Origin of the sequence: Citrobacter sp. wls615 (assembly GCF_005281355.1) — a bacterium.
Taxonomy (GTDB): Bacteria; Pseudomonadota; Gammaproteobacteria; order Enterobacterales; family Enterobacteriaceae; genus Citrobacter; species Citrobacter werkmanii.
Genome location: NZ_SZXM01000005.1, coordinates 57,232 through 287,917 on the forward strand (window position 1 = coordinate 57,232; position 230,686 = coordinate 287,917).

The 230,686-nt window shown below is 52.1% G+C and carries 201 protein-coding genes, 1 tRNA gene and 2 pseudogenes (1 of these 204 cut by a window edge); 117 read left to right on the plus strand and 87 right to left on the minus strand.

What is annotated here, in order from left to right; all coding sequences use genetic code 11:
- Positions 1–115 precede the first annotated feature (115 nt).
- The 9 genes from FDX04_RS01025 (at position 116) to FDX04_RS01065 (ending at position 10,395) form a co-directional block, all read left to right on the plus strand.
- Entirely contained in the window at positions 116–478 is a 363-nt protein-coding gene (locus FDX04_RS01025) for a DUF3302 domain-containing protein (protein WP_042311614.1), read from the plus strand.
- Between the two features lie 2 nt (positions 479–480).
- The gene (locus FDX04_RS01030) at positions 481–1,617 is read left to right on the plus strand and encodes an HlyD family secretion protein (RefSeq protein WP_042311616.1); all 1,137 of its coding nucleotides are present in this window, start codon (positions 481–483) and stop codon (positions 1,615–1,617) included.
- A 70-nt stretch (positions 1,618–1,687) separates the two neighbouring features.
- The gene (locus FDX04_RS01035; RefSeq protein ID WP_006687581.1) at positions 1,688–2,296 is read left to right on the plus strand and encodes a glutathione S-transferase; all 609 of its coding nucleotides are present in this window, start codon (positions 1,688–1,690) and stop codon (positions 2,294–2,296) included.
- Positions 2,297–2,394: 98 nt separating this feature from the next.
- Positions 2,395–3,786: an L-seryl-tRNA(Sec) selenium transferase gene (gene selA / locus FDX04_RS01040; protein WP_137361672.1), complete on the plus strand. Its 1,392-nt coding sequence runs from the start codon at positions 2,395–2,397 to the stop codon at positions 3,784–3,786.
- Complete coding sequence (selB, locus tag FDX04_RS01045; protein ID WP_137370342.1) at positions 3,783–5,627, plus strand: selenocysteine-specific translation elongation factor; 1,845 nt, start codon at positions 3,783–3,785, stop codon at positions 5,625–5,627. Before selA ends, selB begins: the two co-directional genes overlap by 4 nt.
- 188 nt (positions 5,628–5,815) lie before the next feature.
- Positions 5,816–6,967, plus strand: coding sequence for an L-threonine dehydrogenase (gene yiaY, locus FDX04_RS01050; protein WP_123268893.1), 1,152 nt, complete (start codon positions 5,816–5,818; stop codon positions 6,965–6,967).
- 92 nt (positions 6,968–7,059) lie between these two features.
- Positions 7,060–8,598 carry an aldehyde dehydrogenase AldB gene (gene aldB, locus FDX04_RS01055; protein WP_137361670.1) on the plus strand — a complete coding sequence of 513 codons (1,539 nt, stop codon included), beginning with the start codon at positions 7,060–7,062 and terminating at the stop codon, positions 8,596–8,598.
- A gap of 331 nt (positions 8,599–8,929) precedes the next feature.
- Entirely contained in the window at positions 8,930–9,253 is a 324-nt protein-coding gene (locus tag FDX04_RS01060) for a DUF3302 domain-containing protein (protein ID WP_042311625.1), read from the plus strand.
- A gap of 5 nt (positions 9,254–9,258) precedes the next feature.
- Complete coding sequence (locus FDX04_RS01065; RefSeq protein WP_137370343.1) at positions 9,259–10,395, plus strand: HlyD family secretion protein; 1,137 nt, start codon at positions 9,259–9,261, stop codon at positions 10,393–10,395.
- A 16-nt stretch (positions 10,396–10,411) separates the two neighbouring features.
- On the opposite strand, the gene FDX04_RS01070 is transcribed toward FDX04_RS01065, so the two are convergent.
- Positions 10,412–11,362, minus strand: a complete 951-nt coding sequence (locus FDX04_RS01070) for a LysR family transcriptional regulator (RefSeq protein WP_042311631.1) — start codon at positions 11,360–11,362, stop codon at positions 10,412–10,414.
- A 121-nt stretch (positions 11,363–11,483) separates the two neighbouring features.
- Here FDX04_RS01070 and FDX04_RS01075 point away from each other — a divergent pair, with 121 nt between their 5' ends.
- Entirely contained in the window at positions 11,484–12,224 is a 741-nt protein-coding gene (locus FDX04_RS01075; protein WP_137370344.1) for a MipA/OmpV family protein, read from the plus strand.
- 87 nt (positions 12,225–12,311) lie between these two features.
- On the opposite strand, the gene FDX04_RS01080 is transcribed toward FDX04_RS01075, so the two are convergent.
- Positions 12,312–14,267: a glycoside hydrolase family 127 protein gene (locus FDX04_RS01080; protein WP_137370345.1), complete on the minus strand. Its 1,956-nt coding sequence runs from the start codon at positions 14,265–14,267 to the stop codon at positions 12,312–12,314.
- Positions 14,268–14,277: 10 nt separating this feature from the next.
- Complete coding sequence (locus FDX04_RS01085; RefSeq protein ID WP_137361665.1) at positions 14,278–15,678, minus strand: MFS transporter; 1,401 nt, start codon at positions 15,676–15,678, stop codon at positions 14,278–14,280.
- 252 nt (positions 15,679–15,930) lie between these two features.
- On the opposite strand from FDX04_RS01085, the gene FDX04_RS01090 reads away from it, so the two are divergent.
- Positions 15,931–16,746 (plus strand): AraC family transcriptional regulator, encoded by an 816-nt coding sequence (locus FDX04_RS01090; protein WP_137370346.1) that lies wholly within the window; start codon positions 15,931–15,933, stop codon positions 16,744–16,746.
- A 4-nt stretch (positions 16,747–16,750) separates the two neighbouring features.
- Here FDX04_RS01090 and araD read toward each other — a convergent pair whose 3' ends face one another.
- From araD to yiaK, 8 genes are all read right to left on the minus strand, one after another.
- On the minus strand, positions 16,751–17,446 hold the full coding sequence (gene araD, locus FDX04_RS01095) for an L-ribulose-5-phosphate 4-epimerase (protein WP_137370347.1): 696 nt from the start codon (positions 17,444–17,446) through the stop codon (positions 16,751–16,753).
- Complete coding sequence (locus FDX04_RS01100; RefSeq protein ID WP_079225830.1) at positions 17,440–18,300, minus strand: L-ribulose-5-phosphate 3-epimerase; 861 nt, start codon at positions 18,298–18,300, stop codon at positions 17,440–17,442. The genes araD and FDX04_RS01100 overlap by 7 nt, the downstream gene beginning before the upstream one ends.
- Positions 18,293–18,955 carry a 3-keto-L-gulonate-6-phosphate decarboxylase UlaD gene (ulaD, locus tag FDX04_RS01105; RefSeq protein ID WP_137370348.1) on the minus strand — a complete coding sequence of 221 codons (663 nt, stop codon included), beginning with the start codon at positions 18,953–18,955 and terminating at the stop codon, positions 18,293–18,295. The genes FDX04_RS01100 and ulaD overlap by 8 nt, the downstream gene beginning before the upstream one ends.
- Positions 18,955–20,457, minus strand: coding sequence for an FGGY-family carbohydrate kinase (locus FDX04_RS01110; protein WP_137361660.1), 1,503 nt, complete (start codon positions 20,455–20,457; stop codon positions 18,955–18,957). Before FDX04_RS01110 ends, ulaD begins: the two co-directional genes overlap by 1 nt.
- Positions 20,458–20,557: 100 nt before the next feature.
- Complete coding sequence (locus FDX04_RS01115; protein ID WP_137349117.1) at positions 20,558–21,877, minus strand: MFS transporter; 1,320 nt, start codon at positions 21,875–21,877, stop codon at positions 20,558–20,560.
- Between the two features lie 26 nt (positions 21,878–21,903).
- Positions 21,904–22,836: a DUF4862 family protein gene (locus tag FDX04_RS01120; RefSeq protein ID WP_042311658.1), complete on the minus strand. Its 933-nt coding sequence runs from the start codon at positions 22,834–22,836 to the stop codon at positions 21,904–21,906.
- Positions 22,837–22,849: 13 nt separating this feature from the next.
- Complete coding sequence (locus FDX04_RS01125; RefSeq protein ID WP_042311660.1) at positions 22,850–23,314, minus strand: YhcH/YjgK/YiaL family protein; 465 nt, start codon at positions 23,312–23,314, stop codon at positions 22,850–22,852.
- A gap of 11 nt (positions 23,315–23,325) precedes the next feature.
- Positions 23,326–24,324: a 3-dehydro-L-gulonate 2-dehydrogenase gene (gene yiaK, locus FDX04_RS01130; protein WP_061380938.1), complete on the minus strand. Its 999-nt coding sequence runs from the start codon at positions 24,322–24,324 to the stop codon at positions 23,326–23,328.
- Positions 24,325–24,541: 217 nt separating this feature from the next.
- On the opposite strand from yiaK, the gene yiaJ reads away from it, so the two are divergent.
- Together yiaJ and FDX04_RS01140 are read left to right on the plus strand one after the other, a co-directional pair.
- Positions 24,542–25,357 (plus strand): IclR family transcriptional regulator YiaJ, encoded by an 816-nt coding sequence (gene yiaJ, locus FDX04_RS01135; protein WP_038642923.1) that lies wholly within the window; start codon positions 24,542–24,544, stop codon positions 25,355–25,357.
- 117 nt (positions 25,358–25,474) lie between these two features.
- The gene (locus tag FDX04_RS01140) at positions 25,475–25,948 is read left to right on the plus strand and encodes a 4Fe-4S dicluster domain-containing protein (protein ID WP_137361659.1); all 474 of its coding nucleotides are present in this window, start codon (positions 25,475–25,477) and stop codon (positions 25,946–25,948) included.
- 35 nt (positions 25,949–25,983) lie between these two features.
- Here FDX04_RS01140 and avtA read toward each other — a convergent pair whose 3' ends face one another.
- Together avtA and malS are read right to left on the minus strand one after the other, a co-directional pair.
- Positions 25,984–27,234: a valine--pyruvate transaminase gene (avtA, locus tag FDX04_RS01145; protein WP_042311667.1), complete on the minus strand. Its 1,251-nt coding sequence runs from the start codon at positions 27,232–27,234 to the stop codon at positions 25,984–25,986.
- 176 nt (positions 27,235–27,410) lie between these two features.
- Complete coding sequence (gene malS / locus FDX04_RS01150; RefSeq protein ID WP_137370349.1) at positions 27,411–29,441, minus strand: alpha-amylase; 2,031 nt, start codon at positions 29,439–29,441, stop codon at positions 27,411–27,413.
- Positions 29,442–29,757: 316 nt separating this feature from the next.
- On the opposite strand from malS, the gene FDX04_RS01155 reads away from it, so the two are divergent.
- Positions 29,758–30,582, plus strand: a complete 825-nt coding sequence (locus tag FDX04_RS01155; protein WP_042311671.1) for a protein bax — start codon at positions 29,758–29,760, stop codon at positions 30,580–30,582.
- A gap of 68 nt (positions 30,583–30,650) precedes the next feature.
- Here the strand turns inward: FDX04_RS01155 and xylR are convergent, their stop codons facing one another.
- A complete protein-coding gene (xylR, locus tag FDX04_RS01160; protein WP_042311672.1) occupies positions 30,651–31,829 on the minus strand; it encodes a D-xylose utilization transcriptional activator XylR in 1,179 nt (392 codons plus the stop codon).
- A 358-nt stretch (positions 31,830–32,187) separates the two neighbouring features.
- Between xylR and xylA the strand changes: the two genes are divergently transcribed.
- The 3 genes from xylA to yiaB all read left to right on the plus strand — a co-directional run bounded on the left by xylA (position 32,188) and on the right by yiaB (position 35,569).
- Entirely contained in the window at positions 32,188–33,510 is a 1,323-nt protein-coding gene (xylA, locus tag FDX04_RS01165; RefSeq protein ID WP_042311674.1) for a xylose isomerase, read from the plus strand.
- A gap of 72 nt (positions 33,511–33,582) precedes the next feature.
- On the plus strand, positions 33,583–35,037 hold the full coding sequence (gene xylB / locus FDX04_RS01170; RefSeq protein WP_137370350.1) for a xylulokinase: 1,455 nt from the start codon (positions 33,583–33,585) through the stop codon (positions 35,035–35,037).
- Between the two features lie 166 nt (positions 35,038–35,203).
- On the plus strand, positions 35,204–35,569 hold the full coding sequence (gene yiaB, locus FDX04_RS01175; protein WP_137361655.1) for an inner membrane protein YiaB: 366 nt from the start codon (positions 35,204–35,206) through the stop codon (positions 35,567–35,569).
- Here yiaB and FDX04_RS01180 read toward each other — a convergent pair.
- Positions 35,566–36,561 carry an acyltransferase gene (locus tag FDX04_RS01180; protein ID WP_137370351.1) on the minus strand — a complete coding sequence of 332 codons (996 nt, stop codon included), beginning with the start codon at positions 36,559–36,561 and terminating at the stop codon, positions 35,566–35,568. The two genes, yiaB and FDX04_RS01180, sit on opposite strands and share 4 nt — an antisense overlap.
- 172 nt (positions 36,562–36,733) lie before the next feature.
- On the opposite strand from FDX04_RS01180, the gene FDX04_RS01185 reads away from it, so the two are divergent.
- From FDX04_RS01185 to glyS, 3 genes are all read left to right on the plus strand, one after another.
- Positions 36,734–37,042: a YsaB family lipoprotein gene (locus tag FDX04_RS01185; protein ID WP_137349107.1), complete on the plus strand. Its 309-nt coding sequence runs from the start codon at positions 36,734–36,736 to the stop codon at positions 37,040–37,042.
- A 95-nt stretch (positions 37,043–37,137) separates the two neighbouring features.
- The gene (gene glyQ / locus FDX04_RS01190) at positions 37,138–38,049 is read left to right on the plus strand and encodes a glycine--tRNA ligase subunit alpha (protein WP_001168551.1); all 912 of its coding nucleotides are present in this window, start codon (positions 37,138–37,140) and stop codon (positions 38,047–38,049) included.
- Between the two features lie 9 nt (positions 38,050–38,058).
- Positions 38,059–40,128 carry a glycine--tRNA ligase subunit beta gene (glyS, locus tag FDX04_RS01195; protein WP_061380943.1) on the plus strand — a complete coding sequence of 690 codons (2,070 nt, stop codon included), beginning with the start codon at positions 38,059–38,061 and terminating at the stop codon, positions 40,126–40,128.
- A 66-nt stretch (positions 40,129–40,194) separates the two neighbouring features.
- On the opposite strand, the gene cueP is transcribed toward glyS, so the two are convergent.
- The 3 genes from cueP to FDX04_RS01210 form a co-directional block, all read right to left on the minus strand.
- The gene (cueP, locus tag FDX04_RS01200) at positions 40,195–40,734 is read right to left on the minus strand and encodes a copper-binding periplasmic metallochaperone CueP (RefSeq protein WP_137361653.1); all 540 of its coding nucleotides are present in this window, start codon (positions 40,732–40,734) and stop codon (positions 40,195–40,197) included.
- A 187-nt stretch (positions 40,735–40,921) separates the two neighbouring features.
- The gene (gene cspA / locus FDX04_RS01205) at positions 40,922–41,134 is read right to left on the minus strand and encodes an RNA chaperone/antiterminator CspA (protein WP_000014594.1); all 213 of its coding nucleotides are present in this window, start codon (positions 41,132–41,134) and stop codon (positions 40,922–40,924) included.
- A 280-nt stretch (positions 41,135–41,414) separates the two neighbouring features.
- Complete coding sequence (locus tag FDX04_RS01210) at positions 41,415–41,705, minus strand: HTH-type transcriptional regulator (RefSeq protein ID WP_003024273.1); 291 nt, start codon at positions 41,703–41,705, stop codon at positions 41,415–41,417.
- Positions 41,706–42,085: 380 nt separating this feature from the next.
- Here FDX04_RS01210 and FDX04_RS01215 point away from each other — a divergent pair, with 380 nt between their 5' ends.
- Positions 42,086–42,796 carry a DUF3053 domain-containing protein gene (locus tag FDX04_RS01215; protein ID WP_042311688.1) on the plus strand — a complete coding sequence of 237 codons (711 nt, stop codon included), beginning with the start codon at positions 42,086–42,088 and terminating at the stop codon, positions 42,794–42,796.
- Between the two features lie 57 nt (positions 42,797–42,853).
- Here the strand turns inward: FDX04_RS01215 and ghrB are convergent, their stop codons facing one another.
- The 6 genes from ghrB to FDX04_RS01245 all read right to left on the minus strand — a co-directional run bounded on the left by ghrB (position 42,854) and on the right by FDX04_RS01245 (position 48,750).
- The gene (gene ghrB / locus FDX04_RS01220) at positions 42,854–43,828 is read right to left on the minus strand and encodes a glyoxylate/hydroxypyruvate reductase GhrB (protein WP_137370352.1); all 975 of its coding nucleotides are present in this window, start codon (positions 43,826–43,828) and stop codon (positions 42,854–42,856) included.
- Positions 43,829–43,850: 22 nt separating this feature from the next.
- Positions 43,851–45,131 (minus strand): MFS transporter, encoded by a 1,281-nt coding sequence (locus FDX04_RS01225; protein ID WP_042311692.1) that lies wholly within the window; start codon positions 45,129–45,131, stop codon positions 43,851–43,853.
- Between the two features lie 64 nt (positions 45,132–45,195).
- Entirely contained in the window at positions 45,196–46,134 is a 939-nt protein-coding gene (locus FDX04_RS01230) for a sugar kinase (RefSeq protein ID WP_137361651.1), read from the minus strand.
- 3 nt (positions 46,135–46,137) lie between these two features.
- Positions 46,138–46,869, minus strand: coding sequence for a sugar phosphate isomerase/epimerase (locus tag FDX04_RS01235; RefSeq protein WP_137370353.1), 732 nt, complete (start codon positions 46,867–46,869; stop codon positions 46,138–46,140).
- Between the two features lie 100 nt (positions 46,870–46,969).
- A complete protein-coding gene (locus FDX04_RS01240; protein WP_061380947.1) occupies positions 46,970–47,986 on the minus strand; it encodes a LacI family DNA-binding transcriptional regulator in 1,017 nt (338 codons plus the stop codon).
- A 101-nt stretch (positions 47,987–48,087) separates the two neighbouring features.
- Positions 48,088–48,750 (minus strand): OmpA family lipoprotein, encoded by a 663-nt coding sequence (locus FDX04_RS01245; protein WP_003827397.1) that lies wholly within the window; start codon positions 48,748–48,750, stop codon positions 48,088–48,090.
- A 159-nt stretch (positions 48,751–48,909) separates the two neighbouring features.
- On the opposite strand from FDX04_RS01245, the gene FDX04_RS01250 reads away from it, so the two are divergent.
- On the plus strand, positions 48,910–51,243 hold the full coding sequence (locus FDX04_RS01250; protein ID WP_137361649.1) for a molybdopterin guanine dinucleotide-containing S/N-oxide reductase: 2,334 nt from the start codon (positions 48,910–48,912) through the stop codon (positions 51,241–51,243).
- Here FDX04_RS01250 and FDX04_RS01255 read toward each other — a convergent pair.
- Both FDX04_RS01255 and tag read right to left on the minus strand, forming a co-directional pair.
- Positions 51,212–51,652: an N-acetyltransferase gene (locus FDX04_RS01255; protein WP_042311700.1), complete on the minus strand. Its 441-nt coding sequence runs from the start codon at positions 51,650–51,652 to the stop codon at positions 51,212–51,214. The genes FDX04_RS01250 and FDX04_RS01255 overlap by 32 nt on opposite strands.
- Positions 51,642–52,211: a DNA-3-methyladenine glycosylase I gene (gene tag, locus FDX04_RS01260; RefSeq protein ID WP_137349103.1), complete on the minus strand. Its 570-nt coding sequence runs from the start codon at positions 52,209–52,211 to the stop codon at positions 51,642–51,644. Before tag ends, FDX04_RS01255 begins: the two co-directional genes overlap by 11 nt.
- Before the next feature lie 159 nt (positions 52,212–52,370).
- Here tag and FDX04_RS01265 point away from each other — a divergent pair, with 159 nt between their 5' ends.
- The 11 genes from FDX04_RS01265 (at position 52,371) to FDX04_RS01315 (ending at position 64,405) form a co-directional block, all read left to right on the plus strand.
- Positions 52,371–53,072 (plus strand): autotransporter outer membrane beta-barrel domain-containing protein, encoded by a 702-nt coding sequence (locus FDX04_RS01265; RefSeq protein ID WP_137361648.1) that lies wholly within the window; start codon positions 52,371–52,373, stop codon positions 53,070–53,072.
- A 251-nt stretch (positions 53,073–53,323) separates the two neighbouring features.
- Complete coding sequence (locus FDX04_RS01270) at positions 53,324–54,526, plus strand: MFS transporter (protein WP_042311707.1); 1,203 nt, start codon at positions 53,324–53,326, stop codon at positions 54,524–54,526.
- Between the two features lie 211 nt (positions 54,527–54,737).
- Positions 54,738–56,432: a kdo(2)-lipid A phosphoethanolamine 7''-transferase gene (eptB, locus tag FDX04_RS01275; RefSeq protein ID WP_137361647.1), complete on the plus strand. Its 1,695-nt coding sequence runs from the start codon at positions 54,738–54,740 to the stop codon at positions 56,430–56,432.
- 92 nt (positions 56,433–56,524) lie between these two features.
- Positions 56,525–56,601 (plus strand) — tRNA-Pro (locus tag FDX04_RS01280).
- A gap of 573 nt (positions 56,602–57,174) precedes the next feature.
- Complete coding sequence (locus FDX04_RS24275; RefSeq protein WP_162267364.1) at positions 57,175–57,411, plus strand: hypothetical protein; 237 nt, start codon at positions 57,175–57,177, stop codon at positions 57,409–57,411.
- Positions 57,326–58,933, plus strand: coding sequence for a dipeptide ABC transporter periplasmic-binding protein DppA (gene dppA / locus FDX04_RS01285; protein WP_038635147.1), 1,608 nt, complete (start codon positions 57,326–57,328; stop codon positions 58,931–58,933). Before FDX04_RS24275 ends, dppA begins: the two co-directional genes overlap by 86 nt.
- A gap of 166 nt (positions 58,934–59,099) precedes the next feature.
- Positions 59,100–60,119, plus strand: coding sequence for a dipeptide ABC transporter permease DppB (gene dppB, locus FDX04_RS01295; RefSeq protein WP_032940634.1), 1,020 nt, complete (start codon positions 59,100–59,102; stop codon positions 60,117–60,119).
- A gap of 9 nt (positions 60,120–60,128) precedes the next feature.
- The gene (gene dppC / locus FDX04_RS01300) at positions 60,129–61,031 is read left to right on the plus strand and encodes a dipeptide ABC transporter permease DppC (RefSeq protein ID WP_042311715.1); all 903 of its coding nucleotides are present in this window, start codon (positions 60,129–60,131) and stop codon (positions 61,029–61,031) included.
- Positions 61,032–61,041: 10 nt separating this feature from the next.
- Complete coding sequence (dppD, locus tag FDX04_RS01305; protein ID WP_137361646.1) at positions 61,042–62,025, plus strand: dipeptide ABC transporter ATP-binding protein; 984 nt, start codon at positions 61,042–61,044, stop codon at positions 62,023–62,025.
- A complete protein-coding gene (gene dppF, locus FDX04_RS01310; RefSeq protein WP_137349101.1) occupies positions 62,022–63,026 on the plus strand; it encodes a dipeptide ABC transporter ATP-binding subunit DppF in 1,005 nt (334 codons plus the stop codon). The genes dppD and dppF overlap by 4 nt, the downstream gene beginning before the upstream one ends.
- Before the next feature lie 176 nt (positions 63,027–63,202).
- Entirely contained in the window at positions 63,203–64,405 is a 1,203-nt protein-coding gene (locus FDX04_RS01315; protein WP_042311720.1) for a sigma-54-dependent Fis family transcriptional regulator, read from the plus strand.
- 33 nt (positions 64,406–64,438) lie between these two features.
- Here the strand turns inward: FDX04_RS01315 and FDX04_RS01320 are convergent, their stop codons facing one another.
- On the minus strand, positions 64,439–65,737 hold the full coding sequence (locus FDX04_RS01320) for an aromatic amino acid transport family protein (RefSeq protein WP_042311726.1): 1,299 nt from the start codon (positions 65,735–65,737) through the stop codon (positions 64,439–64,441).
- Positions 65,738–65,854: 117 nt separating this feature from the next.
- Entirely contained in the window at positions 65,855–67,051 is a 1,197-nt protein-coding gene (gene megL / locus FDX04_RS01325; RefSeq protein ID WP_042311728.1) for a methionine gamma-lyase, read from the minus strand.
- Positions 67,052–67,156: 105 nt separating this feature from the next.
- Between megL and FDX04_RS24110 the strand changes: the two genes are divergently transcribed.
- The 5 genes from FDX04_RS24110 to FDX04_RS01350 all read left to right on the plus strand — a co-directional run bounded on the left by FDX04_RS24110 (position 67,157) and on the right by FDX04_RS01350 (position 72,975).
- Positions 67,157–67,390: a hypothetical protein gene (locus tag FDX04_RS24110; RefSeq protein ID WP_154050623.1), complete on the plus strand. Its 234-nt coding sequence runs from the start codon at positions 67,157–67,159 to the stop codon at positions 67,388–67,390.
- Positions 67,391–67,475: 85 nt separating this feature from the next.
- Positions 67,476–67,583, plus strand: a complete 108-nt coding sequence (locus FDX04_RS01335; protein WP_137361644.1) for a type I toxin-antitoxin system toxin Ldr family protein — start codon at positions 67,476–67,478, stop codon at positions 67,581–67,583.
- A gap of 225 nt (positions 67,584–67,808) precedes the next feature.
- The gene (gene hmsP / locus FDX04_RS01340) at positions 67,809–69,815 is read left to right on the plus strand and encodes a biofilm formation regulator HmsP (RefSeq protein ID WP_137361643.1); all 2,007 of its coding nucleotides are present in this window, start codon (positions 67,809–67,811) and stop codon (positions 69,813–69,815) included.
- A gap of 157 nt (positions 69,816–69,972) precedes the next feature.
- Entirely contained in the window at positions 69,973–71,259 is a 1,287-nt protein-coding gene (gene dctA, locus FDX04_RS01345) for a C4-dicarboxylate transporter DctC (RefSeq protein WP_006687518.1), read from the plus strand.
- 222 nt (positions 71,260–71,481) lie between these two features.
- The gene (locus FDX04_RS01350; RefSeq protein ID WP_137365836.1) at positions 71,482–72,975 is read left to right on the plus strand and encodes a pitrilysin family protein; all 1,494 of its coding nucleotides are present in this window, start codon (positions 71,482–71,484) and stop codon (positions 72,973–72,975) included.
- 92 nt (positions 72,976–73,067) lie between these two features.
- Here FDX04_RS01350 and FDX04_RS01355 read toward each other — a convergent pair whose 3' ends face one another.
- Positions 73,068–73,997 (minus strand): sugar kinase, encoded by a 930-nt coding sequence (locus FDX04_RS01355; protein WP_137361641.1) that lies wholly within the window; start codon positions 73,995–73,997, stop codon positions 73,068–73,070.
- Positions 73,998–74,226: 229 nt separating this feature from the next.
- On the opposite strand from FDX04_RS01355, the gene pdeH reads away from it, so the two are divergent.
- Both pdeH and FDX04_RS01365 read left to right on the plus strand, forming a co-directional pair.
- Entirely contained in the window at positions 74,227–74,994 is a 768-nt protein-coding gene (pdeH, locus tag FDX04_RS01360) for a cyclic-guanylate-specific phosphodiesterase (protein WP_137361640.1), read from the plus strand.
- Positions 74,995–75,071: 77 nt separating this feature from the next.
- Positions 75,072–77,132: an AsmA family protein gene (locus FDX04_RS01365; protein ID WP_137361639.1), complete on the plus strand. Its 2,061-nt coding sequence runs from the start codon at positions 75,072–75,074 to the stop codon at positions 77,130–77,132.
- Positions 77,133–77,175: 43 nt separating this feature from the next.
- On the opposite strand, the gene FDX04_RS01370 is transcribed toward FDX04_RS01365, so the two are convergent.
- The 3 genes from FDX04_RS01370 to FDX04_RS01380 all read right to left on the minus strand — a co-directional run bounded on the left by FDX04_RS01370 (position 77,176) and on the right by FDX04_RS01380 (position 80,821).
- On the minus strand, positions 77,176–78,498 hold the full coding sequence (locus tag FDX04_RS01370) for an MFS transporter (RefSeq protein WP_042311748.1): 1,323 nt from the start codon (positions 78,496–78,498) through the stop codon (positions 77,176–77,178).
- Positions 78,499–78,848: 350 nt separating this feature from the next.
- Positions 78,849–79,874, minus strand: a complete 1,026-nt coding sequence (gene yhjD, locus FDX04_RS01375; protein WP_042311750.1) for an inner membrane protein YhjD — start codon at positions 79,872–79,874, stop codon at positions 78,849–78,851.
- 47 nt (positions 79,875–79,921) lie between these two features.
- Positions 79,922–80,821, minus strand: a complete 900-nt coding sequence (locus FDX04_RS01380) for a LysR family transcriptional regulator (protein ID WP_137361638.1) — start codon at positions 80,819–80,821, stop codon at positions 79,922–79,924.
- A 119-nt stretch (positions 80,822–80,940) separates the two neighbouring features.
- Here FDX04_RS01380 and FDX04_RS01385 point away from each other — a divergent pair, with 119 nt between their 5' ends.
- Both FDX04_RS01385 and FDX04_RS01390 read left to right on the plus strand, forming a co-directional pair.
- A complete protein-coding gene (locus FDX04_RS01385; protein WP_137361637.1) occupies positions 80,941–81,699 on the plus strand; it encodes an SDR family NAD(P)-dependent oxidoreductase in 759 nt (252 codons plus the stop codon).
- 364 nt (positions 81,700–82,063) lie between these two features.
- Positions 82,064–82,666, plus strand: a complete 603-nt coding sequence (locus FDX04_RS01390; protein WP_137370354.1) for a response regulator transcription factor — start codon at positions 82,064–82,066, stop codon at positions 82,664–82,666.
- Between the two features lie 18 nt (positions 82,667–82,684).
- Here the strand turns inward: FDX04_RS01390 and FDX04_RS01395 are convergent, their stop codons facing one another.
- Entirely contained in the window at positions 82,685–83,035 is a 351-nt protein-coding gene (locus FDX04_RS01395; protein WP_137361635.1) for a glycoside hydrolase family protein, read from the minus strand.
- Positions 83,036–83,445: 410 nt separating this feature from the next.
- Between FDX04_RS01395 and FDX04_RS01400 the strand changes: the two genes are divergently transcribed.
- Entirely contained in the window at positions 83,446–85,035 is a 1,590-nt protein-coding gene (locus FDX04_RS01400) for an STY4199 family HEPN domain-containing protein (RefSeq protein WP_137370403.1), read from the plus strand.
- 27 nt (positions 85,036–85,062) lie between these two features.
- Here the strand turns inward: FDX04_RS01400 and FDX04_RS01405 are convergent, their stop codons facing one another.
- Entirely contained in the window at positions 85,063–86,712 is a 1,650-nt protein-coding gene (locus FDX04_RS01405) for an alpha,alpha-trehalase (protein WP_137370355.1), read from the minus strand.
- 427 nt (positions 86,713–87,139) lie between these two features.
- Here FDX04_RS01405 and FDX04_RS01410 point away from each other — a divergent pair, with 427 nt between their 5' ends.
- Positions 87,140–88,534, plus strand: a complete 1,395-nt coding sequence (locus FDX04_RS01410) for a cytochrome-c peroxidase (protein ID WP_042311765.1) — start codon at positions 87,140–87,142, stop codon at positions 88,532–88,534.
- Between the two features lie 65 nt (positions 88,535–88,599).
- On the opposite strand, the gene FDX04_RS01415 is transcribed toward FDX04_RS01410, so the two are convergent.
- A complete protein-coding gene (locus tag FDX04_RS01415) occupies positions 88,600–89,526 on the minus strand; it encodes a LysR family transcriptional regulator (RefSeq protein WP_137370356.1) in 927 nt (308 codons plus the stop codon).
- Positions 89,527–89,709: 183 nt separating this feature from the next.
- Here FDX04_RS01415 and FDX04_RS01420 point away from each other — a divergent pair, with 183 nt between their 5' ends.
- Positions 89,710–90,873 (plus strand): mandelate racemase/muconate lactonizing enzyme family protein, encoded by a 1,164-nt coding sequence (locus FDX04_RS01420; RefSeq protein WP_085049058.1) that lies wholly within the window; start codon positions 89,710–89,712, stop codon positions 90,871–90,873.
- Positions 90,874–91,098: 225 nt separating this feature from the next.
- On the opposite strand, the gene FDX04_RS01425 is transcribed toward FDX04_RS01420, so the two are convergent.
- From FDX04_RS01425 to FDX04_RS01440, 4 genes are all read right to left on the minus strand, one after another.
- Positions 91,099–91,851, minus strand: a complete 753-nt coding sequence (locus tag FDX04_RS01425) for a hypothetical protein (RefSeq protein ID WP_212734313.1) — start codon at positions 91,849–91,851, stop codon at positions 91,099–91,101.
- Entirely contained in the window at positions 91,841–93,022 is a 1,182-nt protein-coding gene (locus FDX04_RS01430) for a DUF262 domain-containing protein (RefSeq protein WP_137370358.1), read from the minus strand. The genes FDX04_RS01425 and FDX04_RS01430 overlap by 11 nt, the downstream gene beginning before the upstream one ends.
- Before the next feature lie 440 nt (positions 93,023–93,462).
- Complete coding sequence (gene gorA / locus FDX04_RS01435; RefSeq protein ID WP_137361628.1) at positions 93,463–94,818, minus strand: glutathione-disulfide reductase; 1,356 nt, start codon at positions 94,816–94,818, stop codon at positions 93,463–93,465.
- 104 nt (positions 94,819–94,922) lie between these two features.
- Positions 94,923–95,765, minus strand: coding sequence for a 23S rRNA (adenine(2030)-N(6))-methyltransferase RlmJ (locus FDX04_RS01440; protein ID WP_061380963.1), 843 nt, complete (start codon positions 95,763–95,765; stop codon positions 94,923–94,925).
- Positions 95,766–95,973: 208 nt separating this feature from the next.
- Here FDX04_RS01440 and prlC point away from each other — a divergent pair, with 208 nt between their 5' ends.
- Positions 95,974–98,016 carry an oligopeptidase A gene (prlC, locus tag FDX04_RS01445; protein ID WP_137370359.1) on the plus strand — a complete coding sequence of 681 codons (2,043 nt, stop codon included), beginning with the start codon at positions 95,974–95,976 and terminating at the stop codon, positions 98,014–98,016.
- A gap of 8 nt (positions 98,017–98,024) precedes the next feature.
- Positions 98,025–98,783, plus strand: a complete 759-nt coding sequence (rsmJ, locus tag FDX04_RS01450; RefSeq protein ID WP_061380965.1) for a 16S rRNA (guanine(1516)-N(2))-methyltransferase RsmJ — start codon at positions 98,025–98,027, stop codon at positions 98,781–98,783.
- A 95-nt stretch (positions 98,784–98,878) separates the two neighbouring features.
- Here rsmJ and FDX04_RS01455 read toward each other — a convergent pair whose 3' ends face one another.
- Positions 98,879–100,078 (minus strand): NAD(P)/FAD-dependent oxidoreductase, encoded by a 1,200-nt coding sequence (locus tag FDX04_RS01455; RefSeq protein WP_137361626.1) that lies wholly within the window; start codon positions 100,076–100,078, stop codon positions 98,879–98,881.
- A gap of 232 nt (positions 100,079–100,310) precedes the next feature.
- On the opposite strand from FDX04_RS01455, the gene FDX04_RS01460 reads away from it, so the two are divergent.
- Positions 100,311–100,814 carry an Rrf2 family transcriptional regulator gene (locus tag FDX04_RS01460; RefSeq protein ID WP_042311782.1) on the plus strand — a complete coding sequence of 168 codons (504 nt, stop codon included), beginning with the start codon at positions 100,311–100,313 and terminating at the stop codon, positions 100,812–100,814.
- Positions 100,815–100,856: 42 nt separating this feature from the next.
- On the opposite strand, the gene nadS is transcribed toward FDX04_RS01460, so the two are convergent.
- The 4 genes from nadS to uspA form a co-directional block, all read right to left on the minus strand.
- A complete protein-coding gene (nadS, locus tag FDX04_RS01465; protein ID WP_087050783.1) occupies positions 100,857–101,144 on the minus strand; it encodes a NadS family protein in 288 nt (95 codons plus the stop codon).
- The gene (locus FDX04_RS01470) at positions 101,141–101,482 is read right to left on the minus strand and encodes a type II toxin-antitoxin system RelE/ParE family toxin (RefSeq protein WP_309241610.1); all 342 of its coding nucleotides are present in this window, start codon (positions 101,480–101,482) and stop codon (positions 101,141–101,143) included. The genes nadS and FDX04_RS01470 overlap by 4 nt, the downstream gene beginning before the upstream one ends.
- Positions 101,483–101,592: 110 nt before the next feature.
- Positions 101,593–103,065 (minus strand): dipeptide/tripeptide permease DtpB, encoded by a 1,473-nt coding sequence (gene dtpB / locus FDX04_RS01475; protein WP_137361624.1) that lies wholly within the window; start codon positions 103,063–103,065, stop codon positions 101,593–101,595.
- 281 nt (positions 103,066–103,346) lie between these two features.
- The gene (gene uspA / locus FDX04_RS01480; protein ID WP_003023368.1) at positions 103,347–103,784 is read right to left on the minus strand and encodes a universal stress protein UspA; all 438 of its coding nucleotides are present in this window, start codon (positions 103,782–103,784) and stop codon (positions 103,347–103,349) included.
- Between the two features lie 392 nt (positions 103,785–104,176).
- Here uspA and uspB point away from each other — a divergent pair, with 392 nt between their 5' ends.
- Positions 104,177–104,512, plus strand: a complete 336-nt coding sequence (uspB, locus tag FDX04_RS01485) for a universal stress protein UspB (protein ID WP_003023371.1) — start codon at positions 104,177–104,179, stop codon at positions 104,510–104,512.
- Between the two features lie 64 nt (positions 104,513–104,576).
- Here the strand turns inward: uspB and pitA are convergent, their stop codons facing one another.
- Positions 104,577–106,076: an inorganic phosphate transporter PitA gene (gene pitA, locus FDX04_RS01490; protein ID WP_038635082.1), complete on the minus strand. Its 1,500-nt coding sequence runs from the start codon at positions 106,074–106,076 to the stop codon at positions 104,577–104,579.
- A 229-nt stretch (positions 106,077–106,305) separates the two neighbouring features.
- Between pitA and FDX04_RS01495 the strand changes: the two genes are divergently transcribed.
- The 8 genes and pseudogenes from FDX04_RS01495 (at position 106,306) to FDX04_RS01530 (ending at position 117,628) form a co-directional block, all read left to right on the plus strand.
- Positions 106,306–107,508: an NAD(P)/FAD-dependent oxidoreductase gene (locus tag FDX04_RS01495; protein ID WP_121529669.1), complete on the plus strand. Its 1,203-nt coding sequence runs from the start codon at positions 106,306–106,308 to the stop codon at positions 107,506–107,508.
- A gap of 142 nt (positions 107,509–107,650) precedes the next feature.
- The gene (locus FDX04_RS01500; protein WP_000090707.1) at positions 107,651–108,493 is read left to right on the plus strand and encodes a TnsA endonuclease N-terminal domain-containing protein; all 843 of its coding nucleotides are present in this window, start codon (positions 107,651–107,653) and stop codon (positions 108,491–108,493) included.
- Positions 108,480–110,603, plus strand: coding sequence for a transposase (locus FDX04_RS01505; protein ID WP_000351437.1), 2,124 nt, complete (start codon positions 108,480–108,482; stop codon positions 110,601–110,603). Before FDX04_RS01500 ends, FDX04_RS01505 begins: the two co-directional genes overlap by 14 nt.
- Positions 110,603–112,051 (plus strand): annotated as a pseudogene (locus tag FDX04_RS01510) (ATP-binding protein). The gene FDX04_RS01505 and the pseudogene FDX04_RS01510 overlap by 1 nt, the downstream one beginning before the upstream one ends.
- Before the next feature lie 40 nt (positions 112,052–112,091).
- Positions 112,092–113,648, plus strand: a complete 1,557-nt coding sequence (locus FDX04_RS01515; protein ID WP_137370360.1) for a TnsD family Tn7-like transposition protein — start codon at positions 112,092–112,094, stop codon at positions 113,646–113,648.
- 11 nt (positions 113,649–113,659) lie between these two features.
- The gene (locus FDX04_RS01520; protein ID WP_000262420.1) at positions 113,660–114,586 is read left to right on the plus strand and encodes a hypothetical protein; all 927 of its coding nucleotides are present in this window, start codon (positions 113,660–113,662) and stop codon (positions 114,584–114,586) included.
- Between the two features lie 352 nt (positions 114,587–114,938).
- Positions 114,939–115,238 carry a helix-turn-helix transcriptional regulator gene (locus FDX04_RS01525; RefSeq protein ID WP_001097216.1) on the plus strand — a complete coding sequence of 100 codons (300 nt, stop codon included), beginning with the start codon at positions 114,939–114,941 and terminating at the stop codon, positions 115,236–115,238.
- 563 nt (positions 115,239–115,801) lie between these two features.
- Positions 115,802–117,628, plus strand: coding sequence for an AAA family ATPase (locus FDX04_RS01530; protein ID WP_001239419.1), 1,827 nt, complete (start codon positions 115,802–115,804; stop codon positions 117,626–117,628).
- Between the two features lie 168 nt (positions 117,629–117,796).
- On the opposite strand, the gene FDX04_RS01535 is transcribed toward FDX04_RS01530, so the two are convergent.
- The 4 genes from FDX04_RS01535 to silR all read right to left on the minus strand — a co-directional run bounded on the left by FDX04_RS01535 (position 117,797) and on the right by silR (position 121,125).
- Positions 117,797–118,147, minus strand: a complete 351-nt coding sequence (locus FDX04_RS01535; RefSeq protein ID WP_000647571.1) for a DUF305 domain-containing protein — start codon at positions 118,145–118,147, stop codon at positions 117,797–117,799.
- A 147-nt stretch (positions 118,148–118,294) separates the two neighbouring features.
- Positions 118,295–118,726 carry a silver-binding protein SilE gene (gene silE / locus FDX04_RS01540; protein ID WP_000790485.1) on the minus strand — a complete coding sequence of 144 codons (432 nt, stop codon included), beginning with the start codon at positions 118,724–118,726 and terminating at the stop codon, positions 118,295–118,297.
- A gap of 244 nt (positions 118,727–118,970) precedes the next feature.
- Entirely contained in the window at positions 118,971–120,452 is a 1,482-nt protein-coding gene (silS, locus tag FDX04_RS01545; RefSeq protein WP_000555736.1) for a copper/silver sensor histidine kinase SilS, read from the minus strand.
- Entirely contained in the window at positions 120,445–121,125 is a 681-nt protein-coding gene (gene silR / locus FDX04_RS01550) for a copper/silver response regulator transcription factor SilR (protein ID WP_000697968.1), read from the minus strand. The genes silS and silR overlap by 8 nt, the downstream gene beginning before the upstream one ends.
- 189 nt (positions 121,126–121,314) lie before the next feature.
- Between silR and silC the strand changes: the two genes are divergently transcribed.
- The 7 genes from silC to FDX04_RS01585 all read left to right on the plus strand — a co-directional run bounded on the left by silC (position 121,315) and on the right by FDX04_RS01585 (position 130,983).
- Positions 121,315–122,700 (plus strand): Cu(+)/Ag(+) efflux RND transporter outer membrane channel SilC, encoded by a 1,386-nt coding sequence (gene silC, locus FDX04_RS01555; RefSeq protein ID WP_000475506.1) that lies wholly within the window; start codon positions 121,315–121,317, stop codon positions 122,698–122,700.
- 27 nt (positions 122,701–122,727) lie between these two features.
- Complete coding sequence (gene cusF, locus FDX04_RS01560; RefSeq protein WP_001246155.1) at positions 122,728–123,081, plus strand: cation efflux system protein CusF; 354 nt, start codon at positions 122,728–122,730, stop codon at positions 123,079–123,081.
- 113 nt (positions 123,082–123,194) lie between these two features.
- Positions 123,195–124,487 (plus strand): Cu(+)/Ag(+) efflux RND transporter periplasmic adaptor subunit SilB, encoded by a 1,293-nt coding sequence (gene silB, locus FDX04_RS01565; RefSeq protein WP_000157620.1) that lies wholly within the window; start codon positions 123,195–123,197, stop codon positions 124,485–124,487.
- Positions 124,488–124,497: 10 nt separating this feature from the next.
- Positions 124,498–127,644, plus strand: coding sequence for a Cu(+)/Ag(+) efflux RND transporter permease subunit SilA (gene silA / locus FDX04_RS01570; RefSeq protein WP_000574029.1), 3,147 nt, complete (start codon positions 124,498–124,500; stop codon positions 127,642–127,644).
- Between the two features lie 86 nt (positions 127,645–127,730).
- Complete coding sequence (locus FDX04_RS01575) at positions 127,731–128,171, plus strand: DUF411 domain-containing protein (RefSeq protein ID WP_000758224.1); 441 nt, start codon at positions 127,731–127,733, stop codon at positions 128,169–128,171.
- A 126-nt stretch (positions 128,172–128,297) separates the two neighbouring features.
- Complete coding sequence (gene silP / locus FDX04_RS01580; RefSeq protein WP_001353604.1) at positions 128,298–130,745, plus strand: Ag(+)-translocating P-type ATPase SilP; 2,448 nt, start codon at positions 128,298–128,300, stop codon at positions 130,743–130,745.
- 40 nt (positions 130,746–130,785) lie between these two features.
- Positions 130,786–130,983: a DUF2933 domain-containing protein gene (locus FDX04_RS01585; protein WP_000843494.1), complete on the plus strand. Its 198-nt coding sequence runs from the start codon at positions 130,786–130,788 to the stop codon at positions 130,981–130,983.
- 33 nt (positions 130,984–131,016) lie between these two features.
- On the opposite strand, the gene FDX04_RS01590 is transcribed toward FDX04_RS01585, so the two are convergent.
- Positions 131,017–131,754, minus strand: coding sequence for a peptidoglycan DD-metalloendopeptidase family protein (locus FDX04_RS01590; RefSeq protein ID WP_000287501.1), 738 nt, complete (start codon positions 131,752–131,754; stop codon positions 131,017–131,019).
- Positions 131,755–132,042: 288 nt separating this feature from the next.
- Positions 132,043–132,492, minus strand: coding sequence for a copper resistance protein (locus tag FDX04_RS01595; RefSeq protein ID WP_001023257.1), 450 nt, complete (start codon positions 132,490–132,492; stop codon positions 132,043–132,045).
- Positions 132,493–132,726: 234 nt separating this feature from the next.
- Between FDX04_RS01595 and pcoA the strand changes: the two genes are divergently transcribed.
- The 10 genes from pcoA to FDX04_RS01645 all read left to right on the plus strand — a co-directional run bounded on the left by pcoA (position 132,727) and on the right by FDX04_RS01645 (position 145,230).
- Complete coding sequence (pcoA, locus tag FDX04_RS01600; protein WP_001378117.1) at positions 132,727–134,544, plus strand: multicopper oxidase PcoA; 1,818 nt, start codon at positions 132,727–132,729, stop codon at positions 134,542–134,544.
- 5 nt (positions 134,545–134,549) lie between these two features.
- Positions 134,550–135,440 (plus strand): copper resistance outer membrane transporter PcoB, encoded by an 891-nt coding sequence (pcoB, locus tag FDX04_RS01605; protein ID WP_001378118.1) that lies wholly within the window; start codon positions 134,550–134,552, stop codon positions 135,438–135,440.
- Between the two features lie 39 nt (positions 135,441–135,479).
- A complete protein-coding gene (gene pcoC / locus FDX04_RS01610) occupies positions 135,480–135,860 on the plus strand; it encodes a copper resistance system metallochaperone PcoC (RefSeq protein WP_000025662.1) in 381 nt (126 codons plus the stop codon).
- Positions 135,861–135,915: 55 nt separating this feature from the next.
- The gene (gene pcoD / locus FDX04_RS01615) at positions 135,916–136,794 is read left to right on the plus strand and encodes a copper resistance inner membrane protein PcoD (protein ID WP_229692861.1); all 879 of its coding nucleotides are present in this window, start codon (positions 135,916–135,918) and stop codon (positions 136,792–136,794) included.
- 54 nt (positions 136,795–136,848) lie between these two features.
- Complete coding sequence (gene pcoR, locus FDX04_RS01620) at positions 136,849–137,529, plus strand: copper response regulator transcription factor PcoR (protein WP_001188930.1); 681 nt, start codon at positions 136,849–136,851, stop codon at positions 137,527–137,529.
- The gene (gene pcoS / locus FDX04_RS01625; protein WP_001211180.1) at positions 137,526–138,926 is read left to right on the plus strand and encodes a copper resistance membrane spanning protein PcoS; all 1,401 of its coding nucleotides are present in this window, start codon (positions 137,526–137,528) and stop codon (positions 138,924–138,926) included. The genes pcoR and pcoS overlap by 4 nt, the downstream gene beginning before the upstream one ends.
- A gap of 217 nt (positions 138,927–139,143) precedes the next feature.
- On the plus strand, positions 139,144–139,578 hold the full coding sequence (gene pcoE, locus FDX04_RS01630; RefSeq protein ID WP_000723069.1) for a copper resistance system metallochaperone PcoE: 435 nt from the start codon (positions 139,144–139,146) through the stop codon (positions 139,576–139,578).
- A gap of 716 nt (positions 139,579–140,294) precedes the next feature.
- On the plus strand, positions 140,295–141,362 hold the full coding sequence (locus FDX04_RS01635; protein WP_137370361.1) for an HlyD family secretion protein: 1,068 nt from the start codon (positions 140,295–140,297) through the stop codon (positions 141,360–141,362).
- Positions 141,359–144,106: a ribosome-associated ATPase/putative transporter RbbA gene (gene rbbA / locus FDX04_RS01640; RefSeq protein WP_137370362.1), complete on the plus strand. Its 2,748-nt coding sequence runs from the start codon at positions 141,359–141,361 to the stop codon at positions 144,104–144,106. Before FDX04_RS01635 ends, rbbA begins: the two co-directional genes overlap by 4 nt.
- A complete protein-coding gene (locus tag FDX04_RS01645) occupies positions 144,106–145,230 on the plus strand; it encodes an ABC transporter permease (RefSeq protein WP_042311808.1) in 1,125 nt (374 codons plus the stop codon). The genes rbbA and FDX04_RS01645 overlap by 1 nt, the downstream gene beginning before the upstream one ends.
- Positions 145,231–145,280: 50 nt before the next feature.
- Here the strand turns inward: FDX04_RS01645 and nikR are convergent, their stop codons facing one another.
- Together nikR and FDX04_RS01660 are read right to left on the minus strand one after the other, a co-directional pair.
- Positions 145,281–145,682, minus strand: a complete 402-nt coding sequence (gene nikR / locus FDX04_RS01650; protein WP_006687486.1) for a nickel-responsive transcriptional regulator NikR — start codon at positions 145,680–145,682, stop codon at positions 145,281–145,283.
- Positions 145,683–145,773: 91 nt separating this feature from the next.
- The gene (locus FDX04_RS01660; RefSeq protein WP_042311810.1) at positions 145,774–146,634 is read right to left on the minus strand and encodes a LysR family transcriptional regulator; all 861 of its coding nucleotides are present in this window, start codon (positions 146,632–146,634) and stop codon (positions 145,774–145,776) included.
- Positions 146,635–146,733: 99 nt separating this feature from the next.
- Between FDX04_RS01660 and FDX04_RS01665 the strand changes: the two genes are divergently transcribed.
- Positions 146,734–147,240, plus strand: a complete 507-nt coding sequence (locus FDX04_RS01665; protein WP_137361620.1) for a phenolic acid decarboxylase — start codon at positions 146,734–146,736, stop codon at positions 147,238–147,240.
- On the opposite strand, the gene acpT is transcribed toward FDX04_RS01665, so the two are convergent.
- Positions 147,232–147,822, minus strand: a complete 591-nt coding sequence (gene acpT, locus FDX04_RS01670; RefSeq protein WP_042311813.1) for a 4'-phosphopantetheinyl transferase AcpT — start codon at positions 147,820–147,822, stop codon at positions 147,232–147,234. The genes FDX04_RS01665 and acpT overlap by 9 nt on opposite strands.
- Positions 147,823–147,884: 62 nt before the next feature.
- The gene (locus FDX04_RS01675; RefSeq protein ID WP_137370363.1) at positions 147,885–148,934 is read right to left on the minus strand and encodes an AI-2E family transporter; all 1,050 of its coding nucleotides are present in this window, start codon (positions 148,932–148,934) and stop codon (positions 147,885–147,887) included.
- Between the two features lie 133 nt (positions 148,935–149,067).
- On the opposite strand from FDX04_RS01675, the gene FDX04_RS01680 reads away from it, so the two are divergent.
- On the plus strand, positions 149,068–150,285 hold the full coding sequence (locus FDX04_RS01680; protein WP_079225863.1) for an MFS transporter: 1,218 nt from the start codon (positions 149,068–149,070) through the stop codon (positions 150,283–150,285).
- 3 nt (positions 150,286–150,288) lie between these two features.
- Here FDX04_RS01680 and FDX04_RS01685 read toward each other — a convergent pair whose 3' ends face one another.
- Both FDX04_RS01685 and FDX04_RS01690 read right to left on the minus strand, forming a co-directional pair.
- Positions 150,289–150,846: a DcrB family lipoprotein gene (locus FDX04_RS01685; RefSeq protein ID WP_016154847.1), complete on the minus strand. Its 558-nt coding sequence runs from the start codon at positions 150,844–150,846 to the stop codon at positions 150,289–150,291.
- A gap of 72 nt (positions 150,847–150,918) precedes the next feature.
- Complete coding sequence (locus FDX04_RS01690) at positions 150,919–151,584, minus strand: 7-cyano-7-deazaguanine/7-aminomethyl-7-deazaguanine transporter (protein WP_137370364.1); 666 nt, start codon at positions 151,582–151,584, stop codon at positions 150,919–150,921.
- A gap of 168 nt (positions 151,585–151,752) precedes the next feature.
- Here FDX04_RS01690 and tusA point away from each other — a divergent pair, with 168 nt between their 5' ends.
- Complete coding sequence (gene tusA / locus FDX04_RS01695; RefSeq protein ID WP_137361618.1) at positions 151,753–151,995, plus strand: sulfurtransferase TusA; 243 nt, start codon at positions 151,753–151,755, stop codon at positions 151,993–151,995.
- 46 nt (positions 151,996–152,041) lie between these two features.
- On the opposite strand, the gene zntA is transcribed toward tusA, so the two are convergent.
- Positions 152,042–154,240, minus strand: a complete 2,199-nt coding sequence (gene zntA / locus FDX04_RS01700) for a Zn(II)/Cd(II)/Pb(II) translocating P-type ATPase ZntA (RefSeq protein WP_137370365.1) — start codon at positions 154,238–154,240, stop codon at positions 152,042–152,044.
- Between the two features lie 75 nt (positions 154,241–154,315).
- Positions 154,316–154,942, minus strand: a complete 627-nt coding sequence (locus FDX04_RS01705) for a lysoplasmalogenase (RefSeq protein ID WP_137361616.1) — start codon at positions 154,940–154,942, stop codon at positions 154,316–154,318.
- Positions 154,943–155,083: 141 nt separating this feature from the next.
- On the opposite strand from FDX04_RS01705, the gene FDX04_RS01710 reads away from it, so the two are divergent.
- Positions 155,084–155,443, plus strand: coding sequence for a DUF2500 domain-containing protein (locus FDX04_RS01710; protein WP_048236961.1), 360 nt, complete (start codon positions 155,084–155,086; stop codon positions 155,441–155,443).
- A 99-nt stretch (positions 155,444–155,542) separates the two neighbouring features.
- Here FDX04_RS01710 and FDX04_RS01715 read toward each other — a convergent pair whose 3' ends face one another.
- Entirely contained in the window at positions 155,543–155,818 is a 276-nt protein-coding gene (locus FDX04_RS01715; protein ID WP_003023415.1) for a DUF1145 family protein, read from the minus strand.
- Entirely contained in the window at positions 155,808–156,404 is a 597-nt protein-coding gene (rsmD, locus tag FDX04_RS01720; RefSeq protein ID WP_137370366.1) for a 16S rRNA (guanine(966)-N(2))-methyltransferase, read from the minus strand. The genes FDX04_RS01715 and rsmD overlap by 11 nt, the downstream gene beginning before the upstream one ends.
- Positions 156,405–156,555: 151 nt before the next feature.
- Here rsmD and ftsY point away from each other — a divergent pair, with 151 nt between their 5' ends.
- The 5 genes from ftsY (at position 156,556) to livJ (ending at position 162,298) form a co-directional block, all read left to right on the plus strand.
- The gene (ftsY, locus tag FDX04_RS01725) at positions 156,556–158,079 is read left to right on the plus strand and encodes a signal recognition particle-docking protein FtsY (protein WP_137370367.1); all 1,524 of its coding nucleotides are present in this window, start codon (positions 156,556–156,558) and stop codon (positions 158,077–158,079) included.
- A 2-nt stretch (positions 158,080–158,081) separates the two neighbouring features.
- On the plus strand, positions 158,082–158,750 hold the full coding sequence (gene ftsE / locus FDX04_RS01730; protein WP_006687468.1) for a cell division ATP-binding protein FtsE: 669 nt from the start codon (positions 158,082–158,084) through the stop codon (positions 158,748–158,750).
- Entirely contained in the window at positions 158,743–159,801 is a 1,059-nt protein-coding gene (gene ftsX / locus FDX04_RS01735) for a permease-like cell division protein FtsX (RefSeq protein ID WP_042311999.1), read from the plus strand. The genes ftsE and ftsX overlap by 8 nt, the downstream gene beginning before the upstream one ends.
- Before the next feature lie 268 nt (positions 159,802–160,069).
- A complete protein-coding gene (rpoH, locus tag FDX04_RS01740) occupies positions 160,070–160,924 on the plus strand; it encodes an RNA polymerase sigma factor RpoH (protein WP_038634997.1) in 855 nt (284 codons plus the stop codon).
- A 270-nt stretch (positions 160,925–161,194) separates the two neighbouring features.
- A complete protein-coding gene (gene livJ, locus FDX04_RS01745; protein WP_170975136.1) occupies positions 161,195–162,298 on the plus strand; it encodes a branched chain amino acid ABC transporter substrate-binding protein LivJ in 1,104 nt (367 codons plus the stop codon).
- A 140-nt stretch (positions 162,299–162,438) separates the two neighbouring features.
- Here the strand turns inward: livJ and panM are convergent, their stop codons facing one another.
- Positions 162,439–162,822: an aspartate 1-decarboxylase autocleavage activator PanM gene (gene panM / locus FDX04_RS01750; protein ID WP_137370369.1), complete on the minus strand. Its 384-nt coding sequence runs from the start codon at positions 162,820–162,822 to the stop codon at positions 162,439–162,441.
- Positions 162,823–163,245: 423 nt separating this feature from the next.
- Here panM and livK point away from each other — a divergent pair, with 423 nt between their 5' ends.
- The 14 genes from livK to ugpQ all read left to right on the plus strand — a co-directional run bounded on the left by livK (position 163,246) and on the right by ugpQ (position 174,925).
- On the plus strand, positions 163,246–164,355 hold the full coding sequence (gene livK, locus FDX04_RS01755) for a high-affinity branched-chain amino acid ABC transporter substrate-binding protein LivK (protein WP_038634989.1): 1,110 nt from the start codon (positions 163,246–163,248) through the stop codon (positions 164,353–164,355).
- Between the two features lie 61 nt (positions 164,356–164,416).
- Complete coding sequence (gene livH / locus FDX04_RS01760) at positions 164,417–165,343, plus strand: high-affinity branched-chain amino acid ABC transporter permease LivH (protein WP_003827575.1); 927 nt, start codon at positions 164,417–164,419, stop codon at positions 165,341–165,343.
- Positions 165,340–166,617 (plus strand): branched chain amino acid ABC transporter permease LivM, encoded by a 1,278-nt coding sequence (gene livM / locus FDX04_RS01765; RefSeq protein ID WP_048215381.1) that lies wholly within the window; start codon positions 165,340–165,342, stop codon positions 166,615–166,617. The genes livH and livM overlap by 4 nt, the downstream gene beginning before the upstream one ends.
- On the plus strand, positions 166,614–167,381 hold the full coding sequence (gene livG / locus FDX04_RS01770; RefSeq protein WP_003023438.1) for a high-affinity branched-chain amino acid ABC transporter ATP-binding protein LivG: 768 nt from the start codon (positions 166,614–166,616) through the stop codon (positions 167,379–167,381). Before livM ends, livG begins: the two co-directional genes overlap by 4 nt.
- Positions 167,382–167,398: 17 nt before the next feature.
- Positions 167,399–168,112 (plus strand): high-affinity branched-chain amino acid ABC transporter ATP-binding protein LivF, encoded by a 714-nt coding sequence (gene livF, locus FDX04_RS01775; protein WP_137361612.1) that lies wholly within the window; start codon positions 167,399–167,401, stop codon positions 168,110–168,112.
- A 98-nt stretch (positions 168,113–168,210) separates the two neighbouring features.
- Positions 168,211–168,492: a hypothetical protein gene (locus FDX04_RS01780; RefSeq protein WP_042311846.1), complete on the plus strand. Its 282-nt coding sequence runs from the start codon at positions 168,211–168,213 to the stop codon at positions 168,490–168,492.
- Positions 168,493–168,632: 140 nt separating this feature from the next.
- Positions 168,633–169,040, plus strand: a complete 408-nt coding sequence (locus FDX04_RS01785) for a dTDP-glucose pyrophosphorylase (protein WP_137370370.1) — start codon at positions 168,633–168,635, stop codon at positions 169,038–169,040.
- A 58-nt stretch (positions 169,041–169,098) separates the two neighbouring features.
- Entirely contained in the window at positions 169,099–169,320 is a 222-nt protein-coding gene (locus tag FDX04_RS01790; protein WP_137361610.1) for a type II toxin-antitoxin system Phd/YefM family antitoxin, read from the plus strand.
- Entirely contained in the window at positions 169,317–169,685 is a 369-nt protein-coding gene (locus tag FDX04_RS01795) for a type II toxin-antitoxin system death-on-curing family toxin (protein WP_137361609.1), read from the plus strand. The genes FDX04_RS01790 and FDX04_RS01795 overlap by 4 nt, the downstream gene beginning before the upstream one ends.
- Positions 169,686–169,965: 280 nt before the next feature.
- The gene (gene ugpB, locus FDX04_RS01800; RefSeq protein ID WP_042311849.1) at positions 169,966–171,282 is read left to right on the plus strand and encodes a sn-glycerol-3-phosphate ABC transporter substrate-binding protein UgpB; all 1,317 of its coding nucleotides are present in this window, start codon (positions 169,966–169,968) and stop codon (positions 171,280–171,282) included.
- Between the two features lie 101 nt (positions 171,283–171,383).
- Positions 171,384–172,271, plus strand: a complete 888-nt coding sequence (gene ugpA / locus FDX04_RS01805) for a sn-glycerol-3-phosphate ABC transporter permease UgpA (RefSeq protein ID WP_038634974.1) — start codon at positions 171,384–171,386, stop codon at positions 172,269–172,271.
- Positions 172,268–173,113: a sn-glycerol-3-phosphate ABC transporter permease UgpE gene (gene ugpE / locus FDX04_RS01810; protein WP_137370371.1), complete on the plus strand. Its 846-nt coding sequence runs from the start codon at positions 172,268–172,270 to the stop codon at positions 173,111–173,113. The genes ugpA and ugpE overlap by 4 nt, the downstream gene beginning before the upstream one ends.
- Before the next feature lies 1 nt (position 173,114).
- Entirely contained in the window at positions 173,115–174,185 is a 1,071-nt protein-coding gene (locus FDX04_RS01815) for a sn-glycerol-3-phosphate import ATP-binding protein UgpC (RefSeq protein WP_042311854.1), read from the plus strand.
- Positions 174,182–174,925, plus strand: a complete 744-nt coding sequence (ugpQ, locus tag FDX04_RS01820) for a glycerophosphodiester phosphodiesterase (protein ID WP_137370372.1) — start codon at positions 174,182–174,184, stop codon at positions 174,923–174,925. The genes FDX04_RS01815 and ugpQ overlap by 4 nt, the downstream gene beginning before the upstream one ends.
- Here ugpQ and FDX04_RS01825 read toward each other — a convergent pair.
- Positions 174,922–175,362: a DUF2756 family protein gene (locus tag FDX04_RS01825; RefSeq protein WP_103769558.1), complete on the minus strand. Its 441-nt coding sequence runs from the start codon at positions 175,360–175,362 to the stop codon at positions 174,922–174,924. The two genes, ugpQ and FDX04_RS01825, sit on opposite strands and share 4 nt — an antisense overlap.
- Before the next feature lie 117 nt (positions 175,363–175,479).
- Between FDX04_RS01825 and ggt the strand changes: the two genes are divergently transcribed.
- Positions 175,480–177,225, plus strand: a complete 1,746-nt coding sequence (gene ggt, locus FDX04_RS01830) for a gamma-glutamyltransferase (protein WP_170975137.1) — start codon at positions 175,480–175,482, stop codon at positions 177,223–177,225.
- A gap of 310 nt (positions 177,226–177,535) precedes the next feature.
- Here ggt and tssD read toward each other — a convergent pair whose 3' ends face one another.
- The 3 genes from tssD to yhhY all read right to left on the minus strand — a co-directional run bounded on the left by tssD (position 177,536) and on the right by yhhY (position 180,364).
- Positions 177,536–178,675, minus strand: coding sequence for a type VI secretion system tube protein TssD (tssD, locus tag FDX04_RS01840; protein WP_061380983.1), 1,140 nt, complete (start codon positions 178,673–178,675; stop codon positions 177,536–177,538).
- Positions 178,676–178,944: 269 nt separating this feature from the next.
- The gene (locus FDX04_RS01845) at positions 178,945–179,829 is read right to left on the minus strand and encodes a hypothetical protein (RefSeq protein ID WP_137370373.1); all 885 of its coding nucleotides are present in this window, start codon (positions 179,827–179,829) and stop codon (positions 178,945–178,947) included.
- Positions 179,830–179,875: 46 nt separating this feature from the next.
- The gene (gene yhhY, locus FDX04_RS01850) at positions 179,876–180,364 is read right to left on the minus strand and encodes an N-acetyltransferase (RefSeq protein WP_137370374.1); all 489 of its coding nucleotides are present in this window, start codon (positions 180,362–180,364) and stop codon (positions 179,876–179,878) included.
- Between the two features lie 428 nt (positions 180,365–180,792).
- On the opposite strand from yhhY, the gene FDX04_RS01855 reads away from it, so the two are divergent.
- The 5 genes from FDX04_RS01855 (at position 180,793) to gntU (ending at position 185,786) form a co-directional block, all read left to right on the plus strand.
- Positions 180,793–181,830, plus strand: a complete 1,038-nt coding sequence (locus FDX04_RS01855) for an oxidoreductase (protein ID WP_137370375.1) — start codon at positions 180,793–180,795, stop codon at positions 181,828–181,830.
- A gap of 123 nt (positions 181,831–181,953) precedes the next feature.
- The gene (yhhW, locus tag FDX04_RS01860; protein WP_137361529.1) at positions 181,954–182,649 is read left to right on the plus strand and encodes a quercetin 2,3-dioxygenase; all 696 of its coding nucleotides are present in this window, start codon (positions 181,954–181,956) and stop codon (positions 182,647–182,649) included.
- 129 nt (positions 182,650–182,778) lie between these two features.
- Positions 182,779–183,774 carry a gluconate operon transcriptional repressor GntR gene (gene gntR / locus FDX04_RS01865; protein WP_038634949.1) on the plus strand — a complete coding sequence of 332 codons (996 nt, stop codon included), beginning with the start codon at positions 182,779–182,781 and terminating at the stop codon, positions 183,772–183,774.
- A gap of 141 nt (positions 183,775–183,915) precedes the next feature.
- The gene (gene gntK, locus FDX04_RS01870; protein ID WP_003023475.1) at positions 183,916–184,446 is read left to right on the plus strand and encodes a gluconokinase; all 531 of its coding nucleotides are present in this window, start codon (positions 183,916–183,918) and stop codon (positions 184,444–184,446) included.
- Positions 184,446–185,786 (plus strand): gluconate transporter, encoded by a 1,341-nt coding sequence (gntU, locus tag FDX04_RS01875; RefSeq protein WP_137361528.1) that lies wholly within the window; start codon positions 184,446–184,448, stop codon positions 185,784–185,786. The genes gntK and gntU overlap by 1 nt, the downstream gene beginning before the upstream one ends.
- Here the strand turns inward: gntU and FDX04_RS24625 are convergent.
- A pseudogene (locus tag FDX04_RS24625) lies at positions 185,709–185,876 on the minus strand (MarC family protein); the annotation flags it as partial. The gene gntU and the pseudogene FDX04_RS24625 overlap by 78 nt on opposite strands.
- Before the next feature lie 8 nt (positions 185,877–185,884).
- The gene (yhgN, locus tag FDX04_RS01880) at positions 185,885–186,478 is read right to left on the minus strand and encodes an NAAT family transporter YhgN (protein WP_003023480.1); all 594 of its coding nucleotides are present in this window, start codon (positions 186,476–186,478) and stop codon (positions 185,885–185,887) included.
- A gap of 190 nt (positions 186,479–186,668) precedes the next feature.
- Here yhgN and asd point away from each other — a divergent pair, with 190 nt between their 5' ends.
- The 6 genes from asd (at position 186,669) to glgP (ending at position 197,418) form a co-directional block, all read left to right on the plus strand.
- Positions 186,669–187,775, plus strand: coding sequence for an aspartate-semialdehyde dehydrogenase (gene asd, locus FDX04_RS01885; RefSeq protein ID WP_069323790.1), 1,107 nt, complete (start codon positions 186,669–186,671; stop codon positions 187,773–187,775).
- A 273-nt stretch (positions 187,776–188,048) separates the two neighbouring features.
- A complete protein-coding gene (gene glgB / locus FDX04_RS01890) occupies positions 188,049–190,232 on the plus strand; it encodes a 1,4-alpha-glucan branching enzyme (protein ID WP_137370376.1) in 2,184 nt (727 codons plus the stop codon).
- Complete coding sequence (gene glgX / locus FDX04_RS01895; protein WP_137370377.1) at positions 190,232–192,208, plus strand: glycogen debranching protein GlgX; 1,977 nt, start codon at positions 190,232–190,234, stop codon at positions 192,206–192,208. The genes glgB and glgX overlap by 1 nt, the downstream gene beginning before the upstream one ends.
- 14 nt (positions 192,209–192,222) lie before the next feature.
- On the plus strand, positions 192,223–193,518 hold the full coding sequence (gene glgC, locus FDX04_RS01900; RefSeq protein WP_137361526.1) for a glucose-1-phosphate adenylyltransferase: 1,296 nt from the start codon (positions 192,223–192,225) through the stop codon (positions 193,516–193,518).
- Positions 193,518–194,951, plus strand: coding sequence for a glycogen synthase GlgA (gene glgA, locus FDX04_RS01905; protein ID WP_038634926.1), 1,434 nt, complete (start codon positions 193,518–193,520; stop codon positions 194,949–194,951). The genes glgC and glgA overlap by 1 nt, the downstream gene beginning before the upstream one ends.
- Before the next feature lie 19 nt (positions 194,952–194,970).
- The gene (gene glgP / locus FDX04_RS01910) at positions 194,971–197,418 is read left to right on the plus strand and encodes a glycogen phosphorylase (protein ID WP_042311879.1); all 2,448 of its coding nucleotides are present in this window, start codon (positions 194,971–194,973) and stop codon (positions 197,416–197,418) included.
- A 91-nt stretch (positions 197,419–197,509) separates the two neighbouring features.
- On the opposite strand, the gene glpD is transcribed toward glgP, so the two are convergent.
- Complete coding sequence (gene glpD / locus FDX04_RS01915; RefSeq protein ID WP_137361525.1) at positions 197,510–199,018, minus strand: glycerol-3-phosphate dehydrogenase; 1,509 nt, start codon at positions 199,016–199,018, stop codon at positions 197,510–197,512.
- Between the two features lie 202 nt (positions 199,019–199,220).
- Between glpD and glpE the strand changes: the two genes are divergently transcribed.
- From glpE to FDX04_RS01930, 3 genes are all read left to right on the plus strand, one after another.
- The gene (glpE, locus tag FDX04_RS01920) at positions 199,221–199,547 is read left to right on the plus strand and encodes a thiosulfate sulfurtransferase GlpE (RefSeq protein ID WP_042311890.1); all 327 of its coding nucleotides are present in this window, start codon (positions 199,221–199,223) and stop codon (positions 199,545–199,547) included.
- Between the two features lie 75 nt (positions 199,548–199,622).
- Positions 199,623–200,453, plus strand: a complete 831-nt coding sequence (glpG, locus tag FDX04_RS01925) for a rhomboid family intramembrane serine protease GlpG (RefSeq protein WP_061380989.1) — start codon at positions 199,623–199,625, stop codon at positions 200,451–200,453.
- A gap of 95 nt (positions 200,454–200,548) precedes the next feature.
- Entirely contained in the window at positions 200,549–201,307 is a 759-nt protein-coding gene (locus FDX04_RS01930; RefSeq protein ID WP_042311893.1) for a DeoR/GlpR family transcriptional regulator, read from the plus strand.
- Between the two features lie 41 nt (positions 201,308–201,348).
- On the opposite strand, the gene malT is transcribed toward FDX04_RS01930, so the two are convergent.
- From malT to FDX04_RS01950, 4 genes are all read right to left on the minus strand, one after another.
- The gene (malT, locus tag FDX04_RS01935; RefSeq protein WP_042311895.1) at positions 201,349–204,054 is read right to left on the minus strand and encodes an HTH-type transcriptional regulator MalT; all 2,706 of its coding nucleotides are present in this window, start codon (positions 204,052–204,054) and stop codon (positions 201,349–201,351) included.
- A gap of 394 nt (positions 204,055–204,448) precedes the next feature.
- Positions 204,449–204,796: a DUF1240 domain-containing protein gene (locus FDX04_RS01940; RefSeq protein WP_170972954.1), complete on the minus strand. Its 348-nt coding sequence runs from the start codon at positions 204,794–204,796 to the stop codon at positions 204,449–204,451.
- A gap of 96 nt (positions 204,797–204,892) precedes the next feature.
- A complete protein-coding gene (locus tag FDX04_RS01945) occupies positions 204,893–205,756 on the minus strand; it encodes a hypothetical protein (RefSeq protein ID WP_137370378.1) in 864 nt (287 codons plus the stop codon).
- 29 nt (positions 205,757–205,785) lie between these two features.
- On the minus strand, positions 205,786–206,265 hold the full coding sequence (locus tag FDX04_RS01950) for an Hcp family type VI secretion system effector (protein ID WP_103014726.1): 480 nt from the start codon (positions 206,263–206,265) through the stop codon (positions 205,786–205,788).
- 393 nt (positions 206,266–206,658) lie between these two features.
- On the opposite strand from FDX04_RS01950, the gene malP reads away from it, so the two are divergent.
- Positions 206,659–209,052 carry a maltodextrin phosphorylase gene (gene malP, locus FDX04_RS01955; protein ID WP_137370379.1) on the plus strand — a complete coding sequence of 798 codons (2,394 nt, stop codon included), beginning with the start codon at positions 206,659–206,661 and terminating at the stop codon, positions 209,050–209,052.
- 9 nt (positions 209,053–209,061) lie between these two features.
- Positions 209,062–211,149, plus strand: a complete 2,088-nt coding sequence (gene malQ / locus FDX04_RS01960; RefSeq protein ID WP_137370380.1) for a 4-alpha-glucanotransferase — start codon at positions 209,062–209,064, stop codon at positions 211,147–211,149.
- Between the two features lie 46 nt (positions 211,150–211,195).
- Here the strand turns inward: malQ and gntT are convergent, their stop codons facing one another.
- The 3 genes from gntT to gntX all read right to left on the minus strand — a co-directional run bounded on the left by gntT (position 211,196) and on the right by gntX (position 214,198).
- Positions 211,196–212,512 carry a gluconate transporter gene (gene gntT / locus FDX04_RS01965; protein WP_003023507.1) on the minus strand — a complete coding sequence of 439 codons (1,317 nt, stop codon included), beginning with the start codon at positions 212,510–212,512 and terminating at the stop codon, positions 211,196–211,198.
- Positions 212,513–212,880: 368 nt separating this feature from the next.
- The gene (nfuA, locus tag FDX04_RS01970; RefSeq protein ID WP_003023509.1) at positions 212,881–213,456 is read right to left on the minus strand and encodes a Fe-S biogenesis protein NfuA; all 576 of its coding nucleotides are present in this window, start codon (positions 213,454–213,456) and stop codon (positions 212,881–212,883) included.
- A gap of 58 nt (positions 213,457–213,514) precedes the next feature.
- Positions 213,515–214,198 carry a DNA utilization protein GntX gene (gntX, locus tag FDX04_RS01975; RefSeq protein WP_137361520.1) on the minus strand — a complete coding sequence of 228 codons (684 nt, stop codon included), beginning with the start codon at positions 214,196–214,198 and terminating at the stop codon, positions 213,515–213,517.
- Positions 214,199–214,235: 37 nt separating this feature from the next.
- Here gntX and bioH point away from each other — a divergent pair, with 37 nt between their 5' ends.
- The gene (gene bioH, locus FDX04_RS01980) at positions 214,236–215,006 is read left to right on the plus strand and encodes a pimeloyl-ACP methyl ester esterase BioH (protein ID WP_137361519.1); all 771 of its coding nucleotides are present in this window, start codon (positions 214,236–214,238) and stop codon (positions 215,004–215,006) included.
- 43 nt (positions 215,007–215,049) lie between these two features.
- Here bioH and FDX04_RS01985 read toward each other — a convergent pair whose 3' ends face one another.
- From FDX04_RS01985 to greB, 6 genes are all read right to left on the minus strand, one after another.
- A complete protein-coding gene (locus FDX04_RS01985) occupies positions 215,050–216,000 on the minus strand; it encodes an Rpn family recombination-promoting nuclease/putative transposase (RefSeq protein ID WP_137361518.1) in 951 nt (316 codons plus the stop codon).
- 194 nt (positions 216,001–216,194) lie between these two features.
- A complete protein-coding gene (gene feoC / locus FDX04_RS01990; RefSeq protein ID WP_038634895.1) occupies positions 216,195–216,431 on the minus strand; it encodes a [Fe-S]-dependent transcriptional repressor FeoC in 237 nt (78 codons plus the stop codon).
- Between the two features lie 11 nt (positions 216,432–216,442).
- Entirely contained in the window at positions 216,443–218,761 is a 2,319-nt protein-coding gene (gene feoB, locus FDX04_RS01995) for a Fe(2+) transporter permease subunit FeoB (RefSeq protein WP_137361517.1), read from the minus strand.
- Between the two features lie 18 nt (positions 218,762–218,779).
- The gene (feoA, locus tag FDX04_RS02000; RefSeq protein WP_003023519.1) at positions 218,780–219,007 is read right to left on the minus strand and encodes a ferrous iron transporter A; all 228 of its coding nucleotides are present in this window, start codon (positions 219,005–219,007) and stop codon (positions 218,780–218,782) included.
- A gap of 375 nt (positions 219,008–219,382) precedes the next feature.
- Complete coding sequence (locus FDX04_RS02005; RefSeq protein ID WP_137370381.1) at positions 219,383–221,716, minus strand: Tex family protein; 2,334 nt, start codon at positions 221,714–221,716, stop codon at positions 219,383–219,385.
- A gap of 98 nt (positions 221,717–221,814) precedes the next feature.
- Positions 221,815–222,288: a transcription elongation factor GreB gene (gene greB, locus FDX04_RS02010; RefSeq protein WP_003023524.1), complete on the minus strand. Its 474-nt coding sequence runs from the start codon at positions 222,286–222,288 to the stop codon at positions 221,815–221,817.
- A gap of 225 nt (positions 222,289–222,513) precedes the next feature.
- Between greB and ompR the strand changes: the two genes are divergently transcribed.
- The gene (gene ompR / locus FDX04_RS02015; protein WP_001157751.1) at positions 222,514–223,233 is read left to right on the plus strand and encodes a two-component system response regulator OmpR; all 720 of its coding nucleotides are present in this window, start codon (positions 222,514–222,516) and stop codon (positions 223,231–223,233) included.
- A complete protein-coding gene (envZ, locus tag FDX04_RS02020) occupies positions 223,230–224,582 on the plus strand; it encodes a two-component system sensor histidine kinase EnvZ (RefSeq protein ID WP_137370382.1) in 1,353 nt (450 codons plus the stop codon). The genes ompR and envZ overlap by 4 nt, the downstream gene beginning before the upstream one ends.
- 75 nt (positions 224,583–224,657) lie before the next feature.
- Here envZ and pckA read toward each other — a convergent pair whose 3' ends face one another.
- The 5 genes from pckA to igaA all read right to left on the minus strand — a co-directional run.
- The gene (gene pckA / locus FDX04_RS02025) at positions 224,658–226,280 is read right to left on the minus strand and encodes a phosphoenolpyruvate carboxykinase (ATP) (protein ID WP_137370383.1); all 1,623 of its coding nucleotides are present in this window, start codon (positions 226,278–226,280) and stop codon (positions 224,658–224,660) included.
- Positions 226,281–226,779: 499 nt separating this feature from the next.
- A complete protein-coding gene (hslO, locus tag FDX04_RS02030) occupies positions 226,780–227,658 on the minus strand; it encodes an Hsp33 family molecular chaperone HslO (protein WP_016157640.1) in 879 nt (292 codons plus the stop codon).
- Positions 227,659–227,682: 24 nt separating this feature from the next.
- Positions 227,683–228,084, minus strand: a complete 402-nt coding sequence (gene hslR / locus FDX04_RS02035; protein ID WP_003837900.1) for a ribosome-associated heat shock protein Hsp15 — start codon at positions 228,082–228,084, stop codon at positions 227,683–227,685.
- A gap of 10 nt (positions 228,085–228,094) precedes the next feature.
- On the minus strand, positions 228,095–228,763 hold the full coding sequence (gene yrfG, locus FDX04_RS02040) for a GMP/IMP nucleotidase (protein ID WP_110496639.1): 669 nt from the start codon (positions 228,761–228,763) through the stop codon (positions 228,095–228,097).
- A 60-nt stretch (positions 228,764–228,823) separates the two neighbouring features.
- On the minus strand, positions 228,824–230,686 hold the 3' portion of the coding sequence (gene igaA / locus FDX04_RS02045; RefSeq protein WP_137370384.1) for an intracellular growth attenuator protein IgaA. 273 nt of this gene lie beyond the right edge of the window; only the last 1,863 of its 2,136 coding nucleotides appear in the window; its start codon lies beyond the right edge, outside the window; its stop codon occupies positions 228,824–228,826.

Sequence of the window (230,686 nt, forward strand, 5' to 3'; positions counted from 1 at the left end):
ATTTTTTTTGTGGTATGGCGAAAACCGCAAACTGCAGTTATGTTCAAAACATCAGCCTGGGTGCATACGGCTGCCGGCATAAAAAAACTCTAATTAGCGTGAATTCGAGGCAGGTATGTTTCTAAATTATTTCGCGTTAGGCGTGCTGATCTTCGTTTTTCTGGTTCTGTTTTACGGAATCATCGCCATCCATGACATTCCCTATAACATCGCTAAAAAGCGCAACCATCCCCACGCCGACGCTATCCATACGGCAGGGTGGGTAAGTCTTTTTACGTTGCATGTTATTTGGCCGTTCCTGTGGATTTGGGCCACGCTCTACCAGCCCGAAAAGGGGTGGGGAATGCAGTCGCACATCACGCCGACCGGAAAGGAACCTGACCCTGAGATAGCCGTGCTGGCAGCGCGCATCGCCCAGTTGGAAAAAAAGCTGGATGGGGAAAAAAGAATCGATAACTCCACCTTTCCGGAGATTTAATCATGGATTTGTTAATTGTCCTGACTTATGTGGCATTCGCCTGGGCCATCTTTAAAATATTCCGTATTCCGGTAAATCAGTGGACGCTTGCCACCGCAGCATTAGGTGGGGTGTTTATTGTGGCGGGACTCATCTTATTAATGAACTATAACCATCCATATACCTTTACGGCGCAAAAAGCGGTTATTTCAATTCCCGTTACCCCGCAGGTCACAGGAATTGTTAGTGAGGTGACAGATAAAAATAATCAGCTGATTAAAAAAGGCGAAGTGTTATTTAAACTCGATCCTGTGCGTTATCAGGCGCGAGTTGACCGGCTACAGGCTGACCTGGTCACCGCGACTCACAATATCGACAATTTGAAAGCGCAACTGTTGGAAGCGGTCGCGAATACCACTCGCGTGTCTGCGGAACGTGACCGCCTGTATAAAGATTATCAGCGCTATTTGAAGGGTAGCCAGGCGAAGGTTAACCCGTTTTCCGAAAGTGATATCGACAACGCCCGCCAGAACTATCTGGCTCAGGATGCGCTGGTGAAAGGCTCAGTAGCGGAACAGACGCAGATTCAGAGCCAGTTAGACAGTATGGTCAACGGTGAGCAATCCCAGGTCGCCTCCCTGCGCGCCCAGCTTGCCGAAGCCAAATATAATCTTGAGCAGACCGTTGTGCGTGCGCCCAGCAACGGTTACGTGACGCAGGTGCTTATTCGCCCGGGGACTTACGCCGCCGCGTTGCCTCTGCGACCAGTTATGGTATTTATTCCTGAACAAAAACGGCTAATCGTGGCGCAATTTCGCCAGAACTCTCTGCTGCGTCTTGAGCCGGGCGATGAGGCAGAAGTGGTATTCAACGCGCTGCCAGGCCAGGTGTTTAGCGGCAAACTAACCAGTATCCTTCCCGTTGTGCCTGGAGGTTCTTATCAGGCGCAGGGGGCATTACAGTCCTTAACGGTGGTGCCGGGGACCGATGGCGTATTGGCAACCATTGAACTGGATCCGAATGCCGATGTGGAGGCGCTACCGGACGGTATCTATGCCCAGGTGGCGGTCTATTCCGACCATTTCGCCCACGTGTCGGTGATGCGTAAAGTGCTACTGCGAATGACCAGCTGGATGCATTACCTTTATTTGGATCATTGAGAACGTCATCACCTGCCATTTGCGCTGTCCTGAGCCATACTGATATTTTTGTTGGCAAAAAGGACCCGGCATGAAACTCATTGGCAGCTATACCAGCCCTTTTGTGCGTAAAATTTCTATTCTGTTACTGGAAAAGGGCATCACCTTCGAATTTGTAAATGAACTCCCCTACAACGCGGATAGCGGCGTGGCGCGCTATAACCCGTTAGGAAAAGTGCCCGCGCTGGTTACTGATGAGGGTGAGTATTGGTTTGATTCTCCAATCATCGCGGAATACATAGAGCTGCTGGATATTGCACCAGCTATGTTGCCGCGTGAACCGCTGGCGGCGCTGAAGGTACGGCAGTTGGAGGCGCTGGCAGACGGCATTATGGATGCCGGTTTAGTCTCGGTACGCGAACAGGCTCGCCCCGCCGCACAGCAGTCAGAAACTGAGTTGTTACGCCAGCGGGAGAAGATCACACGCAGTCTGGATGTGCTGGAAGGCTATCTGGCGGACGGTACGCTGAAAACGGATACGGTTAACCTGGCCACCATTGCGATTGCCTGCGCTGTCGGCTATCTCAATTTCCGTCGGGTCGCGCCCGGCTGGTGTGTGGACCGCCCGCGTCTGGTCAAACTGGTGGAAACGCTCTTTCAGCGCGAAAGTTTTGCCCGTACGGAACCGCCAAAGGCTTGATACACGTTATGTCCGCCTGAGCAAAGTCACGATACAATCCTTCCTATATCGATATCCCTCTCCACGGTGGAGAGGGCCACCAACAGCCAGGCCCTTTCATGACAACCGACATGCGTTCACTCTACAGCCAGCTTCCTGCTATCGATCGTTTATTGCGCGATAGCGCTTTCTCAGCCTTACGTGAATCCCACGGTCATACCCGGGTAGTTGACCTGCTGCGTCATATGCTCGACGAAGCCAGAGAAGCCATTCGCGACGCCCACGCGCTCCCGGCATGGTGTGAGGACTGGGCGCAAGAAGCCAGAGCCAGGCTGGAAAGAGAATCGCAAAGCGCGCTGCGTCCAGTGATTAACCTGACCGGAACGGTGCTGCATACTAACCTGGGTCGTGCGTTGCAGGCCGAGGAAGCCATCGATGCGGTGGTGCAGGCGATGCGCACGCCGGTGACGCTGGAATACAGCCTGGATGATGCCGGGCGCGGACATCGGGATCGGGCATTGGCGGATTTACTCTGTCGCCTGACGGGGGCCGAAGACGCTTGTATCGTGAATAACAATGCGGCAGCGGTTCTGCTGATGCTGGCCGCCACGGCTAACGGCAAAGAGGTGGTCGTTTCGCGCGGTGAGCTGGTGGAAATTGGCGGCGCGTTTCGTATTCCTGATGTGATGTGTCAGGCCGGATGTATGCTGCGCGAAGTGGGGACCACCAACCGGACCCACGCGAAAGATTACCGTCAGGCGGTGAATGAAAATACCGGCCTGCTGATGAAGGTGCACACCAGTAATTACAGCATCGAAGGCTTTACGAAGTCGGTGGATGAGGCTGAGCTGGCCGCCATTGGCCGGGAGTTGGATGTTCCGGTGGTGGCGGATCTCGGCAGCGGTTCACTGGTCGATCTCAGCCAGTATGGTTTGCCGCAGGAGCCGATGCCGCAGCAACTGATCGCCGCAGGCGTGAGTCTGGTGAGCTTCTCTGGCGATAAACTGCTGGGTGGGCCACAGGCCGGAATTATCGTCGGTAAAAAAGAGATGATCGCGCGCTTACAGAGCCATCCGCTGAAACGTGCGTTACGGGCAGATAAAATGACGCTGGCGGCGCTGGAAGCAACGCTGCGACTGTATTTGCACCCGGAAGCGCTGGCGGCGAAGTTGCCGACGTTACGCCAGCTCACCCGCTCGCAAGAGGCGATCCACGCGCAGGCCCAGCAATTACAGGCGCAGCTTGCCGATCGTTACAGCGACGAGTTTGCTTTGAATGTGATGCCTTGCCTGTCGCAGATTGGTAGCGGTTCGTTGCCTGTTGACAGGTTACCCAGCGCGGCATTGACCTTTACCCCGCATGACGGGCGCGGTAGCCGCCTCGACGCACTGGCCGCCCGCTGGCGTGCGCTGCCCGTGCCGATCATTGGGCGAATTTATGATGGCCGCATGTGGCTGGATCTGCGCTGCCTTGAAGACGAGACCCGGTTTATGGAGATGATGCTGAAATGATTATTGCAACCGCCGGACACGTTGACCACGGAAAAACAACGTTATTACAGGCAATTACGGGCGTGAATGCCGACCGTCTGCCGGAGGAAAAAAAGCGTGGTATGACCATCGATCTCGGCTATGCCTACTGGCCGCAGCCGGATGGGCAGGTGTTGGGGTTTATTGATGTTCCCGGACACGAAAAGTTTTTGTCCAACATGCTGGCGGGTGTAGGCGGTATCGACCACGCGCTGCTGGTCGTCGCCTGTGATGACGGCGTGATGGCGCAAACGCGTGAACATTTGCAAATTCTGCAACTGACGGGCAATCCGCAAATCACCGTGGCGCTCACAAAAGCCGATCGCGTGGATGAGGAACGCATCAATACGGTGCGTGAAGAGGTACACACCACGCTGGAAAACTATGGTTTTGCCGATGCGGCTCTGTTTGTGACTGCCGCCAGTGAAGGCCGTGGGATCGAAGAACTGCGTGACCATTTATTGCAATTAACCTCGCGCGAGCATGCCCGCGATCACAGCTTCCGCCTGGCGATTGACCGTGCTTTTACGGTCAAGGGCGCAGGGCTGGTGGTGACCGGGACGGCGCTCAGCGGTGAAGTGAATGTCGGGGATACGCTGTGGCTGACGGGCGTCAACAAGCCAATGCGCGTACGTAGCCTGCATGCGCAAAACCAGGCCACTGAGCATGCTCATGCCGGGCAGCGTATTGCGCTGAATATTGCCGGTGATGCGCAAAAAGAAGAGCTTAACCGCGGCGACTGGCTGCTTTCCGATGTCCCGCCAGAGGCTTTTAACCGCGTGATTGTCTCTTTAGAACATGCTGCGCCGCTGATGCAGTGGCAACCGCTGCATATTCACCACGCGGCAAGTCATGTCACCGGGCGCATCTCGCTGCTTGAAGGGACGCTGGCGGAACTGGTGTTTGATACACCACTCTGGCTCGCCGATAACGACCGTCTGGTGCTGCGCGATATTTCTGCCCGTACGACGCTGGCTGGCGCGCGCGTGGTCACGCTCAATCCGCCGCGTCGCGGAAAACGTAAGCCGGAGTATTTACAGTGGCTGTCGGCGCTGGAAAACGCGCAGACTGACGGCGACGCTCTGGCGCTGCACCTGACGCGTGGGGCGGTGAATATTCCTGACTTTGCCTGGGCGCGTCAGCTCAATGGCAACGGGATGCGTCCGTTGATTGAGCAACATGGATTTATTCAGGCGGGATACAGCCTGTTGAATGCCCCCGTTGCCGCGCGCTGGCAGCGGAAAGTTCTCGATACGCTGGCGACCTACCACGAACAGCACCGTGATGAGCCTGGGCCTGGGCGCGAGCGCCTGCGTCGTATGGCTTTGCCGATGGAAGACGAAGCGCTGGTATTGCTGCTGATTGAAAAGATGCGCGAGAGTGGCGCTATCCATAGCCATCATGGTTGGCTGCATTTGCCGGATCACAAGGCGGGTTTCAGCGATGAGCAGCTGGCAATCTGGCAAAAAGTAGAGCCGCTTTTTGGTGATGAGCCGTGGTGGGTACGCGATTTGGCAAAACAGACGGGAACGGATGAGCAGATGATGCGTGTGGCATTGCGACAAGCGGCGCAACAAGGCATCATCACCGCGATCGTGAAAGATCGTTATTACCGTAACGATCGAATAGTGGCCTTTGCCAATATGATCCGCGAACTGGATCAGGAAAGGGGATCGACCTGTGCCGCCGATTTTCGTGACAGGCTTAACGTCGGGCGCAAATTGGCTATCCAGATTCTGGAATATTTTGACCGCATTGGTTTTACGCGTCGCCGAGGAAATGATCATTTATTACGCGATGCATTGCTGTTTCCTGAAAAATAATGAAACAATTAATTCATGGATTAAATGAATTAATACAAAATAGATGTTGATTGAAATAAGCACATTAGATTATGAACCTAATGTGCTTTTTAATTGTGAGTGTTATTAAAATAACAACCACGATCATATTTTGTTGGAAATTTCACTCGTATGCTTCCTGACTCTTTAGAGTAATTAAGGATCGTACAATGGCTGCTTCAACATTTTTTATTCCTTCCGTGAATGTAATCGGCGCTGACTCATTAAAAGACGCAATGAATACAATGGCGGAATATGGTTTTCGCCGTACGCTGATTGTTACGGATGCCATGCTGACGAAATTAGGTATGGCTGGCGATATTCAAAAAGCGTTGCAGGAACGTGATATTTTTAGCGTAATTTACGATGGTACGCATCCTAACCCCACGACCAGTAACGTTGCTGCTGGCCTGAAAATGCTGAAAGAAAATGACTGTGATAGCGTTATTTCTCTCGGCGGCGGTTCCCCGCACGATTGTGCGAAGGGGATTGCGCTGGTGGCGGCTAATGGCGGCGATATTAGTGATTACGAAGGCGTTGACCGCTCTGCAAAACCGCAGCTGCCGATGATCGCCATTAACACCACGGCGGGTACGGCATCTGAAATGACCCGCTTCTGCATCATCACCGATGAAGTACGCCACATTAAAATGGCGATTGTGGATAAGCATGTTACACCGCTGCTGTCCGTCAATGACTCCTCGCTGATGGTCGGTATGCCGAAGTCTCTGACGGCGGCTACCGGTATGGATGCGCTGACTCACGCTATTGAAGCCTATGTTTCTATTGCCGCGACCCCTATTACCGATGCGTGTGCGCTTAAAGCCGTCACCATGATTGCGGAAAACCTGCCGGTCGCAGTGGAAGAGGGCAGCAATGCTCAGGCACGCGAAGCCATGGCCTATGCGCAGTTCCTCGCAGGTATGGCCTTTAACAATGCTTCTCTTGGCTACGTGCATGCGATGGCGCACCAGCTGGGTGGCTTCTACGATCTGCCACACGGAGTATGTAATGCCGTACTGCTGCCGCACGTACAGGTATTTAATAGTAAAGTGGCTGCCGCCCGCCTGCGCGATTGCGCCGCGGCAATGGGTGTAAACGTTGCTGGTCTGAGCGAAGAGCAAGGGGCAGAAGCCTGCATCGCGGCGATCCGCGAACTGGCGCAGAAAGTGAATATTCCGGCTGGGCTGCGTGAGCTGAACGTGAAAGAAGAAGATTTTGCCGTTCTGGCGACTAATGCCCTGAAAGATGCCTGTGGTTTCACTAACCCGATTCAGGCCACTCATGAAGAAATCATGGCGATTTATCGTGCTGCGATGTAATTCGTGATACCTGTCGTAAAGCAGTAAAAGGCTGGCGAATTATTCGCCAGCCCCGTCTACCCTTGTAGTACCCCTACAGCAAGGAGACGGTCATGACCAATAACCCCCCTTCAACGCGTATTTATCCCGGCGAGTATGGTTACCCTCTGAAGTTAAAAGCCCGATACGATAACTTTATCGGCGGTGACTGGGTCGCGCCGGTGGACGGCGAGTATTACCAAAATCTGACGCCGGTCACCGGGCAATTGCTGTGCGAAGTGGCCTCTTCCGGTAAGAAGGATATCGATCTGGCATTGGATGCCGCGCACAATATAAAAGATAAATGGGCGCAGACATCCGTGCAGGACAGAGCGGCGATTCTGTTCAAAATCGCCGATCGTATGGAACAAAACCTGGAGCTGCTGGCGACGGCAGAAACCTGGGATAACGGTAAGCCCATCCGTGAAACCAGCGCGGCAGACGTACCGCTGGCGATTGACCATTTCCGCTATTTCGCCTCCTGTATTCGTGCGCAGGAAGGGGGGATCAGCGAGGTTGATAGTGAGACCGTGGCTTATCATTTCCATGAGCCTCTTGGCGTGGTCGGGCAAATTATCCCGTGGAACTTCCCGCTGCTAATGGCCAGCTGGAAGATGGCGCCCGCGCTGGCGGCGGGTAATTGCGTGGTGCTTAAACCCGCGCGCCTGACGCCGCTGTCTGTGCTGCTGCTGATGGAGGTCATCGGCGATCTGCTCCCGCCTGGTGTCGTGAACGTGGTAAACGGCGCGGGTGGGGAAATCGGTGAGTATCTGGCGACGTCTAAACGTATCGCAAAAGTGGCGTTTACCGGCTCAACGGAAGTCGGCCAGCAGATCATGCAGTATGCCACGCAGAATATTATTCCCGTCACGCTAGAGCTGGGTGGGAAATCGCCCAATATCTTCTTCGCGGACGTGATGGATGAAGAAGATGCGTTCTTTGACAAAGCGCTGGAAGGCTTTGCGCTATTTGCCTTTAACCAGGGCGAAGTGTGTACCTGTCCGAGCCGCGCGCTGGTGCAGGAATCCATTTACGAACGCTTTATGGAAAGAGCCATTCGCCGGGTGGAGAGTATCCGCAGCGGCAACCCGTTAGACAGCGTGACACAAATGGGGGCGCAGGTTTCACATGGTCAACTGGAAACCATTCTGAATTACATCGATATTGGTAAGAAAGAAGGGGCGGATATCCTGACCGGTGGACGGCGCAAGCAGCTGGATGGTGAGTTAAAGGAGGGGTACTACCTCGAACCGACCATTCTGTTTGGCAAGAACAATATGCGGGTTTTCCAGGAGGAGATCTTCGGCCCTGTACTGGCTGTTACGACCTTTAAAACCATGGACGAAGCGCTGGAAATTGCCAATGACACCCAATATGGACTTGGCGCTGGCGTCTGGAGCCGTAACGGAAATCTCGCGTACAAGATGGGCCGCGGGATTCAGGCGGGGCGTGTCTGGACCAACTGCTACCATGCTTATCCGGCACATGCGGCGTTCGGCGGCTATAAGCAGTCGGGCATTGGGCGCGAGACACACAAAATGATGCTTGAGCATTATCAACAAACCAAATGCCTGCTGGTGAGCTACTCGGATAAACCGCTGGGGCTGTTTTAATATCCCGTCACTTACTGCCCGGTCGCATTTAGCGTACCGGGCATCAAGTTATGTCCTGCAGCTTAAAGTATGAAAAATATACCCTATGGATTTCGTGTTGCTTCGAGGCGGTAAGAGAGGGAATCCCCAGGAGCTTACTCCGGTAAGTGACTGGGGTGAACGTACGCAGCCAACAAAGAAGCAGTTCGAAAGACGACGGGTATATAGAAAGTCATATATCGTTATATAAATAACCCCATTGCATCCAATCTGGTCATTCCACTACTATTATCAACTCTATTTTTTAAATAAATAGCAGCCAAGTTCTTTAATTTAAATCCCTGAGGCAAATATGTTCCTTGATTATTTTGCATTAGGAGTGCTTATTTTTGTATTCCTGGTCATTTTTTACGGGATTATTATTCTGCATGATATTCCCTATCTCATTGCAAAGAAACGTAACCATCCTCATGCCGACGCTATACATGTTGCGGGCTGGGTTAGCTTGTTTACCTTACATGTTATTTGGCCCTTTTTATGGATCTGGGCAACGCTTTATCGCCCGGAGCGCGGGTGGGGTATGCAGAGCGCGGATTCTTCCCTGATCCAGCTTCAGGCGCGGGTTGCCGATCTGGAAAAGAAACTGGGTGAGGTTAAGACCTCTCCGGCGGAGTAATATCGATGGATTTACTGATTGTTCTGACCTATGTGGCATGCGCATGGTCGATATTTAAAATTTTTAAAATTCCTGTAAATAAATGGACGGTACCCACTGCGGCATTGGGTGGTATTTTCATTGTTTGCGGACTTATATTACTGATGAATTATAACCATCCGTATACCTTTAAGGCGCAAAAAGCGGTAATTTCTATTCCCGTGGTGCCGCAGGTCACGGGTGTTGTAACGGAAGTGACGGATAAGAAGAATACGCTGATCAAAAAAGGCGAAGTTCTGTTTAAACTTAATCCAGGACGTTATCAGGCGCGGGTTGATCGTCTGAAAGCCGACATTGTCACCGCTCAGCATAAAGAGCAGGCACTGGTTGCGCGGCTAGACGAAATGAAAGCTAATACGCAGCGGGCAAAGGCGACGCGTGACAAGCTGGCAAAAGATTACCAGCGCTATGCGCAGGGGAGTCAGGCGAAGGTCAACCCTTTTTCTGAACGCGATATCGATGCGGCTCGTCAAAACTATCTGGCGCAGGAAGCATCGGTGAAATCGTCTATTGCGGAGCAACAGCAAATCCAGAGCCAGTTAGACAGCCTGGTACTGGGTGAAAATTCGCAAATTGCCAGCCTGAAGGCACAACTCGCCGAAGCGGAGTTTAACCTTGACCAGACCGTGGTTCGTGCGCCCAGCGATGGTTACGTTACGCAGGTGCTGATGCGCCCCGGAACCTATGCCGCCGCGCTGCCTATGCGTCCGGTGATGGTGTTTATCCCGGAACAGAAACGGCAAATTATCGCCCAGTTCCGTCAAAACTCGCTGCTGCGACTGGAGCCAGGCGATGAAGCAGAAGTGGTGTTTAACGCCCTGCCGGGGAAGGTATTTAGCGGCAAACTGGCTGCTATCAGCCCGGCTGTACCGGGTGGTACATACCAGTCGAACGGGGCGTTGCAATCATTAAACTCTACGCCCGGTTCAGAAGGGGTGATCGCCACGATTGAACTGAACGACAATGCGGACGTGAGCGCGTTACCTGATGGGATTTACGCCCAGGTCGCCGTTTACTCTGACCACTTCGAACATGTGTCAATCATGCGCAAAGTCTTGTTGCGGATGACCAGTTGGGTGCATTACCTGTATCTCGACCACTAGGTGCAGGCTATTTTGCTTACTCAGACAGCTGTAGCGTCTGAGTAAGCTGCTGACGTATCTCCGCTAACATTGCGTCGAGAATAAACTGTACACGCCAGGGCTGATATTCACGCTTGCGGAAAATCGCCACCAAATCCAGCCACCATTCGTGCTGTTCGGAGAAACAGGGAACCAACAATCCGGACTGAACATCTTTTTGTATACTCGCATAAGGCGCAAAAACAATGCCCAGATGATTACGCGCCAGCGCCAGCGCGGATTGCGTATTGTCACAGACGTAGTTTCCGGTCACCCGATAATCATGCATTTCCTTGCCGCCCGCGGAGCTGAAGCGCCAGATATTGGCCTCATCAATCATCATGGAATCGATTAAAATACAGGAATGATTTTCCAGCTCATCAGGGCTGTTAATGGGATGCTGTTTGATATATTCAGGGCTGGCAAACGCCATCACTGCATATTTGGTAATAAAGCTGGCGACCAGTGATTCATCTTTAGGATGCGCATAGGTAATTAAAACGTCACAATCATCCGGGAAGTCTACACCTTCATAAAATGCTTTCCGTTCAAGATTGCAGGTTTTCAGCGAGAGAGTAATACCACCGATATCCTGAATTTTTGCAATAACATGTTGCGATAAGTAAGCAATAATTCCGGTTGGTGCATATACCGTTACCTTGCCACGTTTTTCATGCTTATAATCAGCGATGAAACTATTTAGCTGATCGTTTCTGTCCAGCATGTCATTGATGTAAGGTAGCAGCGCTACACCAAAGGGCGTCAGGGTCAACTGTCGGGTGGTGCGATCAAATACCTTTAGCCCAACTTTTGATTCAAAATCAGCAAGGTACTTGCTGACATTAGCCTGTGCGATGCCGAGAACCGTAGCGGCATGACTGATGTTTTCACTGGCAGCAATTACCGAAATAATCTTCAGTTCCCGGTGTTTGAGTTGTAATTTGTTCATCGCCAAACCCAATATATATATGTTTGTATATATTACTATATAAATATGGAAGTTGCATCGATGAAATTGTAAGCATTATTATGCACCCGCTTTGTGGCTTATTTTAAAATGGAATGTTGGCATGTTAATTAAACGCAATATTGTGGCGCTGTTCGCCTTTTCTTTTATGGCGAGTGCAACTGCCGCAGAGTTTTCTATTGGCGGTGGCGCTGTATATAATGAATCTCCTTATCGTGGATATAATGATAATGTTCATGCAGTACCGCTTATCAGTTATGAAAGTGAATCATTTTATTTTAGGCAAACAACGTTAGGCTATATTCTTGCAAAAAGTGAAAATAATGAATTTAGCATTACTGCTTCTTACATGCCGCTTGAGTTTGATCCCGGTGATAACGACGATCATGCGATGAAGCAGCTGGACAAGCGTGATGCAACCGCGATGGCGGGTGCCGCATGGTATCACCATGAAAAATGGGGCAGTGTGAAGGTCTCTGCCGCAGCGGATGTGCTGGATAACAGCAATGGCTGGGTGGCGGAAATGTCTATGTTCCGCCAAATGCCAATGGGCAAGCTGACGCTGACGCCGGCGATTGGCGTGCTCTACTATGACGAAAACTTCAACGAATATTACTACGGCATCTCTGGCAATGAATCCCGCCGTAGTGGGTTATCAAGCTACTCCCCAGGGGACAGCTGGACACCGTATGTTGGCCTGTCCGCTAAATATGCGTTGACCAGCAACCTGACGCTGCTGGCCAGCGCCAACTATAGCGTGCTGCCGGATGACATTAAAAATAGCCCGATGGTTGATCGCGATGACAGCTTTACCTTGATGTCCGGTCTGACCTGGCGTTTCTGATTCTCACCCGTTTGTCCTCAGGGAGGAGGGCAATCTTTTCATGATGCTTTGACGGATGGGGCTAACTGCCGCCATCCGTCGTCATCGTTACTGCTCGTTTATCCAGATTCGCATTTCGCCTTCACCACGGTTTGCCCAGCTAAACCACGGAATGAACGTCAGCGTATGCGCCTGACGCGAAGCTGGTGAAACATCGTAGTGCCACAACGCTTGTTGTGCCGCATTGTGGGTACTTTGCTTCACGCCTTCCGCCTGAATTAACATCTTATGGCTGAACAGTCCCTTACCCTCAAAGACCCTGAATTCACTCTCTTTTGGCAGCCACAGGTTATGCAACTCTTCGCCGTTGTCGGCCTGCTCCAGGCAATATACCAACGGCCCGCGCTGAATGGCGACCTTACCGGCAACATGGCGCACCAGTGGGTTTCCGTATACGCGACGCACGGGCATCGGCAGGGTCAGGCTTAGCGTATCCCCCTCCCGCCAGGTTCGGCTGATGTGCAAATAGCCTTTACGTACATCTTGTGCAACCGGTTGACCATTCAGCAAAATCTGCGGCGCGGTACACCAGTCCGGCAGGCGTAACGCCAGGGTATGATCGACCGGCAGCGGTGATTCAATGGCGATTGTTACCTGCTCATGCCACGGGTAATTTCCGTTAATGCGCAGTTTAAGCACGCCGTCTGCCACAGGAACTTCCATGCTATTGCCCACATACATATTGATATACAGTGCGTCCTGACGTGGCGTATAGATGTAATGGCCAATAGAAGTGAGTACGCGGGCGATATTGGGCGGGCAGCAGGCGCAGCCAAACCAGCGCTGGCGAACGGGCTTCACATGGTCGTAAATATGATTGAATTTTAAAGATTTAGGATGCACCTCCAGCGGGTTAACGTAGAAGAAGTGCTTCCCGTCCAGCGCCATGCCGCCAAGTACGGTGTTATACAGGGCGCGCTCCATCACGTCGGCATACTGGCTGTCGGCTTCCATTTCCAGCATCCGGCGGGCGAACATCATTAGCCCGATTGAGGCGCAACTTTCGGCATAGACGGAATCGTTGGGCAGATCGTAATCGCTGCTAAACGCCTCGCCGCTGCTTTGCGAGCCGATCCCGCCGGTAATATACAACTGACGCTGGGCCATATTATTCCACAGACGCAAACAATCCTGACGCTTGCTTTCGTCCTGACTTAAGCGTGCCAGATGCGCCACGCCGGTCATCAGATAAACAAAACGTACGGCATGACCGATGGCTGTTTGCTGCTCAGAAACAGGCTGGTGTGCCTGACTATAAGGCTTATCTTTCACCATCCACGCCGGACCGTAGGTGTGCCAGTAAGACGTTTGGCCGCGTTTTTCGTACTCTTCGTCATAAAAATGAGGTTGCGCACCGCGTTGCTCAACAAAGTAATTTACCAGCGCCATATAGCGTGGTTGCTGAGTGACTTCGTACAAACGCATTAATGCCAGCTCGATTTCCGGGTGTCCGGGGTAGCCGCGCAGTTGATTCTTTCCCAGCCCAAAAACGCTGTCGATATGATCTGCCAGGCGGCACACCACCTCTAACAGACGACGTTTCCCCGTCGCCTGGTAGAAAGCGACGCCCGCTTCAATCAAATGACCCGCACAGTACAACTCATGACACTCAGCGAGATTAGTCCAGCGTTCATCCGGGGCTTTGACCGTAAAATACGTATTGAGATAGCCATCTTCACACTGCGCGGCGGCGATCAGTTCAATAACTTCATCGGCAGTTTTCTCAAGCTCCGCATCGGGCTTCTGGCACAGCGACCAGGCGACGGCTTCCAGCCATTTCGCCACGTCGCTGTCCTGAAAAACCATCCCGTAAAACTCACCTTGCTGAAGGCCTGCGGCGATGCGGAAATTCTCGATCGCATGGCTTGGCTCCGCTTCTGTAATGCGGTCATTGAGCGCATCCCACTGGTAGGGGATCACCACGTCACGCACCAACTGCTGATATTGTCCGAGAAACGGATCGCTGACCGTGAGCTTGTGCAGGTCGACTTCCAGTACATTCATTTCGTGCTCCTTAAGGCTGTACATGACGTTGACGCAGATCGGTAGCAATGCGCGACATCATCGGGTTATTGAGTTTGCAGATGCGGACAGACAGCGCCAGCAGCAGGTGGAACAGTGCGGGCAGCAGCGTCTCCATGGCAGTAATCCCTTGCAGCGAACTGGCGGTTTGATTACCGGCGCCGGGCTGATAGGCGACAAAAATAAACAACAGGCTGATAATCCCCGCACTGGAGGCCCAGGCCAGTTTGATGAAGAACAGGTTGAAGGCGAAGTTCATCCCGGAGGAACGAACACCGGTTTTCCACTCGCCATAATCATCGGCGAAGGCCATCAGCGAAAAGTGCAGCGGCAGCGTGAAGCCCAGGATAATGCCGTTACCGAGGATAATCGCCAGCCACAATGTCTGATAAGCCGGGCCGGTTGGCAGGAACCACATCAGCACCGCCAGCGCCGCCAACATCAGGTTGGTGTAGTAATAGAGTTTGACGGTATCAATGCGTCGGGTCAGCGGGCTGACGAGCACTGAACCGATGATAGAGGCAAAGGTTACCATGGTGAAAAACAGCGACGTGTAAGCGGTGCTGCCTTCCAGCACATAGGTAATGAAATACATATATCCGCCGCCGCGAATATTGAAGACGTTGATCAGCAGGAACGACATCACCAACATCAGCAGTAACTGGTCATTTTTGCGCAGGCCGCCAATATGCTCGCGCAGGGTAAATTTCCCCATCATCGCCAGCGGCACACGTTCACGCACCCAGAAGAAACAGCACAGGAACATGACCACCGCGATGGCGCACAGGACGCCGACACCGAACTGGTAACCCTGCGCGGCATTGCCCTGGCCCAGCACATCCACCATCCACGGCAGGCCGACGGAGACGAGAAAACCCGCCACGCCGCATAGCACAAAGCGCCAGGACTGGCAGGCGATCACCTCATTATGGCGGGTGGTCATGGTGTTAATCAGCGCACAGTACGGTACGTTGATGGCGGTATAGCCGACGGAGAGCAACAGATAGGTGCCGAATGCCCAGGCGATTTTTACGCCCATGCTGGCGTCTGGGACGGTAAAGGTCAGCACGCCGATAATGCCAATCGGAACCGCGACCCACAGCTGCCAGGGGCGAAAGCGTCCCCAGCGGCTTTGCGTCCGATCGGCGAGAACGCCCATGATGGGGTCGGAAATCGCATCAAACACGCGCAGGGCAATAAACAATGTGCCGACCAGCGCGGGTGTTAACCCGAAGACATCCGTGTAGAAGAACGTCAGGAAGTTCATGATCAGGCAGGTAATCACCGTCCCGCCTGCATCGCCTAACCCATACCCTATTTTTTCACGCAGGGATAATTTGTCGTCTTGCGCACGCTGTGCCAAATCAGATGTCGTAATCGGAGCCGAAGTCATAAATAACTCCTGGAAGTGATATTCGGAATGTATCCCGCAACTCTGCGGATTATTTGGATGTAATTTGCAAAATACATGATTAATTTTGCACGTTATGTTTGGGTCAACAAGGGAAGAGAAAAATATAAAAAGGTGACAATTCCGACTTCATTGGGAAAATGTGATTTCGATCCGGCGAAAAGCAATTTTATCGTGAATAATCAAATGCAAAGGTCGGTTTAATTAATGCAAAAAGCGGGAATTTGAATATATATGCTCGAATTGTCCATGTCTCTGCCGATTAAAGTGCAAAACGGCGGATTATTTATTTCACGCGGTATCGGTAGCCATCCTGCGCGGCAATTGCAATCCTGGGAAATAATCTTTGTCGAAAAAGGGACATTAACGATTCGCGAAGGCCATACTGTTTTTTGCGTGAATGCCGGAGAAAGTTTGCTGCTGTGGCCGCATCGCTTACATATTGGCGTCGGGCAATTTCCGCCCGATTTAAAATTTTACTGGCTGCACTTTGAGTTAACGACAGGAAACGATGCTTCATCAACAGAACCGTTACTTGCGATTCCTCAGCATACCAGGGTGAGCGAGCCGCAATATATTATTTCGCTGTTTCGCCAGTTTTTACGCGAGCAGGAAAACATTCATCGCAGCATGGCGCTGGAACTGATCCTGTTGCTGATTTTGCAGCAAATATCCGCGGCCGCCGGTGAGCAACCTGTTGATAGCCCTGGGAATGCGCTGGCATGGAAAGCGCAGCAAATAATCCACACTCAGTTCCACCTGCCGATTGGCGCTTCAACGCTGGCGAGAGAACTGCATTGCAATGCCGACTATCTGGGACGTGTTTTCCGCGGCGCTTTTCGGCTGACACTCACCGAAGCGTTGCATCGTCAACGGGTGAGGGCGGCAGAAAAACTGTTAATCAGCGATTCGCTGTCGCTCACTGAAGTGGCGAGGAGATGTGGATTTAACGACGTGGGCTATTTTCGCAAAATCTTCCGCAAGCATACCAGCCTGACCCCAGCGGCCTGGAAACGGCGCTATTGTAAGGAACATATCAATAGCGCCTGACCCGTTACTGCCCGTAATAGGCATTCGCGCCGTGTTTACGCAGATAGTGTTTATCCAGTAATTCAGGCTGCATATCCGGTAACTGTGGGGCCAACTGGCGTGAGAACAGCCCCATATAGGCGCACTCCTCTAGGACTACGGCGTTATGCACAGCATCCGCGGCGTTTTTACCCCAGGCGAACGGGCCGTGTGAATGCACCAGTACCGCCGGAACCTGCATCGGGTTCAGGTCCCGTTGCTCAAACGTTTTAATGATCACTTCGCCGGTCTGGTATTCATATTCACCGTTGATCTCTTCTACGGTCATCAGTCGGGTACATGGGATCGTGCCGTAAAAGTAGTCGGCATGCGTGGTGCCCCATGCCGGGAGATCAAGACCCGCCTGCGACCAGATTGTCGCGTGGCGTGAGTGCGTGTGCACAATGCCGCCGATCTCAGGGTAACGGCGATACAGCGCCAGATGGGTTGGCGTGTCGGAGGAGGGTTTTTTACTGCCTTCAACCACGTTGCCGCTGGCGATATCCACGATCACCATATCATCGGCGGTCATCACGTCATATTCCACGCCGGATGGCTTGATCACCATCAGCTTGCGTGTTTCATCTACTGCGCTGACATTACCCCAGGTAAAGGTGACTAAACCATGTGCCGGCAGCGCCAGATTCGCCGCCAGTACCTCGGCTTTCAGTTGTTCTAACATGGGAAACCTCCTTCCTGCATACGGTCTTCTATCCAGCGTCGGGCCTGGATAATTTCCAGCACCGGTTCTTTTGCTTTTTCCGTCCACATTTCAATCAGAAACGATCCGCGATAGTTCAATTGATGCAGCGTTTTGAAGATGCCCACAAAGTCCACGCATCCTTCGCCAAAGGGGACATCGCGAAACTGGCCCGGATGAGTTTCGGTTACCGGCAGCGTGTCCTTCAGATGGATAGCGGCGATACGGTCGATGCCCAACGTCAATTCAGCCGTAACGTCATTACCCCATGCGCTGAGGTTGCCCACGTCCGGGTAGACGGTGAACCATGGCGATGAGAGCATGTCATCCCACTTTTTCCACTTGCTGATCGAGTTCATAAATGCGGTATCCATGATTTCTACCGCCAGCATCACCTGCGCGGCGGCGGCTTGCTCAACTGCCCATGCCAGCCCCTCGGCAAAGCGCTGCTGTGTACCTTCGTCATGTTCTTCGTAATAGACGTCGTAACCGGCCAGTTGAATTGTGCGAATACCTAAATCCCGAGCCAGGCGGATGGCTTTGGTCATGATGTCGCGTGCCCGGGCGCGGACGGCTTCATCGCGACTGCCAAAGGGAAAACGGCGGTGGGCCGACAGACACATAGAAGGAATGGCCACGCCGGTTTCCAGCATCGCGCTCACCAGCGATGCGCGCTGGGCAGGAGTCCAGTCAAGGCGCGACAGACGTTCATCGGTTTCATCTACCGACATTTCAACGAAATCAAAACCGCAGCTTTTCGCCAGCACTAACCGCTCCGGCCAGGTGAGGTCTTTGGCCAGCGCTTTTTCATAGATACCTAACGGATGATTACGCATACTGTGCCCCCCAGATGGCGTCGATTTGCGCATGGAATTCGGCGGCAACCTGCGCCGGGTTTTGTGCTCCCGCCAGCGCGCGTCCGGCGATAAAGGCTTTGACGTTGATGTCGCGAAACAGCGGCAGGTCGGCGGGCGTAATTCCACCGGTAATCGACAGCTCCAGACCGATATCAGAAAGCGCCTGCATCCGCGCCAGATCCGCTTCCCCCCACAGTTGACCGCTGGCCTGCGCATCGCGTCCACGATGGTAAATCGCCTGGCGAACGCCGACGCGATACCAGTCGCGGGCATCATCCAGGGTCCAGTTGCCGAACAGTTCCATCTGAATTTCGCCGCCGCAGGACTGCGCGACGCCATGGCCTTTTTCCACCGTAGCGAGCGGCGCGGCGCAGATGATGGTCATCCAGTTGGCGCCTGCGTCAAACGCCTGCTGTGCGAGGGTTTCGCCCGCATCTGCCACCTTCCAGTCGGCGACGATGATTTTATTCGGGCACTGTGCTCGCAGCGCTTTCACGGCGGAAAGGCCTTCGGTTAAACAGAGAATCGTGCCTGCCTCAACGATATCGACACTTTCCTGTAGCAGCGCGACATCGCGTTGGGCCGCTTGCAGATTCGTGTGGTCAAGCGCCAGTTGCAGTAATGGTCGACTCATTATTCGTGCTCCTTAATACGGGCGTGATAGCCCTGCAGTGCGGTAATTAAATTCTGGTATTGGCGGTATTTGCGCTGATAGTTCGCATGCGCCGCGGCGTCCGGCAACAGGGTGCGTACCGGGTGCTGTAAGCTGCGCTGGGCATCGCTGAAATTGTGATAAACACCAGTGCCTACGCGGGCGGCGAGCGCTGCGCCAAAGCATCCGGTCTCTTCAACCTGCGGCAGTTCGATACGTAAACCGCTGACGTCTGCCAGCATTTGCATCCAAATGTCGGAGTGTGCCGGACCTCCGGTAACGCGCAGGGTATGCGCCTTGGTAAAGCGCTCACGCATACGGTTGAGGTGGGTCATATGGCTGAAAACCACGCCTTCGTAGATGGCCTGTAACAAGTGGGCACGGGTGTGTATAGCCTGCATGCCATAAAAACCGCTGGTCATCTCCAGCCCGGCGTTACTGCCATACAAAAAAGGCAGGAATAAAAGATCGCTACTGGCTTTTGGCAAGCTGGCAACGGCCTGGTTGATCTCATCGAAAGAGAGTTCGCCCCACTGGGCGGTAAACCACTCCAGATTGCCGGAAGAGGTCGGGCTGGCTTCGTGAACGATGTACTGCCCGTCATTGACATAGCGGCCATAGACGTAAGGATGCGCTTCGTGGTTGCGCAGGCCGTGAGCGATCCCGCTGGTGACGGCCCAGGTTCCCATTACCGCGTTGAGGGTGTGTTCATCTTCGATCCCGGCGCAGAGTGCGGTGGAAACCACATCAAACAGACCGCCGACGACGGGAGTACCCGCCGCCAGACCGGTTATGGCGGCTGTTTGAGCGGTGATTTCCCCGCATATTTCTGCTGAACCGACAATGGGCGGTAGCGCATTGTCGACTTCACTGATGCCTAGCCACTGGGTCAGACGCGGGTCGTACTGACCTGTCGTCATGTTGTAGAGGTTGGACTCGGAGATGTTGCTCTCTTCGCAGCCTTTCACGCCGGTTAAGCACCAGCGCAGGTAGTCATGGCCCATCATGACGCAGCCGATTTGCGCGTAGCGTTGCGGTTCATTTTCTTTCACCCAGCGCAGGAGGGATGCGGGATGTCCGGTCCATAATGTCTGGCGGGTGATCGGGTAGAGCTGCTCGGGGATCCCATCCTGCTGCCAGCGCTGAACGATGTCCATCGCACGTCGATCGGAAGAAAGAATGGCATTGCCCAGCGGCTTATCCTGTTTATCGAGAAGGAACAGTCCCTTGCCCTGAGCGGAAATACCGATGCCTTTGATTTGTTCACCGAATACGCCAGTGCGCTTCAACAGCCCGGCAATTGTGGCAACACACTGTTGCCACAATTGGTGCATATCGCGTTCGGCGTAACCCGGTAATGGCGATACGGTCTGCAACGATTGCCGGTTAATTCCATGCTCATGACCTTTGGCATCATACAAACCGGCTTTCAGATAGGTACCGCCACAATCGATCCCCAGCCAAAAGGTCTCTCTATCACTCATCTTTGTTATCTCATTTTTGCCGGATGGCGCTGCGCGTATCCGGCCTTGGGTATTTATTGATTTTGTAGGCCCGGTAAGCGCAGCGCCCCCGGGCATGGTTTTACGCCGTGCGTTTATGTGGGTTCAGTGTTTTGAGCGGCGCGGAACCCGCGTCACATTTCGCTGGCAGCAGCAGCGCCATCAGCGCGGCCAGAGCCAGTGAGACAGCCAGGCAGTAAACGCCTGCATCTTTGCTGTACAGGGTGATAAGTACGCCGACCGCGTAAGGGCCGCAGAAACCGCCGAGGTTACCCAACGCATTGATGACCCCACGTGCGCCACCGGCCATTTCCGCGCTGAACAAACGCGCCGGAATAGTCCAGAACACGCCTGCAGCCGATTGCAGGAAGAATCCGCAGCCAACCAGCGCGGCATAAGCCAGCCAGACGTTATTTTTCAGGGCTACAGAGAGGAACATGCACAGGGCAAAGCCAATCAGCGGCAGGCAGACGAACAGCTTGCGTTTGCCGGTCCGGTCAGAGAGGGAAGAGAACAGGAACATCCCGGCAATCGCGCCGACGTACGGCAGAATAGCGAGCATGCCAACTTGCCCCATGCTGCTGTGGGTCAACTCTTTGAGGATGGTCGGCAGCCACAGGGTGTAACCGTAAATCCCGGTCTGATAGAAGAAGTTCAGCGCGATAAGTTGCCACATGGTTTTGTCGGACAGCACCGCGCCCAGAGAGGCATTTTTGACCTCTGTTCCGGCAATCGCTTTTTGCTCGGCGGCCAGGGTTTCTACCAGGTAATTTTTCTCCGCCTCAGAGATCCAGCGCGCTTCCTGCGGACGGTCGTAAACGGTATAGGCCCACAGCACCAGAACGACGACGGAGAGTAAACCTTCAATGATGAACAGCCAGCGCCAGTCGAGTACGGTGATTATCCAGCCTGAGAGCGGGGCGGTAATGATCCCGGCAATAGGCACGAACATAATCACAATCGCATTGGCGCGACCGCGTTCGGCGTCGGGGAACCAGTTACTGATCATCGTCAGCACCACCGGCAGCATGCCGCCTTCGGCCACGCCGAGTAAGAAACGCAAAACCAGCAGTTGATACTGATTAGTGATCAATCCCGTCAGAACGGAAATAACCGCCCAGGCAACCAGCGACCAGCCGATAAATTTCTTGCCGCTGCCGTGTACGGCAATTTTTCCGCCGGGAACCTGTAAAAACAGATAACCGATGAAGAAAATTCCCCCGGCCAGACCGGCCATGGTGGCGGAAATACCTAATTCTTCATCCATACCGCCGGGCATCGCAAATGCGATATTAACGCGGTCCATATAAGAGATAATACAAGCGATCAGAATTGGGGGAATAATCCGCAGCCAGCGCTGACGGGGTATATCTTTGAGTGTAGGGCGAGAGGTCATGTTCATATTAATATTCTCGTAGGGTCGTATTTTTATAGTTTTGCTTTGTTTAATGCAGCGATGCCGTCGCGTAATATCGCTACGCGATGGTTCACATCTGCATTGGCATTTATTTCCAGCAATTTAATACCGGCAAACTGCAATGGATCGCTTCCTGCGCAGGCGAATAATTCGCGGGCATGGTCCGTGGTCATCAGGCTCTGCGGACAGAAAGGGGCAAATGGTGCGTGAAGGTCCTGCCACTCGCCGTATTCTCCTGTCAGCGTCGTGCCGGAGAACATCAGCGCGCCCAGTTTCCCGGCCCGTTTGGCCTGCTGCGTGTGGGCCAGCGGTAGGGCGAGGTCCTGCCCTTCAATCGCCGATCGCGCCCAGTTAATACACACGCTGATGTCGTAACCGGCGATCGCGTCCAGTACGTTTTCTAACGGCAAAAATCCTTTGCGTGGTGCGGGGCCAGTCATAGCATCGCAATGTTCCAGTACCAGATCGCAGGACCAGTCCCAACGGGTAATTTCCTGGAGCGAACGGGCAAACGCGTCGGTGGCCTGAGCGACATTTGGGTTGCTTGCCAGTGGAGCGGCATGAAGTTCAAGGGCGATTATTTTCCCGGCACTGGCCGCATTAATATGGTTGATTTTCTGGTGCAGATGGCGGTAATACGCCACACAGGCCTGACGCTGCTCTTCGTTGCTGGAGGCCAGCCCAAAACCGCTATTGTTACCACGACGACGCATGGTCTCCATAATCGCTGTGACCACGATTTGCCACTCGCCTGGCGTATGGCGCAATAACCACTCGTCACCTAACGGATGCAGATGCTCAAGGCAGGGCTGCTCCAGTCCGCGAATATCCGGGGTATCGGAGAGTTGACGCCAGAAGTCCTTCTCTTCCTCTTCACTCTTTTGGTGAAATGAGGGTGCACAAGGGTACGCACCGATAATATAACCGGTAGTGTTAGCTTTCATTTTTGTGCTCCTTTTATAAAACTGAAATAGCAACCTTCACGACTATTTTGCGGATCGGCGTGGCGACAGTTTTATGACATGCTGGACGATGAACATCCTGCGGGAAAAATATGGCGTAACTTCCCGGAATCATTTCAATAAAAGATTCATGTTCGCTGGCGTGATAAAAAATAATATCGCGCTGTTCTAATAACGATTCGCTGATTTGGTTATTTCCGGTATCAATGGCGATACCGATTTTTTCTTCACCCCAGGCTAAAAACTGAATATCCAGATAGCGGCGATGTACTTCAGGGCGATTTTCGGCAGCGTCACGCGTGGTTAAATCGATAATTTGCGCGAAGATATTTTTACCGTCTATCTCCACCACGCCCGGCTCCAGTTTGCGGAAATCCGTGGTGCGCAGGAAATCGAGCGCCCTTTCAATCGCTGCGGGCAAACGACACGGATTAGGCTGAGCAATATGTCCAAAGATCATGGTGTTGCTCCTTACAGCGACTGAATTTTTGCCCAGACGCTGTCATCAATGGTGATACCGTTACGGCGATTTTCTTCCAGTAGCTTTGTAAACTCGTGGCCTGGCAGACGAACAGGCGTGTTTTCATCCGCGCGTTCGGCGGTGGTGATGAAATCCATAATCCGCTGTAGTTTGGCATCGCGCGTGGCGCCATCGATCAGCTTATCCACTTCAATGGCGATGAAAATCTGCGAAACGCCATATTCGTCGCTGTTATCCTGAGTGACCTCCGCAACGGAAGAGCCGTCAGAAAGCAGGGTGGCAATCATATCCAGCACAATCGACAGACCTGAACCTTTCCAGTAACCCATTGGCAGAATGCGACGATTTTTTTCGATAATGCCAGGCTCTTTGGTGAGATTGCCTTCATCGTCAAAGCCACCGTCTACCGGCAGTTCGCGACCGGCCAGGCGATTCACTTCCAGCATGCCGTAGGAGAACATCGACATCGACATATCAACCATGGTGATTGGCGTGGAGGGGATGGCGACAATCAGCGGGTTAGTACCAATGCGGCACTCCTTCGAACCCCACGGCGGCATGACGGCAATTGAGTTGGTCCAGCAGATACCAATGTACCCTTTCTCCGCGGCCTGCCAGCCATAGCTGCCGCCACGCATCCAGTGGTTGGCGTTACGCAGCGCCACCAGACCAATACCGTGATCGGAGGCCAGCTCAATGGCTCGGTCCATCATCTTTTTCGCCGTCAGGTTGCCGATCGAACGCTGGGCATCCCATTGCTCAATCGCCCCCAGGCTGGTGATGCGCTGTGGTTTGGCTTCAGGAATGATGTCGCCGTTATCCAGTTGCTGAATGAAGCGGGGAAAACGGTTGACGCCATGCGAATAGACGCCGGATTCGGTGGTGCGCGCGAACATTTCTGCACAGGCATCGGCGGTTTCAACGGCGATACCGCGTGCCAGCAGTACCCGATTGAACGCATCTTTTAACTGTTCAAAGGTGACTTTCATTCCTGTTTCCTTGTTTAAATTTGATCGCTTTTTTATCTCTAAATTTCACTATGCGAAATCTGATTTCAAATATAGCGATCAAAATTTAACAGATCAACGGGGTGGCCTGTTTTTTAAAATCTGCAAAATCAAATAGTTGTGTTTTTTTGGTTCAGATCGTGAACTGAAACACACTTTGCGCTACCATCAGAGCGCGACGAAAAGGGGAGCGGAAAAAATGGGCACAAAAGAGAGTGAAATGACGCAAGACAAAGAGAGGCCAGCCGGAAGTCAGAGCCTGTTCCGTGGTTTGATGTTGATTGAGATCCTGAGCAACTATCCGAATGGGTGCCCGCTGGCCCACCTGTCTGAACTGGCGGGGCTGAACAAAAGTACCGTGCATCGACTCCTGCAAGGATTGCAGTCCTGCGGCTATGTCACACCCGCACCCGCTGCGGGCAGCTATCGGCTGACCACTAAATTTATCGCCGTTGGGCAGAAGGCGCTGTCGTCACTGAATATCATCCATGTCGCCGCGCCGCACCTTGAAGCGCTGAATATTGCCACCGGCGAAACCATCAACTTCTCCAGCCGTGAAGATGACCACGCTATTTTGATCTATAAGCTCGAGCCGACAACGGGCATGCTGCGTACCCGCGCCTATATCGGCCAGCATATGCCGCTGTACTGCTCCGCGATGGGCAAAATCTATATGGCGTTTGGGCATGCGGATTACGTGGCGTCCTACTGGGAGAGCCATCAGGATCTGATTCAGCCTCTGACCCGCAATACCATTACCGGTTTACCGGCGATGTATGACGAACTGGCGCAAATCCGCGAAAGCAGTATGGCGATGGATCGAGAAGAGAACGAGCTGGGGGTTTCCTGTATTGCCGTGCCGGTGTTTGATATTCACGGTCGGGTGCCGTATTCGGTGTCGATTTCACTTTCTACCTCACGTCTGAAGCAGGTAGGGGAAAAGAATTTACTTAAGCCGCTGCGCGAAACCGCTCAGGCAATTTCCAATGAGCTGGGCTTTACCGTTCGCGATTAGGCGCATGCCTGGCGTCGTTCAGTCACCTGACAAAATTTAACCGTTTCCCCTGTCCGATCAAGGCAGCAGGGAGTCTCTCTCTGGCAATCTGTGGTTTTCACTCTGACGGAGGGGGCAATGAACGAGTTTATTATGGCGGATGCGGCAAAATGTATTGGGTGTCGTACCTGCGAAGTTGCCTGCGTTGTCGCACATCAGGAAAATCAGGATTGCGCATCGGTCTCCTCCGCGGCGTTTATCCCGCGGATTCGGGTGATTAAAGACGATGCCTTTACGACGGCAGTAGCCTGTCATCAGTGCGAAGATGCTCCCTGCGCTAATGTGTGTCCAACGCACGCTATTCGTCGTGAACATGGACATATCTTCGTTGAACAGGCGCAGTGTATTGGCTGTAAAAGCTGCATGATCGCATGTCCGTTTGGGGCGATGAATGTTGTCGCACGAACGGCACGGGCGCAGGCGATAAAATGTGATTTGTGCTGGCATCGCGAGGCGGGACCTGCATGTGTAGAAGCCTGCCCGACCAATGCCTTGCAGTGTATTGATGCTGTCAGTATGCAGCGACAGCGTCTGCGTTCACAGCCGCTGTGAAGCGATCCCGACCCACGCTCGGGTCGGGATTTGCGTTAGCCTTCCAGCCAGGCGCGCTCGATCTCTTCCGCCAGAATCTTCACGCCCGCTTCGATTTTCTCCGGCTCTGGAACGTAATTCATGCGCATGCACTGATGAGTATGCGGCCAGGGTTTATCCAGCCCCGGGAAGAAGTAGTCACCAGGAACCATCAGTACGCCGCGCGCTTTCAGGCGCTGATACAACAGTTCGGTGGTGATCGGTAAATCTTTGAACCATAACCACAGGAAAATCGCCCCTTCTGGTTTATGGATGAGACAGCGATCTTCAGGTAAATAGCGGCGAATGATCGCAATAGTCTGCTGAACGCGCTGGTAATAAAACGGTTTGATCACTGTCTCAGAAAGGCGCAGAAGATCGTTACGTTTAATCATTTCGCACATCATCGCCGGTCCCATTCCGCCGGGTGCAAGGCTGATAATGCCGTTCATATTGGTGATGGCGGTGATGATTTTTTCATTGGCGATAATGATGCCGCAGCGGGAGCCTGGCAGACCCAGCTTAGAAAGGCTCATGCATAGCACAATGTTTGGGTTCCACAGCGGCCGCGCTTCGCTAAAAATGATGCCAGGGAACGGTACGCCATACGCGTTATCGATCACCAACGGGATGCCGTGCTGGTTGGCCAGCCGATCCAGCTTCATCAGCTCTTCGTCGGTGATCACGTTGCCTGTCGGGTTAGTCGGGCGCGACACGCAGATCATCCCCGTTTCTTCACCGATGTGCAGATGTTCAAAATCAACGTGATACTTAAACTGCCCTTCTGGTAACAGTTCGATGTTTGGGCGTGCAGAGACAAAGAGTTCTTCTTCCAGCCCGGAATCGGCATAGCCAATATATTCCGGCGCTAATGGGAACAACACTTTTTGTGTTGTTCCGTCGGCGCGGCGTCCGGCGAAGAGATTGAATAAGTAGAAAAATGCGCTCTGACTGCCATTTGTCAGTGCAATATTTTGTGGCTCGATATCCCAACCCTGCTTCTCACGTAGCAGTTTCGCCAGCTCGGCCAGTAGCTCGGTTTTACCTTGTGGACCGTCATAATTGCAAAGCGCATCAGTGGCTTTGCCGTTTTCCAGCATATCTGCCAGCAGAGACTGAAAGTAATTTTTCATCTCTGGGATTTGCGCCGGATTACCGCCGCCGAGCATGATGGCGCCTGGTGTGCGTAAGCCATCGTTGAGGTCCTCCATCAGGCGTGTGATGCCTGAATGGCGGGTAAATTTGTCGCCAAAAAGTGAGAATGTCATAGCAGGTGGTCTGTCGAACTGAGTAGTAAAGTGGCTAACCATAGCGCTACCTATGGCGGGGTGCAAATCACGGGTATCAGGCTGGATTGATGTTTTGTGCTGCAGATTTTTGTCGGGGTGGTGTTTTATCGTGAATTGGGCTTCTCGCATCAGCGAGTACGAGAAGCCCGTCAGGATCAGTGCTGACCGGCCCACACCACCATAACTTTATCGTTGCCATGTTCACGGACGAATCCGTACCCCTGCTTCAATGTCAGCGTGGTTTGTTTACCGGCGCCAATGGCGGGATGTCTGGCCCTGAACTGGCTGATACGTTGCCAGTGTACGACGCTGGCGGCAGATTTCCCGGTCACATCCAGCCAGTTCATCTCTGAGCGCGTACCCTGCAAGGGATCGGAACCCGTGGGGCCAAAAGGCCGGGCCGACTCGTCACCGTAAAACAGTTGTACTGCCCCTGGCGCCAGCAGCAATAGCTCGGCGGCTTTGTCTCCACCCTCGCGAAACAGCCGGGTATCATGGGAGGAGAGATAGCTCAGGACATTGAAATCCTGCAGTTTTTCTGCCATCTGCTGCCAGGTGAGATCCATATTTGCCAGACAATCAACGGCTTTCGCCGCCTGCTCCTGATAGTCGAAATTGATCATCGCGTCGAAACCGTGACGATAATAGTCGCTTTGCATGACGCCGTGACCCCAGGCTTCACCGGTCATCCAGAAGGGTTTATCATCCAGCGCTTTGTCCGGGTTGGCTTTCTTCCATTCGACCAGCGCCGCGCTGGCCTGTGTTTTGAGCTGCTGCCAGGCGGGCAGCTCAACGTGTTTGGCGGTATCGACCCGAAAGCCGTCAATTCCGTAATCGCGCACCCACTGACTGAGCCAGTGGGTCAGATAGTCACGGGGCGTGTAGCCGGCGATAGCTTTGGCGTGAGTATCTGGTTTGTGCTGATAAAAATTAGGCAGGCCGGAAGGCGTGGTGGATTCGGTTTTCAGATCGGGCAGAAAAGCCAGCGACATGGTCAGGTCGTCAAAGCCAGGGTTGTCGTAATCGCCAATATCGGTGCGGATCCAGTTTTTGCCCCACCATTTTTCCCAGCCGGTTTTATCGCTGAAGTTGATGTAATCATTAAAGCTATGCCAGCTCTGCCCGGCGGCTGGCTTCCAGTCCGTCCAGCGTTCGCCGAGCGTGTTTTTCAGCTCATCGCCTGATAAGTACAGCGCCCCAAACTGATATTCCTGCATATCCGCCAGTGTGGCGTAACCAGCATGGTTCATCACGACATCGAACAGGACACGGATGCCGCGCTGGTGAGCGCCGTCAACCAGCGCGCGCAGATCGTTTTCGTTGCCCATATTGGCGTCGAGCGTGGTCCAGTCCTGAGTGTAGTAGCCATGATAGGCGTAGTGGGGAAAATCGCCTTTGGTGCCACCGCCGACCCAGCCGTGGATTTGCTCAAACGGCGCGCTGATCCATAGCGCATTGACGCCCAGTTGTTGCAGATAGTCGAGTTTGCTGGCAAGACCGCGTAAATCGCCGCCGTGGAAGGTGCCAATTTCCTGCATACCGTCGTTGCGCCGACCGTAGCTGTGGTCATTGCCCGGATCGCCATTCATAAAGCGGTCTGTCAGGACGAAATACACCGTCGCGTTATGCCAGTCGAAAGCTGCGGGGGCGTCGGTTTCCGCCCGTTCCAGCAGCAACAATCCGTTACTGGTTGCGGCGGGCTGCAGGGTAATCGACCCGTTTTTTACCGTCGCCGTTTGGTTACTGTAGTAGTCGCGCACCACGGCGCCTTCCGGGAAGGTCTGACTGACGTCCAGCGTTAATGGCGAACCATCCCATTTCGGACACTGGCGAATTTGGACACTGACGGGGTCTGCGGCGCTTTTGACTGAGAGCATCAGCGTTGGCGTGCCGGAGCGGGTATCGACTTCCAGCGTGTAATCGCCGTCCTTGAATAAACGCCACTGCGGCGGGGCGCCTTCACACGGTTTGAGCGACAGCATCTGGTTGAGTTTTATTGCATCAGCTGGCTGCCAGCACTGTTGGTCAAAATTCAGAATTAAAGGACGAGTACCCTTCGTCAACGCTGCATGGCTGACGAATTTACCCGTACCTTCCGCTTCGAAGGTGGGAAGTCCCTGAGAGGTCCATGTTGAGGCGATGGCAATTCCGGGTATTAGCGCCAGCGCAACGGCTGCAAGTTTCATAATGCTGTCCTTGATGCTGCGATTTTCGCCAGTTTGCCAGTGAAATCAGGCCGGAAACTCCTCCTTTGAGCTGATTCCGCCAGGAGGAGAAGTGAGGGTGAGCTAATGCGCACAAAAAATGAACTTATTTTGCGATAACCCCCACATTTTCATCAAATTAATGGCGCCCCGAATCGTTAACGCGTGACATAGTTTCAGAATTGGACTATTCCTTTGGGTGCTCTTGACCGTTATTTTTGATATGATTTGAGATTCATCTCTCATTTTTGTGAAAAATATAAGGTGTTGGAATGTATAAATCCGACCAGGAGACCTAATGATATTGACTCCCATTCGACGATATGGGGCAATGATTCTTATGTTACTCACCGTTGCATTTTCGGGTGAGGTGCTGGCAAAGACACACACGGCGACAACGAGTCACAAGCCCCAGGTAATCAAGGCAAGTAATAAACAGGTTAGCAGTAAACAAGAGTATTCTCGCAATAGTGCAAAGAGTAGTTCACTTCCTGATTTGCGAAAATACCCTTCCGGAACACCAAGGAAAAAAGCGTTTCTCCGGACGGTTATGCCTTATATTACCAGCCAAAATGCTGCCATTACGGCGGATCGTAACTGGCTGATTTCAAAACAGTACCAGAATCGCTGGTCACCGACAGAGCGTACGCGGATGAAAGACATCGCCAAGCGCTACAAGGTGAGCTGGTCTGGTAACACGCGTAAAATTCCGTGGAATACGCTGCTTGAGCGTGTAGACATTATCCCGACCAGTATGGTGGCAACCATGGCTGCGGCTGAAAGCGGCTGGGGTACGTCGAAGCTGGCGCGGAGCAACAACAACCTGTTTGGCATGAAATGTGGCAAAGGGCGTTGTAACAATGCTCCGGGTAAGGTGAAAGGCTACTCACAGTTTGAATCAGTGAAAGAGTCAGTCAATGCCTATGTCATTAACCTGAATACGCACCCTGCTTACTCTTCTTTCCGTAAGTCACGTGCGCAACTGCGTAAAGCCGATCAGGAAGTCACCGCTACCGCGATGATCCATAAGCTGAAGGGGTATTCTACGAAGGGACAGAGCTACAACAACTATCTGTTCGCAATGTATCAGGATAACCAGCGCTTAATCGCCGCGCATATGTAACGTGTGTAATCCGGTCTACAAGTCATTTGTAGGCCGGATCAAACGAAGCCGCCATCCGGCAATTCCCTCTATAGCAACACTTCACTATTCACATCGCGATACTCTTTTGGCGTCGTGTCGTACTCTTTCTTGAAGACGGAATAGAAGTATTGCAAAGATGGATAACCGCACATTTGTGAAATTTCGTTGATTGAAAGCGTGGTGGAAATCAACAGGCTGCGCGCTTTTTCCAGCTTTTCGGCATGAATCACCGCATGGATAGTTTCTCCGACCTCTTCTTTAAAACGTTTCTCCAGGTTCGACCGCGAAATCCCCACGGCATCCAGTACCTGTTCGACTTTAATGCCTTTGCAGGCATGGTTGCGGATAAAGTGCATCGCCTGAATCACCGCCGGATCGGTCAATGAACGGTAGTCAGTTGAACGGCGTTCAATGACGCGCACTGGAGGGACCAGTATGCGTTGCAGCGGTAGTTCTTCACTAGCCAGTAAGCGGTGCAAAAGCTTAGCGGCCTGATACCCCATCTGCCTGGCCCCCTGAGCAACGGATGACAGCGCCACCCGCGACAGGTAACGGGTCAGTTCTTCGTTGTCGATACCAATCACGCACAGTTTTTCCGGGACCGGAATATGCAAGTGTTCGCACGCTTGCAGGACGTGCCGCGCTCGCGCGTCGGTGACGGCGATAATGCCGGTTTGCGGCGGCAGAGTCTGCAGCCAGTCCGCCAGACGGTTTTGCGCGTGCTGCCAGTTTTCCGGCGCGGTTTCCAGTCCCTGATAGACAACCCCACGGTACTTTTCTTTCGCGACCAGTTGGCAAAACGCATATTCACGTTCAGCGGCCCAGCGTTTGCCGCTTGAAGCGGGCAGTCCGTAGAATGCGAAGCGGTTGATCCCTTTTTCTTTCAGATGCAGGAAAGCGCTTTCTACCAGCGCGTGGTTATCGGTGGCAATGTAATGTACCGGCGGATAATCCTTTTCCGCATGGTAGGAACCCCCGACGCCGATGATAGGAACATCCACATCGGCAAGTAATTGTGCAATGTCATCGTCGTCATAATCAGCAATAACACCATCGCCTAACCAGTCTTTGATATTATCAATGCGGGCGCGGAAATCTTCCTCAATGAATATATCCCACTCTGATTGCGATGCCTGTAAATATTCACCCACCCCTTCTACCACCTGGCGGTCGTAGGCTTTATTGGCATTAAATAATAGAGTGATGCGGTGACGTTTATCAAACATAAGAACCTGTCCTGGAAGGTTAACGTGGCCTGTCGATACTAGCAAAACCGCAGGTACGACTGCTTGATGAAGCGTGACAAATTTTTATTTTTCTGATTCTACGCAAAATTCACATACTGAACGCGGGATGACAATTGCCATTTTTTATCTGCGCATTACGGTTTTTTGTTTAATGATGAACCTTCGATCGCGATCGCTTTTTTAATTCTTTTTTCAATGCGATTTTTTGGGAGCCAGCGCACGTTTGGGTATTCTCTTAATGGCGGTGTGAAATAACGTAATTGAGCAATAAATCAGGAAATTCCAGTATAGCTATATCGCAGTTTACTCGCCGTATTACCTGATTATGGAGCTTATTATGCAGGCTTATTTCGACCAACTCGATCGTGTTCGTTTTGAAGGGACTAAATCTACCAACCCGCTCGCATTTCGCCATTACAACCCTGACGAAATCGTGTTGGGCAAACGCATGGAAGATCATCTGCGTTTTGCCGCCTGCTATTGGCATACATTCTGCTGGAACGGTGCGGATATGTTCGGCATGGGCGCTTTCGATCGCCCGTGGCAGCAGCCCGGAGAAGCACTGGCGCTGGCGAAACGCAAAGCGGATGTCGCATTTGAGTTCTTTCACAAACTGAACGTCCCTTACTATTGCTTCCATGATGTGGATGTCTCGCCGGAAGGCGCGTCGCTGAAAGAGTACAAAAACAACTTTGCGCAGATGGTTGATGTACTGGCGGCAAAACAAGAACAAAGTGGGGTCAAGCTGCTGTGGGGAACGGCAAACTGCTTCACCAATCCACGCTACGGCGCGGGCGCGGCCACGAACCCGGATCCGGAAGTGTTCAGTTGGGCTGCCACGCAGGTGGTCACGGCGATGGATGCCACGCATAAGCTAGGCGGCGAAAACTATGTTTTGTGGGGCGGTCGTGAAGGCTATGAAACGCTGCTGAATACCGATCTGCGTCAGGAACGTGAACAGATTGGCCGCTTTATGCAACTGGTGGTAGAGCACAAACACAAAACGGGTTTCCAGGGCACTTTACTTATCGAGCCGAAGCCACAGGAACCAACCAAACACCAGTACGACTACGATGCAGCGACCGTTTACGGGTTCCTCAAGCAGTTTGGACTGGAAAAAGAGATCAAACTGAATATCGAAGCCAACCACGCCACGCTGGCGGGTCACTCCTTCCATCATGAAATCGCCACTGCTATCGCGCTGGGTCTGTTTGGCTCTGTCGATGCCAACCGCGGTGACGCACAACTGGGATGGGATACTGACCAGTTCCCGAATAGCGTAGAAGAGAATGCGTTGGTGATGTACGAAATCCTCAAAGCGGGCGGCTTCACCACCGGCGGTCTCAACTTCGACGCCAAAGTCCGTCGTCAGAGCACCGATAAATACGATCTGTTCTATGGTCATATTGGCGCAATGGATACCATGGCGCTGTCGCTGAAAATTGCGGCCCGTATGATTGAGGACGGTGGCCTGGATCAGCGCGTGGCCAAGCGCTATGCCGGTTGGAATGGTGAGCTGGGCCAGCAAATTCTGAAAGGGCAGATGACGCTGACGGAAATTGCGCAGTACGCTGAACAACATAACCTGGCGCCAGTGCACCAGAGCGGTCATCAGGAACTGCTGGAAAATCTGGTAAACCATTATTTGTTCGACAAATAACAGGTTTCTGAGAACGTCCGTAAGCCCGGAAAGCTACGCGCTGCCGGGCCTTTCTTTAAGGAACGATACGCTATGTATATCGGGATAGATCTAGGCACCTCAGGCGTAAAGGCCATTCTGCTGAATGAGCAGGGCGATGTGATCGCTTCGCAAACGGAGAAACTCACGGTCTCGCGCCCGCATCCGTTATGGTCAGAGCAGGACCCTGAACAATGGTGGCTGGCAACGGATCGCGCCGTAAAAGCGCTGGGCCAGCAGCATTCGCTCAGTGAGGTGAAAGCGTTAGGGATTGCCGGCCAGATGCACGGCGCGACGTTACTGGACAAGCAACAGAAAGTATTACGTCCCGCTATCCTGTGGAACGATGGCCGCTGCGGTGAAGAGTGCATAATGCTGGAGAACCAGGTTCCGCAGTCTCGTGCTATTACTGGCAACCTGATGATGCCTGGCTTTACCGCGCCAAAGTTGCTGTGGGTGCAACGCCACGAACCGGAGATTTTCAGCCAGATTGATAAAGTGCTGTTGCCGAAAGATTACCTGCGTCTGCGTATGACCGGCGATTTTGCCAGCGATATGTCTGATGCGGCAGGTACGATGTGGCTGGATGTCGCCAAACGTGACTGGAGTGATGTCATACTGGCGGCCTGTAAGCTGTCTCGTGCGCATATGCCTGCGCTATATGAAGGTTGTGCGATTACCGGAACATTGCTGCCAGAAGTCGCCCGGAACTGGGGAATGAGTGAGGTTGCGGTCGTTGCCGGGGGCGGTGATAACGCGGCGGGGGCGGTTGGCGTGGGCATGATGAATGCCGGTCAGGCGATGCTTTCGCTGGGTACATCCGGCGTCTATTTTGCGGTAAGCGACGGCTTCCTCAGCAAACCGGAAAGCGCGGTACACAGTTTTTGTCATGCTTTGCCGGAGCGATGGCACCTGATGTCCGTGATGCTGAGCGCAGCATCCTGCCTGGATTGGGCAGCGAAATTAACCGGACAGGCGAGCGTACCTGCGTTGATCGCCGCAGCGCAACAGGCGAATGAAGACGCCGAGCCGGTCTGGTTTTTACCTTATCTGTCCGGTGAACGTACGCCGCATAATAACCCGCAGGCGAAGGGCGTATTTTTCGGTCTGACGCATCAGCATGGTCCGGCAGAACTGGCGCGAGCGGTACTGGAAGGTGTGGGTTTTGCGCTGGCTGACGGTATGGATGTGGTGCATGCGTGCGGCGTGCAGCCTGCCAGCATTACCTTGATTGGCGGCGGGGCGCGCAGCGCATACTGGCGTCAGATGTTGTCTGACATCAGCGGATTGCAGCTGGATTACCGTACCGGCGGTGATGTCGGCCCTGCACTTGGTGCGGCGCGACTGGCGCAAATCGCTATGAATCCGCAGCAGCCGTTAGCAGACATACTGCCTCAGCTTACGCTGGAACAGGCGCATTATCCTGATGCTGAGCGCCATGCGCTTTACCTACAGCGTCGGGAAACCTTCCGTCGTATTTATCAGCAATTACAGCCGCTGATGTCCTGACGATTTTCCCCTCTGAATAGCAGAGGGGATTTATCAAATATATATTTCAATGCAATAAATAATTGATGCGAATGGATTTATTCTGAAAATCCAGTGTGGTGGCATATTTCTGTGTTGTCTTTAGCGGGTTATTCATATTGTATCCATGATGGATAAGGAGATCCCAATGAAGACGACCAGGCTGTTGCCATGGATATTATTTTTCTCTGGCATACTGATTTACGTTATCGGCTTATGGCGAGCATGTCCGTTATTAAGCGGCAAAGGCTATTTTCTGGGTGCGCTGATGACGGGAATGTTTGTGACGTACGCTTATCAGCGTGCTGAAAATCTCAATCAGAACGACGAACGCTTCGCTTCCGTGTGTCAGATGGTGGCATTGATAACGCTGGGGCTACTGCTGGTGGGGATATGGAATATACCGTTAACGCCCCTCGAAAAGGGGCTATACCTGGCAGCATTCTTCGTGTGTTTGGCCGGACAAGTTTTACTCCTGCGTCCAGGGCCGAATGAACAAAACGGTGAGTCTTAACTCACCAACCTGCGCGTATCGATACGCTGCAAGAGTATGGACAACAGCAGGCTACCCGCCAGCGTGGCGCTAAAAATCCACAGCATGTCCAGCGGTGGCCAGTTTTTGAGTTCAAGGCCGTTGGTGCGCAGCGCGTGAATGATCAGCGCATGAAAGCCATATATGCCCAGCGAGTGGCGGGAAATAAGGCCCAGTATCGGCAGAGTGCGCTTGCTGAGCGTATTTTTGACCAGCGTCAGGAGAGAGGCGGCACAAATAAACACCGCCGGGCCGCAGTAGAGGTACCAGGTATCGGCAAAATTGCCGCGCCAGCGCAGTTCATGCAACGTGCCCCGAGAAATAACAAACACCGCGGTGATGAACAACGCCGCACAGAGCCAGGTGAGCGTACGCTTTTGCGTATCCATCATGCCAATCGCCCGACCCAGCATGCCGTACAAGATGTAATAGAAGGTATCGCCACTGATGTACAGGTTGATGGGAAGCCACTCAAAACCGCCAATTTTTTGCGAGACGGTGTTGGGATTGGCAATTACCCCAATCACTACCATGAGCGCCAGCAGCATCTTGCCGCTGATATTTTTCACCTGTATCAGCGGGGAAACCAGGTAGATGACAGCGATGGCGAAGAAAAACCACAGGTGATAGAACACCGGTTTTTGCAGCAGGTTTTTCAGCGACAGCTCAGCATTGATCGAGGTAAACAACAGAATATAGGCCATCGACACGCTGCTGTAAAAAAGAATACACAGTGCTATGCGCGTGAAATGGCGCGGTTTGGCGCTGCGCTCACCAAAAAACAGATAGCCCGAAATCATGAAGAACAGCGGGACGCTGACGCGAGAGGCGGAATTGAGCACATTGGCCAGATCCCAATTCAACGGGCTGACGCTGTGCGCATTGGTGATGTACCAGGTCGTGGTGTGGATCATCACAACCATGAGACAAGCTATTCCGCGCAGATTATCAATCCAGAAAATTTTGGGCTGCATCAGTTCCTCTGTCTCCATTAAAAAAAGTCTGACCGATATTTTGCGTACGTAACTCACTGGAATAATCTGAGTTTTTACGCTAAAGCTTGAGATGGTCTGATGAGATTCTCAAAATAGGATCTGTTTCCAGACACTAATAATAAGACTGACCAGCAAACCAGGCGGTAATAAAATGATGATGAAGTATTTCTTTCCCGCGATCGCTACCCTCATGCTGGTAGCCTGCGCCAACACACAGCCGTCTGCACCCGCGCAGAAGGCGCAAAAGGTTAAGGTCAGTGCAACACGCTCGCTGGATATGGAGTCGCTGTGCAAAAATGAGGCGGCACAACTTTATAACATCGGCGCGCAGAAAATTGATATCTCCGGCCTGGAACAATTCCAGGGCAGCTATGAGATGCGTGGTTCGACCTTCCGTAAAGAGAGTTTTGTCTGCTCTTTTGATGCAGACGGGCAGTTTTTGCACCTTTCCATGCGCTAAGTTCCCCCTTTTTCCCGTTTCGTACTGTATATCTTGCAGCCAGCGGGTATACTGACCGCTTCCTTTAAATCCACACGTATCCAGCACGAAATAATATGCAAAAGTTTGATACCAGGACCTTCCAGGGCTTGATCCTGACCTTACAGGATTACTGGGCTCGCCAGGGCTGCACCATCGTTCAACCATTGGACATGGAAGTCGGCGCGGGGACATCTCACCCAATGACCTGCCTGCGTGCGCTGGGGCCGGAACCGATGGCGACTGCTTATGTGCAGCCTTCTCGTCGTCCGACCGACGGCCGCTATGGCGAAAACCCGAACCGCTTACAGCACTACTATCAGTTCCAGGTAGTGATTAAGCCGTCTCCGGACAACATTCAGGAGCTGTACCTGGGTTCTCTGAAAGAGCTGGGTATGGACCCGACCATTCACGATATCCGTTTCGTGGAAGATAACTGGGAGAACCCGACGCTGGGTGCCTGGGGTCTGGGTTGGGAAGTGTGGCTGAACGGTATGGAAGTCACGCAGTTCACCTACTTCCAGCAGGTTGGTGGTCTGGAATGTAAACCTGTGACCGGGGAAATTACCTACGGTCTGGAACGTTTGGCCATGTACATTCAGGGCGTAGACAGCGTTTACGACCTGGTCTGGAGCGACGGCCCGCTGGGTAAAACCACTTACGGCGACGTGTTCCATCAGAACGAAGTGGAGCAATCCACCTATAACTTCGAATATGCCGACGTGGACTTCCTGTTCACCTGCTTCGAGCAGTACGAGAAAGAAGCGCAGCAGTTGCTGGCGCTGGAAAATCCACTGCCGCTGCCTGCGTATGAACGTATTCTGAAAGCCGCCCATAGCTTCAACCTGCTGGATGCGCGTAAAGCCATCTCCGTCACCGAGCGTCAGCGCTATATCCTGCGCATTCGCACCCTGACCAAAGCAGTGGCAGAAGCTTACTACGCTTCCCGTGAAGCCCTTGGCTTCCCGATGTGCAACAAAGACAAATAAGAGGCGGCCATGTCTGAGAAAACTTTTCTGGTGGAAATCGGCACTGAAGAGCTGCCACCAAAAGCACTGCGCAGCCTGGCTGAGTCCTTTGCTGCGAACTTTACCGCGGAGCTGGATAACGCTGGCATCGCGCACGGCAACGTTGAGTGGTTCGCCGCACCGCGTCGTCTGGCGCTGAAAGTCGCGAACCTGGCTGAAGCGCAACCTGACCGTGAAGTTGAAAAACGCGGCCCGGCAATTGCTCAGGCGTTTGACGCCGAAGGCAAACCGAGCAAAGCGGCAGAAGGTTGGGCACGTGGCTGCGGTATCACCGTTGACCAGGCCGAGCGTCTGACCACCGATAAAGGCGAGTGGTTGTTGTATCGCGCGCATGTGAAAGGCGAAAGCGCTGAAACGCTGCTGCCGAACATGATCGCCACCTCGCTGGCTAAGCTGCCGATCCCGAAACTGATGCGCTGGGGCGCGTCTGACGTCCATTTCGTGCGTCCGGTTCACACCGTGACTCTGCTGCTGGGCGACAAAGTGATTCCGGCAACGATTCTGGGCATTCAGTCCGATCGTGTGATTCGCGGCCATCGCTTTATGGGCGAAGCGGAATTCACCATCGATTCTGCCGATCAATACCCAGAAATCCTGCGTGAGCGCGGTAAAGTGATTGCGGATTACGCTGAACGTAAAGCGAAAATCAAAGCCGATGCAGAAGAAGCGGCGCGTAAAATTGGCGGTAACGCCGATCTGAGCGAAAGCCTGCTGGAAGAAGTCACCTCGCTGGTAGAATGGCCGGTAGTGCTGACCGCGAAGTTCGAAGATAAATTCCTCGCGGTTCCGTCAGAAGCGCTGGTTCACACCATGAAAGGCGACCAGAAGTACTTCCCGGTTTACGCCAACGACGGCAAACTGCTGCCGAATTTTATCTTCGTTGCCAACATCGAATCGAAAGATCCGAGCCAGATTATTTCCGGTAATGAGAAAGTTGTGCGCCCGCGCCTGGCGGATGCCGAGTTCTTCTTCAATACCGACCGTAAAAAACGTCTGGAAGATCATCTGCCGCGTCTGCAAACCGTGCTGTTCCAACAGCAGCTGGGTACGCTGCGCGACAAGACCGATCGTATCCAGGCGCTGGCGGGCTGGATTGCTGGTCAGATTGGCGCTGACGTGAACCACGCAACGCGTGCGGGCCTGCTGTCCAAGTGTGACCTGATGACCAACATGGTCTTCGAGTTCACCGACACCCAGGGCGTGATGGGCATGCACTATGCGCGTCACGATGGCGAAGCGGAAGATGTGGCCGTGGCGCTGAACGAGCAGTATCAGCCGCGTTTTGCCGGCGATGACCTGCCGTCTAACCCGGTAGCCTGTGCCGTGGCGATTGCCGACAAAATGGACACCCTGGCGGGTATCTTTGGTATCGGCCAGCATCCGAAAGGCGACAAAGACCCGTTTGCGCTGCGTCGAGCCGCGCTGGGCGTGCTGCGTATTATCGTTGAGAAGAACCTGAATCTCGATCTGCAAACGCTGACCGAGGAAGCGGTTCGTCTGTACGGCGACAAGCTGACCAACGCGAAAGTCGTGGATGACGTTATCGACTTTATGCTCGGTCGCTTCCGCGCATGGTATCAGGACGAGGGTTACACCGTTGATACCATTCAGGCCGTGCTGGCGCGTCGTCCGACTCGTCCAGCTGATTTCGACGCGCGTATGAAGGCGGTATCGCACTTCCGTACGCTGGAAGCCGCGTCCGCGCTGGCTGCGGCGAACAAGCGTGTATCAAACATCCTGGCGAAGTCTGAAGAAACGCTGAACGACCGCGTGAATGCGGCAACGCTGAAAGAGCCGGAAGAAATTGCGCTGGCGATGCAGGTTGTGGTGCTGCGCGACAAGCTGGAGCCTGTCTTTGCAGCCGGTCATTACCAGGAAGCGCTGGTTGAGCTATCGGCACTGCGTGAACCGGTTGATGCGTTCTTTGAGAAAGTGATGGTTAACGTGGAAGATAAAGATCTGCGTATTAACCGTCTGTCTATGCTCGAAAAACTGCGCGAGCTGTTCCTGCGCGTGGCGGATATTTCGCTGCTGCAGTAACGGCCCTGAGCTGACGTAGAAAATGCCGGATGGCGGCTCCGCCTTATCCGGCATTTTTTTATGTTGTTATCGCAACTGCAACTTAGTCAGGCAGGTCTGGCTGTCTTCCATTGTCTTAATGGGATACTTGGCTGATTTACCGTTGTAGCTCACTGCGATGGTGCCTTCCATATTGCGCGGTAGCCATACCCCGACGAAGCCGTTTCGACCGCTCTTCATCGCTTTTTGTACCACTACCTCTCCCTTACTGTCCGTCACTTTGACATTGAATGTCTTCTCCGGCATTTCGCCCTGGCAGCCAGACAGACTATGGTTGAAGCAAGGATGTGTTTGCCATTCATAAGGGGCAAATGACAGGTAGAATTTGTCACCGAGCGGCAGGGTATAAACCTGATCGCCAGAAGATAGTTTCAGCGCGGTGCTGGTGACAGACGCTGAGTAAGGCAACGGGCGACTCTGTGGTGACTGGTCAATAGTCTCTACGATTTGCTCAACGGATTTACCGCTGAGTCCATGTTCCGCCAGAAAAGTGGCTTCCGGGGTCGCCGCGAATGCAGTACCCGTTGTGAGCAAACCTAAAACCAGCAGCAGTGAGGATTTCGACATAGCTTCAATTCCTTGTGAACATTATGGAATACAGACTGGCTCACTATAAAGCTTGCCCTTAGGGAAAGGTCAAAGGTACGGCGGGTAAAGTAATGCAAAGACGGGTTTCGGTGGGATGTATTGCGAAATATAGATAAAAAAAATCCCCGCCGTTTGGCAGGGATTCAGAATTTTGAGCTTTTTAAGCTTACAGGCTGGTTACGTTGCCAGCTGCCGGGCCTTTAGCGCCGCTTTCGATGGTGAAGGAAACTTTCTGACCTTCGTCCAGAGATTTGTAGCCATCGTTCTGGATAGCAGAGAAGTGTACGAACACGTCTTTAGAGCCATCGTCAGGAGTGATGAAGCCGAAACCTTTATCAGCGTTGAACCATTTTACGATACCAGTCATTTTACCGGACATAGTGTATTACCTTTTAAAAAATAAGTGTGCCTTTCGGCGATATGGCGTGCTCTACAGATTTTTTAACAGTAAAGGAAATGCTCACTACGAGGGGTATCAATGATAACTCTTGAAGGGACTTGCCTTACTAAACTGCTGTAATGGTCTGTACGTCAAACCGTTGAGAGCATTAACTCATTTTACGCCTGTGGATGCAACTACTATTTTCTTATTTGTGGATACCCTCCGTAAGGGAACGGTCCTTTTACCGGACCGTTCTTCAGCAAAATTAAAAAATAGTTCAGTCCATCAATTGCTTACTTAATCTCGGATCGGCCTGGATCAGGCGCATCAACTTCAATTCGGTAGTGGAAGGCTTTACGCGTTTAGACTCCCATTCATGCACCATCGCGACCGTCACGCCCATCACTCGGGCAAAATCATCTGTTTTTAAACCAGTCCCTCGACGTAGCTGTTCAAATTCGGTGAAAGGGTTGGTTTTTTGCGTCAGAGTAACTGTCTGCGATACATCTTTAAAAACAATCTGCTCCAGACTGCTCAGCAGTTCAAACATTGGATCTTTGTATTCCATTGAGAACTCCTATAAATCACACAGCGGGATCGTGAATTTCATCGAAGCTCCTTAAGAGTAGTCGGAAAAAATGAAGTCGGATCTAAGGTTTGCGTGATGGATTCGTTTCAGCAGAGTATGAGCGACAAGCCTTTACAGGCTAACAAACTGATTAAGGTCGCGATCTCCGAACGATCGCTCCCGATTGTAAAGATGACGAAAATACGACCCTGGGTAATGAATGGCGCATTGTTTAGCAAAAAAAAGGGGGGCGGGAACGGTTATTTTCCCCCACAAGATTACGCGGAAAGGGTATCTTGCGGGGCTGACCTGGACTATCCTTGTCAACGTCTGGCACGCGGGTGTCGTTGTGCGCATTTTGGGGTGAAAGGAGTATTAAAATGGCGACAGGTAAGTCCTGCTCTCGCTGGTTTGCGCCTGTTTTGGCGCTCTTAATGGTAGTTGGCCTGAGTGGGTGTTTTGATAAAGAAGGCGATCAGCGCAAGGCGTTTATCGATTTTCTGCAGAATACTGCAATGCGTAGCGGGGAGCGTTTACCAACGCTGACTGCCGATCAGAAAAAACAGTTTGGCCCGTTTGTGTCCGATTACGCGATTCTGTATGGCTATTCTCAACAGGTTAATCAGGCGATGGACTCCGGTCTGCGCCCGGTCGTTGATAGCGTAAATGCGATTCGTGTTCCTCAGGATTATGTGACTCAGCGTGAACCGCTGCGTCAGGCAAATGGCGCACTGGGTGTGTTAGGGCAACAGTTGCAGAATGCGAAACTGCAGGCAGATGCTGCGCATGGTGCGCTGAAGCAGGGCGAGGATCTCAAGCCGGTCTTTGACCAGGTCTACAATAAAGTCGTCACTGCACCTTCAGAGGCGCTACAGCCGCTGATCCCTGCCGCGCAAATCTTCACGCAGCAACTGGTGCAGGTCGGTGATTTTGTGGCGCAGCAGGATACGCAGGTGAGCTTTGTCGCCAACGGTATCCAGTTCCCAACTTCACAACAGGCAAGTCAGTACAACACGCTGATTGGCCCGTTGGCTGCTCAGCATCAGGCGTTTACTCAAGCCTGGACTGCTGCGGTGAATGCCACTCAGTAAAAGAGTGCTGTAATACATAGAAGGCCGGGTAAGCGTAAGCGCTACCCGGCCTTTTGTTTATTGCGCGACCTGCGGGTTGACGCAGTTCTTCTCCACTCTTCCTTGCAGCGCATCGATTAAGTTATCCACCGCGCAGGCCGCCATGTTATAGCGCGTTTCGTGCGTGGCGGAACCGATGTGCGGCACGGCCACCACGTTGGGCAGTGACAGCAGCGGAGAGTCTGTCGCTAATGGCTCCTGCTCAAATACATCCAGACCGGCGGCATGAATGTCGCCGTTTTGCAGAGCGCTAATCAACGCTTTTTCATCGACCACCGGGCCACGTCCAGCGTTAATGAAAATGGCGGAAGACTTCATTTTAGCAAACTGCTCGGTACTGAACAGATGATGCGTTTCGTCGGTTAACGGCAGGATCAGGCAGACAAAATCAGACTCCTGCAACAGCGTATCGAGGTCGCAGTAACGTGCATTGAAGCGTTCTTCTGCTTCCTGATGATGACGGCGCGCATTATAGAGAATCGGCATGCTAAAGCCGAAATGTGCACGTTGCGCCAGCGCCAGCCCAATGCGGCCCATACCGACAATCCCCAGCGTTTTGTGGTGTACATCGGTACCAAACCAGTCCGGTCCGATACTTTTGGTCCATTCGCCGACCTTTACCCGTTCGGCAACTTCCACCACGCGGCGAGCGGTGCTTAGCACCAGCGCCATTACCGTATCGGCGACGGTTTCCGTGAGCACGGTTGGCGTATGCATCAACAGTACCTTACGCGCATTGAGGGCATCGACATCGAAGTTGTCATAGCCTACGGATATTGTGGATGTCGCACGCAGCCTGGGCATTTTCTCCAACAGCGCGGTATTGACGGCTTCACTGGAGCCCAGCAGACCTTCGGCGTTGGCAAAGGCCTCGGCGTGCTGTGCGACCGTTTCCGGACGCAGGTTAGGCACCTGAGTCACAGTAAAATGCTCTTCCAGGCGATGCAGTAAATCGTCAGGTAACGCTTTATAGAGAATAATGGACGGCTTCATGCGAATCTCCGTAAGTTAAAATTTAAGCGTGGCGTGCGCCAACCGGAATTTGGGAATTATTAGCAGGCTTAACAATTAAAGTTAGCCATACTGAGGCAAAAAGCGCTACCCCCATAAAAATGTACGAGGCGGATGGGCTGCCGGTTGCGCCATTGAGGTAGCCGACAAACCAGGAACCAAAGAATGAGCCCAGCGCGCCCATGCTGTTAATCAACGCCATTGCACCTCCGGCGACGTTGCGTGGCAGCATTTCCGGGATGATGGCGAAGAAGGGACCATATGGGGCATACATCGCCGCGCCCGCGATGACTAACAGCGTGTAGGACAGCCAGAAGTGATCCGCGCCAACGGCCCAGGAGCCGATAAAGGCGAAAGCGGCAATCAGTAACAGCGGCCAGACAAACAGCTTACGATTTTGCAGTTTATCAGAGGCCCAGGAGACGAGAATCATCGCTGCCGTCGCCGCCAGATACGGTACGGATGACAGCCAGCCAACTTCCACCATCCCCAGATTTGCGCCGCCGTTGCGAATAATGGACGGCAGCCACAGCACAAACCCGTAGACGCCAATACTCCAGGCGAAATACTGCATACACAGCAGGATGACGTTACGTGAGCGGAAAGCCTCACCGTAGTTACGCACGGCTTTGATCCCTTGTTGCTCTTGTTCCAGTTGGGCCTGAAGCGCAGCTTTTTCGGATTCCGACAGCCAGCCGACCTGAGACGGTTTGTCTTTTACCAGTACCCACCAGCAGAACGCCCAGATGATGGCCGGGAAGCCCTCGATGATGAACATTTCCCGCCAGCCCAGCGCCTGAATGAGATAACCGGAAACGACGGACATCCATAAAACAGTAACCGGGTTACCGAGGATTAAGAAGGTGTTAGCGCGTGAACGCTCGGATTTCGTAAACCAGTTGCTGATGTAAATCAGCATTGCCGGCATCACGGCGGCTTCAACGACGCCAAGAATAAAGCGGATGGCGGCAAGCATTGGAATATTGCTGACCATGCCGGTTAACGAGGCACAAGCCCCCCACAGGATCAGGCAGACGAAAATCAGTTTTCGTACGCTGCGGCGCTCGGCGTAAATTGCGCCCGGGATCTGGAAGAAGAAATAGCCAAGGAAAAACAGAGCGCCCAGCAGAGAGGAGATCCCTTTGGTAATGCCGAGATCCTCGTTAATGCCTGCGGCGGAGGCGAAGCTGAAGTTCGCGCGGTCAAGGTACGCCAGGCTATACGTGATAAACACGATTGGCATGATGTACCACCAGCGTTTTGCTGCATTGGTTGAGCTATTCATAGACTGCCCTCTGGTTATGCTGATACGCCGCCTCTGTATGTAGGGTACAGAGTTGGCCGGGGATTTATTCCCCTAATTGTTCACGTGTGGGTAATCCTTCGCTGTCGCCCTGAACCTGAATGGCCAGTGCGCCAATTTTATTGCCGCGGGTCACTGCCTGATGCAGCGAACGGCCTTCCAGCAGAGCGCTGATCACGCCCACGGCAAAGCCATCGCCTGCGCCGACCGTATCAACCACGTTGTCGACTTTTACCGGTGCGACGCAGCCATGCTCGCCGCTGGCAGTTTTGTACCAGGCGCCATCTGCCCCGGTTTTGATAATGACTGCCTTCACACCATGGCGCAGATAAAAGTCGGCGATGGCTTCAGGTGTTTGTTGTCCGGTGAGAATCATTCCCTCTTTTAGACCAGGCAAAACCCAGTCAGCCTGGAATGCCAGCCGGTTCAGTTTTTCCACCATCTCGGCTTCGCTTTTCCACAGCACCGGACGCAAATTCGGGTCAAACGAGATGGTTTTCCCCTGAGCTTTCATGGCGCGGGCGGTATGCGCCAGAAGTTCACAGGAACTGGCGGAAAGCGCGGCTGCCACGCCGCTCAGGTGCAAGTGACGCGCGCTGGCAAAATAGTCCTCGTGGTAATCCTCAATACTGAGATGGCTGGCTGCGGAGCCTTTGCGGAAGTATTCCACAATGGGATCGGTTCCATTTTCGACCTTAGATTTAAGCTGAAAGCCGGTAGCGAAGCGCTCGTCCTGAGTGACTCCCTGCGCATCAATCCCTTCTTTTTCCAGTGACTTAATAATAAAACGGCCAAAACTGTCGTTACCTACGCGGCTTACCCAGCCTACATTCAGACCCAAACGAGCAAGACCGGTCGCCACGTTGAGTTCAGCGCCTGCAACGCGCTTGATAAACTGCTCTACATCCGCCAGGTCGCCGGTTTGCGTGGCGACAAACATCGCCATCGCTTCACCTATAGTGACCACATCCAGTGAATTCTTCATGCGTTACTCCTCGCGTAGCAGCTCGACGTAATGGCGGGTAACCTCCAGGGGAAACTCGATGCCGCGCGGAACATCGTCAGGCAGCGTTTTTAACAGCGCCAGCCAGCGCGGATCGGTAGCATCAGGCGGCACTGCACGGTAGCTGTCGCGATGTGTAACTGCGGCTTTGACATGGATGTATCCCACGGTTGGCGTCAGGGTTTTCGCCGCCTCTTCCGGGGAGTCGCCAACCCACAGCCAGTTGCCCATATCAAAGGTCAGCGAGATCGGCAGGTTTTGCATTTGGCAGGCTTCGTTAAAGTGCTGCATTGGCTGCAGGCGTCCGCAGGCGGTCTGATCGTTTTCGACAACCAGCTCCATCCCGCTGTCATCAAGCCATGTACGTAAAACGTCGAACTGTTCGGTATGGGAAAAATGACCAAGGGAGACTTTTAACCACAGCGCTTGCAGGGTCTGCGCTTCCGCAAATAGCGCCGGAAGACGGGGGTTGAGGTTACCGTCCTCAAGGAACAGCGGCTCAGGCGCTGAATAACAGGCCAGCAGGCCGAAGATTTCGATCGCTGAGGCCATCGTTGACAGCGTGGTGAGTTCGGCGTCAGTTAGCATCTCGCGGCGAATTTCGACGCCGTCAGCACCGGCTTCAGCAATGATGGGCAGCATGGCGGTTTGTCCACCCGCAGCGCGGACCTGCTCATAGCCGTAGGCGGCGGTGACCACCATAATTTTTCTTTTCATGGAAACTCCATAACCAGCGTTCTTGCTATAACGCTAGATGGAACCGGTTCCAAAGAAAAGCCTGGGATGTCGAATTTATGATCACCATCACGAAGGAAATTTAGCGGGCGGTAGAGCCGCGCACGATCAGTTCACCAGAGAAAACCTGTTCCTGAATGGCGTCAGAGCCGCCATCGATCCGGCGTACAACCTGTTCCACAGCGGTGTAGCCAATCTGCCATGTGGGTTGTTTCAGCGTGGTAATACCGACACCCGCCAGCTCGGCCCATTCCAGCTCGTCAAAACCAAGTAGCCCGATATCGCTGCCCCAGTTGAGGCCAATGCGCTTCAGGGCGCGGGCAACCTGTAGCGTAAGGGCACCGTTGGCGGAGATAACGGCTTTGCGCATGCCTCGATGCTGCTGGTGGAACTGGCGCAGCGTGTCATCCAGTTGCGCATTGTCCGTTAGCGGAACTTCGGCATTTTGCGCGATAACGCCGGGATAGCGTGCGAGCGTGGCGCGAAAGGCGCTCAGACGTTCGCGGCGGGTATTCACCATGCCGAGTGGTTCGCTGAGAAACAGAATGGCTTCAAAGCCTTGTTCAAGCAGGTGTTCCGTAGCAACCGTTGCGGCCTGGGTGTTATCCAGCCCGACCATATCGCAGGCGAAATCAGGAATTTTACGATCAATCAGCACCATCGGCAGCGCAGACTGTTGCAGGCGGTTCAGCCCCTCTTCCCGCATCCCAACGGCGTTGACCACAATCCCTTCGACCTGGTAACTGCGCAACAGGTCAAGATAGTGCAACTCCTGATCCACTTCGTTATTGGTGTTACATACCAGCGGGGTGAAGCCTTTATCGCGGCAGGCGGCTTCAATTCCGCTTAATACGTTGACAGAGTAGGGATTGGTAATATCTGCGATGATCAGGCCAATCAGGCGGGTGCGACCGTGTTTCAGGCCGCGTGCCATCAGGCTGGGTCGGTAGTCGAGATCGGCAATGGCTTGTTCAATGCGGGCCAGCAGCGCGTCGGATAGCAGGTGCTTTTCACCGTTGAGGTAACGTGAAATGCTGGTCTTGCCGGTTTTTGCGGCCTTCGCCACATCGCTGATGGTTGCCCGTGTTGATTTGCTCATCGCTGATTTCCCTGAATTTGGTGACAACACCTTAACGCGAAAATCAACGATGGCAAGTGCTTCATGCCGGATCGGGCGCAGCCTGTCTCCGGCTCAAAACGTTACTGGATCGGGCTTAAGGTAATCTCTACGCGGCGGTTCTGCGCTTTACCTTCCGCCGTGCTGTTGCTGGCGATTGGATTTGCCGGACCCATACCCTGAGTGCGGATACGGTTAGCGGCGACGCCTTGAGTGATCAAGGCGCTGGCGACGGAGTCCGCGCGCTGCTGTGACAGGCGCATATTCAGATCCTGGCTGCCGGTGCTGTCGGTGAAGCCCAGCACGTTAACCGCGGTTTTATTGTACTCTTTCAGAACCATGGCCACGCCGGTCAGTGTGTTAGCCCCGGCAGGTTTCAGGTTGGCACTGCTGCTGTCGAAGGTGACGTTGTTTGGCATGTTCAGAATGATGTTATCGCCACTACGCGTCACGCTGACGCCGGTTCCCTGCATTTTTTCGCGCAGTTTTGCTTCCTGCACGTCCATGTAATAGCCGATACCACCGCCAACAGCCGCGCCAGCTGCTGCGCCAATCAGTGCGCCCTTGCCACGATCTTTCTTCGAAGAAGAGAGTGCGCCAATACCCGCGCCGACCAGAGAGCCAATGCCTGCGCCAATGCCGGATTTACCCGCTTCGCGTTCGCCGGTGTAAGGGTTTGTTGTGCAGCCAGAAACCGCCAGGGCGCCGCTCACGATGGCAGCAATAACAAAAACACGTTTCTTCATCTCAATTCCTTAATGACTTATTCTTCTTTGCCACAGCGACGGTGGCGGTTGATTATGACGTGTGAACATGAAGAAAATTCCAGGGAAGACTCTGAAATTTGTAAGTAACATTGAACGGCAGAATAAATAAGCCGCCACATCGTATTCAGGAGCGCCATCTTGGCTAATTCACCCGCACACTACTCGGTGTTAACCGCTGCCCACTGGGGACCTATTCTCGTCGAAACCGATGGCGAGACCGTTTTCTCCTCCCGTGGCGCGTTGCCCACCACTCATCCCAACTCTTTGCAAACCGTGGTGCGTGACCAGGTACACAGTAAAACGCGGGTACGTTTTCCGATGGTACGTAAAGGCTTCCTCGCCTCGCCGGAAAGCCCACAGGGCGTGCGCGGGCAGGATGAGTTTGTTCGCGTCAGTTGGGATGACGCGCTGACGCTTATCCATACGCAGCATAAACGTATCCGTGACAGCTATGGCCCGGCCTCGATTTTTGCTGGTTCCTACGGCTGGCGCTCCAACGGCGTGTTACACAAAGCCGCGACCCTGTTACAACGTTATATGGCACTGGCGGGCGGTTATACCGGGCATCTGGGGGATTACTCCACGGGCGCCGCGCAGGCCATCATGCCGTACGTGGTGGGCGGCAACGAAGTTTACCAGCAGCAGACCAGCTGGCCCGTCGTGTTGGAACACAGCGATGTGGTGGTGTTATGGAGCGCCAATCCGCTGAATACCCTGAAGATTGCCTGGAATGCTTCCGACGAACAGGGTCTTGCTTACTTTGAGGCATTGCGTGATAGCGGCAAACGTTTGATCTGTATCGATCCGATGCGATCGGAAAGCGTGGATTTCTTTGGCGATAAGATGGAATGGATCGCCCCGCATATGGGTACCGACGTGGCGCTGATGCTGGGCATCGCGTATACGCTGGTGGAAAACGGCTGGCACGACGAAGACTTTCTCGCCCGTTGTACCACTGGTTATGAGCGGTTTGCCGACTATCTGCTGGGTAAAACTGACAATGTCGCAAAAACGGCAGAGTGGGCTGCTGAAATTTGTGGGATAACTGCGGCAAAAATACGTGAACTGGCGGCGATATTCCACCAAAATACCACCATGCTGATGGCCGGATGGGGAATGCAGCGCCAGCAGTATGGCGAACAAAAACACTGGATGATTGTCACCCTGGCCGCCATGCTCGGGCAAATCGGCACGCCAGGCGGAGGCTTTGGGCTGTCGTATCATTTTGCCAACGGTGGGAATCCAACGCGTCGCGCCGCAGTATTGGCTTCGATGCAGGGCAGCGTGAAAGGCGGTACCGATGCGGTGGATAAAATCCCGGTGGCGCGAATTGTCGAAGCGCTGGAGAACCCCGGAGGCTTTTACCAGCACAACGGAATGGACCGACATTTCCCGGACATCCGCATGTTGTGGTGGGCCGGCGGGGCCAACTTTACACATCACCAGGACACCAACCGTCTGATTCGTGCCTGGCAAAAACCGGAGCTGGTGGTTATCTCGGAGTGTTTCTGGACCGCCGCCGCGAAGCATGCCGATATCGTATTACCGGCGACCACGTCGTTTGAGCGCAACGATCTCACCATGACGGGTGATTACAGCAACCAGCACCTGGTACCGATGAAGCAGGTTGTGCCGCCGCAGCATGAGGCGCGCAATGATTTTGATGTCTTTGCCGAGCTGAGCGAGCGCTGGGAAAGGGGCGGCTATGAACGATTCACCGAAGGTAAAAGCGAGCTGGCGTGGCTGGAGACCTTTTACAATATCGCCGGGCAGCGCGGGGCCAGCCAGCAGGTCACACTGCCGTCCTTCACCGAGTTTTGGCAGCGCAACGCCCTGATCGAAATGCCGGAAAACCCCGCCAGCGCGCACTTTATTCGGTTTGCGGATTTTCGCTGCGATCCACAGGCGCATCCGCTGAAAACGGACAGCGGAAAAATTGAAATCTACTCCGCGAAGATTGCTGGTTACGGCTATGCGGATTGTGCTGGACACCCGATGTGGCTGGAACCTGATGAGTGGTTTGGTAACGCCGAGCCGGGTCAGTTACAGCTGCTTTCCGCCCATCCGGCGCACCGTTTGCACAGCCAGTTGAATTACAGTGCGTTGCGTGAGCAGTATGCGGTGGCGGATCGTGAGCCCGTTACGATCCATCCGCAGGACGCCAACGCACGTGGTATTAAGGATGGCGACACGGTGAGGGTGTGGAACCCGCGTGGGCACGTTCTGGCGGGTGCAGTCGTGACGACAGGGATTAAACCTGGCGTCATCTGCATTCATGAAGGCGCCTGGCCTGATTTGGATCTCACTGCCGGTGGTATTTGTAAAAATGGCGCCGTCAACGTGCTGACCAAAGATCTCCCCAGTTCGAAGCTGGGGAATGGCTGCGCGGGCAACACTGCCCTGGCGTGGATCGAAAAATACAATGGACCCGCCCTGACGCTTACGGCGTTTGATCCGCCTGCCAGCCCATAATCCACGTGGGGTGGTGAGTTTCTTCCTGCCATGCGCCGTCTTCAATGCGAAAACCCAGCGCATGGTAGAAGTTTACCGCTGACTGATTCTTCTGGTAGACCTCCAGGCTGAGTAGAGAAAAGCGCTGCTGCACATGCTGCACCAGCGCTGTACCAATTCCGCTTCTGATGGCCGCTGGCGCGACAAACAACGCGCCAAGGAAGCGTTCGTCAATCACGCTGACAAAGCCTTTGAGTACACCTTCTTCTTCCCACACCCAGGTTTGCGCGGCGGGCAGGTATACATCACGCACGATGGGTTCACTTTCGCGCCAGTAGCGTTCGTCGATAAACGGGTGGGCATGGATCGTGCTTTCCATCCACAGCGCCAGAATTGACGGCAGATCGTCAGCTTTAGATTCACGAATCATGTTGTGCCCCTGGGTAACAGATGCAACTGGTGATATGGTCGTTGACCAGACCACAGGCCTGCATAAAGGAGTAGCAGATGGTGGTGCCGACAAACTTAAACCCGCGTTTTTTTAACGCCTTAGACAGCGCATCTGACGCAGGCGTTGAGGTGGGGATATCGCTCAGGTTGGCGGCGCGGGTCACTTGCGGTTGGTTATCAACAAATGACCAGACGAACTCGCTAAACGATTCACCGTTTTGCGCCATGGCCAGAAATGCGCGAGCGTTACCGATAATGGCCTGAATTTTTCCGCGATGGCGAATAATGCCGGCATCCTGTACCAGCCTTTCCACATCCTCTTCGGTCATGGCTGCCACTTTTTCCGGATCAAAATGGTGGAAGGCGTGGCGATAATTTTCTCGTTTCTTCAGTACGGTGATCCATGATAATCCCGCCTGCTGGCCTTCCAGGCAGATCATTTCGAACAGCTTCTTGCCATCGGTTTCGGGGACGCCCCATTCCTTGTCGTGATAGGCAATGTAAAGTGGGTCCTGGCTGACCCATCCGCAACGCTGCATATTCTTCCTCGCTGTTTTTACTGGCGTAAAAATTTCATTCGGCCCGCCTTGACGCGCCAGCTAAAAAGACAATATTTAATACAGGGCCTGATGGCCCCGATTTCCTACACACAATGACAATAATATCGCCGAATTCGGCTCTTTTCTGGAGTCGCGTTGATGATTATAAGAAACAGTAGTGGTCGCCAAAGGTTAACTCTGGCGAGCGTCGTAGTTTGTGCGCTGTCCATCAATACAGCATATGGCTGGCAACAAGAATATATCGTTGATGCGATGTCAGGGCATACGGCTGAACGTTATACATGGGACAGCGATCACCAACCACGTTATAACGACATTCTGGAGGAACGAATTCGTTCTACGCAGAACGTGGCGGGGCCGGTGGTGAATCTGGCCGATCAGACGCTGATGGATACGACCAGCGGCATGAGTATGGGCTGGAACTTTCCTCTTTCCAGGCAGGTAACAACCGGACCGGTCGCCGCCTTACATTATGACGGCTCGACCACGTCTACCTACAACGAGTTTGGTGATAGCGCGACCTCAATAACACCGACCGATCCGATGTGGCATGCCAGCGTCAGCACGTTAGGCTGGCGAGTCAATTCGCAGTTCGGTGATGTGCGTCCCTGGGCGCAAATCAGCTATAACCAACAGTTTGGCGAGAATATCTGGAAGGCGCAGTCGGGTCTCAGCCGCATGACGACAGCAGGACAGGATGGTAACTGGCTGGATGTCACCGTCGGCGCAGATATGCTGTTGAATCCACATATGGCGGCTTACGCCGCACTTTCTCAGGCAGAAAACAGTACCAACAACAGCGACTATATGTACACCATGGGTGTTAGTGCCAAATTTTAACGAAAGCAATCATCGTTTCTACATCTCAGTTACATATTGAGATCAACAATCACACGCTTTCCAGCGATAGCGTGTACTAACACATGCGGTAAAATTCAGTATCCCAACTTTTTGTCTCGTCATTCATTCCGCAATCCAGGCATTTCATTCCGTTCTGACGGCATTTCATGCCGTTTTTTCCTGGTATAAATGGCGCTTCGGTATGGTTGTTGGCAGAGAATTTCCCATTTTGCTTATGCAGGAAGACTGCCATGAAAACTACTGATTATCAGCGTACCCGTTGGCTGACACTGATCGGCACCATCATTACCCAATTTGCCTTAGGTTCTGTTTATACCTGGAGCCTGTTTAACGGCGCACTCTCTTCTAAACTTGACGCACCGGTGAGCCAGGTTGCGTTTTCCTTTGGTTTACTGAGCCTGGGGCTGGCGATTTCTTCTTCCGTCGCCGGGAAGCTGCAAGAACGTTTTGGCGTGAAGCGCGTCACCATGGCCTCCGGTATCTTACTGGGCGTCGGCTTCTTCTTAACCGCCCACTCTGACAGCCTGATTATGCTGTGGTTGAGTGCCGGTGTACTGGTCGGTCTGGCGGATGGTGCCGGATACCTGTTAACCCTTTCCAACTGCGTAAAATGGTTCCCTGAGCGTAAGGGGCTGATTTCCGCCTTTGCTATCGGCTCTTATGGCCTGGGTAGCCTCGGTTTTAAATTTATCGACAGCCAACTGCTTAGCACCGTGGGTCTGGAAAAAACCTTTATGATCTGGGGCGCAATTGTGCTGGTGATGATCGTCTTTGGCTCCATGCTGATGAAAGATGCGCCGAATCAGGAAGTGAAGGCGAAAAATGGTGTGGTCGAGAACGACTACAGCCTGGCGCAGTCCATGCGTAAACCACAGTACTGGATGCTGGCCGTGATGTTCCTCACTGCGTGTATGAGCGGGCTGTATGTAATTGGCGTGGCGAAAGATATTGCGCAGAGCCTGGCGCATATGGATGTTGCCACGGCGGCAAATGCGGTGACCGTCATCTCCATCGCTAACCTGTCAGGCCGTCTGGTTCTGGGTATTCTGTCCGACAAAATCTCTCGTATTCGTGTTATCACCATTGGTCAGGTAGTTTCGCTGGTCGGTATGGCGGCGCTGCTCTTCGCCCCGCTCAATGACGTTACTTTCTTTGCGGCAATTGCTTGTGTGGCATTTAACTTTGGCGGCACCATCACCGTGTTCCCGTCACTGGTGAGTGAGTTCTTTGGCCTCAATAACCTGGCTAAAAACTACGGGGTTATTTACCTGGGCTTCGGTATCGGCAGTATTTGTGGTTCCATTATCGCCTCGCTGTTTGGCGGATTCTATGTGACCTTCTGCGTTATCTTTGCGCTGTTAATCATCTCGCTGGCACTTTCTACCACTATTCGCCAGCCACAACGTAGCGTATATACCGAGGCGCACGCCTAAATCTATTAGTGGTCTGATTAATACCTGGCGCATATATTTACAAAAATATATGCGCCATTTGCATTCTCTATAAGCACTTTTCTTCCCTCCTGTGGTCTACTTACCCGCGCCCGTAGATATTTCACCTCTGCTGTTGTCGCATTTTTCCCCTGTAAAGTCTGTTTGGCCGCTGCGCAGGGAGTTTTTATCCCGATCCCCAGGGTTTGTTTGCATGAGATACATTAAGTCGATGACGCAGCAGAAACTCAGTTTCTTGCTGGCAATCTATATCGGTTTGTTTATGAACTGTGCTGTATTTTTCCGTCGTTTTAGCGGATATGCGCACGAATTCACCGTCTGGAAAGGACTCTCTGCGGTTGTTGAATTAGCCGGCACTGTGCTGGTGACCTTCTTTTTATTACGGCTTCTCTCTTTATTCGGTCGACGGGCCTGGCGTGTGCTGGCCACCTTTGTGGTGCTGTGTTCTGCCGGCGCCAGCTATTATATGACCTTCCTGAACGTGGTTATTGGCTACGGTATTATTGCCTCCGTCATGACCACGGATATTGATTTATCGAAAGAAGTGGTTGGCTGGCATTTCATCGTGTGGCTGGTTTCGGTCAGTATTATCCCATTGGTGTTGATCTGGAGTAACCGCTGCCGCTATACCCTGATGAGACAGATTCGTACGCCGGGCATGAGATGGCGTAGCGTGGCGGTGGTGTTACTGGCAGGTCTGATGGTGTGGGTGCCGATTCGCCTGTTGAGTATGCAACAGAGAAGCGTTGAACGGGAAACCGGCATCGATCTACCCAGCTATGGCGGGGTTGTGGCGAACTCTTATTTACCGTCAAACTGGCTCTCGGCGTTGGGCCTGTACGCCTGGGCGCAGGTGGATGAGTCTTCAGATAACAAATCGCTGATGAACCCGGCCAAAAAGTTTACCTATGTTGCGCCGAAGAACCTCGACGACACCTGGGTGGTGTTTATCATCGGCGAAACCACCCGCTGGGATCATATGGGGATTTTTGGCTACGAGCGAAATACCACGCCAAGGCTCGCCCAGGAGAAAAATCTGGCCGCGTTCCGGGGATATTCCTGTGATACGGCGACCAAACTTTCTCTGCGCTGCATGTTTGTCCGTGAAGGTGGGGCGGAAGAAAATCCGCAGCGAACCCTCAAAGAACAAAACGTTTTTGCCGTGCTTACTCAGTTAGGGTTCAAGACAGACCTTTACGCAATGCAAAGCGAGATGTGGTTTTACAGTAATACCATGGCGGAGAACATCTCCTACCGTGAGCAGATCGGCGCTGAGCCGCGTAACCGTGGCAAAAACGTTGATGACATGCTGTTGATTCCCGAGATGCAGCAGTCTCTGCAGCAGAACGATGACGGTAGTAAGCACCTGATTATTCTGCATACCAAAGGCTCGCATTTTAACTATACGCAGCGCTACACCCGTGAATATGCACAGTGGAAGCCGGAATGCGTCAATGTTGATAGCGGCTGCTCAAAAGCTGAGATGATCAACTCATTCGATAACTCGGTAACCTATGTGGATCACTTTATTACGCAAGTGTTTGATCAGCTGCGCGATAAGAAAGCGATAGTGTTCTACGCCGCCGATCACGGTGAGTCGATTAACGAGCGTGAGCACCTGCACGGGACGCCACGTAAAATGGCGCCGCCAGAACAGTTCCGCGTTCCTATGCTGGTGTGGATGTCTGACAAGTATCTGGAAGATCCCGACCATGCGAAGGCGTTCGCGCATCTGAAGCAAGAAGCTGATATGAAGGTGCCGCGTCGTCATGTGGAGCTATACGACACTATTTTAGGTTGCCTCGGTTATACCTCGCCAAATGGCGGTATTAACGAAAATAACAACTGGTGCCGTATTCCGGACGCGAAGAAGGTTGCAGCCCAGTAACGAAGGCTGCTGACTTTCTCGCCGATCAAATGGCATTTTGATGCTAAGGGATTGACGGGCGCGCTGCTGAGCAGTAAGATGCGCCCCGCATTCGGTGATTGGCGCAGCCTGGTAGCGCACTTCGTTCGGGACGAAGGGGTCGGAGGTTCGAATCCTCTATCACCGACCAAATTCAAAACCCTGCTCAACGAGCAGGGTTTTTTGCATTTGTAGGCCTGCGCCATCAGGCAATTCGGGAGGCATCGCCGGATGGCGTCGCAGGTGCCTTATCCGGCCTACAGGCTTAGTTTCATCCCGGCGTGTAAGGCGTTATTCCAACCCCACCTTTGACCTTCATTTTGCCTACAAAAATTGTGCGCCACTTCCCACTGACTGTTAACGATTCTGTGACATATTCCATTGCCTTTTTTTATATTTGCATGAAACTTTTTTTGCGCTACTTATGGCTGAACCTGGCATTTTCCGCTGTGCGTTTTAACGTTCATGGTATTAATCGCTCAGATATGCAGCATTAATTTAGAAAGTTTTAAGAATTTGCATAAATGTTAATCACCAAATGTTGCGAAATATTAAGAAGTTTATTCTGGCACAGAGCGCGTAGCACAAATTTCCCTGCTGAAAATAGCCGTCTGCACTTTTTTTAATCTTTGTTTGTCAATTCTCACCGTTGGTGTAAATCACGGTTACCTGTATTGACGTTTTCACATTCTGTTGACAGATTGTAGGGCATGAGGGGCATTTCATGGAGAATCCGCACTGCAACTCAGTCGCTTATGTGAACGGAATCCCCATCCTCTTAACGCCGACCCGGCCGGGTAAAAAACAAAAAAGGCCAGGCGGTGCAAACCCACTGCAAAGGGTAAAACAACAAACATCACATTTGGAGCAGAAGAATGAGTATTTCCTTGAAGAAGTCAGGGATGCTGAAGCTTGGTCTGAGCCTGGTGGCCATGACCGTCGCAGCAAGCGTACAGGCTAAAACTCTGGTTTATTGTTCAGAAGGATCTCCTGAAGGCTTTAACCCACAGCTTTTCACCTCTGGCACCACCTATGATGCCAGCTCCGTACCGATCTATAACCGCCTGGTTGAATTCAAAATCGGTACCACCGAAGTGATCCCGGGCCTTGCTGAGAAGTGGGAAATCAGCGAAGACGGTAAAACCTACACCTTCCACCTGCGCCAGGGCGTGAAGTGGCAGGACAACAAAGATTTCAAACCGACGCGCGATTTTAACGCCGATGACGTGGTGTTCTCGTTCGATCGTCAGAAAAATGCCCAGAACCCGTACCACAAAGTCTCTGGCGGCAGTTATGAATACTTCGAAGGGATGGGTCTGCCAGATCTGATCTCCGAAGTGAAAAAAGTGGACGATAAAACCGTTCAGTTCGTACTGACGCGTCCGGAAGCACCGTTCCTGGCCGATCTGGCGATGGACTTCGCTTCTATTCTTTCTAAAGAATACGCGGACAACATGCTGAAAGCTGGTTCCCCGGAGAAAGTAGACCTCAACCCAATTGGTACCGGTCCGTTCCAGCTGCAGCAATACCAGAAAGACTCCCGTATTCTGTATAAAGCTTTCCCTGGCTACTGGGGTACTAAGCCGCAGATCGACCGTCTGGTCTTCTCTATTACGCCTGATGCTTCCGTGCGTTACGCCAAACTGCAGAAGAATGAGTGCCAGGTGATGCCGTATCCGAACCCGGCAGACATCGCGCGCATGAAGCAGGATAAAAACATCAACCTGATGGAGCAGGCTGGTCTGAACGTGGGCTACCTCTCTTACAACACCGAGAAGAAACCGTTTGATGACGTTAAAGTTCGTCAGGCGCTGACTTACGCGGTAAACAAAGAAGCGATCATCAAAGCCGTTTACCAGGGCGCTGGCGTAGCTGCGAAGAACCTGATCCCGCCGACCATGTGGGGCTATAACGATGACATTAAAGACTACAGTTACGATCCTGAGAAAGCGAAAGCGCTGCTGAAAGAAGCCGGTCAGGACAAGGGCTTTACCGTTGAACTGTGGGCAATGCCGGTACAGCGTCCGTACAACCCGAACGCGCGCCGTATGGCGGAGATGGTTCAGGCTGACTGGGCGAAAATTGGCGTTCAGGCCAAGATTGTGACCTACGAGTGGGGCGAGTATCTGAAACGCGCCAAAGCGGGTGAGCATCAGGCCGTTATGATGGGCTGGACCGGTGACAACGGGGATCCGGATAACTTCTTCGCCACCCTGTTCAGCTGTGCGGCAGCGAAAGACGGTTCAAACTACTCTCGCTGGTGCTACAAGCCGTTTGAAGACTTGATCCAGCCAGCGCGTGCCACCGACGATCACAACAAGCGTATCGAACTGTACAAACAAGCTCAGGTTGTTATGCACGATCAGGCTCCGGCTCTGATTGTTGCTCACTCCACCGTGTACGAGCCAGTGCGTAAAGAAGTTAAAGGCTATGTGGTTGATCCATTAGGCAAACATCACTTCGAAAACGTCTCTGTCGAATAATTAAAAGCAATCAAGGAAGCGCTGCGCCCCGGTGTTGTGTAGGCCGGATAAGCGCAGCGCCATCCGGCGTAATGCTTTACCCGCGATGCAGTTTGCGTGGGATAAGATTTGTGAGCAATACAGACTCACGGTTCCAGGCCGTGCGTCATTAGAGAGAATCCGGGTTATGTTGCAGTTCATTCTCCGACGTTTGGGACTCGTCATCCCCACGTTTATCGGTATCACTCTTCTCACTTTTGCCTTCGTCCATATGATCCCCGGCGATCCGGTAATGATCATGGCGGGTGAGCGTGGGATCTCCCCTGAGCGTCATGCTCAACTGCTGGCCGAACTTGGTTTGGATAAACCGATGTGGCAGCAGTACCTCCATTATATCTGGGGGGTTATGCATGGTGATTTAGGTATCTCGCTGAAAAGTCGTTTACCTGTGTGGGATGAGTTCGTGCCTCGTTTTAAAGCCACGCTGGAACTTGGTGTCTGCGCGATGATTTTCGCCGTCGCAGTGGGTATTCCGGTGGGTGTGCTTGCCGCCGTTAAGCGCGGTTCCATTTTCGATCACACCGCCGTTGGCCTGGCGCTGACCGGTTACTCGATGCCGATTTTCTGGTGGGGCATGATGCTGATCATGCTGGTTTCCGTGCAGTTGAACCTGACGCCGGTTTCCGGCCGGGTGAGCGACATGGTATTCCTTGATGATTCCAACCCGCTGACCGGTTTTATGCTGATTGACACCGCTATCTGGGGTGAAGAGGGTAACTTTATAGATGCGCTGGCGCATATGATCCTGCCCGCGATGGTGCTGGGTACCATTCCTCTGGCGGTAATTGTGCGTATGACTCGTTCATCAATGCTGGAAGTACTGGGTGAAGATTACATTCGTACCGCCCGTGCCAAAGGCCTGACCCGTATGCGCGTCATCATCATTCACGCTTTGCGTAACGCCATGCTGCCCGTTGTCACCGTTATCGGCCTACAGGTTGGTACGTTGCTGGCCGGGGCGATCCTGACCGAGACTATTTTCTCATGGCCTGGGCTGGGACGCTGGTTGATCGATGCGTTACAGCGCCGCGATTATCCGGTGGTACAGGGCGGGGTGCTACTGGTCGCGACGATGATTATTCTCGTCAACCTGCTGGTAGACCTGCTGTACGGCGTGGTGAACCCGCGTATTCGTCATAAGAAGTAAGGGGCCATCATGTCACAGGTTACTGAAAATAAAGTTATTGCCGCACCGGTGCCGATGACCCCGATGCAGGAGTTCTGGCACTATTTCAAGCGCAATAAAGGCGCGGTTGTCGGGCTGGTTTATGTTGTCATCATGATTCTGATTGCGGTCTTTGCGAATGTTCTCGCCCCGTATAATCCGGCTGAGCAGTTCCGTGATGCGCTGCTGGCACCGCCTGCGTGGCAGGAAGGTGGCACGATGGCGCACCTGTTTGGTACTGACGATGTGGGCCGCGATGTGCTCTCTCGTCTGATGTACGGCGCGCGTCTGTCGCTGCTGGTCGGCTGTCTGGTCGTGGTTCTCTCCCTGCTGATGGGGGTCATTCTCGGGCTGATCGCCGGCTACTTTGGCGGGATTATCGATAACGTTATCATGCGCGTGGTCGATATTATGCTGGCGCTGCCGAGCCTGTTACTGGCGCTGGTGCTGGTGGCGGTATTTGGTCCTTCGATTGGCAACGCCGCGTTGGCGCTGACGTTCGTGGCGTTACCGCACTATGTGCGCCTGACACGCGCCGCCGTACTGGTGGAAGTCAACCGCGACTACGTTACCGCTTCGCGCGTGGCGGGAGCCGGTGCGATGCGCCAAATGTTCGTCAATATTCTGCCTAACTGTCTTGCGCCGCTGATCGTTCAGGCATCGCTCGGTTTCTCTAACGCCATTCTCGATATGGCTGCCCTCGGCTTCCTGGGGATGGGCGCACAGCCGCCTACGCCGGAATGGGGCACCATGCTCTCTGACGTTCTGCAGTTTGCCCAAAGCGCCTGGTGGGTGGTGACCTTCCCGGGGCTGGCGATCCTGCTGACGGTGCTGGCATTTAACCTGATGGGTGACGGTCTGCGTGACGCGCTCGATCCCAAACTGAAGCAGTAAGAGGTTCGAGATGGCGTTATTAAATGTAGATAAATTATCGGTGCACTTCGGCGACGTAGGCTCCGAATTCCGCGCCGTAGACCGCATTAGCTACAGTGTGAACCAGGGTGAAGTGGTTGGCATTGTGGGAGAGTCCGGCTCTGGTAAGTCTGTCAGTTCGCTGGCGATTATGGGGTTGATTGACTACCCTGGCCGTGTGATGGCCGAAAATCTGGAGTTTAACGGTCGTGACCTGAAGCGCATCTCTGAGAAAGAGCGTCGCCAGCTTGTGGGCGCGGAAGTGGCGATGATTTTCCAGGATCCGATGACCAGTCTTAACCCGTGCTACACCGTCGGCTATCAGATTATGGAAGCCATCAAGGTGCATCAGGGCGGCAATAAAAAAACGCGCGTTCAGCGGGCGATTGACCTGCTGACGCAGGTGGGGATCCCCGATCCGGCTTCGCGTCTGGACGTGTATCCGCACCAGTTGTCTGGTGGGATGAGCCAGCGCGTGATGATCGCGATGGCGATTGCCTGTCGTCCGAAGTTGCTGATTGCCGACGAACCGACGACGGCGCTGGACGTGACCATTCAGGCGCAGATCATCGAGCTGCTGCTGGAGTTGCAGCAAAAAGAGAATATGGCGCTGGTTTTGATTACCCACGACCTGGCGCTGGTGGCGGAAGCGGCGCACAAAATCATCGTGATGTACGCCGGGCAAGTCGTGGAAACCGGCGCTGCACAGGATATTTTCCGCGCGCCGCGTCATCCGTATACCCAGGCATTGCTACGCGCGTTGCCGGAGTTTGCGCAGGATAAAGCGCGTCTGGCCTCGTTACCGGGTGTGGTCCCAGGTAAATATGACCGACCGACGGGCTGTTTGCTGAACCCGCGCTGTCCGTATGCAACCGACAAATGCCGCGCTGAAGAACCTGAACTGAATCTGCTGGAAGGCGGTCGTCAGTCGAAATGCCACTACCCACTTGATGATGCCGGGAGGCCCACACTATGAGTACGCATGAGGCCACCTTGCAACAGCCGCTGTTGCAGGCTATCGATCTGAAAAAGCACTACCCGGTGAAAAAGGGCATGTTCGCCCCGGAACGCCTGGTAAAAGCGCTGGACGGTGTCTCCTTTACCCTCGAGCGCGGTAAAACGCTGGCGGTGGTAGGTGAGTCCGGCTGTGGAAAATCCACGCTTGGCCGCCTGTTGACGATGATTGAAGTGCCGACCGGCGGTGAGCTGTATTACCAGGGGCAGGATCTGCTCAAGCACGACCCGCAGGCGCAGAAGTTGCGTCGGCAGAAAATCCAGATTGTGTTCCAGAACCCGTACGGTTCTCTGAATCCGCGTAAGAAAGTGGGGCAGATTCTGGAAGAGCCGTTGCTGATCAACTCCACGCTTAGCAAAGAGCAGCGGCGTGAAAAAGCCCTGGCGATGATGGCGAAAGTCGGGCTGAAAACGGAGCACTACGATCGTTACCCGCATATGTTCTCCGGCGGCCAGCGTCAGCGTATCGCGATTGCCCGTGGTCTGATGCTGGACCCGGACGTGGTGATTGCCGACGAACCGGTCTCGGCGCTCGACGTTTCGGTTCGTGCGCAGGTACTGAATCTGATGATGGATTTACAACAGGATCTTGGACTGTCCTACGTTTTTATCTCGCACGACCTGTCGGTGGTGGAGCACATTGCCGATGAAGTGATGGTGATGTATTTAGGCCGCTGCGTGGAAAAAGGGACCAAGGATCAGATCTTCAATAATCCGCGTCATCCGTATACCCAGGCGCTACTCTCTGCCACGCCACGTCTGAACCCGGACGACCGCCGCGAGCGTATCAAACTGACCGGCGAGCTGCCGAGCCCGCTGAATCCGCCGCCGGGCTGTGCGTTCAATGCTCGTTGCCGCCGCCGCTTTGGTCCGTGTACCCAGCTTCAGCCGCAGTTGAAAGACTATGGCGGTCAGCTGGTGGCCTGTTTCGCCGTTGACCAGGATGAAAACCAACAGCGATAAACGTGGGTTATGACCTAATAACCGGAGCCTTGTGCTCCGGTTTTTTTATATTTTGTTTTTACGTCCACAATGTGAGTCCTCTGGCAGAACATTATTCCACAGCGTCTAAAATGTAGTCAGATTCCCTTTTGTCACAGAAATAGCGATTTCGCAGTTGCTAACGATCAGGAGCAAATGTGGTCACGATACGCTGGGATATTAAAACAATTGATCGTCTGTCGATGGTTGAGGATGTCCTGAAGGAGTTTTCCTGCTGTGATATCAATATCATCTCCATGAAAGTCACGCCGGGACGGATCCTGATTAAATCCTGGTGCCGCCAGTTACAGGATATTTCCTGCGTGCAATCCTGTTTAAGCCAGCGCGCCGATATTATTAACGTCGCTTACCTGTGTGAAGAGATAAGCGAACTGTCAACGTCCGAGCCGGAACGCCCGCGCTATTTCTCTGACATTATTTGCAGCAGCCAGAGCATGCGCTTACTTATCGAAAAGGCGATCAGAATTGCCGACAGCAAATATACCGTTCTGATCCGCGGTGACACGGGAACCGGCAAGGAGTTACTGGCCCGGGCTATCCATAATTCCGGGCAGCGGCGGTTTTATCCGTTTATTCCGGTCAACTGCTCTGCATTACCTGAGTCGTTGATGGAGAGTGAATTCTTTGGCTATGAGAAAGGGGCCTTTAGCGGCGCAGATTGTAAAGGCAAAAAAGGGCTGTTTGAAATGGCTGATAAAGGCACCCTATTTCTCGATGAGTTTGGTGAAATGTCGCTGAGCTTGCAGGCAAAATTACTGCGTGTGCTTCAGGATGGTGGGATCCGTCGCGTTGGCGGGGCACAAATTATACCGGTTAATGTACGTATTATTGTGGCGACCAACGCCAATCTGGAAGAGATGGTGGAACAACGTCTGCTGCGTGCCGATCTCTATTATCGCATCAACGTACTTTCACTCACCATTCCTCCTTTAAGGGAGCGTCCGCAGGATATCACTCTACTCATTCGCCACTTTGTGCAGAAGTACGCGAAGGAATTTCAGCGCCGGATAATCCTGGATAAAGCCTGTTTTGCGGCCTTGCACCATCACGCCTGGCCGGGAAACGTCCGTGAACTGGAAAATACCATTATTCGTCTGATGCTGATGGCGGAATCGGATGTCATTACCCTGGACGAACTGGGAATGGTGAATTTACCCGCGGTTGAGCAAGCCCCAACGGAACGCCCTTTTAAAGAACAGGTTCTTAGTGCTGAGCGTCAGCTCATCGAACAAATGGTCGAAGATAATGTGTCGTCGCGGCATATCGCTAAAGCGTTGGGGGTGTCGCATACGACGGTGTTGAATAAAATTCGCAGCTATCAGTTGGAGAGTGTGAGTTAAGCGCCGTCAGTGGCTGACGGCGCGTTAGACGGGTTATTCAATCAGCTTCAATAATGGCGACAGGCATAGCAGAATTCCGTACAGCAGGATCAGCCAGGTTTTAACGCCGCGCAATTTCTCCAGTTGCGTTACTTTATAGATCAGGAAAAAAGGAATAATACACGACACAATCCCGTACAGTGGGCTACCCAGCTGGAAGAAAACCAGTACCGATACGCGGAACGACACCCAAATAACCAGGGTGATCACAATAAATGTGCAAATACCCAGCGTAAGCACCAGCGGATTAATTTTCTCAACGTCAATGACACGACTCAGGACGTTAAGAATAATACCCTTAATCGCCTCATGGAATCCCAGGTAAATACCAAAAAACGCAGTTAATACGGCGAAGATATTCAGTACCGTTGAGGTGATATGAATAATTTGTCCTGGAATAACCTGCGCTGCCAGCGCCAGGGCGGAAATATTTTGTTCAAAGGCCGAAACGGCCTCTTCATGGCTAATCGAAAAGGTAAAAGAGAAGGAGAAAAACAGAATAACTGCAATCAGCGTAATGTAACTGATGCGATGCGTGCGTATCGCCATACGCGTCGCCAGTACCCGGTCAGCCACCCGTTTGCGATAAGCGATGTTCATTGGGTTTAATACCTGTATAAACACCGCAGAGAAGAAGCAGAACGGGATGGTCAACAGCACGTTGCGAAAGAAAACCGAGGCTTCAGGAAATGCGCTGATATTGCTAAAGTTCCAGTGCGGGACCATCGCAAAACCAAACACGATGATGATCCCCACTTTTACTACTACCATCGGACCGGAGATTTTGAACAGCAGCTTTTCTCCCCCGGAAGCAATGGCGACCAGCACGGCAAAAATGGCAACTTTGTAGATTATTGACTGCGAAAGGTCGGCCTCGGTCAGGCCAAAGGTTTTGATATAAGAGGCACTGTCAAATACTACGGATAAGGAATAAATAAATATACCGTGAATAATCATCAGGAAGTAAATGACGCCAAGAAATACGCCCCAGTTTTTCCCCAAATAATGACTTATAATATCGGTATAGTCATTGCAGGTTTCACTTTCTGATAATGTTTTTAAATAAATGTCCTGCACAATATAGGTTGCGGGATAAGCAATAATAAAGGCGACAATAAATACCCAAATACCAGTTAAGCCAATTTGTACCGGCATCAGTACCGTTCCGGCGCCAATTGCCATGCCGATACAGAGTAATACCCAGCCAAAATCGTATTTCGTGAACGGTATTTTTTTTGAGATTGGTACGGCGGTTGCTGTATTGTTGCTTAATTGTAATGTGTTGTCCTGCATAGAACCCCCTGCCCAAAATACACGCTCTCCCCGGAAAAGGATTGCGCGTATAGCCAGACTGTTGTGCCTTGATTCCCAACAGCCTGAACCGATCTGCGTCGGCTCAGGCTGTAGTGGTCAGAATGTTGCCTTTCTGATGGCGTGTTCAAGGTCGTTAATAATATCTTCTGGATCTTCAAGACCCACAGAAAGACGGATAAGCCCGTCGGTAATACCTGCTTTAAGCCGTTCCTCTGGCGCAACGGGCGAATGTGTCATAGACGCTGGGTGCTGAATGAGGGTTTCGGTATCACCGAGACTGACCGCGAGGAGGCACAATTCTACAGAATTGATCATCCGTCTGCCAGCCTCGAGGCCGCCGGCGATTTCGAAGCTAATAATTCCTCCTGGCAGACTCATCTGCCGTTGGCCCAGCTCATACTGCGGATGTGAAGAGAGGCCGGGATAATAAACGTGGGTGATGGACGGATGTCCTTCCAGGAAGCGGGCGATTTTCATCGCATTTTCGCAGTGACGTTCCATTCGAATGCCCAGTGTTTTAACGCCGCGCAGCGTCAACCAGGCGTTGAACGGACTCATGCAGCCGCCGGTGATATCTTTCAACCCAACAAACCGCGCCTGGTCGATAAACTCCTGCTTGCCGACGATAATGCCGCCAATCACATCCCCGTGACCGTTGATATATTTGGTGACGCTGTGCACCACGATGTCTGCGCCCAGTTGCAAAGGCTGCTGACAGTACGGCGACATAAAAGTGTTATCCACCACCAGCAATGCGCCTTGCTGATGGGCAATGCCAGCCACCGTTTCAATATCAACCAATGAGAGCGTCGGGTTGGCGGGCGTTTCGATATACACCACTTTGGTTTCCGGGCGCATGGCGGCGCGAATTTCTTCAGGATTCGCCGCATCGACAAAGCTGACGTTAATCCCGAACTTCGGCATGCTGTGTGACAGAAACGCGTGGGTGCAGCCGTAAATTGCGCTGGCGGAAACGATATGGTCACCCTGCTGGCACAAAGTGAGTAGCGTTGTGGTGATGGCAGAAATACCGGACGCGGTTGCCAGTCCGGCTTCACCTCTTTCCAGCACCGCCAGCTTTTTCTCCAGCGCATCGGTGGTGGGGTTACCCAAACGAGTATAAATGTACCCGGACTCCTCCAGCGCAAAGCGGGCGGCACCTTGTTCGGCGCTGTCAAACACAAACGTTGAAGTCTGGAAAATAGGCGTACTGAGCGCGCCAGTTGAAGGGTCGGGTTGTTGCCCCGCGTGAACGATCTGGGTGTTGAATCCGTAAGTACGACAGTCAGACATGATATCTCCTTTAATTCGGAACAGAACAGCTCACACTCAAATAGCAATCGCTGTGCCAGAAATTGAATTAATAGATATCAATGAGTTATGTATTTTCCTGGATTGATGGTCGGCAGGAATGTTGCCAACTGGCAAGAATCTTTCCAGCGTACTGGCGAGAAACGGGTGAAATGCGAGGCGCTACGCAGAGCGGAATATTGCGCGGTGATATGGCGAATGGGCTACCGTAGAATCAGCGGCAAGCCGGGAATTCCCGGTGAGGCGCAATGTTGCGGGGGCTTGATCCCCGGCGGCATCGGTTGCTGGAAAGAGAAAACCCCCGCACGTTGTTCGGTATAAACCTGGCAACAAAACGGGGGCTGACTTGAACCTGAACAACTCAAGAATAGCCGCGAACAGTTGCCATTGCAACACAGGCGGCTATATGACGCTCGCACAGTTAGGCGTGGCCTTCTGGCACGATTTAGCGGCTCCGATCATCGCTGGTATTATTGCCAGTCTGATTATGAGCTGGCTGCGTAACAGGAAGTAATGCTCTTAGTGGGCGTCTGCCTGCCGTGATGGCAACATGCGCCCGAACCAGGCCGCAGGGGTGACCTTGCGGCCTTTTTCGGCTTAAATGCAGATAAATCTCGTCGTCAGGTGCCTATCCTGTCGCGATAATGCACGCTGGGAAGTTTTCAGATACCGTCTCTCTTAATACCGCTACGATCGGGTATACTCTGACGGCAGTTTCGTCTATCCGTGGAGAGTCAGTTTGCGTGTCAGTCGCTCGTTAACAATTAAGCAGATGGCAATGGTCGCGGCCGTTGTCATGGTGTTTGTTTTCATTTTTTGCACCGTTTTGTTGTTCCATCTGGTACAGCAGAACCGCTATAACACGGCTACACAACTGGAAAGTATCGCTCGCTCCATCCGTGAACCTCTTTCCGACACTATCCTGAAAGGGGATATTCCCGAAGCGGAAGCCGTTCTACGCAGTATTCGGCCAGCAGGCGTGGTCAGCCGCGCTGATGTGGTGCTCCCCAATCAGTTTCAGGCGCTGCGGATGAGCTTTATTCCCGAACGCCCGGTTCCCGTTACGGTGACCCGCCTGTTTGAGCTGCCGGTGCAAATTTCGCTGCCGGTCTATTCACTTGAGCGTTCAGCGAACCCACAACCGCTGGCGTATCTGGTGCTGCAGGCGGATTCGTACCGCATGTACAAGTTTGTGATGAGTACTCTCTCAACGTTAGTGACCATTTACTTACTTTTGTCGTTAATACTCACGGTAGCCATCTCATGGTGTATTAACCGTTTGATTGTGCATCCATTACGCAAAATCGCTCGTGAGTTGAACGACATTCAACAGCAGGACCTGATTGGCTATCAACTGGCATTACCACGTCTGCATCAGGATGATGAGATTGGTATGCTGGTACGTAGCTACAACCTCAATCAGCAGCTCATCAAACGCCATAGCGAAGAGCAAAGCGACCATTCGATGCGCTTCCCGGTTTCAGAATTGCCCAACAAATCGTTTTTAATGGGATTGCTGGAGCAGGTAGTGACGCGTCAGCAAACGACGGCGCTGATGATTGTCACCTGTGAAACCTTGCGTGATACCGCGGGCGTGTTAACCGAAACTCAGCGAGAAATCCTGCTGCTCACGCTGGTCGAAAAACTGAAATCCGTATTGGCTCCCAGAATGGTGCTTACCCAGGTGAGCGGCTATGACTTTGCCATCATCGCGCATGGTGTAAAAGAGCCATGGCATGCTATTACACTAGGTCAGCAAGTACTCACTATCGTTAATGAGCGGTTACCGATTCAGGGCATTCAACTACGTCCGAACTGCAACATTGGGGTGGCGATGTTTTATGGTGATTTAACCGCAGAGCAGCTCTACCGCCGCGCCCTGTCCGCCGTGTTAACGTCGCGTCATAAAGGTAAAAACCAAATTCAGTTCTTTGATCCGTTGCAAATGGAAGAGGCGCAGCAGCGTTTAACCCAAGAGAACGATATTTTAACTGCTATGGATAACCAGCAATTTGCGCTCTGGATGCAGCCCCAGGTAGAGATGTCCAGCGGCAAGGTATTGAGCGCAGAAGCATTATTGCGGATGCAGCAGCCGGACGGTAGCTGGGAGCTTCCGGAAGGGTTAATCGACAGAATTGAGTCTTGTGGTCTGATGGTGACAGTCGGTTATTGGGTGCTGGAAGAAACATGCCGCCAGCTGTCAGCCTGGCAAGAACGCGGTCTGATGCTGCCGCTCTCGGTGAATTTATCCGCTCTCCAGTTGATGCACCCAAGTATGGTGTCTGATCTGCTGGAGTTGTTGACGCGCTATCGCATTAAGCCTGGCACATTGATTCTGGAAGTGACTGAAAGTCGGCATATTGACGATCCCCACGCCGCAGTGACCATTTTGCGACCGCTGCGCAACGCGGGCGTGCGCATCGCGCTGGACGACTTTGGCATGGGGTATGCGGGTCTGCGACAGCTACAGCATATGAAGTCGCTACCAGTGGATGTACTCAAAATCGATAAGATGTTTGTCGATGGTGTGCCCGAAGATTGCAGCATGATCTCCGCTATCATTCAGCTGGCACACAGCCTCAACTTGCAGATGATCGCCGAAGGCGTTGAAACGGAAGCGCAACGCGAATGGTTATCACAAGCCGGGGTGGAAGTGGCGCAAGGCTTCCTGTTTGCCCGACCCGTTCCGGCAAATATCTTTGAAGAACGTTACCTGGCACCGGAAAGCGCTGATTACAAAAGTTAAAAAAGGTCTCGCTTGTGCGAGCCAGCTCAAAATTTTTAACATTTTTGTATCAATTATGATCCAGGTGCATTTCTGTCATGTTGAGTGGGTGTTACTTTAAGGCCGCAGGTTAAACAAAACCTTACAAGACCTGTGGTTTTTACTTTAAGGACACCCTATGAAGACCTCTATATTCAAAAGCCTTTACTTTCAGGTCCTGACAGCAATTGCCATTGGTATTCTCCTTGGCCATTACTACCCTGAATTAGGCGCCCAAATGAAGCCGCTTGGTGATGCTTTCGTTAAGCTCATCAAGATGGTCATCGCACCTGTCATCTTCTGTACTGTCGTGACCGGCATTGCAGGTATGGAAAGTATGAAAGCAGTAGGCCGCACCGGTGCGGTTGCACTGCTCTATTTTGAAATTGTCAGTACGATTGCGCTGATCATCGGCCTTATCATCGTCAACGTGGTGCAACCCGGTGCCGGGATGAACGTCGATCCGGCAACGCTGGATGCCAAAGCGGTAGCGATTTACGCCGAACAGGCAAAAGACCAGGGGATCGTAGGTTTCCTGATGGACATTATCCCTGCGAGCGTCATTGGCGCGTTTGCCAGCGGTAACATCCTGCAGGTATTGCTGTTTGCGGTAATGTTTGGTTTTGCTCTGCATCGTCTGGGCAGCAAAGGCCAGATGATCTTCAACGTAATTGAAAGCTTCTCGCAGGTTATTTTCGGCATCATCAATATGATCATGCGCCTGGCGCCGATCGGTGCTTTCGGTGCCATGGCCTTTACCATCGGTAAATATGGCGTCGGAACGCTGGTGCAACTGGGTCAGCTGATAATCTGCTTCTATATCACCTGTATTCTGTTTGTGGTTCTTGTACTGGGCTCCATTGCTCGCGCGACTGGCTTTAGCATCTTCAAATTCATCCGCTATATCCGTGAAGAGTTGCTGATCGTACTGGGTACATCTTCTTCTGAATCCGCACTGCCGCGTATGCTCGATAAAATGGAGAAACTGGGCTGTCGGAAGTCGGTTGTCGGGTTGGTTATACCCACGGGGTACTCGTTTAACCTTGATGGAACATCAATCTATCTGACGATGGCGGCGGTGTTTATCGCTCAGGCCACCAACAGTCACATGGATATCTTCCATCAGATAACCCTGCTGGTGGTGCTCCTGCTCTCCTCAAAAGGTGCTGCGGGTGTGACCGGGAGTGGCTTCATTGTTCTGGCCGCGACTATCTCTGCGGTGGGGCATTTACCGGTCGCTGGCCTGGCGCTGATTCTCGGTATTGACCGCTTTATGTCAGAAGCCCGTGCGCTTACCAACCTGATTGGTAACGGTGTTGCAACCGTCGTTGTGGCTAAATGGGTGAAAGAACTGGATACCAAAAAGCTTGATGACACGCTGAATAATCGTGCGCCGGATGGCAAAACGCACGATTTATCCTCTTAATCTCGTCACTTATGCCCGTAGTCCCTTCCAGGACTGCGGGTGTTTGCGCATAATTACCCCCTGTGCCTGAAACCGTCGATTCGGCGGCGTCGGGATTTTTTCACTTCCTCCGTGACATTTTCATGTTCTTGCGGTCTAACACGAAGTGTTTTTAACGTCATATTCAGAGAGCCCTTTCGCGGGCTGTCTTTTTATTACCAGGATAGTTGATCAGGGGTTCACATGCAGGGCACAAAAATTCGACTTTTAGCGGGCGGCTTGCTGATGATGGCCGCTGCCGGCTATGTGCAGGCAGATGCGCTCCAGCCTGACCCGGCGTGGCAACAGGGCACGCTGGCAAATGGTTTACAGTGGCAAGTGTTAGCCACTCCCCAGCGCCCCAGCGACCGTATTGAGGTTCGCCTGCTGGTCAATACCGGTTCACTCACCGAAAGTACGCAACAGAGTGGTTTCAGCCATGCGATCCCACGTATCGCGCTGACGCAAAGCGGTGGCCTCGATGCCACGCAAGCCCGTTCATTATGGCAGCAGGGGTTCGATCCCAAACGTCCCATGCCGCCCGTTATCGTTTCCTATGATTCCACGCTATATAACCTCAGTCTGCCTAACAGCCGTAACGATCTGCTGAAAGAGTCACTTTCTTACCTGGCGAATATTTCCGGCAATCTGAGCATCACCCCTGAAACGATCAACCACGCGCTGAGTAGCGAAGATATGGTCGCAACCTGGCCGTCCGATACCAAAGAGGGGTGGTGGCGATACCGTCTGAAGGGCTCAACCCTGTTGGGGCACGATCCAGCCGATCCGCTGAAAACGCCTGTCGACGCCACGAAAATCCAGTCCTTCTACCAGAAATGGTATACCCCGGACGCGATGACGCTGATTATCGTTGGTAATGTAGATGCGCGCAGCGTAGCTGAGCAAATCAACAAAACCTTTGGCGAGTTAAAAGGAAAACGCGAAACACCTGCGCCGGTGCCGACGCTTTCGCCGCTGCGTGCGGAAGCCGTGAGCATTATGACCGATGCGGTACGTCAGGATCGCCTTTCCATCATGTGGGACACGCCGTGGCAGCCAATCCGTGAATCTGCCGCGCTGTTACGCTACTGGCGCGCTGATTTAGCCCGTGAAGCGTTGTTCTGGCATATTCAGCAGGAACTGACCAAAAACAATGCCAAAGACATCGGCCTTGGATTTGATTGTCGGGTGCTGTTCCTGCGTGCCCAGTGCGCTATCAACGTGGAGTCGCCGAACGATAAGCTGAACGCGAACCTCGGTACGGTTGCGCGTGAGTTGGCGAAAGTGCGTGACAAGGGACTGCCGGAAGAAGAGTTCAATGCGCTGGTAGCGCAAAAGAATCTGGAACTGCAGAAACTGTTTGCCACCTACGGCCGCACCGATACCGACATTTTGATCAGCCAGCGTTTGCGCTCGCTGCAAAATCAGGTGGTGGATATCGCGCCTGAACAGTATCAGCGTTTACGTCAGAGCTTCCTCAACAGTCTGAACGTTGAGATGCTGAATCAGGATCTGCGACAGCAACTGTCGCAAGATATGGCGTTAATTCTGCTGCAGCCGAAGGGGGAGCCTGAATTCAATATGAAGGAACTGCAGGCGACGTGGGATAGCATTATGGCACCCATTACCGCAGCGGCAACGCCGGTAGAAACGGATGAGTCACATTCTGAAGTGACGGATATCCCGCCGGTACAGTAACCTCCAGGCCGGATAAGGCGGTTACGCCGCCATCCGGCCTTGGGTGGGTATGCCGGGGGCGCTTCGCTTGCCCGGCCTACAAGAACAACACGTTATTGCGGCATAGCGTCGCGTGGGATAATCGCCCCGCGATGCTGAATCACCGTGCTTGCCGTCAGGTGACCGCGTTTTGCGGCATCGGCGGCATCGCCACCAGTCAGACGTACCGCCAGATACCCGGCGCTGAAGGAATCTCCCGCAGCGGTGGTATCGATCACTTTCTCTTTCGGCAATTTAACGGCCGGGACGTCGATTAGCGCTTCGCCCTCGATAGAAACCAGGCAAGAGTCTGCGCCGCGCTTCACTACCACTTCCTGGACGCCAGCCGCGTGCGTACGGGCAATTACCTCGGCTACAGGTCTTTCACCCCACAACGCGTCCTCATCATCCAGCGTCAGGAACGCGATATTGGTGCATTCCAGCATCTGCTGATAAACCTGCTGCGTTTCTTCTTTGCTGCTCCACAGGCGTGGGCGGTAGTTATTGTCAAAAATAACTTTTCCACCGTTAGCGCGGCATTCACGCAGTAACGACAGCAGTTTGTCACGGCTGGCCGGGCTTAAAATCGCCAGGCTGATTCCGCTCAGATACAAATAGTCAAACGTCGCCAGCTCTTCGCAAATAGCGGCGGACTGTTCGCTCTCCAGCCAGAATTTTGCTGCGGCTTCATTACGCCAGTAATAGAAGGTACGCTCGCCGGTGCTATCGGTCTCAATGTAGTAGAGTCCCGGAAGGCGGTTTTCCATACGCTGGGTTAATGAGGTATCAACATTTTCACTCTGCCAGGAGTCCAGCATTTGTTGGCTGAAACTGTCAGTACCCAGTGCAGTCACATAGTGTACGGAAAGTGCCGCCGCATCGACCTGGCGGGCGATATAAACGGATGTATTCAACGTGTCGCCACCGAATCCGCGCTGAACGTCAGCGCCTTTCTGTGACAGCTCAATCATGCATTCGCCAATCACGGCAATCTTTCTGGACATAGTCGTAACCTGCTCTGAAAAAAATTAGCGTTAGTGTGCGCTGTGGGTGTTAAGTGGTCAACTATATTAAAACAACGTTCCATTATTTTTTTGAGCCAGCACGTGTTCTGCGCTGTTTTTGCCGCTTAGTTTTTATTTTGCCTGCGGCGGAACGTAAAGTTCTGCGCCCGAGCGCCGATAACCTTTGACGAGTCCGGTCAGTCACACTCTTATTTACAGGACATCTTTGATGATAAAGCAGGTTACCCAGCAGCTCATTACGCCCGATGCGAGTATCGAAAGCTTGCAGGCGAGACGCTATTGGCTGCAGTGCGAGCGTGCTTACACCTATCAGCCGATTTACCAGACCGATGGACGGCTGATGGCCGTTGAACTGTTGACCGTCGTGAGCCATCCTGATAACCCTGCCCAACGTATTGCGCCAGATCGCTATTTTGCTGAAGTGGCCGTCCGACACCGTATAGAGGTGGTAAAAGAGCAGCTTCTGCAGCTTGAGCTGAAAGGTGACTTTTTCAGAGCCAATAACCTGCTGGCATCAGTGAATGTCGATGGCCCAACGCTGATTGCAATGCGCCAGGATCCTGAAATCCTGAAAATCATCGAATGCCTGCCCTGGCTGCGCTTTGAACTGGTGGAGCATATCCGCCTGCCGAAGGGATCGTCTTTCGCCTCGATGTGCGAGTTTGGTCCCCTCTGGCTGGATGATTTTGGTACCGGAATGGCGAACTTCTCGGCCCTGAGCGAAGTGAGTTACGACTATATTAAAGTGGCGCGGGATCTGTTTGTCATGCTGCGCCAGACGCCGGAAGGCCGCAATCTCTTCACGCTGCTGTTACAGCTGATGAACCGCTATTGCCGCGGGGTGATTGTTGAAGGTGTTGAAACACTTGAAGAGTGGCGTGATGTGCAAAACTCACCGGCTTTCGCGGCGCAAGGCTATTTTCTTTCTCGTCCAGTACCTCTGGACACCCTCGAAGAGGTGATTCTGTCGCTTTGATTCGGATGTAACGTCCCTCATTTTGCCCTGCTGGACTATCTTTAGGACAGGCAAGGAAGGAAGTGAGGACGCTAACTATGACAAAAGCAGGCAAAATAACCGCATCAGTAATAGGGGTTTTCTTGTTGTTGATCGTCGTACTCATCATTGTGATTGCGACATTTGACTGGAACCGGCTCAAACCGACCATCAACCAGAAAGTCTCTACAGAACTCAACCGGCCCTTCGCCATACGGGGCGATCTGGGGGTGGTTTGGGAGCGCCAGAAGCAGGAAACCGGCTGGCGTAGCTGGGTTCCGTGGCCGCACGTTCATGCCGAGGATATTATCCTTGGCAACCCGCCAGAGATTCCCGACGTCACCATGGTGCATCTTCCCCGCGTGGAAGCCACGCTCGCGCCACTGGCATTACTGACAAAAACCGTCTGGCTACCGTGGGTCAAGCTGGTAAAGCCTGATGCGCGCCTTATCCGTCTGTCGGAGAAAAACAATAACTGGACCTTTACCCTCGCAGAAGACGAAAACCGTGATCCGAATGCGCCACCATCCGCGTGGTCTTTCCGGCTGGATAATATTCTCTTCGATCAAGGACGCATCGCTATTAACGATAAGGTGACCCGCTCGGAGCTTGAGATCCTGGTCGATCCGCTGGGTAAGCCATTGCCCTTTAGCGAAGTGACGGGCGCAAAAAGTAAAGAGAGTCAAACCCGCGTTGAGGATTACGTATTTGGTTTGCAGGCCAAAGGACGCTATAACGACGAACCGCTAAGCGGTAGCGGAAAAATAGGCGGGATGCTGGCGCTGAGGGGTGAAGGAACCCCTTTCCCGGTGCAGGCTGATTTCCGTTCGGGCAATACGCGGGTAGCATTTACCGGTACGGTAAATGACCCGATGAATATGGGCGGCGTGGATCTGCGGCTTAAATTCTCAGGTGATTCGCTAGGGGATTTGTACGATTTGACGGGGGTGCTGCTCCCGGATACGCCGCCATTTGAAACCGACGGGCATCTGGTGGCGAAAATCGATCCGGAAAAATCCTCCGTTTTTGATTACCGCGATTTTAATGGTCGCATTGGCGACAGCGATATTCATGGAACGCTAACTTATACGACCGGTAAGCCGCGTCCGAAACTGGAAGGGGACGTCGAATCACGCCAGCTGAGACTGGCTGATTTGGGACCGCTGATTGGTGTGGATTCGGGTAAAGGCGCGGAAAAGGCCAAACAATCTGAACAGCGCAAAGGTGAGAAGAGCGTCCAGCCTGCCGATAAAGTCTTACCGTATGACCGCTTCGAAACTGACAAATGGAATGTTATGGATGCTGACGTACGTTTCAAAGGTCGACGCATTGAGCACGGCAGCAGCCTACCGATTAGCGATCTCTCCACCCATATCATCCTGAAAAATGCCGACCTGCGCCTGCAGCCGCTGAAATTTGGCCTGGCGGGAGGCAGCATTGTTTCCAGAATCCATCTGGAAGGGGATAAAAAGCCGATGCGCGGGCAGGCGGACCTTCAGGCTCGCCGCCTGAAACTAAAAGAGCTCATGCCGGATGTAGAACTGATGCAGAAAACGCTCGGTGAAATGAACGGTGACGCTAAATTTAGCGGCAGTGGAAACTCGGTGGCCGCGCTGTTGGGGAACAGCAATGGCAACCTGAAGCTGCTGATGAACGATGGCTTAATCAGCCGGAATCTGATGGAAATTGTGGGGTTAAATCTGGGTAACTATCTTGTTGGTCAGATATTTGGTGACGACGAGGTTCGCGTAAACTGCGCGGCGGCGAATCTGGATATCGTTAACGGCGTGGCGCGTCCGCAGATCTTTGCTTTTGATACGGAAAATGCGGTGATCAATGTGACCGGGACCGCGAGTTTTGCGTCTGAGCAACTGGATTTAACCATCGATCCGGAGAGCAAAGGTATTCGTATTATTACGCTGCGTTCGCCGCTGTATGTTCGCGGGACCTTCAAGAACCCGCAGGCAGGCGTAAAAGCTGGGCCATTGATTGCGCGTGGTGCGGTTGCCGCCGCATTAGCCACGTTAGTCACCCCAGCGGCGGCACTGTTGGCGCTAATTTCCCCTTCCGAAGGTGAAACCAATCAGTGCCGGACGATACTGTCGCAAATGAAGAAGTGATGTCAGGCCGGATGCGGTGTTTACACCGCATCCGGCAAAAGAATCACAATGACTGATGACGGGTCTCATGGGTTAACAGCAGCGCGATCAATGTTAACGCCGCCATCGACGCCAGATACGTACCTACCGCTGCCAGACCGTAGTTCGCCTGCAGCCATGCGGCAATATAAGGGGCAACGGAAGCGCCAAGAATCGACGAAACGTTATACGAGAATGAGGCGCCCGTGTAGCGAACCTCGGTTGGGAACAGCTCCGGCAGCAATGCGCCCATTGGACCAAATGTCAGTCCCATCAGACTTAAACCCAGCAGCAGGAAAGCGAACACCAGTGCCGGATTGCCAGAGCCGAGCAGCGGTTTAAAGGCAAACAGCGCAAACAGAATGATAAGCGTGGTGATGATGAGCATGCTTTTGCGGCGACCAAATGCGTCGGCCAGCAGCCCCGCTACAGGCACCATAACGCCAAAGCCAATTACCGCCATCATCAGCATCCACAACACTTCATTACGCGGCAGGCCAAGCCCTACAGGCGCAGCGGCTGTACTGAACGTCATTGAATAGACGGTCATGATATAGAACAGCGTATAGGTCGCCAGCATGATGAACGTACCGAGGATCGTTACGCGAACATGTTTTGTCAGTAAGGTACCCAGCGGGATTTTCACCTGTTTTTTCGCCGCAGCCACTTTGGCGAAGACCGGGGACTCATGCAATGAAACGCGAACGTACAGGCCGATGATCACCAGTACCGCAGAGAAGATGAACGGTACGCGCCAGCCCCAGCTCATAAACTGTTCATCGGTCAGCAGCCAGGAAAGCATCAGGAAGGTGCCGTTGGCGAAGAAAAAGCCGATAGGTGCGCCCAGTTGCGGGAATGACCCGTACAGTGCGCGTTTACGCGGCGGCGCGTTTTCCGTTGCCAGCAACGCCGCGCCGCCCCACTCACCGCCCAGACCTAAGCCCTGACCAAAACGAGCGAGCGCCAGCAGCAACGGGGCGAAAATGCCGATAGTTTCATAGCCCGGCAGCAGGCCAATGACAACCGTTGAAATCCCCATGGTAAGCAGTGAAGCAACCAGTGTGACTTTACGGCCTACGCGATCGCCGAAATGGCCGAACACTGCGGAGCCGATTGGCCGGGCCACAAAAGCGATAGCGAAGGTGGCGAGGGACTGCAGCGTAGCCGCGGTCGGATCTCCCTGCGGGAAGAAAATATGGGGGAACACGATCACCGCGGCGGTCGCGTAGATATAGAAGTCGAAGAACTCAATGGCGGTACCAATGAGTGAGGCGACGACGACTTTATTGCGCGAGTTGACCGGGGTGTGTTCCTGTTCGTTGTCGAGTGTTGTGGCTGTTGCTTGCATAATATTTTCTTATTTTTGGCCGAACGAAAGGCCATATTACGCACAGCAAAAGCGATATTTCAATCTGTAACAAACCCTGTAATTGATCAAAAAGCGAGCAAAAAGGGAATAATATTTATGCTGGAGATTTCACTTCCATGAAATGCTTCACATAATTTAAAACTTAGATGATAAAACTGGTTTTTGGTTAAATAAAAGTTACGGGTTGGATTTATTCACTAAATCAGTAAGAGCGGGCGGCATTATAATTGCCGGATGGCGCTGCGCTTATCCGGGATATAAAATTCACCCGTAGGCCGGATAAGACGGGGGCGTCGCCATCCGGCAATTAACAACTAACCCGGCGGTGGCTATTGCGTTTTTCCCGGCATTCGCGGGTCATCTTTGTATTCCGCCGTGGCTATCCAGGCGGCGCAAAACAGCGTCAGACGAGCGAAGAAGTAGAAGAACGCCATCAGTCCAAGTACGGAACCAAACGCCGCGCCTGACGGCGATTGCACCAGTGATGGCAGCGTGTAGGTCATGATCATTTTGATAACTTCAAACCCCAGCGCCGCGATAAACGTACCGCGAATAAGTGCTTTCTTACGTGGTCGGTGACGTGGCAGTCGCCAGAAAATCCAGAAGAAAAGTAAATAGTTGGCGAAAATAGAGATGGTCAGGCCGATCAGGCGCCAGGCGGGCTTCAGCCATTCGATGCCGTCGAGATACAGCGCAGAGATAATCATCTGCTGGGCGGAACCGGCGATAGAAGTAATGGACAGGGTGACAATCAGCGCAATCAGCAAACCAATCAATGAGACAAAATCACGCAGGTATTTTACCCAAATTTTTTCCTGATCCTGCGGCGTACGCTCCCAGACATCTCGCGACTGGGCACGAATCGCTTCTCTCAGATTGCCCATCCAGTTAATCCCGGAATAAAGGGCGATCCCAAGCCCGACCAGACCCACGGTGGTTCGCTGCTGAACGGCGGTGTTAATGGTGTTTTTCAGCGTGGAGGCGAGCGTCGGGTCGCTGACATTAAGCAGAATTTTGCCGAAGATATCCTGTAACAGCGTAGGGTGCGAGGCGAGAATAAAACCGGCGGCGGCAAATGACACCATCAGGATAGGGATCATCGACAGGAACGAGAAGTAGGTGATAGCGGCGCCAAACTGGTTTCCCATGCGGTCATTAAAACGCTCTGCGGCTCGAATCATATGGGCGATGACGGGCTGACGTTGAATTTTATCGGCGAGGGTCAGGGCTGTTTGCAATGCCTGGTTGGTTGTACCGTTGGTTTCTGTTTTTTCACGCTCCTGGGTCTCAATTTTTGGGATCGGTGCGTGCTCAAGTTCCTGAATGGGGCGTTTTATCTCTTTTTCCTGCGTCATCAGGCCAGTATTCCTTGTTCTGTTCATTCTCAGGACAGTATAGCTTGTCAGTCAACATAGTCTTTCATTACGCCGGTCAGCCATTCCATAAACAGATGAACCCGGCGGGAGAGGTTGCGGCGATGCGGATACAACAGAGAAACCGGCATTGGCGCGGCACGATACTGCGGTAATACCTCGACCAGCGTACCGCTGCGCAGGGCGTCGCGTACGCCGACGCGTGGCACCTGAATAATGCCCAGGCCGGCAAGGCACGCTGCATGATAGGTTTCCGTGCTGTTCACCGTCAGCATGCCGCCGGTTTTAACCCATTGAGTACCGTTGTCTGTCGCCACTTCGAAACCTTGTGCACGGGTTCCCAGGTTCACTGAGTAATGCACCACCGCATGCGAGGCTAAATCTTCCAGGCTTTCCGGGTAGCCAAAGCGGGCCAGATATTTTGGGCTGGCGCAGTTAATCTGCGTGAGTTTCCCCAGCGGACGGGCAATCAGCCCTGAATCTTTCAGCGTACCGACGCGTACCACGCAGTCGAAACCTTCGCGGATCAAGTCCACCAGACGGTCACTGCTGCTGAGTTCGAGTTCAAGTCCCGGATATTGATGCAAGAAGGCTGTCAGGCGGGGCATCACCAGATTTCTCGCAACGCCCACCGGCATATCCACGCGCAGCTTGCCGCTGATGCTGGCCGGATCGTGATGAAATAGCCCATCCAGTTCATCCAGATTACTTAACAGATCTTTCGCGCGTTCATAATAGATCATGCCGTCTTGTGTGAGCTGGACGCGTCGGGTGGTGCGGTGCAACAGCTGCGTGCCAAGATGATTTTCCAGGGCCTGGATTTGTCGCGATACGCTACCTTTAGGTAGTCCAAGGGTGTCCGCCGCACGCGAAAAACTCTCCAGTTCTGCGACGCGGATGAACAACTGCATTGCGTGAATTTTATCCATTCCCATGCCCTATTGTTGTTCTTTACGAAACAGTAATGCGTAGTTAGCGGTATTTATTGTTTTTTTACCACCTAATAAGCTTTGTCTCAATCTTCACTACACAAGAAATGAGGTTTCTTATGACGCAACGTATCGCATTGGTGACCGGCGGCGGTCGTGGACTCGGTAAAAACACGGCGCTTAAGCTGGCGGGCAAAGGAATTGGTATCATCCTGACGTGGAACAGCAATGAAAAAGAAGCGCAGCAGGTTGTGGATGAAATTCGCCAATCAGGCGGTAAAGCCGCGGCATTGCCGTTGAATGTCGGGGATATTTCAACATTCCCTCAGTTTATAAAACAGATGCAGGAAACCTTACAGGCCCAGTGGCAAAGCGACACCTTTGATTATTTATTGAACAATGCCGGGGTTGGTATTAATGCGCCGTATCCGGCGTTCACCGAAGCGCAATTTGATCAACTTTTGAATATTCACTTTAAAGGTCCATTCTTCCTGACGCAGAACCTTTTACCGCTGATGAATCAAGGCGGCAGGATCCTGAATGTTTCAACCGGGCTCGCGCGCTTTGCATTGCCGGGTTACAGCGCATACGCGGCCATGAAAGGGGCGATGGAAGTGTTAACCCGTTATCAGGCAAAAGAGCTGGGAGAGCGCGGAATTACGGCCAATATTATTGCCCCCGGCGCGATAGAAACGGATTTTAGTGGTGGAAATGTGCGGGATAACGCGCAACTGAATGCGTACATTGCATCGCAAACGGCGTTGGGGCGCGTTGGTTTGCCGGATGATATCGGTGACGCGATTGCCGCATTGCTCAGCGATGAGCTGGCCTGGATGACGGCGCAGCGTATTGAGGTCTCCGGCGGGATGTTCCTGTAATCCATAGTGTCTTATTCAGCCAGATATTGGCTGAATAAGCATTTAATGCGATGTTTTATTTTGTAACACATTTGGCTGATAGTATGGATTCCTTATTTTTCGCCACAAATATAGACTGTGTTTAATTAATTTTAATTTGATGGATATAAACGTCAGAATATAAGAATTCACTTAATATGTGTCGCTATTTTTGTTCCTTTGTGTGATTCTGTTGATTGAGCTGTAACTAATCATAATTTCTGCTTCTTTCTTCTGCGGTTATCGGTAGAATGGCCCTCCGCCAAATGGTGACTTCTTATTTTACCCTATGGGTTATACCCTTCCGCGCGTTAAGGCTAATATCTTATTCAGACGGAGATAAATAATGCAGTTAATAATGTTTGACAGGCAGTCAATATTTATTCATGGAATGAATGTAAGTTTACAGCAACGTATTCCAGGAGTGGATGTTCAGGGTGTCAGTCAGGCAGATGACCTGTGGCAGAAGCTGGAAGACAACCCTGATGCGCTGGTAATGCTGGATGGCGATCTTGATGCTGAGTTCTGCCGCAGCTTGCTACAACAGATCGCGCAGCGCTATGCGGCGGCAAAAGTGCTGGTAACAGTAACGGATTGCCGTAAAAGATGGCTACAGGAGGTCACGCAATTAAACGTGCTGGCCATTGTTCCACGTGACTCTGACGCGGAAACCTTCACACTGGCGCTCAATAGTGTCGCGATGGGCATGATGTTTATCCCCAGAGACTGTATTACAGCGACTGAGAGTAGCAGACAAAATATAAAATCGCTCAGTGCGCGTCAGCGGGAGATTCTGACGATGCTGGCCGCGGGCGAATCGAATAAACAAATTGGTCGACTGTTAAATATCAGTACCGGAACGGTAAAAGCCCATCTTGAGTCGCTTTATCAGCGTCTGGAGGTAAAAAACCGTACGCAGGCGGCAATGATGTTAAACGACGCCATTTAATGGCCGCAAATTTCACAGTCAGAACACTTCTGGCTGTGAAATAGCCACAGGCCAAATTTCTGTAGCGCTAAATTGAGTTATTCCCACGCTGAATATCCACGTAATTAATGCTTCCAGTTGAAACCGATCTTTTATTTGCGGTTTTTTCTCATGTATGAATGCCTCACAGAGATGCAAATCGGCGAGCAACAGTGATTCTGCCTGCATTAGCGTAATGGGGGTATCAAAGGTTTCGTCTGCGGCAATTTCATGCCCGTAACCTATAACCCAAACCCCATTTTTATCCTGATACTTTTCCAGCGACAGGCCTTGCCATTGCTTAATAAATGCGACACAGGCGGGTGTGAAATGCGTCGAACGGAGCGGCATAATACTCTCTGAACAAAGAGATATATTTTAAGAAATCCACTCTGTTACGCCAGTTGCCATGTGGCCAGTTTTTACAGCAAAACGCCTTATGGCATTGGCGGCCGATATTCACGTTTTAACAGGCCGAAAATTCAGTCATCGCGCCATATGTGATGCAGCCGCTTCCCGCAGCGTATCTTTGTGAATGTATTCGTTCATCCTCAGTGGACGACAGATCGGGCGCGATGTTTTCAATACAGGCGCGGGCATACCTCCTGAATAATTTTCAATGATTGTGCGGAAGTCACTGTAAAACAGATTTATTTGTTATATGAATGTATTTTAGTCTACGTCGATACATATCTGCTTTTATAAAAAATAACGACATACCATTGTGAGGCCGCACGTTCCGGGTCCTTTTAGGGAAGATGATGACCAATAGCGCGTTACAAGCGACATGTACCCCCTTTGAACGTTGTCTGACTATCATTCGTCAGGCATCGGTAGAAATATTGCTGCTGTTAGGCGTGCATGTAGCAGAAGGCAAAGAGCCGCGATGGTTCCTCGAGCAGCTTGACCAGGCCAGGCTGAATCTGGGCGGTTGGGGAGCTGTCGCCAGACGGTTGCAGATGAATGACGCACAGTTGAGTCAGTTCACATTGAGGCTGCGTCATCTGCAGCAGAGCGTGCCGCAGTATGAAAATGGCCAGGACGTCAGTGAAAACCAGCTGATTTCTGCGCTGCGCTTCGTGGCGTCTCTGGAACAGTTGCGCCAGCAACAGCCCATCCTGAAGTATCAAACCGAAATTGAACGTGTGGAGCCGGATGCGCAGGTCCACGCGCAGCGTCAGCTTCGTGCAATAGAGTTAACGCTCAAATCGCTTATCGCACGAGTATGGCCGGATCAACATCCGCTCAACAGCTTCCTGAAGCAGCACTTCGGGGGTGAACGCCTGCGTCGCTGGTTAAAGCTGGGTGAAAGTCGGGATGCGCTGGACGGCATGATGTTCAGCGAGCTGGCGCTGATGGTCGTGGATAAGAAATTGTTTGTACGCCACTTTACCCAGATTTTTAACGACACCTCGGTGCTGACGCTGTTTGTCGAACCCCGTCTTACGTTGCGTATGTTCCTCGATGATTGTCGGCTGGCCCGTAACGGCGTTATTGCACAGCAGCCGCTGACCTCGGTACAACTGATGCTGCTGGAGTGTCAGTACCGACAGATTACTCACCCTGTACAACGGGCATTTGCAGAACGGCGCACGCGTGTTAATCCCGCGTCGTATCTTGAGTCTGATGAGTCGACTGTCCGTCAGTTCTGGGAAATGGCAAAGCAAAAGGATGAGCAGGCGGGGGGCGATAAACAGGAAATCGCAGACAGCATTGATCCGCCGGAGAAGCGGGCAAAGCGCACCGCGGAGGAGCGTGAACAGCTGATTTCCGGCATGTTGTGGGTCGCGGTCGGCGTGATGGTGCTGGTAATTTCGCTGGGTGCGTTCTGGTTATTCACTTCGCCAGCGCCACAGGCGTCATCCGGACAAGCCGTTGAAATCGTGCAGGAGGAGCCACGGCGTGATGCACCTTCCGCACGGGAATCTGTGACCCGAATGGGTATCACCTGGGATGCTTTTAACATGCGCGCGGCTATCGATCGCAACGATACTCGGGTGACGTCACTGTTCCTGCAAGGCGGGATGGACTGGAAGCTGGCGTGGACGGAACAAGCATTCGCTGCGGGCAATACCGAGGTGTTGCGACTGCTGCTGCGTTATCCTTCACAGATGAACGAGAGCAAACCTTGCAGACAGTTTATGAGTACGCTTAGTCATGCCATGTCGAATGGGGCGTCACTAACTTCCTTGCACAAAAGCTACCTGCAAAGTTTTTGTTCGGTTCCGGCGGTTATCGCGCGTCAGCAGTATGATCTGGAACAGGCTCAGTTGCGCGCTCGTGCAGAACCCAGCCCGGAGAATAAGAAGTGGCAAAAAATTCATACTGAACTCTACGATGCGATTAACTAACGGCCTGAGGAGTCAGGCCGTTAGTGGCTAAGGTTCGCCATACAGACCGATGAGTCGGCGCACCACGCCGTTTGTCCAGCCAAAGCCGTCCTGCAACGGATATTCTCCGCCGCCGCCTTCGCGCGGCATGCCGTCGGCAATATGGTATTTTTCGATAAGTTTGTGGTGTTCCTGGTAAAAGAGATTCACCGTTTTCAACCAGTTACGGGCTATTTCATCGCCAAGATGGTCGTCGCCATACAGTTTGAAACCTTGAATAGCCATCCATTGCAGCGGTGCCCAGCCGTTGGGTTTATCCCACTGCTCACCGGTTTCATGTTCTGTGGCTAAAATGCCCCCTGGCGTTAGCAGGCGGCTGCGTACCGCATTGGCCAGCCGGTCGGCTTGTTCATGCGTTGCCATGCCGACATACAGCGGTACGATACTGGCGGCAGAGAAGAGGGCCATTTGTTCACGTCGCCAGTCATAATCGCGATAGCAGCCGTTTTCATCATCCCATAAGTAGCGATTCACCGCATCGCGCCGGTCATTGGCTTTCTGGCGAAACAGCGATTCAGCTTCTTTATCACCTTTCAGCGCCGAAATATTGGCGATGGTGCTCTCCAGCTTGTAGAGGAATGCGTTCAGGTCAATTGGGATGAATTGTGTCGTGCGTATGCTGGCAAGGCGACCTGCATCGCGTAGCCAGCGCGAGGAGTAATCCCATCCGGAGGCCGCGCCTGCACGCAAATCGCGATACACCTCATTGGGCGGTCGCCCCGAATGCTTGGCGGTCTCGACGTCTTCAAGCCACGATTCATCGCGCGGCGTATCACGATCGTCCCAATAGCGGTTGAGCAAGGATCCGTCCGACATTCTGATTACGTGGCGGTAGGCCTGGTTGAGCACCAGCGAATCGGCGCCATCCATCCAGAACGCGTACTCCATTTTTAGATGATCAAGATAACGGCGCGCACCACGTACGCCATCCTCTTCAAACAGTTCCACCATCAGCGCAAAGACTGGCGGCTGCGAGCGGCTCAGGTAGTACGTTCGATTACCATTTGGGATGTGACCATAGTTTTCGATCATCCAGGCAAAGTTATCCGCCATACATTTCAGCAGATCTTCGCGACCGCTCTCTGCCAGACCCAGCATGGTGAAATAGGAATCCCAGTAGTAGGTTTCGCTAAAACGTCCGCCGGGCACAATATATGACTGCGGTAACGGCAGCAGAGAGGACCAGGGAATGTGGTCCTGCGGTTCGCGCGTCAGCACTGGCCATAGTTGATCGATATGCTCTTTCAGCGAATTTGCCGGGTCAGAAACGTATTCGCTGGAGGGCGTTTCCGGGAGCCAGAAATGGTTATCAACAAAGCGCTTCAGGTCAAAGTCCCGATGGCGTTTGACCTTGCGATAGCGGATCAAAATGTCCAGCGGGTCCATTTTGGGCGCACAGTCGGGGAAGGTTTTGCTATCGGCAAACAGTTTCGACGACTGAACGTGTTCGAACAGCTCAAGGTAACGATCGGCCGGGGTTAAGGCATCTGAGGCGGGCAGCCCTTCAATCATCTCCGGCTCAGGCTCTGCCTCAATCATTTCATCCAGCTTTAACTCGCACGGATCCATTTCATAAAGCAGATCGATGTCGATCGTCAGTTCTTCAGAAGGGGCGTGGGGTAGTTTCTGGTTGAGCATAATGAGAAAGACCTCCGATGGACGTTGAAATAGTAAGGCTGTTGCCCGGTCGTCAGTTAAGCGTAGACATTCGCTTCGGTATTGGCTGAGTAAAGCGTGCGGTTGATCACGTTTTAGAGTCACGCGTTATTTAAAAAATTAAACTATCTCAATGATAATAATGAATAATTCAGAATCGTACGCGACCTTAAGATATTCCATTTTCAGAACATTCGATTGCAACGAGGTGTGAACGAAACCTGCTAATGGCTTAACGCTATAATAGGCACAGGCTATTCTATTGATAGTTCTCTTCCATGTAATTGCTTGATACTTATCAAAATAGTAATCCCCTCATTTCCTATGATGGTCAAGTCTGACAAAGACTGTGCATTAATTATTCTAATTTTTCTGGGTCACAATAACTCACAACGGTGAGGGTAAAATAATGAAAATCATTACCCGTCTTACCGCGATTGCCATAGCTGGCGTCGTGATTTGTTATTTTGGATTATCCGGTTATGTGTGGTATCACGATAATCAACGGAGCAAACAGGCTGATGTTCAGGCCTCTTCGCTGGAAGCAAATAATAAAGTTTTAGGATTCTTACGCGAAAAAGGATGCGATTATTGTCACACGCCTTCGGCTGAATTACCTTTCTATTCTTCTTTTCCTGTCGCTAAGCAGTTGATGAATTACGACATTCAACTGGGATACAAATCCTTCAATCTTGAGGCCGTTCGTGCGGCGCTGGTCGCGGATAAACCCGTTTCGCAAAGCGACCTGAATAAAATTGAATGGGTGATGCAGTACGACACCATGCCACCGACGCGTTATACCGCGCTGCACTGGGCCGGTAAAGTGAGCGATGCGGAGCGCGAAGAAATTCTGGGCTGGATTGCGAAACAGCGTGAACAGTACTACGCCAGTAATGATACCGCCGCGCAGCATCGTAATGAACCCGTACAGCCAATACCAGAAAGCATCCCGACCGATGCCCGGAAGGTGGCGCTGGGCTTTACGCTTTATCACGATCCACGTATTTCCGGCGACAGCACGATCTCTTGCGCGCACTGTCATGCCCTGAATGCGGGTGGTGTGGATGGCCGGAAAACGTCAATTGGCGTAGGCGGAGCGGTTGGGCCGATCAACGCGCCAACGGTGTTTAACTCAGTCTTCAACGTGGAACAGTTCTGGGATGGTCGTGCGCCGACATTGCAGGCGCAGGCAGGTGGTCCGCCGTTGAACCCAATTGAAATGGCGTCTAAATCCTGGGATGAAATTATCCAGAAGCTGGATAAAGATCCGCTATTGAAGCAAGAATTTATTGCGGTTTATCCACAGGGGTTCAGCGGAGATAATATTACTGATGCGATTGCTGAGTTTGAGAAAACGCTGATTACGCCAAATTCGCCGTTTGATAAGTGGTTACGTGGTGATGAGGAGGCGTTAACGGCCCAGCAAAAACATGGCTATCAATTATTTAAAGAAAATAAGTGTGCGACCTGTCACGGAGGTATTATTTTAGGCGGACGCTCATTTGAACCATTAGGTTTGAAAAAGGACTTTAATTTCGGCGAAGTTACTGCCGCAGATATTGGCAGGATGAACGTGACCAATGAACTACGTGACAAACTTCGTCAGAAAGTTCCAGGATTACGTAACGTTGCGCTGACTGCGCCTTATTTCCATCGCGGTGATGTGCCAACGCTTGATGGCGCGGTTAAATTGATGCTGCGTTATCAGGTGGGTAAAGAACTGCCGCAGGAAGATATCGACGATATCGTGGCGTTCCTCGAAAGTTTGAATGGGGTTTATACGCCGTACATGCAGGGTAAATAATTATTGCCCCTATCCAGCCTGGCGCATTTTGCAGGCTGGATAATTCTCCTTTACCTGGCGGGTGTTTACCTCTGCTCGCCCACGAATATTTCCCATAATTCTTCTACCGCTCTGGACATTCTGCCTGCAGGTCGAAACAGTCGGATATCAATGGGTACCCATAACCCGCACTTCTGTGGAGCCGCTGCGGCGATCGTCCCGGCCTGAACGTCCGGAGCCGCCAGATTTTCCGGCAGCCAGGCAATGCCGTCCCCGGCTTTAACCATCGCCAGCAGCGTGGCGGCCAGATCGGCGGTGAAGGCGATGTCCATACCGCGTCGGGCATGATTCACCGGTGACGTATTCGAGAGGATCCTCCCCAGACCGGATTCTGCAGAGAAGGAGAGAAACGGAAACTTTTTGCCCCCCGTAGCCTGCCAGAGCGGCTGATGAGAGCGGGGATCGCATTTGGCGTAAGGTATTAACGTTTCTCGCCCAAGGCGGACGCTGAGATATTTCGTCTGATCAAGGTTGATGTGCATGTGAGGGTGGTAATAACACAGCAGGAACTGCGCATCCCCTTTTTCAATCATCCGTTCACAGGCGCTGAGCGTGTCTGACAGCAGGCGAAATGAGCCGAAACGGGCGATTTTTTCGTTATTACGCATCAGCGCCGGAAAAAATGAGAACGACAGGGAATGCGTTGCGGAGAAAATAACATCCGGTCGGGTATTTCCCGCCGCTTCGATGGTTTCATTTCTCAGGGTGTATAGCGCCCGGATCAGTTCGGGCACCTGAGCGACGAAAACTTCCCCCGCACGAGTCAGGCTGACGCCACGGCGGTTACGTTCAAAAATCGGCGTTCCAAGCCACTCTTCCAGCGAAACAATGCGCCGACTGAATGCGGGCTGCGTCACATATCGGGAAGCGGCTGCACGGGAGAAATTGAGTGACTGCGCCAGTGCAACGCAGTCTTCAAGCCAGGTGAGTTCCAGGTGATGCCGATTTTGCATTACAGCCAGCCTCTTTGGCATTAGATCAGTAAATGAACACTGCTTAAGATGGAGAAATACAGGACGATGGCGTCCTTAAATGCTGCCTGGATGCATTATGCCAATAATAAACCGGCATGAGTTATCACTTTTTACAGGCGCGTAAGTGCGAGCATAACTGACTAACAACCCGCCGGAGAAAACATGCGTATCCTCGATGTTGTAGAAATTACCAAACCCATCGCTTCCCCTATTCGTAACGCCTATATCGATTTCAGCAAGATGACGACCAGCCTGGTGGCCGTTGTGACTGATGTTGAGATAGAGGGCCGCCGCGTGGTGGGATACGGATTTAACTCTAATGGCCGTTACGGCCAGGGGGGATTGATCCGCGAACGCTTTCGTAACCGCATTCTGGACGCTGACCCGGAAAGTCTGCTGAATGCCGAAGGCGATAACCTGGATCCGCATAAAATCTGGGACGTCATGATGAGTAATGAAAAGCCGGGGGGGCATGGTGAGCGCTCGGTGGCTGTGGGTACGCTGGATATGGCTATCTGGGATGCCGTTGCCAAAATTGCCAATAAGCCGTTGTTCCGTCTGCTGGCTGAGATGAAGGGCGTTGAGGCGAATCCACGCGTCTTTGTCTACGCAGCGGGGGGATACTATTATCCGGGTAAAGACCTGAGCGCGCTGCGTCAGGAAATGCGGGGCTACCTGAACCGCGGGTACAACGTGGTTAAAATGAAAATCGGCGGTGCATCGTTGGAAGAAGACCGTCGCCGTATCGAAGCGGTATTGACTGAAATTGGCGACGAAGCGCGTCTTGCCGTCGATGCCAATGGCCGCTTTGATCTGGAAACCAGTATTGCCTATGCCAAAATGCTACGGGATTATCCATTGTTTTGGTACGAAGAAGCCGGCGACCCGCTGGATTATTCTCTCCAGGCCGCGCTGTCAGAATTTTACCCAGGCGCGATGGCGACAGGTGAAAATCTCTTTTCTCATCAGGATGCGCGCAACCTGCTGCGCTACGGCGGCATGCGCCCGGATCGCGACTACCTGCAATTTGACTGTGCGCTTTCCTACGGTCTGGTCGAATATCTGCGTACCCTCGACGTACTGGCGCAGTTTGGTTGGTCCCCATCACGCTGCATACCGCATGGCGGTCATCAGATGTCGCTGAACATTGCGGCGGGTCTTGGTCTCGGTGGGAATGAAAGTTATCCGGATCTGTTCCAGCCGTACGGCGGTTTCCCGGATTCAGTTAAGGTGGAAGAGGGTCATATCGTCATGCCAGAACTGCCGGGCATAGGGTTTGAAGGTAAATCTGACCTGATTAAAGAGATGCGCGCGTTGGCCGAATAGCGCTGGCGGCGGTGAGATAACGCCCCTCTGGTTGCCGGAGGGGCGCGTGTTAAGTGAATAGCGTCTACACGTGGGCAATTAGCGCATAGTACTGTAATAGTCTGTCCATTTTAATGGTATGCATCATTAACATGGGGCTATTTAAGAACCAATTTAATCACAGCGCTCGTTTCAGCGATGATGAGGCATGCGTTTAGCGAGCAGTGTTCTTTGATATGATTTCAATTATATATTCTGGCCGGGCTGATTCATAGCTTTAAGATAGTGCTCATATAATGAAATAAAGATGTTATCAATCAGTACTAACATAGAAAAGTAAATGAAATAATTTTCATATTGATAATTTTCGTTTAATAAAGTCTTTAAAGTTGGAAGGTTTTGTTGATATGAAAGAGTGTTATGAGCGACTCTGTTTCGGTGTTTATATAAATAGTCGTACATATCGACAAGATCTTTCTCACTACCCTTCCCGATGTTCTTTTTATTGATAAAAAGATTTTCTTTGTTAGCGAAATATTTTTCGGTAATATTAGACCAAAGAGACTCGTACTCAAGGTAATGCTTTTTAGCCCAAATTAATAAATTTGTGTTTTCAAAAGAACTTATTATTGCATGATTCGTGTTTTGTAATATTAGACTATTCTCTATCAAGCCGTCTTCGAATCTTAATTCACTGTTTTTTTCTATTTGTTTAACTAAATCTTTGTAAATCTCTTTTTTTTCTTGATAGTTTGAACATTCGCCAAAAGGATTCAAACTGAATCTTTGATATCTATATTCATAATCATTCGTGGCAAGTTCCCAGCAGATGCATTTCATTTTTTGTTCTTGAGCGCCTGTCATCTTAAGTAAAGTTGACTGCATTACATAATCACATAACGGATAGGTCTCTACACCTGAACCTATACCAATACATGCAGAGGTTACATCTACGAGTATATCTTCTATAGGGGATAATATAAATTTATTATGATTCATTGGTTGTATATACCCCATAGATAGCAATAGAATCTGATATTCTCTTTCTAAGATGGCCTAAGTTGTTAGGGCTTTTTAAATGAGAACTGTCCAACTTATATTCGGCTATTTTATTTTCCAACTTTTCAAGTATACTCTCCTTTTTTGATGTATCAATCTGTTTCTTTTCGAAAAGAATGTGATAAATAATACCAAAAAGGTAAGTATCCAGTTCAATAATGGATGTGTATTTTTTCAGTAAATCCATCTCAGTCAACGTTTTTTCTAGATTATCTAAGTGAACTTTATATTTTTTATCTGGAAAAACACTCAAGAAACTTCCAAATATATCGGAATCCTTCCCGTTTATTGCAAAGAAAATATATTCTTCGTATAGCTTCTCCATTTTCTGCTTGTAGCCACGAGCTATCTTCCAACTATCTCCATCAATATAATATTGTGATAAAAGTGCTAGATATCGAATGAAATCGGCTTTTGATTCACTACTAATAAGCTTGATTATAATTTTTTTAGAAAAATCAGGATCAAATAACCCAACCAATTCTTGGTCTAGAAAGTATAAAGAAGCTCTACTTTCTTGTGGTAATAACGGTTCACCTTGAATATTTATGTTTCTAAATACTGATGAGTAATAACTTTGTTGTGTCTTTTCATCCGATGTTTGAGGAACTAAGTATGAAAACCCAAGGAAATTACTATCTAAGAACTCATCAGTTATGTTCAGATTAGTGTGTTTATAGTTTCCTGGCTGAATGTTACGTAAAATCTCTACTTTGGTTGTTCCCTTTTCAACTAAACTTTTGAAGTTCCACTCTAGAATGTTGTCATAAAGTTCGTCGTTATTGTCATCATCGTTATCGTTGGCAAAAGAATCAACTTTTAATTTATAATTTGCGGCATCAGGGTAGAGACCTAAATATGCCAGTAAAATACTTGTTACCCTCTGTTGGCCATCTAATAGTAAGTTTTTATTACTGTCTCTAAATTTGAAGGCGCCAATAGTTACAGGAGGAACAAACTGCTTTTTTGTAAATGTTTCAATGAGCGTTTCGACCTTCTTCTCATTCCAAACGAAATAACGTTGATAGTCAGGTAAAACAATATTTTTCTTTAACACTAAGTCAATCCAGTGACGTAGTGAGTATTCTCCGTAATATACTCTATTTTCCATTTTCACTAACTCCCAGTTTTTCAATGATTTTCTAATCTTTCCCTGTAATGGTCAACTAAAATTGATCACTTCTTTGGAGTGCTAGAAACTCGCTTTGATATTATCTAACATTATGATTTAGTGAATGTTTTCTTTCTTGTGATCACCGCCATTATGACTGGTGACAAGGGTAGATAAGGTGTTCAGGCACACGAAGATACCAACCAAAGCTGGTTTAAGCAATATGACGAAATCAGAGCTTAAATTTGCCAAAGAGAAAGATATCTTCCTGGCTACTAGCACTACTGAATCTCGTTATCGATGAGCTTGCGCTAGTGAGATTTGCGGCATAAACGCGTTAGAAGAGGCAGTATATCGATGAGTTAAATAAAGGCCAGGGAACGATGCTCTGGCCTCTCAGCTCTTCTACAGTACGAACGCGTGTAGGTGGGTTTTTGACATTAACCCCTCATGGTGACGAATTCTTCGGCCGCCGTCGGGTGAATCGCAACGGTGTTATCGAAGTCTTTCTTAGTCGCGCCCATTTTCAGCGCCACCGCGAAGCCTTGCAGCATTTCGTCCATGCCAAAACCGATACCATGAATACCAACAATCTTCTCTTCCGGACCCACGCAAACCAGCTTCATGCGGCACGGCTGGCGGTGTGAAGTCACGGCAGTGTACATCGCGGTAAACGAGGATTTATACACTTTCACCTGGTCATCGCCGTGCTGTTCGCGAGCCTGCTGCTCGGTCAAGCCCACGGTGCCAATCGGCGGGTGGCTGAAGACCACGGTCGGGATGTTGTTGTAGTCCAGATGCTCGTCCGGCTTGTTGTTAAACAGACGCTCGGACAGACGACGGCCCGCGGCAACGGCAACCGGCGTCAGCTCAACGGCACCGGTGTTATCGCCAACGGCATAAATCTCCGGTACGCTGGTGTTTTGGTATTTATCAACGACGATGTAGCCTTTTTCGTTGGTTTTCACGCCAGTAACGGCTAGGTTAAAGTTATCGGTGGCTGGTTCACGACCGATCGCCCAAATCAGGCAATCCACCGTTTCGCTACGGCCATCTTCCAGTTGCAGAGTCAGACTGCCGTCGGCGTTTTTAATGACCGCTTGCGGAATCGCATGAGTATGCAGGGTTGGACCTTCGGTGTTCATCACCTCGACCAGCGTCTCGACGATCATCGGATCAAAGCTGCGCAGCGGCGCGTGTTTACGCACGAACAGGTGAGTTTCTGCGCCCAGGCCGTTAATTACGCCTGCCAGTTCAACGGCGATGTAGCCTGCGCCAACAACGGCTACACGTTTTGGCAGCGCTGGCAGCTCAAAGAAACCATCGGAGTCGATACCGTATTCCACGCCTGGAATATTCGGATGGCTCGGGCGTCCGCCGGTGGCGATCAAAATATGATCGGCAGTAATGGTTTCACCGTTCACTTCAATGGTTTTGGCATCAACGAAGCGGGCAAAGCCTTTAATCACATCAACGTTATTTTTACCCAGCACGTTGTCGTACGAAGTATGAATGCGATCGATATAGGCGGTACGGCTGGCGATCAGTTTATCCCAGTCGAACTTATTAATGGTGGTATCGAAACCGTAATCCGGGCCGTACATATGAATCGCTTCACGGATTTGTGCGGCATGCCACATCACTTTTTTCGGTACGCAGCCAACGTTAACGCAGGTGCCACCTAACTCTTTGGCTTCAATCAGTGCGCATTTCTGGCCGTACATTGCCGCACGGTTAATGGAGGCAATACCGCCGCTGCCGCCGCCAATAGCGATGTAATCATAGTGCTTGGTCATGACCGCTCCTTCATGTTCATTGTAGGGCGGAGAAGCGTTACGCCATCCGCCAAAATATTCGCGATTGTATACCTGAAATTAAAAGGTTCCACCGATGGCTGCGATTACTCCGGCACGATCCAGCTTACGGAAGTGTGTCCGGTTCCAGCGGGAACCAGCTTGCTATGTAGCCACGGCAGGACGTTGTTCATCTGCTGCTCCAGCTTCCACGGCGGGTTAATCACAATCATGCCGGACGCCGTCATGCCGCGCTGATCGCTGTCCGGGCGCACCGCCAGCTCAATTTGCAGAATTTTGCGGATACCAGTGTCTTCCAGATCGTGGATCATGCGCTTGATTTGCTGGCGCAGGACCACCGGATACCACAGCGCATAGGTGCCCGTTGCGAAGCGCTTGTAGCCTTCGTTAATGCCGGACACTACCGCCTGGTAGTCGGTTTTGATTTCGTATGGCGGATCGATAAGGATCAGACCGCGGCGGGAAACCGGCGGTAATTTTGCTTTTAGCTGCTGATAACCGTCGGCTTTGGCTACGCGTGCGCGTTCATCTTTTTGAAATTCGCCGCGCAGCAAAGGAAAGTCACTCGGGTGCAGCTCGGTTAATTGCAGGCTGTCCTGTTCGCGCAGCAGCTGACGTGCAATTAACGGGGAGCCTGGGTAGTAGCGCAACTGGCCGCTACGGTTGAAATGCTGCACCACGGAAATATAGGGTTCAAGTTCAGCAGGCAAATCGTCCTGCTGCCAGATACGGGCAATACCTTCCAGGTATTCACCGGTACGTTCGGCATGCTCACTGCTCAGCTGATAACGGCCTGCGCCAGCATGGGTGTCCAGATAGAGAAACGGTTTTTCTTTCTCTTTGAGCGATTCAATGATCAGGCTCTGAACGGTGTGTTTAAGGACGTCGGCGTGGTTGCCTGCGTGATAACTGTGGCGATAGCTGAGCATGGGTAATGAAATTCCGCTGAAATGACGATTTTCGACAGTTTACAGCAGATCGGCACAGATTACCCGTAGGCCCGGTAAGCGTAGCACCACCGGGCGTCTTTCCGTCACGGTGAGCATTGAAATCCTCTACACTTAACCCCATTGTACAAATTAATATGCACAGCGCCGGATACGCGCTTCATTCACTCTTTTCAACAGGACCGCGCTAATGACCAATCCATTGCTGACTCCCTTCGAACTGCCGCCGTTTTCTAAAATTCAGCCCGAACATGTTGTGCCAGCCGTTACTAAGGCGCTGAACGATTGTCGCGAAAACGTTGGGCGAGTCGTTGCGCAGGGCGCGCCGTACACTTGGGAAAATCTCTGCCAGCCGCTTGCGGAAGTAGACGATGTGCTGGGGCGTATTTTCTCTCCGGTCAGCCACCTGAACTCGGTGAAAAACAGCCCGGAACTGCGTGAAGCCTACGAGCAGACGCTGCCGCTGCTCTCCGAGTACAGCACCTGGGTTGGGCAACATGAAGGTCTGTACAAAGCGTACCGCGACCTGCGTGATGGCGACCATTACGCCACCCTGAACACTGCACAGAAAAAAGCGGTCGATAACGCGCTGCGCGATTTTGAACTGTCCGGTATCGGCCTGCCGAAAGAGAAACAACAGCGCTACGGCGAAATCGCCACCCGTTTGTCTGAGCTGGGTAACCAGTACAGCAACAACGTGCTCGATGCCACCATGGGCTGGACCAGGCTGGTGACCGACGAAGCGGAGCTTGCCGGAATGCCGGAAAGCGCCCTGGCGGCGGCGAAAGCCCAGGCTGAAGCCAAAGAGCAGGAAGGCTACCTGCTGACCCTGGATATCCCAAGCTACCTGCCGGTAATGACCTACTGCGACAACCAGGCTCTGCGTGAAGAGCTGTATCGCGCCTACTCCACCCGCGCCTCCGATCAGGGGCCGAACGCGGGCAAGTGGGACAACACCCCGGTAATGGAAGAGATCCTCGCGCTGCGTCACGAACTGGCACAACTGCTGGGCTTCGAAAGCTACGCCTTTAAATCTCTGGCCACCAAAATGGCGGAAAACCCGCAGCAGGTGCTCGACTTCCTGACCGATCTGGCCAAACGCGCCCGTCCGCAGGGTGAAAAAGAGCTGGCCCAGCTGCGTGCCTTTGCCAAAGCAGAATTTGGCGTTGATGAGCTGCAGCCGTGGGATATCGCTTACTACAGCGAGAAACAAAAACAGCATCTGTACAGCATCAGTGACGAACAGCTGCGCCCGTACTTCCCGGAAAACAAAGCCGTTAACGGCCTGTTTGAAGTGGTGAAACGTATTTACGGCATTACCGCCAAAGAGCGTACCGACGTTGACGTCTGGAACCCGGAAGTGCGCTTCTTCGAACTGTATGATGAAAGCAACGAACTGCGCGGCAGCTTCTACCTTGACCTGTACGCCCGTGAACACAAACGCGGCGGGGCGTGGATGGACGACTGCGTTGGCCAGATGCGTAAAACCGACGGCACGCTGCAAAAACCGGTCGCCTATCTGACCTGTAACTTTAACCGTCCGGTGAACGGCAAACCGGCGCTGTTTACCCACGACGAAGTGATCACCCTGTTCCACGAGTTCGGTCACGGCCTGCACCATATGCTGACCCGCATCGAAACCGCCGGGGTGTCCGGTATTAACGGCGTGCCGTGGGATGCGGTCGAACTGCCAAGTCAGTTTATGGAAAACTGGTGCTGGGAGCCGGAAGCGCTGGCGTTTATCTCCGGTCACTATGAGACCGGCGAACCGCTGCCGAAGGAACTGCTGGATAAAATGCTGGCGGCGAAAAACTACCAGGCCGCGCTGTTTATTCTGCGTCAGCTGGAGTTCGGCCTGTTCGACTTCCGCCTGCACGCGCAGTACAACCCGGAGCAGGGGGCGAAGGTCCTTGAGACGCTGGCCGAAATTAAGAAACAGGTCGCCGTGGTGCCTGGCCCAACCTGGGGCCGCTTCCCGCACGCCTTCAGCCACATTTTTGCCGGTGGCTATGCGGCGGGATACTACAGCTACCTGTGGGCCGACGTGCTGGCGGCAGACGCATTCTCCCGCTTCGAAGAAGAAGGCATCTTCAACCGCGAAACCGGTCAGTCATTCCTCGATAGCATCCTGACCCGTGGTGGTTCGGAAGAGCCGATGACGCTGTTCAAACGCTTCCGCGGCCGTGAACCTCAGCTCGATGCCATGCTGGCGCATTACGGCATCAAGGGCTGATTGTTCGCGTGAAAATTTGTTTATTGGATGAAACGGGCGCCGGAGACGGCGCCTTATCTGTTCTGGCCGCCCGCTGGGGGCTGGAGCATGATGAAGACAACCTGATGGCGCTGGTGATGACGCCGGAACATCTGGAATTGCGCAAGCGAGACGAACCGAAACTCGGCGGCATCTTCGTCGATTTTGTCGGCGGTGCCATGGCGCACCGACGTAAATTCGGCGGCGGTCGTGGTGAAGCGGTGGCGAAAGCCGTCGGCATCAAAGGCGATTATCTGCCGGACGTGGTTGATGCCACCGCCGGGCTGGGGCGCGATGCGTTTGTGCTGGCCTCCGTCGGCTGCCGTGTGCGGATGCTGGAACGCAATCCGGTGGTCGCCGCGTTACTCGATGACGGCCTGGCGCGCGGCTATGCCGATGCGGAAATTGGCCCGTGGTTGCAGGAACGTTTACAGCTGATTCACGCCTCAAGCCTGACGGCGTTAACCGATATTACCCCACGCCCACAGGTGGTCTATCTCGACCCGATGTTCCCGCACAAGCAGAAAAGCGCGCTGGTGAAAAAAGAGATGCGCGTGTTTCAGTCGCTGGTGGGGCCGGATCTGGATGCTGACGGTTTGCTGGAACCGGCGCGTCAGTTGGCAACCAAACGTGTGGTGGTGAAGCGCCCGGACTACGCGCCGCCGCTGGCTGACGTGGCCACGCCTAACGCGGTGGTGACCAAAGGGCATCGGTTTGATATTTATGCCGGAACCCCTCTGACGGAGTAACGGATTGCCCGATGGCGCTACACTAGCTTATCGGGCCTACTATTCTCAATTATTTGTAGGCCGGATAAGGCGGTAGCCGCATCCGGCATTACGGCTTAAACAAACGGCGCCAGCGGGTCCGCAATCTCAAACGCCGCTTCGCGCTCCGCCTTCGGCGGGTAAATCAGCTCGCTGACAATCGATAACTTCAGCTTTTTCGCCTCTTCACGCGTCAGCTTCACCTGCTGCTCCCATCCTTCGGTGTATACCGCCCCCCACGCGCCGAGATCCAGACAGGTGACATACATCTCCTGACGATACGGCAGCGGCGCGACGTTCAGCAGACTCGCCGCCGCATTATTACCGGCAAATTTCCCCAGCAGAATGGCGTGCTGGCAGGTCATCAGCGCATGATTGCCTTTGTCATCGGTAGCCGCATAGGCGACGTCGCCGGTGGCGTAGATATCCTCATGACCCAGCACCTGGAGGTTCTTGTTCACATGCAGGCGTCCCTGACGATCGCGTGGGGCGTTAATCTGTGCGGTCAGGTCGCTCGCCTGGACGCCGACGGTCCAGATCACCGTTTGTGAAGCGATAACCTGCCCATCTTTCAGCGTTACGCCAGCCGCGTCGACGCTCTCTACTTCCGCGTTGACCAGCCACTCCACTCCCAGCTCGGCGGAAGCGTCGATAATCACATCGCGCAGCGCCTGACTCCAGCGTCCGCCCGGTTGTGCACTGCGTTCAACTACGACTACTCTGGTCTTAGCATCAGCCCCTAAAATGTTGCGCAGACGGCTGGGTAATTCCAGCGCCATTTCAATTCCGGTAAAGCCGCCGCCGCAAACCACCACGGTATTGCGCGCCTCGCTTTCCGGCTGTAAGGCCAGATCTTTAATGTGCTGCTCAAGCACTGCCGCGCTCTCCAGTTGGTCGAGATCAAAGGCGTGTTCGGCGGCACCGGAAACGGCGTCGCGGTTAACGTGGCTGCCGCTGGCTAGTACCAGGCGATCATAGCGATGCAGATGGTTTTCGCCGTTGGTGTCTTGCCAGCTAACTTCGTGGGATCCGGGTAGAATCTGTTCTACATGCCCTTGTAAAAAGCGTATGCCGGTGACGTCGAACAGCGGCTGTAGCGGAGCGACCAACGTTTGAACGGCATTTTCATAAAAGCGTGGACGCACGCGCAGCTCGGGCTGAGGTGCAATCACAGTAATATCAATATTTTGCTGGTTTTTATCCGCTAAACGCGCGGCGCTCAGCGCTGCCCACATCCCGGCAAAGCCGGCGCCCACGATCAGAATTTGTTTTTGCATGATGCTTATCTCACTGGTGACTCCGATTTATTTACTCGGATTTTATTTGTCGTAGTTAAAGATTGCAATGAGATTTGGATCCTGTCGCGGATCGAGTCCGGTGATTTGTTATTATCTCTATGATAAATATAGTTTTAAATTTTAATCTATTTGCAGGTGTTATCCGGTATCTGGAATGCGTGATGCGAAAAAGCTACAATATACTCAGATTCATTTTGGCTGAGATAAGAGCATGGCATTTTACAGTTCCGGGGTTGAGTACGGCATCCATAGCCTGATGTGTATGGTGGACAGCAAAGGCGACGCACGCGATATGAGCGTGCGCGAAATCGCCGAGCTGCAGCGCGTGCCCTATGACTATCTGGCCAAAATCTTTACCCGCCTGTCGAAGGCCGGGCTGGTACGGAGCAGCGAAGGGAAGGGCGGCGGTTTCCAGCTGGCGAAACCGGCGGAGGAGATCACCGTGCTGGACGTTGCCAACGCCATTGACGGCGATAAACGCATATTTGAGTGCCGCGAGATCCGTCAGCGGCTGGCGGTATTTGAGGAGCATCCACCAGAGTGGGCCTGTGAAGGCATTTGCGGTGTGCGTTCGGTAATGGACATGGCCCAGCAGCGAATGGAAGAAGCGCTCGGCCAGCATACGATTCTGGACCTGGCGCGCAAAATGTACCGAAAAGCACCGGACACCTTTGTGGTGGAAGTGCAGGAGTGGATAGACGCGCGCAAAGGGTAGTGAGTGAAAATGCCCGATAGCGCAAGGCAATCGGGCGGTATCTCAGGCTATTTTGAAAAGATTGACCATCTCCGGGTTGCGCTCTATAACGCGGAGAACCTTTAAATAGGTTCCCGTAGGAATACGCCTTTTTTGTTCCCATGCCTGGATCAAAGAGGATGAAACACCTATCGCCTGTGCAAATTCATCCTGCTTCATTTTAGCTTGTTTACGAATGGCTTTGACGTCCGGAAGTTCATACCGGGTGACCTGGGCGGCAGCTTTACGGCCCTGGCTAATTTCAACGGCCTCGCTTGCCGATTCCATCAGTTCTTTAAAGAAATCATTCATAACGAGCTCTCTTTCAATTGGTGAATGATGGCCTTGAGTGCGTTTTTTTCCTCGCCGCTCAGGCTGTCTTTCCTGCTTTTAGGATAAGCCATGAAAAGCCAGATACGCCCTTCGCCATTTTGAAAATAGTAAATACTGCGAATCCCACCACTTTTGCCTTTGTTGGTACTTTCAGGTGCGAAGCGGACCTTCCTGCAACCGCCTGTACCCTGAATTAAATCTCCCTCCAAGGGATTTATAATGAGCATTTCCTGAAATACTCGGTACTCATCCTCGGTGAGTAGTGCCTTCCGTTGGCGTGAGAAGACTGAAGTCTCAATAAACTCAATATAGTTCATGGTCATGTCCGTCCATGATGACCTGGTTGTACAAACTATACTCTTACAGGGTGGGACTTGAAAGGCAAAAAAACCGCGATATGACTCGCGGTTAATGTTAAAAAATAAGCTTACTTGCTGCTATCTGGCGTATTAATCATGCGGTTCAGCCATGGCACCATAATCGCCATCACTACCGTTACCGCCAGCGTCACCAGGCCTATCTTACTGAAGACATTGGTATAGATAGGCAGCGTTTGCAGTGGGTCGGTGATGTTTTCCGGTACTGCGGTGAACGTCGCGACATAACCTCCCATCAGGAAAGCAGCGGCCTGGGTCAGGAACCACATCCCAAGAATGAAGCCCATCAGGTGCTGCGGTACCAACGCGGCGACCATCGCCAGTCCCAGGGCGCTTATCAGCAGTTCACCCAGACTCTGGAACAGATACACCAGCACGATAAACCACGGCGACGTCAGTCCCTGCGCATCGGCAAACCACATTCCGGCAGCAGCAGCGGTCAGGAAACCCAGCGAGCACAGGAACATACCGAGCGTAAACTTCATCGGCATGGTCAGATCTTTGCCTTTGTTTCCCAGACGGGTATAAATTGCGGCCAGCACCGGACTTGCCACTACCACCCAGAACGGGTTCAGCGCCTGGAAGCTTACCGGGTTGATGGCGAAACCAAGAATTTCATGGTGCACGTTGTTGATAGCAAAGAAGTTAAGTGACGTTGGCATCTGTGCGTACAGCACATAGAACACTACCGCTTCCAGCATCAGGATAAAAGCCACGAACATTTTGTTACGCCCGGTTTTATCCAGTTTGAAGGCCTGACGGAAGAAGATGATCGTCACGGCAATCGACAGGACGATCAGCACCAGGTTGGCAATCTTCACGTTGTGCATCAGCCAGGCGCAGATAAATACCGTCACTACCGTACCGGCCAGCACGCAGAATAGATTACGGAAATTCAGCGGCTTATGATCTGGCTCAGAACCGATATTCTTCACCATCCCACGGCAGGCAAAGTAGACCAGCAGTGCGACGATAAGCCCGGCCCCGCACAGGTTGTAGGTCACCGCGTAGCCAAACTTATCGGCAATCACCGGCGCCAGCGACAGCGACAGCAGCGAACCGATGTTAATCGACATATAAAACAGGGTGAAAGCGCCATCCAGTCGGGCGTCTTTCGGTGGATAGCATTTTGACAGCAGGCTTGCCGGGTTGGCTTTAAACAGCCCGTTACCCACGGCAATGGTACCCAAAGCAATAAAGATCAGATCGGGCTTGAGTAGCGACATCCCGGTCATGAAGTAGCCGATCGCCAGCACAATCGCACCGAGTACCAGCGTGCGCTTGGTCCCTAACAGGTGGTCGCCGACGTAGCCGCCGATCGATATTAGGCCGTAGACCAGTGCGGCAAAAGCACCAAAGGTGACGAATGCCTGTTCCTGAGAAAAACCGAGTTGCTTAACAAAAAATACCGCCAGGATGCCCTGAACGCCGTAATAGCCAAATCGTTCCCATAATTCCACAAAGAAGATCATGAAGAACGGACGAGGTTGCTGCAGCAAGCCCGTAGGTGCAGTTTTATTCATATTCCATCGCCTTTCAAAGCCATCCCGAAAAGTATGAACGCGTATGCTTAAACGCGCCGAAAAAGTCTTGTTTTGTTATAGACTGCGGCGATTAGCCGTGCGGGTAGAGTATTATACAGATAGTTTTCGATCCAATTAGTTGATCACACTAATTATGATTTATTTGTTGGCTTGATGTACTAATTGTGTCCGGATGATAAAAACAAAAACGCCCGCGCGAGCGGGCGTTTACAGGCTTTACTGTTTGCAGCGGGCCGGGTTATCTCCCAGCGGCAAGCATTTTATGCTTCTTCGTCGTCACGTAACGGAACAATCAGCATGTCGACGTGGACGGTGTTGATCAGTTGACGTGCGGAGGACATCAGTTTGCTCCAGAAATCCTGGTGGTGACCACAAACGACCAGATCCATGTCGTATTTTTTGATGGCATCAACCAGAACCTGGCCCAGGTCGCCGCTACCGCTCAGGGTTTCGGTGATAGGGTAGCCTGCGTTGGTGGACAGCTCGGTTAACGCGTGGTGGGTTTCTTCAGAAATACGTTTCTGCATGTCGCCCAGATTCACGTCGATTAGCCCGGTGTACAGGTCGGAATAGTTTACGTCAACGTGGATAAGGGAGACTTTAGCATTGTAAGGCCGCGCCATGGAGACCGCTTTTTCAACCAGAACTTTGCTTTCCGGAGAAAGATCAACCGCGATAAGAATGTGTTTATAAGCCATAGTGTTACTCCTTCCATAAGTTGTCGATGACTAGCCTGCTGGCGTTTATCTGCCGCCGCGTCATTCGCGTCCTGCGAACCTTATGCGCGGGGCTAGCCCAGTCGTAAAAACGTATCATATAAGGACTATCCTTACATTATAGCGACCAGGATAATCCGTCAATCCGCCTTGCTTGCCAAGCAGTTAAACAAATTTTTTAGTTAATTGCATTGATAGCGATTAACCTTCTGGCAAAAAAATTAACTAATCTCCTACACTATTTAGAGAGGCGCTCGGATGCGTGATACTAACACGAGCGGTTTCGGTAGCACTCTTCACTGAATGATTGGTAGGGTATCGGGGAGCGGTAGTCCCGGAAAGGAGTTCCGTGGGCGGGTCGCCGGGGAGGAGATATGATAAGCACCATTGCGTTGTTCTGGGCTTTGTGTGTCGTTTGCATTGTTAATATGGCGCGCTATTTTTCTTCGTTACGCGCACTGTTAGTGGTACTTCGTGGTTGCGATCCATTACTTTACCAGTATGTCGATGGTGGGGGATTTTTTACCTCGCATGGGCAACCCAACAAGCAAATGCGTCTGGTGTGGTATATCTACGCTCAGCGTTACCGCGATCATCATGATGATGAATTTATACGCCGCTGTGAGCGGGTTCGCGGTCAGTTCATTCTTACCAGCGCGTTATGCGGACTGGTGCTTATCAGCATGGTTGCGCTGATTATCTGGCACTGATTACCAACAACAGATACAAAAAAAGTGGGTCAGGAAACTGACCCGCTTTTTACCGTGCATCCGCTTAGATAAGCTTCAGGGAGAGCCAGTACAGCACCCCGGAAAGAATAATCGCCGCCGGCAGGGTGAAGACCCAGGCCATCAGAATGCTGGTTACCGTTTTACGCTGTAAACCGCCGCCATCAACAACCATCGTTCCCGCAACGGAAGAGGAGAGAACGTGGGTGGTGGAAACGGGCATACCGGTGTAGCTGGCGAGACCGATAGAAACGGCGGCGGTCATCTGCGCCGACATCCCCTGAGCATAGGTCATGCCTTTCTTACCGATTTTCTCACCAATGGTGGTGGCTACGCGACGCCAACCAATCATCGTACCAATACCCAGCGCCAGTGCGACGGCCATAATGATCCAGATAGGCGCGTACTCAATGGTGCTCAGCATGTCAGCTTTCAGTTTTTTCAGCAGACGTTGATCGTCGGCGCTTACGCCAGGCAATTTCACCACTTTATCTGTAGTATCAGAGATACACAGCATAATACGGCGCAGCTGACCACGCTGTTCAACGCTTAACTTGTCGTAGGTTTCCAGATTCGCCAGCATACCTTTCGCACGCTCAAGCGCGTTGATGGTATTCGCCGGGTGGCAATGGAACTCTGTCGATGCCGTTGTGACCGTTTCCGTCGGGGACGGAATCAGCTGGTCAACGCCAGTCGCCTGCTTGAGCAGGTCCGGGCGTTGCTGGAAGAAGACTTCGACGTTATTGATAGCATCGCGGGTACGGGTAATTTCGTAACCGGAAGCATTCATATTCACTACGAAGCCCGCAGGCGCTACGCCAATCAGCACCAGCATCACCAGACCAATGCCTTTCTGACCATCGTTCGCGCCGTGAGAAAACGCCACGCCGATAGCGGAGAGGATCAGGGCAATACGCGTCCAGAACGGCGGCTTTTTCTTGCCGTCTTTCTTTTCACGTTCTGCCGGGGTCAGGTGGATACGGGCACGTTTTTTCGTACCACTCCAGTAGCGACGCAGAATGAAAATAAGACCGCCAGCAACCACCAGGCCGACAATCGGCGAGATGATAAGCGAGGCAAAAATCCCCATCACTTTCGGGATGTTAAGTGCGTCCACCACTGAGGTGCCGTTCATCAACGCATTGGTTAAACCAATACCGATAATCGCGCCAATCAGCGTGTGGGAGCTGGATGCAGGTAAACCAAAGTACCAGGTACCCAGGTTCCAGATAATTGCCGCCAGTAGCATGGAGAACACCATGGCGAGGCCATGTGATGATCCCATATTTAGCAGCAGATCCGTTGGCAGCATATGCACGATGGCATACGCCACACTGAGACCACCCAGCAAAACACCAAAGAAGTTGAACAACGCAGCCATGACCACCGCCAATTGCGAACGCATTGCACGGGTATAGATCACGGTTGCGACAGCATTGGCTGTGTCATGGAAGCCGTTAATTGCTTCATAGAACAGCACGAAAGCCAGAGCAAGCAATAGTAAAAGCCCGGTATGTAAATCCAGGCCAGCAAACAAATGTAGCATAGGACGTTACGCCATTTTGAGGACATGAACGCGGCGCATTATCAGTGACTTTGGCGGCGCGGGCAAAGTGAAATATAGAGTTTTTTTGATTTGTCTCCTGCTTTGTTTTACACCACTAAAGAATTATCCTATATATTTCAGATAAATACCCTTTATCGGTAGTTTGGCGCTGGTGCGACCACTGAGGAATCTTTACAATTCACCTCCGCTTTTTAGAGAGGATCGCAACGTGGAAAGGTTTGATACCGTTATTATAGGCGCTGGCGCAGCGGGTATGTTTTGTGCCGCGCAGGCAGGACAAGCAGGTAGTCGTGTGCTGCTGATTGATAATGGTAAAAAGCCGGGACGCAAGATCCTCATGTCTGGCGGGGGCCGCTGCAACTTTACCAACCTTTATGTCGAACCTGCCGCGTATTTGAGTCAAAACCCGCATTTTTGCAAATCGGCGCTGGCGCGTTACACGCAGTGGGATTTTATCGATCTGGTGGGCAAGCACGGTATCGCCTGGCACGAAAAAACGTTGGGTCAGCTGTTCTGCGACGATTCTGCCCAGCAAATTGTCGATATGCTGGTGGACGAGTGTGAAAAAGGTAACGTAACTATGCGGTTACGGAGCGAAGTCCTCAGCGTTGAGCGGGAGGGTGAAGATTTCATCCTGGCGCTGAACGGGATGACTGTCGGCACGAAAAAACTGGTTATCGCCTCTGGTGGTCTTTCGATGCCGGGTCTGGGCGCGACGCCTTTTGGCTATAAAATTGCCGAACAATTCGGTCTGAACGTGTTGCCGACGCGCGCAGGTCTGGTGCCTTTTACTTTACACAAGCCGCTGCTGGAGCAGCTTCAGGTGCTCTCTGGCGTATCCGTTTCCTCCGTTATCACCGCCGAGGACGGTACGGTCTTTCGTGAAAACCTGCTCTTTACGCATCGCGGGCTTTCTGGTCCGGCCGTGCTGCAGATTTCCAGTTTTTGGCAGCCAGGTGAATTTGTCAGCATTAATTTGTTGCCGGATGTTGACCTTGCGAGCTTCCTTGATGAACAGCGCAGCGCCCACCCTAATCAGAGCTTAAAGAATACGCTTGCTATGCAGTTGCCAAAACGCCTGGTGGAATGTTTACAGCAGTTAGGGCAAATCCCGGATGTCTCGCTGAAACAACTGAACGTGCGCGATCAGCAAACGCTGGTGGAGACCCTGACCGAATGGCGGGTGCAGCCGAACGGTACGGAAGGGTATCGCACCGCGGAAGTCACGTTGGGCGGCGTGGATACCAACGAGCTGTCATCGCGCACGATGGAAGCCCGTAAAGTACCAGGTCTCTATTTTATTGGTGAAGTGATGGACGTCACCGGCTGGCTGGGTGGATACAACTTCCAGTGGGCATGGTCGAGCGCCTGGGCGTGCGCGCAGGATTTGGTTTCTGTCCGAGGACAATAAAGTTGTACACAAAGCACTAAAGTTGTAACCATTCTCAAAAAACGACGCTAATGTTGTATACTTACTGAATGTGTGGTTATAGGGTTGGAGACTATAAAATACACATATAGGTACGTATCAATGTCGTTTTTAGGGTACGATCATGGCTAGGGGTAGGCGTCTCAAATCCTATTTGGATTATGAAAATGCGCTAGGTGACGGCATAGGAGTGGGCTATGGCCAAAGTTATCAGCCCTGGCTTAGAGCTCAGGACGTTAAATCCCGTGGAAACCGTTCGATAGTCTTTGGCCTTAAGACGTTTCGAAACCATCATCTCCTTTCTTCTGTCGAAAGTAACTTTTTCTATCTGGCTGAGTTTAATGACTCGGTGATTGATATCCGGGAACAATTCCCACTCTTTCCTCTCCGGCTTACCCAACAAATAGCAAATCATCTACATTTTCAACATCCTATGGTGAGGGGAGTAAGAGGAGTACCTGTCGAAGTTCTGAATGTTATGACAACCGATTTTTTACTGACCTTGAGAACTCCTGAAGGCGGACTTCGATACAAAGCTATAGCAGTAAAACATAACGAGAGCATACCTGAACGCGAAGCCCAAAAACTTGAAATAGAGAGGATGTTTTGGCAGTTGATTGATGTTGAGTTTCAAATTTATGTTGGCTCGGAACTCAATAACGTCGTCGGTAAAAACATTTGCTGGGCTACTTCTGTATTAAGAGATGGTTCTGAATTTTATGATAAATATCCTCTTGATAAAATCCTATGGAAGCTTAAACCAGATGTTTATCCCATAGTAGGACTACGTGCAATGATTTCATCAATCTTTGGGGTAGATGCACAAGAAGCGATGATGTTATTGCAGGCAATGATTGGATTAAAAATGATAAATGTTGATTTATCATATCCAATACTCGAAACCGGTCTGATAAAGATAATTTCCAATGACCACTATATAGGACTGAACGCAAATGGATATTATTAGGAATTCAGTCTGGCTCTCTCAAGGCACTGATTTGCTTGCAGAGGGACTTTACCGTGTTTTGGATTTTGACAGAAAGGTCGATTTGTTAATTTTGTTTAAAATAAAATCAGAAAGAACGGGTAAGCCAATCCCTTTCTCATTTTCAATGTTTAAATATTATATTGAATCAAATAGCATAACTTGTAAAGATTATATATATCCTTCATATATGTTAGTAGATGAGAAAGAATTAACAGATAAAGACAGAGGAAGGCGAGATGAAAATTACAATATCATTAAAGATCTTGTAGATGACAGAATGTTTCTGTTCGACTATGCATTACATAAAAAGTCGCACCTTTTAATGGATTACTCAAGAAATAAAAAAATATCACAATATACTATCAGAACGCTTCTGGCGTTGTATTGGCGACATGGGCAGGATATTTATGCATTGCTACCCGCATTCTCGAACTGTGGCGCCGCTGGGAAAAGTAGAATCAAACATGAAATTAAACTTGGGAATTCCAAAAAAAACAGAGCATTACCTAATGAACGATCACGTGTTTTCATTCTTAATGAAAGAGATATAAATAATATTAGAAAATCTCTCATTACGTATCATTATAAAGTTAACGGAGATACGATAAAGAAAACATTAGAGAGACATATTGATTTGTATTTTAGGGATGAAATTAAAACAGCAAACCTAGAAAATAGAGCTCCATATGTTCCTTCTTTAAAACAATTTTCATACTGGAATAAAAAACTCTTCACTAAAGATTTCTCGATAAATAAGAAGAACACGAAAAAAGAAATAGACCTCAAAATGCGGGCGCTTTTAGGTAGTGTGGCTAATACAACTGTTTTGCCGGGTGATGTTTTCGAAATAGACTCAACTGTCGCTGATGTACATCTTATTTCGAGTTTAAACAGACGAAAAGTCATTGGGCGTCCTACTATTTATACAGTGGTGGATCGTGCAACAAGAATGATTGTTGGCCTTCATGTTTCTTTATACCATGCTTCATGGCGAGCCGCCCGACAAGCGTTAGCAAATTGCTTTATGCCAAAAAAAGAATATTGTAGATTATTTGGAATCTCTATTACTGATGATGATTGGCCTTGTTCTCACATTCCATTAACATTGATGTGTGACAACGGGGAGATGATTGGTCTTAAACCTCAGGAAGAGATGACCCCCCTGACAAAACTTGAGTTTGCGCCAGTCGGTAGAGGCGACAGAAAAAGCATTGTTGAACGCTGTTTCGGCATTCTGAATGATGAGGTTATTCATAGGCTTATTGGAACAACACGAAGGGGAAAGATTGTTAAAGGAGAGCCAACACCGCAATCCAGGGCTTGTTTAACGATTCAGGAGGTCACGTCTTTACTGATTCGGGAGATACTTGCACATAATCAGAGAACGTATGAGGAACTGGCTTATATCAATCCCTTACTGATTGAAAATGATCTCGTAATATCACCAAAAAATAGTTGGATGATAAGCTTAAAGCACGGGAGATTCAGCGCAAGAGCCGTTGGGGCCGACGAAGTGATCGCACGATTGTTAATCCCTGTGAACGCTAACATTACCGCCGGTGGGATTCAGTACAATAATCTTTTTTATGAATGTGATCCTGAAATTGCATCAGGTGTCAGAGTATTTGGAAGAACCACTTGTGAAGCAAGAATAGATGACAATTGCGTAGATTATATATATGTAAGATTTGACAAAAATAGCATTTTCAAAAAACATTACCTACTTAAGAAAAGAGATGTATTTAAAGGGAAAGCTCATCTTGATACAGATGTAATGGCTGATTGGGTAGATACTCAAAAAGAAATTAATTTATTTACTCTGGATTCGCTCAGCAATATCAATAATAAAGATGAATTTAACAGGAAAGGTAACGAAAGATTAAATGAAATATACGAATCTCGCCGGGTACATGGTAAAGATATTAAAAAGAACAGGAAAAATGAACTTGATTCATTAGGACGAACTCATGTTGCTAATGGAAGATCTGAACCCCTACTTCCTTCATCCAGTAATGTTCTGCTTTTGCCTGGCCGGGAGGAGAAACAAAGATGGTTAAAAGGTAAGAAGAAGACTGAGGACGCAGAATAATGAATCTTATACGGTGCGTTTCAGCGATATATAAAGAACAGGAGTTACCTGAGTATCGTGGCAATCCCTTAATTGAAGCACTTCCTGAAGCGCTTACGGAAGATGAAGTACTTCTGGAAATGAGTTATTTCCCCGAAATTGACGAAAAAATCCGCTGGACTGCCCCGGCGAATGTTAGAGAGCAGTATGTCGAACGTATAAAGAAATTCCGTTGCCCTCAAACCAATCTTATCCAGGCTTATAAGATGATCTTACGGGCACTTAGGGAAAGCTATGCAGCTCGTAATCCTTTAAAAAGCGGAACAATTCAATATCTTCATTACTATGGAAATGAGCGTCCTGATATTGAGCCAGAAAGTGGATATTTTAAATCCCAGGCTGAAACTATTACGATAGTTGGAATGAGTGGTTCTGGAAAAACTACCATGATTGAGCAAGTCATGGATCATTTCCCTCAGATTATAGAACACAGCAGCTATAAAGGAGTTTTTCCCGGCTTCAGTAAGCAAATTGTATGGGTAAAGATTAATTGTCCATACAATTCAAGTGTGAGAGACCTTTGTGAAGAGATTTTACAAAAATTAGATGATGCAATTGGTATTGAACGAACTACACCTGAGATTAGAAATGGTGCTCTGGCTCGCTAGATTGCACAAAGAATTAAATCATCATTTTTGGGTATCCTTGTTATTGATGAAATGCAGAGGCTTAAATTTTCAAGAACCGGGGGTGAGAGTAAGTTGATTGATTTTTTACATGAAATTGTAGATTCCATGGGGGTATCTATGGTTTTTTGTGGAAATCATCCTTTTGACGAGACGCTGACAAAGAAAATGAGAATTGCCAGGCGGGCAGAGTCTGGTGGTTACATGAAAATTAAGAATGTTAGATACGATTCACAAGACTGGCAATCGTTTATTCATTATTTATGGCCATTACAATGGACAAATGTTGAAACTCCATTAAATGATGAGTTAAACGAAAAATTATTCATTTTATCTAAAGGCAATATTGGATTGGCTCAGATGATTTATCGGGGGGCACAATTAAAGGTTATCGGTAGCGGCAATGAAATCATCACTGGCGCAGTCTTATCGGCCTCTGTACCGGTACTCGTGAGTCATACGGAGGAATATAAGGATACTCCACTCCCGGGGGCCGCGACTGAAGATGAGGAAGCTAAATGGCTCTCTGCATCTAATGAGGGTGATGCTTCGGCTAAAATCATGGCAGAGAAGTCCCTAAAGTCTTTGATCCCTGGGGATATAGACAGGCCACAGCACAAGGAATTCGTAGGAAAAATAGACGAGGTTTTGCGCAATTTCGACGAGAAAATACTGTCTCTTGACCACGATCTTGTTATCAACAGAACAGCTGAAAAGAAAAATACCTACGATGCTCTTCAGCGTTGCGGGCTTATAAATATAGATCCACTTAATAAATTGTAATGAGGTAACAGTTCGTAACGGTCAAAGAGAGGTGTGGGAAATGAGAATGTTGCCTGTTTTGCCTGATGAATCCTTGTTCAGCCGGTTTTGTCGGACAACTACCGTGTACGGTATGTCCCCATCTTCTCTGTTAACGATCATTTTCAACAAACCTGATATGAACGTCCATCCAATTCTCAATTCAGGATTAAAGGCTATTTCTCTTCATACATCCGAAAGTGCAGATCAGCTCTGGCATGAACAGACTTTACTCCCTCTTTTTGCCTGGGCACTACCAATCAGTCGTAATGAAATTATGGATTTCAACACGACCCCTGCCAGGCTTAATCGATTGTGCCGCCTTAGTAATTTTTCACTAGGGCAGCGCACACTATTGAAGTTTTGCCCGGTTTGCGCTCGTGAAGATACTTTTCATTATGGTGTTACTTATTGGCATCTGGCGCATCAGCTTCATGGGGTTACAACCTGCCATCGGCATCCGGTAGCGCTTGAAAGCATCCATGTCCCTTCTTCACCGCACATACGTATTGGACTGATGCCTCCTGTTTCGTATACAGAACAACTTAGCAATGAGATAGACTTCGATTTTGCTAAGTTTTGTTATGAGTCCCTAAATATAATCAGAAGAAAAGATATTACACACCCCAATTACATGGATGTACTTAAAAAGTTGAATTTATTATCATTGGATGGAAATTTAAAGAAAAATGTATTCTACGCACATGTTTATGCTAAGTGCCAGTTATTTGGGGATGGTTCATCGGGACTTATACCAACATCCCTAACTGATTATCATTACTGGGAGCCTATACTCAAAGACAAATGTTGTCAGCATCCCACAAAGCATCTTTTGCTTTGTTATTGTTTGTTAAATACTTGCTGGCCAACGTATGCAGGAAGTCGTACTAATAAAAAGAAAGAAATCTTTAAAAGTCATAAGAAATACAGTTTTCATATAGTTGAAAATAATACTAGTGTTAGCAACCTTGGGAAGGAATTTAGTCGCAGCAGATGTTACATTAAAACACTTATTTATAAAAAATACCTGAGGGCGTTTAAGCGAAACACAAAAATTAATATATTCACTGAATTGCTTATCAAGTCTATGGCTGTAAGGGGGTTTAGTCTGGCATCCATAGCTGAGAAAAACTCATTATCGGAAGGAGCTGTATCCTCTGTAATTTCATCTTGTTACGGTTTATGCTCATGGCGTAAAAAATGTAAAAAAGATTCTTTAAGACGGCGTCATAAGCAGAAAATATTAAGATTTATACATAATCAATCCGTTTCTATAACACGAAAGTTAGTCAAAGAAAGTTGTTATGCAAGTTTCTATTGGCTAAATAAACATGAATGTGACTGGCTTAATTCCTGTCTTCCTAAAACAATACGATGCTATAAAAATAAAAGAGTAGACTGGAGCGAGAGAGATATTATCTCATCATCATTAATAAATGATGTTTTATCTCAGGGGCAGTACTCGATGTCACTTACAAGTCTAGATGCTTTACTGGGAGGGCATGGCTGGCTTTTGAAATACAGAGATAAACTACCAATGACAATGATACTTCTCAGAAAAATGGAACTAATTAAATAAGAGGGAGTTATATGGTTTACGAAAATGAATTGTGGCACAGTTTTCTTCTGCGTTCACAGATAATGTATAACTTATCCAATTGCAGGAACATAATATCAAAGCATGGCGCACTAAGGTACGATGCCTTTCCTCGTTTCGAACTGATTGATATGTACAAATTGCATAGCTTGCAGGATATATATGACATTCTTGCCACTAGAAATGGTTATATACTAACTTCCAATATAGTGTCGTTATCTTCTGGTGTTTACGGGTATTTTAACGCTATTGAAGATGCCTGTCGGAAAAATTTTCACATAACTAATTCATATCCATTGGTAAACATCTCAAACATTCGTTACTGTCACAAATGTATTGTTGAAGATATACACTCTAAAGGCATTGGTTATCTGCGTCATAGATGGTTGTTTGAATCTAAATGTGCAGTTCATAGTACCAGTTTATATGAGGTTTGTTTTGATAACTATTTGAATGCAGTGAAAGGACTTAGTGACTTAATTATAAGTGGAATAAATCCTCATGGTTATTGTTCCCTTGTGGTTGACGTTTCAAACCCTTTCAAAAATCCAGTGTATATATTACCATGTGCACGTAATAAAATTTTAAAATGGATTTCGGACAATAAAAATATGCTGATTTACTTTCTCTTTGATCTCTTCAAATGTAAGTCGCATTCAAGTTTATCTAAGGTTATCGAAGTCAAGATAATGCATGATAGATATATTTCTGCGGTGTTCAAGATGTTAAGTGAAGTTAATTTTTGTAATTTCAACTCATTTATTTCTGATATTTTTGAGGACGTAAGTTATGCCTCTATCGGACTTGATGATTATTCTGTTAATGTGCATTTTCTCAGGCTAAGGGCTGCAGATTGTAAATTTTGCCAGTTGAATGGTAAATATTTTTGCTCACTTTACAATGTAAAACTTCTTCGCTAATTTCACTTCATTTATAAAATACTAAGAAAGCTAGTTAGATAAGGTTTTATATTTTGACTGGGGCAGGAATAAATTATCACTCATAGAGTTTCCCTGGGGGTTACCACCTGTGTATGATGCCGGTTAGCAACAACGTCTAAAAGACCTGCGATCACGTGGGTCCCTCTCCAGCAAAGGGGCAAGGGGTGCTATATAACGGTGTACTGCTTACCCAATACGGCCTTGTATTTGAAAGATGCCGCATCTTGGCAGGATTCGTATTACAGCCTATAGTCTGTTAATGAGCATTACAGCCTATATGCTGTAAATCCCTGCGTTATGCTTGTTAACTCGTCGATACGGAAGGTCACTTATGAACACTCAATACGCTTTGAAGACTTTGAATCAGTTACGTCCTGTTTTAATCGGCTTTCGCAAAGCCAATGGACTGACGCAAAAAGATGTTTCTGAACGTTTGGGTATAACACAGCAAACTTATGCCCGACTAGAGGCCAACCCTGCAAGTGCGGGTTTTGAGCGTTTGTTTAGGGTGTTCAGCGTCCTTGGAGTGGAGATCGTACTTTCATCCAGGGAACCATTGTCAGATGCAAAGCCCGAATACGGAGCTATGCACAATTATTCTTCACTTCCAGCCAGGCGGGAGAAATGGTGACGCCTGGCGCTTCCCGGTCTAATTTTTCTTCAACAAGATTAACCCCTTAGCGGCCTGAAGTATCAGGTTGCGATAGAGCCTTTCATTTCTTCTGTTATGTTAAATACACCATTTTGAGCTATTTCGCTCGGCCTTAAATTATCTCTTCATTCTTCAGTGAAAATTTTATGTCGATCACATTATCGATGAATTTAGGAAATAATCCGTAAATGAAAATCTATCTTCTTTTAAATTCATCAGTGTCAGTAGCAAATATTACGCATAAAAGAATGGTTATTATTATCATTTAAATTATAAAGCTCATGAGTCAATTCCAAAAAATATAATAAGCATTGAAATCATTACCCGTGATTCTGGAGTTTTAACTTTGCCATGTAACCAACCACAAGTTAGTTTCCGGTGTTTTGAGGGGCAGTAAAGTTCTGAAAGCGCGACCAGATCATAATCCCGAAATGTCGTTAAGATATTCTGAATAACGGTTATCCCTGCTTGTTGGCAGGCATTTGAAAATATATTTTGTATTCAGGTTGCAGCAAAACGCTTTCTTACACACAGGACTTCATATGCGGCTCAGAAAATTAAAACTGAAAAACTTCAGAGGCTACAGAAACTCTACTGAAATCATTATTGATGAAAGCATGACGGGTATTGTCGGTCGTAATGACTTTGGGAAATCAACGCTTCTGGAAGCGCTGGCTATTTTTTTTGAAACAGAAGGAATGAAGGCTGACAAGAATGACATGAACTGTTTCAGCCTAAGAGAAGGGGACGGCCGTTTTGAAATAGCCTGTGAATTTGATGACCTGCCCGATTTTATCATGATCGACGACAGGGTGCAGACCACGCTCGCCTCAGAACATCTGCTGAATGAGGACGGCAATTTTGAAATCGTCAAAACGTTTAAAGCAACGACCTCAGGAAAACCGGAGCAGACCTGCATCCGCTGCATCCACCCGGATGAGGAGCCCCTGAGAAATTTACTGGGCATGAAAATTTCTGAGCTCAAGGCGGTGGGAAAAGAAGTTGAAAAAAATGTGGCGGATAAACGCACTGCATCGTTATGGCGTCAGGCCATCAGGGAAGCCGCAGCCCCCTATACCTGTTCGGAAATTATGCTGGATGTCGATAAAGAGTTCGGAACCGACACAAAATCATTATGGGGTAAGATCCTCGATTTGCTGCCCACGTATGCGATTTTCAAAGCCGACAGGGAAAGCAGCGACGGGGATTCCGAAGCTAAAAACCCCTTACAGCAGGCCGTAAAAGACGCTCAGGCTGCGCTGCAGGACAAAATTACAGCGCTGGAAAATGAGATTCAGGACAGCGTCCTGGATGTCGCACAGAGAACGCTGGATAAATTACGTGAAATGGCCCCCGAACTCGCCAGTGAACTGACTCCACGATTTAAGGAGAAACCCAAGTGGACCTTCAATTTCACCCTGGACGGGGAAAATGGCATCCCCATCAATAAGCGCGGCAGCGGGATAAGGAGGCTTATCCTGTTGAATTTTTTTCGGGCTGAGGCTGAAAAGAATGTCGCGGGGACGCCCAGAAATGTGATTTATGCCATAGAGGAGCCTGAAACGTCACAGCATCCGAACTATCAGATGATGCTGATGAAAGCGTTACTGGCACTGGCAGGCCAGCCGCACCGTCAGATTATCGTCACCACCCATGTCCCGGCGCTGGCCGGATTAATCCCTGTCGAAGGCGTACGTTATGTTACCCGAAATGAGGCGGGTGAACCCGTAGTAAAAATGCCGGATGACGCAGTGCTGAAGGAAGCCACTGAAAGCCTGGGGGTGCTGCCAGAGACCGGTATGGAAAGGGCGCAGGGGATTGTTCTGGTAGAGGGAAAGTCGGATGTTACTTTCCTGAGGCATGCGGCCAGTTCATTAAAACAGTCAGGTGCGCTGCCAGCCTCTCTGGAGGACGTGAAAATAGTGCCAGTCCTCATAGGAGGGTGTGGTAGCGTCAAACACTGGGTTACATTGAATCTGGCCAAAGATCTGGGGCTTCCCTGGTGCGTATTTCTGGACTCCGATATTGGGGGAGACCCTGCACAGGTTCTGTCCATCCAGAAGCGTAAAAAAGAAGTAGAGGAGGCCGGTAAGGTATTTTTCGCTACGCGCAAACGTGAGATAGAAAACTATCTGTGCCCGGATCTTATCGAGGAAATTACTGGTGTAGCCGTCACGTTTACGGACACCTGTGACGCTAAAAAAATAATCGGCCGGGCTGTGGGAATGAAACCCGATAATGTACTAGATAAATTCTGGCCTCAGATGACATCAGAAAGAATCATCTCAAGATCAACCTATCATGACGGAACGCAGGAGAGAAGCGAGCTGGTTGAGATCCTGAGCGACATTGTATCCATGACGAGATAATGTATTAAATAAGCATCTCAGGTGCATATATTCCGGTCCTCAACAAAGGACCGGAGTACAGAGTAGTAAAAACCCGAAATTAATCGGGTTTGAATTATATAAAGATTAACCGACTCCCGCGCCCAGGAACGATGTAAAATCACGCTTGTCGTGACATTTCTACAATGTTTACTTTTGACTATCAAGCCATTTATTCATCTGCTCAATTTCACCTTTTTGAGCTTTAATGATGTCCTGCGCGAGCTTTCTCATTTTCGGATCTTTTCCGTATTTGAGCTCGGTCTCAGCCATTGCTATTGCCCCTTCATGGTGCGCTACCATGCCTTTCGCAAAAGCCTTGTCGGGATCGGACTCATTTACGGCAGCCATCATTTTGTCATGCATGTCTTTCATGCCAGCCATATATTCCTGTGACGAAGCCGAGGTAGACATATCAGTCATTTTCATTTCTGAATGTTCTGCTGAAATCGCTGGCAGGGATAACATTAATACTGCAAATAAAGTGTTTCTGGCTTTCATAAAAAATATCCTTTTAGCGTTGATGCCCGTTAACTGTAGCAGAATCTGATAAAAATGCCCCCTGTAGGGGGCAAAGATGTTGCCATATATCCGGTTACGGAAAAATCTATCAAGGAAATAAGGACAGCACAGATACTTCCCTCGCCGTCAGCCTGCACTGAGCATGCGACGATGCGCTTCGGCCATGGCCTGATGTGGGCCAGACTGACCGTTATTCATAAATTCATGGGCAACTGCAGCTCTTTCATGCTCATTCATTGCCGCTAATGACTTCGACGGCCCGGTAGGGGAAACGGTCTGACTTCCCATCATCCTCTGATGACTTTCCACCATTTTCTGGTGCGCATCCGCCGACCCGTTCGTCATGGTTTCATGAGCAATAATGGCCTGTTCATGCTGGTCCATACCGGCCATACGAGGTGCAGTCCCCTGGATCCCGACAGGAGCCGCAGCAGACTGCATCTGGTGAGCAGGTGCCTGTGCATTGTTGACCCGCTCATGGATATTCACGGTTTCAGTGGCCCAGGCCGAAGAAATTAAGCCAAAGCCCAGCAAGGATGCTAATACGATATTTTTCATGATAACTCTCCATTTCTTAATTAGTGATGTCCGGGGGAGTACAACCGGTGTTTTCAGTTCCATAACTGAAACAGGTTCGGAAGTGTTTATTTCTCCGGGAGGGGACTGGATATTCATTTCCTGGCGTCCACTGACGCCGGATATTGATAAAGCAATCCAGCCTTCCTGATAAGTTGCACTAATTATATCGAATGGCTTCTGTTTGCTGCATGACAGGCTAATGACATCTTTGTCATTTAAATCTTTATTCCCAGCACTGGGTGTCCGGAATCATTTTCTCCAGTCTGGGCACGGATAAGATAAAACGCGTTGAGTGTACGTCCGATTCCACCTGCACTCTTCCGTGATGTGCTTCCACGATTGACTTCACAATCGCAAGGCCGATGCCGCTGCCTTCTCCTTTTCGTTGTCTGGACGGATCCACCCGATAAAAACGGTCAAACAACCTTGATAAATGCTCTTCAGGGATTGGTTTCCCCGGATTTTCAATCACAAGGTCAAAAAAGCTCTCCTGCTCTCTTATTGAGACGGTGATTGCCTGTCCCTCCGGGGTATAACGCAGGGCATTGGATAACAGATTATTGATCGCCCTTCTGAACATTTGTGGATCTCCCTCAACCAGGCAGGGCATCCCGTTAAATTTGAGCGTGATATTGCGTTCTTCGGCCCAGGCTTCGAAAAACTCGAAGACTTTCATGACTTCCGCTCTGAGGTCAAACATGACCCTGTCAGGTATCAGCTGATTATTATCTGCCTGTGCCAGGAACAGCATATCGCTGACCATTTTGGTCATCCGGTTATACTCTTCAAGACTGGAATAGAGGACATCCTCAAGTTCCCTCTGTGTTCGATCCTGACTCAGTGCGATTTCAGTCTGCGTCACCAGATTGGTGATGGGCGTTCTGATCTCATGCGCGATATCGGCAGAGAAATTGGCCTGGCGGGTAAAGACATCCTCAATCTTTCCAATCATATGATTGAACGAGATAACCAGTTGCTCCAGCTCAATGGGAACGCGTGTCGGTTCCAGTCGCGCATCAAGATTCTCGGAGGTGATGTTTTTAATGGCATTGCTGACATTACGAAGGGGCAGGTGCCCCTGACGGACAGCGATTCGAATGATCAGAACAATCAACAGGCTTATCACGACGGCAATCGCAATCAGGTTCTTTTTCAGCGCATCGAGGTAATGGAGATGGAAATTAATGGATAGGCCAGTCAGCATGACATAGTTCTGCTGTTTGCCCTGAAATATCGCCTGACCAGAGGAGGCGATAATCCTGTATGTTTCCATCTTCATTTCGGACCCGGTATCCATCGGTCCCGCAGGATCCTCCACCGTCCAGAGAAAGACATCCCGTGCGCGGCTGTGCTCGCTAAAATCTGCTGAATTCACTGCCGGGCGTAGTGCCGCCCCCTGAGCTGAGCTAAAGAGCACTTCCCCCCTGGGATTGAGGAGCAAAAGGGCAACGTTGCGGTAGCTGGCAATTGATTCCTTTATTTTGCTTATTTTTTTATCATCCGGATCCACCGGGGACTGCAGTATACGGTTCAGTGTGGTGCTGATTTGTTGAAGATCGCTGACATCCTGCTCGGCAAAATGATTTTCAACAGAATGCAGCATAAACCAGGTGAATGCGATAAAAGCCAGTATCGTGGACAGGCTGATAAAAAAGGTCAGCCGCAGAGCGAGTGAGAAAGGGCGTCTGGAAGGTTTGCTATGCATCCGGGACCTCCAGCATGTAGCCCACGCCCCGGACTGTCTGGATCAGCTTTGTCTCGTAATCGTTGTCTATTTTAGCGCGGAGTCGCTTTACTGCGACATCGATCGCATTAGTGTCGCTGTCAAAATTCATGTCCCAGACCTGAGAGGCAATCAGGGAGCGGGGAAGAACCTCTCCCTGATGGCGAATGAAGAATTCCAGCAGGCTGAACTCTTTACTGGTGAGCACAATGCGGTTTCCGGCGCGACTGACTTTTCTGGATACGAGATCAATCGAGAGGTCAGCCACCTTAAACTGGCTTTCCGTGATCATCGTGTTTCCCCGCCTCAGAAGGGTTCTCACCCGGGCGAGCAGTTCGGCAAACGCAAAGGGTTTAACCAGATAATCGTCCGCACCCAGTTCCAGTCCTTTGACCCTATGTTCGATCGTGCCGAGGGCTGTCAGCAGTAAGACCGGCATACCCTTTCCGGCAGTGCGCAGCATGCGGATGATATCCCAGCCGTTCACATCAGGTAGCATGATATCCAGAATGACTAAATCATACTCGGCTGTCATGGCGAGATGATATCCGGTAAGACCATTATCAGCGTGATCCACTACGAACCCTGCCTCTGTAAGCCCTTTGCTGAGATATTCACCTGTTTTAATTTCGTCTTCGACGATCAATATTTTCATCTTGCTCCCCGGCTGGCTGCTAATGTCATTCTATTGCGCCCACGATCGTTATCAACGGATTACAGCAAAAATGACAACATTGTCATTATCCTGTCACCCGGCAAACAGAGAGCGTTAGGTAAAGTACCCCTATCAATACTCTGGACTTCATTTGAACCATTTACCAGGTCTGCCTGGACGAGAAGCGTTATGTTCAAATTAAAATTACTCAGCATTAGCACGATATTCATCCTGGCAGGCTGCGTGTCGCTTGCGCCTGAATATCAGCGGCCCGCAGCACCGGTACCCCAGCAGTTTTCACTGTCCCATAACAGCCTGACGCCAGCGGTAAATGGCTATCAGGATACGGGCTGGCGTAACTTTTTTGTCGATCCCCAGGTTACCCGGTTGATCGGTGAAGCTCTGACTAATAACCGTGATTTGAGAATGGCTGCCCTGAAGGTTGAAGAGGCCCGAGCCCAGTTCAACGTCACGGATGCAGATCGTTATCCCCAGCTGAATGCCTCATCCGGGATAACATACAGCGGTGGTCTGAAAGGTGACAAGCCGACCACACAGGAGTACGACGCGAGACTGGAGCTCAGCTATGAGCTCGATTTTTTCGGCAAACTTAAGAACATGAGTGATGCTGATCGCCAGAACTACTTTGCCAGCGAAGAAGCCCGTCGGGCCGTACACATCCTGCTGGTATCCAACGTTTCACAAAGCTATTTCAGCCAGCAACTGGCGTACGAACAACTTCGTATTGCGCGGGAAACGCTGAAAAATTATCAACAGTCCTATGCTTTCGTTGAGCAGCAGCTCGTGACCGGGAGTACGAACGTTCTGGCACTTGAACAGGCGCGAGGACAAATCGAAAGTACCCGCGCCGAAATAGCCAAACGAGAAGGCGATCTGGCTCAGGCAAACAATGCCCTGCAACTGGTGCTGGGAACGTACCGCGCACTTCCGTCAGAAAAAGGGATGAAAGGCGGGGAGATAGCCCCAGTAAAATTGCCACCAAATCTGTCTTCACAAATTTTGCTGCAGCGACCGGATATTATGGAAGCGGAATATCAGCTGAAAGCGGCTGATGCCAATATTGGCGCAGCGCGAGCGGCCTTTTTCCCCTCAATTACCCTGACCAGTGGTCTTTCCGCAAGCAGTACGGAGCTGTCCAGCCTGTTTACGTCAGGAAGTGGAATGTGGAATTTTATCCCTAAAATTGAAATTCCTATATTTAATGCTGGCAGGAATAAAGCCAATCTGAAGCTGGCTGAAATTCGCCAGCAACAGTCGGTGGTTAATTACGAACAAAAAATTCAGTCAGCCTTTAAGGATGTTTCCGACACGCTTGCGCTGCGCGACAGCCTTAGCCAGCAACTTGAGTCACAGCAGCGTTATCTTGATTCACTTCAGATAACTCTCCAGCGTGCCAGAGGATTGTATGCAAGTGGTGCTGTCAGTTACATCGAAGTGCTGGATGCAGAACGTTCCCTCTTCGCTACCCAGCAAACCATTCTCGATCTTACCTATTCCCGGCAGGTTAACGAAATTAATCTGTTTACCGCGCTGGGTGGCGGTTGGGTAGAGTAAATTTATTTAATTAATCAGGAAATTAAAATGCGTAATTCACTTAAAGCCGTTTTATTTGGTGCCTTCTCTGTCATGTTTTCTGCCGGTCTTCATGCTGAAACACATCAGCATGGCGATATGAATACTGCCAGTGATGCTTCGGTACAGCAAGTTATCAAGGGCACCGGTGTCGTTAAAGACATTGATATGAATACTAAGAAAATCACCATTTCGCATGAAGCAATTCCAGCGGTGGGCTGGCCTGCAATGACCATGCGCTTTACTTTTGTTAATGCAGACGATGCTATTAATGCCCTGAAAACAGGCAACCATGTCGATTTCTCGTTTATTCAGCAGGGCAATATCTCCTTACTCAAAAGCATTAACGTGACGCAGTCCTGATTGGCTGTCCGGAGCGATTACATCCTGTGCGCCTGTACATTCACATAGGTATATGTGTGAGTTAACCGTCAGGCGCATATGCCAGGTGTTTTGATTTTTTAGCGGAAAATTGTATGGCTTCTTTAAAGATAAAATATGCTGCAATAATTATCAGCAGCCTCATAGCAGGGGGGCTGATATCGGTTACTGCCTGGCAGTATGTAAACTCAGCACAAAAGACAGAAAAAACAGAACAAAAGGCACCGGAACGAAAGGTGCTTTTCTGGTATGACCCAATGAAACCGGATACCAAATTTGATAAACCCGGAAAATCGCCCTTTATGGATATGGACCTGGTGCCAAAATATGCTGATGACAGTGGCGATAAAAGCAGTGGCGGGATCCGTATCGACCCAACCCAGGTTCAGAATCTGGGATTAAAAACGCAAAAAGTCACGCGAGGAATGCTGAATTATTCTCAGACAATCCCGGCTAATGTCAGCTATAACGAGTATCAGTTTGTTATTGTGCAGGCGCGTTCTGACGGGTTTGTCGAAAAAGTCTACCCCATGACGATTGGCGATCATGTGAAGAAGGGGACGCCACTTATCGATATTACCATTCCGGACTGGGTGGAAGCACAGAGTGAATTCCTTCTGTTATCCAGCACCGGTGGTACTTCCACGCAAATTAAAGGCGTTCTGGAACGGCTTCGCCTGGCAGGTATGCCGGAAGAGGATATTCAGAGACTGCGTTCTACCCGGAGCATTCAGACCCGTTTTACCATTAAAGCACCTATTGATGGTGTCATTACTGCATTTGACCTGCGCACCGGCATGAATATTTCGAAAGATAAGGTGGTGGCTCAGATTCAGGGAATGGACCCGGTCTGGATCAGCGCTGCAGTGCCAGAATCTATCGCCTATCTGCTGAAAGATACGTCGCAGTTTGAAATTTCGGTACCGGCTTATCCGGATAAAACATTCCATGTCGAAAAATGGAATATTCTTCCCAGCGTGGATCAGACAACCCGTACGCTTCAGGTCCGTCTCCAGGTTTCTAATAAGGATGAGTTTCTCAAGCCGGGCATGAATGCCTATCTGAAACTGAATACCAGAAGCCAGGAGATGCTGCTGATACCAAGCCAGGCCGTTATCGATACCGGCAAAGAACAGCGCGTGATTACTGTTGATGATGAAGGCAAGTTTGTGCCGAAACAGATCCACGTTCTGCATGAGTCACAGCAACAGTCCGGCATCGGCTCCGGCCTGAATGAAGGCGATACCGTGGTGGTCAGTGGCCTGTTCCTCATTGACTCTGAAGCCAATATTACGGGCGCACTGGAACGTATGCGCCACCCTGAAAAAACAGAAAGCAGTATGCCAGCAATGTCTGACCAGCCTGTAAATATGCATTCAGGGCACTGAGGAGACGACGATGATTGAATGGATTATCCGGCGCTCTGTCGCCAACCGTTTCCTGGTCATGATGGGGGCCCTGTTTCTCAGCATCTGGGGCACATGGACGATTATTAACACGCCTGTCGATGCCTTGCCTGACCTGTCAGATGTGCAGGTCATTATCAAAACCAGCTATCCCGGCCAGGCCCCGCAGATTGTAGAAAACCAGGTCACCTATCCACTTACCACCACCATGCTGTCCGTGCCTGGCGCAAAAACCGTGCGTGGTTTTTCACAGTTCGGTGATTCGTATGTGTATGTCATTTTTGAAGACGGCACCGATCTGTACTGGGCCCGTTCCCGCGTGCTGGAGTACCTGAACCAGGTACAGGGAAAACTGCCCGCCGGTGTGAGTTCTGAAATCGGTCCGGACGCCACGGGGGTGGGCTGGATATTTGAATATGCCCTTGTCGATCGCAGCGGAAAACACGACCTTTCAGAACTGCGTTCTCTGCAGGACTGGTTCCTGAAATTTGAGCTGAAAACCATCCCGAACGTGGCTGAGGTCGCTTCGGTTGGCGGCGTGGTGAAACAGTACCAGATTCAGGTCAATCCGGTAAAATTGTCTCAGTATGGTATCAGCCTGCCCGAAGTGAAACAGGCCCTTGAATCGTCTAACCAGGAGGCCGGTGGCTCATCCGTTGAAATGGCCGAAGCTGAGTATATGGTCCGTGCCAGCGGTTATCTTCAGAGCATTGATGATTTTAATAACATCGTCCTGAAAACAGGCGAGAACGGCGTGCCGGTTTATCTGCGGGATGTTGCCCGCGTGCAGACCGGGCCTGAAATGCGGCGTGGTATTGCCGAGCTGAACGGCCAGGGCGAAGTCGCTGGCGGCGTGGTGATCCTGCGGTCGGGTAAAAATGCACGCGACGTTATCACGGCAGTGAGGGATAAACTTGAGACGCTGAAGGCCAGCCTGCCGGAAGGCGTTGAAATCGTGACCACCTACGATCGCAGCCAGCTCATCGACCGGGCGATTGATAACCTCAGTTCCAAACTTCTGGAAGAGTTTATCGTGGTGGCCATCGTCTGTGCCCTGTTCCTGTGGCACGTACGTTCTGCCCTGGTGGCGATTATCTCTCTGCCGCTTGGTCTGTGTATCGCCTTTATCGTCATGCACTTCCAGGGACTGAACGCCAATATCATGTCGCTGGGAGGGATAGCGATTGCCGTCGGTGCGATGGTGGATGCCGCCATTGTGATGATTGAGAATGCGCATAAGCGGCTTGAGGAGTGGGATCATCAGCATCCGGGTGAGCAGATTGACAACGCCACCCGCTGGAAGGTGATTACCGATGCCTCCGTTGAAGTGGGACCCGCACTGTTTATCAGCCTGCTGATCATCACCCTGTCCTTTATTCCTATCTTTACCCTGGAAGGTCAGGAAGGACGTCTGTTTGGCCCGCTGGCATTCACGAAAACGTACTCCATGGCGGGCGCGGCCGCGCTGGCCATCATCGTCATTCCGATTCTGATGGGATTCTGGATCCGGGGGAAAATTCCTGCAGAGACCAGTAACCCCCTGAACCGGGTACTGATCAAAGCGTATCATCCATTGCTGTTGCGGGTTCTCCACTGGCCAAAAACAACCCTGCTGGTTGCGGCCTTGTCCATTTTCACCGTTATCTGGCCGCTGAGCCAGGTGGGCGGTGAGTTTCTGCCGAAGATTAACGAGGGCGACCTGTTGTATATGCCGTCGACCCTGCCGGGTGTTTCTCCGGCTGAAGCTGCAGCGCTCCTGCAGACGACGGACAAGTTAATCAAAAGCGTTCCTGAAGTGGCCTCTGTATTTGGCAAGACCGGTAAAGCAGAGACCGCCACGGATTCCGCACCGCTCGAAATGGTTGAAACCACGATCCAGCTCAAACCTGAGGATCAGTGGCGTCCAGGCATGACGATTGACAAGATTATTGAAGAACTCGACAGGACCGTCCGTTTACCGGGGCTGGCAAACCTCTGGGTGCCGCCAATCCGTAACCGTATTGATATGCTCTCAACCGGGATCAAAAGCCCGATAGGTATCAAGGTGTCCGGAACGGTTCTGTCCGATATCGATGCAACGGCGCAGAGTATCGAAGCGGTCGCCAAAACCGTACCCGGCGTAGTGTCTGCTCTCGCAGAGCGACTGGAAGGCGGGCGCTACATTGATGTGGATATCAACCGGGAAAAAGCCTCCCGCTACGGAATGACGGTGGGCGATGTGCAGCTGTTCATCTCATCAGCCATCGGCGGCGCGACGGTAGGGGAAACGGTTGAAGGCGTGGCCCGGTACCCGATTAATATCCGCTATCCGCAGGATTACCGGAACAGCCCGCAGGCCCTGAAACAGATGCCGATCCTGACCCCGATGAAGCAGCAGATCACGCTGGGCGATGTTGCGGATATTAAGGTCGTTTCCGGGCCGACTATGCTGAAAACGGAAAATGCCCGTCCAGCCAGCTGGATTTACATTGACGCGCGCGGCAGGGATATGGTGTCGGTGGTTAATGACATTAAAACGGCGATCAGTCAGAAAGTGAAACTGAGACCGGGTACCAGCGTGTCATTCTCCGGACAGTTTGAACTGCTTGAGCATGCCAACAAGAAACTGAAGCTGATGGTGCCGATGACGGTGATGATCATCTTCATCCTGTTGTATCTGGCATTCCGCCGGGTTGATGAAGCCCTGCTGATCCTGATGAGCCTGCCGTTCGCCCTGGTTGGCGGGATATGGTTCCTGTACTGGCAGGGCTTCCATATGTCTGTCGCAACCGGAACGGGGTTTATCGCTCTAGCCGGGGTGGCAGCAGAGTTTGGCGTGGTCATGCTGATGTATCTGCGTCATGCCATTGAAGCGCACCCGGAATTGTCCCGTAAAGAGACGTTCACACCGGAAGGCCTTGATGAAGCCCTCTATCATGGTGCCGTACTGCGTGTCCGGCCGAAAGCCATGACCGTGGCGGTGATCATTGCGGGTCTGCTGCCAATACTCTGGGGAACCGGTGCAGGTTCAGAAGTCATGAGCCGTATCGCGGCACCCATGATTGGTGGGATGATCACGGCTCCGCTGCTGTCCCTGTTCATTATTCCTGCCGCCTACAAATTAATCTGGCTGCGCAGACATAAAAAAAGCGTGTCCTGAACCTGAAAGGGCACCCCCTGTGGGTGTCCTTCTTTACTGATTCACCCTGACGTCAGGGTTTAAATCGATAATATACAGAGGTGAGTATGAAAAAAGTGGTTCTGATGGCGCTGGCTCTCGGCCTTTCACTGCCCGCGATGGCGAGTGAAAAAGTGATTGATATGTACAAATCTGACAACTGTGGCTGTTGTTCCCTGTGGGGCAAGGCGATGGAAAAAGACGGGTTTGAAGTACGAACTCACGTCATGAATGATCAGGCGCTGTCAGCCCTGAAAGAAAAGCATGCTATTCCTGCAGGACTGCGAAGTTGTCATACCGCGGTTGCCGGTAATTTGATCATTGAAGGCCATGTGCCTGCGACAACGATACATAAGGCAATGCAGTCTGGTTCAGGTATATACGGTCTCGCCACCCCCGGTATGCCAGCAGGAAGTCCTGGAATGGAGATGGGAGCCCGAAAAGAGGCTTACGATGTTATCGCATTCTCACCGGATGGAAGTAAAAAAGTCTTCCAGCGAATCGAATAGTCAGCGGAACGGCTGATAACGGGACGCCGGTAGCAGGCACTCCTGTGCCGGCGATATTCGTGGTAATCGCATCCATGACATACCCTGAAGACAGAAGATGCTTCGGTATGCATAAGGAGAGTTACTGTGAAAAATGACAATGCAGTGCAACACAACAACCAGACTGCTTCTGAGCAGACATTATCCCCGGACGAGGGCCACGTATTGCATAAGGTGAGAGATCCCGTGTGCGGGATGGCCATCCTGCCCGACAGGGCGCACAGCAGCATTCGATACCAGGACCATCAACTTTATTTCTGCTCCGCCAGCTGTGAGAGTAAATTTAAAGCCCATCCCGATCGTTATCTTACCGAAGATGCCAGTGAACATTCCCATCACCATCACCACGATCATCACGAAGTCAGCCCTGATCAGATAAAACAGCCTCACCACCAGGCGGAAAAAGAGAATTCTGAAGGTGTGTGGACATGTCCGATGCACCCGGAGATACGCCGCAGTGGTCCCGGAAGCTGTCCTGTCTGTGGAATGGCACTGGAGCCGCTCGTAGCTACGGCATCCACGGGGCCGAGTGATGAACTTCACGACATGACAAGACGCTTCTGGCTGGGGTTGTTGCTGGCGTTTCCGGTTCTGGTACTCGAAATGGGATCTCATCTGTTTCCCGAGTTGAGGAATACAGTACCGCCACAGTACAACACATGGCTGCAGCTGCTTCTGGCCTCCCCTGTCGTGTTGTGGTGTGGCTGGCCATTCTTCGCCCGGGCCGGAATGTCGTTACGTAACCGCTCCCTGAATATGTTTACCCTTGTTGCAATGGGGACCGGCGTAGCCTGGGTTTACAGCGTCATTGCAACCGTCTTCCCCTCCTGGTTTCCTGCATCGTTCAGAAACATGGATGGCCTGGTGGCCGTTTATTTTGAAGCCGCAGCAGTTATTACGGTGCTTGTTCTGCTGGGACAGGTTCTTGAGCTGCGGGCACGGGAACAAACCTCAGGCGCCATTACTGCGCTTCTGAACCTTGCCCCCAAAACCGCCAGACGGCTGGATCATGACGGTCATGAAACGGATATTAATGCGGAAGATGTCCTGCCTGGCGATAAGCTCCGCATCAGACCTGGAGAGAGTATTCCGGTCGACGGTATCGTGATCGAAGGCAAAACAACCGTTGATGAATCGATGGTGACCGGGGAATCTATGCCGGTTACCAAAACGGAGGGTGACCCTGTCATCGGGGGGACCATTAATCAGACAGGGAGTCTCATCATCCGTGCAGAGAAAGTCGGTGATGAAACAATGCTCTCACGAATTGTTCAGATGGTCGCTGATGCACAGCGTTCGCGTGCCCCCATCCAGAGAATGGCTGACAGCGTTTCAGGCTGGTTTGTTCCTCTGGTGATACTTATCGCGGTTGTTGCTTTCGTGATCTGGTCTGTCTGGGGGCCCGAGCCCAGGATGGCGCACGGTCTCATTGCGGCTGTGTCGGTCCTGATTATTGCCTGTCCCTGCGCGCTGGGGCTGGCCACGCCGATGTCGATAATGGTGGGGGTGGGCAAAGGAGCCCAGGCCGGGGTGTTAATCAGGAATGCCGAAGCCCTTGAGCGTCTTGAAAAAGTGGACACGCTGGTTGTCGACAAAACAGGCACGCTCACGGAAGGTTCGCCTACGGTGACAGGGATTATCAGTCTCAATCCGGGTGGGGAAACATCTCTTTTGCGTGTAACAGCCGCAGTGGAAAAAGGCTCGCAGCATCCGCTGGGTATGGCAGTAGTTAAAGCAGCACAGGAAAAGGGGATCGCAATACCCGCAGTCACTCATTTCGATGCACCGTCGGGTAAAGGTGTCTCAGGCGATGTCGAAGGTCAACGGGTTGTTATTGGTAATGAACTGGCTATGCAGGAAAACAGTATAGTTATTGATAATCAAAAGGCCGTTGCGGATACGTTGCGGATGGAAGGCGCTACCGTTATCTATGTGGCCACAGACGGGGACCTTGCAGGCCTGATAGCTATCTCGGATCCCGTGAAAACAACCACGCCGGATGCGCTTAAAGCTTTGCGTCAGGCGGGGATCCGCATCGTTATGCTCACCGGGGATAACCAGCTTACTGCTGAAGCAGTCGCACGGAAACTGGGAATAGATGAGGTTGAAGCCGGAATTCTGCCGGATGGCAAAAAAGCAGTGATAACCCGACTGAAAGAGTCTGGCCATGTGGTTGCGATGGCCGGAGACGGTGTGAATGATGCCCCGGCGCTGGCAGCGGCTGACGTGGGTATAGCCATGGGAACGGGTACAGATGTGGCAATTGAAAGTGCCGGAGTCACCCTTCTCAAAGGCGACTTGATGATACTGAACAGGGCCCGTCATCTGTCAGAGATCACCATGAAAAATATCCGTCAGAATCTGTTTTTTGCATTTATCTACAACGCACTTGGCGTGCCTGTGGCTGCAGGTCTGCTTTATCCTGTGTATGGAATACTGCTGTCGCCAGTTATTGCGGCGGCGGCCATGGCTCTTTCCTCCGTCAGCGTCATTGTGAATGCGTTGCGTCTGAAAAGTGTCAGGCTCGGGAAATAACACTGAGTGAAGGGTCAGTTACGAACAGAAGGAGTCCAGTATGAAAAGTACCACCTATGCGCTTATTGCTGTCGCCGCGATCGCGGCATTTGCCCTCCTGCGCGAACACTGGTCACATGTGGCAGGTTACTGGCCATATCTGTTATTGCTGGTCTGCCCGCTAATGCATCTTTTCCACGGCCACGGAGGGCATGGAGATCATCAACATCACGGAAGTGAAAACGATAAAAAAAATTAATCCGGCAGACGGGGCCGCGTCGCGGTCCCGTTATCAGTCCAGGTATCGTTCGTAGTCTCTGGCATGCGCAAAGGCATGCTGTTCGAGTTTGTTATCAGCGGGTGCCGCTGCCCGGAACGCCAGAGAGTTAACAGGGTTGTTATTGATGACCAGCTCGTAATGCAGATGAGGACCGGATGAACGTCCGCTGTTACCGGATAACGCAATAGCACCTCCCCGTGTAACCCTGGCCCCTTTAGTAACGAGTATTTTATTGAGGTGGAGATAGCGAGTTTTAACACCGGCTTTTCCCGTTACTTCAACAAAATATCCCATGGTACTGTTGTATTCGGCCCGGGTGATTTTTCCGTCGATGACGCTGACTATTTTCGTGTTCATGGGCATGGAATAATCAATGCCATTATGGGGACTCACTTTTCCCGATACCGGGTTAAGTCTTGCAGGATTGAAAGGCGAACTGAGTCTTGCTGTGGCCGGTAACGGATAATCGAGACTGCCTTTCCCGGAAGTATCGGAAAGGTTATAGAACTTTTTATCTGATATACGATACGCCGTGTAATTAAATGAACCGGACGTAAATTTATAGGCCACGACACGTGATTTTCCCGCTTTCTTTTGCAGTACGAGTTTTAATGATTCATTTTTTTTCAAATGCCGCAGATTAAACCGGGAAGGCAAGGAGCGCTGAAGAGTAGCGATCTCGTTCGATTCCAGCCCCGAGCGGGTGGCTGAAAGGTAGGCATTTTCTTTTACGACATCGGTAGAATACATTTACTGGAATTCGCCGTTAGCATGAACACTGCGGCGTATGCTAGGGGTTTTCAGGAGGCGTGTCATCTGTCAGTTAATCGGGAGCACCGTTGATGGTCGTCATTTTTGTAACATATCTTGTTTCCCGTTTGCTCCTGAAGCTCTGGGAACTGTATGACCAGCCCGACGGTGATGATTAACGGGACTGAAACAGGTTACGGCAGAGCAATATGGGGCTCATGTCCTGCTACGTAACCCGTCAGTAAAGCCCTGCTGCGCACCTGACGCTAAGCACTAACCCGCCTGCAGTTACCTGGTCGAATACAGCCCGCGAAGCTTTCTTGCCTGCGTCTGATGTGCTTCCGCACCGGCATTATTGACCTGCTCATGCACGAGAGCGGCTTTTTCTCCGGCATTCAGTTCGTTAAAAGAAGAAGACGAGGTCTTTGAATTTGCATCACTGCCGGACAGCATTTTTTTATGTTCCTCAATCATTTTCTGATGCGCATAGGACGCGCTGTTGTTCATAAATGAATGAGCAACAATGGCCCTTTCATGTTCATTCATTTCAGAGAATGAGGGCGTGTTGTTTTTATTAACCCTGTCCGGTAAGTTTTCATGCGTCGAGGAATTCACATGACTGACGGCTGAGGCATTATTAACAAATCGATGTGCTTCATGGGCAATATCACTGGACTGAGCAAAAGCTGCCCCACAAAATAAAGCTGTAAACGCAGTGGTCGTGATTAATATATTCATGTGTAATTACCTTCTGAGGTACATAAAAGATGTCCTTATGATCATATATAAAAATAATCAACCTGTGGGGAAGATGACGTAAATGTAATACAGCTATGTACATTACACGATTGTAATGAATTTGTTTCTTAAGGTGTGCTAGATTCATTTCATTGTAAGTGGATGAACCAGTAATTTAATTTAAATCGGTTCTCGAATTCTGTCAGTAACCATACTTTAAATAAGGGAATGTGCATGCTGTTGAAAACGTCTCGACGAACTTTCCTGAAGGGGTTAACCCTCTCTGGCGTAGCCGGAAGTCTTGGCGTATGGAGTTTCAATGCGCGTTCCAGTCTGAGCCTGCCAGTTGCCGCATCCCTGCAGGGTACTCAGTTTGACCTGACCATTGGTGAAACGGCCGTCAATATCACGGGCAGTGAGCGTCAGGCCAAAACAATCAATGGAGGCCTGCCGGGGCCCGTTCTTCGCTGGAAAGAAGGTGACACCATTACCCTGAAGGTCAAAAACCGTCTTAATGAACAGACGTCCATTCACTGGCACGGCATTATTCTTCCGGCCAATATGGATGGTGTTCCGGGGCTGAGTTTTATGGGCATAGAGCCTGATGATACCTACGTTTACACCTTTAAGGTTAAGCAGAACGGGACTTACTGGTACCACAGCCATTCCGGTCTGCAGGAACAGGAGGGGGTATACGGTGCCATTATCATCGATGCCGGGGAGCCAGAACCGTTTACTTACGATCGTGAGCATGTGGTCATGTTGTCTGACTGGACCGATGAAAATCCTCACAGCCTGCTGAAAAAATTAAAAAAACAGTCGGATTACTACAATTTCAATAAACCAACCGTTGGCTCTTTTTTCCGCGACGTGAATACCAGGGGGCTGTCAGCCACCATTGCCGATCGGAAAATGTGGGCTGAAATGAAAATGAATCCGACTGACCTCGCAGATGTCAGTGGCTACACCTACACCTATCTCATGAACGGGCAGGCCCCGCTGAAAAACTGGACCGGACTGTTCCGTCCCGGTGAAAAGATACGCTTACGGTTTATCAACGGCTCGGCAATGACCTATTTCGATATCCGTATCCCCGGGCTGAAAATGACGGTCGTGGCTGCAGATGGCCAGTATGTAAACCCGGTTACCGTTGACGAATTCAGGATTGCCGTTGCCGAAACCTATGATGTCATTGTGGAGCCTCAGGGTGAGGCCTATACCATCTTCGCACAATCCATGGACAGGACCGGTTACGCTCGAGGGACACTGGCCACGAGAGAGGGGTTAAGTGCTGCCGTTCCCCCCCTCGATCCCCGTCCTCTGTTGACCATGGAAGATATGGGTATGGGGGGAATGGGACATGATATGGCAGGAATGGACCACAGCCAGATGGGAGGCATGGATAACAGCGGAGAGATGATGTCTATGGACGGTGCTGGCCTTCCGGATAGCGGGACATCCTCCGCGCCCATGGATCACAGCAGCATGGCCGGTATGGATCATTCCCGGATGGCCGGAATGCCGGGTATGCAAAGTCATCCTGCGTCAGAAACGGATAACCCACTGGTTGATATGCAGGCGATGAGCGTCTCTCCGAAATTAAATGATCCGGGTATTGGTCTTCGAAATAACGGAAGAAAGGTTCTCACGTACGCGGATTTGAAAAGCCGCTTTGAGGATCCTGACGGACGTGAACCTGGCCGTACCATAGAACTGCATTTAACCGGCCACATGGAAAAGTTTGCCTGGTCATTTAACGGAATCAAGTTTTCAGATGCCGCACCGGTGCTGCTGAAATACGGTGAGCGGCTCAGGATCACGCTGATCAACGATACCATGATGACTCACCCCATTCACCTGCATGGTATGTGGAGCGATCTGGAAGATGAAAACGGTAATTTCATGGTTCGTAAACACACAATAGATGTTCCCCCTGGTACAAAACGCAGTTACAGAGTGACAGCAGATGCGCTTGGCCGCTGGGCGTATCACTGCCATTTGCTCTATCACATGGAAATGGGAATGTTTCGTGAAGTCCGGGTGGAGGAATGATGCGAATGAAGAGAAATTTGAAGGCCATACCTGTTCTGGTCGCCGGTTTGTTTACCTCACAGCTTTCTATTGCGGCGGGCTCCGTCTCTGCAGATCCCCACGCCGGGCACGACATGTCTGCCATGCAGATGCCAGCAGATGAGAATTTCACTGAGATGACGTCAATGGAGCCCATTGTAACTGAGAGCAGAACGCCAATTCCGCCTGTTACCGATGCCGACCGGAAGGCTGCATTCGGCAATTTACAGGGGCATGCGATTCACGACAGTGCGATTAATTATCTGGTTCTGCTGGATCAACTGGAATGGCAACGGTCGGATAACACCAACAATTTCAGCTGGAGTGTTAACAGCTGGATTGGAGGCGACACAGATCGGATTTGGCTAAAGAGTGAAGGTGAACGAAGCAATGGGGAAACGGAGGCGGCTGAAGCGCAGTTACTCTGGGGACATGCGGTTGGCCCATGGTGGGATTTGGTTGCGGGTGTCAGGCAGGATTTCAGACCTGCTTCTGCCCGGACCTGGGCTGCTGTCGGTTTTCAGGGGCTGGCACTCTATAATTTTGAGTCTGAAATTACGGGTTTTGTCAGTAATGGCGGAAAAGCAGCCCTTCGTCTGGGAGGAGAATACGACGTTTTACTGACTAACCGGCTCATACTCCAGCCATCCTATGAGGTGAATTTCTACAGTCAGGATGATGAATCGCGGGGTCGCGGCAGGGGACTGACTGACACAGAGCTGGGGCTCCGGCTGCGCTATGAAATACGCCGTGAGTTTGCACCCTATATAGGCGTTTCCTGGAATCAACTTTACGGGAAAACATCCGATATGGCGAAAAGAGAAGGTGAGAAAGACCATCAGGTAGTATTCCTGGCGGGAGCCAGAATCTGGTTTTAACGCACTGATATAAAACACTCAACTAAACAGGTAAATAAAATGTCGATTTTAAATAAAGCCATTCTTACAGGTGGCCTCGTTATGGGCGTTGCTTTCTCTGCTATGGCCCATCCGGAATTAAAAAGCTCTGTGCCACAGGCTGATTCAGCCGTAGCGGCCCCGGAAAAGATTCAGCTTAATTTCTCGGAAAATCTGACCGTGAAATTCTCAGGTGCAAAATTAACGATGACGGGTATGAAAGGCATGTCATCACATTCTCCGATGCCGGTCGCGGCAAAAGTGGCGCCAGGCGCTGACCCTAAATCGATGGTCATTATTCCGCGAGAGCCTTTACCCGCTGGCACTTATCGTGTTGACTGGCGCGCGGTTTCTTCAGATACGCACCCTATTACCGGTAATTACACCTTTACAGTGAAGTAATATTATGAACGACCTGATTATGATTGTTATTCGTTTTCTTCTTTATCTGGATTTGATGGTAATATTTGGATTGCCATTTTTTCAGATATATGGAATAAGCGGTGTCAGACATGAAACCTATAACCTGACTAATTTCAGGTCGTTTATAACTTTTGCTGTTGTTACAGGCATCATTCTTACTGGCATTAATATGCTCCTGGTATCTAATGCCATGAGTGGAGTAACTGACCTCAGAGAATTATCCATCCATGTTATCGAGATGGTGATAGAAGAAACTGATGTGGGTATTAGCTGGATTGTCAGGCTCTGTGCCCTGTTTACCACACTCGGTGCTTTGTTCCTTTACACTAATAAGAGAGTATTGTCCTGCCTGCTGATGACGATGAGTGGGGGCGTGGCGCTGGCTACACTTGCCTGGGGAGGACACGCCGTTATGCATGACGGTCTGCATTACTATCTCCATTTACTGAGCGATCTGACCCATCTCGGCGCTGCAGGTGCCTGGACAGGTGCTCTGGTTGCATTTGCTATCCTGCTGATGCGCAGAAACGAGCATAATGCACAGAGCGTCATTGTGATATCTGACTCCCTGGCAAAATTTGCCACGGCAGGAACGGTGATTGTTGTAGCCCTGATCCTGAGTGCGCTGGTCAACTATCTGTATATTGCTGAGGGTAACTTAACTCCCTTATTCAACAGTTCCTGGGGGAGGATATTGCTTGCCAAGACGGCTCTGTTTGTTCTGATGCTTCTTCTGGCTGCAGCAAACCGGTTTCACCTGGGTCCCCGGCTTGAAGTTATGGTCAGGGAAGGGAATTATGATCGCAGCGTTGCCCTGATGCGAAACAGCATCCTGACAGAATTCGTTGTTGCGATTATCATTCTGGGCGCCGTAGCGTGGCTCGGAATGCTTGCTCCGTCTCAGGTCAGCTAGGGGACAGCCAAAGCTCATGCGTGAGATTTTTACTTTCATATCAGCGAGTTGACCATGCAGCGTATTTTAATCGTTGAAGACGAACAAAAAACAGGTCGTTACCTGCAGCAGGGACTGGTTGAGGAAGGCTATCAGGCCGATCTCTTTAATAATGGCCGCGATGGTCTCGGGGCCGCGTCGAAGGGACAGTATGATTTGATAATACTGGACGTGATGCTGCCTTTCCTCGACGGGTGGCAAATCATCAGCGCACTGAGGGAGTCCGGGCACGAAGAACCGGTCCTGTTTTTAACCGCAAAGGACAACGTGCGGGACAAAGTGAAAGGACTGGAGCTTGGCGCAGATGACTACCTGATTAAGCCCTTTGATTTTACGGAGCTGGTTGCACGTGTAAGAACCCTACTGCGCCGGGCACGCTCGCAGGCCGCAACAGTCTGCACCATCGCCGATATGACCGTTGATATGGTGCGCCGGACCGTGATCCGTTCGGGGAAGAAGATCCATCTCACCGGTAAAGAATACGTTCTGCTTGAGTTGCTGCTGCAACGCACCGGAGAAGTGTTACCCAGGAGTCTTATCTCGTCCCTGGTCTGGAACATGAATTTTGACAGTGATACGAATGTGATTGATGTCGCCGTGAGACGTCTGAGAAGTAAAATTGATGATGACTTTGAGCCAAAACTGATCCATACCGTTCGCGGTGCCGGATATGTCCTGGAGATCAGAGAAGAGTGAGGTTCAAAATTTCCCTGACCACACGCCTGAGCCTGATTTTTTCTGCGGTGATGCTTACGGTATGGTGGTTATCAAGTTTTATCCTGATTAGCACCCTTAATGGCTATTTCGATAATCAGGACCGCGATTTTCTGACAGGTAAACTTCAGCTCACCGAAGAGTTTCTTAAAACAGAGACGTTCAGGAACAAAACGGATATTAAGTCATTATCAGAAAAAATAAACGATGCGATGGTGGGGCACAATGGCTTATTCATTTCTATAAAAAACATGGAAAATGAAAAAATTGTTGAACTCTATGCCAAAAATTCTGTTGTTCCAGCGGTCCTGCTTAATAAGTCGGGTGATATTCTCGACTATATGATCCAGACGGAAGAAAATAACACCGTGTACCGCAGTATCTCGCGGCGGGTTGCCGTGACGCCGGAACAGGGTAAAAGCAAACATGTCATCATTACGGTTGCCACGGATACTGGGTATCACACCCTGTTTATGGACAAACTCAGTACCTGGCTGTTCTGGTTCAATATCGGTCTGGTCTTTATTTCTGTTTTTCTGGGCTGGCTGACCACACGTATTGGTCTGAAACCGCTACGGGAAATGACCAGTCTGGCTTCCTCCATGACCGTACACAGCCTGGATCAGCGTCTAAATCCCGATCTGGCTCCGCCGGAAATCTCTGAGACCATGCAGGAGTTCAATAATATGTTTGATCGCCTGGAGGGGGCATTCCGGAAACTGTCAGATTTCTCGTCTGACATCGCGCATGAGCTGCGCACACCAGTCAGTAATCTGATGATGCAGACGCAGTTTGCACTGGCTAAGGAAAGGGATGTTTCGCATTACCGCGAAATTTTATTCGCTAACCTGGAAGAACTGAAAAGGTTGTCACGAATGACCAGTGACATGCTTTTTCTGGCACGTTCAGAGCATGGTCTGCTGCGGCTGGATAAACATGATGTGGATCTGGCAGCCGAACTGAATGAATTACGTGAGTTGTTCGAGCCCCTGGCAGACGAAACAGGAAAGACAATCACGGTTGAAGGAGAGGGCGTTGTTGCCGGAGACAGCGATATGCTCCGACGTGCTTTCAGTAACCTGCTTTCCAATGCAATCAAGTATTCTCCCGATAACACCTGTACAGCGATACACCTTGAGCGTGACAGTGACTGTGTGAACGTGATGATTACGAATACGATGTCCGGCCAGGTTCCCGCTAATCTGGAACGTTTGTTTGACCGGTTCTATCGCGCAGACTCATCAAGGTTCTACAACACGGAAGGCGCGGGGCTGGGATTATCAATTACAAGGTCGATCATTCATGCTCACGGCGGCGAGCTGTCAGCAGAACAGCAGGGGCGTGAAATTGTGTTCAAAGTGCGCCTGTTAATGGATTAATCCCGTTGTTCAGGAGAAACCTGGAAGGTGACAAAATTGTCATCATTCAGTCACGCGATAAACAGAGGCGGTTTTTTATAATTATTCATAAATCAGGAGCAGCGTGATAACACAATCACCTGGTTCCTGGAGTGATGATTAACCCGCCCTGAGATCAACTGCTTTCTCTGTTATAAGCCATTGATTGTTTGGGTATGTAAACACCGGAGACCCAACCATGAAAAAGATTCTCGTATCATTTGTTGCCATTATGGCTGCCGCTTCATCTGCCATGGCTGCAGAGACAATGAACATGCATGACCAGGTAAATAATGCACAGGCACCTGCCCACCAGATGCAGTCATCTGCTGAAAAAAGTGCAATTCAGGGAGACAGCATGACAATGATGGATATGAGCAGTCACGATCAGGCCGCAATGTCCCATGACATGATGCAAAACAGCAATTCTGCTGCCCACCAGGACATGGCTGAAATGCATAAAAAAATGATGAAAGCTAAACCCGGAGCTACCAACGAAACAGCAAAGTCATTTTCTGAAATGAGCGAGCATGAGAAGGCCGCAGCTGTACATGAGAAGGCGAATAATGGTCAGTCTTCCGTTGTTCACCAGCAGCAGGCTGATAAGCATCGCAGTCAGATCACCCAGAATTAACCCGCAGCTCCACTTGTTAGACCCTCATTTGACGCCGAAGTCACTGGCTTACGCTCCCGTCCGGGAGCGTTTTTTTTCCCATATATCAAACTTTAACTCTGAAGAGGTGGAAGTATCTGACCAACACTGTCACGTAACGCCAGATAACTACAAAAACACCTTTTTCCTCCTGTAAATTGCAGTTCCTGCAAGAACATCAAGGTATAATGTTGGAACAGCGTGTGATACACACTTAGCATCATGTTTTGTATGTGTTTTTTTAAAACTTTACAACTTTAAAGTCTTTTTCAGGTTAAAGGATACAACTTTAATGTCTCTACACAGTTTCAGACTAACTCAAGGCGATGTGAGCAAGCTTTTTTAAGCACTATTGGTGTCCGGTGAATGGACTGCCGGGCACGATTTTTTATCTGCAACATCCGTGCTACAACCGGATAGACATATTGAATCCAGGTGTTAGTATTCAATAGACAGCAGTTATGAGTATGCGTGTTTCATTTCCGGCCAGGAACGCTGATGATGACAACATTACTACCCGATTTCACAGCATTTTCGTCATTCACTTCCTTCGCGGCGCGCGTTGCCTTAACGCCTGCTCGCTCAATGGCCATTGTTTTTCATTCCTTCTCATCCCGGATGGAATCTCCCGCTGAATAGCTGTTCAGTGGGCTTTGTGACACGCAACGTTTGATTACAGGGATTACGGCGGGTCGAATATGGATAAGTTTAAGCGTCATCTGATGTGGTGGGGAGCGGGCATTCTTGTGGCGGTGGCCGCGATAGCCTGGTGGATGATACGCCCTGCGGGAATACCGGAGGGATTTGCGGCCAGCAACGGCAGAATTGAAGCCACCGAAGTGGATATTGCCACTAAGATTGCCGGGCGTATTGATGCCATCCTCGTTTCGGAAGGGCAGTTTGTCCGTCAGGGCGAGGTGCTGGCGAAAATGGATACCCGCGTGCTGCAGGAGCAGCGGCTGGAGGCGATCGCGCAAATCAAAGAAGCTGAAAGCGCGGTGGCTGCGGCGCGGGCGTTGCTGGAACAGCGACAAAGTGAAATGCGCGCCGCGCAGTCGGTGGTAAAACAGCGTGAGGCGGAACTGCAGTCGGTCTCTAAACGTCACGTGCGTTCCCGTTCGTTATCCCAGCGAGGGGCGGTGTCCGAGCAACAACTGGATGACGATCGGGCCGCGGCGGAAAGCGCACGTGCCGCGCTGGAGTCGGCAAAGGCGCAGGTCTCTGCGGCCAAAGCCGCCATTGAAGCCGCTCGTACCAGCATCATTCAGGCGCAGACCCGCGTAGAAGCCGCGCAGGCTACCGAACGTCGTATTGCCGCTGATATTGATGACAGTGAGCTGAAAGCTCCGCGCGACGGTCGTGTGCAGTACCGCGTAGCCGAACCGGGCGAGGTACTGTCCGCGGGTGGGCGCGTGCTGAATATGGTCGATCTCAGCGACGTCTACATGACGTTCTTCTTACCTACCGAACAGGCTGGCTTACTGAAGATTGGCGGCGAAGCGCGACTGGGGCTGGATGCTGCGCCGGATCTGCGTATCCCGGCGACCATCAGCTTTGTGGCAAGTGTTGCGCAGTTCACGCCGAAAACGGTGGAAACCAGTGATGAACGTCTGAAGCTGATGTTCCGCGTCAAAGCGCGTATCCCGCCAGAGCTGTTGCAGCAGCACCTCGAGTACGTGAAAACCGGTCTGCCGGGCATGGCGTGGGTGCGTGTCGATGAAAATCGCGCCTGGCCTGAGGATCTGATGGTGAGGTTGCCGCAATGACGCATCTGGCGCTGGTTCCTGTTCCTCCCGTGGCGCACCTTGACGGCGTGAGTCAGCATTACGGGAAAACGGTCGCGCTGAACAATATCACGCTGGATATTCCTGCCCGTTGCATGGTGGGGTTGATTGGCCCGGATGGCGTTGGGAAATCGAGCTTGTTGTCGCTCATCTCCGGCGCGCGGGTCATTGAACACGGCAACGTGATGGTGCTGGGCGGCGATATGCGCGACCCGCAGCACCGCCGGGATGTCTGCCCGCGCATTGCCTGGATGCCGCAGGGGCTGGGGAAAAACCTGTATCACACGCTGTCGGTGTATGAGAACGTCGATTTCTTTGCCCGCCTGTTTGGTCATGATAAAGCGGAGCGCGAAGCGCGGATTACCGAGCTACTGAACAGTACCGGCCTGGCGCCGTTTCGCGATCGTCCTGCCGGGAAACTCTCGGGTGGGATGAAGCAAAAGCTGGGGCTGTGCTGTGCGCTAATTCACGACCCGGAACTGTTAATTCTCGATGAACCCACCACTGGGGTCGACCCCCTGTCCCGCGCTCAGTTCTGGGATCTGATTGACAGTATTCGCCAGCGCCAGACCAACATGAGCGTACTGGTTGCGACCGCCTACATGGAAGAAGCCGAGCGCTTCGACTGGCTGGTGGCGATGAACGCCGGGGAGGTGTTAGCCACCGGGAGCGCACAACAGCTACGTGAACAAACCGCCAGCGACACGCTGGAGCAGGCGTTTATCGCGCTGTTACCCGAAGCCCAGCGTCAGGCACACAAACCGGTGGTGATCCCGCCGTATCACGCTGAGCGGGAAGAGATTGCCATTGAGGCGAAAGATTTGACCATGCGCTTCGGCAAGTTCGTCGCCGTTGACCACGTTAACTTTCGCATTCCGCGCGGGGAAATCTTCGGTTTTCTCGGCTCCAATGGCTGCGGCAAATCTACCACCATGAAGATGCTCACCGGACTGCTGCCCGCAAGCGAAGGCGAGGCATGGCTGTTTGGGCAAGCGGTTGACCCGAAGAATATCGATACCCGCCGCCGGGTAGGCTATATGTCACAGGCGTTTTCGCTCTACAGCGAGCTGACCGTGCGGCAAAACCTCGAACTCCACGCGCGGCTGTTCCATATCCCTGAGGCAGAAATCCCTCAACGCGTACAAGAGATGAGCGAGCGCTTTAGCCTGGCCGATGTCGAAGACGCGTTGCCCGGCGCGCTGCCGTTGGGGATCCGTCAACGCCTGTCGCTGGCGGTGGCGGTGATTCATCGCCCGGAAATGCTCATTCTTGATGAGCCGACCTCCGGGGTCGATCCGGTGGCGAGGGACATGTTCTGGCAATTGATGGTCGATCTGTCGCGCCAGGATAAAGTGACCATTTTTATCTCCACCCACTTTATGAACGAAGCGGAGCGCTGCGATCGCATGTCGCTGATGCACGCCGGAAAAGTGCTGGCCAGCGGCACGCCGCAGGAACTGGTGAAGCAGCGCGGTGCCGCCAGTCTGGAAGAGGCGTTTATCTCCTGGTTACAGGAAGCGGCTGGTCCGGCGCCGGAGACGACGCTTTCGCAAGCGGATACGCCAGTGGTGCGTGAAAATAATCAGCCGCCACGTCAGGGCTTTAGCCTGCGGCGTTTGTTCAGCTACAGTCGCCGTGAAGCGCTGGAGCTGCGACGCGATCCGGTGCGCTCCACGCTGGCGCTGATGGGGACGGTGATCCTGATGTTGATTATGGGCTACGGCATCAGTATGGATGTGGAAAATCTGCGTTTTGCGGTGCTCGATCGTGACCAGACCGTCAGCAGCCAGGCGTGGACGTTGAATCTGGCGGGATCGCGCTATTTTATCGAGCAACCGCCGCTCACCAGTTATGACGAACTGGACAAACGGATGCGTTCGGGCGAAGTCGCGGTAGCAATTGAAATTCCGCCCAATTTTGGCCGCGATATCGCGCGTGGAACGCCGGTGAAGATTGGCGTCTGGGTCGATGGCGCAATGCCGAGCCGCGCAGAAACGGTCAGAGGCTATGTACAGGCGATGCACCAGACCTGGCTGCAGGATGTGATGGCGCGTCAGCCCAATGCCAACGGGCAAAATGGGCTGATGACCATTGAAACTCGCTATCGTTACAACCCGGATGTGAAGAGTCTGCCGGCAATTGTTCCGGCGGTGATCCCGCTGCTGTTGATGATGATTCCCTCCATGCTCAGCGCACTCAGTGTGGTGCGTGAGAAAGAGCTGGGGTCGATTATCAACCTGTACGTTACGCCTACCACCCGCAGCGAGTTTTTGCTCGGCAAACAGCTGCCTTACATCGTGCTGGGCATGCTGAACTTCCTGCTGTTATGTGCGCTGTCGGTGTTTGTCTTCGGCGTCCCGCATAAGGGTAGCTTTTTAACGCTGACGCTGGCCGCGCTGCTGTACGTCACCATTGCTACCGGACTGGGCTTGTTAATCTCTACGTTTATGAAAAGCCAGATCGCCGCCATTTTTGGTACGGCGATTATTACGCTGATCCCGGCGACGCAGTTTTCCGGGATGATCGATCCGGTGGCCTCGTTGGAAGGGCCGGGACGCTGGATTGGTGAAATTTATCCGACCAGCCATTTTCTGACCATTGCGCGCGGGACGTTCTCTAAAGCGCTGGATCTGGCGGATCTTTGGCAGCTATTCATCCCGCTGGCAATCGCCATTCCGGTAGTGGTTGGTCTGAGCGTATTACTGCTGAAAAAACAGGAGGGGTGATGCGCCGATTACGCAATATTTATAACCTTGGCATCAAAGAGTTACGCAGTCTGCTGGGTGACAAAGCGATGCTGACGCTGATCGTTTTCGCCTTCACGATTTCGGTTTACTCCTCCGCAACTGTCCTGCCGGGGTCGCTACATCTGGCGCCGATTGCCATCGCGGATATGGACCAGTCGCAGTTGTCGAACCGGATTGTGAACAGCTTTTATCGCCCGTGGTTTTTGCCGCCGGAGATGATCACCGCCGATGAGATGGATGCCGGGCTGGATGCCGGTCGCTACACCTTCGCCGTGAACATTCCGCCTGATTTTCAGCGTGATGTGCTGGCCGGGCGACAGCCGGATATCCAGGTCAACGTCGATGCCACGCGGATGAGCCAGGCCTTCACTGGCAACAGCTATATCCAGAATATCATTAGTGGTGAAGTGAACAGTTTTGTGGCGCGTTACCGCGATAATAATGAGCCGCCGGTGGCGCTGGAAATGCGCATGCGCTTCAACCCCAACCTGGAGCCTGCCCGCTTTGGCGCGGTAATGGCGATCATCAACAACATCACTATGCTGGCGATTGTGCTTACCGGGTCGGCGCTGATCCGCGAGCGCGAACATGGGACTATTGAACACCTGCTGGTGATGCCGGTGACACCGTTTGAGATAATGATGGCGAAAATCTGGTCGATGGGACTGGTGGTGCTGGTGGTTTCCGGTCTGTCGCTGATGCTGATGGTAAAAGGCGTACTCGGGGTGCCAATTGAAGGTTCCATTCCGCTGTTTATGCTGGGGGTGGCGCTGAGCCTGTTTGCCACCACCTCGATCGGCATTTTTATGGGGACGCTGGCGCGCTCCATGCCGCAACTGGGGCTGTTGATGATTCTGGTGCTGCTGCCGTTACAGATGCTCTCCGGCGGCTCCACGCCGCGTGAAAGCATGCCACAGGCGGTGCAGGACATTATGCTGACCATGCCGACCACCCACTTTGTCAGTCTCGCGCAGGCGATACTTTATCGCGGGGCCGGGTTTAACATCGTCTGGCCGCAGTTCCTGACGCTGCTGGCGATTGGCGGGGCGTTCTTCCTGATAGCGCTGCTGCGTTTTCGCAAGACGATCGGCACGATGGCGTAAACATTATTGCCGGATAAGGCGCAGCCGCCATCCGGCAACGAAACAGGCAATCACTCTTCTTTCGGCAGGCACTGCAAATGACCGTGGCGTACGCCGCGCTGGGAAATGACGTCATCGGCAAAATGTTGCACATCGCCCATGTCGCCTTTCAGCACGGCGATTTCCAGGCAGTCGTCATGATTGATATGCACATGTAATGTGGCGACCGATAAATCATGATGGTGGTGCTGGGTGGAAACAATACGGCTCGCCAGGTCGCGTTTCTCATGCTCATAAACATATGAGAGTACCGCGAAGCCTTGGGTGCCGTGCTCCTGGGTGGTTTCTTGCGCCAGTGCGCCGCGCAGAATATCGCGGATCGCTTCGGAACGGTTGTTGTAGCCACGGCGCTGGCTCAGGCCGTCGAGCGTTTCCAGTAAATCGTCATCGAGGGTAATGGTGACTCGTTGCATCTGCAATTAACCTTTCATGTGGCGCGTTGGCGCACAGGGAATAAAGGGAATAGCGTATTTTGTAACATACGTCCGGCATCCGGGGAAAAGGTTAATGCTCTCGCAATAAACGCAGCAGGGTACTGACCTGTTCATCCAGCGGGGCGAGCGTATCTTTAACGATCAGATGCAGCGGCGTGGCGCGGCGAGCGCCATGGCTTAACGGCAGCGGACGTAAAAGCCCCTGGGCCAGTTGCGTCTGAATACGCTCCTCAGGCAGCCAGCCGTAACCGACCTGATACATGACTGCATCAATCGCGGCATCAATGGTAGAGAAGGTCCAGGCATCGCGCACCGGTTGCTGCGGGTTGTCGCGATCGGCAATGCGAATCAGTGGCCACGCGCGTAATGCGTCTTCATCCAGCGGTGCATCAAGAGTGCAGAGCGGGTGATCGCGATGGGCAACGGCCACGAAGTCAATGTTCATCAGCCATTCACCACGCCCGGTAACATCCTGACGCCGGGTCAGGACCATTACGTCCGCATCGGCATGCGCTGCCAGCCTGTCGTCTGCATTTTCCAGTACCTCGGTCAGCCGCACCTGCGTTTGCGGCCACGCCAGCTGAAACTGCTTGAGGATCGCGAACAGGCGTTTGCGTGGGAAGATACTATCCACCAGCAAATCCAGCCGTGTTCGCGTGCCGTTTTGCAACGTTGCTGCCCGGGTCTCCACCCATAAAAAGGCCTTCAGTAACGGTTTGACCTGAGCTAGCAACAACTCGCCCGCCGGGGTTAAAACCGCCCTGCGGCCTTCCGGCGTCAGCAGCGGCACGCCGAGTCGCTCCTGCAGTAGCGCCAGATTGTAGCTTACCGATGACTGGCTACGGTTGGTCTCTTCCGCGGCTTTCGCAAAGCTGCCCAGTTCCACCACTTTCTCCAGCAGGGCCCATTGTTCGAGGGTTGTTTTGTGCATAACTCATCTAAAAATTGAATGAATATGATGTAAATATAGCGTTATTCATCCAATTTTTGAAGCGTTAAGATCTTCGCATCAAGTAAGAGGAGAACGAATATGAGCGCTTTTGATAAACATGATTTGAGCGGATTTGTCGGCAAACATCTGGTCTATACCTACGATAATGGCTGGAATTACGAGATCTACCTAAAAAATGAGACCACGCTGGATTACCGCATTCACAGCGGTATTGTGGGTAATCGTTGGGTGAAAGATCAGCGGGCGTATATTGTGCGGGTAGGGGCGAGTGTTTATAAAATTTCCTGGACCGAACCGACCGGGACCGACGTCAGCCTGATCGTAAACCTGGGCGACAAACTCTTTCACGGCACCATCTTTTTCCCGCGCTGGGTGATTAACAATCCGGAAAAAACGGTGTGCTTCCAGAATGATCATATTCCGTTGATGATGTCGTATCGCGATGCGGGTCCGGCGTATCCAACCGAGGTGATTGATGAGTTCGCGACCATCACCTTCGTGCGTGACTGCGGGGCAAACAATGACGACGTGATTGCCTGCGCGGCGAGTGAGTTGCCGAAAAACTTCCCGGAAAATTTACGCTAAGGCTTCCAGACGCTGCACGGCGTCGGCGGTCAGGGTAAATGGCGTGGGGGTGCACACCGCCAGGCTCAGGGTATCGATCTGGCACTGGCTGACGGAGAGTGAGGAGGTCAGCGCGGTGCTATCGACGCTGACGATTTGCCAGGCGCTGCCGCCACGCTGTTTCACAATAGCTTCTTTACGCGTCCAGATACGCCAGAACGCCGCCAGCTGTTGCTCCGGGCGTTCGGCCTCTACTTCGGCATGTTCTCCGAGACTGAACACCGTGTTTGCCAGCGTCTGCCAGTTATCGCGCGGGCGCACGACTTCAATATCGCAGCCGACTTCCCCTTCGTCGCTGAGCAGCAGGACGATGTCATCGCCGCTATGGCTGAGATTGAACCACAGCGGCGTATCAGCGGGAAAAGCGGGTTTTCCTTGCTCGCCGTAGACAATGTCCGGCAATGGCGAAAGGGCATGGGAAAGCAGCACGCGGCCAGCCAGCCAGCGTGCCCGGCGAGCACCTTGCGGCGCTTGCTCTTTCATCGCGGCAGGCAGTTCGCCAGCGCTTAAAACAGAAACTTTCCCAAGAACGATCTGATACATATCAGGACTAACCTTTAGTAATAATGGGGTTGTGTATCATTCTTCACGTGCCATTTGCAAGTTTATCCCGGTAATCGACTTTTGGGTCTGCCTGGTCCCAGCAAAATTGCCAGTTTGCTGCCGCCTTTGGTGGTTTCCATCCAGATTTTACACACGCTGGTTAACGGCACGGAGAGTAACATGCCGACCGGGCCGAGCAGCCATCCCCATACCAACAGGGAGAGAAAGACGATCAGCGTCGATAATCCCAGGCGGTGCCCCATCATACGGGGTTCGAGAATATTACCAATCACCATATGCACGACCAGAAACAGCGCGCCAACCAGCACGCATTCGTAAATGCCGTTGAACAGCAGCGCCTGAACCATGGGCGGGACGGCGGAAATGACCGAGCCAATGTTGGGCACGTAGTTTAGCAGGAATGCCAGCACGCCCCACATCAGAGCAAACTGAATCCCCATCAGCGCCAGCCCCAGCCAGACAATGGCGCCGGTCCATAAGCTGAGCAACGTTTTCAGCGCCAGATAGTGTGAAACGCCCTTCAGCGCCCGATGCAGCCCCGCAATGTGAATCTGCGGATTGTTTAACGCGAAGCGCAGCTTATAAGGAACATGGCGCACTTCAAACAGCATAAAGACGACCGTCATTACCAACAGGACGATGCTGGCCATGGCGCCGGAAAGACTCGTCATTAGCGTGGTCGTGAAGGTCATCAGTTTGTCGGAGTCCATCCGTTGCAGCATGCGCTCCGGGGACATATGCAGGTTCAGAAAGGGGACCATTTCTTGCAGATACAGAACCTTGCGCGTCAACTCCTTATTGTATTTTGGCAACATGGCCATGAACTCAGTGATCGACGATGCAAGCACGCCAACCAGCGCCGTAAGAACAATCAGCATTACCACGACCACTAACGTAATGGCTATCGGGCGACGCACTCCTCGGCGAATAAACCAGGTGACCAGCGGGTTCAATACGATGGCAAAAAAGAGCGCCAATAGCAGTTGCACAATGATATCCGCCGCGGCATGGATGCCCGCGAGGATCACCACCAAAGCGGCCAGTTTGAGCAAAATATGCATACCCGTTTTATCGGGCTGAGCGGTTGTCATGTTTTCTTCCTGTTTGCGTTTTTGCATTAAGTGTAGCGGTTGGCTTGCGTCTGTTATTCCTAAACTGGCTGCTGATTTATGGTCTGCAACATGGTAGAAATGAAACACTGTTGTGAAAATGTGGTGACCTTCCATGCCCGAACCCGTCGCTGAACCGACGTTAAGCGGTTTGCGCCTTAATCTGCGCATTGTTTCGGTGGTGATGTTTAACTTCGCCAGCTATCTGACCATCGGCCTGCCGCTCGCGGTATTGCCAGGCTATGTCCATGATGTGATGGGATTTAGCGCCTTCTGGGCAGGACTGGTTATCAGCCTGCAATATTTCGCCACGCTGCTAAGCCGCCCTCATGCTGGTCGCTATGCCGATCTGCTGGGGCCGAAAAAAATCGTGGTATTCGGACTGTGCGGCTGCTTTTTAAGTGGTTTGGGCTACCTGCTGGCGGGATCAACGAATGGTTGGCCGTTGGCCAGCTTGTTGCTGCTATGCCTGGGGCGCGTGATTCTTGGGATCGGGCAAAGCTTTGCCGGGACCGGCTCTACGCTATGGGGCGTGGGAGTTGTTGGCTCGATGCATATCGGACGGGTGATTTCGTGGAACGGCATCGTGACCTATGGCGCGATGGCGATAGGCGCTCCGCTGGGCGTTCTGTGTTATGCCTGGGGTGGCTTACAGGGGCTGGCGCTGACCGTGATGGGCGTGGCGCTGTTGGCAATACTGCTGGCGCTCCCCCGTCCGGCGGTGAAGGCCAGCAAAGGCAAACCGTTGCCGTTTCGCGCGGTACTTGGACGCGTCTGGTTGTACGGCATGGCGCTGGCGCTGGCCTCCGCCGGATTTGGCGTGATCGCCACCTTTATCACGCTGTTTTATGATGCAAAAGGTTGGGACGGCGCAGCTTTTGCGCTGACGCTTTTTAGCTGTACGTTTGTGGGTACTCGCTTGTTATTCCCAAATGGTATCAACCGGTTAGGTGGGCTCAATGTCGCGATGATCTGTTTTAGCGTCGAGATTGTTGGGCTGTTGCTGGTGGGCATGGCCTCCATGCCGTGGATGGCGAAAATCGGCGTTCTGCTGGCAGGTGCCGGGTTCTCGTTGGTCTTCCCGGCGCTGGGCGTGGTGGCGGTTAAAGCCGTCCCGCAGCAAAATCAGGGCGCCGCGCTGGCGACCTATACAGTGTTTATGGACTTATCGCTGGGCGTTACCGGGCCGCTGGCCGGGCTGGTAATGACGTGGGCGGGCGTACCGGTTATCTATCTGGCGGCAGCCGGGCTGGTGGCGGTGGCGTTACTGCTGACCTGGCGGCTAAAAAAACGGCCTCAGGTGGTGTCACCGGAGGCCGAGTCATCGTCTTAACCGTTACTGGATAACCAGCGTGTTAATGATGTTTTCTGCGGTCGTTTGCGCTTTTTGCTGATCGTCAGCAGGCAGCGTGATTTGCAGCGTCAGCAGTTGGTTGTCCACTTTACCCAGCACCACGGAAGAGTAAGCGGTCTGGCCTTTGGCCGAGATGATGCTGTCTAACTGTTGCAGCGTGTGGCCTTTCAGCTCAATAGATTTATTGGTGACGACCTGCAACTGCGGGTCGCGGCTACGCTGCTGATCTTCCAGGCGTTTTGCCAGCACCGCCAGATCTTCGTTGGTATTGTCGCCGACAATTACAATCACCGCTTTCTGGCCGGTTGCGTCAGAATACACGTGCATATTGTTCGCCTGGGTACCCAGCTTGCCGCTCTGATCGGTCATATCCGCTGGCAGGGAAAAACTGAGTTTGCCGTCCAGCAGGCTGACCGGTTGTCCGGTGGCGCTACTCTCTGCGGCAGCACCTTCTGCTGGCGCTTTTGTATCGCTATTATCACAGGCCGCAAGCCCCATAACCAGCAGGCCAATACCGACATATTTAACCAGATTGCGCATTGACTTCTTCCTTTCGATAAACGGCCATAACGGCTCATTCGACCATCTTATCACAACTCGGAAAATGAACCTTTAACTCGTCTGCAATGCAGATAATTCAGATTTATCTGCCAGCCTTTTCAGTAACATATTCAGCAGTACGCCGTACATCGGCAGGAAGAAAATAATGCTGATCAGTACCTTGAAGCAGTAGTCGACCAGCGCGATTTCCATCCAGTGCTCGGCCATAAAGGCATCCGGGCTACGCCAGAAAGCGATAAAGAAAAAGGCCAACGTATCGCTGATGTTGCCAAACAGCGTGGAAGCCGTCGGCGCCAGCCACCAGCGGCGGTTCTGACGCAGGCGGTTAAAGACATGCACATCCAGAATTTGTCCCAGCGCGTAAGCCATAAAGCTGGCTGAGGCGATACGGGCGACAAACAGGTTAAAGTGCAGCAGCGCGCTGAACCCCTGCCACGACCCCATATAGAACAGTGATGACACAACATAGGAGATCAGCAGCGCGGGGATCATCACCGCAAAGATGATACGTCGTGCCAACGGCGCGCCAAAAATTCGCACGGTCAGGTCGGTCGCAAGGAAAATAAACGGAAAGCTAAAAGCGCCCCATGTGGTATGGAAACCAAAAATGGAAATCGGTAGCTGCACCAGATAGTTGCTGGAGGTGATCACCAGCAGATGAAATAGCGATAGCCAAAACAACGCTTTTACGCGCTGAGATTGTGTAAACGGAGTCATATTGTGACCTTTTTGTTGGATGGGGTGAGGGAACCCAATAAAAAACCGTCGCATGATACTGCTTTAAGAGCACATTGCAATGGTTGTTTTTCACGCAATCGTTAACCTGATTGGCTTACGCCACAACAGAGCGTAAAATAACGCCGTTTTTGCATGAATGAGACTACGATGAGCGATCTGTTTACCTCTCCCGACCATACGCTTGATGCCCAGGGACTACGCTGCCCGGAACCTGTAATGATGGTGCGTAAAACCGTGCGCGGTATGCAGGCGGGTGAAACGTTGCTGATTGTCGCCGACGATCCGGCGACAACCCGCGATATTCCTGGTTTTTGTACCTTTATGGAGCATGAACTGGTGGCCAAAGAGACCGACTCTCTGCCGTACCGCTATTTAGTGCGCAAAGGGTAGTAATCTTGTTATGCCGGATGGCGCTAACGCTTATCCGGCCTACAGGTTACCCTTTACGCAACAACCGCAGCGCGTTCGCGGTCACCAGCACCGTCGCCCCCGTATCAGCCAGCACCGCCAGCCACAGTCCGGTTATCCCGAGCAGCGTGGTGACGAGGAAAATCCCCTTCAAACCCAGCGCAATCGCAATGTTCTGGCGAATATTGGCGTGGGTGGCGCGCGCCAGCTGAATCATTTGCACCAGGCCACGCAGACGGTTGTGGGTCAGGGCGGCATCGGCGGTTTCCAGGGCGACGTCGGTTCCGCTACCCATGGCAATGCCGATGGTCGCCGCTTTCATCGCCGGGGCGTCGTTGATGCCGTCGCCGACCATTGCCAGCGGCGACTGTTGGTTGAGAGAGGTAACGGCTCGCACCTTATCCTCCGGCAATAACCCCGCTTTGAATTCCAGACCCAGCTCTCCGGCAATGGCTGCTGCCGCGCGTGGGTTATCACCGGTCAGGATCACCCCTTTCACGCCGATCTGATTGAGCTCGCTGATGGCAGTGCGGGCGTCGTCGCGCAGCGTGTCCTGCAGGGCCAGTACGCCGAGAACGGTATCGTTACGCAGCACCAGCACCACAGTCTGGCCCGCGCTTTCCAGCTCGCTTATCTGTCCGGCAAAGGCATCGGCAGGCTGCTTACCGGCGGCGCAAATCAGCACGCGCTCGCCGTTGACCAGCGCTTCTATTCCGGAACCAACCAGCGCCCGCTGTTCTTTCGCGACAGGAATAGTCAGCTCGCGCGTTTGCGCTTCCCGAACAATCGCCTGCGCCAGTGGGTGCGTCGCGCCTTGCTCTACCGCCGCTGCCAGCGCCAGCAGTTCAGCCTCATTTATACCGCTTGCCGGATGAATCGCCGTCACGCGCGGTTTACCGATGGTCAGGGTGCCGGTTTTATCAAACGCCACCTGCGTGACTCTGCCCAACTGTTCCAGCGCGGCGCCGCCTTTGATTAATGCGCCACGACGCGCCGCGGCGGCAAGACCAGAGGTAATCGCTGCGGGAGTTGAGATAACCAGCGCGCACGGGCAGCCAATCAGCAACAGCGTCAGTCCTTTATAAATCCACTCCTGCCAGGAGCCGGCAAACAGCAGCGGCGGGACGAGGGTAACCAGCAGCGCAACCGCCATAATAGCGGGGGTATAAATTCGGCTGAAACGGTCAATAAAGCGCTCAATGGGGGCGCGGCGTTCTTCCGCTTCTTCAATCAGCTTCAGAATGCGATCGATAGCGCTGGCGCCCGGCTCGGAAAGCACTTCCAGCGTAACCAGACGATCTACGCTGGTGGCCCCCGCCGGGACTTTCTCGCCGGTGGCGCGTTCAACCGGGATCGATTCGCCGGTCAGGGCGCTTTCATCAAAGCTGGCAAAACCGGAGACCAGCTTACCGTCGGCGGGTAAACGTCCACCGGCGGCAACTTCAATAACATCGCCAGGCCGGAGCGTATTGATTGCGACCTCTTCACGTTCGCCATTACGCAGGCGCGTGGCGGTTTCTGGCTTGAGTGCCATCAATGCGCTAACACCTTTGCGGGCGCGGCTGGCGGCCCACCCTTCCAGGCGCTCGCCAATTAAAAACAGCAGTAGCACCATGGCGGCTTCCGCCGTCGCGCCGATAAACAGTGCGCCAATCGCGGCCACGCTCATCAACGTTTCAATGGCGAAGTAGCTGCCGGTTTTCATCAGACGCAGGGCCTGGCGGGCAATGGGATACAAGCCCACCAGCGTGGTGGCGATAAACGCTATCTGACCGAAAGGATGATTGAACTGCTCCAGCCCCCAGCTAATCGCCATCATGATTATCAGCGAAATCAGCGGCAGGTTCTCTTTCAGGCGTGATTCGGAGGCGGCTTCCGGCGCTTGTTCATCGCGTAGGGTATAACCTGCCTTTTGTACCGCGCTTTCAACTTGCTGACGGATATCAGAACCCGCGTCGACGACCAGTTTTTCGGTAGCGAACAGCACCTGGACCTGGTTGACGCCGCTCACCTGGCGGACCGCATTTTCCACTTTCCGGGCGCAGGCGGCACAGTCCATTCCTGCCACTTTCCAGGAATAACGGGTGCCCATTACGCTTTCGGATACGGTGGTAGGGGTGGCGCAACTTCCTTCGCAGCAGCAGTCGTCCGCCTTTTTTGGGGCTGGCGCTGGCTTGAAAGAAGAAAATTGTGGGGCTTTTTTGCCAGGGGCATCGGGCGTCGACATGGCATCCTCCGGTTAATAATCATTTCGTATTAACCGAAGGATACACTCTGGAGTCGACTCCAGAGTCAAGCGATATTAGAGATACAACGAACGAACAATCAGGAAATGTCCGGCGAAGTAGCAGGCGGCGGCAATGGCGTTATCGGCGCGGAAGCGGCGGCGATAATGGCTACCCAGCCAGACAAAATTGCCGATGAACAATAATGAGGCGCCGAGGAATGCCGACAGCGCGGGGCCAGTGGGGCGGAAGAACCACAGCTCACCGGCCATCCAGACCATCATCAGCGTGATGCCGATAAAGGTGCAGATAGCGACACGCAGCTCTTCCAGACGCGTCCAGATCACGGCGATCAGCAACGCCCCCAGCACTACCAGCACCAACGGCAAAGGCCAGAAGAACGACAGCGTCATTTGGCTGGCGAAATAGATGGTATACAGCAGATGCGACAGGAAGAATGCCCCCACGGCGTACAGCAGACGTTGGCGCGGCAACAGCGTCAGCGCATCGCCCAGCAGTGAGGCAAGCAGCCCTGCCAGCACCAGATAGCTGATGGCGTTAAACATTGGCGCCTGCCAGGCCAGCAGCGCCAGCAGGAGTAAAGTTAGGGGTTTAAAGACCCAGCGTTGCCAGGCGGGCCCACGATAGGAAGCATCCACGAACAACCATGCGGAAAGACAGACAGCGATAAACGACCAAAGCATCTTAGTTCCTTGAATTCGTTATTTTTTCGTAAGCGGGGTGCTCACGGCTCTACTGTCCAGTGTAGAGGTCGACACAGCCAGATGACAACACCATAACAGGCGATGTATGCTTATTTCCGCATTTTCTGATGGGTTAATAATATGAGCAAACCACCACTTTTTTTCATTGTTATCATTGTCTTAATCGTTGTCGCTGCGTCGTTTCGCTTTGTTCAGCAGCGGCGAGAAAAAGCCGATAATGATGCGGCGCCGCTGGTGCAAAAGCAGGTGGTGGTGAGTAACAAACGGGAAAAACCGCTAAACGATCGGCGATCCCGTCAGCAGGAAGTGAGCCCGGCAGGAACCAGCATGCGCTATGAAGCCAGCTTTAAGCCACAAAACGGGGGGATGGAGCAGACGTTTCGTCTGGATGCGCAGCAGTACCACGCGTTAACGGTCGGGGATAAAGGCACGCTGAGTTACAAAGGTTCGCGATTTGTTGATTTTACGCTTGAACGCTAAGGTGTCATCTGACTGATGCCGGATGGCGGCTTACGCCTTATCCGGCCTACAGATTTTTCGCCCCGGCCCGCAACGTGCCGCCGGGAGAAAAGATCACAGCTACTTCTTCAACTGATCTTTAATCTTCTTCTGCCACACCAGTAGCTCAAAGACGCCGAACAGAAAAATACGGATTTTCTCTCCGTTGGTCATCTGCGGGCCATCTTTAGGCATGGTGCTTTTTAGCAGCGCCAGCTGCATGCCATGCATCAGCACCATAAATATCAGTGCGACGTTAACGAAGATGTTAAGCGGGCGTGGAAAGGGTTGAAAAATATTCAGTAGTAAAAATGCCCAGACGCACAGCATCAGCAGGCGCCCCAGGTTAATCAGCATCGTGTTCTCCTCGTGCTTCACGTTGGTACAGGCGATAGGCGACCTGTCCGGCGACTTTCTCACGGTATAGCGACCAGTTCACCGGAACCGGCGGTAAGCCGTTTTCGACTTCGCTTTCAACGTAGATATACGCTTCATCTGCCAGCCAGCCATGGGTTTCCAGAAGGGTTAATGTTTCTTCCAGTAATCCTTTGCGAAACGGCGGGTCAACGAACACCACGTTATGCGGCGTACCGGTTTGGGCCAGAAACGCCAGCGTATTGGCATTGACGACGCGGGCATGATTTGCCTTCAGCGTGGCGAGATTCTTTTGTAGCTGCTGCGATACCGTGCGATCCATCTCCAGAAGCGTGGCGTCTGCCGCATAGCGGGAGAGCGCTTCCAGCCCTAGCGCACCGCTACCGGCGAAACAGTCCAGGCACCGGGCATCGACCATTACCGGGGCCAGCCAGTTAAATAAGGTTTCGCGCACGCGGTCGGTGGTCGGACGCAGGCCGGGGCTGTCCGGAACCGGGAGTTTACGGCCACGCCATTGCCCGCCAATAATGCGGATCTGGCCGCTACCAGAGTGATTCGGTTTTTTCATTTCTATTATTGCTCAATCCGCCTATAGCATGTCATTCCAGGCGGTGATGTGAGTTAAGTTAAGTGATAGACTATTTCATCATTTTTTTAGCTGCTATGTACATAGCGTTGACGCTGTGCCATGAAGCAACAGCGGGGGAGTGTAGTCGCAAATGGCGAAAGAGAAAAAACGTGGCTTTTTTTCCTGGCTGGGCTTTGGTCAAAAAGAGCAGGCACCGGAAAACGAGACAGAACTAAAAAACGAAGAACAACAACCGGTTGCTGAAGAAACTACCGTCGTTGACGAACAGCCGCGCGCCGAGGAAACCCGTAGCGAGGCACAAACACAAGCCTTTGCTGCTGAAGTTGTTGAAGTCACTGAACAGGTTGCGGAAATCGAAAAACTGCAGCCGGAAGAAGAACCTGTTGCTGAGCAACCGCAGCCGGAAGTTGAAGCGGTTGCTGAATCCACTGTTGAACCTGCAGTGGAAACCCCTGCGGCGGCGGTTATCGAACACGAAGAATTGCCGCTGCCGGAAGAGGTGAAAACCGCAGATGTTTCTGCCGAAGAGTGGCAGGCTGAAGCAGAAACTGTAGAAATCGTCGAGGCGGTTGAAGAAGAAGCCGAAAACGAACCGCAGCTGACCGATGAAGAGCTGGAAGCGCAGGCCCTGGCCGCTGAGGCGGCGGAAGAAGCCGTCATGGTGGTGCCGGTTGAAGAACCTGCCGTTGAAGAACCGGTAGAAGAGGCGGTCCAGGAGCAGGAAAAACCAACTAAAGAAGGTTTCTTTGCGCGTCTGAAACGCAGCCTGCTGAAAACAAAAGAAAACCTCGGTTCCGGATTTATCAGTCTGTTCCGCGGTAAAAAGATCGACGATGATCTGTTTGAAGAGCTGGAAGAGCAACTGCTGATCGCCGATGTGGGTGTAGAAACGACCCGCAAAATTATTGCGAATCTGACGGAAGGCGCCAGCCGCAAGCAGCTCAAAGATGCAGAAGCGCTGTATGGCCTGCTGAAAGATGAGATGGGCGAGATTCTGGCGAAGGTTGATGAGCCGCTGAACGTTGAGGGTAAAACGCCATTTGTTATCTTAATGGTTGGTGTCAACGGCGTGGGTAAAACAACTACCATTGGTAAGCTGGCGCGTCAGTTTGAGCAGCAGGGTAAAACGGTGATGCTGGCGGCGGGCGATACCTTCCGTGCGGCAGCGGTAGAGCAGTTGCAGGTCTGGGGTCAGCGTAACAATATCCCGGTGATTGCGCAGCATACCGGCGCGGATTCCGCCTCGGTTATCTTTGATGCCATTCAGGCCGCGAAGGCTCGTAACGTAGACGTGCTGATCGCTGATACCGCAGGGCGTTTGCAGAACAAATCGCACCTGATGGAAGAACTGAAAAAAATCGTTCGTGTCATGAAGAAGCTCGACGAAGAGGCGCCGCATGAAGTTATGCTGACTATCGACGCCAGTACCGGGCAGAATGCGATAAGCCAGGCCAAACTGTTCCATGAAGCGGTGGGCTTAACCGGTATCACCCTGACCAAGCTGGACGGTACGGCGAAGGGGGGGGTCATCTTCTCGGTTGCCGATCAGTTTGGCATCCCTATCCGTTACATTGGTGTGGGCGAACGTATCGAGGATTTACGTCCGTTTAAAGCGGACGATTTTATTGAGGCACTTTTTGCCCGAGAGGATTAACAATGATTCGCTTTGAACATGTCAGCAAGGCCTATCTCGGTGGGAGACAAGCGCTGCAGGGAGTGACCTTCCATATGCAGCCTGGCGAGATGGCGTTTCTGACCGGCCACTCTGGTGCGGGTAAAAGTACCCTGCTGAAGCTGATCTGTGGAATTGAACGGCCCAGCGCCGGAAAAATCTATTTCAGCGGGCATGACATCAGCCGTTTGAAAAACCGTGAAGTGCCGTTTCTGCGTCGTCAGATTGGCATGATTTTTCAGGATCACCACCTGTTGATGGACAGAACCGTGTTTGACAACGTGGCAATTCCGCTGATCATCGCGGGCGCCAGCGGGGACGATATTCGTCGTCGCGTGTCAGCGGCACTGGATAAGGTCGGGCTGTTGGACAAAGCGAAAAACTTCCCGATTCAGCTCTCTGGCGGTGAGCAACAGCGTGTGGGTATCGCCCGTGCGGTGGTGAATAAACCTGCGGTACTGCTGGCGGATGAACCGACGGGGAACCTGGATGACGCGCTGTCGGAAGGGATCCTTCGCCTGTTCGAAGAGTTTAACCGCGTCGGGGTCACGGTATTAATGGCCACGCACGATATTGGTCTGATCTCCCGTCGCTCCTACCGCCAGCTGGTCCTGAGTGATGGACACCTGCATGGAGGCCTGGCGCATGAATAGACGTGACGCTATCAATCAAATCAAACAGTTCGGTGGCCGACTGGATCGTTTTCGTAAATCAGGCGGCGCGCCGGGTGATGGCGGTCGTAATGCGCCGAAGCGTGCGAAAGCCGCGCCAAAACCGAACTCACGTAAAACCAACGTTTTTAACGAGCAGGTGCGTTACGCGTTCCAGGGCGCGTTGCAGGACCTGAAAAGTAAGCCGCTGGCGACGTTCCTGACGGTGATGGTGATCGCCATCTCCCTGACGCTGCCAAGCGTGTGTTACATGGTTTATAAAAACGTAAACCAGGCGGCAAGCCAGTATTATCCCTCGCCGCAAATCACCGTCTATCTGCAAAAAACGCTAGATGATGACGCGGCGGCGCGGGTGGTGGGTCAGTTGCAGGCCGAACAGGGCGTCGAGAAAGTAAATTATCTTTCCCGCGAAGATGCGTTGGGCGAATTCCGTAACTGGTCCGGCTTTGGCGGCGCGCTGGATATGCTGGAAGAGAATCCGCTTCCAGCCGTAGCGGTGGTGATCCCGAAACTGGACTTCCAGGGGACGGAGTCGCTGAACACCCTGCGTGACCGTATTGCACAAATCAACGGTATTGATGAAGTGCGGATGGACGACAGCTGGTTCGCTCGTCTGGCGGCGCTGACGGGACTCGTGGGGCGCGTATCCGCGATGATTGGCGTGCTGATGGTGGCGGCGGTCTTCCTCGTCATCGGTAACAGCGTGCGCCTGAGTATTTTTGCGCGTCGCGATACCATTAACGTGCAAAAGCTGATTGGCGCAACGGACGGATTTATCCTGCGTCCATTCCTTTACGGCGGCGCGCTGCTCGGTTTTTCCGGCGCATTTCTTTCACTGATTTTGTCAGAAATTTTGGTGATGCGTTTGTCGTCAGCGGTAACTGAAGTGGCGCAGGTTTTTGGAACAAAGTTTGATATCAATGGTTTATCATTCGACGAGTGCCTGTTATTGCTGCTGGTGTGCTCAATGATCGGCTGGGTGGCAGCCTGGCTTGCCACGGTTCAACATTTACGCCACTTTACCCCCGATTAAAAAATCTCTGGTATAATCTTTCCCTGCACTGAGTAGTTCGCTCTGCAGGGAAAGAGTCCCTGTTATCTCTTCCCGGCGTATTCATTGTGATGTCACATTTTGTGCGTAATTTATACACATTACGACATGGAACTTGTGGATAAAATCACTGTCTGATAAAAGATTGAATGATATTCTCGTTGCTCATAAGCTCTGGCATGGTTGTTGCTACTGGTTTTTGTTAATTGGTTTTGCCAACGCGCCAGATGAAAAGATTGAGAGGATTTGAATGACCAAAGAAATGCAAAATTTAGCTTTAGCCCCTGTTGGTAACCTGGAATCTTACATCCGGGCTGCGAACGCGTGGCCGATGTTGTCGGCTGACGAGGAGCGGGCACTGGCTGAAAAGCTGCATTACCAGGGCGATCTGGAAGCAGCTAAAACGCTGATCCTGTCTCACCTGCGCTTTGTTGTTCATATTGCTCGTAACTACGCGGGCTATGGCCTGCCGCAGGCGGATCTGATTCAGGAAGGTAATATCGGCCTGATGAAAGCCGTGCGCCGTTTCAACCCGGAAGTGGGTGTGCGCCTGGTTTCTTTCGCTGTGCACTGGATCAAAGCTGAGATCCATGAATACGTTCTGCGTAACTGGCGTATCGTGAAAGTCGCGACCACTAAAGCACAGCGTAAGCTGTTCTTTAACCTGCGTAAAACCAAGCAGCGTCTGGGCTGGTTCAACCAGGACGAAGTTGAAATGGTGGCTCGTGAGTTGGGTGTTTCCAGCAAAGACGTGCGTGAAATGGAATCCCGTATGGCGGCGCAGGACATGACGTTTGACATGTCTTCGGACGACGAGTCTGACAGCCAGCCGATGGCGCCGGTTCTGTATCTGCAGGATAAATCCTCTAATTTTGCCGATGGCATTGAAGAAGATAACTGGGAAGATCAGGCCGCGAACAAACTGACTCACGCAATGGAAGGTCTGGACGAACGTAGCCAGGATATCATCCGCGCTCGTTGGCTGGACGAAGACAACAAGTCCACGTTGCAGGAACTGGCCGACCGCTACGGCGTCTCCGCTGAACGTGTGCGTCAGCTTGAGAAAAACGCCATGAAAAAACTGCGCGCGGCGATCGAAGCGTAATCTTCCAGGAAACCTGGAAATGCTGATAAACCCTGGATGAAAATCCGGGGTTTTTTGTTTTTATCTCTCCCTCTATCTCCTGACGTTTAGGCTTTTTGTCATCAAGTTGTTATCTGCATGTCAAATTTAGCTATTCCAAAATAATAAAAATCGGGTATGTTTTAGCAGAGTATGCTGCTAAAGCACGGGTGGCTATCCAATAATCGAAATAAAGTGCTGAACAACAACATCACAACATACGTAATAACCACAATAATGGGGATTGTCAGGATGAATACGAAGGGTAAAGCGTTATTGGCAGGATGTATCGCCCTGTCTTTGAGCAATATGGCGTTTGCTAAGGATATTAAAGTGGCCGTTGTCGGCGCAATGTCCGGTCCGGTAGCACAGTATGGCGATCAGGAGTTTACTGGCGCAGAGCAGGCGATTGCGGATATCAACGCCAAGGGCGGGGTGAAAGGTGACAAACTGGTCGTGGTGAAATACGACGACGCCTGCGACCCGAAACAAGCGGTAGCGGTCGCGAACAAAGTGGTCAACGACGGGATTAAATACGTTATCGGTCATCTGTGCTCATCTTCTACCCAGCCCGCGTCAGATATCTATGAAGATGAAGGCATTCTGATGATCACTCCGGCAGCAACGGCGCCGGAGCTGACTGCGCGTGGTTATAAGCTGGTGATGCGTACCACCGGCCTGGATTCCGATCAGGGGCCAACTGCCGCCAAATACATTCTGGAAAAAGTGAAGCCGCAACGCATCGCCATCATTCACGATAAGCAGCAGTACGGTGAAGGTCTGGCGCGTGCGGTGCAGGACGGCCTGAAGAAAGGCAACGCCAACGTGGTGTTCTTTGACGGAATTACCGCCGGTGAAAAAGACTTCTCGACGCTGGTAGCGCGCCTGAAGAAAGAGAATATCGATTTCGTTTACTACGGTGGTTATCACCCGGAAATGGGGCAGATCCTGCGTCAGTCTCGTGCCGCAGGTCTGAAAACCCAGTTTATGGGACCGGAAGGGGTAGCGAACGTGTCGCTGTCTAACATTGCGGGTGAGTCTGCGGAAGGCTTACTGGTAACTAAGCCGAAGAACTACGATCAGGTGCCTGCAAACAAACCGATTGTGGATGCTATCAAGGCCAAGAAACAGGATCCAAGTGGCGCATTCGTGTGGACCACTTACGCCGCGCTGCAATCCTTGCAGGCCGGCCTGAACCAGTCTGACGATCCGGCTGAAATTGCCAAATACCTGAAAGCAAACTCAGTGGAAACCGTAATGGGGCCGCTGTCATGGGATGCGAAGGGCGATCTGAAAGGCTTCGAATTCGGCGTGTTTGACTGGCATGCTAATGGTACGGCGACAGACGCCAAATAATTTTCCTGGCGCCTTTCGCGCTGCAGATGCGTTGGCTACGTTATTCAACCCCGGTCACTTACTTATGTAAGTGACCGGGGACTTCATAACTTGCCGTCTTCCTGCAACGTGAAATTCCTGGAAAATTGCGAGGCGTTTTTTTATCTTTTTTCCCAGCCATTTTTCTGAGCCGTAAACCCTAACGCCTGCATAAACGCGGCCATCACGCTGCGGTCTTCAACGCCGACGTCGGCCATCCACCATGAACTCACGTCAGGGTTTTCCCGGATGACTTCTTCGATCAAATACTGCCCGACACCGCGACGGCGGGTGATATCGCGTACGCGTAATGAATCTAATGCGCCTTGCGTGCCGCTCAGGGTTACGCGAACCGCGCCTAACAGACGCTCGTTAAAACGCGCGGCGTAGATCCGGTGCGTTTCATCTACGCTTAACGATGAGGCGGAATATTCCGGCCAGATTTTGCCCAGATCAATCAGATCCTGGGCGCTAAAGTTGTTTAAACGAACGATGGTCAGCTTCATTAGCAGCATGTCCAAATCACAAAAGATGGAAGCAGTGTACCGAAATAATTCACCCGGATGCTTTCTCTTTTTTATGTGATTAACCAGGTTAATCGTTTTGCGACAACGGTAATGACAGTTTGAAACATTAGAGATTGAAAAACAGGCAGGATAATACCCTGGGATGCAGCATTTTATTCCGCTCTTTGTACCGTTATTTTATGCTGACAAACGTGCTTTTTTTTGTTTATCTATAGTGAAAAGCAGAATATTATCTTTTCTTAATCGACTGAAATATAGAGATTTTAGCCTGATTTTGCTTAAAAAACTGTGCTAAACCATTAATGAGATTGGTAAAAATAGTACAGTTCAAAAAAAGCACAGTCTGCTTTTTAACCACATAAATACAAAATATTAATTACGTCACGAATGGGGATTCAGGTAATGAAACGGAATGCGAAAACAATCATCGCAGGGGTGATAGCACTGGCAATGTCGCATGCTGTCATGGCAGAAGATATTAAGGTTGCTGTTGTCGGGGCGATGTCGGGTCCGGTCGCACAGTGGGGTGATATGGAATTTAATGGCGCACGTCAGGCCATTAAAGATATCAATGCCAAAGGTGGGATCAAAGGCGACAAGCTGGTCGCCGTGGAATATGACGATGCTTGCGATCCAAAACAGGCTGTTGCCGTAGCAAACAAAATCGTCAACGACGGTATTCAGTATGTTATTGGCCACCTGTGCTCATCTTCGACTCAGCCAGCGTCAGACATCTATGAAGACGAAGGGATCCTGATGATTTCCCCGGGGGCAACCAACCCGGAACTGACTCAGCGCGGTTACGCACACATTATGCGTACTGCGGGTCTGGACTCCTCCCAAGGACCAACGGCCGCGAAATACATTCTGGAGAAGGTGAAGCCGCAGCGCATCGCCATCATCCATGATAAACAGCAATATGGTGAAGGTCTGGCGCGTTCGGTGCAGGACAGCCTGAAAGCGGGCAAAGCCAACATCGTCTTCTTTGATGGCATCACCGCCGGGGAAAAAGATTTCTCTGCGCTGATTGCCCGCCTGAAGAAAGAAAATATCGACTTCGTCTATTACGGCGGCTACTACCCGGAAATGGGGCAAATGCTGCGCCAGGCGCGCTCCGTTGGCCTGAAAACTCAGTTTATGGGGCCAGAGGGTGTGGGTAATGCTTCTCTGTCTAACATTGCTGGTGATGCCGCAGAAGGCATGCTAGTGACGATGCCAAAACGCTATGACCAGGATCCGGCGAATAAAGCGATTGTCGATGCACTCAAAGCTGACAAGAAAGATCCAACCGGACCGTACGTGTGGATCACTTATGCAGCCGTCCAGTCACTGGCGAGCGCAATGGATCGCAGCGGAAGCAAAGAGCCGCTGGATCTGGTGAAAGATCTGAAAGCACACGGGGCTGATACCGTGATTGGGCCGCTGAAATGGGACGAAAAAGGCGATTTGAAGGGATTTGAGTTTGGTGTCTTCCAGTGGCACGCCGACGGATCATCGACCGTCGCGAAGTAATACCTGAAGACGAGTTATCCCACCGCCCGTGCAAAACGGGCGGGTTAAGAAAGGTTACCTTATGTCCGAGCAGTTCCTCTATTTCTTGCAGCAGATGTTTAACGGCGTCACGCTGGGAAGCACCTACGCGCTGATCGCCATCGGTTATACGATGGTGTACGGCATTATTGGCATGATTAACTTCGCCCATGGCGAGGTGTATATGATCGGCAGCTATGTCTCCTTTATGATCATCGCTGCGCTAATGATGATGGGGATTGATTCCAGTTGGCTACTGGTCGCGGCGGGCTTCGTCGGCGCGATTGTGATTGCCAGCGCCTACGGCTGGAGTATTGAACGGGTGGCGTATCGGCCCGTGCGCAGCTCCAAGCGTTTGATCGCGCTAATTTCCGCTATCGGGATGTCCATCTTCCTGCAAAACTACGTCAGCCTGACGGAAGGTTCGCGCGACGTGGCGCTGCCCAGCCTGTTTAACGGCCAGTGGACTGTCGGCAGTAGTGATAACTTCTCTGCGTCTATCACCACCATGCAGTTGGTTATCTGGATTGTAACCTTCCTGGCGATGCTGGCGCTGACGCTGTTTATCCGCTATTCGCGTATGGGCCGCGCCTGTCGTGCCTGCGCTGAAGACCTGAAAATGGCCAGCCTGCTCGGGATTAACACCGACCGCGTGATTGCGCTGACCTTTGTGATTGGTGCGGCTATGGCGGCGGTAGCGGGCGTGCTGCTCGGTCAGTTCTACGGCGTAATTAACCCGTACATCGGCTTTATGGCCGGGATGAAAGCCTTTACCGCGGCGGTACTGGGCGGCATCGGTAGCATCCCTGGGGCGATGATCGGCGGTCTGATTCTGGGCGTCGCGGAAGCGCTCTCCTCTGCTTATCTGAGTACTGAATACAAAGACGTGGTTTCATTCGCGCTGCTGATTCTGGTGCTGCTGGTGATGCCAACCGGTATTCTGGGTCGCCCGGAGGTAGAGAAAGTATGAAACCGATGCATTTTGCAATGGCGCTGCTCTCTGCCGCTATGTTCTTCGTCCTGGCGGGCGTCTTTATGGGGGTCCAACTGGAGCTTGACGGCACCAAACTGGTGGTCGATACCGCCGCGGATATCCGCTGGCAGTGGGTGTTTATCGGCACTGGTGTGGTCTTTCTCTTCCAGCTGTTGCGTCCAGCCTTCCAGAAAGGCCTGAAGAGCGTCTCTGGACCGAAATTTATTCTGCCGGCGATTGACGGCTCCACCGTTAAACAGAAGCTGTTCCTGGTGGCGCTGCTGGTGATTGCCGTGGCGTGGCCGTTTATGGTGTCGCGCGGTACGGTGGATATCGCCACGCTGACGATGATTTATATCATCCTCGGCCTCGGCTTAAACGTGGTGGTGGGGCTTTCCGGCCTGCTGGTGCTGGGCTACGGCGGCTTCTATGCCATCGGCGCTTACACCTTCGCGCTGCTGAACCACTATTACGGTCTGGGCTTCTGGACCTGTCTGCCGCTGGCGGGGCTGGTTTCAGCTGCTGCGGGCTTCCTGCTTGGCTTCCCGGTACTGCGCCTGCGCGGTGATTATCTGGCGATTGTGACCTTAGGCTTCGGCGAAATCGTCCGTATTCTGCTGCTCAACAACACCGAAGTAACCGGTGGTCCAAACGGTATTAGCCAGATCCCGAAACCGACCTTTTTCGGTCTGGAGTTCAGCCGTACCGCCCGTGAAGGCGGCTGGGATACCTTCAGCAACTTCTTTAACGTCAAGTACGATCCGTCTGACCGCGTCATTTTCCTCTATCTGGTGGCGCTGCTGCTGGTGGTGTTCTCGCTGTTTGTCATCAACCGTCTGCTGCGTATGCCGTTGGGGCGAGCGTGGGAAGCGTTGCGTGAAGATGAAATTGCCTGTCGTTCTCTGGGCCTAAACCCCACGCGCATCAAGCTGACCGCCTTTACCATCAGCGCCGCGTTTGCCGGTTTTGCTGGTACGCTGTTTGCCGCGCGCCAGGGCTTCGTCAGCCCGGAATCCTTCACCTTTGCCGAGTCGGCCTTTGTGCTGGCGATTGTGGTACTGGGCGGAATGGGCTCACAGTTTGCGGTGATCCTCGCGGCCATCCTGCTGGTAGTGTCACGCGAGCTGATGCGTGATTTCAACGAATACAGCATGTTAATGCTGGGTGGTTTAATGGTACTGATGATGATCTGGCGTCCGCAGGGCTTGTTGCCGATGACCCGTCCACAGTTGAAGCTGAAAAACGGGGAAGCAAAAGGAGAGCAGGCATGAGTCAGCCATTATTATCCGTTAACGGCCTGATGATGCGCTTCGGCGGTCTGCTGGCGGTAAACAATGTTGAACTGGAACTGCGGCCGCAGGAGATTGTCTCGTTGATCGGCCCGAACGGCGCGGGAAAAACCACGGTTTTCAACTGCCTGACCGGTTTTTATAAGCCGACAGGCGGGACGATTAAGCTACGCGACCAGCACCTGGAAGGGTTGCCGGGTCAGCAAATCGCGCGTATGGGCGTGGTGCGTACTTTCCAGCACGTGCGTCTGTTTCGTGAGATGACGGTGATTGAAAACCTGCTGGTGGCGCAACATCAGCAACTGAAAACCGGCGTCTTCTCCGGCCTGTTGAAAACTCCGTCGTTCCGTCGCGCGCAGAGTGAAGCGTTGGATCGCGCCGCCACCTGGCTGGAGCGTATTGGCTTGCTGGAGCATGCCAACCGTCAGGCCAGTAACCTGGCCTACGGCGACCAGCGTCGTCTGGAGATTGCCCGCTGCATGGTGACGCAGCCGGAAATCCTGATGCTCGACGAACCAGCGGCGGGCCTGAACCCAAAAGAGACCAAAGAGCTGGACGAACTGATTGCCGAGCTGCGTAACCATCACAACACCACTATCCTGCTGATTGAGCACGATATGAAGCTGGTGATGGGGATTTCCGACCGTATTTACGTGGTGAACCAGGGCACGCCGCTGGCGAACGGGACGCCGGAACAGATTCGTAATAACCCGGACGTGATCCGCGCCTATTTAGGTGAAGCATAATGGGGGCGAGGCATAATATGGATAAGGCGATGTTATCGTTCGATAAAGTCAGCGCCCACTACGGCAAAATTCAGGCGCTGCACGAGGTTAGCCTGTATATCAATCAGGGTGAAATCGTAACGCTTATCGGCGCCAACGGCGCGGGTAAAACCACCCTGCTCGGTACGTTATGCGGCGACCCACGCGCGACCAGCGGGCGAATTGTCTTTGATGGTAAAGACATTACCGACTGGCAGACAGCGAAAATCATGCGCGAAGCGGTGGCGATCGTCCCGGAAGGGCGTCGTGTTTTTTCGCGCATGACGGTGGAAGAGAACCTGGCGATGGGCGGCTTCTTTGCCGAGAAGGACCAGTTTCAGGAACGTATCAAGTGGGTTTACGAACTGTTCCCGCGCCTGCATGAACGTCGCATTCAGCGTGCGGGCACCATGTCCGGCGGTGAACAGCAGATGCTGGCGATAGGCCGCGCGCTGATGAGCCAGCCGCGCCTGTTGCTGCTGGATGAACCTTCTCTGGGGTTGGCGCCGATTATCATCCAGCAGATCTTTAACACCATTGAGCAGTTGCGCGAGCAGGGGATGACCATCTTCCTCGTCGAGCAGAACGCCAACCAGGCGCTGAAGCTCGCCGACCGCGGCTACGTGCTGGAAAATGGTCATGTGGTACTGGAAGACACCGGCGATGCGCTGCTGGCGAATGAAGCGGTGCGTAGCGCTTATCTGGGCGGTTAAGATTTCTCTTAAGAGTTAAGGGGCCTGATGGCCCCTTTTTATCGCGTTATGTTATTATTGAGAATGGTTATCAATAATAATATGAACATGGAGAAAGGATGATACGTTCAGGTACCTGCATGATGATTGGAACTCTGTTATTGGCGTTTGCATCTGGCGCTCAGGCATTGGAACCGCAAACGTTCGACCCGCGCGATCCGTCTATCTGGGAAGAGAAACCAACCAACCCGTTGGCACAGTCCAGCTCGCCCTGCGAAGTATTCACCAGCTCGGTATGCCCTGGCTGGGAAGATGAGAAATCAGATATCCAGCGTGAACGTGAGCGGCGGGAACAGCAGCGTTTACAGAATGAATTTGAACGACGCTGGCGTCGGGATTAACGTTACCGGAGTGAATGGGCAGCGTGTCAGGTAACGTCGCTAGCTAAATCTGCAGGTATTGCGAGCCTTGTCCCAGCAAGCATAGGTTATTTGCTGCATAATCAACGGCTTGATGTATATCTTGAGTCAATGGTAATTGAATGAATGATTTACCGCGTCAAACTGACGTGCTGCCCATGCCCGCAATAGACGGTGTTACGGTCTCTTTTAATGGACTGCACTATCTGCGCCCCGAGCTACTTCTGGATTTTGTGAGTATCAGTAGCGCGCCGTTGCTTGCCGTTACGCCTGTCGCATTGCTGTACTCTTCTGTTGGTGTGCTGCAACAGGTTGACTTACGCAAGTTGCCGGTTGAAGTCGTTGGCCGTGTGGTTTACCCCATCTCTTCGCTGAAGCTTCCTGCGTTACGAGGAAAGCTCATCATTAACGCCCAGTCGCGACGACTCAAGTTTCTGGAAAGTCTGGTGGCGATATCGCCGGAAGATAATATCCACGGTATGCAGATCCTGGGACTGGCGCTGGAGTTTACGTTCGCACAACCTGAGTAATACTTCTTTTTTGTACATCTTAGATGTACAATTGAGTTGTACATCTGAGGAGGTTTTGATGCGTACCATGAACTATAGCGAAGCCCGACAAAATCTGGCTGAAGTACTGGAGAGCGCTGTCACCGGCGTTCCTGTCACTATTACACGTCGTGGTCATAAGCCTGCCGTAATCATCAGCGCGGAAGAGTTCGAACGCTATCAGGCTGCAAGACTTGATGATGAATTTGCCGATATCATGATGTTACATGGTAATGAAATCAGGGAGCTGGCGGATAAATGACCCTACAAATTATCTCAGCGGAAGAGATAATCCAGTTTCACGACAGGCTGCTACGCGTAACGCCTGGCGTTGCGGGCATGCCTGATCCTGGTCGTGCTGAAGCGCTGATGTATCGAGTGTTAAATCAAATTGAATACGAAGGTGTGACCGACGTGTGGTTGCTGGCCGCAATGCATTTACTGGCTATCTCACGTGGGCATATTTTTAATGACGGTAACAAACGTACCGCTTTGTTTATTACGTTACTGTTTTTAAAGCGTAACGGGATAGCTTTGCCTGCAAACCCGGATTTTGTCGCCATGACGGTTGAAGCGGCTGCGGGCCAACTGACGCTGGAACAAATAGCCTCCCGCTTACGTGCATAACCCCGGTGGCGCTTCGTCTGGACGGGCTACCCAAGCCATTGTAGGCCGGATAAGATGCGTTAGCATCGCCATCCGGCGGTTCGTAGGCACTTTCTCTATAAGTGTTACAGCTCCCACTTTGCTTCCTTAGCACCGTCACCGCCTTGCCATCTGTTTGTCGCCTTACTATCTTTTTTTTGTAATAAAAAAGTTATTTTTCTGTCATTCGAGCATGTCATGTTACCCCCGCGAGCATAAAACGCGTGATATCGCGCATCCGGCACAACAAGAGAGATAACCGATGATATCGTTACGACATACAGCTTTAGGACTGGCACTTAGCCTGGCATTTGCAGGTCAGGCGATGGCAGTTACCACCATCCCGTTCTGGCACTCAATGGAAGGCGAACTGGGTAAAGAAGTTGATTCACTGGCGCAACGTTTTAATGCCGCCAACCCCGACTACAAAATTGTTCCACAGTACAAAGGTAACTACGAGCAGAGCCTGAGCGCAGGTATTGCCGCCTTCCGTACCGGAAACGCCCCTGCGCTGTTGCAGGTTTATGAAGTGGGTACGGCAACGATGATGGCCTCAAAAGCCATTAAACCGGTCTATGAAGTATTCAAAGAGGCTGGCATCAACTTCGATGAATCTCAGTTCGTGCCGACGGTTTCCGGTTATTACACTGACTCGAAAAGCGGACATCTGCTCTCCCAGCCGTTTAACAGCTCCACGCCGGTGCTGTATTACAACAAAGACGCCTTCAAAAAAGCCGGTTTAGACCCTGAGCAACCGCCAAAAACCTGGCAGGATCTGGCGGAATACACCGCGAAGCTGAAAGCCGCAGGTATGAAGTGTGGCTACGCCAGCGGTTGGCAGGGCTGGATTCAGATTGAAAACTTCAGCGCCTGGAACGGTCTGCCGGTCGCCACCAAAAACAACGGTTTTGACGGTACTGACGCGGTGCTGGAGTTCAATAAACCGGAGCAGGTGAAACACATTGCACTACTGGAAGAGCTGAATAAAAAAGGTGATTTCAGCTACTTCGGACGTAAAGATGAGTCCACCGAGAAGTTCTACAATGGGGATTGCGCCATTACCACTGCTTCTTCTGGTTCTCTGGCCGACATCCGTCACTACGCCAAATTCAACTATGGCGTCGGCATGATGCCGTACGATGCCGACGTGAAGGGCGCGCCGCAGAACGCGATTATCGGTGGAGCTAGTCTGTGGGTGATGCAAGGCAAAGACAAAGCCACCTACGAAGGCGTGGCGCAGTTCCTTAACTTCCTCGCGAAACCAGAGATTGCTGCCGAATGGCATCAGAAGACCGGCTATCTGCCGATCACCACCGCCGCGTACGATCTGACTCGCGAGCAGGGCTTCTATGATAAGAACCCAGGGGCCGATATCGCCACTCGTCAGATGTTGAACAAACCGCCGTTACCGTTCACTAAAGGGCTGCGTCTGGGCAACATGCCGCAGATCCGTACCATCGTGGATGAAGAGCTGGAAAGCGTGTGGACCGGAAAGAAAACCCCACAGCAGGCGTTGGATGCCGCGGTTGAGCGTGGCAATCAGTTACTGCGCCGCTTTGAGCAATCGACCAAATCTTAATATGAAATGCCGGGTGGCGGCTTTGCCTTACCCGGCCTACAAAGTACGCGTAGGCCGGATAAGCGTAGCGCCATCCGGCACCTTCCAGGAAAAGAACCTTCATGTCCTCATCCCGTCCGGTGTTCCGCTCGCGCTGGCTCCCCTATTTACTGGTGGCCCCGCAGTTGGTTATCACCGTTATTTTCTTTATCTGGCCCGCCGGTGAAGCGCTATGGTACTCGCTACAAAGCGTTGATCCTTTTGGTCTTTCCAGCCAGTTTGTCGGACTGGAAAACTTTGTCGCGCTGTTCCATGACCCGTACTACCTTGATTCGTTCTGGACGACGATAAAGTTCAGTACGTTGGTTACGGTAAGCGGCCTGCTGGTGTCGCTGTTTTTTGCTGCGCTGGTGAATTATGTCGTGCGCGGTAGCCGTTTTTACCAGACGTTGATGCTGTTGCCCTACGCCGTTGCGCCCGCTGTTGCCGCCGTACTGTGGATCTTCCTGTTCAACCCGGGTCGCGGGCTGATTACCCATTTTCTCGGTGAGTTTGGCTATGACTGGAACCACGCGCAAAACAGCGGTCAGGCAATGTTTCTGGTGGTGTTCGCGTCTGTCTGGAAGCAGATTAGTTACAACTTCCTGTTCTTCTTTGCCGCACTGCAATCTATTCCCCGATCGCTGATCGAAGCCGCCGCGATTGATGGCGCGGGGCCGATTCGCCGCTTCTTTAAGCTGGCATTGCCGCTGATTGCGCCAGTCAGCTTCTTTCTGCTGGTGGTGAATCTGGTGTATGCCTTCTTCGATACCTTCCCGGTGATCGACGCCGCCACGGCAGGTGGACCGGTACAGGCGACCACCACGTTGATTTATAAGATCTATCGTGAAGGCTTTGTCGGCCTGGATCTCTCTGCGTCAGCCGCGCAGTCGGTGGTGCTGATGTTCCTGGTCATTATTTTGACAGTGGTGCAGTTCCGCTATGTGGAAAGTAAGGTGCGTTACCAATGATTGAGAACCGTCGTGGGCTGACAATATTTAGCCATGCCATGCTGATTATGGGGATCATGGTGATCCTGTTCCCGCTGTACGTCGCGTTTGTCGCGGCGACGCTGGACAACAAAGCGGTATTTGAAACGCCGATGACGCTTGTTCCCGGCACGCAGTTGCTGGAAAACATGAAATACATCTGGGTCAACGGCGTGGGCGTCAACAGCGCGCCGTTCTGGTTGATGATGCTCAACAGTTTCATCATGGCGTTCAGTATTACGGTGGGGAAAATCACCGTCTCTATGATCTCCGCGTTCGCTATCGTCTGGTTTCGCTTTCCGCTGCGCAACCTGTTCTTCTGGATGATTTTTATCACCCTGATGCTGCCGGTTGAGGTGCGTATTTTCCCGACGGTGGAAGTGATCGCCAACCTGAAAATGCTCGACAGCTACGCGGGTCTGACGTTGCCGCTGATGGCATCGGCTACTGCGACCTTCCTGTTCCGTCAGTTTTTTATGACGCTACCGGATGAGCTGGTTGAAGCGGCGCGTATTGACGGCGCGTCACCGATGCGTTTTTTCCGCGATATCGTGCTACCGCTGTCAAAAACCAATCTGGCGGCGCTGTTCGTGATCACCTTTATCTACGGCTGGAACCAGTATTTGTGGCCGTTGTTAATTATTACCGATGTCAACCTGGGCACTGCGGTGGCGGGCATCAAAGGCATGATCGCCACCGGCGAAGGTACCACCCAATGGAATCAGGTGATGGCAGCCATGTTGCTGACGCTCATCCCTCCGGTAATCATCGTGTTAGCCATGCAGCGTGCCTTCGTGCGTGGTTTAGTGGACAGTGAGAAATAAAATGGCTGGTTTAAAACTACAGGCAGTAACCAAAAGCTGGGATGGCAAAACCCAGGTGATTAAACCGCTGACGCTGGACGTTGCGGACGGTGAGTTTATCGTGATGGTCGGGCCATCCGGCTGCGGCAAGTCTACGCTGCTGCGGATGGTGGCTGGGCTGGAGCGGGTCAGTGGCGGCGATATCTGGATCGATAATAAGCGCGTCACCGAGATGGAGCCGAAAGATCGCGGCATTGCAATGGTGTTCCAGAACTATGCCCTCTACCCGCATATGAGCGTGGAAGAAAACATGGCCTGGGGATTGAAGATTCGTGGAATGGGCAAGGAGCATATTGCCGAACGGGTGAAAGAGGCGGCACGTATTCTCGAACTGGGTGAATTGCTAAAACGTCGCCCGCGCGAACTTTCAGGCGGCCAGCGTCAGCGCGTGGCGATGGGACGGGCGATTGTTCGCGATCCGGCGGTATTCCTGTTCGATGAGCCGCTTTCTAACCTCGATGCCAAGCTGCGCGTCCAGATGCGTCTGGAGTTACAACATCTGCATCGCCGACTGAAAACCACCTCGCTGTATGTGACGCACGATCAGGTTGAAGCCATGACCCTTGCCCAGCGGGTGATGGTGATGAACAAAGGCATTGCCGAGCAGATCGGTACGCCGGTTGAGGTGTACGAGAAACCTGCCAGCCGTTTTGTGGCGAGCTTTATCGGCAGCCCGGCGATGAACCTGCTGGACGGGCGCATTAGCGCTTCGGGTACGCATTTTGAACTGGATGACGGCATGGCCCTGCCCATTGCCAGGAACGTCCGGGAATATATTGGGCGTAACATGACGCTGGGTATCCGCCCGGAGCATATTGCGTTAAGCTCGCAGGCCGATGGCGGTGTGCCGTTGGTTGTCGATACGCTGGAAATGCTGGGCGCGGATAACCTGGCGCACGGACGCTGGGGTGAGCAAAAGCTGGTGGTGCGACTGGCGCATCAGCATCGCCCGACGGCAGGTAGCACGCTATGGCTGCATCTGCCAGAAAATCATTTGCATCTCTTTGATGGCGAAACAGGACAACGCGTATGAGTAACTGGCCTTATCCCCACATTGCCGCCCATCGCGGCGGCGGTAAGCTGGCACCGGAAAACACCCTGGCGGCGATCGACGTGGGGGCGCGATACGGGCATACCATGATTGAGTTTGACGCTAAGTTGTCGAAAGACGGTGAGATCTTTCTGCTGCATGACGACAATCTGGAACGGACCAGTAACGGCTGGGGCGTGGCGGGCGAGCTGAACTGGCAGGATCTATTACGCGTGGACGCCGGCGGCTGGTTTAGCGGCGAGTTTAAAGGCGAACCGCTGCCGCTGCTCTCGCAAGTGGCCGCGCGCTGCCGTCAGCACGGCATGATGGCGAATATTGAAATTAAACCCACAACCGGCACCGGAACGCTAACCGGCAGAGTCGTGGCGCTGGCCGCGCGTGAACTGTGGGCGGGAATGACGCCGCCGCTGTTGTCGTCTTTTGAAATTGATGCGCTTGAAGCTGCTCAGCAGGCGGTTCCAGAACTGCCGCGCGGTTTACTGCTTGATGAATGGCGTGACGACTGGCGTGAGCTGACCACGCGGCTTGGCTGCGTCTCGATTCATCTTAATCATAAGCTGCTGGATGAAGTGCGCGTGGATGCGCTGCGCGACGCAGGGCTACGTATTTTGGTTTATACCGTCAACCGACCCCAGCGCGCGGCGGAACTGCTGCGCTGGGGAGTGGACTGCATCTGTACCGATGCCATTGATACGATAGGGCCGGATTTCCAACCCTATTAAGGCCCAATCGTTTTTAACGGAACGTTAGGCTGCGGCGTGCTGGAGGGCTTCAGCATGTCGCCGTTCTTTTTCTCCGACAGCATATGTTGCTTATTCAGCGAGCTGTCCGGATTACGGGTTCCGTTCAACATGCCCCCGTTGCTGTTGGGCAGCATCTGCTGTTGACCCGAATTCAACTCGCCAGGCTGAGACTGAAGGACTCGCTGGGAGTTCGTGTTGATTTGGTTTTCCATATGCTGTTGCTGCATGCGGGTTTGCGTTTGCAACTGCTGGTTGAGCATCCCTTTTTGCTGAATTTGCTGCGTTTGCATTTGGGTCTGCATACGCTGCTGGCTCGGGATCTGGTAACCCGGTTGATTCGGGTTATTCATGGTGTTGATGGGCTGTGCAAAGCCTGCAAACGGCAATAGCATGGCTAAAAGTAAGAGTCGTTTCATCGCTTTTCTCCTCTCGGGGATCGTTTAAGTTTACTCCTTTCTCGCCGTTACGATGATTATTTCAGAGTTATGCACCAGGCTTAGTGGGGGCCGACCCCATACATCTGGAGAATAACGATGATAAAACCGACGTTTTTACGCCGGGTAGCCATTGCTGCTCTGCTCTCAGGAAGTTGTTTTAGCGTTGCTGCTGCGCCGGCAGCGCCACCACCGGTATCCTACGGTGTCGAGGAAGATGTGTTCCATCCTGTACGTGCGCAGCAGGGAATGGTGGCCTCGGTGGATGCATTATCCACCCAGGTTGGGGTGGATATCCTCAAACAGGGGGGCAATGCCGTCGATGCCGCCGTGGCCGTTGGCTATGCGCTGGCGGTGACGCATCCGCAGGCGGGTAATCTGGGCGGTGGTGGTTTTATGCTGCTGCGTACCAAAGACGGTAATACTACGGCGATTGATTTTCGTGAAATGGCGCCTGCTGCTGCGACCCGTGATATGTTCCTCGACGATCAGGGTAACGCCGATGCGAAAAAGTCGCTGACGTCGCATCTGGCATCCGGTACGCCGGGTACCGTGGCGGGTTTCTCGCTGGCGCTGGAGAAATACGGCACGATGCCGCTGAATAAAGTAGTGCGTCCGGCGATGAAGCTGGCGGAAGAGGGTTTTGTGGTTAACGATGCGCTGGCCGATGACTTAAAAACTTACGGCAGCGAAGTGATCCCTAATCATGAGAACAGCAAAGCCATTTTCTGGAAAGACGGCGAGCCGCTGAAGAAGGGCGATAAGCTGGTCCAGAAGAATCTGGCGAAAAGCCTGGAAATGATTGCCGAAAACGGCCCGGATGCGTTTTATAAAGGGGCGATTGCCGACCAGATTGCCGGGGAAATGCAGAAGAACGGCGGTCTGATGACCAAAGAGGATTTAGCCAGCTATAAAGCCGTTGAGCGTACGCCAATCAGTGGTGACTATCGCGGGTATCAGGTCTTCTCCATGCCGCCGCCATCCTCGGGCGGTATTCACATCGTGCAGATCCTTAATATTCTTGAAAACTTCGACATGAAGAAGTACGGCTTTGGCAGTGCCGATGCCATGCAAATCATGGCGGAAGCGGAAAAATACGCCTATGCCGACCGTTCAGAGTATCTGGGTGACCCGGACTTTGTGAAAGTGCCGTGGCAGGCGCTGACCAACAAAGCCTATGCGAAAACGCTGGCCGATCAAATTGATATCAACAAGGCCAAACCTTCCAGCCAGATAAAACCGGGCAAGCTCGCCCCGTATGAAAGCAACCAGACCACCCACTTCTCGGTGGTGGATAAAGACGGCAATGCCGTGGCGGTGACCTATACCCTGAATACTACCTTCGGCACCGGGATTGTGGCGGGTAATACCGGTATTCTGCTCAATAATGAAATGGACGATTTCTCTGCCAAGCCAGGCGTGCCGAACGTATACGGACTGGTGGGCGGCGACGCCAACGCGGTTGGTCCGAAGAAGCGTCCGCTGTCGTCTATGTCGCCGACTATCGTGGTAAAAGACGGGAAAACCTGGCTGGTGACCGGCAGCCCTGGCGGGAGTCGAATCATCACTACCGTGCTGCAAATGGTAGTGAACAGCATTGATTTCGGAATGAACGTCGCCGAAGCGACCAACGCGCCGCGCTTCCATCATCAGTGGTTGCCGGATGAGCTTCGCGTCGAGAAGGGCTTCAGCCCGGATACGCTCAAGTTGCTGGAGCAAAAAGGACAGAAAGTGGCGCTGAAAGAGGCGATGGGCAGCACCCAGAGTATTATGGTGGGACCGGATGGCGCACTGTATGGCGCGTCCGACCCGCGTTCCGTAGATGACTTAACGGCGGGATACTAAGCATAACGGCCCTCTTCGATGGGAGAGGGCTTGTCGGGTAGTTTTCACTATAGTGAATGGTCTTGGTGATGCTGGTCAATTTCGATTAGCAACTTATGGCCTTGGGCAGATACGCGATAATAATCCATTCCTGAGGGGGTCCTTGCTACTATATCGACTAAACCCGCTTTAGATAGGTTATTTATGAGCCTGACTACGTTACCAACTCCATCCATTTTCCTACTGGTCATTGCGCGATCAAGATTATACCAGGTCCAATTTACGTCATCTCTGGAAGCTAATAATTTCAAGATGTTAAGTTCAGTATTGTTTACCATGATGGTGCATCCGGGTGATAAAGGTCATTACCAGTTATTCTATAATCTTCGAGTGTTGATGTATGCGTGTTATTCCATAGATCATAAGCCTCTTGGTTATCGCTTGGCCTGCCAGTTTCCCAACCTAAATTGCAATAACGTTGATACTCTCGACATTCATGAGTGTAGTAGTTTAAATCCACTTGTTCTGGTAACAACTCACCGTTCGCTATCTTTTTTAAACGGCTTACCATAAATTCATTACCAGGATCTGGATCGAAGCGAGATATGTGTTTTTCTACAATTGCAATTCCTTCATGGGTAATATTTACGCCTTCAGTTGTAAGATGTTCAACAGGGCCTCCCGCTTTATCTGGATCAAATGGCCTTGATGTATAAGTTCCTTTCGCTCCAAACTGCTCCAGTTCTTCTAATTCAGGAAATTTCATCCTTCCCATAGTTAAGCCTGCAGCTACTGAAGCACCAAGAATCAGCAATCCTTTGTTATCCATAACCTGCTCGTAACCCGCAGGAGCATCGCCACCCAGCTTTTCCGCCGTTTCCCTGAAACCGTCGATATTGCCGTTGTAGATCCCTCCGGCGGCAAGCAGTCTGCCAACCCCTTTGCTGTTTAACGTTTTGAGGCCGTTGTCTGCGGGGGTTTTTGGTCGGGGGATAAACAGGCGGTTGTAGTTTTCGGGCAATGCCAGGTAGCTGAACTCAGTGTTGGCAATAAGATGTTTGCAAAGGATATATTCATAGCTGATGGTTATTGTTTCTGTATCTAAATTATTTTCACTGAATTGGTGTTGAATACCTGATAAGAATGCTCCCCGCAGTTGAATATAATAATACTTCTCCCATCTACCGAATCTATTGATACGGTAGAAATAAAACTCCATATACAACTGTTCGTTGTTATTAATCGTATTAACAAACAACGGTGTACTTTTATCGATAAGTTTACAAAATCGCAGTCCGTGCAAATGTGAACCTCTGCCAGTACTGGTTATACTATTAGAGAGCGAAAAGGCAAAAATCTCGTCTTCGTGCCCTGATTGCCAGCGGTTACCCACAGATGCAACGGTTCCACATCCGTCAGAAATAGCGCCCTGCTGTTGTCCAGAAACCATCAGATAGACGATATCACTCATGACATCCTTATCCTTTTATTACGTGTTGTCGTGAAAAGGGTAATTCTTTCTTTGTTGTAATTACGCTTTCTGATGGCGTTCGTATATAGCAGAAATAAAACGTTTCACTTTAAGTGAGTTTTTTTGAGGGGAATCTGAATATACATAATGTGTTAGATGAGAATTTATATATTCAATAATTTGGAGTTATAGATGGAGTATTGGTCGATATTGTTTTATCCATATCGATAGCCTACAGCATTCTGAACGATGTAGGCCTGACTGGTAGGTTATGGCGCATATTGCTGAAGTGATTCGGACCAGCGGAATATTTGGCTGCTTTTATCCTGTAGATTAACGCGCTCTAAGTCATAAAACCCGTGCGTCTTTGCCGAGCGCATTTTGAGAATGTACTTACTTTCGCTGATGTCGTGCTGCCTTGTGCCGTCTTTATTCCAGTCTCCGGCGATGTCTGAATAGTAATAAACAAGGTCAGAAAACACGTTGATTATTTTGCTGTCTTTGATGGTGTAGAGTTCCAGCACTTCATAAAATGCGCCACCGCCGGAGTAGGCATCGGAGTATCCACCCCGTACCCCGAATGCCAGGGTATCGGGTGCTATCCGGTACGGTGCCAGATCCAGCTTTGTATAATAAGCCAGCGGTCTGACGGACTCATCATCGCTCTCTTTTTCTGCGGCTTTATTCCACTCTGAGAGCTGGTTTAACGGTTTTTCCGAGCGTGCAAACGGCGTTAGCTGTGGGTTCTGCCAGGAAAAAACGCCGAGATACAATTTATTAGCGCGCCCATTGCTGTAGTTTTCCGGGCAGGTGTTATCCGCGTATTTTTTTGCTTGCTCGGCGTTAGCCTTATTATCGGCAAAACAGGCAATGCCAATATATTTACCGTCTTTTCCCCAAGGTTTAGCACCGCTCAGGATCAGGTTGTCAGGATCTTCATTCGGTGCAACCCAGGCAATCCACTGCTTTTCAGATAAGCCCTGAGGAAGCTCACCAAATCCTTTCGCAGGGGTTGCTCCCGCCATTTGCTCAGCAAAAATCTGTTTACCTTCCGGATGTTGGATGGCACTGGGTACGGAATCGAGATTTTGTACGGTAGTGGCAAAAGCAGGGGAGAGCGAGGCCAGCAAAACCAGGGGAAACAACTTTTTCACTATTGCGTCCTTTCAATAAGCAGGGCGATATGACTCGCCCTTAAATTTATTTCACGCGCGCCATAAAGTAGGCATCAACATACTCACCATTGCGCAGGCCGTATTTCTTACCGGTACCTTCGATTTCAAAGCCGTATTTCTTATACACCGCCACGGCAGGCTCATTATCAACAAATACGGTCAGCTCAATACGATCGACGCGTAGCCAGTTGTCGCACATGTCGATCATTGTGCGAATCAGCGCGCTGGCAACACCGCGGTTGTGCCACCGGGCATCCACGCAGATACCAAAATCGGCTACGTGGCTGCGGCGTGGGCGCTGCGCGACCTCAATACAGAGATGCCCCACGACGATATCATCGATGCAGGCAACCAGCTGTTTGATCCCCGGCTGATCGGCGAGTCGCGTTTGCCACATCTCCATGGAAGGATGAGGAACCTGTAGCGTGTTGTGGTACACCTCCGGCTGGGCGTGGATCTGACGAATGGCGTCGTAATCTTTCGGTTCAGCGTGGCGTATCACTATCTCACTCATTCCTTATCTCCTGCAGGGTTAATTGAGCATTTACACTCGCTGAGAAAGAAAATTCCGTCAACTGCATTTTTTTGCAAAAAAGAAGTAGACAAGTGCGAATGAGAATGATTATTATTGCTCTGCGTTCAGGGGAACCCCTACGGAGAACCTGAAAGCACGACATTGCTCACATTGCTTCCAGTATTACTTTAGCCAGCTTTTGCTGGCTTTTTTTTTGCGTTTTGTTTCAGCCTGGCTTACTTGTCAATTTGTCCCCGGGGCGGGGCGACTGATGCCGGATGGCGCTTGCGCTTATCCGGCCTACAGCTGAGACCTGGGTTTTGTAGGCCGGATAAGGCTCCGCCGCATCCGGCACGATGACAGGATGGATTCAGTCTCCAGCCGCTTTGCGCTATGGTGTAGACAATCACCTTCAAAAGGATCGTCTCATGACCTTACACTGCGCATTTATTGGATTCGGTAAAAGCACCACCCGTTACCATCTCCCTTACGTTCTGAATCGGAAAGATACCTGGCATGTCGCGCATATTTTCCGTCGTCACGCTAAACCGGAAGAGCAGGCGCCGATCTATTCTCACATTCACTTCACCAGCGATCTGGATGAGGTGTTGGGCGATCCGCAGGTAAAACTGGTGATCGTCTGTACGCATGCTGATAGCCATTTTGAATACGCCAAACGCGCGCTGGAAGCGGGTAAAAGCGTGCTGGTTGAGAAACCGTTCACGCCGACGCTGGCGGAAGCAAAAGTGTTGTTCGAACTGGCGAAAAGCAAAGGACTGACCGTCACGCCGTATCAGAATCGGCGTTTTGACTCCTGTTTTCTCACTGCTAAAAAAGCGATTGAGAGCGGCAAACTGGGTGAAATAGTGGAAGTTGAAAGCCATTTTGACTACTACCGACCGGTGGCGGAAACCAAACCGGGCCTGCCGCAGGATGGCGCATTCTATGGTCTGGGCGTACACACCATGGATCAGATTATTTCCCTTTTCGGGCGTCCCGACCATGTAGCCTATGACATTCGCAGTCTGCGCAACAAAGCGAACCCGGATGATACCTTTGAAGCGCAATTGTTCTATGGCGACCTGAAAGCCATTGTGAAAACCAGCCATCTGGTGAAAATCGACTATCCGAAGTTTATCGTTCATGGCACCAAAGGCTCGTTTGTGAAGTACGGCATTGACCAGCAGGAAACCAGCCTGAAGGCCAATATCATGCCGGGTGAGCCAGGTTTCGCTGCTGATGATTCCATTGGGATGCTGGAGTACGTTAATGATGACGGCGTTACGGTGAAAGAAGAGGTGAAACCGGAATTGGGGGACTACGGTCGCGTCTATGATGCGCTGTACCAGACGCTGACCGTCGGTACACCTAATTACGTCAAGGAATCTGAAGTTCTTACCAACCTGGAAATCCTCGAGCGTGCCTTCGAACAGGCAACGCCTGCCACGATAACCCTCGCTAAATAGCCTGCGCAGACTCCTCTGGGCTTGTTCATATTTTTTGAACAGAGGAGTCAATTTTCACCCTCTATGATCCCAGGCGGATTGAGTCCACACTTACTCCATCGAAAACATCTGGGGGTGAACATAATGATCTATTTACGCAAAGCTAACGACCGTGGCCATGCTAATCATGGTTGGCTCGATTCCTGGCATACCTTTTCTTTTGCCAACTACTATGACCCGAACTTTATGGGATTCTCGGCACTGCGCGTGATTAATGATGACGTGATCGACGCAGGTCAGGGCTTTGGTACTCACCCCCATAAAGACATGGAAATCCTGACTTATGTGCTGGAAGGCGCGGTGGAGCATCAGGACAGTATGGGCAATAAGGAACAGGTTCCGGCCGGTGAATTCCAGATTATGAGCGCCGGTACGGGGATCCGTCATTCGGAGTACAATCCGAGCAATACTGAGAAACTGCACCTGTATCAAATCTGGATCATCCCACAGGAAAACGGGATTACGCCACGCTATGAACAACGCCGTTTCGATGCGGTGCAGGGCAAACAACTGGTGCTGTCGCCGGATGCCCGTGATGGTTCGCTGAAAGTGTACCAGGATATGGAGCTGTATCGCTGGGCACTGCTCAAAGATGAGCAGTCGATGCATCAGATTGCCGCCGAGCGCCGCGTCTGGATCCAGGTGGTAAAAGGCAATGTCACCATTAACGGCACCAAAGCCACCACCAGCGATGGTCTGGCAATCTGGGATGAGCAGGCGATTTCGATTCATGCCGATAGCGACAGCGAAGTGTTACTGTTTGACCTGCCACCAGTATAACGTGCTGTAGCCCTTTGTAGGCCGGATAAGACGCGAAAGCGTCGACATCCGGCTTTTCATCGTTTGTCATTAATTCCGCACGTCCGTGGTAAACTGGGCAAATCTATCCCTTTTTAACGCTTCAGGACGATGAAAAAGAAAAGACCCGTACTTCAGGATGTAGCCGACCGCGTGGGCGTGACTAAAATGACGGTCAGCCGCTTTTTGCGTAACCCGGAGCAGGTCTCCGTGGCGCTGCGGGGCAAAATTGCCGCTGCACTTGATGAGCTGGGTTATATTCCCAATCGCGCTCCTGATATCCTTTCTAACGCCACCAGTCGCGCTATCGGCGTGCTGTTACCGTCTCTCACCAACCAGGTTTTTGCGGAAGTGTTACGCGGCATTGAGGCCGTCACCGACGCGCATGGTTATCAAACCATGCTGGCGCACTACGGCTATAAGCCCGAAATGGAGCAAGAGCGCCTGGAGTCGATGCTGTCGTGGAATATCGATGGTCTGATCCTCACTGAACGTAGCCATACACCCCGTACGCTAAAAATGATCGAAGTCGCGGGTATCCCGGTCGTCGAGCTGATGGACAGTCAGTCCCCGTGTCTGGATATCGCCGTTGGCTTCGACAACTTCGAAGCCGCTCGTCAGATGACCGCCGCTATCATCGCCCGTGGACACCGTCATGTTGCTTATCTTGGCGCGCGTCTTGATGAACGTACTATCATCAAACAGAGGGGCTACGAACAGGCTATGCGCGATGCCAATCTGGTGCCGTACAGCGTGATGGTGGAGCAGTCTTCATCTTACTCATCCGGCATTGAACTTATCCGTCAGGCGCGGCGTGAATATCCGCAACTGGACGGTGTGTTCTGTACCAACGATGACCTGGCGGTAGGGGCGGCATTTGAATGTCAGCGTTTAGGGCTGAGAATTCCTGACGATATGGCGATTGCCGGTTTCCACGGCCATGATATCGGTCAGGTAATGGAGCCGCGTCTGGCGAGTGTGCTCACGCCGCGTGAACGGATGGGCAGTATTGGCGCAGAACGCCTGCTGGCGCGCATCCGAGGTGAAGCAGTCACACCTAAAATGTTAGATTTAGGTTTCACCTTGTCACCGGGTGGATCTATTTAAGCCAACAACTTTGAAGTAGCTCACACTTATACACTTCGGGCACGAATGGATATTGCTTCTCCATTTATCCGGCTGGACAATGTTACCGATAACAGTTACCCGTAACAATTTCCTGATTCTTGTACCAGTGGGGGCAACGCTTTGAGCACGACTAATCATGATCACCACGTTTACGTTCTGATGGGCGTATCGGGCAGCGGTAAATCTGCTGTCGCCAGCGAAGTGGCGCATCAACTGCAGGCCGCGTTTCTTGATGGCGATTTTCTCCATCCGCGCAGCAACATCATGAAAATGGCTTCCGGTGAGCCACTCAACGATGACGACCGTAAACCGTGGTTACAGGCGCTGAATGACGCCGCCTTTGCGATGCAGCGTACCAATAAGGTGTCGCTGATCGTCTGTTCCGCGCTGAAAAAAGTCTATCGCGATCAGCTGCGCGACGGTAACCCGAACCTTTCATTCATCTACCTGAAAGGCGATTTCGACGTAATCGAAAGCCGCCTGAAGGCACGTAAAGGCCACTTCTTCAAAACGCAAATGCTGGTAACCCAGTTCGAAGCGCTGGAAGAACCGGGTGCGAATGAAAATGATGTTCTGGTGGTTGATATCGATCAGCCGCTGGACGGTGTGGTAGCTAGCACCATTGAGGTGATTAACCAGGGCAGTAAGTAGTGACTACATTAACGCTTGTTTTAACAGCAGTAGGGTCTGTTTTATTACTGCTGTTTTTGGTGATGAAGGCGCGTATGCATGCCTTTGTTGCTTTGATGGTGGTGTCCATTGGTGCAGGTCTCTTTTCCGGTATGCCGCTTGATAAAATCGCGGCGACCATGGAAAAAGGGATGGGAGGCACGCTCGGCTTCCTGGCGATTGTGGTGGCGCTGGGGGCGATGTTTGGCAAGATTTTGCACGAGACCGGCGCGGTCGATCAGATTGCCGTCAAGATGCTGAAATCTTTCGGTCACAGCCGCGCGCATTATGCCATTGGCCTGGCCGGTCTGATTTGCGCGCTACCGCTGTTCTTTGAAGTGGCGATTGTGCTGCTGATAAGCGTGGCGTTCTCAATGGCGCGCCACACCGGCACAAACCTGGTGAAGCTGGTCATTCCGCTGTTTGCGGGCGTGGCGGCTGCCGCAGCGTTCCTGCTGCCGGGACCTGCGCCGATGCTGCTGGCATCCCAAATGCACGCTGACTTTGGCTGGATGATCCTGATTGGCCTGTGCGCAGCCATTCCGGGCATGATTATCGCCGGGCCGCTGTGGGGCAATTTCATCAGCCGTTACGTTGAACTGCATGTACCGGAAGACATTACCGAGCCGCATCTGGGCGAAGGTAAAATGCCGTCATTTGGCTTCAGCCTAGCGCTGATCCTGCTGCCGTTAGTGCTGGTTGGCCTGAAAACCATCGCCGCGCGCTTTGTGCCGGTTGGCTCTTCAACCTACGAATGGTTCGAGTTTATCGGTCACCCGTTTACCGCGATTCTGGTTGCCTGTCTGGTGGCGATTTACGGTCTGGCAATCCGTCAGGGCATGGCAAAAGATCGGGTGATGGAGATATGCGGTCACGCGCTGCAACCGGCGGGTATTATTCTGCTGGTGATTGGTGCGGGCGGCGTGTTCAAGCAGGTGCTGGTTGATTCCGGCGTTGGCCCGGCACTGGGGGAAGCGTTAACCGGTATGGGGCTGCCCATTGCCATTACCTGCTTCGTGCTGGCGGCGGCGGTACGTATCATTCAGGGTTCCGCGACCGTGGCCTGCTTAACGGCGGTCGGTCTGGTCATGCCGGTGATTGAGCAACTGAACTACTCCGGTGCGCAGATGGCGGCGCTGTCTATCTGTATCGCAGGCGGCTCAATCGTCGTCAGCCACGTTAACGACGCCGGTTTCTGGCTGTTCGGGAAATTCACCGGTGCGACCGAAGCGCAAACGCTGAAGACCTGGACGATGATGGAAACTATCCTCGGCACGGTCGGCGCGATTGTCGGTATGATTGCTTTCCAACTGCTGAGCTGAGTCTTGTTGCCCGGTGGCGCTGTGCTTACCGGGCCTGAAAACGGGCACATATCGACACCATAGGCCGGGTAAGGCGAAGCCGCCACCCGGCGAGCATGTCACCCCTTCATCCACATCCGTACGCCATCGAGGAACATCTGGGTTGCCATCATCACCAGAATCAATCCCATCAGACGTTCCAGCGCGTTCACCCCTTTCTCGCCCAACAGACGTAAAAACAGCGACGACTGCAGCAAAATCACAAATGTCCCGCCCCAGGCGATCAGCAGCGCAATCACCAGATGTCCCATCTGATTTGGGTACTGATGTGATAACAGCATCAACGACGCCAGGATTGTCGGCCCGGCCACCAGAGGGATTGCCAGCGGTACGATAAACGGTTCTTCGCCTGCCGGCAGCCCAGTGCTGTTTCCGGTGGCGCTGGGGAAAATCATCTTAATGGCGATCAGGAACAAAATGATGCCCCCGGAGATCGAGACGGTTTCTGCGCGCAGGTTAAGAAATGCCAGAATTTTCTCGCCCGCAAACAGGAATATCAGCATCACCAACAGCGCAATGAACAGCTCGCGAATCATAATCGCGCGGCGGCGTTTTGGTTCGGTATGTTTCAATACGGACATGAAAATGGGCAGATTTCCGAGCGGATCCATAATCAGGATCAATAAAACTGCCGCTGAAATGATTTCATTCATAACTCAAATTCCCTGATAATTACCGCGGACTTTCTGCTTGCTTGCGCAGCGGAATAAGTCGCATTACTGATGGCTTCGCTATCATTGATTAATTTCACTTGCGACTTTGGCTGCATTTTGTATGGTGAAGGATATGCCACCAGGACGCTGGCATACATACACAGCACACATCTTCGCAGGAAAAAACGCTATGAAAAATGTTGGTTTTATCGGCTGGCGCGGTATGGTCGGCTCTGTTCTCATGCAACGCATGGTTGAGGAGCGTGACTTCGACGCCATTCGCCCTGTTTTCTTTTCTACTTCCCAGCTCGGGCAGGCGGCACCGACGTTCGGTGGAACCGCGACCGGCACGCTTCAGGACGCTTTTGATCTGGACGCGCTGAAGGCGCTCGATATCATCGTGACCTGTCAGGGCGGCGATTATACCAACGAAATCTATCCAAAGCTTCGTGAAAGCGGTTGGCAGGGTTACTGGATTGACGCGGCCTCTTCGCTGCGCATGAAAGACGATGCCATCATCATTCTCGATCCGGTTAACCAGGATGTCATTACCGACGGTCTGAATAAAGGTATTAAAACTTTTGTCGGCGGTAACTGTACCGTTAGCCTGATGCTGATGTCCCTCGGTGGCCTGTTTGCCAATGACCTGGTCGACTGGGTTTCCGTGGCGACCTATCAGGCGGCTTCCGGCGGCGGCGCACGTCATATGCGTGAACTGCTATCCCAGATGGGCCATTTGTATGGCCATGTGGCCGATGAACTGGCGACCCCTTCTTCTGCTATTCTCGATATCGAACGTAAAGTGACGACCCTGTCCCGCAGCGGTGAACTGCCGGTTGATAACTTTGGCGTACCGCTGGCCGGGAGCCTGATTCCGTGGATCGACAAACAGCTCGATAACGGTCAGAGCCGTGAAGAGTGGAAGGGACAGGCGGAAACCAACAAAATTCTCAACACCTCTGCTGTGATCCCGGTAGATGGCCTGTGTGTGCGCGTCGGCGCGCTGCGCTGCCACAGCCAGGCGTTCACCATTAAACTGAAAAAAGATGTGTCTATTCCGACCGTGGAAGAGCTGCTGGCGGCACACAATCCGTGGGCCAAAGTGGTGCCAAACGATCGGGAGATCACCATGCGTGAGTTAACCCCGGCGGCCGTTACCGGTACGCTGACCACGCCAGTAGGCCGTCTGCGTAAGCTGAATATGGGACCGGAGTTCCTGTCAGCCTTTACCGTGGGCGATCAGTTGCTGTGGGGAGCTGCGGAGCCATTGCGCCGTATGCTGCGCCAGTTGGCGTAATAATTTGTTAACGATCAAGGGGTGAGGAATCACCCCTTTTTTTGCGTAATACAGGAGTAAGCGCAGATGTTTCATTTTTTACCAGGAGTAAGATAAAGCATTGGCTATTCTTTAAGGGTGACTTAGTACCGGAGGTATTAAGTTGTTGCCTGAAGGTGGGACGACGCAGAGAGGATGCACAATTGTGCTGCGCCGTTCAGGTCAAAAAAAGTGTCACTACCTGATGTCGAAAATCAGTTGGAAGGCGTGACACCATAAAACAGGATGACAACCATGTCCGTTCGTATCGATAGAGACGTGATTAATGCGCTAATTGCAGGCCATTTTGCGGATCCTTTTTCCGTACTCGGTATGCATCAAACTGACGCGGGACTTGAAGTCCGCGCCTTACTTCCAGACGCCACAGAAGTGTGGGTGATCGAACCCAAAACCGGACGTAAAGTCGGCAAGCTGGACTGCCTCGACTCTCGCGGTTTTTTCTGTGCTGTACTTCCCCGCCGTAAAAATTTCTTTCGTTATCAGTTAGCCGTTGTCTGGCATGGCCAGCAGAATCTGATTGATGACCCTTATCGTTTCGGTCCGCTAATCCAGGATATGGATGCCTGGCTGTTATCTGAAGGTACGCACCTGCGTCCTTACGAAACGCTGGGCGCGCATGCGGATACCATGGATGGCGTAACCGGTACGCGTTTCTCAGTCTGGGCGCCCAACGCCCAACGTGTTTCAGTGGTCGGGCAGTTCAACTACTGGGATGGCCGTCGTCATCCGATGCGTCTGCGTAAAGAGAGCGGTATCTGGGAGCTGTTTATCCCCGGCGCACAGCATGGTCAGCTGTATAAGTACGAGATGATCGATGCTAACGGTAAGTTGCGCATTAAAGCTGACCCTTACGCCTTCGAAGCGCAGATGCGCCCGGAAACCGCGTCGCTTATCTGCGGCCTGCCCGAAAAAGTGGTGCAAAGCGAGGAGCGCAAAAAAGCCAACCAGTTTGATGCGCCGATCTCTATCTACGAGGTGCACCTGGGTTCATGGCGTCGTCATACTGATAACAACTTCTGGCTGAGCTACCGTGAACTGGCGGATCAACTGATTCCTTACGCCAAGTGGATGGGCTTTACTCATCTCGAGCTGTTGCCGATTAACGAGCATCCGTTCGACGGCAGTTGGGGCTACCAGCCTACCGGCATGTATGCGCCGACCCGTCGTTTCGGGACGCGTGATGATTTCCGCTATTTTGTGAATGCCGCGCATCAGGCGGGGCTGAACGTCATTCTGGACTGGGTTCCGGGCCATTTCCCGTCAGATGATTTTGGTCTGGCAGAGTTTGATGGCACCAGGTTGTATGAGCACAGTGACCCGCGTGAAGGGTATCACCAGGACTGGAATACGCTGATCTACAACTACGGCCGCCGTGAGGTCAGCAACTATCTGGTGGGTAACGCCCTGTACTGGATAGAACGTTTTGGTATTGACGCGCTGCGCGTGGATGCCGTGGCATCGATGATTTATCGCGACTACAGCCGTAAAGAAGGGGAATGGGTCCCGAACGAATTTGGTGGTCGTGAGAACCTCGAAGCGATTGAATTTTTACGCAATACCAACCGTATTCTTGGCGAGCAGGTGCCTGGCGCCGTGAGCATGGCGGAAGAGTCAACCGACTTTGCCGGCGTATCAAGACCGCAGGACATGGGCGGTTTAGGGTTCTGGTATAAGTGGAACCTCGGCTGGATGCACGACACGCTGGACTACATGAAACTGGATCCGGTCTATCGTCAGTATCATCACGACAAGCTGACCTTCGGCATGCTGTACAACTACACCGAAAACTTTGTTCTGCCGCTGTCGCACGATGAAGTGGTGCACGGTAAAAAATCCATTCTCGACCGCATGCCGGGAGACGCATGGCAGAAGTTTGCCAACCTGCGCGCTTACTACGGCTGGATGTGGGCCTTCCCGGGTAAGAAACTGCTGTTTATGGGCAACGAGTTTGCTCAGGGACGTGAATGGAATCACGACGTCAGTCTGGACTGGCACTTACTGGAAGGCGGCGATAACTGGCACCACGGGGTGCAACGTCTGGTGCGTGACCTGAACCATACCTACCGCCATCACAAGGCGCTGCATGAACTCGACTTTGACACCTATGGTTTTGAATGGCTGGTGGTTGACGATAAAGAACGTTCGGTGCTGATTTTTGTTCGTCGTGACAAAGTCGGTAATGAAATTATCGTTATCAGCAACTTTACGCCAGTGCCCCGTCACGGCTATCGCTTCGGTATCAATCAGCCGGGCAAATGGCGTGAAATCCTCAATACCGATTCGATGCATTACCACGGTAGCAATATCGGCAACGGCGGCGCGGTACATAGCGATGAAATCGCCAGTCATGGCCGCCAGCACTCACTGAGCCTGACGTTGCCGCCGTTGGCGACGATCTGGCTGGTTCGGGAGGGGTAATGACGCATCTGGCAACCGGCAACGCCACCCCGCATGGTGCAACGTATGACGGCCATGGCGTCAATTTCACGCTTTTCTCGGCCCACGCCGAACGCGTTGAATTATGCCTATTCGATGAGCAAGGCTGTGAACTCCGCTACGACTTGCCGGGACGTAGCGGCGATGTCTGGCACGGTTATCTGGCCAACGCCCGTCCGGGCCTGCGCTATGGCTATCGCGTACATGGTCCGTGGCAACCAGAGCAGGGCCACCGGTTTAACCCGGCGAAACTGCTGCTCGATCCTTATGCGCGCCGGGTGGATGGCGAGTTAAAAGATAACCCGCTGCTGCACGGCGGGCTAAATGAACCTGATCATCATGATAATGCCGCCATCGCGCTGAAGGGCGTGGTGGTGTCTGACCATTATGACTGGGAAGACGATGCCGCGCCGCGCACGCCGTGGGGCAATACCGTGATTTACGAAGCGCATGTGAAAGGACTGACGTATCTGCATCCTGAGCTGCCGGAAGAACTTCGCGGGACCTATAAAGCGCTGGGTCATCCGGTAATGATCGACTATTTCAAGCGCCTTGGCATTACTGCGCTTGAGCTGCTACCGGTGGCGCATTTCGCCAGCGAACCGCGTCTTCAGCGGCTGGGCTTGTCGAACTACTGGGGCTACAACCCGGTCGCTATGTTCGCGTTGCATCCGGCTTACGCCTGCTCGCCGGAGAGCGCGTTGGATGAGTTCCGTGATGCGGTGAAAGCGCTACACAAAGCGGGGATTGAGGTCATTCTCGACATCGTTTTGAACCACAGCGCCGAGCTGGATCTCGAAGGCCCCGTCTTCTCGCTGCGCGGAATTGATAACCGTAGCTATTATTGGATCAGGGATGATGGCGATTACTACAACTGGACCGGTTGTGGGAACACCCTCAATCTGAGCCATCCCGGCGTTGTGGAGTACGCGTGTGAATGCCTGCGTTACTGGGTTGAAACTTGCCACGTGGATGGTTTTCGTTTTGATTTAGCGTCCGTTATGGGGCGTACGCCTACGTTTCGTCAGGATGCGCCGTTGTTTACTGCAATCAAAAACTGTCCGCTACTCTCACGCGTCAAACTGATTGCGGAACCGTGGGATATCGGTGAAGGCGGGTATCAGGTGGGGAACTTTCCACCGCCGTTTGCCGAGTGGAATGACCATTTTCGCGATGCGACGCGACGTTTCTGGCTCCAGCGTAATCTCTCTTTGGGAGAATTTGCCGGGCGTTTTGCCGCCTCCAGCGACGTGTTTAAACGCAATGGCCGCAAACCCAGCGCCACGGTCAATCTGGTGACAGCGCATGACGGTTTTACCCTACGTGACTGTGTGTGCTTCACAAATAAGCACAATGAAGCGAATGGTGAGGAAAATCGCGACGGCACTAGCAATAACTACAGTGATAATCATGGTAAAGAAGGGTTAGGCGGCACGCTGGACCTGATTGAACGGCGGCGCGACAGCATTCATGCGCTGTTGACCACGCTGTTGCTCTCGCAGGGAACGCCGATGCTGCTGGCCGGTGACGAGCATGGTCATAGCCAGCACGGCAACAATAACGCTTACTGTCAGGATAACGCCTTAACCTGGCTGGACTGGCAGCAGGCAAACGGTGGGCTAACCACATTTACCGCCGCGTTGATTCATCTTCGCCAGCAAATTCCCGCATTAACAGGCGATTGCTGGTGGGAAGAGGGTGATGGCAATGTTCATTGGCTGAATAAGTACGCACAACCCTTAAGTGCGGATGAGTGGCAAAACGGCCCGAGGCAGATGCAAATCCTGCTTTCTGGCCGTTTCCTGATTGCAATTAACGCCACGCTTGAGGTGACAGATATCGTTTTACCTGAAGGGGAATGGCGAGCTATTCCCCCATTTGCCGGAGAGGACAATCCGGTGCTTACGGCTGTCTGGCAGGGACCTGCGCACGGACTGTGTGTGTTCCATAGAGGATAAAAAAGGAGTTAGTCATGGTGAGTTTAGAGAAGAACGATCGTGTTATGTTGGCGCGCCAGCTGCCATTAAAATCTGTTGCCCTGATCCTGGCCGGTGGCCGCGGTACCCGCCTGAAAGATTTGACCAACAAACGTGCCAAGCCGGCCGTGCACTTTGGCGGTAAATTCCGCATTATCGATTTTGCTTTATCCAACTGTATTAACTCCGGCATCCGCCGTATCGGCGTGATCACGCAATACCAGTCGCACACGCTGGTACAGCATATTCAGCGCGGCTGGTCGTTCTTTAGCGAAGAGATGAACGAGTTTGTCGATCTGCTGCCTGCCCAGCAGAGAATGCAGGGTGAAAACTGGTATCGCGGCACGGCGGATGCGGTAACTCAAAACCTGGACATCATTCGCCGTTACAAAGCGGAATATGTGGTGATCCTCGCAGGCGATCATATTTATAAGCAGGACTACTCGCGTATGCTGATCGACCACGTCGAGAAGGGCGCGCGTTGCACCGTGGCTTGTATGCCGGTGCCTATCGAAGAGGCCAGCGCGTTTGGCGTAATGGACGTGGACGACAGCGACAAAATTATCGAGTTTGTTGAAAAACCCGCTAACCCGCCAGCCATGCCAGGCGATCCGACCAAATCTCTTGCCAGTATGGGGATCTACGTTTTTAACGCCGACTACCTGTATGAATTGCTGGCGGAAGATGATCTCGATGAAAGCTCCAGTCACGATTTTGGTAAAGACATCATTCCAAAAATCACTGAAGCTGGCATGGCGTATGCACATCCCTTCCCGTTGTCCTGCGTACAGTCTGACCCGGAATCCGAGCCGTACTGGCGCGATGTGGGAACGCTGGAAGCTTACTGGAAGGCCAACCTCGATCTGGCCTCGGTGACGCCTGAACTGGATATGTATGACCAGAACTGGCCAATCCGTACGCATATGGAATCTCTGCCGCCGGCGAAATTTGTGCAGGACCGTTCCGGTAGCCACGGAATGACGCTGAACTCGCTGGTTTCCGGCGGCTGTATCATTTCTGGTTCGGTGGTAGTGCAGTCCGTTCTGTTCCCGCGAGTGCGGGTGAATTCATTCTGTAACATTGATTCGGCAGTGTTGTTGCCTGAAGTATGGGTAGGACGTTCATGCCGTTTACGTCGCTGTATCATTGACCGCGCCTGCGTTATCCCTGAAGGCATGGTGATTGGTGAAAATGCGGAAGAGGATGCACGTCGCTTCTACCGCTCAGAAGAAGGCATTGTGCTGGTCACGCGTGAAATGCTGCGCAAACTGCAAATCAAACAGGAGCGATAATGCAGGTTTTACACGTATGTTCAGAGATGTTCCCCCTGCTAAAAACCGGGGGACTGGCGGATGTGCTTGGGGCGTTACCGGCCGCGCAAATTGCCGACGGTGTAGATGCCCGCGTGCTGCTCCCGGCGTTTCCGGATATCCGTCGCGGCATTCCTGATGCTCAGGTAGTGACGCGTCGCGATACCTTTGCAGGCAGAATCACGCTGCTGTTCGGGCATTACAACGGTGTCGGCATTTACCTCGTTGACGCGCCGCATCTCTACGACCGTCCTGGTAGCCCGTATCACGACACCAACCTGTTCGCTTATACCGATAACGTCCTGCGTTTTGCGTTACTCGGCTGGGCCGGATGTGAAATGGCCTGCGGCCTTGACCCATTCTGGCGCCCGGATGTGGTGCATGCGCACGACTGGCATGCCGGTCTGGCCCCGGCGTATCTGGCGGCGCGCGGCCATCCGGCGAAATCGGTGTTCACCGTACACAATCTGGCGTATCAAGGCATGTTTTATGCAAAGCATATGGATGACATCCAATTGCCATGGTCGTTCTTTAATGTGCACGGGCTGGAGTTTAATGGGCAGATTTCGTTCCTGAAGGCCGGGTTGTACTACGCAGACCACATTACGGCGGTGAGTCCGACTTACGCTCGGGAGATTACCGAGCCGCAGTTTGCCTACGGCATGGAAGGTCTGTTGCAGCAGCGTCATCGGGAAGGACGGCTTTCCGGCGTGCTGAACGGCGTGGATGAAAAAATCTGGAGCCCGGAAACCGATCTGCTACTGGCCTCGCGCTATACGCGCGACACGCTGGACGAGAAGGCGGAGAACAAACGTCAGCTACAAATTGCGATGGGACTTAAGGTTAACGATAAAGTGCCGCTGTTTGCTGTCGTGAGCCGTCTGACCAGTCAGAAAGGGTTAGATCTGGTGTTGGAGGCTTTGCCGGGTCTGTTAGAACAGGGGGGGCAACTGGCGCTGCTTGGCGCGGGCGACCCAGTATTACAGGAAGGCTTCCTGGCCGCTGCGGCGGAACATCCAGGACAGGTAGGGGTACAAATTGGTTATCACGAAGCCTTCTCGCACCGCATCATGGGCGGGGCTGACGTCATTCTGGTACCCAGCCGCTTTGAACCGTGCGGCTTAACGCAGTTGTATGGACTGAAGTATGGCACGCTGCCGCTGGTGCGGCGTACCGGTGGGCTGGCGGATACGGTCTCTGACAGTTCGCTGGAAAACCTGGCGGACGGTATCGCCAGTGGGTTTGTGTTTGAAGACAGTAATGCCTGGTCGCTGCTACGCGCGATCCGGCGTGCTTTCGTATTGTGGTCCCGGCCTTCGCTTTGGCGGTTTGTACAACGCCAGGCCATGACCATGGATTTTAGCTGGCAAGTCGCGGCGAAGTCTTACCGCGAGCTTTACTACCGCTTGAAATAGATATCCAGGAATCACCTATATGAACGCTCCATTTACTTATGCATCGCCCACACTCAGCGTCGAGGCACTTAAACATTCTATTGCCTACAAACTGATGTTCACGATTGGTAAGGACCCGGTCATTGCCAACAAACATGAGTGGCTGAACGCCACGTTATTCGCGGTGCGCGATCGTCTCGTGGAGCGCTGGCTGCGTTCTAACCGTGCGCAATTATCCCAGGAAACCCGTCAGGTTTATTATCTGTCAATGGAGTTTCTGATTGGGCGCACGCTTTCCAATGCGCTGTTATCGTTGGGGATTTACGACGATGTTAAAAGTGCGCTGGAAGGTATGGGATTAGATCTGGAAGATCTGATCGACGAAGAGAATGACCCCGGTCTCGGTAACGGTGGCCTCGGACGCCTGGCAGCCTGCTTCCTCGACTCACTGGCAACGCTGGGTCTGCCCGGACGTGGTTACGGTATCCGTTATGACTATGGCATGTTTAAACAGAACATTGTCGATGGTCGACAAAAAGAGTCCCCGGACTATTGGCTGGAATACGGTAACCCGTGGGAATTCAAACGCCACAACACGCGCTACAAAGTGCGCTTTGGCGGCCGCGTGCAGATGGAAGGCAAGAAAACGCGTTGGATTGAGACCGAAGAGATCCTCGCAGTGGCCTACGACCAGATTATCCCCGGTTATGACACTGACGCTACGAATACGCTGCGCTTGTGGAATGCCCAGGCCAGTAGCGAAATCAACCTCGGTAAATTTAACCAGGGCGACTACTTTGCGGCGGTGGAAGATAAAAACCACTCCGAGAACGTCTCCCGTGTACTGTATCCGGATGACTCTACCTATTCGGGACGCGAGCTGCGGTTGCGCCAGGAGTATTTCCTCGTCTCCTCAACGGTGCAGGACATCCTGAACCGTCATTATCAACTGCATAAAACCTACGACAACCTGGCCGATAAAATCGCCATTCACCTTAACGATACCCACCCGGTGCTGTCGATCCCAGAGCTGATGCGCCTGCTGATCGATGAACACAAATTCAGTTGGGACGATGCGTTTGAGGTGTGCTGTCAGGTTTTCTCGTATACCAACCACACTTTGATGAGCGAAGCGCTGGAGACCTGGCCGGTGGATATGCTGGGCAAAATCCTGCCGCGCCATCTGCAAATCATTTTTGAGATTAACGATTACTTCCTGAAGACGTTGCAGGAGCAGTATCCGAACGATACCGGTCTGCTGGGACGGACGTCGATTATCGATGAATCTAACGGTCGTCGTGTGCGTATGGCATGGCTGGCGGTCGTGGTGAGCCACAAAGTTAATGGTGTGTCTGAACTGCACTCCAACCTGATGGTGCAGTCGCTGTTTGCTGACTTTGCGAAGATTTTCCCGACGCGTTTTTGTAACGTGACCAACGGCGTGACGCCGCGTCGCTGGCTGGCGTTGGCGAACCCATCGCTTTCTGACGTACTGGATGAGAACATTGGCCGCACCTGGCGAACCGATCTCAGCCAGCTCAGCGAACTTGAGCAGCACTGTGATTTCCCGTTAGTGAATCAGGCTGTGCGTCGTGCGAAGCTCGAGAACAAAAAGCGACTGGCAACGCTCATTGCCCAGCAGCTGAACGTGGTAGTGAACCCGAAATCGCTGTTTGATGTTCAGATTAAGCGTATTCACGAGTACAAACGTCAGCTAATGAATGTGCTGCATGTGATCACCCGCTACAACCGTATTAAGGCCGATCCGGACGCCGAGTGGGTGCCGCGCGTGAATATCTTCGCGGGTAAAGCGGCTTCAGCCTATTACATGGCGAAGCACATCATTCATTTGATCAACGATGTCGCGAAGGTGATCAACAACGATCCACAAATTGGCGATAAATTGAAGGTCGTGTTTATCCCCAACTACAGCGTCAGTCTGGCGCAGGTGATTATTCCTGCCGCCGATCTGTCTGAGCAGATTTCGCTGGCCGGGACCGAAGCCTCTGGGACCAGTAATATGAAATTTGCGCTCAACGGTGCGCTGACCATCGGGACGCTGGATGGTGCCAACGTTGAAATGCTGGAACATGTGGGTGCGGAGAATATCTTTATCTTTGGTAATACGGCGGAAGAGGTCGAGGCTTTACGTAGCCAGGGCTACAAGCCGCGTGAGTATTACGAGAAAGACGAAGAGCTGCATCAGGTATTGACGCAGATCGGCAGCGGCGTGTTCAGCCCTGAAGAGCCGGGACGCTACCGTGATTTGGTCGATTCATTGATCAACTTTGGCGACCACTATCAGGTGCTGGCGGATTATCGCAGCTATGTCGATTGCCAGGATAAGGTTGATGAGCTGTATCGCCATCCGGAGGAGTGGACCACGAAGTCGATGATTAATATCGCCAACATGGGGTACTTCTCATCGGACAGAACGATCAAAGAGTATGCCGAAAACATCTGGCATATTGATTCGGTGCGGTTATAACACACGAGGCCGGGGGCGCTGCGCTTGCCCGGCCTACGTTTATGCACTTTTGAAGGCCGGATAAGGCGTTAGCCGCCATCCGGCATTTTTATCAGGAGGCCAGCGACAGCTGGTGCTTCTCGACATATTCCGTCAGCCACTGGGTCATGCGGGACTGCTGTTCTGCATTCAGCCACATGCCTTCTTTCGTACGACGCCACAGCGCATCTTCCGCGCGGCGCACCCATTCGTGCTCGACCAGATACTTCAGCTCGGCTTCATAGAACTCATGGCCGAAGTCTTCGCCTAACTCAGCAATTGACGTGGCGTCGCCGATAATCCATTCAGTATTGCTGCCGTAGGTACGTGAATAATGGCGTGCCAGCGATTCGGTCAGGAATGGATAGCGACGGCGCAGTTTTGCTGCGTAATCTTCGCGATCGCCGCCAATATCACCGCCAGGCAGGATGCACTCTTTGGTCCATGCCGGGCCAATGCCCTGATAGTATGACGACAGTTTTTCCATCGCGTGCTCGGCCAGCTTACGATAGGTTGTCAGCTTACCGCCAAACACCGACAACAGCGGAGCTTTGCCGTTTTCGTCGTGGATGTCCAGCGTGTAATCACGAGTAATAGCCTGCGGCGAGTCGGACTCGTCATCACATAGCGGACGCACGCCCGAGTAGGTCCAGACGATATCGTCCCGGCCAAGCTGTTTCTTAAAGTGCGCGTTGTAGACCTTCAGCAGGTAATTGATTTCGCTCTCATCAATTTTCACCGCTTTCGGGTCGCCTTTGTATTCGACGTCAGTCGTCCCGATGATCGAGAATTCGTCCATCCATGGGATAACAAACACAATACGTTTATCTTCGTTTTGCAGAATATAAGCTTGTTTCTGGGTATGTACGCGCGGCACCACGATGTGGCTACCTTTAATCAGGCGAATACCGTACGGTGACGGTAGATGCATGCCATCGTCGAAGAACTCTTTCACCCACGGTCCGGTGGCGTTGACCAGACCACGCGCCTGCCAGGTGTGCTTTTTACCGGTATCGATATCTTCGGCTTCAACTATCCACAGGCCATTCTCACGGCGAGCGGAGGTGGCACGGGTGCGGGTTAATACTTCACCGCCTTTGCGTACGACCATTTGGGCGTTTGCCAAAACCAGACGCGCATCGTCTACCCAGCAGTCAGAATATTCGAAACCGCGCACAATCTCAGGTTTCATTACGGAATCCGCGCCAAAACGCAAACCGGTAGAGCTCGGCAAACTGGTGCGTTTGCCCAGATGATCGTACATAAACAAACCAATACGGATCATCCATGCCGGACGCAGGTGCGGGCGATGGGGCAGACGGAAGCGCATCGGGAAGGCGATATGCGGTGCCATTTTCAACAGCACTTCACGTTCTGCCAGCGCCTCGCTCACCAGGCGGAATTCGTAGTGTTCCAGGTAGCGCAGGCCACCGTGGATGAGTTTGGAGCTGGCGGAGGAGGTGGCGCAGGCTAAATCCTGAGCTTCCAGCATCAGCACGGATAAACCGCGTCCAGCGGCATCTGCCGCGATACCGGCACCGTTAATGCCTCCACCTATCACAATCAGATCTTTGGTTTCCATGCTGGCCTCTCGCACTTTCGTTATAGCTCATTAATGTTCGTTATCGAGCATAATAGCAAAGAATCGCGCCATTGGTAACATCGGATAAACAATTTACAGTGATACATATAACATTATGGCGTTTACCTGCTCAGGCAACGTACACTGGAGGGTAATATTGGTTACCTGCCAGAATATAAGTAGAACTTAACAAGAGAACGCCATGGATCAGTTTGAGTGTATTAATGTCGAAGAAGCCCATCAGAAACTACTGCACGGAATGGCGGTGCTGGTGGACATCCGCGATCCGCAAAGCTATGCGATGGGCCACGCGCCGCAGGCCTTTCATCTGACGAACGACACGTTGGGGACGTTTATGCGTGACCATGATTTTGATACTGCCGTAATGGTGATGTGTTACCACGGCAACAGCAGTAAAGGCGCGGCGCAGTATCTCCTCCAGCAGGGCTATGACGCGGTTTACAGCGTTGACGGCGGCTTCGACGCCTGGCATCGACATTTTCCTGCAGAAGTGACATACGGTTCGTAAGCTAACAAAGATGCAGCCTGAAACGGACAGGATATATATACTGTCCTCTTTTGTGTGGAATAAGCGACAGCAATAATGTTGATGATTACCTCTTTTGCTAACCCCCGCGTGGCGCAGGCATTTGTTGATTATATGGCGACACAGGGCGTTATCCTGACGATTCAACAACATCAGCAAACGGATGTCTGGCTGGCGGATGAGTCCCAGGCTGAACGCGTGCGTGCTGAACTGGCGCGATTTCTCGATAACCCGGGCGATCCGCGTTACCTCGCGGCCAGTTGGCAGTCAGGTCATACCGACAGCGGTCTGCGCTATCAACGTTATCCGTTTCTGGCCACATTGCGCGAACGTGCCGGCCCGGTAACCTGGGCGGTAATGGCGGCGTGTGTGTTGGTGTTTATCGCGATGAATGTGCTGGGCGACCAGGCGGTAATGCTCTGGCTGGCCTGGCCGTTCGATCCTTCGCTGAAATTTGAGTTTTGGCGTTATTTCACCCACGCTTTTATGCACTTCTCGCTGATGCACATTTTGTTCAACCTGCTGTGGTGGTGGTATCTCGGCGGTGCGGTTGAAAAGCGCCTGGGCAGCGGAAAGCTGATTGTCATTACTGTGATCAGCGCCTTGCTGAGCGGTTATGTGCAGCAGAAATTTAGCGGCCCGTGGTTTGGCGGGCTGTCTGGCGTGGTATATGCGCTGATGGGCTACGTGTGGTTGCGCGGCGAGCGCGATCCGCAAAGCGGTATTTTCCTGCAGCGTGGTTTGATTATCTTTGCCTTGATCTGGATTGTTGCCGGCTGGTTTGATCTGTTCGGCATGTCGATGGCGAACGGCGCACATATCGCCGGGCTGGCCGTGGGTCTGGCAATGGCGTTTGCCGATACACTTAATGTGCGAAAACGAACTTGATGCAAGTTTTGTGGTGCCGGAAGGCGGTGTGCGTTTGGACCAATTTGTAGGCCGGATAAGCGTCAGCGCATCCGGAAAAATTCCAGGGAACAATAATGAAGCAAACACAACGACATGACGCGATCATTGAGCTGGTAAAAAAACAGGGATACGTCAGTACCGAGGAGCTGGTGGAGCATTTCTCCGTCAGTCCGCAGACGATTCGCCGGGATCTGAATGACCTGGCCGATCAAAACATGATTTTGCGTCACCACGGCGGCGCGGCGTTGCCATCCAGCTCGGTCAATACCCCATGGCATGATCGTAAAGCGACGCAGACGGCGGAAAAAGAGCGCATTGCGCGCAAAGTTGCCACGCAGATCCCTAACGGTTCAACGCTGTTTATTGATATTGGCACCACACCGGAAGCGGTGGCGCATGCGCTGCTTAATCACAGCAACTTACGCATCGTGACCAATAACCTCAATGTGGCAAACACGCTGATGGCGAAAGAGGATTTTCGCATTATTCTGGCCGGGGGCGAACTGCGTAGTCGTGACGGCGGCATTATGGGCGAAGCGACTCTCGACTTTATTTCCCAGTTCCGTCTGGACTTCGGCATCCTGGGGATCAGCGGCATCGACAGCGATGGCTCCCTGCTGGAGTTTGATTATCACGAAGTGCGCACCAAACGCGCGATCATTGAGAATTCACGTCACGTCATGCTGGTGGTGGATCACTCGAAGTTCGGACGTAACGCGATGGTGAATATGGGCAGTATCAGCATGGTGGATGCTGTGTATACCGACACGCTACCGCCAGCCAGTGTGATGCAGGTTATTGCCGACCACCATATTCAGTTAGAGCTGTGTTAAGTTAATTCCAGGCCTGATAAGCGTAGCGCATCAGGCATTAACTATACCCCATAGCCCATCATCTTCAGCAGTTTCTGCGCATGCTGCACCGCATCCTGGCGGTGGGCGACGCCGAGCTTTTGGTACAAATTGCGGATGTGCGTCTTAATGGTCGTGGCCGCAACGGCCAGCTCACCGGCGATCTGCTCGTTGCTGTAGCCCGAATAAATGAGTCCCAGAACCTGCCATTCGCGCTGGGTCAGCGGGCTGGTGCGGATAAGCTCCGGCACTTCCGGATGGGTAAGCAGACGCTCAACGAATCCTTCATCAAAGTGGGCGAATTTATGGCGGTGGTGCTGGTTAATCTCCCGCAAAACGCGCTGGGCGCGGTGCTGGTCGAGTTCTGGCAGCGTATTGAGCTGAATCAGTTGGCGCAACTGCTGCGCCATCGCCTCACCTTCGATAACAAAGTGGCTGATAAATCCGGTGCGGTTGGCCAATTGCAGCGCTTCCAGTAAGACGCGCTGCGCGTCATTTTTGCGTCCGGCCTGCCAGTACAGCTGATTAAGCAGCAACAGGTTACGGTTCAGATCGCTCATCAGGCGCAGGTTACGCGCATTTTCATTTAACTCTTCCAGCACGATTTCCGCCGGTTCAAACTCACCCAGCAGGATCTGCGCACGAGCGATGTTGCGCCACTGACTTTGCAGGAAGTGGTTATTGGCGAACTCCGGCTTCGGCGTGTGGCGCAGCCAGTTGGCGGCTGATTTTTTATCGCCTACCATTTGCCAGTAAATCACCCGTACCTTATCGGCGTTCGAGATCCAGTCGCTATGATAGCGGCCATTGCCCAATAAGTTTTCCAAACGGTTGAGTAGGCTACGCGCGTTGTCTAAATCGCCCCGGGCCAGCGAACACTGAATCAGCAGCGCCAGGCACTGTAGCTGTTGCTGTGGCTGGAATGTGGAAAGTAACTCAATGCCCGCGCGGGCAGACGCTTCGGCTTCGTCCAGACGTGCCCATGCCCACAGGAGTTGCGCGCGAATGCGCACCAGGAACTCGTGCATCGGCAACTGTTCCAGGTGCTGCTCTTTGATCAGTTGGAACGCCTTTTCCTGCGTCTCCCAGGCCGCCTGTAAAAAACCCTGGGCAAATAAAATTTCGCTTTGCTGGATCAGACTCCACAGCGCGTAATGCCAGACATCATGATGGCGCGCCATTTGCTCGGTTTGCTGCATCAACGCCAGTGAACGCGTGAGATCACCCTTACAATGCAGGACTTCACCATGCACCGAGGTGGCGACGATACGGCTATAGAACCAGGCGATGGGTAATTCATCCAGCGCCAGTTTTGCCAGACGTTCTGCTTCGTCAGGGTTACCGTCGTTAATCGCTACCTGTGCCCGCAGCGCGTTAAATTCAGCGTACAGCGTCGGCTCCATGTCGCCTTTCATCTCTTGTTCCGCACGGGCCAGCAGGGTATTAACCTCGCTGTAGCGGTGCTGGCTTTGCATCAGCCAGGCTTGCAGCAGAACCAGACGCGGATTTTCCAGTAGGCTTTCCCACGGCAGGGCTTTCAGCGACTCTTCCAATAGCGCCAGTTCGCTGTGGTTAAACAGGCCCCACGCATGGTTAAGCAGGATATCGCGTAGCATGTGGGCATCGCCTGCCGCCAACGCGTGGTGGATAGCTTCGCTAGGGAAACCCTGCGCCATCCAGCTTTCTGCGGCGGCGCGGTGTATTTCAGGCAGCTCGCTCGCCAGTTCCCACTGGCAACGCTGGCGTAAAAAGCTGCCAAACAGTGGGTGATAACTGAACCACTCGCCGACGTCATCCATCCGCTGCAGAAATAACCCCTGCCGCTCAATTTCCTCAAGTCGCATTTGCCCGTTTTCTTCGCCGGTCACCCGAACGATCAGCGCATCGTTCATCGAACGCAGGATGGCGCTTTTTAGCAGAAAGTGACGGGTGCCGAGGTCAACGCTGTCCAGCACTTCATCCACCAGGTAGTCGGATAAATGGCTGGCGTTGATTCCGGCGAGGCGTCGTGCCGACTGGTGCGCAGAGTTATTGTTCTGGCGAGCGGAAAGAGCAATCAGTTGTAACGCAGTAGCCCAGCCAGCAACGTCATCGCACATCCGGCTGCTTTCAGCTGCTTCAATAGGGGAGGATAAACGACGATCGAAAAATTGTTTCGCTTCCTGATGGTTAAAGGCCAGCTGTTGACTGCCTATCTCCAGCAGTTGATCGCGCACCCGCAGGTTGGCAATACCCAACTGCGGCAGGTTGCGCGACAGCACGACCAGCGTGAGGTTCTCAGGCTGATGACGCAGGAAGAAACGCATCGCTTCGTGAATGGCCGGATTAGAGATCAGATGATAATCATCTACTACCAGGTAGAGCGGGCGGTGCCACTCGGCCAGTTCGATAAATAGCTGGGCAAACAGTGACGTCAGGCTGGCGTACTGACGTTTTTGCACCATTGCTTCACTGGTGGTGCAGTGTCCACCTGTTGCCTGTTGGATAGCGGCGATCAGATAGCTGGCAAAGCGCTCCTGTTGGTTATCGCCTTCATCCAGAGAGTACCAACCTAACTCGGTCTTCCCCGCCGCCCATTGTGAAACAAGCGTTGTTTTTCCATAACCAGCAGGACTTGTGATCAGGGCGAGCCTGAAATTGTTCGCGCCGGAAAGTTTAGCCAACAGGCGCTCACGAACCACCGTATGGTCGAGTCGAACCGGACGACTTAATTTAGACGGAATCAACATAAGTTAGTCACTTCACTGTGTGAAAATAGGGAAGAATGATTTTTTTTGCGCTTCGTAATTAATAGATATAAGGTCGGCCAGATTAAGATTTATTGCAAGTTATGTCCGGGATTGGACTGTCTTATTTTGCGCTATGTCACAAATTCTTAAGATGATAGACACCTACTGAAACCGGTGTCAGGATGCGCGGCTGTTGAAGTGTTTGACCAAGGGCGGCGATTGAACCCCTTCTGACGAAGCATGATTTGCTGTTATAGAATTATCTTAATTGTTACTGTTGGTGATAATTTTTAATGTAAATCATTGGTGACTATAGATTTTGCAGAGTTCTATACTCATTTTCTTTGAAAATAACGATTCAATTCCTTAAATTAATAAAAGTATGATGAATCCGTTACCACAAGCCACGTTTATCTACGATAGTTTTACACAGTTCGATATCTGTAACGTAGAAATCCTGAAGCTTCTTCTGGGGGCAGGATGTGTATGATAATCCAAGCAATAAAAAGGGAATAAGACAGTTAGCAATAATGCCTATGAGAAAGGAAATTACTACAATCATTGTCATCCATAACTCTATTGTAGTGGGCAGTTTTTTCAAACGACCTTCCTTACTAAATAATGCGAAAACAGAAAGTATTGAAAATAGAAATATTGTTGGTATTCCTCCTACTATTGCGCATGTATTTTTGTTATAGGAAATTACATCACCCATTCTAATTAGTGAAAGAAAATTTTCCATTATGCTCCCAGTGAATATCATATAAAGGAGACTACAGAAAAAAATAGTAAGAGAGAAAGATATCAGGCGCAAATGGAGCTTAGTCATTCGCTTTCCTTAAAAAGAGTAAAAATAAGGACTATTAAAACCATAATTTTCATATTTACTATGGTGAAGATAGTCGCGAAGTTTGTTCTTTAATGAAACTGATAGCCCTATTTTATCGTCCAGGTCATTTAATTCATAGTTGAAAAATAACCCTACGATAATAATACCAAGAGTCGTGATTACTACAGGAACACTAAATATTGCCAATACTCCAGTAACCATCACTCCAATCACTACTCCCGATACCACCGCTTTTGCTGCATCCATTGAGATATCTACCAAAAAATCCACCAGATCATAATCGGACTTAAAGATCAGTTCGATTGCCCGCCAGGCAAGTGAGAAGTAAATGCAATATTTGACGCCATTTCTAAGGCTGTTATAAAGCCCACGTTTACCCAATGCCATTTCCAGCATCTGTGGATGGCTTGCTCCGTAGCGGGTTCCGTTAAGAATCCGGCGCAGGGCGGGATACCCGGTAATTTTGATATAGGTTTTACCGCCGATTTTGTATTCAATAGCTTTAATGCGGATTGCACTGAAATTAAAGACCAACTCCTGTGCGGAATTGTAATAGGTAGTAAGCTTAGAGAGACTGCGGAAGCCATCCAGGCCATCTTTGAAGTTGCCGGGTGCTGCGCGGTAGGAAAAAAATTTATCCACTCCGCCGATTAAATCGTCCGTCACCTGCTGTGCTTCTTCGAGAGTGAGCAGAAGGATGTGATGACTTTGCGTGATAAATGAGCCATCCATAAAGGCCATATCGCGCTGCACAGGGTTCATGGTATGCCAGCTATTAAAATCTCTTGCCTGCGGTCGTTCGTCCCGAAACCTGAGTGAGTTGCCATTTAACATGGAGTTACGTTTACGCATGATTTTTCCTTATCAAGAGATGTCTGGCGTCAGAAAGTTCGTTCACTCCACAAACTATAAGCGCTGGTACTTGCCATGCAGTGTTCCCAACTAATCGATTCATAAATAAAGGAAACGCGTTCTTGTGCTTCGTTTCCGTTTTCAATGATATTGTGAGGGACTATTAATTTAATGTTTGATATATGTGCTTTGAATAATTTAATTTTATAATAGACTTCTTGCATTCCTGTTGGTGTGGTTCGATAGAGGAATATTTCGCACTCCAGCGTTTCGTTATCGTTGATCGCTTTGTTCAGCAAAGGGGACGAACGATCAACAGGTTTGATAATCTGGAGTTCGTGGTGATTAACGTTCTGCTGACGCGTTGTTTCATGTTCAAGTCCATAAATCATAATTTGGTTGAGATGGTTTGTCTGAGACTTATTTCCTATAGAGTACCTGGAGCCGCAGTTTTCGGAAATATTACCCTGTAATTCACCTTTCAGAGTAATCCAAGATAAATTTGCCATATATATCCTTGGGTAGTATTTGTTTGATTTATTTTTATGTCGAAGATTTATCTCAGTGTGCTCTTGAATTATTTTAATTTCAACCGTTTTGTTATTTTTAAAATAACGGCTGTAGTAATTGTTGTAAAAGTTATAATTATTAATTTGTCATCTCGTCTTGCAAGGTATTATGCTGATTCTTGTCAAACTAGGTGAGGCGTCTCAGGTACAGTGCACTGCGAAGTCAGTCGATTTATTGGCGTAGTTGGTAATAATAAAGTGGCGGCGATCACACTTTTATGCTCATCCCCGCCCCTCCTCCCTCCCTAATCCGTGCCAGGATGAGGAAGGTCAACAACGAGCCTGGCAAACTAGCGATAACGTTGTTTTATTACCTAAGGACCTGGAATCCCTATGTCACAGCCAACCTTCAACAAAGATCAATTTCAGGCAGCCCTGACGCGTCAGTGGCAGCGTTTCGGTTTACTGTCGGCTCACGAAATGACGTCGCGCCAGTGGTGGCAGGCAGTGAGTGGGGCGTTGGCTGAGTTACTCAGCGCCCAGCCAGCGGTGAAACCGGCAAAAAATCAGCGCCATGTTAACTATATCTCGATGGAGTTTTTGATTGGTCGTCTGACCGGCAACAACTTACTCAATCTGGGCTGGTATCAGGGGGTGAGCGATGAGCTGAAAGCGCACGACATCAACCTGACCGATCTGCTGGAAGAAGAGATCGATCCGGCGTTAGGTAACGGTGGGTTGGGGCGCCTGGCGGCCTGCTTCCTTGATTCGATGGCGACGGTCGGCCAGTCGGCGACGGGCTATGGTCTCAACTACCAGTACGGCCTGTTCCGCCAGTCTTTTGCCGACGGTCAGCAGATGGAAGCCCCGGATGACTGGCATCGCGGTAGCTACCCGTGGTTCCGTCACAACGAGGCGTTGGACGTGCAGGTCGGCATTGGCGGTAAAGTCACCAAAGAGGGACGTTGGGAGCCTGGGTTTACCATCACCGGCCAGGCCTGGGATCTGCCGGTTCTCGGCTACCGTAACGGCGTGGCGCAACCGCTGCGTCTGTGGCAGGCCAGCCACGCGCATCCGTTTAACCTGACCAAATTTAATGACGGCGATTTCCTGCGTGCTGAGCAGCAGGGCATCGACGCCGAAAAACTGACCAAAGTGCTGTACCCGAACGATAACCACACCGCGGGTAAAAAGCTGCGCCTGATGCAGCAGTACTTCCAGTGCGCCTGCTCCGTAGCCGACATTTTGCGTCGTCATCATCTGGCCGGGCGTAAGCTGCACGAACTGGCTGATTACGAAGTGATTCAGCTTAATGATACTCACCCGACTATCGCGATCCCTGAGCTGTTGCGTGTGCTGATTGATGAGCACCAGATGAGCTGGGACGATGCGTGGGCCATTACCAGCAAAACCTTCGCTTACACCAACCATACCCTGATGCCGGAAGCGTTAGAGTGCTGGGATGAGAAGTTGGTGAAAGCGCTACTGCCGCGCCACATGCAAATCATCAAAGAGATTAATGACCGCTTTAAGAAACTGGTCGATAAAACCTGGCCGGGTAATGCTGAAGTGTGGGCGAAACTGGCGGTGGTGCATAATAAACAGGTACGTATGGCCAATATGTGTGTGGTCAGCGGTTTTGCGGTTAACGGCGTGGCGGCGCTGCACTCTGATCTGGTGGTGAAAGATCTATTCCCGGAATATCACCAGCTCTGGCCGAACAAATTTCATAACGTCACCAACGGGATTACTCCGCGTCGCTGGATTAAGCAGTGCAACCCGGCGCTTGCCGCACTGCTGGATAAATCGCTGAAAAAAGAGTGGGCCAACGATCTCGACCAGTTGATTAACCTGGAAAAATACGCCGACGACGCGAAGTTCCGTCAGACTTATCGTGACATTAAGCTGGCGAATAAAAAGCGCCTGGCAGAGTTTGTGAAGGTACGGACTGGTATCGAAATCAATCCGCAGGCAATCTTTGATATTCAGATCAAACGCCTGCATGAGTACAAGCGTCAGCATCTGAACTTGCTGCATATTCTGGCGCTGTATAAAGAAATTCGTGAAAACCCGCAGGCGGAACGCGTGCCGCGCGTATTCCTGTTTGGCGCAAAAGCCGCTCCGGGTTACTACCTGGCGAAAAATATTATCTTCGCTATCAACAAGGTGGCGGAAACCATCAATAACGACCCGAAAGTTGGCGACAAGCTGAAAGTTGTCTTCCTGCCTGATTATTGTGTCTCGGCGGCGGAAATGCTGATTCCGGCGGCGGATATCTCTGAGCAGATCTCAACCGCCGGGAAAGAAGCTTCCGGCACCGGTAATATGAAACTGGCGCTGAACGGCGCGTTAACCGTTGGTACGCTGGATGGTGCCAACGTCGAAATCGCCGAGAAGGTGGGTGACGAGAATATCTTTATCTTTGGTCATACCGTGGAAGAGGTGAAAGCGCTGAAAGCGAAAGGCTATGACCCGGTGAAATGGCGTAAGAAAGATAAGGTGCTGGATGCTGTTCTGAAAGAATTGGAAAGCGGGAAATACAGCGACGGCGATAAACATGCCTTTGACCAGATGCTGTACAGTATTGGCAAGCAGGGCGGTGATCCGTATCTGGTCATGGCGGACTTCGCGGCCTACGTTGAAGCCCAGAAGCAGGTTGACGTGTTGTACCGTGACCAGGAAGCCTGGACCCGGGCGGCGATTCTGAATACCGCGCGTTGCGGCATGTTCAGTTCAGATCGCTCTATTCGCGATTATCAGGCTCGTATCTGGCAGGCGAAACGTTAAGGAAGCGCGATGGAAAGCAAACGTCTGGATAATGCCGCGCTGGCGGCGGGGATCAGCCCTAATTACATTAATGCCCACGGTAAACCGCAGTCTATTGGCGCCGAAACCAAGCGGCGTTTGCTTGACGCCATGCATCGCACCACCGCCGCCACGAAGGTGGCGGTGACTCCGGTGCCGAACGTCATGGTTTATACCGCTGGTAAAAAAATGCCGTTGGCGGTTGAGGGAAGTGGAGAGTTTAACTGGCTGCTAACTACCGAAGAGGGTGTACAGCACAAAGGGCATGCCGTCGGCGGTAAATCTTTCAACCTTCCGGCGAAGCTGCCGGAGGGGTATCACACGCTTACCCTGACTCAGGGGGAGTTGCGTGCCCATTGCCGCATCATCGTGGCGCCGAAACGCTGTTATGAACCGCAGGCATTGTTGGCCGGGCAGAAGCTGTGGGGGGCATGCGTTCAGCTTTACACCCTACGTTCAGAAAAAAACTGGGGGATTGGCGACTTTGGCGATCTCCGCGCCATGTTGGTGGATGTGGCACAACGCGGCGGCGCGTTTATCGGCCTGAATCCTATTCATGCGCTGTATCCGGCGAACCCGGAAAGTGCAAGTCCATACAGTCCGTCGTCACGCCGCTGGCTGAATATTATTTATATTGATGTCAATGCAGTAGACGATTTCCACCACAGCAAAGAGGCGCAGGCCTGGTGGCAGAAGCCGGCGACTCAGCAAGCTTTACAACGCGCGCGCGACGCCGTATGGGTGGATTACTCCGCCGTTACCGCGCTGAAAATGACCGCGCTACGGATGGCGTGGAAAAGCTTCTCTGCGCGCGATGATGAGCAAATGGCGGCATTTCGCCAGTTTGTGGCTCAGGAAGGCGATAGCCTGTACTGGCAGGCGGCATTTGACGCTCTGCATGCGCATCAGGTGAAAGAAGACGCCTTGCGCTGGGGCTGGCCGGTGTGGCCAGAGGCTTTCCAGTCGGTGGACTCGCCAGAGGTCAAACAGTTCTGCGAAGCGCATCGTGATGACGTGGACTTCTACCTGTGGCTTCAGTGGCTGGCGTATACCCAGTTCGCTGACTGCTGGAAAACCAGCCAGGGCTTTGCGATGCCTGTCGGGCTGTATCGCGACCTGGCGGTTGGCGTGGCTGAAGGCGGGGCGGAAACCTGGTGCGACCGCGAGCTGTACTGCCTGAAAGCCTCGGTTGGCGCGCCGCCGGATATTCTCGGTCCGCTGGGGCAAAACTGGGGGCTGCCGCCGATGGATCCGCACATCATCACGGCACGTGCTTACGAACCGTTTATCGAACTGCTGCGCGCCAATATGCAGAACTGCGGTGCGCTGCGTATCGACCATGTTATGTCGATGCTGCGTCTGTGGTGGATCCCTTACGGTGAAACGGCCGATCACGGTGCCTACGTGCATTATCCGGTCGACGACCTGCTTTCAATTCTGGCACTGGAAAGTAAACGTCATCACTGCATGGTGATTGGTGAAGATTTGGGTACGGTGCCGGTGGAGATCGTCAGCAAGCTGCGCGATAGCGGCGTGTACTCCTACAAAGTGCTTTATTTTGAGAATGACCATGAGAAAAACTTCCGTGCGCCGAAAGCGTACCCGGAACAATCAATGGCAGTCGCGGCGACGCATGACCTTCCTACACTTAAAGGTTATTGGGATAGCGGCGATCTGACGCTGGGTAAAGCGCTGGGGCTATATCCTGATGAAGTCGTACTGCGTGGCTTGTATCAGGACAGAGAACTGGCCAAACAGGGGCTGCTGGACGCGCTGCACAAATATGGTTGTCTGCCAAAACGTGCGGGTCACAAGGCCTCATTGATGTCGATGACGCCGATTCTTAATCGTGGCATGCAACGCTACATCGCTGACAGCAATAGTGCGCTGCTGGGCCTGCAACCGGAGGACTGGTTAGGAATGGCGGATCCGGTCAACATCCCGGGGACCAGCGACCAGTACAAAAACTGGCGGCGTAAGCTCACCGCCACGTTGGAGCAGATGTTTGCCGATGACGGGGTGAACAAGCTGATTAAGGATTTGGATAAGCGCCGCAAAGCCGCTGCGAAGAAGAAGTAAAAAAGCCGGGGATTTCCCCGGCTTTTTTGTCTGGGATATGTAGGGGTTAAACCACCATACCCAGTAGCAGACAACCCACCAGACCGCAGACGGAGATAATGGTCTCCAGCATTGACCATGACTTGATGGTCTCACCGATAGTCAGGTTGAAGTACTCCTTGAACAGCCAGAAGCCAGGATCGTTCACGTGGGAGAAAATGACGGAACCGGAACCGACTGCAATAACCATCAGCTCAGGGCTTACGCCGGTTGTCGCAATCAGCGGCGCCACAATCCCACCTGCGGTGATAGCTGCAACGGTCGCGGAACCCAGCGCGATACGCAGTACCGCAGCGATAGACCATGCCATCAGCAGCGGAGAAACGTTCGAACCGTGCATCATTGAAGCGATGTATTTGTCCACGCCGCTATCAACCAGAACCTGTTTGAAAGCACCGCCACCACCGATGATTAACAGCATCATCGCGATGATTTTGATTGAGGACACCAGCGTGTCGTTAATCTGATCCATCGAACGTCCACGGTTCAGACCAAAAGTGAACATCGCAATCAGCACCGCGATAAGCGTAGCCATGACCGGGTCGCCAAGGAATTCTGCCACCGTCAGGAAAGCATGACCTTTTGGCAGAATCATCTCCGCGACGGCGCGCATCGCCATCAGGATAACCGGAACCAGAGAGGTCCAGACGCTGACGCCAAAGCCTGGCATCTCTTCTTCAGTGAAGGTTTTTGCGCTGTATAAACCTTCCGGGATTGGCTTATCGATGCCTTTCAGGAAGCGCGCGTACACCGGACCGGCGAGAATCACAGTCGGGATGGCCAGAATCGTACCAAACAGCAGGGTTTTGCCCATATCTGCGTGGAAAATGGTGGCGATAGCAGTCGGACCCGGGTGCGGCGGCAGGAAGCCGTGCGTGACGGACAGCGCAGCAGCCATCGGTACGCCGACGTACAGCAGCGGGATATTTGCGGCTGCGGCAATCGTGAACACCAGCGGCAGCATCAGTACGAAGCCGACTTCGTAGAACAGGGCGAAACCGACGGTGAAACCGGTTAATACCACCGCCCACTGAATGTGTTTTTTGCCGAATTTAGCAATCAGCGTGGTAGCGATGCGCTGTGCGCCACCGCAGTCCGCCAGCATTTTGCCCAGCATGGCGCCAAAACCCATAATCAGGGCGAGGCTGCCAAGGGTTCCGCCGACGCCGGCTTTAATCGAACCGATGACTTTATCCAGTGGCATCCCTTGCATCAATCCGACAGCAAGCGCCACCAGGACGAGAGCGATGAAGCCGTTCATTTTGAAACGGATCATCAGGAGGAGTAACAAGATTACACCGATAGCAACGATGACTAATGGCATGATTTACCTGGCCTTTACTTTGTTATGGGTAACGTCAGTGTTTAGATGACAAATTCCGATTGTCCCGACCGGGAACAGAGTATTTACAGCACCAATGCTGATTACCTTCAAAACTAATCAGTTTAGCTGGCTATTATGTGTGTGTTAGGTGCTGATACGAATGATACGGGTAACATGCAGCGCTTGAAAATCACCTGGGCAGGCAAAATTTAAATTATGAGAGGCTGGTCAAATTATGCAGGGGATTGTTGCAGGGCATAGGCAGAGAAATGCAGGGTTGTAGGCCGTTACGCTGCCATTCGGCAGCAATGCCCGATAGCGACGCGGGTGCGTCTTATCGGGCCTACGGCAACGCTACAGCTTAGGGCTTAGTAGTAAGAGTGCTCACCGCGCTGGTGTTCGGTTAAATCGCGAACGCCTTTCAGTTCAGGGAATTCAGCCAGCAGCTGTTTCTCGATACCTTCTTTCAGCGTTACATCTACCATTGAACAGCCGTTACAGCCGCCGCCAAATTGCAGAATGGCGTAGCCTTCATCGGTGATCTCCATCAGAGAGACACGGCCGCCATGGCCTGCCAGCTGTGGGTTGATCTGCGATTGCAGCATGTACTCTACGCGTTCCATCAGCGGCGCATCATCGGCAACTTTACGCATTTTGGCGTTTGGCGCTTTCAGCGTCAGCTGGGAGCCTAACTGGTCGGTAACGAAATCGATTTCTGCATCTTCCAGATACGGTGCGCTCAGTTCATCAACATATGCGGTCAGCAGGTCAAATTTAATGGCGGTGTCGGTTGCTTCCACGGCGTCTGGCGGACAATAAGAAACGCCGCATTCAGCGTTAGGCGTGCCGGGATTAATCACAAATACGCGAATTTGTGTCCCTTCTTCCTGATTTGCCAGCAGTTTGGCAAAGTGCGCTTGTGCAGCATCGGAAATATGGATCATAGTAATGGCCTAATAGTTGACTATTTTACTTGGTTATAATACGCCCATCATCGAGGCTCTACAAGGTTCGACACAGGCACCATACCTGGACAGTCGCCGCGCCGTTGCGCAAAAGCAGCTGCGCGATTTCCGCGACGGTACTTCCGGTAGTGACGACATCATCCACAATAACCATATGGAGTCCCTGCACTGGCAATTCAAGGCGAAAGGCATTTTTCAGGTTACGTTTGCGTAATCTGGCGCTGAGATGGTGTTGTGTAGCGGTGGCCCGAACCCGTGTGATGGCCTGCCTGTCCCAGTCGCAGCCAAGCCAGTGTGCCAAAGGGCGACACAGTAAGTCGCTCTGATTAAATCCTCTGCGCCAGTGTCGACGTTGCCAGAGCGGGACGCTAACGATCCTGTCCGGCAGAGGAAGACCGCTGACGCGCCGGGCCTGTAATACCTCCAGCAACAGTAAACGTGAAAGGGCAATGGCCATTTCGCTGCGGCGTGAAAACTTAAACTGGTGGATAAGTCCGCTCAGCGGAGGAATATAGTCACTGACGGCGATCAGACGCTGCCACGGCGGGGGTTTTTGCAGGCAACGGCCGCAGGGAAGCGAAGGATGCGCGGCAGGTAGTCCGCATTGAGGACATCGGCTGAGGGGGGGACGCGTTGCCCGCGAGCAAACCGAACAGATCCCCCAGTGCCCCAACGTCAACGGCATTCGGCATAGCCAGCACAATCCTGGTACTGTTAGCATAGATGCATCCTTTCAGGCTAAAAGAGAACAATAACTGATGAATGACATCTGGTGGCAGACCCAGGGTTCGGGAAATTGCCATCTTGTGCTGCTGCACGGATGGGGACTGAATGCGGAAGTATGGCATTGCATAAGTGAGGAACTGAGCTCGCATTTTACGCTGCACCTTGTCGACTTGCCGGGATTTGGTCGCAGTCAGGGTTTCGGCGCAATGTCGCTGGAAGAGATGGCTGAACGGGTATTAAGACAGGCGCCGGAGAACGCTATCTGGCTCGGCTGGAGTCTTGGCGGGCTGGTCGCAAGTCAGGTGGCGTTAACGCACCCTGAGCGTGTTCAGGCGTTGGTGACCGTCGCGTCTTCACCTTGCTTTAGCGCGCGCGCTGAATGGCCGGGCATTAAGCCGGAAGTGCTGGCAGGTTTCCAGCAGCAACTGAGTGAAGATTTTCATCGTACAGTGGAGCGTTTTCTGGCATTGCAAACGATGGGCACGGAAACCGCGCGTCAGGATGCGCGGGCGCTGAAGAAAACGGTGCTGGCTTTACCCATGCCGAAAGTCGAGGTGCTTAATGGCGGACTGGAGATCCTGAAAACAGTCGATCTGCGTGAGCCGTTATGCTCGGTGGATAAGCCTTTCCTGCGGATGTACGGTTATCTTGATGGTTTGGTTCCGCGCAAAGTCGTCCCGATGCTGGATACCCTGTGGCCACTGAGCGAGTCGTTGGTGTTTGCCAAAGCCGCGCATGCGCCGTTTATCTCACATCCAACGGAGTTCTGCTCAGCGCTGGTGGCGTTAAAACAGCGGCTATAAATCCACTGTTTTGCCCGGTAGAATCATGCTGCCGGGCTGGGGATTAATGGCTGCACGTAGCCAGATCCTCAGCAGTCAGGCCGGTGATTCTGCAGATAGTCAGCGGGTCTATGCCATCAGCCTGCATGGTTGTTGCAATGCGCAGAGCTTCCTCACGTTTGCCTTGTTGCATACCCTCTTGTAATCCCTCTCGTAACCCTTTCCTGTGACCTTCCTGAAAACCATTAAGGTGCCCTTCCTGACGTAATCTTTCGGCAATAGTCATCAACTTTTCCTTGTGTTGAGGTAAACGTTCGGCGACCTGGTGAATAAATTCGCTAAAACGCGCGGTGTCCCCGGCCTGCATCAGGTAATTAAACAGGGCTTTCAACTGGTTGTCATTAGCGTGTCCTTTAACAAGCAGGATGGCGAGTTTTTCTACTAACCCCATCAAATCGCGTTTACGAATATGTTTTTGGATGAGCTCCAGCAGCGCCATCCGGCGGTGCTGCATGATCTCGTCATCGGGCACAACGGTGATATCGACCAATGGAAATGCCGTGGTATAAAGTGCTCTGGCTGCCTCCGGGTCGTCAAATTCGTCCAGCCAGCAGAGTGAATATGGATATGGGCTGACGGTACCATGATAAAAAAGTATGGGGATCACCAACGGTAGTTTCTTATGGCCCGCGTCCAGATGTCGCTGCATTACGGCAATGGCATAGCGCATGAGGCGAAATGCCATATGAGCATCCGCGGTACTCTGATGTTCAATGATGGTGTAAATGTAGCCATCGCCTTCACGAGTTTTCAGCGACCACAACACGTCTGAATAGTACGCGCGCAAATCATCTTCAATAAAGCTGCCCGATTCCAGTTGTAGTGTGTTCAGATCGCAAAGTGCACGCAAAGAGTCGGGTAGATGAAGTTGCAGAAAATCGCGGGCGGTCGCTGGGTGGTTCAAAAATGTTTTGAAAATCGCGTCATGCGGCGTAGCCGTCGTGTCAGTATTCATGGCGATCCGTCACCTGGGAAATAAGATGACGAGACTCTACTTGCCCGATCGACAGTAATCATCCACGAGTTGATAGTTCTGCGCGGAAGGCTGAGGGATAGATCTGTTTTGCTGAAACAGTGAAATCGTTGTGGGAGCCGTTACGCAAAAAGCCGGATATCAGCATAAACGCTGAATCCGGCAGGAGCGGCACACTAGCGCAAAGCCCACCACTCGCGCAGGCAGGCTTTACCTTCCGGGCAACTCTTGCAGCTTCCGGACAGACACCCATCGGCATCTTCCTGAATCCGCACCGCTTTGCCCATCTTTTCTAACTGATTCAGCATGGCGTCAATCATTGGCTGCGGGGTATGCAGCGTGTGGCTAATTTGCTTTGCCTCCATACGCCCCCGCAGCGCTAGTAAATCACGAACCTGAATAAGTGATGCCATTGTTGACGACCTTAGTGGCAATCGCCAGTGGTACTGGAACAGCAGGAGCTGGCCGTTCTGTTGGTTGATAGCAGTGAGAGATCCACCCGGCTGCGGGCACGGCGTAGCAGACCCAGCAATACGATGTTAAACAGAATGACGGCTAAGATGCACACCAGACTGTAAGTCGGATGCTCTTTGTAGCTGACGGTCTGATAAAACAGCGTTGACAGTGAATAAGCGATGTTCAGGCCCCACAGGATCGAGAAGCCCATCCAGCCACGGCTGGATTCACGTGCGATAGCCCCCATCACTGAAATGCACGGGACATACAGCAGAACGAAAATCAGGTAGCTGTATGCGGCGGCGGCGCTGCCAAATTTCTCGCCCATCACGCCCATTGCGCCTGTAGCCATCTCGCCGTCGCCTTTGCTGGCTTCGATAGGGTTGGCCAGAACGCTCAGGCTGAAGGTGTCTTTCAGGCTTTGCCAGGTTTCATCCACCGCACTGAACAGCTCGTCACCGAGGTGGAAATCTGCAGGATTGAACTCTTCTTCCTGAATATTTTCTGCGGTATAGAGCGTGTTCAGCGTACCGACAACCACTTCTTTCGCCATCGCGCCGGTGAACAGACCTACGGTTGCCTGCCAGTTATCTTCGTGCACGCCGATCGGCTTGAAGACGGGGGTAATGACGCGGCTGACGGAAGCCAGAGCAGAGTCGTTAATGTTATCGACGATTTTCCCGCTCAGCGAGAAGCTGTTAAACGCGCTGAGGAAAATGCTGACGATGATGATGACTTTACCGGCACGCAGCACGAAGCCTTTCAGGCGTTGCCAGGTCTGAATAATCAGGCTCTTGATGTGCGGCACATGGTACACCGGAAGCTCCATCACGAACGGTGTTGCTTCGCCACGCATGATGGTGTGTTTGAGCATCAGACCGGTCAGTACCGCCATAATGATACCCAGTACATACAACGAGAAGACTGCCAGCGCGCCGTTCTGACCAAAGAAAGCCGCGGCAAAGACGGCGAAAATCGCCAGACGTGCGCCGCAGGACATAAACGGCGCCATCATGATGGTCATCAGACGTTCACGTGGGGCATCCAGCGTACGGGCACCCATCACCGACGGTACGTTGCAGCCAAAACCGACTATCAGCGGGACAAACGATTTGCCCGGCAGTCCCAGCGCCTGCATCAGGCGGTCCATCACAAACGCAGCGCGCGCCATGTAACCGGAGTCTTCAAGGAAGGAGAGGAACAGGTACATCATGCCGATTTGCGGTACCAACGGCAGCACGGTGTTAATCCCGCCGCCAAGACCTTGCGCCAGGAAGATAGTCAGCCAGTCCGGGAAGTGCAGCGTATAGCCAATCCATTGAATACCATGAATAAATAGCGCCACGGAACCCACATCGAATAACGGCTGCAGCGCGCCGCCAATGTTAATGGCGAGCAGGAACATCAGGTACATCACGAACAGGAAAATTGGCAGCCCAAGGAAACGGTTGAGGACAATTTTATCCACCGCGGTAGTGAAACGGCTCGGCTCTGCCGTCAGGGTATTACTGACGGTATCGCAGATTGCGGCGATGCATTGGTAACGCGCATCGGCGATATGCAGCGCCGGATCGTCCATTGTTTCGCTCAGACGCGCAATGGCGGCATCGAGGTTTTGCGCGGCGTCACCGGCGTAGGCACGGCTGTAGATATCGCCTTCCAGCATTTGCAGGCCCAGCCAGCGGCGCTGTTTTAGCGGCATATCTTTGGCCATCGCGTCAGCGAGGGAATCGGCTTCCTGTAGCAGCGGCTGGGCATAATGCACCAGTTCGACGGTGTCGTTTTCTTTATAGCGATCGATCGCCAGTTTCAGCGCTTCAATGCCGCGGGCGCGGGTGGAGACCAGCGGAACCACCGGGCAGCCAAGACGGGCGGAGAGAGCGTCGATATCAATACGGATTTGCTGTTTCTCAGCAATATCCAGCATGTTCAGGGCGACGATACAGGGAATACCCAGCTCAAGCAGTTGCAACGTCAGGTAGAGGTTGCGCTCAAGGTTTGAGGCATCGACCACGTTGATCAACAGATCCGCGTCGCCGCTTAAAATGTAGTGACAGGCGATTTGCTCATCGAGAGAGGTCTGTGATGAGATTGTCGTCAGTGAATAGGTGCCGGGTAAGTCGACCAGCGTGACCTGATGGTCCGTCGTGGCGAAATGACCTTCTTTGCGTTCAACGGTAACGCCAGCCCAGTTGCCTACACGCTGACGCGCGCCGGTGAGCTGGTTGAATAAGGTTGTCTTGCCGGAATTAGGATTACCAATTAAACCAATGGTTAGTTTTTTCATTTTTATAGACTCACTGTATTAACAGGACACCGCTTCCACTTCTAATAACGCCAAATCCTTTTTACGCAATACCAGACTTACGCGACGCGTTTCAATATGGATAGGATCGCCGAGCGGGGCGACGCGAACCACGTTGAAGGATGAGCCGGGTAGCATGCCAAGTGACAACAATTTCTGACGATAAGCCGGGCTGATTTCACGGGCAAAACCGGTAATTTTCCACGCACTGTCAGGAGTGAATTGCATAGGGACCTACTTATATCTCGCTAACTGGGTGATTACCTCATGGGGCGACAGGGCGGCATGAGACCAGATGATTAGCCAACGTAAGGAAAGAGTAAATAATCAACAAACCAATGATAATGAGAATGGTTTCTATCATCAATAGAATAAGTGTGACGGAATGTACAATTAGATAATAATTTGAGCCAATTTTGATATTCCTCAATATTTATTCTGGTTGGGGGCGAATGATTTGCGGCAGCAATTATTGAAATCCTTAATGTTTAATTAAGGTTTCATCTGTTAATGAAGTGATAAATATAATGAGGAAGAGAGAAGATAATATAGTAAATATGCCGGATACGGTATTTACACCGCTATCCGGCACATGATCCAAACTTAGCGCTTTTTACCCATTGCCGCTGCCAGCGCATCCATCATCGCGCTGTTGCCCGCAGGCTGAGCGTCACGGCCACGAGGTTTCGCGGCTTTTGGTGCCGGACGATTGCCCTGAGTACGATCGCTATTTCCGCTGCTGCGACGCGCGTTGGTTTCGCCTGGCTGCTCATCCAGACGCATAGTCAGCGCGATACGCTTACGCTGCAGGTCTACTTCCAGCACTTTTACCTTCACAATATCACCCGCTTTCACCACGGTGTGTGGATCTTCGACAAACTTATTCGACAGTGAAGAGATATGCACCAGACCATCCTGGTGTACGCCGATATCGACAAATGCGCCGAAGTTAGTGACGTTGGTGACAGCCCCTTCCAGAATCATCCCCGGTTGTAGATCGTTCATGGTTTCTACGCCATCAGCAAACTGTGCGGTTTTGAATTCAGGACGCGGGTCGCGGCCCGGTTTTTCCAGCTCTTTGATAATGTCGGTGACGGTTGGTACCCCGAAACGTTCGTCGGTAAAATCAGCAGCTTTCAGATTGCGCAGTTCGCTGCTGTTGCCCATCAGATCGCGCAGCGATTGCTCGGTGGCGGCCAGAATGCGTTCCACAATCGGATACGCTTCCGGGTGAACGGTGGAGGCATCCAGCGGATTATCGCCGTGGTTGATACGCAGGAAACCCGCGCACTGTTCAAAGGCTTTAGGGCCCAGACGGCTGACTTTGAGCAGTTGCTGACGGTTCTGGAACTGGCCGTTCTCGTCACGCCAGGCCACGATGTTCTGCGCCATCATGCGCGTCAGGCCCGCCACGCGGGTCAGCAGCGGTACGGAGGCGGTGTTCAGATCCACGCCGACGGCGTTTACACAGTCTTCCACTACCGCATCCAGCTTACGTGCCAGCTGCGTCTGGCTGACGTCGTGCTGATACTGGCCCACGCCGATAGATTTCGGATCGATTTTCACCAGCTCAGCCAGCGGATCCTGTAGACGACGGGCGATAGACACCGCCCCACGCAGCGAAACATCGAGGTCCGGGAACTCCAGCGCCGCCAGCTCTGAAGCGGAGTACACTGACGCGCCGGCTTCGCTGACGATCACTTTCTGCGCGGTAACTTTCGGGAACTGTTTCTGTACGTCTAGGAAGAAACGCTCGGTTTCGCGCGACGCCGTACCGTTACCAATCGCCACCAGCTCAACGTTGTATTTTTCACACAACGCCGCAACGGCGACGGCGGCTTTGGCGGCCTGACCGGTATGCGGATAAATGGTATCGGTAGCGACCAGTTTGCCGGTACCGTCAACCACAGCCACTTTTACCCCGGTACGCAGACCCGGATCGAGACCCATTGTGGCGCGCAGTCCGGCTGGGGCGGCCATCAGCAGGTCATGCAGGTTGCGGGCAAAGACGTTAATCGCTTCATCTTCCGCACGTTCGCGCACGGTACCCATCAGCTCGGTTTCGAGGTGCATCAGCACTTTGATGCGCCATGTCCAGCTCACAACGCCTTTACGCCAGCTGTCGGCAGGTGCGTTATTCAGGCGCAGCCCCAGATGATCCTGGATAATCTGCTCGCCGTGGCTCTCTTTTGGCGGTTCATCGAATTGCGGGTCGGCATTCAGAGAAAGCTGTAACACGCCTTCGTTACGACCACGGAACATGGCCAGCGCGCGGTGGGAAGGCACGGTAGAAATTGGTTCGTGGTGGTCGAAGTAGTCACGGAACTTAGCCCCTTCCTCTTCTTTACCGCTGACCACGGTAGAAACCAAATGCGCGTTTTTCCACAGGTAGTCACGAACTTTTGCCAGCAGCGCGGCGTCTTCTGCGAATCGCTCCATCAGAATGTAGCGTGCGCCGTCGAGGGCGGCTTTGGTATCCGCCACGCCGTTTTCGGCGTTGAGATATTTTGCGGCTTCCGTTTCCGGGTCGTGGGAGGGGTCGTTCCACAACAGGTCTGCCAGCGGCTCCAGTCCGGCCTCAATGGCGATCTGCCCACGGGTGCGGCGCTTAGGTTTGTACGGCAGATAGAGATCTTCGAGTTCGGTCTTACTTAACGTGCCGTTGATCGCTTTCGCCAGGTCGTCGGTCAGTTTGCCTTGCTCGCCGATAGATTTCAGGATTGCCTGACGGCGGTCTTCCAGTTCACGCAGATATCCCAGACGGGTTTCCAGATTACGCAGTTGCGTATCGTCCAGACCGCCGGTGATTTCCTTACGATATCGTGCGATAAACGGCACGGTATTCCCTTCGTCAAGCAGGCGAACGGCAGCTTCTACCTGTTCAGCACGAGCCTGAATTTCACCTGCGATAATGCGGCAGAAAGAATCATTCATCATGGATAGCTTCGTCTATAGGATAAAAAATCAGGGGATAGTTATACGGATTGACTGGCAAAAATGCCAGTCATCTACGGGGGCTTCGGATTGTTCCGGTCTCACTTCACGTATTCGATCTCGTTTACATACCAACTGGCTTCGCCGCCAGGGGTGTTGACTACCGCGAGATCGCCGACCTCTTTTTTCAGCAGCGCCCGCGCCATTGGCGAATCGATAGAGATGTAATCTTTACGACCGAAGATCTCATCGTAGCCGACAATGCGGAATTTGCGGATGTCGCCATCGTCATTTTCAATCTCGACCCATGCGCCGAAGAAGACTTTGCCTTCCTGTTGCGGGGAGTAATCGACGATTTTCAGATTTTCCATGCACTTGGTCAAATAACGAACGCGGCGGTCGATCTCGCGCAGGCGCTTTTTATTATACTGGTAGTCGGCATTTTCGCTGCGGTCGCCCAGACTTGCGGCCCAGGTGACCTTTTTGGTGACTTCCGGGCGCTCTTCACGCCAGAGATAATTCAGCTCTTGTTTGAGTTTTTCATACCCTTCACGGGTTATCAGGGGCGTTTTCATCTTATTGTTTTACCTTCGACTCTGTGATGATGCGCACAATTAGTATTACGTGAGCATATCAACAGAATAAATAATGTATTGCGAGAAACATTGTATACTTAAGCTGCTGTTTAATATGCTTTGTAACAATTTAGCCTGGAATTCATACCAGAATTCGCTGGTGACTCACGTGAGCTTTCTTAAGAATATACACTTAATTGTTGCGAACCTTTGGGAGTAATAACAATGCAAGAGAACTATAAGATTCTGGTGGTCGATGACGACATGCGCTTACGTGCGCTTCTGGAACGTTATCTGACCGAGCAGGGCTTCCAGGTTCGAAGCGTCGCAAACGCTGAGCAGATGGATCGTCTGCTGACCCGTGAGTCCTTCCACCTGATGGTGCTGGATTTAATGCTGCCGGGTGAAGACGGCCTGTCTATTTGCCGTCGCCTGCGCAGCCAAAGCAACCCGATGCCGATCATTATGGTGACCGCGAAGGGTGAAGAAGTTGATCGTATCGTAGGGCTGGAAATCGGCGCTGACGATTACATTCCGAAACCGTTTAACCCGCGTGAACTGCTGGCGCGTATTCGTGCCGTACTGCGTCGTCAGGCGAACGAACTGCCGGGCGCACCTTCTCAGGAAGAGGCGGTTATTGCCTTTGGTAAGTTCAAACTGAACCTCGGTACGCGTGAAATGTTCCGCGAAGATGAGCCGATGCCGCTCACCAGCGGGGAGTTTGCGGTACTGAAAGCGCTGGTAAGCCACCCGCGTGAGCCGCTCTCTCGCGACAAGCTGATGAACCTGGCCCGTGGTCGTGAATACTCGGCGATGGAACGTTCTATCGACGTACAGATTTCTCGTCTGCGCCGTATGGTGGAAGAAGATCCGGCGCATCCGCGTTATATTCAGACCGTATGGGGCCTGGGCTACGTTTTTGTTCCGGACGGTTCTAAAGCATGAGGCGAATGCGCTTCTCGCCACGAAGTTCGTTTGCCCGCACATTATTGCTCATCGTCACCTTGCTGTTTGCCAGCCTGGTGACGACTTATCTGGTCGTGCTGAACTTCGCGATTTTGCCGAGCCTCCAGCAGTTTAATAAGGTCCTGGCCTACGAAGTTCGTATGCTGATGACCGATAAACTGCAGCTGGAGGACGGTACACAACTGGTGGTGCCTCCCGCGTTTCGTCGGGAAATTTATCGTGAGTTGGGTATTTCCCTCTATTCCAACGAGGCCGCTGAAGAGGCCGGACTGCGTTGGGCGCAACACTATGAATTCTTAAGCCATCAGATGGCGCAGCAGTTGGGTGGCCCGACCGAAGTCCGCGTTGAGGTCAACAAAAGCTCGCCGGTCGTGTGGCTGAAAACCTGGCTGTCGCCCAATATCTGGGTACGTGTGCCGCTCACTGAAATCCATCAGGGTGATTTCTCGCCGCTGTTCCGCTATACGTTGGCGATCATGCTGCTGGCCATTGGCGGCGCATGGCTATTTATTCGTATTCAGAACCGACCGCTGGTGGATCTTGAACATGCGGCGTTGCAGGTAGGGAAAGGTATTATTCCGCCGCCGTTGCGTGAGTATGGCGCTTCTGAGGTGCGTTCTGTTACCCGTGCCTTTAACCATATGGCGGCAGGCGTGAAGCAACTGGCCGATGACCGTACATTGCTGATGGCAGGGGTGAGCCACGATCTACGTACTCCACTGACGCGTATCCGTCTGGCGACGGAAATGATGGGCGAGGAAGACGGTTATCTCGCAGAATCCATCAATAAGGACATCGAAGAGTGTAACGCTATTATCGAGCAGTTTATCGATTATCTGCGTACCGGTCAGGAGATGCCGATGGAGATGGCAGATCTGAACTCGGTGTTAGGCGAAGTGGTCGCGGCGGAAAGCGGCTATGAGCGTGAAATTGAGACTGCGCTGCTGCCGGGCAACATTCAGGTGAAGATGCATCCGCTGTCGATCAAGCGTGCGATTGCCAATATGGTGGTTAATGCCGCCCGCTATGGTAACGGCTGGATTAAGGTCAGTAGCGGTATGGAGCCGCATCGCGCCTGGTTCCAGGTGGAAGATGATGGTCCGGGTATCAAGCCGGAGCAGCGTAAACATCTGTTCCAACCGTTTGTCCGCGGGGACAGCGCGCGTAGTACCAGCGGTACCGGTCTGGGGCTGGCGATTGTGCAGCGTATTATCGATAACCATAACGGTATGTTGGAAATTGGCACCAGCGAGCGGGGTGGGTTGTCGATTCGCGCCTGGCTTCCGGTGCCCTTCACTCGTGCGCAGGGCACCACGAAAGACGCATAAAAAAGGGGAGGCGAAATGCCTCCCCTTTTGTTGTTGTAGGCCGGATAAGGCGAAACCGCCATCCGGCAACGTCAATTACAGCTTCGGCCCGGCGCTAACCAGTGCTTCACCTGCTGGGGTGTCGGTGTACTTCTCGAAGTTCTCGATAAACAGTTTCGCCAGTGCGTTGGCTTTTTCCTGCCACTGCTCCGGTGATGCGTAGGTATTACGCGGATCGAGAATGCGAGTATCCACGCCCGGCAGTTCGGTCGGGATAGCCAGGTCAAACATCGGCAGACGGAATGTTTCTGCGTCGTCCAGTGAACCGTTCAGAATGGCGTCGATAATCGCGCGAGTATCTTTGATGGAGATACGCTTACCGGTACCGTTCCAGCCGGTGTTAACCAGATACGCCTGCGCACCTGCCGCCTGCATACGTTTCACCAGCACCTCTGCGTACTGCGTTGGGTGCAGCGTCAAAAATGCTGCGCCAAAGCAAGCAGAGAAGGTTGGGGTCGGTTCAGTGACGCCACGCTCGGTACCGGCCAGTTTAGCGGTAAAGCCAGACAGGAAGTGGTACTGCGTTTGATCGGCGGTCAGGCGAGAAACCGGCGGCAGCACGCCAAACGCGTCGGCGGTCAGGAAGATAACCTTAGTGGCATGACCCGCTTTTGACACCGGCTTAACAATATTCTCGATGTGATAAATCGGGTAGGAAACACGGGTGTTCTCGGTTTTGGAACCGTCGTCGAAATCGATGGAACCATCTCCGCGCACGGTAACGTTTTCCAACAGCGCGTCACGACGGATCGCGTTGTAGATTTCCGGCTCGGCCTCTTTAGACAGTTTGATGGTCTTGGCGTAGCAACCGCCTTCGAAGTTAAACACGCCATCGTCATCCCAACCGTGTTCATCATCGCCGATCAGGCGGCGTTTGGGGTCGGTGGACAGCGTGGTTTTACCGGTGCCGGACAGGCCAAAGAAGACCGCCACATCACCTTTTTCCCCGACGTTTGCCGAGCAGTGCATAGAGGCGATGCCCTTCAGCGGCAGCAGGTAGTTCATGACGGAGAACATCCCTTTTTTCATCTCGCCGCCGTACCAGGTACCACCAATTAACTGAATGCGTTCAGTCAGGTTGAATGCCACGAAGTTTTCTGAGTTCAGACCCTGCTCTTTCCATTGCGGGTTGGTGCATTTAGCGCCGTTCATTACGATAAAATCAGGTTTAAAATCAACCAGTTCTTCGTCGCTTGGGCGGATGAACATGTTTTTGACAAAATGCGCCTGCCAGGCAACTTCGGTAATGAAGCGCACGGAAAGACGGGTATCGGCGTTTGCGCCGCAGAACGCGTCAACGATAAACAGGCGTTTGCCAGAGAGTTGCTGGGTGACTAACCCTTTCAGATGTTGCCAGGTTTCCGGGGAGAGCGGTTTGTTGTCGTTCTTGCCTTTACCTTTGTCTGACCACCACAGCGTATCTCGCGTGGTGTCGTCGCGGACAATGTACTTATCCTTCGGCGAACGCCCGGTAAAGATACCGGTATCAACAGCAACGGCGCCCAGATCCGTTAACACGCCACGCTCATAACCTTCCAGATTTGGATCAAGTTCTTTCTGATACAACAGGTCGTAGCTGGGATTGTAAACGATATCCTGAACGTCATTGATACCATAAGCCTTGAGATCTTGCGGGGTTAAACTGTTGTTCACACGCATTTCACTGCTCCTTAGCCAATATGTATTACCTGGAATAGTAAGGTTTTTTTGGGATTGCTAACCGCGACAAGGCTCATAGATTTACGCATCCGGAAAAACCACGGGCGACCGAATGCGCTGCGACTCCTGTCACAAAGAGGCAGATATTATGGCAGGAAACCCTTTTTTGTTGTGGAAAATGTTCTTAAAACGTTAATAGAGAGTGTTTTTGGCGGGAATCTTGTGAGTGTAATCGCATTCACGTAAGAAAAATACGTAACTCATACATAAACAATATCGATTCACTTCCCGTCGTCATGGTTCGAAAAAGGTCAGTCAATACTCAAAATTGTGAAGTTGATGCGATTATGGGGCTTTCTCGTGATGCTGGATGACGACATGGATAGCGTTGAACTTTCACGCACGACTAGCTGAAGTATGAGATCTATTGGTCTGCGGCAGGTGGGGGCGAATGAGCAAGTGGATTTAGCCCGGCAGAGTACACTACCGGGCTAATAACTTAATGGACCTGTGGGTCTGCTGGAGAAGCGTTGCTGCGGATCTCAGCAATATCCATGGCGTTAAACAGATAGTGGCTACCGCAGTAATCGCAGTGCATATCGATCTCGCCTTCTTCCGCCAGAATGCTGTCCACTTCTTCGTCCGGCAGCGTTTTCAGTGCGCCTGCGCAGCGTTCGCGTGAACAGGTGCATTTGAACTCAACGTCCTGCGGATCGTAGAGGGTAACTTCTTCTTCGTGGTACAAACGCCACAGTACTTCGTTAGCTGGCAGCGTCAACAGCTCTTCGGTTTTGATGGTTTCGGTCAGGGCGGTGAGGTGATCGAAATCATCTGCCTGCGCGTTTTGCGCCGGCATCACCTGCAGCAGCATCCCACCAGCGGCGGGTTTGCCATCGACGTCGCCAGTTCGGATAAACAGCCGTGTCGGCAATTGTTCAGAACGCATGAAGTAATCTTCCAGACAGGCGGCCAGCGTGTCGCCTTCCAGACCGACCACACCCTGATAACGCTCGCCTTCTTCCGGCGTAATGGTAATCACCAGGTAGCCGTTGCCTACCAGCGTTTTCAGATCCGCGCCTTCAGGAATATCACCCTGCATGCGGGCCACGCCGCGCATCTGCTGATTGTTGTTGCCGTTGATGACGGCCAGGCTCAGCGGACCATCGCCCTGCAACTGTACGGTGATATCACCAGCAAACTTCAGCGTAGCGGTAAGCAGGCTGGTGGCGACCAGCAGTTCAGCCAGCACGTTTTTAACCGGCTGCGGGTAAGTATGGTTTTCGAGGATCTGTTGCAGGGTTTCCGAAACGGTCACCAGCTCGCCGCGCACGGCAAAGTTTTCAAACAGATAACGATGTAATTGGTCATGTTGCGGCATAATCATCTCTCTTGCAGGTGACAGTCACTCGCTGTCGCCGTGTTTAAATCGTAACAGGTCGCGGCGTTCTTTCTTGTCCGGTCGTCTGTCCGGGTGCGGCATGGTTAACGCGTTAAGTTTACGCGCCAGCGCCATTTTTTCGCGTTTTTCTACGCTTTCCGCGGTTTCTTCATACAGCGTAACGGCTTCCGTGGCCGGGCGACGCTGCTCGGTAATGGCCTTGATAATGACCGTCCGCTCGTCATTTCCCTGGCGCAGGGTGAGGGTGGCGTTCAGCTCGACAATCTTGCTCGGCTTACTACGTTGGCCGTTGTAATGCACCTTACCGCCTTCAACCATTTCACGGGCCAGCGCACGCGTTTTATAAAAGCGCGCAGCCCATAGCCATTTATCCAGCCTGACTTCAGCAGAGGGCTTTTCTTTCATGGCGTCTCCTTCACATCAGTGAGGGGATCAGTCGGCGGTAGTCATTCAATGACGGATGGCGTGCGTACTGTTTTTCCGCAATACCTGAGTCGGGATTGGTTACGCCGAGGCAGTAACGAATGCCGAACAGAGCAGCGGCGTCGAGAATGGGTTCGCTATCGTCAATAAACAGCGTCTTCTCTGCACTCATTCCCGTTTCTTCAGCCACAGCGTGCCATAACCGCTGATCCTCTTTGGGATAACCAAATGTGTGGGTGGAAAGTAATAAATCAAGGTGCGAGGCCAGACCGGTATGCTCTAGTTTTACCGCGAGATTATGCGGATGTGCGTTGGTAAGCAAAATACGGCGTTTGCCGCTGGCTTTCAAAGCATCAAGAAACGGTACGGTATCTTCACGCAAAACGGCGCGTGGTCCTTGTTCCGTTGTCATGGCGCAAATATCCAGATCCAGGCGCTCGCTCCAGTAATCCAGGCAGTACCAGTTTAGCGTATGCTGCACGGCATGATACTGCTGGCGAATATAGTCCTGGGCTTCCTGGGGAGAGATACCCTGCTTTGCGCCATAGGTTTCCGGCACCAGTTTTTGCCAGAAATAGTTATCGAATGCCAGATCGAGCAGCGTGCCGTCCATATCTAACAATACGGTGTCGACATCCTGCCAGGCAATATTGATATGCATGAACCCCCCAGAAGAAAACATGATGCGCGACAGGGTAGCATATCCTGGCGCGCGAGCGTGTTATCGAATCAGGCTTTCCGGGTCGTCAATCAGCGTTGGGTTGAGGCAACTTTCGTAATAGCTTTGAATTTCTGCGATGCGCGAGCGATGGCGCTGGTAGCGTCTGAATGCCTGAACGCTGTTATAGATAGCGCATCCGAGCATGGAGAGCATCAGCAGCGTCGTGCCAAGGTAGCGCCATAATCCTGAACGATCCGGGATTCGGTGCAGGCCAATGTGCTGGGTACCGTTGGCGTCGGTAGAGATATTGGTGACGATCCCCTCCGCGCGAAATGGTGTTTGCATTAGCATCTGGGCCAGACGCTGGAAGGCGTTCCACTGTTCTTGCGGCGGGTAGTCATACAGAGAGGTCGACGGCCAGGGCTGATCGACCAGATCGCTGCCCTCGTCGCTGATAATCAGAAAACCGCCGGGGGCAGGGCTATTTAGCGCCTGGGCCGCTCGCGCCGTCTCGCGTGAAATAAACGGCGCCGTAGAGGTATTGACCAGATTATCCAGCGACTCGGCGCTTACCGGACGCAGCAGCACATTTACGCCATCCAGTTTTCCGGCGTTAGCGCGTTTCACCAGGGCGGCCCAGTCTTTACTGTTACCGAGGTTAACCAGCGCATTTTTTAAGCGCACGCATTCATCTTTGGCTGCGCACAGATCGGCTGTTTTCAGGACAATTTCACCAAAATCATCCAGTAACACCATGCCGGACTTTTGGATTGCCGAACGTAATGACGCGCTGACGCGGGAATCATCATCTGGTTTGGGGTGCAACTGGCGGCTTACGGCCTGCGTGAGCGCGGTGGCTTTGTTCACCAGATCGGATTCAGGAAGCGGTAGCGCGCGCGCGTCATTCCAGATAATTTGCGTGCAATCAAAAGGCATGAACGGCGTGGCGGGCTGTGTATTCCAGCTCCCCTGGGTATGAATGTTACACATACCTGTGCCGCTCAGGTGTAGTGTGTCCCCCACGCGGACGCCCGCGTTCTCAAGCTGTTTCACGCTGGTGGCTTCGATAGTCTGCGCGCCTTTCATCCAGGAAAGGGTGAATTTTATCGGCATATCCAACGGGATCCAGAACAGCAGCATCAGCAGCACTAACAGCGAACCGCCTGCGATAACGGCATTGCGTAGCCAGTGTTGCAACGGGAAATTTTTAACCTCGTCGTGCAGGGATAAAAAACGTCCCTGGCGTACAACGTGGCGATCGAGATAAATATCGATATCCGTTTGCTGACCAAGATCCTGCGCAATGTAAGGCTGCCAGTGAGGGGGATAGATCAGATCAATAATACCCAGAGAAATATTGTTAATTTGCTCCTGGTCGTTCTCGCCAAACAAACCCCAGCGACGCGGCGTCCCGCGCAGACAATGAATTTCTCGCAGGGCGGTTTTAGATGGCGGAGCGAACAGCCCCCACAGACCTGCACCGAGCAACAGCACCGCGCCACCGACTGCCCACGGAACAAACGTATCCGGGATGATTAAACATAAAAAGAACAGCAGGAATGATGCGGCGATCAGTAACGCTTCGCGTAATCCAGAAGGGCGGCTGAGCGCATATTCTTCATGGGTTTCCTGACGAATATTCAGTAGTTCGATTTGTTCACTTTCTTCACCGCGAATGGACGCCTGGGTAGAGGCGGTATGCTGCAACGCATAGCCACGCGCTTCCTGCATATATTCCTGCAGCGTGTGGCCGTTTAGCGAAATAACCAGCGGCAACGTATTGGTGTGGATCAGCTCAACGCTGTTTTCGTCATTGATGTATTGTTCCCAAAAAGGCGGCAAATGCACCTCAACGGAATCAAGATAATAGCGCCATTTGTTAGGATCGTCGGTGGTAATGCCGTAACGTGTAATCGCGTGCGT

Coding starts and splice junctions, on each gene's coding strand:
- silB (WP_000157620.1), top strand. CDS start 123,195: ATGGCTTCTTTAAAGATAAAATATGCTGCAATAATTATCAGCAGCCTC.
- FDX04_RS01320 (WP_042311726.1), bottom strand. CDS start 65,737: ATGCAGGACAACACATTACAATTAAGCAACAATACAGCAACCGCCGTA.
- glyS (WP_061380943.1), top strand. CDS start 38,059: ATGTCTGAGAAAACTTTTCTGGTGGAAATCGGCACTGAAGAGCTGCCA.
- selB (WP_137370342.1), top strand. CDS start 3,783: ATGATTATTGCAACCGCCGGACACGTTGACCACGGAAAAACAACGTTA.
- FDX04_RS01520 (WP_000262420.1), top strand. CDS start 113,660: ATGGTTTACGAAAATGAATTGTGGCACAGTTTTCTTCTGCGTTCACAG.
- asd (WP_069323790.1), top strand. CDS start 186,669: ATGAAAAATGTTGGTTTTATCGGCTGGCGCGGTATGGTCGGCTCTGTT.
- FDX04_RS01515 (WP_137370360.1), top strand. CDS start 112,092: ATGAGAATGTTGCCTGTTTTGCCTGATGAATCCTTGTTCAGCCGGTTT.
- FDX04_RS01785 (WP_137370370.1), top strand. CDS start 168,633: ATGAATGATTTACCGCGTCAAACTGACGTGCTGCCCATGCCCGCAATA.
- envZ (WP_137370382.1), top strand. CDS start 223,230: ATGAGGCGAATGCGCTTCTCGCCACGAAGTTCGTTTGCCCGCACATTA.
- FDX04_RS01085 (WP_137361665.1), bottom strand. CDS start 15,678: ATGACTTCGGCTCCGATTACGACATCTGATTTGGCACAGCGTGCGCAA.
- yiaJ (WP_038642923.1), top strand. CDS start 24,542: ATGGGCACAAAAGAGAGTGAAATGACGCAAGACAAAGAGAGGCCAGCC.
- FDX04_RS01440 (WP_061380963.1), bottom strand. CDS start 95,765: ATGCTCAGCTATCGCCACAGTTATCACGCAGGCAACCACGCCGACGTC.
- FDX04_RS01585 (WP_000843494.1), top strand. CDS start 130,786: ATGAAAAGTACCACCTATGCGCTTATTGCTGTCGCCGCGATCGCGGCA.
- FDX04_RS01235 (WP_137370353.1), bottom strand. CDS start 46,869: ATGAAAAGAAAAATTATGGTGGTCACCGCCGCCTACGGCTATGAGCAG.
- FDX04_RS01115 (WP_137349117.1), bottom strand. CDS start 21,877: ATGAACATGACCTCTCGCCCTACACTCAAAGATATACCCCGTCAGCGC.
- malQ (WP_137370380.1), top strand. CDS start 209,062: ATGGAAAGCAAACGTCTGGATAATGCCGCGCTGGCGGCGGGGATCAGC.
- FDX04_RS01080 (WP_137370345.1), bottom strand. CDS start 14,267: ATGAATGTACTGGAAGTCGACCTGCACAAGCTCACGGTCAGCGATCCG.
- FDX04_RS01780 (WP_042311846.1), top strand. CDS start 168,211: ATGATACGTTCAGGTACCTGCATGATGATTGGAACTCTGTTATTGGCG.
- FDX04_RS01230 (WP_137361651.1), bottom strand. CDS start 46,134: ATGAAGAATTCACTGGATGTGGTCACTATAGGTGAAGCGATGGCGATG.
- pcoD (WP_229692861.1), top strand. CDS start 135,916: ATGGTAATATTTGGATTGCCATTTTTTCAGATATATGGAATAAGCGGT.
- FDX04_RS01350 (WP_137365836.1), top strand. CDS start 71,482: ATGCAGGGCACAAAAATTCGACTTTTAGCGGGCGGCTTGCTGATGATG.
- FDX04_RS01240 (WP_061380947.1), bottom strand. CDS start 47,986: ATGAGCAAATCAACACGGGCAACCATCAGCGATGTGGCGAAGGCCGCA.
- selA (WP_137361672.1), top strand. CDS start 2,395: ATGACAACCGACATGCGTTCACTCTACAGCCAGCTTCCTGCTATCGAT.
- ompR (WP_001157751.1), top strand. CDS start 222,514: ATGCAAGAGAACTATAAGATTCTGGTGGTCGATGACGACATGCGCTTA.
- FDX04_RS01795 (WP_137361609.1), top strand. CDS start 169,317: ATGACCCTACAAATTATCTCAGCGGAAGAGATAATCCAGTTTCACGAC.
- yrfG (WP_110496639.1), bottom strand. CDS start 228,763: ATGCATATCAATATTGCCTGGCAGGATGTCGACACCGTATTGTTAGAT.
- cspA (WP_000014594.1), bottom strand. CDS start 41,134: ATGTCCGGTAAAATGACTGGTATCGTAAAATGGTTCAACGCTGATAAA.
- FDX04_RS01265 (WP_137361648.1), top strand. CDS start 52,371: ATGATTATAAGAAACAGTAGTGGTCGCCAAAGGTTAACTCTGGCGAGC.
- glgB (WP_137370376.1), top strand. CDS start 188,049: ATGTCCGTTCGTATCGATAGAGACGTGATTAATGCGCTAATTGCAGGC.
- hslR (WP_003837900.1), bottom strand. CDS start 228,084: ATGAAAGAAAAGCCCTCTGCTGAAGTCAGGCTGGATAAATGGCTATGG.
- feoB (WP_137361517.1), bottom strand. CDS start 218,761: ATGAAAAAACTAACCATTGGTTTAATTGGTAATCCTAATTCCGGCAAG.
- glgP (WP_042311879.1), top strand. CDS start 194,971: ATGAACGCTCCATTTACTTATGCATCGCCCACACTCAGCGTCGAGGCA.
- yiaB (WP_137361655.1), top strand. CDS start 35,204: ATGAAGACGACCAGGCTGTTGCCATGGATATTATTTTTCTCTGGCATA.
- rpoH (WP_038634997.1), top strand. CDS start 160,070: ATGACCAAAGAAATGCAAAATTTAGCTTTAGCCCCTGTTGGTAACCTG.
- livH (WP_003827575.1), top strand. CDS start 164,417: ATGTCCGAGCAGTTCCTCTATTTCTTGCAGCAGATGTTTAACGGCGTC.
- dppA (WP_038635147.1), top strand. CDS start 57,326: ATGAGTATTTCCTTGAAGAAGTCAGGGATGCTGAAGCTTGGTCTGAGC.
- panM (WP_137370369.1), bottom strand. CDS start 162,822: ATGAAGCTGACCATCGTTCGTTTAAACAACTTTAGCGCCCAGGATCTG.
- FDX04_RS01575 (WP_000758224.1), top strand. CDS start 127,731: ATGAAAAAAGTGGTTCTGATGGCGCTGGCTCTCGGCCTTTCACTGCCC.
- FDX04_RS01940 (WP_170972954.1), bottom strand. CDS start 204,796: ATGGAAAATTTTCTTTCACTAATTAGAATGGGTGATGTAATTTCCTAT.
- FDX04_RS01945 (WP_137370378.1), bottom strand. CDS start 205,756: ATGCGTAAACGTAACTCCATGTTAAATGGCAACTCACTCAGGTTTCGG.
- silA (WP_000574029.1), top strand. CDS start 124,498: ATGATTGAATGGATTATCCGGCGCTCTGTCGCCAACCGTTTCCTGGTC.
- silS (WP_000555736.1), bottom strand. CDS start 120,452: ATGCATAGCAAACCTTCCAGACGCCCTTTCTCACTCGCTCTGCGGCTG.
- greB (WP_003023524.1), bottom strand. CDS start 222,288: ATGAAAACGCCCCTGATAACCCGTGAAGGGTATGAAAAACTCAAACAA.
- aldB (WP_137361670.1), top strand. CDS start 7,060: ATGACCAATAACCCCCCTTCAACGCGTATTTATCCCGGCGAGTATGGT.
- megL (WP_042311728.1), bottom strand. CDS start 67,051: ATGTCTGACTGTCGTACTTACGGATTCAACACCCAGATCGTTCACGCG.
- FDX04_RS01930 (WP_042311893.1), top strand. CDS start 200,549: ATGAAGCAAACACAACGACATGACGCGATCATTGAGCTGGTAAAAAAA.
- FDX04_RS01470 (WP_309241610.1), bottom strand. CDS start 101,482: ATGAACTATATTGAGTTTATTGAGACTTCAGTCTTCTCACGCCAACGG.
- glpG (WP_061380989.1), top strand. CDS start 199,623: ATGTTGATGATTACCTCTTTTGCTAACCCCCGCGTGGCGCAGGCATTT.
- FDX04_RS01855 (WP_137370375.1), top strand. CDS start 180,793: ATGACCTTACACTGCGCATTTATTGGATTCGGTAAAAGCACCACCCGT.
- FDX04_RS02005 (WP_137370381.1), bottom strand. CDS start 221,716: ATGATGAATGATTCTTTCTGCCGCATTATCGCAGGTGAAATTCAGGCT.
- glpD (WP_137361525.1), bottom strand. CDS start 199,018: ATGGAAACCAAAGATCTGATTGTGATAGGTGGAGGCATTAACGGTGCC.
- FDX04_RS01270 (WP_042311707.1), top strand. CDS start 53,324: ATGAAAACTACTGATTATCAGCGTACCCGTTGGCTGACACTGATCGGC.
- pcoC (WP_000025662.1), top strand. CDS start 135,480: ATGTCGATTTTAAATAAAGCCATTCTTACAGGTGGCCTCGTTATGGGC.
- pcoA (WP_001378117.1), top strand. CDS start 132,727: ATGCTGTTGAAAACGTCTCGACGAACTTTCCTGAAGGGGTTAACCCTC.
- FDX04_RS01365 (WP_137361639.1), top strand. CDS start 75,072: ATGACAAAAGCAGGCAAAATAACCGCATCAGTAATAGGGGTTTTCTTG.
- cusF (WP_001246155.1), top strand. CDS start 122,728: ATGCGTAATTCACTTAAAGCCGTTTTATTTGGTGCCTTCTCTGTCATG.
- silC (WP_000475506.1), top strand. CDS start 121,315: ATGTTCAAATTAAAATTACTCAGCATTAGCACGATATTCATCCTGGCA.
- FDX04_RS01415 (WP_137370356.1), bottom strand. CDS start 89,526: ATGCAAAATCGGCATCACCTGGAACTCACCTGGCTTGAAGACTGCGTT.
- pdeH (WP_137361640.1), top strand. CDS start 74,227: ATGATAAAGCAGGTTACCCAGCAGCTCATTACGCCCGATGCGAGTATC.
- livF (WP_137361612.1), top strand. CDS start 167,399: ATGGATAAGGCGATGTTATCGTTCGATAAAGTCAGCGCCCACTACGGC.
- FDX04_RS01210 (WP_003024273.1), bottom strand. CDS start 41,705: ATGGAATACAAAGATCCAATGTTTGAACTGCTGAGCAGTCTGGAGCAG.
- FDX04_RS01505 (WP_000351437.1), top strand. CDS start 108,480: ATGGATATTATTAGGAATTCAGTCTGGCTCTCTCAAGGCACTGATTTG.
- FDX04_RS01120 (WP_042311658.1), bottom strand. CDS start 22,836: ATGAAAGCTAACACTACCGGTTATATTATCGGTGCGTACCCTTGTGCA.
- dppD (WP_137361646.1), top strand. CDS start 61,042: ATGGCGTTATTAAATGTAGATAAATTATCGGTGCACTTCGGCGACGTA.
- FDX04_RS01690 (WP_137370364.1), bottom strand. CDS start 151,584: ATGACTCCGTTTACACAATCTCAGCGCGTAAAAGCGTTGTTTTGGCTA.
- prlC (WP_137370359.1), top strand. CDS start 95,974: ATGACCAATCCATTGCTGACTCCCTTCGAACTGCCGCCGTTTTCTAAA.
- FDX04_RS01405 (WP_137370355.1), bottom strand. CDS start 86,712: ATGCTCAACCAGAAACTACCCCACGCCCCTTCTGAAGAACTGACGATC.
- FDX04_RS01825 (WP_103769558.1), bottom strand. CDS start 175,362: ATGAAACGACTCTTACTTTTAGCCATGCTATTGCCGTTTGCAGGCTTT.
- FDX04_RS01225 (WP_042311692.1), bottom strand. CDS start 45,131: ATGAATAGCTCAACCAATGCAGCAAAACGCTGGTGGTACATCATGCCA.
- FDX04_RS01425 (WP_212734313.1), bottom strand. CDS start 91,851: ATGAATCATAATAAATTTATATTATCCCCTATAGAAGATATACTCGTA.
- hslO (WP_016157640.1), bottom strand. CDS start 227,658: ATGCCGCAACATGACCAATTACATCGTTATCTGTTTGAAAACTTTGCC.
- FDX04_RS01595 (WP_001023257.1), bottom strand. CDS start 132,492: ATGAATATATTAATCACGACCACTGCGTTTACAGCTTTATTTTGTGGG.
- FDX04_RS01125 (WP_042311660.1), bottom strand. CDS start 23,314: ATGATCTTTGGACATATTGCTCAGCCTAATCCGTGTCGTTTGCCCGCA.
- silE (WP_000790485.1), bottom strand. CDS start 118,726: ATGAAAAATATCGTATTAGCATCCTTGCTGGGCTTTGGCTTAATTTCT.
- FDX04_RS01675 (WP_137370363.1), bottom strand. CDS start 148,934: ATGACAACCGCTCAGCCCGATAAAACGGGTATGCATATTTTGCTCAAA.
- silR (WP_000697968.1), bottom strand. CDS start 121,125: ATGAAAATATTGATCGTCGAAGACGAAATTAAAACAGGTGAATATCTC.
- uspA (WP_003023368.1), bottom strand. CDS start 103,784: ATGGCTTATAAACACATTCTTATCGCGGTTGATCTTTCTCCGGAAAGC.
- FDX04_RS01110 (WP_137361660.1), bottom strand. CDS start 20,457: ATGAGTGATAGAGAGACCTTTTGGCTGGGGATCGATTGTGGCGGTACC.
- araD (WP_137370347.1), bottom strand. CDS start 17,446: ATGTTAGAACAACTGAAAGCCGAGGTACTGGCGGCGAATCTGGCGCTG.
- ugpQ (WP_137370372.1), top strand. CDS start 174,182: ATGAGTAACTGGCCTTATCCCCACATTGCCGCCCATCGCGGCGGCGGT.
- FDX04_RS01410 (WP_042311765.1), top strand. CDS start 87,140: ATGAAAATCATTACCCGTCTTACCGCGATTGCCATAGCTGGCGTCGTG.
- FDX04_RS01815 (WP_042311854.1), top strand. CDS start 173,115: ATGGCTGGTTTAAAACTACAGGCAGTAACCAAAAGCTGGGATGGCAAA.
- livK (WP_038634989.1), top strand. CDS start 163,246: ATGAAACGGAATGCGAAAACAATCATCGCAGGGGTGATAGCACTGGCA.
- FDX04_RS01180 (WP_137370351.1), bottom strand. CDS start 36,561: ATGCAGCCCAAAATTTTCTGGATTGATAATCTGCGCGGAATAGCTTGT.
- FDX04_RS01100 (WP_079225830.1), bottom strand. CDS start 18,300: ATGCGTAATCATCCGTTAGGTATCTATGAAAAAGCGCTGGCCAAAGAC.
- dppB (WP_032940634.1), top strand. CDS start 59,100: ATGTTGCAGTTCATTCTCCGACGTTTGGGACTCGTCATCCCCACGTTT.
- zntA (WP_137370365.1), bottom strand. CDS start 154,240: ATGTCGACGCCCGATGCCCCTGGCAAAAAAGCCCCACAATTTTCTTCT.
- FDX04_RS01705 (WP_137361616.1), bottom strand. CDS start 154,942: ATGCTTTGGTCGTTTATCGCTGTCTGTCTTTCCGCATGGTTGTTCGTG.
- FDX04_RS01400 (WP_137370403.1), top strand. CDS start 83,446: ATGACCAATAGCGCGTTACAAGCGACATGTACCCCCTTTGAACGTTGT.
- FDX04_RS01215 (WP_042311688.1), top strand. CDS start 42,086: ATGGCGACAGGTAAGTCCTGCTCTCGCTGGTTTGCGCCTGTTTTGGCG.
- cueP (WP_137361653.1), bottom strand. CDS start 40,734: ATGTCGAAATCCTCACTGCTGCTGGTTTTAGGTTTGCTCACAACGGGT.
- glpE (WP_042311890.1), top strand. CDS start 199,221: ATGGATCAGTTTGAGTGTATTAATGTCGAAGAAGCCCATCAGAAACTA.
- ulaD (WP_137370348.1), bottom strand. CDS start 18,955: ATGAGTCGACCATTACTGCAACTGGCGCTTGACCACACGAATCTGCAA.
- malS (WP_137370349.1), bottom strand. CDS start 29,441: ATGAAACTTGCAGCCGTTGCGCTGGCGCTAATACCCGGAATTGCCATC.
- ghrB (WP_137370352.1), bottom strand. CDS start 43,828: ATGAAGCCGTCCATTATTCTCTATAAAGCGTTACCTGACGATTTACTG.
- FDX04_RS01390 (WP_137370354.1), top strand. CDS start 82,064: ATGCAGTTAATAATGTTTGACAGGCAGTCAATATTTATTCATGGAATG.
- bioH (WP_137361519.1), top strand. CDS start 214,236: ATGAATGACATCTGGTGGCAGACCCAGGGTTCGGGAAATTGCCATCTT.
- yhhY (WP_137370374.1), bottom strand. CDS start 180,364: ATGAGTGAGATAGTGATACGCCACGCTGAACCGAAAGATTACGACGCC.
- FDX04_RS24110 (WP_154050623.1), top strand. CDS start 67,157: ATGGTCGGCAGGAATGTTGCCAACTGGCAAGAATCTTTCCAGCGTACT.
- FDX04_RS01245 (WP_003827397.1), bottom strand. CDS start 48,750: ATGAAGAAACGTGTTTTTGTTATTGCTGCCATCGTGAGCGGCGCCCTG.
- xylB (WP_137370350.1), top strand. CDS start 33,583: ATGTATATCGGGATAGATCTAGGCACCTCAGGCGTAAAGGCCATTCTG.
- FDX04_RS01155 (WP_042311671.1), top strand. CDS start 29,758: ATGATATTGACTCCCATTCGACGATATGGGGCAATGATTCTTATGTTA.
- FDX04_RS01370 (WP_042311748.1), bottom strand. CDS start 78,498: ATGCAAGCAACAGCCACAACACTCGACAACGAACAGGAACACACCCCG.
- yhgN (WP_003023480.1), bottom strand. CDS start 186,478: ATGAATGAAATCATTTCAGCGGCAGTTTTATTGATCCTGATTATGGAT.
- pcoR (WP_001188930.1), top strand. CDS start 136,849: ATGCAGCGTATTTTAATCGTTGAAGACGAACAAAAAACAGGTCGTTAC.
- dppC (WP_042311715.1), top strand. CDS start 60,129: ATGTCACAGGTTACTGAAAATAAAGTTATTGCCGCACCGGTGCCGATG.
- acpT (WP_042311813.1), bottom strand. CDS start 147,822: ATGTATCAGATCGTTCTTGGGAAAGTTTCTGTTTTAAGCGCTGGCGAA.
- yiaY (WP_123268893.1), top strand. CDS start 5,816: ATGGCTGCTTCAACATTTTTTATTCCTTCCGTGAATGTAATCGGCGCT.
- tag (WP_137349103.1), bottom strand. CDS start 52,211: ATGCAGCGTTGCGGATGGGTCAGCCAGGACCCACTTTACATTGCCTAT.
- livJ (WP_170975136.1), top strand. CDS start 161,195: ATGAATACGAAGGGTAAAGCGTTATTGGCAGGATGTATCGCCCTGTCT.
- gorA (WP_137361628.1), bottom strand. CDS start 94,818: ATGACCAAGCACTATGATTACATCGCTATTGGCGGCGGCAGCGGCGGT.
- rsmD (WP_137370366.1), bottom strand. CDS start 156,404: ATGAAAAAACCGAATCACTCTGGTAGCGGCCAGATCCGCATTATTGGC.
- nfuA (WP_003023509.1), bottom strand. CDS start 213,456: ATGATCCATATTTCCGATGCTGCACAAGCGCACTTTGCCAAACTGCTG.
- FDX04_RS01430 (WP_137370358.1), bottom strand. CDS start 93,022: ATGGAAAATAGAGTATATTACGGAGAATACTCACTACGTCACTGGATT.
- gntT (WP_003023507.1), bottom strand. CDS start 212,512: ATGCCATTAGTCATCGTTGCTATCGGTGTAATCTTGTTACTCCTCCTG.
- gntX (WP_137361520.1), bottom strand. CDS start 214,198: ATGCTAACAGTACCAGGATTGTGCTGGCTATGCCGAATGCCGTTGACG.
- pitA (WP_038635082.1), bottom strand. CDS start 106,076: ATGCTACATTTGTTTGCTGGCCTGGATTTACATACCGGGCTTTTACTA.
- FDX04_RS01950 (WP_103014726.1), bottom strand. CDS start 206,265: ATGGCAAATTTATCTTGGATTACTCTGAAAGGTGAATTACAGGGTAAT.
- glgC (WP_137361526.1), top strand. CDS start 192,223: ATGGTGAGTTTAGAGAAGAACGATCGTGTTATGTTGGCGCGCCAGCTG.
- gntR (WP_038634949.1), top strand. CDS start 182,779: ATGAAAAAGAAAAGACCCGTACTTCAGGATGTAGCCGACCGCGTGGGC.
- pckA (WP_137370383.1), bottom strand. CDS start 226,280: ATGCGTGTGAACAACAGTTTAACCCCGCAAGATCTCAAGGCTTATGGT.
- dctA (WP_006687518.1), top strand. CDS start 69,973: ATGAAGACCTCTATATTCAAAAGCCTTTACTTTCAGGTCCTGACAGCA.
- feoC (WP_038634895.1), bottom strand. CDS start 216,431: ATGGCATCACTTATTCAGGTTCGTGATTTACTAGCGCTGCGGGGGCGT.
- FDX04_RS01685 (WP_016154847.1), bottom strand. CDS start 150,846: ATGCGCAATCTGGTTAAATATGTCGGTATTGGCCTGCTGGTTATGGGG.
- uspB (WP_003023371.1), top strand. CDS start 104,177: ATGATAAGCACCATTGCGTTGTTCTGGGCTTTGTGTGTCGTTTGCATT.
- FDX04_RS01590 (WP_000287501.1), bottom strand. CDS start 131,754: ATGTATTCTACCGATGTCGTAAAAGAAAATGCCTACCTTTCAGCCACC.
- FDX04_RS01255 (WP_042311700.1), bottom strand. CDS start 51,652: ATGATTCGTGAATCTAAAGCTGACGATCTGCCGTCAATTCTGGCGCTG.
- FDX04_RS01645 (WP_042311808.1), top strand. CDS start 144,106: ATGCGCCGATTACGCAATATTTATAACCTTGGCATCAAAGAGTTACGC.
- malP (WP_137370379.1), top strand. CDS start 206,659: ATGTCACAGCCAACCTTCAACAAAGATCAATTTCAGGCAGCCCTGACG.
- FDX04_RS01635 (WP_137370361.1), top strand. CDS start 140,295: ATGGATAAGTTTAAGCGTCATCTGATGTGGTGGGGAGCGGGCATTCTT.
- FDX04_RS01070 (WP_042311631.1), bottom strand. CDS start 11,362: ATGAACAAATTACAACTCAAACACCGGGAACTGAAGATTATTTCGGTA.
- FDX04_RS01535 (WP_000647571.1), bottom strand. CDS start 118,147: ATGAAAGCCAGAAACACTTTATTTGCAGTATTAATGTTATCCCTGCCA.
- FDX04_RS01500 (WP_000090707.1), top strand. CDS start 107,651: ATGGCTAGGGGTAGGCGTCTCAAATCCTATTTGGATTATGAAAATGCG.
- ugpA (WP_038634974.1), top strand. CDS start 171,384: ATGTCCTCATCCCGTCCGGTGTTCCGCTCGCGCTGGCTCCCCTATTTA.
- livM (WP_048215381.1), top strand. CDS start 165,340: ATGAAACCGATGCATTTTGCAATGGCGCTGCTCTCTGCCGCTATGTTC.
- FDX04_RS01530 (WP_001239419.1), top strand. CDS start 115,802: ATGCGGCTCAGAAAATTAAAACTGAAAAACTTCAGAGGCTACAGAAAC.
- FDX04_RS01030 (WP_042311616.1), top strand. CDS start 481: ATGGATTTGTTAATTGTCCTGACTTATGTGGCATTCGCCTGGGCCATC.
- ugpE (WP_137370371.1), top strand. CDS start 172,268: ATGATTGAGAACCGTCGTGGGCTGACAATATTTAGCCATGCCATGCTG.
- FDX04_RS01790 (WP_137361610.1), top strand. CDS start 169,099: ATGCGTACCATGAACTATAGCGAAGCCCGACAAAATCTGGCTGAAGTA.
- rbbA (WP_137370362.1), top strand. CDS start 141,359: ATGACGCATCTGGCGCTGGTTCCTGTTCCTCCCGTGGCGCACCTTGAC.
- FDX04_RS01185 (WP_137349107.1), top strand. CDS start 36,734: ATGATGATGAAGTATTTCTTTCCCGCGATCGCTACCCTCATGCTGGTA.
- FDX04_RS01075 (WP_137370344.1), top strand. CDS start 11,484: ATGTTAATTAAACGCAATATTGTGGCGCTGTTCGCCTTTTCTTTTATG.
- FDX04_RS01420 (WP_085049058.1), top strand. CDS start 89,710: ATGCGTATCCTCGATGTTGTAGAAATTACCAAACCCATCGCTTCCCCT.
- FDX04_RS01090 (WP_137370346.1), top strand. CDS start 15,931: ATGCTCGAATTGTCCATGTCTCTGCCGATTAAAGTGCAAAACGGCGGA.
- ggt (WP_170975137.1), top strand. CDS start 175,480: ATGATAAAACCGACGTTTTTACGCCGGGTAGCCATTGCTGCTCTGCTC.
- FDX04_RS01355 (WP_137361641.1), bottom strand. CDS start 73,997: ATGTCCAGAAAGATTGCCGTGATTGGCGAATGCATGATTGAGCTGTCA.
- FDX04_RS01025 (WP_042311614.1), top strand. CDS start 116: ATGTTTCTAAATTATTTCGCGTTAGGCGTGCTGATCTTCGTTTTTCTG.
- yhjD (WP_042311750.1), bottom strand. CDS start 79,874: ATGACGCAGGAAAAAGAGATAAAACGCCCCATTCAGGAACTTGAGCAC.
- FDX04_RS24275 (WP_162267364.1), top strand. CDS start 57,175: ATGGAGAATCCGCACTGCAACTCAGTCGCTTATGTGAACGGAATCCCC.
- FDX04_RS01395 (WP_137361635.1), bottom strand. CDS start 83,035: ATGCCGCTCCGTTCGACGCATTTCACACCCGCCTGTGTCGCATTTATT.
- avtA (WP_042311667.1), bottom strand. CDS start 27,234: ATGACATTCTCACTTTTTGGCGACAAATTTACCCGCCATTCAGGCATC.
- malT (WP_042311895.1), bottom strand. CDS start 204,054: ATGTTGATTCCGTCTAAATTAAGTCGTCCGGTTCGACTCGACCATACG.
- eptB (WP_137361647.1), top strand. CDS start 54,738: ATGAGATACATTAAGTCGATGACGCAGCAGAAACTCAGTTTCTTGCTG.
- xylR (WP_042311672.1), bottom strand. CDS start 31,829: ATGTTTGATAAACGTCACCGCATCACTCTATTATTTAATGCCAATAAA.
- glyQ (WP_001168551.1), top strand. CDS start 37,138: ATGCAAAAGTTTGATACCAGGACCTTCCAGGGCTTGATCCTGACCTTA.
- FDX04_RS01680 (WP_079225863.1), top strand. CDS start 149,068: ATGCCCGAACCCGTCGCTGAACCGACGTTAAGCGGTTTGCGCCTTAAT.
- FDX04_RS01710 (WP_048236961.1), top strand. CDS start 155,084: ATGAGCAAACCACCACTTTTTTTCATTGTTATCATTGTCTTAATCGTT.
- FDX04_RS01665 (WP_137361620.1), top strand. CDS start 146,734: ATGAGCGCTTTTGATAAACATGATTTGAGCGGATTTGTCGGCAAACAT.
- xylA (WP_042311674.1), top strand. CDS start 32,188: ATGCAGGCTTATTTCGACCAACTCGATCGTGTTCGTTTTGAAGGGACT.
- FDX04_RS01140 (WP_137361659.1), top strand. CDS start 25,475: ATGAACGAGTTTATTATGGCGGATGCGGCAAAATGTATTGGGTGTCGT.
- ugpB (WP_042311849.1), top strand. CDS start 169,966: ATGATATCGTTACGACATACAGCTTTAGGACTGGCACTTAGCCTGGCA.
- FDX04_RS01660 (WP_042311810.1), bottom strand. CDS start 146,634: ATGCACAAAACAACCCTCGAACAATGGGCCCTGCTGGAGAAAGTGGTG.
- tusA (WP_137361618.1), top strand. CDS start 151,753: ATGAGCGATCTGTTTACCTCTCCCGACCATACGCTTGATGCCCAGGGA.
- yhhW (WP_137361529.1), top strand. CDS start 181,954: ATGATCTATTTACGCAAAGCTAACGACCGTGGCCATGCTAATCATGGT.
- glgA (WP_038634926.1), top strand. CDS start 193,518: ATGCAGGTTTTACACGTATGTTCAGAGATGTTCCCCCTGCTAAAAACC.
- FDX04_RS01385 (WP_137361637.1), top strand. CDS start 80,941: ATGACGCAACGTATCGCATTGGTGACCGGCGGCGGTCGTGGACTCGGT.
- FDX04_RS01380 (WP_137361638.1), bottom strand. CDS start 80,821: ATGGATAAAATTCACGCAATGCAGTTGTTCATCCGCGTCGCAGAACTG.
- nadS (WP_087050783.1), bottom strand. CDS start 101,144: ATGAATGATTTCTTTAAAGAACTGATGGAATCGGCAAGCGAGGCCGTT.
- FDX04_RS01335 (WP_137361644.1), top strand. CDS start 67,476: ATGACGCTCGCACAGTTAGGCGTGGCCTTCTGGCACGATTTAGCGGCT.
- FDX04_RS01455 (WP_137361626.1), bottom strand. CDS start 100,078: ATGCAAAAACAAATTCTGATCGTGGGCGCCGGCTTTGCCGGGATGTGG.
- FDX04_RS01985 (WP_137361518.1), bottom strand. CDS start 216,000: ATGAATACTGACACGACGGCTACGCCGCATGACGCGATTTTCAAAACA.
- FDX04_RS01525 (WP_001097216.1), top strand. CDS start 114,939: ATGAACACTCAATACGCTTTGAAGACTTTGAATCAGTTACGTCCTGTT.
- ftsY (WP_137370367.1), top strand. CDS start 156,556: ATGGCGAAAGAGAAAAAACGTGGCTTTTTTTCCTGGCTGGGCTTTGGT.
- ftsX (WP_042311999.1), top strand. CDS start 158,743: ATGAATAGACGTGACGCTATCAATCAAATCAAACAGTTCGGTGGCCGA.
- dppF (WP_137349101.1), top strand. CDS start 62,022: ATGAGTACGCATGAGGCCACCTTGCAACAGCCGCTGTTGCAGGCTATC.
- FDX04_RS01065 (WP_137370343.1), top strand. CDS start 9,259: ATGGATTTACTGATTGTTCTGACCTATGTGGCATGCGCATGGTCGATA.
- dtpB (WP_137361624.1), bottom strand. CDS start 103,065: ATGAATAAAACTGCACCTACGGGCTTGCTGCAGCAACCTCGTCCGTTC.
- nikR (WP_006687486.1), bottom strand. CDS start 145,682: ATGCAACGAGTCACCATTACCCTCGATGACGATTTACTGGAAACGCTC.
- pcoE (WP_000723069.1), top strand. CDS start 139,144: ATGAAAAAGATTCTCGTATCATTTGTTGCCATTATGGCTGCCGCTTCA.
- FDX04_RS01035 (WP_006687581.1), top strand. CDS start 1,688: ATGAAACTCATTGGCAGCTATACCAGCCCTTTTGTGCGTAAAATTTCT.
- glgX (WP_137370377.1), top strand. CDS start 190,232: ATGACGCATCTGGCAACCGGCAACGCCACCCCGCATGGTGCAACGTAT.
- livG (WP_003023438.1), top strand. CDS start 166,614: ATGAGTCAGCCATTATTATCCGTTAACGGCCTGATGATGCGCTTCGGC.
- ftsE (WP_006687468.1), top strand. CDS start 158,082: ATGATTCGCTTTGAACATGTCAGCAAGGCCTATCTCGGTGGGAGACAA.
- FDX04_RS01460 (WP_042311782.1), top strand. CDS start 100,311: ATGGCATTTTACAGTTCCGGGGTTGAGTACGGCATCCATAGCCTGATG.
- FDX04_RS01715 (WP_003023415.1), bottom strand. CDS start 155,818: ATGCTGATTAACCTGGGGCGCCTGCTGATGCTGTGCGTCTGGGCATTT.
- yiaK (WP_061380938.1), bottom strand. CDS start 24,324: ATGAAAGTCACCTTTGAACAGTTAAAAGATGCGTTCAATCGGGTACTG.
- tssD (WP_061380983.1), bottom strand. CDS start 178,675: ATGAGTGATATCGTCTATCTGATGGTTTCTGGACAACAGCAGGGCGCT.
- pcoB (WP_001378118.1), top strand. CDS start 134,550: ATGAAGAGAAATTTGAAGGCCATACCTGTTCTGGTCGCCGGTTTGTTT.
- FDX04_RS01060 (WP_042311625.1), top strand. CDS start 8,930: ATGTTCCTTGATTATTTTGCATTAGGAGTGCTTATTTTTGTATTCCTG.
- feoA (WP_003023519.1), bottom strand. CDS start 219,007: ATGCAATTCACTCCTGACAGTGCGTGGAAAATTACCGGTTTTGCCCGT.